Origin of the sequence: Bacillus cereus group sp. BfR-BA-01453 (assembly GCF_022662915.1) — a bacterium.
In the GTDB taxonomy this organism is placed as follows: Bacteria; Bacillota; Bacilli; order Bacillales; family Bacillaceae_G; genus Bacillus_A; species Bacillus_A paranthracis.
The window spans coordinates 230,687-461,372 of the sequence record NZ_JAKUEN010000002.1 but is presented as its reverse complement, the minus strand read 5'-3'; the positions used below and the strand labels follow the sequence as shown (position 1 = coordinate 461,372).

Sequence of the window (230,686 nt, the reverse complement as noted above, 5' to 3'; positions counted from 1 at the left end):
CTTTATCTGCCACCTACAATAAATTTATAATCCGTATCGAAGCTATCAAGCGATTTCGTTAATCCATGTACTTGTATATTCCAGTTGCCTGTCATGTTAATATACATACCTTCTGCTTCATATTCTCCCGGTGAAACTGCCGAAACTTTAAATGATCCTTTTCCCATATTCATATCTAACGATTGAGTCGTTAATATGATTTGTTCCATATCAGTAACAGGTTGTCCGTTCTCATCCTTTAAAGTAATATGGAATATATTTTGTCCTACTCTATTAGGACTTACATTTAGCGTCATTTCATATCCATTATCTAATTGTTTACTCTCTGTAAAAGGTCCAGTAGGAGGCATCGGTGGTGTTTGTACGTTTGTCATAAAAGCTACGATTACGAAAATGATAATTCCAATGATAAACTCTACTTTCACCGTAGCACCTAATCCTTGCTCCTCTCTCATTCTCCCTTTCACATAATGAATAATTCCCAATATCCCCATGAAAATGAATAAAAGTACCTTTGCTAGTAAAGCTAATCCATACTTCGTATCAAATAACGAGTGGATTGTTGGAATAAAAAATGTACTGTTAAAAAGACCTGTTATGAAAATCACAATGACAGCACATGTTGCCCACGGTGAAAAACGCTTAATCATATCCCAATACATATTCCATTTGTTATCCTCTTTACGTAACAGAAGAATAATGGACGATAAACTACCAATCCATAATGAAGCTGCGAATAAATGTAAAAAATCCATAACAACAGCAATGTCTTTAAACTTTAAACCATATGCGTGACTATTACATGCTTTCATAACAAGTATCCCAATAAACAACACTATTGGAATACTCCATACTTTAAAAGACGATAGCTTCTCACGCCTCATCGCAAAATACGTAACGATTATAAGCGAACTAATTAGAGCCATTTGAGTAATCCATACATAACTAAAAACAGAAAGCTGTAACGTTTCTTTTAATAGTAAAGGATTGAATGCTTCTAGCCATGAAACATCAGCATTTATTTTCGCTTGCAGTGGTAGATTGAATAACAAGCTAATAAATATCCCTAATAAGGAAATCCATATTATGTTCTTACTCCTTGATCGAACCGAGGTTGCATTCCCTTTATACATAATAAGATTAAAGAATAGCACTCCTATAAATAGTGAGAAACTTATATATAAAATTCCACGTTCCATGATCATATCAATTTGCGGAACATATCCCATCTCTTCTACTTGTATATCATCTGCTCCAGCTTCCGCTAATCCAATACGGAATGGGATAACTCCTTGAATTGGATGTCCATCAGCTGAAATCACTTTCCACTGAATAGAGTAGAGACCATTTTTAAGATTCTCTTTCAATCCAGCTTCTAATAGCTTTTTATTTTTTTTATCAATATAAGCATCTTTTAAATCGACCCTTTTACCTGATGTATCTCTCACGTACAATGTATTAAAACTTGAGATTTGTATGTCCTCATCGAACTCGATTTTCACAACAGACGGTGCTTTCTTCAATGTTTCATTTTCAGTAGGGTTTGATTTCACAACGTATGCATGAGCAGATGCACTTTTCGGTATCAATATGATAAGCACACATACAATGAATAACAATGTCCCTAACCTTTTCATTACTTTCACACTCATTTCACTTCTTTCTTCCTCATCGCTATATTTTCATTATTTTTACTTCCCGAGTTGGATTCTCGGACGAAATATTAATCTGATTAAATATAATCTTCTATACAGTATAACTATTTATTTCTCTCTCACCTCTAAACTTCCAATACAATAGTAACTACCTTCATAGATACAACTTACATTTTTAAAGTCGATTGTTATTATATCATAAAATATATTTATGTAAGTTCCTGAAGAGGAAAAGTTATCGTGAATCATTTGTGAAGAAAGTGTGAAATGCATAAATAAAAAAGGTATTACGTTATTACGTAACACCTTCTTAAAAATATCCTTCTTCTATTTCTCTTCCGGATAATCACAATACTCTATGATTGTTCCTTCTGTATCCGCTGGGTTAAGATAAATTAATCTTCTGCCGTGTTTATTAATTCGAAGTGTATGCTCTAACGTTCGAATGCCTTGCTCCTTTAACTCTTCTAAAGCTACATCTAAATCATCTACTCGATATGCAACATGATGTACACCTTTACCTTTTTGTTTGATGAATCTGGCAATTGGCGACGTCGTATTATTCGTCGGCGCAAGCAATTCAATTCTATCTCCCTCCACTTCAAGAATGGCTACTTCGCTTTCAACACCAGGCGCTTCACTTACGTAACGATCTATTAAAGTTCCTGACAACACTTTTTCATAAAAACGTATCGTACTATCTATATCTCGAACTGCGATGCCGATATGATCAATTGTTTTTTTCATTTTATTTCCCCTACTACTTTATTTTCTTTCATTATCAATAGTAACAAAAAAAGCTATAGAAACAAGTTCTATAACTTTTTTATTTAACCTATTTTCTTATTCGCACTAGCTGCTGGTTGAATTTGATTTTTTACTTTTAAAACGCTAATGCCATATCCGATAAATCCACCGATAATCGCTGGGAAGATCCAGCCTAATCCCACTTCCTGCATCGGAAGGAATTTAGTGAACACTTGGGTTACTACTTCAACGTTAACTCCAGCTGCACTTAATCCATCGAATAAGCTGATAATAAATGTTACAGTTAAGCTCACTTGATAAACTTCAGCTCTTCCTTTGAATAATGAATGGAAGAATGTTAAGAAAATCAATACGATTGCTAGTGGATAAATTGCTGTTAATACTGGAACAGAAACTGCAATTAATTGTGTTAATCCTACATTTGCAACAATTGCACTAAATACACATAGCGTGATTGCAATTGCTTTGTAAGGAACATTTGGGAATAACTTATGGAAGAATGAAGAACATGCTGATACAAGTCCCACACTAGTTGTTAAACAAGCTACTGTAATCATTAATCCTAATAATACTCCACCATATGATCCGAAATAGTAGTTAGAAACTTTCGCTAACACTTCTCCACCATTCTCTAAATGTCCAAGCTTTGCAACACTTGAAGCACCCATATAAGAAAGGGCTGTATAGATAATTGCTAAAATAGATGCTGCAATGATTGTCGCTTTTGCACAAACGATCATAATCTGTGTTTTCGTTTTCGCACCTTTTTCTTTAATTGCATTAATGATGATGATTCCAAATACGAATGATGCAAGTGTGTCCATTGTTAAGTATCCTTCTTGGAATCCTTTAAAGAATGCATGTGATGTATAAGCTTCCACTGGTGCTTGCATATCTCCAATCGGATGTATAAAAGCAACGATTACTAATATACCGATAAAAGTTAACTTAATTGGTGTTAAGATTTTTCCAACAATATCGACAATTTTCGCGGGATTTAGCGAAAAAAAACAAGTGATGCTAAAAAATACAATTGTGAAAAGAATTAAAGGTGTAGAACCTACTCCCTCTGGCATAAACGGCTTAAGACCAATTTCATAAGAAACATTTCCTGTTCTTGGTATTGCAAATAACGGACCGATTGCTAAGTATAAAACTGTTGTAAACACAATCCCGAACACTGGGTGAGCCCGACTTGCTAATGACTGTAAATCATCTTTACCCGAAAAACCAAATGCTAGTACACCTAGTAATGGTAAACCTACACCTGTTACTAAAAATCCAGCGTTTGCAATCCATACATTTTCTCCTGCCGATTGACCAAGCATTGCCGGAAAAATTAAATTTCCTGCTCCAAAAAATAGTGCAAATAACATTAATCCAATAACAACTATGAACGAAAACGGTACTTTATTCGCCATAATATAACCCCCATTCAAATTTCCTTATCTCATTTTCCAATTTTAACTAATTGAATTTTCTGAATATTTAATTTAAGTATCAACTATTCTTGAACTCATTATAGTTTGCTATATAATATTTTGCAATACTATTTTCAAACTTTTCTTTTATTTTATAAATATACATTTTTTAACATGAAATATAGACTAAAAAACCAACATGGTCATCCATGTTGGTTTTTTACATTTATTATCAATTAAAATTTCGCCGCTACTTTTTTAACGTTCTCTAAACCTTCTTCAACAATTTGTTGTGAGCGATCTGGATATTGGTTGTGCCCTTCAATTACAACAGTCTCTGGATTTGTAATTCCCCAGAATCCAAGTACAGTTGTTACGTAATTAACTGCCATTTCCATAGGAGCCATTTGTTCTGAAGAGTAATCTGAACCACGAGCACCTAACACAACTACTTTCTTACCACCAGCTAAACCTTCCGGGCCATTAGCTGTATATTTAAACGTTTTTCCAGCTTGAGATAAGTATGAAATATATGTGATTAATGGTGCTGGTACTGTAAAGTTCCATAATGGGAACGCAAATACAACTTTATCAGCTTCTAAAAATTGATTTAAATATTGATCTACTGTAGCAACCGCCTTCTCTTCTTCAGCTGTTAACTCCATACCTTGGCTACGTTTGTATCCACCTGAAATAGCAATATTTCCGTAATAAGGAAGATTTAATGCAAATAAATCTAACTCTGTAATTTCTGTATTCGGATTTGCTTCTTTATAAGTACTTACAAATGTTTCATACATTTTTGAACTAACTGCTTGCTCCGCTGGACGATCGTTTGCTTTTACAAATAATACTTTTGACATTGTTTTATTCCCCTCTACTTTTGTATTTTCTTCTTTTTTACCAAATAACGAGCTAAATAATCCCATTTTCTTCACCTAAACTTTCTTATCATATTCATTATTCAACATCATAAAAATTCTTATTCTAATAAAAAGTTCCAATTGATACCTTAAGTAAAGATAAAAAAACTTTTTGTTATTTAATTACCTTATGTAAGTGATTGTAATATAGCCACTTACTTTAGTCAAGTAACTTTTAATAAAAAAACAAATCTCAAATTAAAAATATTTACTAAAATACAATTGAACACCAAATACGACTTTATTACTTGTATAATAAATTTAGAGAGGAAAATTCATATTTAGAAAGGATTTATTCATGAGCACTATAGAAAAGATTCAAACTTTTATTATTCTTTTGGCTGTTACATGCGGCATCATACTTGGACAATTTAATTTCATACATATGTATTCAGACAAATTTATTGTTCCCTTCTTATTTTTCATGCTATATGGATTATTCCTCAGCATCCCATTAAAAGAAATAAAAAACGGATTTCGCAATTTAAAATTTGCGGGAACAAGTCTTACTATTAACTTCTTATGGACACCTTTACTCGCTTGGGGATTAGGATCACTATTTCTTTCAGATCACCCAGCACTTTGGGTTGGATTTATAATGCTAATGGTTACTCCATGTACAGATTGGTACTTAATCTTTACTGAAATAGCAAAAGGTAATGTAGCACTTTCTACAGCGATTTTACCAGTAAATTTAATTTTGCAAGTACTACTACTTCCCATTTATTTATTTTTATTCGCTGGTGTTATGAAGACTGTAGCGGTTTCTGTTTTAGTAGAAAGTATTGTTATCGTAATCGTCTTACCATTTTTACTTGCACACGCTACAAAATTCATTATGAATAAACTGAAAAAAGCTGAAACGCTCGAGAATACACTCATTCCGTTTTTCAGCTCTGCCCAAATTGTATTTTTAAGTTTAGCAATCGTAGCGATGTTTGCATCACAAGGTAAATATTTACTACAAAATATGAATGTCGTTTTATTATTACTCATTCCTGTTCTATTGTTCTTCATCATTAACTTTGTACTAGGACAATTTATCGGGCGCGTTATGCGTTTATCTTATAAAGATACAGTAAGTCTAAACTTAACAACGTTAGCAAGAAACTCACCTGTTGCACTCGCTATTGCTGTAACAGCTTTTCCAAATGAGCCTCTTATTGCACTTGCACTCGTTATTGGACCGTTAATTGAGCTACCAGTACTTGCTTGTGTTTCACAAGTGTTGTTACTTATTAAGAAAAAACGACAATACGCATAATAAAAAACGTCCCGTAATAGGACGTTTTTTATTTTTGAAAAATTTCATACAACACTTATTTCTTATGTATCAATACAAATGAAATAACCGAAACTACAAACGTAATAATACCAATAATAATAAATATAATAGACGCGGAAATTGACTCTAGGGAATATCCCGTTATTGCAATTCCTATCGGAGTTGATACTAGTAATAACGAATTTAAGAAACCGAAAAATCTTCCTTGCACTTCATTTGGAATTAACTTTCTATACAACACTCCAAAATATACATTACTTACTCCAAATGCAATTCCTGACAGGAAATAATAAACTGAAAATAATATCGGATTTAACGTCGTACCCATTGCCGCATTAAAAATTCCCATAATAGCAGTACATATAAAAGCTGTCGTAATCGTTTTATATGTACGAATCTTTTTCGTAATAAATGCTCCTATTAAAATCCCTATCGGTGATGCCGCAAAAACTATACTATACCATCGCGTAGAAAGATCCATTTCTCTAACAACTATTACTTGTAGCGAAAGCATACACGCCGCTCCAAGTAAATTAATAAGCGCAGCGCTCATAAACAATGTTTTCAATGATTGATTACTATTAAATATGGAGAAACCCTCTTTAAAGTCTTCGTAAAAAGGCTTTTTCTTTTCTACTTTTAATTCACGTGGAAATTTAATTTTCATTAAAATTAAAAATGATATAAAAAATGTAATTGCATCTAACAAAAATACTCCATGAAAATTAAAAATACTAATTAAAAAGCTAGCCATTAAAGGGATGGCGACCGATATGATTTGTATTGATATTTGCCTCAGCGTAATCGCCTGTTGAACATGCTTTTCTTCCACATATGTTACTAACGCTGCATTTGAAGCTGGAGTAAATAAAGCACTCCCAATTGAACGTATGATAAGTAAAATTAGTAACGGAATGTATAGCATTTTATTATAAAATGCTATAACTGCAATTAAAATCATGACGATACATCTCATAACATCCGCAACTATCATAAGCTTTCTTCTCGACATTCGATCTGCTAACGTTCCTGTTACAGGTGCAAACAGAATCGCTGTCGTCGCTATTGCAATGTTTACCCCAGAAACAAGTATTGGAGAATTCGTTAATTTCATTACCCATAACGGTAAAACGAGGGTAACCATTGAATTGCCTATCAAAGAAATGCAACTTGCTAAGAAAAAATACGAAAAAACTTTATTGCTCCAAATATTTGTGCTATTCTCTTTTAAATCCTCAATTCCATTATTCACTGCGTCCTCCATTTTCCTCTTGTATATTTTCTTTAATTCTTCCTCACCACCTTTCAAAACCTCTATTTAAATGAGAAAAAACCTTCTTCAAAATAAGAAGAAGGTTTACTTATAACCGCATTCTTATCTATTGGGACTTTTAGATCCTACAGGATTTAGCACCTTTATTTAACATTAGGTTGCTGAGGCTTCGAAGGGCCAGTCCCTCCACCTCTCTTAATAAGAAGTTTTTATTTAATTATCTAAATTCATTATATTTTACATCAAAATAATTTCAATATGTTTTTCTATACAGTTAAAAGAAGATGACATCTATCATCTTCTTTTAACAATTTTGTCGTTACGTTAACAAGACCTTTCTAATTAAAAATGATAGGAAACGTAAATATAACGAAAGCTGCCCAAAGTCCGTAAATTGGCAAATACTTCGTAACGGCATCTTGGATAGCTGTCGGTCCTGATTTGTTTTGCAAGAAACGCATATAGGAAAACATAATCCAAATTAAATTTGCCCAGATCAGTATGTTTACCCCTAAAACAGCAAGTCTATTAGGTGTAATCCCGTAAGAAGAAAGTCTAAATACAATGGCTGATAAAGCGACAGTGTCAATAATAAGCGCCAGAACAATTAAGGCAAAATTTATATAGTCTGAAATGTTCTTTTTCTCATCTGAATCACTCTCAACGATAGAAAATATAGTAACCGCCAATACACCAAGGAGTATTCCGTTAAAGGCCATTAAAAAATTGCGATCCAAGAATGGATTTTTCCCGACCCAAATTACCGTTATTAGATAGATAAACAATGTAATCAAGACAAGTGGACTAAAAATTTTAGATATGTATGGTGTAATATTTTTAGCAAGTTTAAGATTCAATGATACTAAGTATGCAGCCACTACAGCGAGAGCGGCAGCTCCAAATAAAACAACATTACTAAAATAGAACTCTCCTATATCCAAGTCAACAAAGCTAAATAATCGCATGGTGAATACTGCTAGTATCATTCCACTCACTGCCATGCTCGCGTAGAGAAGACCATATTCTAAATTAAATTTAATATAAGCTAATCTTGTACTACCTTTTGAATATTCATTTCCTGTAAACGCAAGTCCCAATAAGACCCATAACAATATAGGAAGATGTAAATACGCAAGGATACTGCTGTCTTTATAATTTAATGGCAACATATTAAGATACAACCCGGCAATTAGGAACAACGCTGCAAGGAAATAAATAATACTTTTTTTCGGAGTATTATTGTAAACAAAATAAGCAGCGATAAAGGGAATTACACCAAAAGCTAGGTTAATTGGAGCAATTGCTTCCTGCTCTACAAAGTGGAAAATGATTCTAGTGCTTAGCCCTGCTAAAATAGCTAGCATGCCCATGAATAAGAAACCTTTTTGAAACAGCGATACTTTTTCTTTTTTTGCCGTCTCCTTGAAATGTAATCTTTCATACCAAGCAGCTAGAACCTGCGAATCAAGATTTTCATCCCACGCTTGTGAGAATGACTTTCTAAAAGCTTTCGGGTCTTTTCTATACATTCTCTCCAACTCATGAGGGTTATCCATATTTTCAATAATCAAATTGTGATCGTTCATAGTTTTACCTCCTCTAATAAAAAACAGTGTTGTTACCTTTCTATAAAAAGCACCTCACTGATTTATCACGATATTGATTTTAATACAAAATTTATTGTTTTACAATAAATAATTATCAATTATAAAGATTTTTTTATTGTATATTTTATTTTTAATAAAAAATAAATAGTACTACTTATTCAAAAAAATATCCTATAGAATAGACTTTTTTAAGTGTCTATTCTATAGGATACAGTTTAATTATCATATTTTTTTATTTGTTGGAACTACCTAATTCTCAAACACAAAATTAATCTTATTATCTTTCCACTCTAACTTCGCATCAAATGTTTTCTCGCCCTTTTTAAAACCTTTAATTAAATCGGTCTTTTCACCTTTTAAGAGTTTTGTCATATTCTTTTGCGAAATTGTTTTACTTAAAATCTTCTTCGAGATAGTAAAATCACATTGCGTTGTATTGTAGTTAGAACAACCGTAAAACGTTGACTTATCAATCACGTCGCCATCACATTTTTTACAGCTACCAACCTTTTTACCTGTTGTAAATTTCGATCCTTTTCGTTCAATCGATTCAACATGTAATCCAGTGAAATCCCACTTCTCCGACATTTCCACTGCATCTTCAATAATTTTAGCTGATAACTTTTTCGTTTGTTCCATAAATGTAGCTGGTGAAGCCGTGCCTTCACCAATTTCTGCAAGACGCTGCTCCCATTTCGCTGTCATTTCTGGTGAAGCTAGTATTTTGTCACCGATTGCGGTAATTAATACTTTCCCTTTATCGGTCGCATACACTTGGTTCTTCTTCACATCTATATATTTACGATCTTTTAGCATCGTAATAATACCTGCACGGGTCGCTTCTGTACCTAAACCTTCTGTTTTCTTTAATACTTTCTCAAGCTCTTCATTCTCTAAATACTTACCAGCTGTTTTCATTAACGTAATAAGTTGTCCTTCTGTATAACGCTTCGGTGGTTGTGTTTTTCCCTCTTTCACTTTCACCTTTACAACTTTCCCTTGTTCACCTTCTGCGACAATTGGAAGAATTGTTTCGTCATCTTTATCATCTTGGAAAATAACTTTACGCCATCCTTCTTGAATTTGCTGTTTTCCTTTTGAAATAAATTCAGCACGTTCATCTACAAGCGTTACAATCGTTGTATAATCAAAGATTGCAACTTCATAATGAGCGGCAATAAGCCTTCTTACAATCATATCGTAAATTTTCTTTTCATCACCTGATAATCTACTTGGATTTGTAACTTGCTCTGTCGGAATAATGGCATAGTGATCTGTTACTTTCTTTTCATTCACATAACGCTTATTGTTCATAATCGATTCAACCGGAGCTGGTAATAAATCTTTATATTCATCAAACTGACTTAACTTCTGTAAAATATCAGGGAACGTCGCTGCCTCTCCTTGGGTAACATAGTTGGAATCCGAACGAGGATAAGAAACAATCCCTTTTTGATATAGTGCTTGGGTTATATCAAGCGTCTTTTTCGGTGAAAACTTAAAGGCTTTATTTGCCGTTGCTTGTAGTGATGATAAGTTAAATAAAAGCGGCGGCTGAAATTCTTTACGCTCCGTTTTCATTTCCTTCACTACTGCCGGTTTACCTTGGCAAAATGCTGCAATTTTATTCGCCATATCAGGGTCTTTTAAGCGGGATTCACTATCCTTCTCCCATTTCCCCTCATACTTCTTTCCTTCTATATTAAAGGTTGCGAACACTTCCCAGAACGGCTCTGACTTAAAGTTTTCTATTTCCTTTTCACGCTTTACGATTAACGCGAGTGTCGGTGTTTGTACACGACCAGCTGAAAATACATCATTCATTCCTTTTTTCTTTAACAAAATACTAAACACACGCGATGCATTCATACCAACAACCCAATCCGCACATGACCTTGTATACGCCTCATAGTACGTATTGATTGTATCTGATTCGTCAAGCAAATTTTTAAATCCTTGGTAAATAGCTTGCTTCGTTAAAGAGGAAATCCAAAGACGCTTCATCGGCTTTTGTACGTTACAAAGATTAATAATGTTTCGTACAATTAATTCCCCTTCACGCCCAGCATCGCCCGCATGAATAATTTCTGTTACCTGTGGATTATGTAACAGCTGTTTCACAATGTTAAACTGCTTATACTTTGACTTTGTTACTTCAAATTGAAAACGCTCTGGAATCATCGGTAACGTATCAAGTGACCATTTTTTCCACTCTGCGTGATAATGTTCTGGATTACATAACTGCGTCAAATGACCAATTGCCCATGTACAGTACGCTCCATTTGGAAATAACTCATTCGCTTCTACTTCTAAATATCCATCTTTCCGGCGATATTTAAACTGTGAAACAAGAGCCAAACCTTGATCTGGTTTCTCGGCAATAATTAATTTCATTTTATAACTCCCTATCTGTATTCCACTGTTACTTTCATTGTCTATCTATTTAGAAGCGATGATAAAACAACAATCTTATTTATCATTCGCGGGTTGTCCCGAGTAATGGGATAACTATAATATTATACGCTTATTCTTTATTGCTTCACAATAGAAACTCATTATATAACACTTTCTTTCACATGTTCACCCGTAAAAAAAGACGTAAAAAAATCAAACGCCACCTTGCTTTCATTTATGAAATTGTGCAGATAATATGCAGATATAAATAAGCATAAGTACTCTCTATATGAACATATGATGAAGTGAATGATAGGACAGGGAGGTATCATGATGTTTGCTTATACATTAACTGCCTTAATGCTTTGCTGTATCTCAATTATTATTACATCATATATTTCGAAACGTAGTGGTACCCTAATGGAGTATATGGTATTTATTATGTCTTTTAGTATGAGTATCGGTTTAAGTATAGGTTTTTATTTAGGTATTCTATTTAAAGGAGAATTGCTATATTCTACTTTGCTTGCTATTTTAATTAGTGGATTTATCGGCTTTTTTACCGGTCTACGTTTTCATCTGTACACTGCTTTAGAAGGAATGTTCTCTGGATTAATGGCAAGTATGATGGGAGCAATGATTACAGAAATGCTAAACGCTCAACAAGCTCATAGTATACTGTTCATTAGTCTTTTACTTACTATAACGATAACTATGTCATGTATATTTCAAATTTTATCAGAAACCTTTTCTACTTTTATTCAACGGCGTTTTTTGTTATTACTTTCAATTAGTGTGGTAATTATCGTTGTCGTATTCGTGACATTCCCAGATCATACTCCCCCATCTTCATCCGGGCATGATCAACATATACATTGACATTTGGAATATAATTGACTTTATAAATTGAAGATGCTTTTCGAGGAAATATCGCCGTTTCAAATGAACAAAATAAAAAGACGCTCAAACTTGAGCGTCTTTCCCAATCATTATTTCGTAACAACTTCATCTTTTTTTACATGTACATTATTTTCTCTCATAAACGCTTCAATCTCTTCAACTTCTCTAAGGATATCTTTTGACAAGTTTTCGTATCCGTCTTTCGTTACAAGAATATCATCTTCAATACGAATTCCAATCGATTCTTCTTCAATATAAAGACCAGGTTCAATTGTAATAACCATGCCTTCTTCTAATACTCTATCTTTGTATGTCCCTACATCATGCGTATCTAAACCAAGGAAATGGCTGACACCATGATAATAATATTTTGATAACTCTTCATCTTCTTGAATTAAACCAACCGCTTTACACCCTTCTGCAAGTACTTTTTTAGCATGCTCATTTAATGCAGCGAACTTTAAGCCTGGCTTAATAATCTCTGTTGTTTCTTTTAATGCTTTTAATACAATATTATAAATTTGTTTTTGGCGACTAGAGAATGTTCCATTTGCCGGGAATGTATAACTAATATCAGCGTTATAGTAGTCTTTTTGAGCTCCTAAATCTAGTAATACTAAATCACCATTTTGAATTTGTGCATCATTATCTTCATAATGAAGAACTGTAGCATTTTTCCCACTTGCCAAAATTGTATTGAATGCATGATGTTTAATACCAGAAGATTTCAGTGTGAAATCAAACTGGGCTTCTAATTCATATTCCATCATGTTTGCTTTTGCATGCTTAAGTACATTGTAAATACCGTCTTTCGTTATAGCAATCGCTTCTTTCATAATTTCAATTTCTTCTTCTGTTTTAAACACTCGTAATTCACAAATATTTGGATATACATTACCAATTGTTACGTGGGGGTATTGTTCTCTTACATGTTTAGCAAACGCTAATGTTTTTGTCTCTGTACCATTCCACTCACGACGCTCTAAATCTAAAAATAGATGCTTCACATTTTCTGTAAAAAATATATTTGACATCGTCTTTTCAAAGCTATCTAAAGATACAACTTTCTTTATACCTGAAATTTTCTCTGCCTCTTCGCTAGAAACTGTTTTCCCAACCCATTTTTCCATTACTGGATCTGATTTTTCAATGAAAAGTGTCTCTTCTACACTATTCCCAAACTTTTTCAGCATAAAAATAGCATTTGGTTCATCGACTCCTGTTACATAATAAAAATTCCGATTCGGCACAAACTTATAATGTGCATCCGCTGACATATGAGGTGCTTGTCCAGCAAATAAAATTGTAATTGATTCATCTGGTAATGTGTTTACTAATCGTTCTCTATTTTGAGCAAAAAATGTTGATTTCATAATAATCCCCCTAGCGTTCTATGTATGATTAAAAAATAATTATCTAATCAATTCATTTTATTATTGTTACAATTTTTCGTCAATTTTTAACCTTTTTTGATGGTGTTGACATAATTAAAATTACACGTTATGATAACTATACATTAGTAAGTAGCTAATATAATTAAATCAAACTAGAGGTGAAACAAATGAAAAACATTTTATTCCGTATTAACGAATTATCAAAAAAAGAAAAAGCAACTGGATTAACAGTTGATGAAAAACAAGAACAACAAATGTTGCGTCAAAACTATACACAAACATTTCGTGGAAGCTTAGATTCCATTTTATTAAACACAAAAATTGTTGATCAAAATGGCCTTAACGTTACACCAGCTGCATTACAAGATGCTCAAATACGTTTAAAATTAAGCAAATGAGTTCCGCGCAAAAGAATTTCAATAAAACATAAAAAGAGCTGGATTTCCTATATAGAAATTCCAGCTCTTTTTATTGTTTTTTCTAATTTAGCATACGAACGATACATCGCAATTCTCCACGACACAATCATCGCAAATGCGAGTAAGAAAAACATTCCACTTAACTCTGCTAAGTCAATCGATTGACTTAAATACGATTTCATTACTACTCGCACTGCTAATAATCCAACTAAAATAAATATAAATGCTTTTGACGGTTTCATATATATTTGTTCATTTCTTATTTCAAACTTCGTTGTTTTAATAAGGAATATAGAGAAAATAAGTCCTACAGTAATTGCTTCTACTATTTCTAATGACGTTAACCGAAACGCTGGTAAGAAGTACATCATAGCACCAGTACTCATAAAAAATGGGGGCAATATAATTTTCTTTTTCGTTACCGGTTTTTTCGCTGCTTTAAAGCGAAGAAACATGACACCAACAGCCATACAGACTGCTACAATACTTGATAAAAGTGCTATCATACTTTCCACTCCTATCTATTTAACAGATTTTTTGAGTAAAATCATAAACCAAACGAGCCCGATACTTATAATAACGTGACCTAATCCAGCCATATGGCTTAAACCGTTAAAGTCAGTTCCATTTACTTGTAGAAGACCTCTCCATAGCATTGTAGCAATAGTAAAAATTAATCCGACATTATAAACTACAAACCATGCACAAAAGCTCTTTGTTTCTTGTACATGAAATACTTTAAATAGACCCAAAGCAATTAAAAAGAAGACGAAACCAAGTACTAACACATGTGTATGCACCAATTGCAACATTGTGGATCCTTTAATTCCTTGTGCTTTCGAGTACTCTCTTGCAAAAACTCCTGATAATAAACCGATAATTAAGTAGCTGAATGCTGCATTATATAATTTCTTCATTTTATTCCTCCTGTTGTAAACTTTCCATATTCGCTGCAATCATTTTACGCAAAGTTTATGAACGGAATATGAACAAAATATTACATTCTTTTTTTCAAACAAAAAGCCATTCCGCAATTACTAATTGCAAAATGGCTTTCAACTTATTTTAAATCGTCATTTGTAAAAGCACCTGGCAGTAACTGCTCAACAGTCACTTCTTTTTCATCGCCTTTTACATTCGTTAATAATACAGGCATTTTCGGTTCACAGAATTCAGCAATTACTTGTCTACAAGCACCACACGGTGAAATCGGTCCGTCCGTTTCTCCTGTAATAACTAAGTAACTAAAGTCGCGCTCACCCTCTGATACAGCTTTAAAGATCGCTGTTCTTTCTGCACAGTTACATAAACCGTAAGAGGCATTTTCTATATTACAACCAGTATAGATTTTACCTTCTTTCGTAACTAACGCTGCACCAACAGGAAATTTTGAATACGGAATATATGCTTTTGCTAACATCTTATTTGCTTCTTCAATATATTTTTTCTTATCCATATTATTTCCCCCTCAAAGTAAGTGTAATTATGATTAGTCAGTAATAACCGTATGAACTAATTTAGGAGCCACTGCTGTTTCAGCGATAGAAATGTTTTCGTAAATTTTTGCTTTTACATCTTCTACATTTTCGCGATTTGCATAAATCGTTACGAATGGCTCGCCTTCTTTTACTGCATCGCCAACCTTTTTACGTAACATTAATCCTACCGCTAAATCGATTTCATCTTCTTTCGTTGCACGACCAGCACCAAGTAGCATAGCTGCGATACCGATTTCATCAGCAACAATGTTAGAAATAACACCTGAAGTTTTAGCAGGTACATCAATTACATATTTCGCTTGTGGCATTTTTTCTGGATTGTCTACAATCGAGCTATCTCCACCTTGATTGCTTAAGAACTCTTTAAACTTCTCAGTTGCTTTTCCGTTTTTCATAACCTCAATTAGCATTTCACGAGCTTCTTCTAATGTATTTGCTTTTTTCGCAAGTACGACCATTTGACTTCCTAATACAAGTACTAATTCTGTTAAATCTTCTGGACCTTCACCTTTTAACGTATCGATCGCTTCTTTCACTTCTAGAGCGTTACCAATCGCAAATCCAAGCGGTTGTGACATATCTGAAATAACAGCCATAGTTTGACGTCCTACATTATTTCCGATACGTACCATTGCATGTGCTAATTCTTTTGCATCTTCTTCTGTTTTCATGAATGCGCCAGCACCTGTTTTTACATCAAGTACGATTGCATCTGCACCAGCTGCAATTTTTTTACTCATAATTGAACTTGCGATTAAAGGAATTGAGTTTACTGTTCCTGTTACGTCGCGTAATGCATAAATCTTTTTATCTGCAGGTGTTAAGTTTCCTGTTTGTCCAATAACAGCTACTTTGTCACGGTTTACAATATCAATGAACTGCTCTTTCGTAATTTCAACGTGGAATCCTTCTACCGCTTCTAATTTATCAATTGTTCCGCCTGTATGTCCTAAACCACGACCAGACATTTTTGCTACTGGTACATCTAAAGCAGCTACTAATGGTCCTAATACTAATGTTGTTGTATCACCAACACCGCCAGTTGAATGTTTATCTACTTTAATTCCTTCAATTGCTGATAAGTCGATCGTTTCTCCAGACTCAACCATCGCCATCGTTAAATCTGCACGTTCGCGATCTGTCATATCTTTAAAGAAGATTGCCATTGCAAGTGCACTCACTTGATAATCAGGAATACTTCCGTCTGTATATCCATTAATAAAGAACTTGATTTCTTCAGTCGTTAATTCTTTGCCGTCACGTTTTTTTGCAATAATATCTACCATTCTCATTACAATCACCATTCCTTTTTATATGATATAAATCTATTAAAATAATAATCCTACGATTGTTGCTGATAAGAAACTTACTAATGTTGCACCGAAAAGTAATTTCAAACCAAATCTTGCGACTACATTCCCTTGTTTTTCATTTAAGCTCTTAACTGCTCCTGCAATAATTCCAATTGAAGAGAAGTTTGCAAATGAAACTAAGAATACAGATATAATCGCTGTCGTTCTATCTGAGAAATTAAAGTTCCCTTGTGCTAAATCTGTCATAGCGACAAATTCATTTGATACTAATTTTGTTGCCATAATATTTCCGGCATTAACAGCTTCATGCCAAGGTACACCCATAATAAATGCAAATGGCGCAAATACATAACCAAGAATCTCTTGGAATGAAATACCGATTACACCTTTAAATACGGCATTAATGAATGCGATAAGAGCAACGAAACCAATTAACATAGCTGCTACTGTAATCGCAACTTTAAATCCGTCTATAATGTATTCTCCTAATACTTCAAAGAAAGTCTTCTTCTCTTCCTCTTGTACTTCTAACATATCTTCTTCTTCAGTAACTTCATAAGGGTTAATGATAGAAGCGATAATAAAGCCACCGAATAAGTTAAGCACTAAAGCGGTTACAACATATTGCGGTTTTAATAACACCATATACGATCCAACAATAGACATTGAAACGGTAGACATTGCAGATGCACATAATGTATACATTCTTTTCTCTGGCAATAATCCTAGTTGTTTCTTAACTGAAATAAACACTTCAGATTGTCCTAAAATTGCAGAAGCAACAGCGTTATATGATTCTAGTTTCCCCATTCCATTTACTTTACTTAATGCTAGACCGATAGATTTCACAATAATAGGTAATACTTTAATGTGTTGCAAAATACCGATTAAAGCTGAAATAAATACAATTGGCATTAATACACCTAAAAAGAATGAAAACTCTTTTTGATTTACTAATCCCCCAAATACGAAATTCACACCGTCAGCGGCATATTTTAACAGCTCTCCAAAACCATCTGCTATTCCGCTAATTAATATATTCCCGACACTTGTATTTAATAATAGAAACCCCAAAATGAATTGTAATATAACCATCGTTATGATTGGGCGATATTTGACTTTCTTTCTATCATTACTAGCAAGCCAAGCGATACCTAAAATCAATACGAGGCCAAAAACACCGATTAAGTATTTCATAAGCCGTCTCCTCCCATTCGTATCCGCTTACATCTTTTTCAATTGTTAAAGCAATAGATACACTTTACTTTGTGTATCTATTGCTTTTGACATCATTAATGATTAGTAGTTATCTGTAGCACCTTTTGCATCATTTAATACGATTGCAACACTAGCACTTGCTCCAACGCGAGAAGCTCCAGCAGCTACCATTTTTTCTGCATCTTCACGTGTACGAACGCCACCAGATGCTTTTACACCAACGTTTGGTCCAACTGTTTTACGCATTAATGCGATATCTTCAGCAGTTGCTCCGCCAGTTGAGAATCCAGTTGAAGTTTTTACGAAATCAGCACCAGCTTTTACTGATAATTCACAAGCGCGTACTTTCTCTTCATCTGTTAATAGGCAAGTTTCAATGATTACTTTTACAAGAGCTTTTCCTTTTGCTGCTTGTACTACTTCATAAATGTCTTTTTCAACAAGTTCGTCGTCGCCATCTTTTAAAGCGCCTACGTTGATTACCATATCAACTTCAGTTGCACCTTTTGCGATAGCATCTTTTGTTTCGAAAGCTTTTGTTTCAGTAGTACTTGCGCCTAATGGGAAACCGATTACAGTACAAACATCTACATCATGTCCAGCTAATTCTTCAGCAGCTAGCTTTACCCATGTAGGATTAATACAAACAGAAGCGAATTTATATTCCTTTGCTTCTTCGATTACTTTCATAACATCTTCTTTAGTAGTATTAGCTTTTAAAATTGTATGGTCAATTAACTTTGCAATGTTCATTATCTTCACTCCTCATATCTTTTAACAACTTCATTCTAACTCTTAGTTGAACAAATGTAAATACACTTTTGAAATTTTGTTCATTCTTTTAAAAGTAATTTTCTTATACTAAATAAAACGTATTCTAACTAAGAAACAATTCATATATATAATTAAAACTTTTATATTAACAGTGGTAGTATGTATCTCAATATCCATAATTATTTTAAAAACTGCAATTTGTATTCAAAAAGCACCCCATAATTCATACATAACAAAATAAAAGGCTTTCTCAAAATGAATATCTTGAGAAAGCCTTTTATTTCTAATCTTCTTTTTGATAGTGTAACAATTCTTTTGCTGTATGCTGATCGATAATTAATACATTTGCATATCCGCCACGTAACGCACCATCAATTGCTTTTATTTTTCTATTACCACCAGCAACTAAAATAGAACGTTTCTTTAATTTCAGTTCCTCTAACTCAATTCCAATGGTCCGCTTATTAATTTCTTCACTACTAATATTTCCGTCTCCATCAAAGAAACGTGAACAAATGTCACCGACCGATTGTTTTTTGAGTAAACTCGTTTCATCCTTATCGAAATAACCTAATCGGAATAATAGCGCTTCGTCTCGCACTGTTCCTACAGTGAAAATTGCAATATTCGCTTGTTTCCCCATTTCGATAATGTGATGAATATGTCGATCCTGCTCTACTAATTCTTTTGTCACTGCATTATCAAATATAACTGGAAGAGGTAGATTTCTTGGCGTCGTTTGAAAAGCATCTGCAAATAATGCAATGGTTTCATTTGCATATGTATTTACACTAGAATGACTAATACCACCTTTTAGCTGGACAACTTCTACACCTTTTACATGTTGTGGTACGATTTTTCTAGCGATTTCATACATCGTCATTCCCCAGCTTACACCAACGATATCACCGTTTTTAACCGTCTTTTCCATATACTCAGCTGCATATTTACTTATATACTCTGTAATCGTTGCATATTCTGGCACTGGGGAAAATACAACATGGGCTTCTAACAAGTTATATTTTTCTTTCAGTAAATTACCGACATTATCTAAATCAGCGAATGGATCGGCTATACTAATTTGAACAAATCCTTTTTCTTTCGCGTACTTTAATAACCTGGAAATCGTCGGTCTTGAAATATTTAATTTGTTAGCAATTTCTTGCTGACTATAATCTGATTGATAATATAATCTTGCAACTTCTACACTTAATTGTTGTTTATCTTTATCCATAGTAACTCGCTACATATCCTTTCCTGTATTTCCTTTTCGTTACAAGCATTATACAGCTTTATGCAAGAAATTTCGACTACTGAATTTTATATACCTGAACTTCTACTCCGCTTAGTATATACAATGAAATTTAATCAATGGGGAGTTTGTCCCTCCCCTACTGATTATCATCCCTCACAAATTGGGCGTTTACGGACGACTTGTCTCCCATAATGTAGAATCTTTTTATTAAGCAAACAGGTCGGATTATTGAGAAACTCATTTTTAAAACTCAAATTAGTATGTAAGTGTGAAATAGTATTAGAATAAATAAGAGAAATAACCACTATTGATTATTTCTCTTTTCATATACATATTTATTTTTGGAAAAATAATCTAACCCCAAATACTAATAATACTGCGCCCGTAATGCCCTCCATTATACGGTTCACTCGTTCTTTTCTTAAAAAAGTTCTTAATTGACGTATTAGCGAGATATAAAGCAAATACCATATTGCGGTCAAAGTCGTAAATGTGACTCCTAATAAAAGAAATTGGAGGAAATGATTTTGATTACTTACAATAAATTGAGGTAAAAAACTAAGGAAGAACACAGCAGTTTTTGGATTTAAAATTGCCGTAGTAAATCCTTGTCTAAAGCTTTTAATTGCCCCAATATTCTTAGAGTCCATTTCTATTGGACCTGACATATCTTCTTTTTTATGTAAGGCACTTTTAATTGACTTTACAGCTAAGTAAATTAAATAAAAAGCCCCAGCACATTTTATAAATGTAAATAACATAGCAAATTTCATTAGAATAGCAGAGAGTCCTAACGTAGCCATTATTGTATGAATCATCATTCCAGATATCGTTCCTAAAACTGTCTTTATCCCACCACTTTTACCATGCGAGATAGTATTTTTTGTAACTAGTGCAAAACCAGGACCAGGCATCATTATGATTAACATTGCTGTAAGGATAAATAATAGATAATTTTCCATGTTCTAGTATTTCCTTTCCAATTTTTAGTTTTGCTTATAGTATAGCTTTTTTCATTAAAACATTAAATATAAAAGACTTGATCAGAAATTTATTTATGTTATTAGTATCAATTTAGCTAAACATTGCCCTAAAGCCACATTGATAAAACACATGAAAACTTATATATAAAATTACAAGTTCAACTCTTACAAAAAACGTGATAAAAAATAACCAGCGGAACTAGTCCACTGGTTATTTTGCCACGCCTTCATGTAATTTTTCTGTATAATCTTTTACGTCTTTCCAGCTATCTTTTGCTGTATGTAAATCTTCTTTTATAAACGTAAACTCTTCAGGAGTAATTCCTTTTACGTTTTGTAATAAGTTATTATATTTTGCCCCTACTGTATACCATTGATTTGATATGTTTTGCAGTGCTGTAATTGCTGCATCAATCGTTTCAGTCATATTTGTTGTTTTATTTTTTACATCTGTCAAAATTGCGACTTCTGCTTGCGCTCCAGAAATTCTATCTTTTAAATTAGCGATTTCTCGTTCTGCATTTGCGATATCTTTTTTCGCAACCGCAATCATCGGTCCGCCAGCAAGACATGTTATTAGAGCTACGCAAAGTACGCCACCAGCAATAACCATATCATTACTCTTTTTAATCGAATCGTTATATGTATTTATTTGTTGCTCTAGAGCTGGAATACCCGCATTCGTACTTGCCAATATCGCTGTTAACTGATTTGTATCCTCTTTGAAACTATTTGTATCTTTCGCCATTCTATCGCGAAAGGCTTTCAAATCTCCTAATAATACATCTACCTCATTTTGATTCTTTACAATATCCGCATACAATTTTTCTAAATCCGCTTTTAACTTTACGCTATCTTTTTGATCAATCGCAGTTAGCATGCTATTATAATACCCTTGAAAAGTATTATTGTAATTAATAATATTTTGATCCGTTTTCATAATTTGCGGCTTCATATGATCTAACCAATACGCCGCGTTAATTTTTGCATCTCGTTGGTGCTGAATCATATTTCCTTTAAACTCACTATTAATCGAACTTATTTTACTCAAATCCGTCTCTTGTTGATTTTGAATTAATTTTGCATATGAATCCATTGCAAACATGCTTGATGTCGTTTGTGCCATTACATCTTGGAATCCAGCTGGTCCAAGAGAATAGTTTTTCACATTTTCTTGTAGCACCTTTACATTTTGTTCTGCTGCAAAAGGATGTAAAGGAAATGCATTACTCGTTGCCACCCCAGCAATCATTAACGTTAAAAGACATTTTTTATAAAATCGTTTCTGCATACTTTTCACCTGTTTTCTTTATAAGGATATCAAAAGCTCCTGCTCACAACTGAACAGGAGCTTCAAATCATTCATCAACACTTAACGCCCTAACGATTCGTATTCGATTATGCTTTTTTCGTATCTACTACTTTAATATCTTCAGCATAAATTTTTTCTGCATAGTCTTTAATGTTTTTCCAGCTATCTTTCGCAATGTTTAAATCTTCTTTAATGAAAACAAGGTCATTCGGACTAATTGAATCTACATTTTGAAGTAAAGAATTGTATTTTGACCCCATTGTGTACCATTGGTTTGAAATGTTTTGCAACGCTGTAATTGCAGTATCAATTGTATTTGTTAAATACTCTGTTTGTGTTTTAATGTTTGTTAATCCTGCTACCTCTAATTGAGCAGTTGTAACTTGTCCTGTTATTTTTTGAATTTCAGCTTGTGCATTATCAAGCTCCTTTTTTGCTAATACGATTCCAGCTGTACCACCGCCTACAGCTGCTGTACCACCTGCAATTAACGCCACTCCTAACGGCGTTCCTGCACCTGTAGCAATAACTACTGCACCACCGATAATTGCAATTGGCCCTAGAGCTGTCGCAACTGATGAACCGATAATAATTGCATTATATTTACTAATTGCTTCATTGTACGTTGTAATTTGATTTTGCAATAGCGGAATTCCAGCGTCTTGACTAGCTAAAATAGATGTAATTTGATTTGCATCACCCTTAAAGTTTTGCGTATCCGACGTCATTTTATTTCGGAATTTCTTTAAGTCTTCTACTAACTGATCTACTTGCGCTTTATTTTCATTAATACTACTTGATAATCTAGTTAATCCTTTCGTAAGCGTCGCTTTATCTTTTGCATCAACCGCAGCAACTAAAGTATCATAATAGTTTTGGAATTTCGTATTGTAATTAATGATATTTTGATTTGTTGAAATAAGCTGTGGCTTCAATACATCTAACCATTGCTTCGCATTTCCTCTAGCTGTATCCTGGTGCTGAATCACTTTTCCTTTTAAAGCAGCATCAACAGACGATACATTTCCAAAGTTAACATTACCTTGTTTAATAATTGTTAAAGCGTACAGATCCATTACTAAAGCGTTTGAACCTGTTCTTTCCATTGCATCTTTTAGGCCTTCTGGTCCTAATGAGTATTCCTCATAGTCATTATAAGCTTTTGCTACCGCATGAACTGGAGCTTGTTTCACTGTACTTTCAGCTGCATACGTATGAGCTGGCATCATGTTTCCTGCTGCAAATACTGCCATAAGTGCTGATAGAGCCATTACTTTATAAGGTTTTTTTGTCATTTTTCTTCTCTCCCTATATCGTTACTTATTTTTAATGTACTTCAACGTTTGTAACGTAATCTTCAAATTGATTCGTTTGTTTATTCATTTCATCACTTACTTTTTTAATTTGGTTGAAATGTTTTTGTAGTAAACTACTATCTGTATATGTGCCTTCTTCAACATTTTTTTGAATTTGGATCATATTATTGTTTAAAACTTTCCAATCCGTTAACAACGTTTCTAATGTTGTAATTTGACGATCAATTAGTTCTGTAAAGCTACTTACTTGATCTTCAACGAATGTAATTTGAGTCGCCTCTGCTTCAGTTTGTGATAATTTTTGAATAAGTGGCAATAGCTCTTTTTGCTTTTGCTGAATGCGAAGAGCTGCTTCCCTCGTTTGACTATCGGCAGCATTTACAATTTCATTACTTAAAGTACCGATAGAAACGAAATCAATTGTTTTCGTTTGTGCAGTTTGATTTGTAATTGTAAATACTTGTTTACCGATATTAATAGAACCTTTAATAATTTCTTGAGGTCTATTCAATATAGTAGTTAGTTCAGCTTGAATTTCCCCTTGAATTCTTTTAATATCTTCTCTTAACTTCACAATATCTCCACTTGATCCTTGTAGTGTTTTTATTGCTTCATCAGCCTTTATTGATAAGTTATTACTATCTTTGTCTAATACTGTTTTAAATCGATTTAGCTCTAATAAATCTTGCTCCATACTCTCTTGGATGCTTTGTACTTGCAATTGTAATTTTCCATATGCGCCTGTAAAATCTGCTTTTGCCTGTTCATTTTCATTTACGTTTTCTGCTAGTTCATAGAGCTTACTATAATAGCTATTAAATCTAGTACTATACCTCATCATCTCTTGATTTAAGTCGATTAACTTCGGATTATATTCATCAATCCACTCTCTTACATTTGCCTTTGCAAATTTTTGATGATTCGTCAAACTACTCATCGCGTTCACCTTAATGTCTGGCTGTTGTAAAATAACTAATCCATATGCTTGTATAAGTGGTGATTGTGATCCTAACATTCTAATTGAATTCGATAATGTATTTGGAGCAATTACATTTTGTGCATATACTGTTTTCACTTCTGTTTGCCCCTCTTTAGCGTAAGCGCTTACAGGAATAAAACAACTCGTAGATACTGCTGTAACCAATAACCCTGTAATTAAAGTCTTTTTCACTTTAACTCCTCCTATGTATTAGCAACTATTACTATCGCATTTTATTATTCTATTTTCTTACCCATAATTTGAGATGGTTAAAATAGAGAACGTTCTCACCGCAATCCATGTATGAACCACCTCTCTCGTATTGCTACAGTACTTACTTATCGTCACAAAACATTTTATTATTTTTTCATATGTGATTAGTATGAATAACATTGTATAAAATTTCTATTTTATAGCAATTTCCACATTCACACAGTGAATATATTACATAAAAATATTATTCATATTAAACTAAATAACGTACGTAAATATGAAATTCCGTTTTGTTTTCATATAAGTTTTATACTGTAAGGTCATTTAAACACAGCTATTTATATAACGTAAAGAAGTATTTTCATTCCTTTTATTTTCAAGCTTTCATGTCTTTATTTTAAAATATAATCCACTTTACTTTTTCAATTGAAATATCCATATATCACAACAAAAACCTCTACTTACTCACAGATATAAAAATTATATCAATATATCTTTCGGATTCGTATGCAATTATGCATAGCGTATACACAAAAAGGATAGCTTCACTTTCGTAAAGCTATCCTTAAAAAACCTTCTTATTTTTTCAAATGATATGGTACTGTTGTAATAACAACATTTCTTTTATAGAGTAAATACGCACGAATGAGTAAACTAGACTGATTATGAAGAATGTTATGCCAACCTTTTTTCGGAATGAATTGTGGTATAACGACCGTAACTCGGTAATTTGATTCACTCGCTTTATACTGTACTGTATCAATGAACTTTGTTAGCGGTTGAATAATACTTCTATAATGAGAATGTAAAGTAACAAGCCTTACTTCAGGTTGCCACTTCTTCCATTTCTCTTCAAATTTCTTTTCCTCTTCCCTGTCAAAAGCGACATATACAGCAATAACTTGATCTGCTGAAAGAGACTTCGCATAGTTCAATGAGTTTTCTACCACATGTGTCATACCAGCTACTGGAACGACAATTACATTTCCTTCAATCGGAACAATCCGTTCACAAGTTTTTAAACTTAGTTGGTCTCCTACTGCATCATAATGCTTCTTAATTCGGTGGAATAAGAAGATAATTACAGGTAAGAAAATAAGGATTGACCAAACTTGTGCAAATTTAGTTAAAAAGAACATACTCATTACGATAAAACTAATGACTGCACCAATTAAATTGACCGTTAATCGCAAAGCCCATCCTTCCGGTTTTTCACGAAGCCATTTTAATACCATACCACTTTGAGAAAGGGTAAATGGAATAAATACACCTACTGCATATAACGGAATTAAATGCTCTGTTTGCCCTTGGAAAGCTACAATTAAAATAATCGATGCGATTCCAAGTATAATAATTCCATTTGAGTAACCTAGGCGGTCTCCTCTAATCGTAAACATTCTTGGTATAAACTTATCTTTTGCAAGGTTTACTGCTAATAACGGAAACGCAGAATATCCTGTGTTAGCAGCAAGGATTAATATTAAAGCTGTTGTACCTTGTATGAAATAGTACATGAAATTACGTCCAAATGTTTGTTCAGCAATTTGTGAAACAACTGTTACTTCTTTACTTGGAGAAATTCCGTAATAATAAGCTAGGAACACAATTCCTGAAAATAAAACTGCAAGTAATGCACCCATTGCAAGCAATGTTTTCGCTGCATTGTTTGGCGCAGGATCTTTAAAGTTCGGAATTGCATTTGAAATTGCTTCAACACCTGTTAAAGCAGAACTACCTGATGCAAATGCTCTTAGTAATAAAAATAAACTAATCCCTGCAACTGGTGTTCCAATCGGCGTGTGTAAAGTTGGTGACACGTGCCCCGTTAAAATATTGTATATCCCTACACCAATTAATATAAATAGTGCCAAAACGAATAAATAAACAGGATATGCTAAAACGGAAGCTGATTCCGTTACACCTCTTAAATTTAAGATGGTAATAAATATAACAAATATAATCGCAATGATTACATTATGTGCATGTAAACTAGGAAAAGCAGATGTGAGCGCATCTGTACCTGCAGACACACTTACTGCAACAGTTAAAATATAGTCAACTAATAAAGATCCTCCAGCAATTAAGCCTGGATTCATCCCTAAATTTTCTTTTGATACAACATACGCGCCCCCGCCATGCGGATAAGCAAAAATAATTTGACGATAAGATAAAATAAGGGCCGTCAATAATACTAATACCCCAACAGCGATCGGAATGGAATACCAATAAGCGATCGCTCCAACACCTGCTAAAGCAATTAAAATTTGCTCTGGACCGTAAGCAACTGATGACAATGCGTCAGAAGATAAAATAGCTAAAGCTTTCGTTTTATTAAGCTTCTGTTCTCCAAGCTCTGTTGATTTTAACGGTCTTCCAATTAAAAATCTTTTAATAGATGAAACCACTGCTGTCCACTCTCCAATAATTTTGTACGAACTTTTCTGCTAGTTATAGCGGATAAACGATTTCTTCAGAAAACAAAAAATGTCTACAAGCCATAACGAAATAGACTTGTAGACATTATTTTTTTTGTCGCACAAGCTCCACCTTCCTTCTCAATATAACGCTTACGAGGTTAGCTGTCGGATTCGGGCCCATGAGTAGCCCTACCTTTTTCAAGGATTCACCCCATTGGATTAAGAACTAATCCATAAGAACGGGTCCCCCGTACCATGCGGTTTCAGCGATTTAGAAAATTGAAACTGTGGATTATAATACTCCTTTATTTTCAAAATGTAAACAAAAATTTTTAAAAAGAAAAAATTAAAATGATTGCGCATAATCCGCCGGTAAATATACATAATGAATACTAAAAAATCGATAAAGGAGATCTATATGTCTAAAGAAAAGAAGCCTATTTTTTCCGATTCCTATTTAGATGCATTAGCAAATGAAATTAATCAATTATACGGTAAACGTGAACAGGAAATAAATTTGACAGATAGAACGAAAAGAAATAAATGATTTGTCATAAAAAAGAAAGCAATACACTTATATATTGCTTTCTTTTTTATTTTTTCATACATCCAATTGTATTGCTGATTTGTTAAAGGTCATTTCTTCATACACTTTCAAATTTTGATATACTGCTCCTAATAATGGTGTTTCTATAGAAATTTGTTCTGCTATATCTAGTAAGTATCCTTGCAAGTGCTTCCCTTCAATAAGCGAACCTTTTTCCATATCACGCTGCATCGATGACTTCATATTATACGAAATTTTATCAATTGTTTTCATATGTTCCTCGGCAATATCATCTTTAATTGGCGCTTCCATAGATCTCATAATTTGTACACATTCTTCAAATAAGTTTTGGATAAAATCGCGTCCACCTTCGCTTTCACGAATCGGTCCTATCGGTGCCCGCATTAATGTCGTCACACCCGACATTACAGTAATAAATAAATATTTATGCCACATATCTTGCATAATGTTTTCACTTAAAATAAAACTAGATTTCGTACCTGCAAATGCTTTTGAAATATGCTTTATTCTCTCTGAATCTTGAGACTTCATTTCTCCAAACACAAGTCTGTTGGCAGCGCTAGTTTGTACAATTTCTCCTTGATCGTTTAACGTCGTCTCGATAAAGCATAAACCGCCAATTACTTTTTCCTCACCGAATTCCTTTTGTAATAGTGATACATGAGCGATACCATTTAACAATGGAATAATCACAGTGTTTTCACCTACAAAAGGCTTCACATCTTGAATTGCCTCGTTTAAGTGATATGCTTTTGTTGAAAATAGAATCACATCAAATGGAGCAGTTTGATCTTCTTTCGTTATTAAATTTGGTTGAAAGGAAAAATCCCCGTTAACACTGCGGATTACAAGTCCTCTTTCCTCCAATTGTTTTTTCCTTTTACTGCGAACAAGAAACGTAACCTCTTCTCCCTTTTCTACTAAGCGACCTCCAAAAAAGCCTCCAACGCCACCAGCTCCTAATACTAAAATACGCATACAACATCCCCCTTTTCAAAATACAATTTTATAACATTCAGTATACATAACATTATACATATCCCCTGCTAAATAAGCTGAATTTTCATTCTTAATCAAGTATAAAACAGTGGTTATTTTCAAATGAATTTGGGCATGTTGTTTTTATAGCATATTTGGAAAGGAAACAATGTAAATGGAGGCAATACATACAATCGAGGAAAAAGATGTAACAACAGCTATATTTCAATTTATATTCCCGTTTTCTTTTAAAACTGGTTATGAACAAAATATGTTCCCTTTCTTACAGAAAAATAACTTTCGTCCTTTTCGACTCGATCATCTTGAAAATGAAAATACATACTATGGAAAGTTTCAAGTTTCACATCAAAATATGGAAGCATACTATCTTTCATTTACAAATAAAATTTTATTTCCTCATTCAGAGCATCAAAAGGGGTTACAGCGCTATTCTAAAGACCTTAACTTAACTGGACATTTAACAACAAATCTTATTTCCGTTCCATTCAACATTCATTCTATTGACGTAACACTTTGTCCTTATGAGCTTGGCTTCTTAACAATTCGGACAGAAGTAGAAACCGCTCCAAACATAACATTATCAGAAGCAATTGAATTTGCGGCCCGTTTCCGTGTACTTGAAACTAAAAATGATACAAACGAGACTATTTGTATTGAATGTAATGGAAAAAAGTATTCCCAAGTGGAAAGATTCATTTTTGGTTATTTATTTCATGGCATAACAGATTTCTTTGAGAAGAAGAGATTAAGAAGTTCTTACTTTCAAACCTTTCCTTTCTTTGAAGATCAGCGAATGTACGTACAAACTTTATTATCTATAAAAGAAGATATGGAACTGAATGAAGTGGATGTTTATCGTACTTCTAGTCTTTCCGGGTTAACAAGTGATGGCAAGGCATATGTGAGTGCATATAATCTGCCTTATATTCATGATTATTTAAAACAACACGCTTACCAAAGATGGGCTCCGAATCGCTATTTCATAATGGAAGAACATATATTCACATGTGTAACAAATGAAGGAGAACGCGAATTTACTAAACTTGCGAGTCAAATGTATGGGGAGTTTTATTACGCTTTATTGTTAAATCTATTTCATAAAATTGTTTTATTGAAAATGGCAAACGCTTATGCTGAATTAAACATAGAACAAGATACAAATGAAATAGAGAAATTAATTTATTCAATTAATTCGTTTACGGCGAATTACTTTTCTTTAGAGCTAGTATCCCAATCACAGAGTGAAGATATTTTCTTCCGCTTAAGAAAGCTTTTTAACATCGAGATACTATACTCGAATGCAAAACAAAATCTTGATAGTTTGTTTAAATATCAAGAAAATGTCGCCTCTAAAAAAGATAGCCTTTTATTATTAATTTTAACGCTCTACTCTGTAGTAGGCCAAATGTTAGGTTTTACTATGATTGATTTGTTAAGAAACACCGATTCAAACAAAATCTCATCGCCACTTGAATTTTTCGCACTTTTAATAGCAATTAGCGGCATCGTCATTTCACTTATTTTAGGTGCGCAAAGTTTATACCAATGGAGTCTACAACATAAACGAAGAAAAGCATGGGTAAAACAAACTGTACTTTCTGCTGTGAGAGAGAAAGACGAGGAGAAGTAAAGAAGGTTATTTTCAAATTACAAATACGCAGTGCACGTTTCAGTAAATGAAATTTTTATCGGCGATTTTTCGATTATATCAGCGCAACTCAAAATATATCAGCGATTTTTAAGATATATCGACTTACCGACAAAAACTGACAAAAACACACATAAAAAAGTACTCCAAATTTTAGTTTGGAGTACTTTTTTACACTATTATAGCTTACTTCCCTGCTTCGATTTTCTCTAATGCAGCAGCTACTTGTTCTTCCGTTAATTCATGTTGTATTACGTAGCGGTTACGTGGGCTTACACGGCATTCGTGAGAACATGCACGTAAATATTTCGCTTCGTTTTCTTCAGAACATAAAATTTTCTTGTTACATTCTGGATTTGCACAGTTTACATAGCGCTCACAAGGTTCACCTGTAAAGTGGTCTTTACCAACGATAACATGTTCTTTTTGGTTTACTGGTACAGCGATACGCTCATCGAACACGTAACATTGTCCATCCCAAAGCTCACCTTGTACTTCTGGGTCTTTTCCGTACGTTACAATACCGCCGTGAAGCTGACTTACATCTTCATAACCTTCACGAACTAACCAACCAGAAAACTTCTCACAACGAATTCCGCCTGTACAATACGTTAAAATCTTTTTGCCCTCAAGTACTTCTTTATTTTCGCGAATCCAATCTGGTAATTCACGGAATGATTCGATATCAGGTTTAATCGCACCTTTGAAGTGACCTAAATCAAATTCATAATCATTTCGTGCATCAATGATAACTGTATCTTCTTGTTTCATTGCTTCATAAAAATCTTTTGGCTCTAAATACTTACCAGTGATTTCGTGTGGGTTAATGTCATCTTCTAAACGAAGTGTAACTAACTCTGGACGAGGACGCACGTGCATTTTCTTGAATGCATGACCATCAGCTTCATCTATTTTAAATACGATACCGTCAAAACGTGGATCGTTGTTCATAGCTTCCATGTATTTCTCTGTTTGTTCTACAGTACCAGAACAAGTTCCGTTAATACCTTCTTTTGCTACAAGAATTCTGCCTTTTAATTCAAGTGAATTACAAAATGCTAAGTGCTCTGCCGCGAATTCTTCTGGGTTTTCAATTGTTGTGTACATGTAATATAGTAATACTCTATATGGTTTTGTAGTTGCCAATGTATTTCTACCACCTATCTAATTTTTAAAATCATGTATAAGTTAACGTTCATATCAAAACATATATAATAAGAAAATGAATCCCATTTCCTTCTCTTTATACTATTTTCTATCAGTTAACAAAAATAAAAAACAAGATTACACACCAAAACACTGTGGTTATGTTGTAATCCCAATATATTATATATCATACAAATGCAATTCCATCAATTAATATGCTATATTATCGGCTTTATGTTCACATAAATTTCAAAAACAGCCCTTTAATTCATTATGTTTCCCCGCCTCATCACACCATAAACTCCCAATTTTTAATAACACCACACCATTCATTGTATAAAGGCATATAATTTGCACTAAGGAAACATTTGTGTTCAAATAAAAAATATAACCTAGTACATTTAAATGTATTGAAATAAAAAATAAGAATACTTACAATAATTTCATCAAGTTAACATTTCAAAGGGGAAAACTACTATGAATAAAGACATATCAAAAGATGAACATGTCCCTTCTCAAAGTACAACTGTTCAATCAGCGCATTTAGCATTAAGCGGACAAACGAAAGGCTTAAAAAGACTATTACCATTCTTAGGTCCTGCTTTCATCGCTTCAGTCGCTTATATTGATCCTGGCAATTTCGCGACAAATATTGCCGCTGGATCACAATACGGATATTTATTACTCTGGGTAATTCTCGCTTCTAATTTAATGGCTGTATTAATCCAAACTTTATCAGCTAAATTAGGAATCGCTACAGGTAGAAACCTTCCTGAAATTGCTCGAGAAAACTTCCCAAAACCTGTTTCCATCGGCTTATGGATACAAGGTGAACTCGTTATTATGGCGACTGATTTAGCTGAATTTATCGGGGCAGCACTCGGATTGTATTTATTATTTGGAATTCCAATGTTACCAGCTGCTTTAATTACAGCTGCTGGATCATTTATTATTCTCGAATTTCAACGTAGAGGCTTCCGTCCATTAGAAGCGATTATAACAGGAATGATTTTTATCGTTGTTATCGCTTTTGGTGTACAAGTCTTTTATGCAAAACCGGAATTAAGTCCTCTACTTTCAGGACTTTTCATCCCAAAATTCCAAGGCGTAGACAGTATATTACTTGCAGCCGGAATTTTAGGTGCGACAGTTATGCCGCACGCAATCTATTTACATTCCGCCTTAACACAGCGCCGCGTAGTCGGAACAAATGATGAACAAAAGAAAAAGATTTTTCGTTTCGAGTTTATTGATATCATTATCGCAATGATTATCGCTGGAGCAATTAATGCAAGTATGTTAATTGTTGCTGCTGCACTATTCTTTAAAAACGGCTTGCATGTCGAAGATCTTGATGTCGCTTTTAACCAGTTTAGCAACTTAGTCGGTCCTGTATCAGCTGCTTTATTTGGAATTGGTCTCTTATCAGCAGGACTATCTAGCTCTTCTGTCGGTACAATGTCAGGTGATATTATTATGCAAGGTTTCATTCGAATGCATATTCCGTTATACTTACGCCGATTTATTACAATGATTCCACCATTAGTTATTATCGCTTTAGGTGTAAATCCAACTTACGCTCTAGTCATGAGTCAAGTCGTCTTATCATTCGGTATTGCCTTTGCATTAGTACCACTTATTATGTTTACAAGTAGTAAAAAAATTATGGGTGCACTCGTTAATCACCGCATAACTACCTTTATCGCTTGGATCATTGCTATACTTGTTATCATTTTAAATATTTTCTTACTGTATCAAACGTTTGTAGGATAATGAAAGAAGAAGGCTGTCTCAAATTTTTGTTGAAGACAGCCTTCTTCTTTTTAAATTATAGATTTTCATCATCCATTTACATGACAGACCGTGCTTTCAACAAATTTTATAAACTCTTCTTCCTCCTCAATAAATGGAAAATGATTACTGTATTCAAATGTCGACATTATCGCATTTGGCATAAGCTCCGCTACTTCCACTGCAAATTCATACGGACACTGCGCATCATAAATTCCAGCGTAAATATGGGCTGGTATATTTACATTCTCTAATTGTAAACGTAAATCAAATGTAGGTAACTCCTTATAAGAAAAATAATCAAGACGCTTTGATACTGTTTTACCGCTGTTCGGTCTAGCAATCATTTCATCATACGCTGATTCATTATATAAAGACATCATTGTCCACTCTTTATTTACGTCACGCCTCTCATCAATTGTAGAAGCTACGTCCCTGAGCACTGCAAATATTTCTCTTAAACGAGCATTTTGATCATTATCTCTACAATAAATACTATTTTTGTGATTCATATACTCGGCTGATGCACATAATCCGCCAGCTATAATTTTTACAAGCCTCTCTGGACACATTATCGCATATTGTAAAGCTAGCATTCCACCTGTTGAATGACCTGCATACGTCCAATCTTTAAAATTCAACGCCTCACGTATCGCTTCTAAATCACGTACTGCATCTACCATTCCCAAATTATATTTAGTGGTGTCATGTGTAGAATTTCCGCATCCTCTTAAGTTTATAAGATACACTGTGTAATGATTCGTAAATGCAGAAGCAAATAAATTACCATTACTATTAAACTCACTGTATAAATGTGTTACACAAAGTGGTTTTCCTTCTCCCTTTTGAAAATACTCAAATTTCCCTCTATCAGTTTCAATATAATATTTCTCCCACATCAGCGCTCCCCCCTAATTACCTCTTATATATTCTCCTCTTTCTGGCATCATCGCACCTTTTTCAGTTTGAAAATACAGCGGCAATCCTTCCGCTAAAAACATACTTACCTTTGATGGGTTCTGCCTTTGATGATGAATATGTAAATGTGGCTCACTTGAACTTCCTGAGTTACCTACCTGAGCAAGAAATTCTCCTTCATTTACATGTTGTCCTTCTTTAACTTTAATGGATCCTTGCTTTAAATGGGCAAGAATTAAATATGTCCCTGATTCATCTAGTCGTATATAAATATGATTACCCGCCATTGATTGAAAATCATCCGATCCAAGCTCTACATCTTTTTCATCATTATTGATGGATACAACTGTTCCAGTAGCTGGTGCCATTACTTTCGCTCCATATATTCCATAATCCTCTAACTTACTACTTTTCACTTCAGCAGGTGGAATGAGAATATCATATGCCCATCGTTCATTCGGTTTGATAACGTGATAGTTCGTTTCTAAACGATCACCGCCCCAGCCAATTAATGCTCGTTCATTCAAAGGAAAGCGCACGACTACTTTAGGGCTCGTAGAATGTACATCTGCCGGGTAAGCAAGTCTACCAATGTTCGCAAACCATCCTAAAGGCCAAGCTCCAATGATAGAGAAAATAACGATGAAGAGTAGCGCTCCATCTATTCGTTGTCTGAAAATTCCTTTCCACACAATTAGTAACGTTACCCCTATTAAAATAAAGAGTGATACTATGCTAAAGGCTTGTATACTCCACCACCCAATGACTGATATAACACCTTTAGCTAAATAAACTATACTCCAACTTGTAAGTAAAAAAGCAACTAAAATTACTAATACATATTTCTTCCACATGTCGTATCCCTACTCTCATATCTTTGTTCTACATGATACGAATTAAAAATTACGACATATAAAAGAAATACTTACGACTTTCTTACAATTCTTTATGCTGCGGTAAAGCGATAGTAAAAACTGTTTCTTTATCGTTACTACGTACAGCGATATCTCCTTTATGAAGTTCTGCTATACTTTTCGCAATTGCAAGTCCCATTCCTTTTCCACCTGTATGAGAGCTGCGTGATTTTTCACCACGATAAAACTTCTCAAAAACATAAGGCAGGTTCTCATCCGGAATACATTGCCCAAAATTTTTAATTTCTATTTCAACATTCATGTCTCTTTTAGAAATTTGAATTACAATCTCCTTTCCGTCTTTCCCGTACATAATACTATTACTAATTACATTTTCGAATAACCTCACCATAAGTGCTACATCCATTTCCACATGTAACTTCTTATCACCTTTCATACAAAAGCTCATATCGGCATCATCTAATTGTGGTACAAAATCAATCATAATTTGTTCCATTAACGCTTTCATATTTACTACACTTTTATGTAATTCAATCTCTCTATAATTTATTTGACAGTATTCTAATAATTCATCAACTTGATTTTTTAATTCATAACTTTTTCGCTTTAATATGCTTACATACTGTTCACATTCTTCTCCATTTGCATGCAGCTTATTTCCTAATAAGTCCGCATAACCGATTAAAGATGTTACAGGTGTTCGTAAGTCATGCGAAATATTACTAATCATTTCATTTTTCATTTCCTGTGATTTTTTTTCATTCTCGACAGACTCTTTTAAACTTTTGGCCATTCTATTTACATTTGCCGCTAGTTCACCAATCTCATCGCTTTTCGAAATAGGTATATGTATTTCAAAATTACCTTCACTTATTTCTTTCACGTTCTTGTTAATTTGAGACAACCTTTTCATCAGCGTTTTTGTCATGAATGCAAAGTATGTTGTAGTAAAAATCAAAAAAACTATAAAATATAAAAATGAATATTTTTCCTCTAAAACATTAACCTGACTATATATATTTCCAACCAAAATTTGAAACACTATTATACTTACAGTCGCTAATAAGATGCTACATATGAATGCGATAAAAAACTTAGCTCTAATGCCTTGTAATGATTTAATCTTCAATTTTATATCCGACTCCCCAAACGTTTTGAATAAACTTCGGTTCTTTTGGATTCTCTTCAATTTTATTTCTTAATCTTGCGATATGAACCATTACTGTATTATTACTTTCATAGGCTCTTTCTTTCCAAACGCTTTCATATATTTCTTCAATAGTAAAAACACGATTCTTCGCAGCCGCCATTAAGTACAAAATATCATATTCAGTTCTCGTAAGATTGATTGTTTCTCCATATAACATTACTGTTCTAGACACTTCATCTATTTCTAAACCTCTAATACTTATTTTCTTTTCTATTACTTGGACAGCATTTTGATTGAAATATGTATACCTTCTTAATTGAGCTTTCACTCTCGCTATAAATTCAATTGTACTGAACGGCTTCACAATATAATCATCTGCTCCCGTACTAAATCCTATTACCTTATCTACGTCCGATGATTTTGCGCTTAAAAACATAATTGGTAAACTATGTTTCTCTCTAATCCTTCTGCACAATTCTATCCCATCCATTTGTGGCATCATAATATCCAAAATAGCAAGTTGAATACTGTTATTATTTATGATTTTTAAAGCCTCTTCTCCGTTATGAGCACTTAAAACTTTAAAACCTTCTTGCATTAAATTCGCATTAACAAATCGAACAATATCTTGATCATCATCTACAATTAAAATTGAGTTTTTCACCATATACAAACCTCTTTTTGAAATATATTCCACAATCAATTTTATCACAAATTAAAACCGTACTTCCCTCTTGAATAATCTTTATTTTCAGACTAGATTATATAATAACAACACATTCTAGTTTCAAAAGAAATGGAGTGAAAGCATGTTTCCTATATTGAAAACCGACCGACTCATTTTAAGAGAACTTACTGAAGAAGATGCACCGAGTATACTACAATGCTTCTCTAATACTGACGTACTGCGCTATTATGGCCAAAAACCATTACAAGATATTGATCAAGTGAAACAAGTCATTCATAACTTTAAACTGAGTTACAATGCAAGAAGCGGTATAAAATGGGGAATTGAATTAAAGGACAAAAAAGAACTCATTGGTACCATCGGTTTTCACGATTGGTCTTCTGAGCATAAACGGGCCAAATTAAGTTATGCCTTTTTACCTGAACACTGGGGAAAAGGATATGCAACTGAAGCTGTTTCTGAAGTTATATCATACGGTTTCCATACCATTCATTTAAAGCGTATTGGGGCAATTGTATTTCTTGAAAATGAAGCTTCTAATAAAGTGCTATTAAAATTAGGATTTGAAAAAGAAGGCGTTCTAAAAAATTATATGTATCAAGATGACATTCCTTATGATACGAATTTTTATTCTTTATTAAAATCGGTTTAATAGAATACATGTGTAAAAAACTTGTTTCAATACAGCAGATATAGGTAGTGAATTTTTAATGAAGGATGCGAAGTACTCTCCATTATAAAACATTAAAGAAGGGCTATGAGTATGCTTTTACTCATGTCCCTTTTTTTATGTTCTTTTTCTGTTTTCGCAATGCTTTTGGTACGTATACGCAGAAAGGCTCACTTTCCATATAATCCCCCGTCATTGCATATGCTCTAGAACGAGATCCCCCACAAACACCACACTTTCCCTTATACTTGTCAGGATTACGAAGATTTTGAAAAACAGGGGAGTTTCGATAGATTTCAGCTAGCGAATTTGTTCTAATATTCCCGGTTTTAATCGGCAATAACCCACTTGGATATACATCTCCAATATGAGAAATAAATACAAAACCGTTTCCATCATTCACCCCTTTTGGAGCACGCCCAAGCCCATCAATTCGCCCCGTTGTTCCATTCATCAATACATCCTGATATTGAATGACCTGATTTTCCTTTTTATGTTCTTTCATTTTTTCTTGAATCACAACACGTCTATAGTGCTGACCAGCTGTTGTTTTAATGTCAAAAGAAACCTTTTTATTAAGTTGATATATCCAATGGAATACCGTTTCATGTTGTGCTGATGAAATCATATCTTTTTCCTTCCCTCGCCCTATTGGAACTAAGAAAAATATACTCCAAAGTACACATTCTAATTCTTCTATTAACACTGCCATCTCTTCAAGTACATCCACATTATAATTAGAAACAACAGTATTAATTTGAATAGGAATTTTTAATTCATGCAAATAACGAATTGCATTCATCGTTAATTGAAATGCCCCTTCTGTCCCTCTAAAATGATCGTGTATTTCAGCTGTTGGTCCATCTAAACTAAATGCCCATCTAACAAGTCCTACTTCTTTTGCTTTTTGAATCGCCTCTTTCGTAACGTTCGGGGTGGCACTTGGTGTCATAGATACTCGAACACCTTTTTTCACTGCATATTCCGCAATATCATATACATCTGGACGCATTAATGGATCTCCACCAGTAAATACAAGCATTGGATTTTCCATTTCATATATATCATCAATTAGTTTCTTTCCTTCTTCAAATGTTAGCTCTAGAGGATGACGATGATACTGTGCTTCTGCACGACAATGCAGACATTTTAATTGACATGCTCTTGTCAACTCCCATATTACAATAAATGGATTATTATTAAAATCAAGCTTCATCAATATTAACCCTCCCATCAATTGATATTCTAATTGTAAAGTTATATATGTATTTATGGTGTGAGATGTATCACAAATCATTCTCTTCCTACCCTACTGTTGATCTAATGTTTCTACCTTCCTCTTCACCAATTACAGAATCTCTTTTTTTAATATAAATACCCCTTTAGACTAAATTATCTAAAGGGGCAAAACTACACAACTTTTTATTAACATCGCGGCTTTCTTCAACTCATCAAATTTAAATTACGTTTTTTAAAATTGTATTTTTAAAGTTTTTCAACATCATTACTTCTTTTCTAAAACCATAAAGAATGTACTATCCGGTAGCGCAACAGCATTCCCAGACTCATCTTTAAACTCGATTTTCTCGCTAAGATGTTGTGTATATCCATCCTGTAAATAGTTCATAGCTTGAACGATGTTTACTTTATCTCCAAAGATACCCTTTACGAAGTCCTTATATTCGTTTGGCGTAAATATTCCAAACTGCTCTTGCACCTCGTGAACGAAGGAATCCTCGCCCCATGTATACGTATATAAGAACTCCATTGCATCGTTAACAGACATTTTGACTGTATTGTCTGCAAGTACCTCATACTGGATTATACGCCCCTTAAATTCATGGGCATACTGCTCTAAGAACTTCATTCCGCCTGCATCTTTAAAATGAATCACACGCATTAACGTTTTATCTTCGGTCATGATGCCATCACGAATGATAATACGACCTCCAGGTTTTAACACCTCATAGGCACTCTGCAGCCCCTTTTTAATTACTTCATGATTGAATTTCTTACCTTCATACTCGATATAAGAGAACAGCTCATGAAGGATAGAAGAATATACAATCGTATCAACCGATTCTTTTTCAAACGAGCTGCTTAAGTTGATTGCATCCCCTTTAATGACGTACCAAGAACGCCCCTCGTTCTGCTTCTTCTTTTTCAACGTATCAATTACGTTTTCAGAAATATCGATACCGTAGATTCGTTTATCCTCGGTCTCTTCTTCGATCATGTCTAACATGACACCGCCACCGGCTCCGACATCTACAATCGTATCTCCCTTTATATAATCAAGAATAATTCGTTTATCATCAGCTGAGCTATTCATATGCTCTAGATACACTTCTTCGTTATGGAATCTATCATATGCATCCTTTCGTAACCCGAAGAAATCAAACAGCAGCACATTTGCCCGAGCATGCATCATATCTATCTTTTCTGCCTCTACACAGAAGGTAATTAACGCCTCACCTACAGCAGAAAACTGAAACGACACATACGCAGTTTTCATATCTTCATCGACTTTAACCTTAAAAGAAACATGCGTTGTATTCGGCTTCTCATTCTCACGGTACTCCCGTAGATACTTCTCAATAACCCGCTTACGATATACGTTGTCCTTTTTCTCGCCTTTGAAATCATAGTGCAACTGCTGCATCAATTTCTCAAAATGTATATGCTGAACCTTTCTAGTGCCTATCTCATTCTTTAACATAACAAACACTGTCCAAATATCCTCGAAGCTAAGAGTATGCATAGACGGTTCTACATACCACAAATCCTTATCGGATAAGAATGTTTGAACGTCACTCTTCTCGCTTCCCATAATTATATCTTTTTCAAATACCGACTCCTTATGTTTTGGCGTGAGTCTATGTATACGAGAAGTAAATGGCTCCATATAACCATCAAACAGGCCATCAATTGTAATCTTCACATCGTTCTTCACTTCACTCCACAAAGCTTTTGATACACCTTCAATAATACATTGGTTAAGATAGTATAGAATCTCCTTTAACCTAACGTCTCCGTATTCTTCTTTATATGTGTTAATTAAATCAACATGAGAGTCCAAACGAGCCTCCCCGCGTATATACTGCCCGATTAATCCATGTGTTCTAATTAAATCTCGAATAAACAAATACTCAGTAGAGTTTAAGTTTGTCTCTACACGTTCAATAAACTGAATATCACTAAAGATATCAGCAGAACCCTCGTTATGTACGAATAGATTAATCCCTTTTTTCTTCCATTGCTCCCGCTGTTTTAAAGATCCTACCTTTGCAAGTTCACTATACGTTAGGACCTTTTCAATAATACGATACGCTTCTTCATCTAAAGGCAGTCCATCTAACACTTGTAGCGTACGGTGTACATAGTACAACACCGCATCTGTTTTCAATGTTCCAAGTACTTGTACATTCTCATAGTTTTGATGTATCTCCTCTGCCTCAATTAAATACTTTAACCATGTAGGGAGAGTATCGGAAAACCCTTCAATGTATTTATTTAGAATCTCAACGTTTTTCAACTTATTTACCCCCATTTATAATCAATATCTGTAGTAAAGTCTGGGCACCTTCTCTAAAAAGACCCTCACCTTATGCCTCCCTTTACCATCTAGAACTCTTTCAAATACAAACGTATCAAACCCAGTCTTTTTCTCTTGTAAAAAAGAGTTATCAAGTTTGTAACACTTTCTTTTGTCCATCTCTTATTTTAACTTCATCAGGAATTTCGGTGGAATAAACAGTAGGACTCAGCGGATCACTTCTTACATTGATAAACATATATTGTTATAGAATCAACTGAAAATGGAAACGGCAAGCGGGTGCACTCCACTTGCCGTTTTTTCATAGCTTAGTATGTATTTGAATTTCTTTTGCTTTCTCTTTTTCACCCTTCACGCGTACAATTAAATCATATGATCCGGATTTTGGAGCTTCAAAAGAAAGCAAACCTTCTTTTTGAGAAGTGATTTCTTCTTCATAAATAACCTTATCATCTTTTGTAACTTGTAATAAAATCGTACCTTCTTCAACAGCTGCTTCATAAGGGATTTCCACATTTCCTTTTTCAGCTTTAAGCGTTTGTACATCGTAATACCCTTGCAACGAACCAATTTTCAAAGTCGTTTCGCCATTTTTTTGAACCTTTGTAACTTGTGTCGCTGTATTGCACGCGCTTAACAATACAACAAGAGTGAGAATCATAAATAAACGTAATGATTTCATAGAAATCCCCCTTTTTTATGTATATGTGAATTAAGATCCATTCTTTAACTATTTCAAAAACACCATCACCTAAAAAGAATTACTGCTTTTCTTCAATTTCTTTTTTAAATAATTTTTGAAACTCTAATCATTAAAAATCCTACTCTTTCTTACTTTAATTGTTTCTAAAATGTAGAAAAGAACCCCTAAACCAAATATCTTTTCAGCATTAGAAATATTATTACCTAATTTAATAATAGGTACATTTAATCCGAATCTTTCGCTCCATTCCAAAGGCATATATCCTCTTTTACAGTTTATTAATATCCGGTTATCCATTGTACGAAAAGAAGTTTCGAAAAAATCAAATTCAACTTCTACTTCAGAAAGTCTTATCTCTTTTTCATTCATTAAAGAACCACGTACCATTCCAAATCCTTGTATCATATTTTCTTTAAACATACCTACACAATTATAATTTGAGTCATAAATAGCCCAATCATAGTTTTCAACTTCACTATGAAAATATGCAAGAATTTCCCCATCCTTTGCTTCCAATCCAATAACTTGCTTGTTTTTTAAAAAAGGTAATTTTGAAGAAATTATATCAGCTGAAACCATAGTTGTTCCTACTATATAGGTCCCATCAGGATTATATAAACCGTAATGTTTATTATTTTGAGGTAATTCTAGTAAAACATAAGTATCAATATCCCAAAACTTCAAATCATTTTTAGCTATATTCTCTTTTAATAAATTCCCTTTTCTTAATTGCCAAAATCCAATTCCCCCAAAAACAAACGAAGCTACAACTATAAATATTATTTCTCCCCAATTAACATCACCCCAACTATTATACAGACAATATAATCCAAAGAGAAAAATCACTGTCCCAATTAAACACTTAAACCGTCCCCTTTTTTTATAATACTCAAATAATTCCACCCAAACACCTCTATCAATCCATCTTAATACCAAAATTACCTTTTAAGTATACCAAGGACAAAATATATAATCTAATATTTTTTGTATATAATTAAAACAAACATAGTTATAGCAAGAGAATGCTTGTATGCTAATCTCCACTGCATTCCCTTATTCCATGTATGCTATATTTCTATTCTTCTTTTTACTTAAACAAACTGCTCGATAGTATTTGTTGCAACTTCTTATGAATGTGTAACTACAATTTTGCACTTCCCTTCTTTATATGCTAGGAACACTACCAAAGGATTTCCCTGCTCCTCTGTAAAAAACCTTACTTTTAAAAAGTAAGGTTTTTTGTATTTATTCATTAGCGATATAAGCATTCTTATAAGTATAAACACCACCAAATTGATGCTTTTCAATTCCCTTTACGTAATCCTTTTGTACATATGCTGAACCAATATGATACAGCGGCGCTACAGCTGCATCTTCTAATAATACCTGCTCAGCTTCTAGCAATGCTCCCCATCGTTTCTCTGGTTCTAGTACGAGATCAGTTTTTGCTTTCTTTATTAATTCATCGTAACGAGAATTAGAGTAATTCATTTTGTTATTCGGATTACCTGTCGTAAATAATTCTAAATAACTAATTGGGTCTTTATAGTCAGGTCCCCAATTTGCCATAGTTATATCGTAATCTCCTATTTGTTCTAACTGTAATTTTTGCTTAAATGGCTGTTGTTTAATTTGTATCGTTAGTCCTTGCAAATGCTTTTCTAAATCACCTTTTATATATTCTGCCATACGTTTTGCATTATCTTGTTCAAACGTTAATAACTCGAGGTTTACTTGTTCTACCCCAAGCTCTTTTTTCGCTTCTTTCCAAATCTTTTTCGCATTTTGCAAATCATATGAAGAAAGATTTCCGTTTTCTTTTCTAAAATCTTTACCAGTCTCTTCATTTATATGACCAGCTGGTACAAGTCCACTTGCAGGTTTTGCTCCGTTATTAATAAAATGAGTAACGAAATCCTCTTTATTTAACGCGAATGAAATAGCCTGACGCACTTTCTTATTTGCTAACGCACTATTTTTTTCATTAAAACGTAGCATAGCAATTGCAGGTTCGCTCGACATATGTAACTCCTTATGCCCTTTATACTTGTCTACAAATTGAGAATTAATAGGCACCCGGTCCAAATTACCAGCTTCGTATAAATTAACAGCGGTCATTGTATCCTTTACAATTTGAAAGTTTATCTCGTCTAATTTCACTTTCTTTTCATCCCAATATGTAGCATTTTTCTTTAATTGAAACTCTTGTTCATGCTTCCATTTCTCTAATACAAATGGCCCATTATATATGAGATTACTAGGTTCTAATGCATAATTCTTTCCTTGTTTTTTCAAAAATGATTCATGCTGTGGTAAATATATAGGTAGTGCTAACAGCTGTAAAAAATACGGGATTGGCTGTTCGAGTTCCACTTCTAACTTATAATCATTTATAACTTTAACCCCAAGTTCATCAAGAGGCATTGTTCCCTTATTTATCTCTTTCGCATTTTTTACATGAAAGAGCATGTACGCATATTGAGACATTGTTTCAGGTTTAATTGCACGTTTCCACGCAAACATAAAATCATTTGCTGTCACACTGTCTCCATTTGACCATTTTGCATCTTTACGCAAATCAAATGTATATTTTTTACCATCTTCACTTCTTTTAAACGATTTTGCTACCGCTGGAATAGGCTGATCTTGATCATCTAATACATACAAACCTTCAAATATGTTTTGCATAACATGTGCTGATGTACCATCCATCGTTTTCGCAGTATCAAGAGAAGGAATTTCTTCAGATACTGTTACATGTAATACTTGTTTTTTTGCCTCTGTTTCACTTTTATTCGCTTTATTATTACAAGCTGTTAATAATAAAGATGTAACAAGTGCCATTACCATTAAATGGCTCTTTTTTCGCTTCATGAGTTGTTCTCCTTAAAAATATAATATTATAAAACGTTATATATTATAGCAGAAATGCTAGCAGAAAGATGCGACATTCTTTTGAATATTTATTCGTTCAAGAAAAAAGTTTTCTTATTTAACAGGGTACGGACTATCTTGGAATCTTTTTGATTTTCAACAAAAAACACATATAAAATAATAAGGTGAATTTTTGGTTATAATTCCCACATATCCAACTGGCCGTCCATCTTTAATTTTAATTACTCTTGTATCTTCTCGCAGCTTATTTACAGCATGTGAAAATAATCATGATCCCGAAGAAGATGAAAAAGAAGGAAACGCAAAAGATTTCAAAGAGTTATTCACTCCTGAAGCGAAGAAAATCGTTGCTATACCATAAGCTACATAATGCTCTCTACTTTCCAGATCCCCATTCCAAAATTTATTCATAAACGTATCTGATACGGTGTTCCATGCAGCAGGAATAGTCTCCCTATAGTTTACAATTGCATCTTTCATATTCAGCCAGGTTTCTTTATCACCTAAGGATATCAGTCCTTCCCACGCATCCACTGCACCATCTACAAACCCAGTAGAAATACCAGTCCATGCAGCATTTAAATCTTTTTTATTGAAAAATGACTCTTCTGATTTTGGAGGGAGTTTTCCACACATGGCTCCTTCTTGAATATCAGAGTCAACTAAATTCCCTCCATACAATTCATCCACTTCTCGGAATTTAACAGCTGCACGTTCTAATTCTACTGCGATTTTATCTAATTCTTGCAAGATGTTATACATCATTGGCTTTGCTTCATTAAACATCTAATAGAAGGGATCACAAACTGCTCCAATTCCTCATTAAAAATTTGGGGCTGTTTTTGTTTTATAAATTTCAATAGTTTTATATTTTCATTCCCGCTAATATGTCATATTTTTTTCAAAATTCCTTAATAAAACCAAAACGAATTGTTGCTTAAATCACACAAAAGAAATGATTTTGCAGAATTAACTCTTCTACTTACACAGATACACGCTACTCACAATCATTTTTTAAGCTCCCCTCATAAAAAATCTATCCTTTCCCTCTTTTTATCAATGTTGGCACCAAAAAAGTTCAAACACAAAAACAGGCTGTGGAGAAAACCTTCTCCACAGCCTAAAAATACCTATCTTTGTAAACCTCGTTTATATCGACTTGCTTCAAATATAATACGCTCTTCATCTAACGTTTTACATTCGCCATTCCAAACGACACGTTTTCCGTTAATGATTACATCGCTTATATCTTTTCCACTAGCAGCATATACAAGATGCGATAATACTTCATCTGCTGGTTGTAAATGAGGCTTATTAGACGGATCAATTGTAATGAAATCAGCGCACTTTCCAACCTCAAGTGATCCTGTTTGTTTCATGCCGATTACTTCAGCCGCTCCTTTAGTTGCAAGTGTAAGAGCTGTTTCAACCGGTAACGCTGTTGCATCTTGGTGAATACCTTTTTGTAGTAAAGTCGCTATGCGCATTTCTTCAAACATATCTAAATTATTGTTAGATGCAACACTATCTGTTGCAATTCCTACTTTCATTCCTGCTTCTAACATCGCTTTTACATTCGCTATACCAGACCCTAGTTTTAAATTACTATTCGGATTATGAGCTACTCGAACGTCATGTTCCGCTAAAAATGCACGCTCATTGTCATTTAATACTACACCGTGTGCAATCACTGTTGGTCGTTTAAACAATCCGCAACTTGCCGCATATTCTACTGGACGTTTTCCGTACTGCGCTTCAATATCACGTACTTCACGCTCTGTTTCGGAAAGGTGAATATGAACCATCGTTTGATTTTCTACTGCAATACGTGCACACTCTTCTAACAGTTCTGTACTGCATGTATATGGACTATGCGGTGCAACCATCGTAGTTAACATACCACTTTCGTTATAGTAACGCTTCACATATTTCTCAGCTTCTTCAATTGCTTTCTTTTCATCCTCTTTCGTTCCGAAGCTAAATAAAGTTCTTGAAACAGCAGCTCGCATCCCGCTCCTTGATACCGTTTCCATAATTGCATCTTGATCTACTCCAATTGGATTAAACATATCAGAGAAAGATGTTGTACCACTTTTCACCATTTCAAGTAATCCTAATTCCGTACTAGCAACCGCAAGTTCTGGAGTAAATTGACTTTCAAGTGGCCAAATTCTTGTCTCAAGCCACGGCTGTAATAACATATCATCACCAATACCTCTTAAGAGACTCATTACAACGTGTGTATGTGTATTGACAAGCCCTGGTAAAACCCATTTTCCTTTCATGTCAATTACTTCATCTACTTCAAAATCATTAGCGAATTCTCCGCTCTTCACATCTATAATTTGATCATTTTCTACAATGATATATCCATTTTCTATCACTTCATTTTGTTCATTCATCGTTACGATTGTAGCGTTTACATAAGTTGTTTTCAAAAGTATTTCCCCTTTCAACTCTATGAAGTTCCCTTTAATAAGTTACCACCATTATAGTAACTTATTAAAGATTAAGAGTCAAAAGATAATTTCAATTCTTTCGTTATCTTTTTCTTCAACATGCAATATTGTTTTTCATTTGTATCTGCAAATGCTTCTTCTCGATTTGATTCTATATCCATATAATTCAGTTTTTCATTAAATTGAGCCTCTGTAAAATCAAACCTCTGTCCATCTATAAAGTTATAAAAGTGCCACGCCTCTCTTACTTTTGTCTTTTTAATCTCTCCTCCGTATATGTCTTGAACGACCAAAGCCGTTACACCACACTGTCCCTTTGCTGGATTCTCAGTCGTCCACTTTGAACTTGTTTCAATCGACCACGATCTTATTAATGCTTCATATATTCTTTTTTCCTTTACATCATCCACTCTAATCTTCCCCTACTATTAATAGTTTTACACATCATATTTCAAAAGAGGCAGTAAACGATCCTTAAAGACCGTTGATGGTGTCTCTCCGATTAACTGTGCGCCCATTTTCAAGTAATATCCTTTTGCATTCGGATCACTATCAATCGTAAAACTTTTTAAGCCTAGTTCATTTGCTTTTTCTATTACATACTTCCAAATTATTTTCCCGTAGCCTTTCCCTTTGTAACGAGGATGAATGTACAGGAAATCAAGAGCTTTATCATTACGTAAAAATGAGAAAAATCCAATCTTCGTATTATCGTTTTCAAAAACATATACAAAATTATTATTTATATACTCTTCTGTAATAGTTAAATCTTCCTTACAGGCAATTATGAATTCTTCACTATAATCCCACGTCTCTTTTGATTGTAGTGCGAGTTCACTTAATTCATTTGCTTCACTTAATAACGCTTCTCTTATCTTCATGATTCTTTCTCCTCACCTTCGATATGTAAACTATTAAAATGATTCGAAAAGTAATTAAAAAACCCTCTTATTTTCATAAATCTTTATTATAATCAGTACGGCCTGTAACAATATATTTAAAGAAAAAAACGCCACCTTTGAAAGTTGGCGTTTTCTTCTTCTAAAATTTTTTCAAACTCAATCTTTCGTTTTACTATTTCTAACGATACACACCTATACAGTTTCTACTACTGCTTCAAGCATTGTTCCATTTTTAGCATAATTCATATGCCAAGAAAAAGCTTTTTCTAAAACATGAGGAGTTTGTCCACCTCTCGTTTTAGCTTCTTCGTAATAAGCTCTTAGCTGATCACGATACATTGGATGTGCGCAATTCTCTATAATTAATTCCACTCTTTCTCTTGGGGCCAGTCCTCTTAGATCAACATACCCTTGTTCAGTGACGATAACATCTACATCGTGTTCCGTATGGTCCACATGTGAAACAAAAGGAACGATACTTGAAATGTTACCACCTTTCGCAATCGATTTCGTAACAAAGATAGCTAGGCGAGCATTTCTCGCAAAATCACCAGAACCACCGATACCATTCATCATTTTTGTGCCTAAAACGTGAGTAGAGTTCACATTTCCGTATATATCTAATTCTAAAGCAGTATTAATCGAGATTAATCCGAGGCGACGAATGATTTCAGGATGATTAGAAATCTCTTGCGGGCGCATCATTAATTTGTCACGATATTTTTCAAAGTTGGAAAATACTTTTTGCATTTTCTCCTCAGAGAGTGTGATTGAACAGCATGAAGCAAAATTGACTTTTCCAGCATCCATAAGATCAAAGACCGCATCTTGTAAAACTTCAGAATACACTTCTAAATCTTCAAACTCCGAATCTAACATTCCATGAAGAACAGCATTAGCCACTGAGCCAATTCCTGATTGTAACGGTGCTAAACGATTTGTTAATCGGCCTACTTCGACTTCTTTTCGAAGGAACTCTATTAAATGCTGTGCCATAATAACAGTTTCTTCATCCGGAGGAACAATTGTCGATGGTGAGTCTAATTGGTTCGTAAACACAATCCCTTTCACCTTTTCAACATCGATTGGAATGCCAATCGTTCCAATTCGATCATCCGTTTTCACAATCGGAATTGGAAGTCTTTCTCCTTGTTTACCTGGTTCATATAAATCATGCAGTCCTTCTAACTGCGTGGATTGAGCCATATTCATTTCAATAATAATGGACTTAGCATTTAAAGAAAACGCTAAAGAATTTCCTATTGAAGTTGTTGGAATAATCATGCCATCTTCAGTAATCGCAACCGCTTCCAAAATAGCAAAATCTACATCCATAACGTCAGCGCGAAGTAACTCTGATGTATGAGATAAGTGCTGGTCCACAAATAAAAAATCTCCGTTATTAATTCCTTTTCGCATAGTCGCATCAGCTTGGAAAGGCAATCTTTTCCCTAAAATTCCTGCTTCCGCAAATAATTTATCTACATCAGAACCTAAAGAGGCACCAGTATAAACATTTACTTTAAAAGATGTATCATTCTTAACTCGGTTTACAAGCGCAAATGGGACTGCTTTTACATCACCTGCACGTGTAAACCCACTTAAGCCTAAAGTCATTCCACTTTCAATCCATGAAGCTGCTTCTTCAGGTGTAACTACGCGATCTTTCAGACGTTCATCCCTAATTCTATCCAAATTATTCTCCATATGTACTCCCTCTCCTTATGAATATTCATAATTATTTTACACTTTAACAGTATCTAAATAGGGATTTCAGTATACAATGGCAAAAATTCAGACAAAACAGCGAATCTAACCTCTAAAGCAGAATAATTTAAAATCCTAGAAGCTTACGAAAATAACTAGCGTATGACTGACTCACTGGTACCCTTTCACCATTATCCATAGAAAGTAAAAAAGTTGAATGCGTATCAGGATAAATCGCTTTAATATGATTCACATTTACAATAAAGGAACGGTGGCATCTAATAAATGAATCTTTCGGAAGTAAGTATTCGAATTCTTGTAACGAGTATTTATGTGTCCCTGTTAACTCTTCTGCATTTACATACGTCTTTTTATCTTTCGCCTCTAAATACATGACTTTTGAAAAAGGAACCGGAATCCAGCCGTCCGTTGTTTTTAAAGTAACGACTGATTTTCCGTCCGTTAAAGCTGGGTAAATAGCTGTCACGCAACCTTCAAGCTTTCCATTGTCTGAAAATGGCACTGCCATACCATGATAAGGAATACCAAAAACATCCCGATTCATAAACTCAGAGGTTTTTTGATTCGTCACCATTGCTTTATGAGCAATTGTTCCTTCTTTAATAGGATCCCCTACGCTAATCTTTAAATCAATTCGTTTACTTGGCCGATAGTATATATATTCTTTCGTATTCGATACAGCAATTGAAATTTCATCTGAAAATAATTCCCCAACAACATCTAATAGTAAACCTAATGTTTTATCTTCCATTCTATTAACACCTCATTCACTATTATACTACTATTATGAATGGACTCTGTTGCTTTATAAAAAGTTTGATTATTAATTTTATACATTTATCTCCTCATTTGCACAAGGCTTTCTATCTATTTAATTATATAGAAGATAACCTACCTTCAAATATGTAAAAATGATATGAACACTACATCAGTAAATACTTGCAACACCTACAAACAAAAAGTCCAAACTATAAACAGTCTGGACTTAGCTTTCATTCTCATTTATTATGTTCTTCTAACCACGAAATCACATCTTTAAATACTTCTTCTCTATTTACTTCATGGAACATTTCATGTCTTCCATTTTCATATAAACGCAGTGTTACATCTTTCACGCCACATTTTTTATAATTCTCGTATACTTCTTTTACGCCTTTCCCCATATCCCCAACAGGATCACGATTTCCTGAAAAAATATGTATTGGAAGGTTTTGCGGTGTTTTCTTGAACTCTTCTAGTTTATTTACTTCTAATACACCAGAAAATAATTCTCGATAAAAACTCGTCGTACAAATGAATCCACATAACGGATCCGCAATATATTTATCTACTTGATTATTATCTGAAGATAACCAATCAAATTTTGTACGATTTGGTTTAAAGTGTGAATTGAAGTTTCCGAAAGATAAAAAATTTAGCATCGGACTTTTCGTTTTTTCCCCACGTAATTTCATCTCAATTGTCGCTACTTTATGACCAATAACTCCTAAAAACCCTGGATTCCCACCAGTTCCTGAAATAAGGAATCCATCATATAATTCACCTTTCAGTTGTACAGCACGTCTTGATAAAAAAGAACCCATACTATGTCCAAGTAAAAATAACGGGCATGTCTGCTCTTTTCTTATCGTTTCAGATACAAAGATAACATCAGATACAGCCTCATTCCAACCTACATTGGGTTTAAAATGACCATAATCTTCTTCTCTCTTCACCGTTTTCCCATGACCTTTATGATCATGCGCATAAACACCATAGCCCGCTTCTAATAACGCATCAATAAAGTCTGTATAAACGCCTGCATGTTCTGTCATACCATGTGCAATTTGAATAATCCCTTTCGGTTCACCTTCTGGTAACCACTTACGTAAATAAATTTCTGATCCATCCTTTGCCGTAACGAAACTTGCCTGTACGTTCATTTCGTCAGCTCCCAACTCTATTATGTATCTCAAAAAATGAATATCCATTCATTATTCTTATTATGTATTATATGCAATTGCTGTCATTATGACAAACGTCTTCCTTTTCCGATTAGCTGTCAAACTATTCTATTGACGAACATAAAATAAAATTATATAGTTACTTACATAAAGTAACTATATAATTTTAGGAGGTTCTACTATGATGCCATCATTATTTTTAGCACACGGCTCACCGATGCTCGCTATTCAAGATACAGAATATACAAGGTTTTTAAAAACGCTTGGAGAAACATATAAACCAAAAGCAATTGTTATTTTCACCGCTCACTGGGAAAGCGAAGTACTAACGATTTCTTCATCAGATAACGAATATGAAACAATTTATGATTTTGGAGGTTTTCCCCCTGAGTTATACGAAATCAAATATCGTGCGAAAGGCTCTTCTAACATTGCATCCATGTTAGAAACAAAATTTAAAAACAAAGGTATTCCAGTCCATCATAATATGACGAGAGGTTTAGACCACGGCTCATGGACACTCTTGCACCGTATGTATCCAGAAGCAAATATTCCTGTCGTACAAATATCAGTCAATCCATTCCTTCCTGCAAAAGAGCAATTTAAGGTTGGAGAAGCATTAAAAGGACTTGGACAAGAAGATATTTTAGTAATCGGTAGCGGTGTTACCGTTCATAACTTACGAGCACTGAAATGGAATCAAAGTACACCCGAACAATGGGCAATTGAATTTGATGATTGGATTATAAAACATATGCAAACTAACAATAAGGATGCATTATTTAATTGGGAGAAAAATGCCCCTCATGCTCAATTAGCTGTACCAAGAGCAGAGCATTTTGTTCCTTTATTTATCGCTATGGGAAGTGGTGAAAATAGTGGTGAAGTCATTCACCGCAGTTACGAGCTTGGTACGTTAAGTTATCTTTGCCTCCAATTTTAAATAAAAAGGATGAAGCAATCATTGCTTCATCCTTTTCTTTTTCATTCACCTAGTTAACTAACTTCCAAATGTCGTTTCTCTGATACCTCTTCGTTCTTATTATGAAAATAAACCCAAATGCACGCAATAAATAATAGTGATGATGTAGAGAAGAAAACATATTGGAAGCCTGCATGTGCTGCAATTTGTCCACCAAGTACTGGTCCAATCATATTTCCTAAAAACTGAAACGATTGATTATACCCAAATATTCGTCCCGTTACATGGGTTGGTGTATGTTGTTTTAGTAGAGTTTGTACGGAAGGTAATAATCCTGCTTGTGCGATACCTAATAAAAATCGAAGAATTAATAGTTGCCAAGCTGAGGTTACAAATGCTTGCGGGATAAAAATAATTCCTGCAGCAAACAACGCTACAACTAACGTTTTTTGAGGACCAATTTGATCTGATAATCGTCCGAGTCTTGGTGCTGCCAAAATAACTGCTAACCCTGTCGCTGACATAACTGCACCCGCAATTGTTTCAATATGCGCAGTTTGAGGACCAACTAAATTTTTCACGTATAATGTAACAATTGGTTGAACAGACATATTAGCAAGTTGAATAATAAATGTTGTTACAAACAAACTAACAATTAAATGCTTCGCTGGAACCATCGTCCATACTTTTTTCGGTTGTACTTTTTTTGCTTGAGCGGAGTGATTCTCTTCATGTAGGAAGAAAAAAACGATGAGAAAGGAAAGGAATAAAAAAGCTCCTGTAACAAGAAAAACATGGCGCATTCCAATTAACTCAGACAAATATCCACCAAGTAATGGACCAAGTAATGAGCCGCTCACGCCCCCGGTTGAAATTGTAGAAATTGCCCAGCCTGAATGCTCTTTTGGAGTTTCTGCTGCAATAAATGTCATCGCTGTTGAAAGGAAACCAGATACTGCTCCCATCAAAAATCTTAGTGCGACTAGTTGATATACATCCGTTACAAACCCCATAAGCGTCATAATAATCGCCATACCAAGGCTAGCACGAATTAGCATCAATTTCCGTCCATGTATATCACCAAGCTTTCCCCATATTGGTGATACGATCGCACCCATTAAAAATGTTACACCAAATGCAAGTCCTGACCACTGTGCAATACTAGAAGTGCCAGTCACCCCTAATTCCTCAATATAAAAAGATAAAAAAGGAATTACTAAACTCATACCGGCTGCAGTGGTAAAACAACCTAGCCAACAAATCATTAAATTTCGTTTCCAGCTGGCCATTTTCACACCTTCTTTCTTTAGATACCCATTCTACACCCTTTCTTATAAAAAGTTTAGTAATTTGCTTTATTTGTAAGATTTACTACAAAACCCGCTATTTTCTAATAAGAATCACTACATCTCTACATTATTTTCATAATAAAACCAACTCCCGTATATGGAGTTGGTTACTTATTCCCTATCGGTATTAAACGCGCATCACAATTTCTTTCATAAAACTCAATCGGACCTGCTTGTCCAATAATTGCGTATTCATATCCATTCTGCTTCATATTCTCTAAACAGTGATGCAACAATTGCTTCCCTACACCTTTCACACGATTTTGTTTCGCTGTGCCCATTGGACCAAACAATCCTTTCTTTCCCCTCACTACATCATAGCAAGCGAAACCTACTATCACTTCTTCTTGCTCTGCTATATAAATAGGTAAGTTTTCTTTATATGTACGAAATCCATATTCTATCGAATGTAACCACCGTTCACCAAATTCTGCTTCAACAAAGCTTGCTAATTGTTCAAGATCAGAAGCGTTAGCTTTTCTAACAGTACAAGTTAAATCATTATAAATAGGAACGAAACCTTTTAAATCGACTGCTAAATCTCTTGGCTCAGCTATAATACGTAATATATCTCTTTGAATCTGTGCATTTTCAACAACTGGATTTACACAAAATAATGCATATATAACATGTCCTTCATTAATTATTACTTGCTGAAAACGTTCCATACGTTTTTTCGCTATTTGTAAAATTTCTAGCGTCTTATGGGATAATTTATATTGTCCTATTTTTTTATAATCTTGATCCGTTAAATCATATTGTTTTCGTAATGAAAATTTTTCTAAAAAATCCGTACCCATATTACGGAACAAATACATATACAACTCGCCACAAACGCCAGTACCTTCTTTACACATGCCAATAAATAAATGAACTGGTTGAATGATATTACATTCTGCCTCTTCTGCTGCAATCTTCAATATGTTATGCATACGTTTTGTAAATTGAAATTCCTCCATATGTATCTCCATTCCCTACTACTTTACTATTAAACCGTAACCATAAATAAGTGAAACAATGATTCCAACTACTAATATACCTGGAAGTAAATTTGCAACTTTAATTTTAATAAATCCCAGTAAGTTCAATCCAATAGCGGCTATCATAATACCGCCTGTAGCTGTCATTTCTACTATAAATTGATTCATTAATCCTTTCGGGACCAAACTATTAATTTGTGTTGCAAAAACTGCAATGCCACCTTCATATAAAATGACTGGAATCGCTGAAAATACTACGCCAATCCCTAGAGTTGTCGTTAATATAATAGAAATAAATCCATCGATAATTGCCTTTGTAAATAAAATATCATGATTGCCACGAATACCGCTGTCGAGTGCACCAAGTATACCCATCGCACCAATTGCAAATATTAAAGTAGCTGTTACAAAACCTTCTGATATACTCCCTTTCCCTTTCGATCCAACTTTATTTTCTAGCCAATCTCCTAACTGTTTTAACTTTCCCTCTAATTGTAACCATTCCCCGATGACGGTACCAATTACTAAACTTAGTATGACAACAAGAAAATTTTCACTTTTCAATGCCATTTGAAGTCCAAGTACAGTAACCGCTAAACCGATTGCATGCATAATTGTTCCCTTCATACTTTCTGGTATTCTACTAAATAATTTACCTAGTAAAGTACCAAATATAATGCAAATCCCATTTACAACCGCTCCTAATATAACCATTTCTCATTCTTCACCCTTCGAATTCTTTATTTCTATATTTTGGTTTATTCATTGATTTACAGGTTATCTATATGTTAACTTAATATTGAGAATATTAACAAATATTTTTTCAATACATAAACCGCATTTTTTATATCTGTACATAAACCAATTACTTTTTGTAGACTCATTGCTAATTTAATTGCGGGATAAACTCAAAAGGGAAGGTATTTATGAAAACTTTACTAAAACGATTTCTGTTAATAGCCTTTTGCATTACACCAATTGTTTTATTAATTAACTACTCTTTTACTTCAAAAGCGAAAGACAAACCTGATTTGCAAAACAAATCTAGTAAAACCGCTTCAACAAGTGAAAAGAAAATAGAAGACCCGGAAATCACACTCACCTTCTCTGGTGATACAATGTTCGATTGGCAATTACGTCCGGTAATCGAAAAAAACGGGGCTGACTATCCATTCCAGCATGTAAAAGAAGAAATAACAAAAGCTGATATTTCCTTCGTTAATTTAGAGTCAGCATTTACAACGAGAGAAAAGAAAGCACCTGGACAATTGTTTTGGATTAAAAGTGATCCATCCACACTTCAAGCTATAAAAACCACTGGATATGACATCGTAAATATTGGGAATAACCATACACTTGATTATGGTCAAGAGGGGTTACTAGACACAATCTCTCATGTAGAAAAATTAAAGTTCCCTTATATCGGAGCCGGGAAAAATGCAAAAGATGCATATACAGCACGAGAAATGACTGTAAAAGGGAAAAAGGTCAAATTTCTTTCCTTTGTTCGATTTATGCCTGATACGAATTGGGTAGCTGGTGACAATAAACCTGGTGTTGCGAATGGGTATGATTTAAATCTTGTAACAAAAACAATTAAAGAACAAAAGAAAGATGCAGACTATTTAATCGTCTATATGCATTGGGGCGTTGAGAAATCAAATCGTCCTGTAGAATACCAAAAACAATATGTACCTAAAATGGTTGAAGCAGGGGCTGACGCAATTGTCGGAAGTCACCCACATTGGCTTCAAGGATTTGAGTATTATAATAAAGTTCCTATCGCTTACTCATTAGGAAACTTTTTATTCCCAAGTTATGTGAACGGAAAAAGTGCCGAAACTGGCGTATTAACTTTAACTTTTAAAGGAAAGGATGTCCAAATGTCATTCAATCCTTACATCATTCGTAACAACCAAGTTTCCCCTGTGAATGAGGAGGAAAAGAGAAAAGCTCTACAATACTTACAAACAATTTCAACTGATGTAGAAATTGATGATACAGGGAACATAAAAAACAAACGGAACTAGACAGCTCAAAATCTATTTCTCTGTAATACACTTTATAGAATAGGTGATGAATATGCTGAAAGATTTATTAGAAAATGTAAGTTTGTTAGAAAACATTTATAAAATTTCTATAGCCGTTCTACTTTTATGTTCATTTTTCTCTGTTAGACTTCTAAAAAAATAAAACGTGAACGAAAGCTTACTACCTTTGAATTTACTATGTATGTAATCATTCGTATTGCAATATTTTTTTGGTTAACTAGCTTTATCCTTCTTGAATTTAATGAGTATCTAGTTTAACTATAAAAAAGATAGAACAAGCATTATATTTCCCCGCTTGTATCTATCTTTTTTATTTTGGTGCTAACTCTTTCCTTCTATTAAATAAGTAAATCAAACAAAACAGGATTTTTATTAAGCTCCATAAATTGAATGTTATTTTCTTTAAAACGGGTAATTAACTGCTCATAATCTTCTTTATGTTTTAATTCTACTCCGACTAATGCTGGACCATTTTCCTTATTATGTTTCTTAATATACTCAAAGCGAGTAATATCATCTTCTGGCCCTAATCCTTTATCAAGAAATTCTCTTAACGCACCTGAACGCTGTGGGAATTCAATGATGAAATAATGCTTTAACCCTTCGTAAATAAGAGATCGTTCTTTCATTTCTTGCATTCTATCAATATCATTATTTCCACCACTTAGCGTACAAACAACTGTTTTACCTTTTATTTCATCTCTATATAAATCAAGCGCTGCAATAGAGAGTGCACCAGCTGGTTCAGCTACAATCGCATTTTTCTTATACAGTTCTAAAATCGTCGTACAAACCTTTCCCTCTGGTACTAAAACAATGTCATCAATTACATCTTTACAAGTTTCAAATGTTAACTTTCCTACCTTTTTAACCGCTGCCCCATCAACAAAACTATCTATTTTCTCCAATGTGACATTATCGTTTTGAAGAAAAGCCTCTTTCATAGATGCTGCTCCCATTGGCTCTACCCCAATAACCTTTGTAGCAGGACTAACACCTTTCACATATGTACCAACACCTGATGCTAATCCACCACCACCAATTGCTGTAAAGATATAATCAACCGTTTTCTCCATATCATGCATAATTTCAACTGCCACTGTCCCTTGACCAGCAACTACGTACGGATCATCAAACGGATGAACAAATGTCATTCTATTTTCTTCACAATAACGCTGTGCTTCTTGGAAAGAGCTATCAAATGTATCACCAACTAATACAATTTCCGCAAAATCACCACCGAAAAATTGTACTTGTGACACTTTTTGTTTAGGTGTCGTCGTCGGCATGAAAATTTTTGACGGAATCTTCAATAAATTACACGTATAAGCTACTCCTTGCGCATGATTACCAGCACTTGCACAAACAACACCGTTTTGTAATTGCACTTTCGGTAAACTTTGAATTAGATTATACGCACCACGAATTTTGAAAGAGCGAATTAATTGTAAGTCTTCTCGTTTTACATAAACGTCACAATCATATTTCTCAGATAAAACTGTATCACGTTGTAACGGTGTTTTAATAACGATATCCTTCATGCAATTATGAGCCATTAAGATATCTTCAATTTTCACTCTCTCCTTTACCTTTTGCACCATTATATATCATCCTTATCTCTTTTATATTGGCTCAATCAAAATTTGGGACTTTTAAGACTGCACCTGTATTCGCCGACGTTACCATCTGTGCGTAACGCCCAAGCCATCCCGTTTTCACTTTCGGTTCTGGTCGTTTCCATTCTTTTTTACGCTTATCTAATTCTTCATCACTAATTCTTACTTCTAACAACCTTTCCTCAACATCGATACAAACGATATCCCCTTGCTTGAGAAGTGCAATCGTTCCGCCCGCAGCTGCTTCTGGCGAAATATGCCCTACTGAAATACCACGTGAAGCACCAGAGAAACGACCATCGGTTAACAACGCAACATCTGCACCTAATCCCATGCCAGCAATCGCTGACGTTGGTGCTAACATTTCCGGCATACCAGGACCGCCTCTTGGTCCTTCATAACGAATAACAACTACATCCCCTTTCTTAACCTTCCCAAGCATAATGCCTGCAAGCGCCTCATCTTGCGAATTAAAAATAACGCATGGTCCTTCAAATCGTTTTACTTCAGTTGCCCCACTTTTAATAACTGCCCCATCCTTCGCAAGGTTTCCTTTTAATATACGTAATCCACCTTCTTCACTATGAGGGTTTTCAAGAGAATGAATAACTTCCTTATCTTTAATCTCTGCATGAGCAATGTTCTCTCTTAAGGTTTGCCCAGTAGCAGTAATACGATCTAGATGAAGTACTCCCTCTTTTCGGCTCATCTCTTTCAAAATGGCACTAATCCCGCCCGCGCGATCAATATCTTCCATATGCCAATTGGACGCAGGGCTTACTTTACATAAATGTGGTACACGTCTTGAAACGGCATCAATACGGCTCATATCGTAATCTAGTCCTGCCTCATGTGCAAGTGCTAATGTATGTAACACTGTATTTGTTGAACCGCCCATCGCCATATCAAGCGCGAACGCATCATCAATTGCTTCTTCCGTTACAATGTCTCGTGGTTTAATATCTCTTTCAATTAAAATCTTTAATTTTTCTGCTGCTTGTTTAATTAATTCTTCGCGTCTTGGATCCATAGCTAAAATACTACCGTTACCAGGAAGAGCTAAACCTAATACTTCACATAAACAGTTCATAGAATTCGCTGTAAACATACCAGAACAAGAACCACAAGATGGGCAGCCATGATCTTCAATATCCTTTAATTCTTCTTCTGAAATTTTCCCAGATTGATAAGCTCCTACTCCTTCGAAAACAGAACTTAAATCGACAACGTCTCCTTTTGACGTTTTTCCAGCCGCCATCGGACCACCTGAAACAAAAACAGTTGGAATGTTAATACGAAGTGCAGCCATCATCATACCGGGTGTAATTTTGTCACAGTTTGGAATACAAATCATGCCATCAAACCAATGTGCATTTACAACCGTTTCTACTGAATCTGCAATAATTTCACGACTCGGAAGCGAATAACGCATACCGATATGCCCCATTGCAATACCGTCATCTACTCCAATTGTATTGAATTCAAATGGAACCATACCCGCTGCACGCACTGCTTCTTTAACAAGTTTCCCAAACTCATTTAAGTGCTTATGACCTGGAATAATTTCAATAAAAGAATTACAGATAGCTATAAACGGTTTATCAAAATCTTCATCTTTTAAGCCAGTTGCTTTTAATAAACTACGATGCGGCGCTTTATCAAAACCTTTTTTAATCATGTCACTTCTCATCTTGTCAAATCCCCTCTTACGTATTTTTCACTTACAATCTATTGCTCTATTTCTTTACTAATTCTTTCGGTGCATGAATCCAGCTCATCATTTCACGAAGCTCTGCTCCTACTTTTTCTAACCCATGATTTTGTTCTGCTTTTTTCATCGCATTATACGTTGGACGCCCTGCTTGATTTTCTAAAATCCATTTCTTCGCGAATTCGCCTTGCTGAATCTCTGTAAGTACCCGTTTCATCTCTTTCTTCGTTTCATCTGTAACAATTCTCGATCCTGTTACATAATCCCCAAACTCTGCCGTATCTGAAATAGAATGGCGCATGTTCGTTAAACCACCTTCGTACATTAAATCAACGATTAACTTTAATTCATGTAAACATTCAAAGTATGCAATTTCAGGGCGATATCCGCCTTCCGTTAATGTTTCAAAACCAGCTTTCACAAGTGCAGTTACCCCTCCGCAAAGTACAGCTTGCTCTCCGAATAAATCCGTTTCGGTTTCTTCTTGGAATGTCGTTTCAATTACACCTGCACGTGTACACCCTACACCTTTTGCATACGCAAGTGCTACATGTAAAGCTGTGCCTGTTGCATCTTGATGCACTGCGACTAATGCTGGAACACCATTTCCTTCTTGAAATACACGGCGAACGAGATGACCTGGACTTTTTGGCGCAACCATCGCTACATCTACGTAACTTGGCGGATTAATTTGGCCGAAGTGAATGTTAAATCCATGTGAGAAAAGTAACATTTGTCCTTCACGAAGATTCTCTTCTACCTCTGCTTTATACACATGAGCTTGCTGTTCATCTGGCAGTAACATTTGTACAACTTGTGCGGTTCGAACCGCTTCTGATACAGACATTACTTCAAATCCATCCGCTTTCGCTACTTCATACGACTTACCAGGACGAACACCAACTACAACTTCTACACCAGAATCACGTAAATTTTGCGCTTGTGCATGACCTTGTGATCCATAGCCAACTACTGCAACAGTTTTCCCTTGTAGTAAATCTACATTTGCATCTTTCTCATAATACGTTTTCATATTCCATACACTCCTTATAATGTATTTACTTGTAGTACATCAATTAATTTTTTCAACTGACTAACAAGTAATGTCGCTTCATTTTCAGTACAAACTGCTGTGAGTTTCATTTCAGAAACACCATTATTATCTCTTTCGTTTAAATGTAAAGAAGAAATATAATAACCACGCCGAGCAAAAATCCCACTTATACGTAATAAGACGCTTGGCTCGTTATGAATAACGAGTGAAAAAGTATGACTCATTCTTCCCACCTCTTCATAATCATTTCGTTATTCCCTTTATTTGGTGGAACCATCGGAAATACGTTTTCACCTTCTTCTACACAAAAATCAACTACGACAGGTCCTTCATGAGCAAATGCTTCTAACATCACTTGTTTCGCCTCAGTTGAATTTGTCGCTCTTAACCCTTGCACTCCATAAGCTTCTGCCACTTTCACAAAATCTGGCGATCCAATTTTCGACTCTGATAATCGATTTTCATAAAACATTTCTTGCCATTGCCTTACCATCCCTAAAAATTTATTGTTTATAATAAATACTTTTACAGGGATGTTATTTTCAGCAATTGTTTGTAGTTCTTGAATATTCATTTGAAAAGAAGCATCACCTGCAATACAAATAACGAGTTCTTCTTCTTTTGCAAGCTGAGCACCAACTGCCGCCGGGAAGCCAAATCCCATCGTTCCTAATCCACCTGATGTTAGAAAAGTCCGCGGGTTTTTCGCTTTATAAAAATGTGCAGCCCACATTTGATGCTGTCCTACTTCTGTCGTAACAATCGCTTCACCATTCGTTAATTCACTTACTAAGCTAATAACATGCTGTGGTTTTAACTCACTTTCTTTTTGAATATAGGAAAGAGGGTATTCCGCTTTCCATTCCTCGGTTTTCGTAATCCATTCATCTGTCTGTGTACAAATCGGCATATGTAACAACATGTGTAACGCTTTTTTCACATCTCCAACAACTGGATATTCCACAGTTACATTTTTATGAAACTCCGAAGAATCTATATCAATATGTACCTTTTTCGAATGCGGAGAAAAGAGTTCTAATTTCCCTGTTACACGGTCATCAAAACGAACACCTAAAGCAAGTAATAAGTCACATTCTGTTACTGCCATGTTTGCAGCGTACGTTCCATGCATACCGAGCATTCCTAAAAATAATGAATCTCCCGGCGGATACGCACCCAGTCCCATTAAAGTTGACACGACTGGAATACGATTTTCTCTTGCAAATTTGATTAGTTCATCAGATCCACCTGAATGAATGACACCTCCTCCAATATAAAGAAGTGGACGTTTTGATTTTGAAATTGCTTTAGCCACCTCTCTAAGTTTCATGCTGTCTGGTACGAGTTCTGGTTTGTACCCCGGAATATCAACTTCTTCATTAAAGAAACTGGTGACTTTTGCATTTTGAACATCTTTTGGAATATCGATTAATACTGGTCCCGGTCGTCCGCTTTTGGCGATGTAAAAAGCTTCTTGCACAATTCGTGATACATGATTTACATCACGAACTTGGTAATTATGCTTCGTAACAGGTACTGTAATTCCGACAACATCCGCTTCTTGAAATCCATCTTTACCAATTAAAGGCGTTGCAACTTGCCCTGTAATGACAACTAAAGGAATCGAATCCATATAAGCATCTGCTAAGCCCGTAACTAAATTTGTCGCCCCTGGGCCAGAGGTAGCAAAGACTACCCCGACCTTTCCAGAAGCTCTCGCATATCCTTCTGCCGCATGAATAGCAGCTTGTTCATGACGAGTTAAAATGTGCTTTAAACCACTTCCGTATAACGCATCGTACACTGGCAAAATCGCTCCGCCCGGATAACCGAAAACAGTCGTTACGCCTAAATTCTTCAAACATTGAATAACGTGTCCAGCTCCTGTCACTTCTTCACACTGTAATTTCTCATATGTTGTATGCTGCTCCATTTTAATTAACTCCTCTCCCTACCTACAGTAAACTTTCCGCCAGTCCTGGAACACGTACTCCTCTTTCTCTCGTTAATTTTTTAAATTCCTCTGTCAATTGTTTCGTTACACTTCCTGGCTTCCCATCCCCAATTTCTCTTGAATCAACCTTTACAACTGGAATTAATTCTGCTGCCGTTCCCGTTAAAAATACTTCATCTGCTACATATACGTCATGGCGAGTAAATGGCCTTTCTTCACATGGAATGTTAAGTCGCTCACATAGCTCGATAACACTATTTCTCGTAATACCTTCTAGTGCTCCTAAATAAGAAGGCGGTGTTAACACTTTTCCATCTTTCACAACGAAAACATTGTCTCCAGATCCTTCACAAACATATCCTTGCTGATTTAACATAAGTGCCTCTAGCACTCCTGCTTGTGCTGCTTCAATTTTTACAAGTACGTTATTTAAGTAGTTCATTGACTTAATACGTGGGTCTAAAGCATCTGGCGTGTTACGTCGTGATGCAACAGATACAACGCTTAGTCCCTTATCGTAAAATTCTTGCGGGAATAACTTTAATTGTTCTGCAATGATAATAACGCTCGGTTTCACACAACTTCTCGGATCGAGCCCTAAGTCACCTTTTCCTCTTGAGACAATTAATCGAATGTAAGCATCAGCGTATTCGTTTTTTTGAAGTGTATGTAAAACTGCTTCTTCCATTTCTTCAACTGTCAGTGGGATTGTAAGTAAAATAGATTTTGCCGATTCATATAATCGTTTTACATGTTCTTTTAAACAAAATACATTTCCACCGTAACTACGAATTCCTTCAAATACACCGTCTCCGTATAAAAAACCGTGATCATATACTGAAACAACCGCCTTTTCTTTTTCTACAAATTCCCCATTCATATAAATATACTGGTTTCCCATCTCACATCGCTCCTCTTTTTCTCTCTATTTTTGCAATCCATTTCTATATCGATTGCTGAGATGAGTGATTTTTAACAGAATATTCAGTATATAAACCTTAAAAATATACTCGTCTCAACAATCGATTACATACTTGTAGCAATCCATTACTGAGACGAGGGAATCGTGGTACCACTCAGCTTCCTTACACTTCTCACGAAATATAAGCTCTGCAAGTCCAATTAGACTTTTGTTTTTCTATCGGAAACAACTCCGCTACTTTTTACTAGTTTCAAAAGTAGTACTCCGAGGTGATCTTCAAAGACTCGATTGTTACCACCCTCACAGCCTAGGGGTAGCTCTCTGAAACAATGCCTATCATTTACTCTCCTCTTCTACGCATTCTCTTATTGTATTTTTTAAAATAAAAACTCTCGCCTCAGCAATCAACTACTACAATTTAGTAGCTTTGATTGCTGAGGCGAGAGTTTCGCGTTACCACTCAGCTTCCTTATACTTCTCACGAAATATAAGCTCTGTAGGTCCAATTAGACCCCCGTCCTTTTACCGGAGACGATGCCGTCGCCCTCTACTCAGTTTCCCTTTCGCAAGCGATGCTCCGAGGTGATCTTCAATGATTCGATTGTTACTACTCTCACAGCCTTGGAGTAGCTCTCTGAAACGATCATAATCATCTACTTTCCTCTTCTTTGCATATACAATATATAAAGTTAGAACATTCTTAATTAACTTTTATTTGTTACACGTATTATAGGACGTTGTTCTTTTCATTGTCAACATGTTTTTAAAAAAATATTTTTAATAATACATATATTTTCGAATCTTTTTTATTGCGCAATAAAACTTTTTATATAATACTATATAAAACATATATATTTAGGAGGATTACAACAATGTCCGAAAAAACATACGAACTCGCAACCTTCGCAGGCGGTTGCTTTTGGTGCATGGTAAAGCCATTTGATGAACTTCCTGGTATTCATAAAGTACTTTCCGGCTATGCAGGTGGTCATGTAGAAAACCCAACATATGAACAAGTTAAAGCGGGTACATCTGGTCATTTAGAAGTCGTACAAATTACATTCGACCCTTCTATTTTTCCATATAAAAAATTACTAGATTTATATTGGCCACAAATCGATCCAACTGATGATGGCGGACAATTTTTTGACCGTGGTCCATCTTATCGCACCGCTATTTTTTATCATACTGAAACACAAAAAGAGCTTGCTGAAAAATCAAAACAAACTCTTGCGGAAAGCGGTATGTTTAAAGAGCCAATCGTAACTGAAATTCGCCCGGCTGCACCTTTTTATGAGGCTGAAGAATACCATCAACACTTCTATAAAAAGAATCCAGAAAAATATGCTACTGAGCAAAAAGAATCTGGCCGTGCAGACTTTATAAAAGAAAATTGGCAAAAAAAATAATAAAAATGCATCGTACCTTTTAAGTACGATGCATTTTTATCTTTGAAAAAAGTACCATACAATGATGAGAACAACCGCTGTTAATGTCCAAAGTGCGATTTCGTTTTTCACTCTACTCTTTTTCTTAGTCATTTCGTTTCTCCTAGTATAGCAATTAAACATAGTCAAGACTTCCTTTGTTTAATTGTCCACTTCATAAAAGCAAATAAATCCTTACAAATTCTTATAACAAGACCACCAACGATTCCGATTGTAATTGAAATTACTAACATCTGTACAAAACTAAGAGTAGTTGTGTATGTTATGTAGATAACAATACATATAAGTAAAACATCCGGTAAAGAAAGTAAAAACTTTTTAAACATTTCTTTAGCTCTCCTATGTTTTATTTATAAATTATATCTTTTAAAAAAGAAATCTATTACCGTTTCTTAAATAAAAAACCTCCAGTTTAAGCACTAGAGGTTTTCCATTTTATTTCTTCAATCTCTCAATAAAATCCTGTAATTTATCAAGTGATTTCATATTCTGATTACAGGCCACGGCATCTTTACAAATATAGTTTCCCTTTTTCACGAAAGTTCCTGGTATATCACCTTTAATTTCAACTAAAAACATCCCTACTTCTTCATGTCCGTGACATAAAGAACAAATGCTCTTTTTATTTAAACTTTGAAACGTTCCTTGCAGACCAACAAACTTATTTTTATCATTTTTCGCTATAATAAATTTCCTGCTTGACCCTTTATCAATCCAGCTTAAATAAGATAATTCTTTCATGTCCATTTCTTCCATATCAGGAAGTTTTAATTTTTTCACCTTAGGAAATAATTTTTTTAATGTTTGCGCTGTAACTTCCTGAAACGGAATGACGTACGGATTTATTTTCATTAAAAACGATTCTGCATCTTCTCTATTTTGAACTGTTAATACCGTATCGATTAACTCTTTCTGCTCATCCGTTAAATTCTCAAATACATGTATTATCTTTTCAATTGCTAGTGATTTTAACGCTTGAATGACACCTCTATCATTTGCCGTTGCGTGCCCATTCGCTAAAATATAAGCTTGTGATTTTATAAAATTATATTGATCACTTCTAATAAAAGCTTCCATCTTTATCACTCCATACAAATTGTTGATCTAATCTTATTGTATACAATGATTTAGCTTTTTGGTATGTAAAAGATAACTTAGAAACGAATATTACATACATCGATTATATTTTACCGCTCCATTTCCTGACAAAAGAAGCCATCATCTGTTTTCCATTCCGCATATAACACGTCTTCAAATTTAGTAATTCCTTTTTGCTTTATTTGCTTATACAGCCATCCTTCATCAAAGCCCGCTTCTCTCAAATTATCTTTCACTACTTTTCCATCACTAATTAATGAAATTGGTAAGTATACAGGCTTATGTTTTAAACTTAAATCATTTATAGTGGGAGATTCGTATTTACTTTTTTTCAGAACACTTATATTTCCGTTAGGTTCTAATATCATATATTCAACTTCTCGGATTGAAAATATATCTTTTTGTTGCCTAAGCATTTGTTGTAATTGGTTAATGTCCAAATGATTTACACTTAATTGTTCACGATCAATCTTTCCATTACGGATAATAATGGAAGGATATCCTTCAAAAAACTTTCTTGTTCCTCTTATTTTTTGCGTTATCACTTCTATTGTATAAATTAAAATTACCCATACAAATACTGAATATAAAATAGACCACACTTTAATTTTAGGGTCATATATTGAATTTCCAACGAGCTCACCAAGGACGATAGCAGAAATAAAATCAAAGGGTGTTAGCTGAGATATTTGTGTTTTCCCTAGTATTTTTGTAGCAATTAATAGAACAAAGAAACCAATTAAAAGCTCTATCGTTATTTGTCCAATATGATTCATATATGTTCACCTTTCTACTTTTCAAGTGCTCTGTATACCATTTTATAAAAAAACGGCACATTTTTTTATATTATCATGCCCGTTCACATCTCATATATCCAATACATATAAAACAAAAAGAGTCTGATTCAAAGTAATATGAATCAGACTCTTTTCCTCTTATTTAGAATACACAATCTTTTTAATCGTTTCTCCGGAAAGAAAATACTCTTCTGCAAGTTGATGAATAGCAATTCCACTTTTAAACGCTTCTTTAATGGCTTTGTTTCTTTCATCTAACTGTTTTCTTCCTCCAGATCGTGTCCCCCATTTATAATGTTTCGTTTCTTGTTTTGGAATGTAAATTGTTTCACCTTGTATATACTTTTGAATTTCAGTAATTAAACTCTCTGGTAAAACTGCCTTAGCTTTTACGTATTTCATTTCTGCTCGCCCCTTATTTTTTATGGTTCATTTCAATAAGGTGCAAAGCCAAATACAAAAAAATGATACAAGCTCATTTTGGCGATGAATTGTATATTACTTGTCTACCTCACGCAAAGTATCGCCATTTCCATACTTGGCTTTGCATGAGACGCTGCAGTGTCTGGCAATTGAATTATAATCGCCATGTAAACACCTCCTAATATACCTTTTTCATTACATTATATGATAAATTCCTTCCCCTTGCATCCACATCCTTTTTAAAGCATGAAATTACTTAGTTTGATATAATACTTTTTAGTCCAATCAAAAACTATAGTGAGGTTGCGTTATGAAGAAGAAAAAAATCATTACAATCTTTACAATATTCATTATTACTGTAGCATTATTCGGAACATACAAATTGATGAATGCAAGAAGCTTTCAATTGTTTGGAGATTTAACAAATCGAGTAGAAACAAATGAAAAAGTGATTGCTTTAACTTTTGATGATGGCCCTACTAACAATGTAAAACAAATATTACCGCTACTAGATACATACAATGCAAAAGCTACTTTCTTTTTAATCGGAAATGAATTAGAGAAAAACCTATCGTTAGGAGAAGCTATCGTACAATCTGGACACCAAATTGGAAACCATACATATTCTCATAACAGAATGGTTTTTAAAACACCTTCTTTTATTAAAGAAGAAATCGAAAAAACAAATTCATTAATCCGCCAAACAGGATTTACAGGCGCAATTGATTTTAGACCACCTAATGGAAAAAAATTAATTGGACTACCATATTATTTAAATAAAAATAATATCGAAACGATTACATGGGATCTTGAACCTGATACTTTTTATAAATCTGCTGCTGATAAAATTGAATATGTTAATAAAAATGTAAAACCAGGTTCTATCATTTTACTGCACTCTATGTATGATGAGTCTAATGAAAGTTTACAGACCATTGAAGGTATTTTAGACTCTTTATCTAAGAAGGGCTATCAGTTCGTAACAGTAAACGAACTACAAAAAAGAACAAAGTAAGAAAGGTAGCGTATCATACAATGATACGCTACCTTTCTGTTTAAATAATGCCAAGTACATTTAAGAATACGATAATAATCGCAATTGGTGCGATGAAGCGAAGTAAGAATAACCATGATACGAATAATTTATAGCCTTTATTTTTACTTACACCAAGCTCTTTCATTAATACATCTTTCTTCATTTTTAAAGGAACGAAGATAGAAACTAATAAAACACCAAGTGGCATTAGTACGTTACTAACTGCATAATCCGCTAAATCAAAGACTGTCTTTCCGAAAATTTTCAGGTCACTTAATATACCAAATGATAATGCTGATGGTACTCCAACAACGAAGATTAGTAATCCTACGATTAAAGCCATTTTTTCACGTTTCCCTTTACCTTTTGCAGTTAAAGATGCAACGCTAATTTCTAACATCGAAATTGCTGATGTAATAGTAGCAAAGAAGAATAGTAGTAAGAAAACGATGAAGAATAATTTTCCGAATGCCATTTTACTGAAAATAGCTGGCAGTACGATAAATAATAGTCCCGGTCCTTGAGATGGTTCCATTCCAAATGCGAACACTACTGGGAAAATTGCAAGCCCTGCAAGTAATGTAATCACAAGCGTTAAAGCTACGATAGAAAATGCTGAACGTGGTAAGCTTTCTTCTTTCGGTAAGTATGAGCTATACGTTACCATAACGGCTACACCGACAGATAGCGAGAAGAACGATTGCCCCATTGCATATAATATGATTTCTGATGTTACATGTGAGAAATCAGGTTGTAAGAAGAAACGAACTCCTTCTCCAGCACCATCTAACGTAAGTGCACGAACGATTAAAACAAAGAATAAAACGAATAATGCTGGCATGAAATATTTATTTACTTTTTCAACACCATTTTGTACACCTTTACTTACGATAAAAATAGTAATAAGGATGAATAATAGCTGTGATCCAACGGCTAAATACGGATTGGAAATGATTTCACCAAACGTAGCTTCGTATGCGCCATTTCCTTCCCATAGTCTACCTGTAATTGCATTCCATAAATATAATAAAATCCAGCCTCCTACAACACTGTAGAAAGAAAGTAATATGAAACAAGTTACAATCCCTAATTTCCCTAACCATGGCCATAATGTTTTTGGTGCGATTTCTCTATACGCATCAACAGCCTCTTTTTGTGTACTTCTTCCAATTACGAATTCAGCTAATAATAGCGGTAAACCAATTAATAATGTGAAACCGATGAAAATAAGGAAGAACGCGCCGCCCCCTCCAATTCCGGCCATATACGGGAACTTCCAAATTGCCCCTAGACCAATCGCTGAACCTGCTGCAGCTAATACGAAACCTAATTTTGATGTCCATTGCTGTGAATTCATCTGTTAATCTCCTCTCTTTATCTTTTTCTGTTTACAATTCAGTATTTATATTGTTCTATCCACACTCTTTTCTAATACGTTCACTTCCTTCCTACTAATAAAAAAACGCCCCTACGTAAATACGTAGGGACGACAAAAATATCGCGGTACCACCCTAGTTATGAAGATACAACAAAAGTAAGACCTAAATAAAAAACGTCCCTACGCAAATACGTAGGGACGATAAAATATCGCGGTACCACCCTAGTTATGAAGCCACAACAAAAGTAAGACCTAAATAAAAAACGTCCCTACGTAAATACGTAGGGACGATAAATATCGCGGTACCACCCTAGTTGTGAAACAATCTTCACCACTTTATTTGATAACGGTATAAACTACCGTCTTTCATTTCCTCAAAATATGAGATTTATGAAAGATGCTCCAGGACGAACTTCATGAATAATCTATATACTGATTCACACCAACCATCAGCTCTCTGAAATAGGGAGATATTCACTACTATACCCCTTCATTGCCCAAATATTATTTTCCGAATTGATTACTATCATTTTTATCATACATTAAAAATAGTGTCAACTTATATTTTGAATTTTTATGTATTACATTCTATTTAAAAATTCAAAATATGACTTTTAAATGAATAGTATTAGAACATTTATGGTTTATACTGTATTAACTTCCCTAGCAGGTTTATAGTAGTATACGATGAATGCAAGACAGCAAGAGTAGGAGGAAAGAATTTTGTCTACGTCAAAAGTTTTAAAAGGAACTGCTTTATTAAGCGGGGCCACAATGATTTCACGTATATTAGGTTTTATATACTTCTTCCCTTTTCAATTACTAGTTGGAACGCAAGGGGTTGCTTTATATGGATATGCATACTCTTGGTACGGTATTTTATTAAGCTTTTCAACAGCGGGTATTCCTATTGCCGTTTCCAAATTCGTTGCAAAGCATAATGCGCTTGGTGATTATAGTACAAGCAAAAAATTATACAATTCTAGTGTAAAATTAATGTTGTTTATGGGCTTTTTAGGATTTTTAATTTTATTTATTGGAGCACCGTACATATCACAATTTATTATTCGCTCGAAAACGCCAGATCCACAATTTATCGCTGACGTAACACTTACGATGCGAGCATTAAGTTTCGCACTTATTATCGTACCAGCTATGAGTGTTACACGTGGTTATTTCCAAGGTTTTCAACATATGAAACCAAGTGCTGTTTCTCAAGTCGTGGAACAAATTGCACGTGTTGTTTTCATTTTAGTTGGTAGCTTCATCGTCTCAAAATTATTAGGGGGTTCAGTAGCTTCTTCAGTTGCAGTTGCTACGTTTGGAGCTGTTATCGGAGCACTTGCAAGTGTCTCTATTTTAATGGTGTACTGGAAAAAATATAATGGATTAAAACCTCCCGAAGGTGAATTAAAATCAAGAGCATCGAATATCCCATTAAAAAATATTTATATAGAATTACTTCGCTATGCAATCCCAATTGTATTTGTCGGCATCGCAATTCCACTTTACACGTTAGTAGATCAATATACTGTAGCTGATGTCCTTAGAGCGATGGGAGAGCCGTTAGAAACAGCAAATGCAGTTTTCGCTTATATAACGAACTATGCCCAAAAGTTAATTATGATTCCAGCTTCACTTGCAACTGGATTCTCCTTAACGATCATTCCGGCTATAACGAAATCTTATACAAGCGGAAAATTAGAAGAATTACAAGAACAAATTTCAAAGATATTTCAAGTCTTGTTATTCTTCACGATCCCGGCTGCCTTTGGTCTTGCTAGTATCGCTTACGATGCATTCCGTATGGTTTATGTAAATCCTGAAATTGCACTTGGTGGATCACAATATTTAATTTCATTCGCACCGTCTGCTATATTAAGTGCGATTTTCACAGTTTCAGCAGCTATTTTACAAGGAATCGATTATCAAAGAAAAACAATGATTGCATTCTCAGCCGGGATTCTCGTTAAAGTTGTAGTAAATACACCGCTCTTACATTTATTTGGCGGACACGGTGCTGTACTTGGAACTATTCTTGGATACCTCGTTTCCAATAGTATTATGTTGTACTGCATCGTTAAGTTTGCGAAATTTAAAATTGGTGAGACAGCAAAAACAGTATTTCTTATTACAATTTACTCCGCAGCAATGTCTGCTGTTGTAATTGCATTAAAAGCAATTTTAACATGGTTAATTCCTGGACAATCTTATATCGAATCACTTCTCATTGTTGTTATATGCGGCGCTGTAGGAGGACTTGTTTACCTTTTATTCGTATTAACAAGTGGACTTGCTTCACATATTCTCGGTGATAAGATTCAACGATTACCAGTACTAGGTAAATTGATTAAATAAAGTGAAACTTTAATCAGTGGGGGTTTTCTTCATCCCCCACTGATTATTAGTTGAACCAACCGGACTTTAATGGGCAGCCCGATCCCCACCTAACTTCTTTGCTCTCGCTGAATTTTGAGGTGGGGGTCTTACTGCCCATTAAAGCGGGATAAAAAGAAAGAAGGGGTGTAACTCATTGTTACATCCCTTCTTTTTTACTTCACATATTGAATACGCTTTTGCTGTTCAGCAATATGTAATTCCGGAGCATGGTGTTCTACTAACTGTAATAGCTCCTCGATTAACACTCCTAACTCCTGTATACTATACTCTGGTTTCCCTATTAACGTATTCGCCATACGCTCATATAAGTTTTCAGGCTTAATAATCATTCGTTCCACATTATATGGCATCCATTTAAACGCCGGGTGATGTACATACATTTTATTCAAACCAAATAAGACCCCAAATATATTCCTTTGTGCTTCACAAATAACATCATATAGCATAAGCCAATCTTTTCGTTTTAAAAGCGCCTCTCGATTATGCCAGCGATTGCTTAACCAAAGATTTTCTGAAATCATCCGTTTCGCTAGATTTTCTGGATATGCTACCACTCTATCTTTTAATGCATGTACTTTCTCTTCTCCATACAAACTAACACCGTCATGCACGGATGATACAATACATTGTTTTTCATAACTTATATCATATTGATCCACCACATCCGAAATCACTTTCTCTACTGTTTCTGTTAAAAAGTTACTAATCTCTAATTTAATTCCTTCTTTCGTCAAATACGTTTCCGACCATTCTTCTTCCTCATAAGGATGATATGACAAAATTGTTCCACCAATATAGTTAATAGGCCCTTTACGATCCTCATTCTCTGGTGGCATTGACCATAAAATATGTAGTTCTATATCTGAATGTTCATCTTCTAGCTTTCTAGCTACTGAACCGGCTAAAATAATAGCCTCCACTTTTGGGTTCTTCCTATAAATCTCTGACATTTCTATTGCTTTCTCTTTTAATCCCACTTCATTTCCCCCTATAATTGCATTACAGCCTTACTTCATTTATTTATTTCGATATTACACATTGTATTCCCTTTTCAAAATTCCACTACATCATATTTCTACCCAATAACGTTGTACAATTTCCCCAGTATGAGAAGAAACTACTTCATTTTCTAACACACCGCCAACCTTTTGAATCGTTTTAGCCGAAGCGATATTAGCTTTATCGCAAGTTATTAACACTTTCTGCAATCCTAATTTTTGTGCTTCATCCAATGCAAATTGTAGTTGTTTTGTAGCGTAACCTTGGCGACGTTTATTTGGATGGACACTATATCCAATATGACCACTTTCCCGCAATAATTCTGAGTTTAGTCGATGTCTAATATTTACAAAACCTATAAGTTCCCCTTTTTCAAAACTTAAAAATTGGCTAGACGGTACTCGATTACCTTGTAAGTTTTCTCCCGCTTCTTGTATACTCACTTTTTCAAACCATTCATCGAGAGAATCAAAATTTTGTAAAGAACTACTGCCGTGTGGTTGTTCATCAGCATGTAAAAACGCATCGCGATACTCCATAATTTGTTTGCTATATTCATATGTTGGTTTTAATAGTTTCATTGCGCTTCTCCTCTCTAAATAACCTACAACAAACCCCTTAATAGCTCTCTTTCACCATTAAGGGGTTTCTATCATTTTCATTCAAATAATCCCATACTCAAATAACGCTCCCCTGTATCAGGTGCAATACATAAAACTTTTTTACCAGCGCCTAATCGTTTTGCAATCATAATCGCTGCATAAACAGAAGCACCAGAAGACGGCCCAACTAATAACCCCTCTTGTCTAGCTAAGTTTCTCATTGTCGTTAAAGCCTCTTCGTCTGCAATTTGAATAATTTCGTTATACACCTCTGTATTTAAGTTCTTTGGGATAAACCCTGGACTTGTTCCTACTAGTTTATGAGGACCTGGAACACCTCCGGATAGTACGGGAGATCCTTTCGGTTCTACTACTGCAACATATAAATTTGGTAGTTTCTCTTTTAACGTTTCACCAGTCCCAGTAATCGTTCCACCAGTTCCTGCCGTTGCTACGAATGCATCAAGCTCTCCATCCATTTGTTCATAAATTTCAAGTGCAGTTGTATAACGATGAACATTCGGATTTGCCGGATTTTCAAATTGTTGCGGAATAAAACTATTTGGAATTTGCTTTTGCAATTCTAACGCTTTTGCAATTGCTCCTGGCATTCTTTGTTCTGCTGGTGTTAAAACTACTTCTGCTCCGTATGCTTTTAATAAATTTATACGCTCTTTTGACATATTATCTGGCATAATTAAAATCGCTTTATATCCTTTTGCGGCTGCATTCATTGCTAAGCCTATTCCTGTATTTCCACTTGTCGGTTCAATAATTGTATCTCCTGGTTTGATGAGACCATTCTCTTCTGCAACGTGCAATAAATTATAGGCAGCACGGTCTTTCACACTGCGCGATGGATTAAACATTTCTAGTTTGACATACACATCTGCTGCGTCTTCTGGAATAAATTTAGATAATCGGACGACAGGTGTATCTCCTATTAATTCTGTTACGTTTTCACATAATTTCATGGCGCATCCCCTATTCTATCGTTTTCTTATCACTTGGTAATAACCAAGAAGTAAGTCCAATTAATGGTAGACAACTACATAGTAACATAATGAATTGTAGACTATATATGTCCGCCAATTTCCCAAGGACTACAGATCCTAAAGCGCCGAGTCCAAACGCAAGCCCTACAATTAATCCAGATACCATTCCTACTTTTCCAGGAACAAGCTCTTGTGCATAAACAACAATTACACTAAAACTACTTGAACTAATAAAACCGATACATAAAAATAGCGGTACGACCCACACGAGCGAAACGTGAGGTAATAAAAGTGCAAGTGGCGCTGAACCTAGCATTGAAAATACAATAATTGTTTTCTTTCCAAATCGATCTGCTAGTGGACCACCAAAGAAAGTTCCTAATACACCAGCAATCATAAATGCGAATACGAAATACTGGGCATTTTTTATAGATAAACCGTAATGCTCAATTAAGTAAAATTGATAAAAATTCCCGATACCAGCACCGTACCAAGAGCGTACAAAAGTAAGGAAAACAAGAAGTAAAATAACAAATTTAATATGTGTACTGACAATCGCATTTTCCGCCTCAAGCGCAGCCCTCTTTTTTCTCCTCACAGCGCCAGTCGCTAATTCATTCCTATACCAATTTGATACGAAAATTAATAATACAATTCCTACCGCTGCAAAGGCCGTAAAACCTAAAGAACCAATTTGCCCAAGCGGAACGAAAATTAACGCTGTAAAAATAGGAGCTAGAGAATTACCTGTATTTCCTCCCACTTGATAAATCGCTTGCGCTAAACCTCGTTTCGTCCCTGCTGCCATATAAGCAACTCGGGCGCCTTCTGGATGAAAGACTGCGGAACCTAATCCGATAAATAAAACAGAAATAATAACAATAATAAAGTTCGGTGCAAACGCGAGTCCAATCATCCCAAGCATACTCGAAAACATACCGAGCGGTAATAAAAATGGTGACGGCTTCTTATCCGAATACATACCAAAAACCGGTTGCATAATCGATGATGTCATATTTAACGCAAACGCAATCCACCCTACTTGCATATAGGATAAATTCATCGTTTTTTCCAAAATAGGAAACAACGCGGGCACAACTGCTTGCATCGAATCATTTAAAAAATGACCGAAACTAATCGCAAATAATATTCGATATATTGTCGGTGTTTCTACTGTGTTTTTTTGCGAAACTGCCTGCATATGTGAATCTCTCCTTTCTGTAAAATATATATATTTATTACAGTAGGTGTAATAAATTCTGACTTTTGAAACATTTCTATTCTATACTGGTTTCATTTCTTTTTCCAGAAATATCACTTCTTACATAATATATTTTTTCTATATGCTTTATCGGATTTGTTTATAGAAATTTTCTATATTTTCTTTTATACTAAGGCAGAGATGAAGGAAAGGATGACAACTATGAAGAAAAAAACAAAGGGAATCGTTGCACTCTCAATCACATTATCTATGTTTTTAACAGCATGTGGTCAAAAACAAGAGGCAACAACTACTGGAGAAAAGAAAAAAGAATCTTCAAAACAAGTATTAAACATTGTAGAAGCTGGGGAAATTTCTACACTTGATTCATCTATCGCAACCGATGGGTTTTCTTACGCTGCTTTAAACAACGTAATGGAAGGATTATATATGCCTGGTCCTGACAATAAACCTGTTCCTGCAGCAGCTGAATCATACAAACTGAGCGAAGACGGAAAAACATATACATTTACATTACACGATTCAAAATGGTCAAATGGCGATCCAGTAACTGCTCATGATTTTGAATATGCATGGAAACGTGCCGTAAATCCAGAAACTGCTTCTGAATACGCACATATTATGTTCGATATTAAAAACGCAGAAAAAATAAATAAAAAAGAATTGCCAATTGACTCATTTGGTGTAAAAGCAATTGACGATAAAACATTAGAAGTACAGTTAGAACACCCTGTTCCATACTTTTTAGGTTTAATGGGATTTGCAACATTTTATCCTCAAAACAAAAAGATTGTAGACGCACAAGGGAAAAATTACGGACTTGAAGCTGCAAATGTAGTTTATAACGGACCTTTCCAATTAAGTGAATGGAAACATGATACAAGTTATAAAATGACAAAAAACCCGAACTACTGGGATAATAAAAATGTGAAATTAAATGAAATTAATGTAAATATCGTAAAAGATACTTCAACAGCTGTTAATTTATTTGAAAGTAAACAAGTAGACCGAATTACGATTAATTCAGAGTTTGTTGATAAATATCAAAAAGATCCGAGCTTAAAGAAGATGGAACGTCCTTCTGTAACGTTTTTCCGATTTAGTCAAAAGAACCCTTTGTTAGCAAACAAAAATGCTCGTAAAGCTATTTCACTTGCTTTTGATAAACAAGGAATCGCAACAACGATTTTAAACAATGGTTCTATACCTGCGAATGCATTCGTTCCAAAAGGATTCGTAAAAGGACCTGACAATAAAGATTTTCGCAGTACAAGTAATGTAAAAGTAGAAACAAATGTGAAAGAAGCTAAAACACTATGGGAAACTGCGAAAAAAGAAACAAATTTACAAAATGCTTCTCTTTCAATCATAACAACTGATGAATCTAACGATAAAAAAATTAGTGAGTTTTTAAAAGGTGAACTGGAGAAAAACTTACCTGGATTAAAAATCACATTACAACCACTTCCAGTAAAAGCATTTTTAGATCGTGAAGGAAATGGTGATTTTGAAATTTCACTTTCTACATGGGGACCAGATTATCCTGATCCTACAACATTTTTAAATATGTTCGTCACAGACGGACCGTTTAATAAGATGAGTTACTCAAACAAACAATACGACGAATTAATTGAGAAAACGAGCTCTACTTTAGTAACTGACTTACCAGCACGTTGGAAAGCGTTCCAAGATGCAGAGAAAATCTTACTTGAAGATGATGCAGCTATCGCTCCAATCTTCCAGTCAGGACTTGTATATTTAGAACGTCCAACAGTAAAAGGTGTTGTTGTTCGTCCATTTGCAGGAATTTATTCTTATAAGTGGGCCTCTATTACGGAATAAGAAAAAGGCGATCCTAAAACATATTAGGATCGCCTTCTTTATTAAATTGCAAAACGCTTATATTTTTCGTAATCGCTCGTCTTACATTCCACTTCTAGTTTCGTACCTTCGTTTTCATAACTCGTAGATAGAACGTGCGCATGAGTATTGAAATAAGAAACTACCTGTCCTTGATCATACGGAATTAACATTTCACACTTCGTATACTCTTTATAAATGTGTGTGCGAATCATTTCGACAAGCTCTTTTATTCCAACATGTTTCTTCGCCGATAAATAAACACGGTCTTCTTGTACTTTCGGAATTTCAACATCTACCATATCTGATTTGTTATAAGCATAAATTGTTGGAATATTTTCTACTCCAATTTTCTTTAACGTTTCATTTGTAATATCAATTAACTGTTCATAATTCGGATTTGCATAATCTACAACGTGAATAAGTAAGTCTGCTTCCGCTACTTCTTCTAACGTTGAACGGAATGCTTTCACAAGATGATGCGGTAATTTACTTACAAATCCAACTGTATCTGTTAATAAGAATGATTTGTTATCTGGTAAATCAATATTTCGCACCGATGTTTCTAACGTTGCAAATAACATATCTTTTTCAAATACTTGTTTTTCTTCTGTACCATTGTAAATTTCAAGCATCGCATTCATCGTCGTTGATTTTCCCGCGTTCGTATAACCTACTAATGCTACAACAGGAATTTCATTTTTCTTACGTTGTTTTCGCTGCGTTTGACGCTGCGCAACAAGAGCTTCTAAATCTTTATTTAAAACTGAAATTTGTTCTTCAATTTTACGACGATCCAACTCTAATTTCTTCTCACCGACACCTTTATTTTTCGTACCAACACCGCCGCTCTGTCTTCCTAACGATTCACGAAGACCAATTAAACGAGGCATCATATACTGAAGGTGGGCCACTTCTACTTGCAACTGCGCTTCTTTCGTTTTCGCACGTTGCGCAAAAATGTCTAAAATTAATATGGTACGGTCAATTACTTTACAATCTAAATCTGCTTCTAAATTTCGAATTTGAGAAGGCGATAATTCGTCATTAAAGATGACCATATTCGCACCTACTTCATTTACATAGGCTGCTACTTCTTCAATCTTTCCTTTTCCAATATAATGGGATGGATTTACACGTTGTAAATTTTGCGTCACTTGTCCAATTACCTCTACATCACAAGCTTCTGCAAGATTCATTAGCTCTTCCATCGAATATGCAAAATCATCCTCATTACCTAAATTTACTCCAACTAAAACTGCTCTTTGTAATAATTCTTCCATATATTTATTCCTCCATTTCGATTACGAAAAATAAAAAACACAGGTCGCTGCCTGTGTTTTCGTAAACGGATAAGGGTTCACCAAAGAAACAGGAGCAAGCTATACTTTCATCCTATCTCATAGTCAATAAGTCCCAAAATCATATACGTATCCACAATAAGTGTTCACCTATACGATCCCATTCTATTTATAAAGGCAAAACAAAAAGAGGGCGTATTCGTCCCTCCCTCTTTTTCACATATAAGCTTAATAAAGGGTTCCTTTAAAATAGGCAGACCAATCCCGTTCACTCTGTACACAGACAGAGCCTTTGAGCGCTATTCAATTATTGGCACAAAGTATTGAGACGTAATCTGATTAAGATCAAAGGAAGCCCCTCCGTTCATTTTAAGTTACATAAAGTGTAGCATAAGTAATTCGCTTTCACAAGGTTTAACAACCTATATCACACGAAAGAAAATCTTTATATTTTTACTTTAATCGTCATTTTTTGCGCGTTCTTCTCACGATAAAAATCACAAGAGTTACTATCAGTAACAGACCTATAGAAATGATAGCAACTTGCCACCTACTGAAACCGCTCACCATCTCCCCTTTTAAATCCACTTTCTTCGTCGGAGCAACACCCTTAGCAATATGACTTAAAGTATTTCTCTCTATCTCTGCCTCATCTAATCTCTTCGTACCACTACAACTATGTGTGTATAATTGTTTTTCCGGTCCTCTTTGAGAAGAAAATACTAAGTACTCTCCCCCCTCTACAAAGTGAAACACACAATCACCACCATCTGTATATACGATGATTTGCGTAAAATTTGTCCCTTTCCAAATTTTCTTCACTTCAAATAACACTTCAATTTCACCCTCTTCTTTCCTTCCAATCTCAATTACTTTTCCCTCAAACACTACATCATTTTTTTGAAGTGCCTCTTCTGCTGATACGTTAATACAATCACAAGCATAAGATTTCTCTGGAAAAATAATAAAAATAAAGCTACAAATAATGGCAAAAGGCAACATACGTAAAATTCTTTTCAAGGAGCCCAACTCCCTTCATTATCAATTTTAGAAACTTCTCGTATATTATTTTTACAACACTCGCTAAATTCCTCCATAGTAAGCTAAGTCGTTCAATACACTAAAAATCTATATTGACATTTTTATAACCTGATATTAGTATCAGGTTATAAAATAAAGTTAGGAGCTGTTCCTATGAATTCTAAATCCCGTATTACTGCAATTGGTACTCATGTTCCAGAACAAATATTATCAAATCATGATTTAGAAAAAATGATCGATACGAATGATGAATGGATTGTACAAAGAACAGGAATGAAGGAAAGAAGAATTGCTTGCGAAGATGAATACGCCTCAAACTTAGCCATTAAAGCAGTTGAAAATTTATGTACAACATATAAGAAAAACTTAGAAGATGTCGACTGTATCATTGTCGCTACTACTACTGCTGATTACGTTTTCCCTAGTGTTGCTTGCCAAATACAACAATACTTCAACATACCTCATACAATGGCATTTGATTTAAATGCCACTTGCGCTGGTTTCACATATGGCTTGCACGTCGGTAATAGCTTGATTACTTCTGGATCGCATAAAAAAGTACTTGTCGTAGCAACAGAGACATTATCAAAAGTTACTGATTACACCGATAGAACGACCTGCATTTTATTTGGCGATGGTGCTGGCGCTATTTTATTAGAAAGAGATGAAAACAAACCGAGCTTTATCGCGTATCACATGGGCACAAACGGTGACGGCGGAATTCACCTATACAGAACAAATTTATCTACCACTATGAATGGCACACAACTACAAACAAATGAAAAAATCGTTCAAAATGGGAGAGAAGTATATAAATGGGCAACACGTACAGTGCCAGTAGGTATAAAAGAAATGTTACATACTGCAAATATGAAAATGGATGATATAGACTGGTTCATTCCTCATAGCGCTAACTTACGAATGATTGAATCTATTTGTGAAAAATCTCAAATTCCAATACAAAAAACATTAACGAGCGTGGAATATATGGGGAATACATCTTCTGTCTCTATTCCACTCGCTCTAAATTCAGCTAGAAAAGAAAGTAAATTAAATAATGGAGACAAACTTTTACTATACGGATTTGGTGGTGGTCTTACACATTTAGGTCTTATTGTGGAGTGGGATTTAAGTTAAATGTATGAAAAAGAGGTTCTAGTCAATAACTAGAACCTCTTCTTTAATTTCTTTCTCCTTTTCGAGACCATATCACAACAGGAATAAGCATGAAAGCTAACACTCCTCCAGCTAATGACAATGCCGCATAACTTGAATTCGCTACTACCATTCCTGACATCGCTCCACCAGAAGCTCCAGCTAACGCAATAAACACATCTATCTTCCCTTGTGTTTTTGCACGTGTGGAAGGTATAGTTGCATCAACAATTTGAGCAGTACCACTGATTAAACCGAGGTTCCATCCTAATCCGAGTAAAGACAAAGCAACGATTAATAGTATTAAAGAATCACTCGGCGCTAACGCCGCTATGACACCTGCTGCTAATAAAATTACTCCGCCAGCTATACTCATCGTAGTTCTTCCAATTTTATCAATTAGCATTCCCGTAACGAGAGATGGAAGGTACATTGCACCGACATGAAAACCAATTACAAGACCTACTGCACTTAAAGCGTGACCGTGGTGTCCCATGTGAACTGGCGTCATCGTCATAATTGCAACCATCACGATTTGAGTAAGTATCATTACGATAGCTCCAACAGTAATACCTCGCTTGTTTTCTATTGGCTCTTCTGTTATTGCTTGCCCTTTATATGTATGTTCTTGTTTATATGATTCTATCATATTAGCAATAAGTAACGGATCGGGACGAAGCATAACAAATAAAACAAGACCCGCCAGTATAAATGCCGCTGCTGATAAGATGAACGGACCAGCAAGTTCAGGAATTCCAATTGAATGAGCAAACCTTCCCATTACACCTACTAAATTGGGACCTGCGACTGCACCAAAAGTCGTCATTACCATCGTAATACTAATGGCAGTTGCTCTTTGCTTCTTATTCGCTAAATCCGTTCCAGCATAACGCGCTTGTAAATTTGTAGCTGTGCCCGCGCCATATATGAGTAAAGAAACTAGTAAAAGAATAATACTATTTATTAAAGCTGCCAATACAACTCCAATAGCCCCTAGTCCACCTACTATAAAACCCGCTGCAAGCCCTACGCGGCGACCATACTTTTGCGATAACTTCCCAACAAAGAAAGCCGCTATCGCAGATCCCATCGTAAACATAGCAGCCGGTAAACCTGCAAATGCATCTGTCCCAAGCATTTGCTGCGCAAGAAGTGCACCTACTGTAATCCCAGCAGCTAACCCAGCTCCGCCGAACATTTGTGAAATGCTTACGATTATTAACGTTCTTTTGTATAATTTTTGTTGCTCTTCCTCTGTATACATACGATTACTTATTAAAGCCCCCGCCTTATGTAACAATTCTTCATCCTCCCTTTAAAATTAAACCCTCTTGTTAATGTACTATGTTTAACGTTACATATTCAATGCCATTTTCCATTCTTCTCTTTCATTCTAAAAAACTTTCTAACCGAACTCGACTTCTCTCATGCTATATTAAAAATACTACCATTCACAATATGTAATCAAAAAACAAAAAACAGGCTGCTATTAGCCCGTTTTCTTTACACTTCCTCTACTACTCTTCCACTTTTCTTTTTACTCAAAACCTTTCTTTCCGAAAATAACAAACTTACTAAAGCACAAATTAAAATAATTGGCACACTCGCTTTATATAAATCTGTAAAACTCATCGCCATCTGATTCTTAGCATAATGGTTTACATCATTCGAAAATGCGAGTACTTCTTTCTTTATACTTTCCTCTTGTTTTTCAACTTCATTTGTCACTTGATTCATAACTTCTTCTCTTTTTATATCTCTACATTCTACTGGAACAGCATTTAACACTTCATCTACTTTTTGGTGAATTAATTCGTCTTTTTTCTCTTTATGTAACCCTACAAATTTTTCATTTTGATGCTTTTCTACATTCGTTTCTATACTTTGATTCTCTATTTTTTCTTTTGTCATTTGTAATATCTCCGCTTGCTGAGCATTACCTACATGAATATTACGCACCTTTTCTTCTGCATAACGATATACATTCTCTTTATTTACAGTTAAGTTGTGAGTTAAGTTAGATACAAATATTGCGACCGCTAAAACAATACCTACTTGCCGCAACATTGACACGACACTTTGAGAAGCAGTTAATAATTCCCCTTCAAACGAAGAAGCACTTAAAACTGTAATTGGACCTACTACTAAACCATACCCAACACCCAATATCATACATGGAATAATAATTTCTATATTTGTTGAATTAACATCAATCATTTGCAACCAATAATAAGATAAGCCCATAACAAGAAAGCCTGACAAAATAATAGTTACTTTTCCGAGTTTTTTAATTAAAGTTGCTGCAGCTGGTGAGACAAAAAATATCATTGCTGAAATAGGTGTCACTAAAAAAGCTGCTTCAATTTCCGTTCGACCTTGTATTTTCGTCAAGAACGTCGGAAGCAATACAGTAACTCCAATTAAAAATACATTACTTAATATAACAACGATAGATGCTCCAACAAACATTCGATCTTGAAATAAATTTAAATTCACCATCGGATTATGAATCTTTCGTTCTACTAAAACAAATAGAATAAGAGAAATAGTGCTAATTGCATAACAAAACAAAGCTATATTACTTTGCCATCCCCATGTATTACCTTTTACTAATATGAGAGTAAAAGAAAAAATTGCTGTGCTACTTAATAGCAATCCTATCCAATCTATTTTTGAGATAATACGTTCTTCATTTTTTATTTGTAACATAAAGCAGCATAAAATGATTCCAAGAATACAAATTGGAACATTAACGAAGAACACCCATCTCCAACCGAAATTTTGTGTAATAATTCCACCGATTACTGGTCCCATTGCAGCTGACAATCCTTGTGTTACGCCTAAAATTGCTAGTGCAACATGCCTCTTAGCTAATGGCATAGCTGATACACCAATTACCATACTAGTTGGAAATAAAATCGCTGCCCCTACACTTTGTATAAAGCGAGAAAAGATAAGAAAATCCCCCGTATTAGCAAAAGCACAAAGTACCGATCCACCACCAAAAATCACCAGACCAAAAATATACATCTTTGCTTTTCCAAAGATATCAGCTATCCGCCCTAGCGGAATAGCGAGTACAGCTATTGTCATTGTATAAACATTTAATACCCAAGACATCTTTTCTAATGAAGTATTTACACTCGTTTGTATCGCCGGTAAAGCTATATTCATAATTGTCGTATCAATCATACAAAGAAATATACCTAAGCACATTAAAAAGACAATCTTAATACCCTTTGATTGTTCCATGTTCTTCTACCCCTTTATTTATTATGAACGTTTTTTCACTCTTCCATTTTATTGTGTTCTTTTGCTTCTAGTTGCTCTAGTTTTCTTTTCAAAGTCTCTACTTGAGCACTATACGATGCGATTCCTACATCAAGTGAAATTTCCTCAACAAAAGTAATACCTTCTCTCCACTTTTCATATTTCAGACGTAGATCCGCAATGTATGCTTCTTTCCTTTCAATTTCGTCCTTAATCCATTTTTTTATCGCCTGACCATCGCTATAATTACCGAAATACATCCTCATTAAAAAATCTGAACGTAAAACATCTTTCTCTACATCCGTTTGCATGTATTGATAAAACTCTTTACGCCCTGCATCTGTAATAAAGTACATTTTCTTATTCGGTTTCCCTTCTTGCATAACAACTTCTTTTTTTATTTTCCCCTCTTTTTCCAACTGACGTAACGTTGGATAGATCATCCCAAAACTTCCATCAAAGAAATGAGTAAATACATCTTCAAACACAATTTTAATATCATAACCAGACAATTCTTTTCCCATTAATAAGCCTAAAACAACATCTCTTCCTTTCAAAATAAGACCCCCACATAGTATATAATCAATAATCATATTAACAATGTTAATATGATTATTGATTATATACCTTATTCTGTTATTTGTAAAATGTTTCTAAATAAAAAACACCCTGTAATTTTATTGTTTAAAATTACAGGGTATTTCTACTTTATATTTCATAAACAAACTTTGTACTATTTTACAACTACATCTTAATTCGTTTTAAAATCTTCTGTCTTACCTTCTTTCATCTCATAATAATACGAAGGTAATTCTATATTATGTTCTAAAAGGTAATCCTCAATTAACGAAATAATCACTTTCAACGTTTTCAAACGAGCGAATAATTTATCGTTACTCGCGATAATTTGCCATTTCGCATTTGGTCTATTTGTTTTTTCAAACATTTCTTCCATTGCTTCAACATACTCGTCCCATTTTTCACGGTTACGCCAATCTTCATCTGTAATTTTCCATCTTTTCAAAGGATTGTTCTCTCTATCTTTAAACCTCTTTAATTGTTCATCTTTACTAATATGATAGAAGAACTTCCCGATTATATAATGATCATCTGTTAATAGTTTTTCAAAATCGTTGATCTCGTCATACGCTCTCGTCCACTCTTCCTTTGTAGCAAAACCTTCAACACGCTCCACTAACACACGGCCGTACCATGAGCGATCAAAAATAGTAATTTGCCCATACTGAGGTAGCTTCCGCCAGAAACGTTGCAAGTAATGGTATCGTTTTTCATGAGGTGCTGGTGCTCCAATTGGATTTACTTGAAACCCACGCGGATCAAGGTGTTCCGTCACTCGTTTAATCGCCCCACCTTTTCCAGCCGCATCCCAGCCTTCCATAACGAGCATAACTGCAATTTTTTCTTCTTTTACAATTTGCTGCAACGCTAATAAGCGCCTTTGATATTTTTCAAGTTTCTTATTGTACTTAGATTTCGATTCAATTCTTTTCGTTACATCTACTTTAGCAAGAACTCCATTTTCCATAAAACAAATCCCCCTTGTTGTATGACAATGTTATTTTAACATATCCATTGGGATTTTTTTCAAATTGAAATTTTTTTCAAAAAACAATCTCTACTTTTTTTATATCGATAAATTAACTTCACCAATATACTTTTAAGCACACCTATTATTAATTACAAAAACAAAAAAGGAGACTATGCAAAAAAATCTCTACACAGTTTCCTTTTTTAAGATATATGTCGCTTACTTAGAAAGACTAACAATAAAAATAGGAACTCCATCGATTCATCATACTACAAACGAATAACAGGCGGAATACCTCCTTCTGGTAAAAAATAAGAAAATACTGTAAATCCAATGATTAACATTGAAAATAATGTAATTATAATTCCACCTGGTAATGTTAGAAAAAGAGTATTCGGCCTTCTCTTCATAGAGAAAATCATCGAGTATACCCCCAGAAGAAGACTTATTATAGCAATAGTCACATAAACAACTACTGCATACCATGGATTGAGTTCTAATAAAACACCAGAAATAAATATATACAAAAATAATAATTGTAGAAAAATACTGCTTCCCATACTTACGAGTTCTTTCAATATATCCTCCCCCTAAATCGCATGGTATATTATCTCAAAAAGAGAAGAAAATAACAAACAAATTCATTAAAGAATGGGAGCTCTCAAAAAATGAAACGAAAAATATTAACTCTCTTTACACTTATATGCTTAGCACTACCAATACAAGCTAGTGCATACACATTTCAATCACTACCAATTGCATCAAAGTCTAAACAGTGGTATATCGAAATTGATAAATCTCATAACGTAAACAAGCAAGCAATCCAGCCAAAACAAGGTGTATTTGATACATATAGTTTACTCGTAAAAAACATCGGTCATGATGTATCAAACGTATCCGTGGAAATACTTGATAACAATCCTACCTCTAAAGCTACCTTTAAACCTACTACACCTAATGAAAATATTTCTAAAAGTCATACAAGCTTTGACTACATGGTATTCCCATTAGACTTTAATAGCCATAATTTTAAAGTTGTGATTACTTGGGAAGAAAAGAACTTTTCTTACAACGGCCATCCAGTAAATGAAAGTAAAAAACTGAAACAAACATTTGTATTTAATGAAGAGTAAGCCCTAATTTAATTAGGGCTTACTCTTCATTTACAAAACCAGTTTGAATGGCTTCTGTCACTTCTTTTGTGATGTCCAGTTTTGTTGCATCGGTGCTAATTTTCTTATGCCAAATATGCACGGAAGGCTTTTCGTTACAAAAATGTTTTATTAATACTAGTTGATTATATGCTAGCTTATTTTCTCTATGGGTAGCAATATAGACTGTGAAATTTTTTGCTTCAAAGATCTTTTCCTGCAAAGTATATTGGTTGTCCCATTCCTTTGCGACTATATCGTTCAAATTTTTTATAAGCATATAAGTCGTTCCCACCTTCCCTTATATCATCAATCAAATCTTCGAATACTCGGCACACATAATGCTACTCCAATTGTTACAAGTACTAAAATAGCTAATGTTATAATCGTTATCTCGCCACCTATGACAGTAGCTAACCATCCTACAACTACATAACCTAGTGGCAATAAAGCAAATGAACCTAACATATCAAGGCTTGCCACTCTTCCAAATGCTTCTTCTGGCACGAGCTCTTGTAAACTCGTTTCCCAAATGAGTCCAAATATCATCATACCGAACCCTTCAATTGCCATTAATACAATTAAAACAGGTGCCCAAGTAATGAACGGCATTATTAAAAGCGCACAACCACTTATTAAAACACCACCATAGGCAAGTATTCCCCGCTTATACCACCGTTCTCTCCCGCCGAATATTAGCGCAGCAACTACAGCTCCAACACCAGAGGATGCCATTCCTAATCCATACACATATGCTTCAAAATGATGATGAACATTAAATAACCATGGAATTAATACGACGATAATTCCTGCATAACAAATATTGATGAAAGAAAAGACTAAAATTGTAATCCATAGCCACGGATGACTTTTTAAAACAAAAACACCTTCCATAAACTCTTGTTTATAATCGACTTTTTTCTTTTCAATAGGTTTTACTTTTTTAAACTTTATTTCTCTTAAAAATAATAAACAAAAAAATGATAGCAAATATGTTACTGCATCTAGTCCAAACCCTATTCCGGCAGATGCAACTGAAACGATCAATCCTCCAAGAGCCGGTCCAATTAGTCGTATACCTTGATTGCTCATTTGCGTTAATGCATTAGCTGCATTTCGAATTTCTGGTACAAATACTTTCGCTCTTACAGCCGCATATGCTGGCTGAAATATCCCTTCCATAAGTCCATATAATGCTACAAGTACATATAGAAGTGGAATTGTTAAAACATCCATAAATATAAGTATTGCAAGTAATAGCATTAATACGCAGCGAATTATATCTGTAAATAACATTACTTTCACCCGATCCATTCGATCTACTACTAATCCAGCAAACGGTAACGCAAGAATATTAGGAAGCATGTACATTGCCATAGTCATTCCCATTACAACTGTTGAACCAGTTAATGAATACACAACGACTGGCAAAATAACCATCGTTATCGAACTACCTAAAGTCGAAAGCAATTGCCCGATCCATAAAAATTTAAAATGTGGTGACGCTTTAACCGGCAATAACAATTTACCGATATAACTTAAACTTTTCTCTGTTGGTATTTCTCCTTGCATATACCTCTCCTCTTTTCAAATTAAGTTAACAATAAAACAAAAACAGAAAATTCAATCTTCAACACTTTTAATTATATATGAAACGGTTTAATTATTGGTAAAAACATAAAAAAGAAACTCATACTGAATCTAAAAATATTACATGTTAAATATAAATAAAAAAGGTGTTTTCATAAGTGAAAACACCTTTTTTATTTATAATTTTAAGTTCTTCTTCAATGTCCAATATTTTTCTTGCGCATTTTCAAATGAAAATTCTACCCAGCCATTTGGATCTTCACGATATACATTTACTTTTGTACCATTTTCTAGTTTTCCAACTTCATTTTGTGTCACATTTGGTACACTCTTAATTGGATTGTTAAACGGGAATGGAACTTGATAGTAAGATCCTACCGATTGGACAGTAGCTTTTGCATCTTTTGCATAATCTGTATAAGGAATCGCTTCACTTAATACTTCTACATTTAATGTATTAGGGTTTTTCGGTAGTCGTTTTGCATTTTGGTAATCTGCTTTATTAAAAGGCTTAATGCGTTCCATGATATTAGCGATTTTCCCAGCCCATGCTGTATCTGTTGAATACATAACATTCATTGCTGGCAATGTGTAACCTTTGAAATATCTTGCACCATCTTCTAAGTAGTTCTTTTTTACATAATCAGCGTTATATGAAATACTTAGTCCGTATGACGGTAAATATTTTGCATATGCAAATGGATCACGATCATATGCTCTTAAACCAAATAAATTATGTTTACGATATGCAATTTCTGATTTACCGTAACCAGATTCTAAGATTGCATGTGCAGCTAAGTATAGTGCATTCACACCATACTCATTTTGCGCTTTAATAAAGTCTTGTCCAATTCCAACTAACGGGCTATCTGGATGGAATCTTTGAATATAATTATCAATCTCTTGCGCTGTTACGTTAGATGGTAATGTCACATCTAGATTAATATATGATGGTTGTTCAACAGGAACATCCTTTTTTATTTGCATCGCTTTATATAAAAGTTGTGCATAGCCTTCACGCGTTAATACACCTGATGGATCAAATCCTCCAAGTCCATTCCCTGCCGCTACACCATTAGATTGTAATGCACTAATTGCTTCCTTTGCCCACCAATATGTTGCATCTATATCATCAAATGTATGTGGTGCTTTTACTTCTAATTTAAATGCTTTTTGCAAAATAACAGACATTTCAGCACGGGTTAATGATTCTTTCGGTCTAAACGTTCCTTTATCATCACCTACGAAAATCCCCATATCTGTTAATGCTAAAATTTCCTTTGGGAACATTGTCGTTCCTGCACTAATATCAGAGTATGGATTTTTATAATCACTTTTTGCTTCTGGTTTTAATGCGCGATACATTAATGCTGCTACTTGCTCACGAGTTACAACATCTCCGAAGCCGAATTTACCATTATCGTAACCTGCAATAATCCCTTTTGACGTTAAATCATTAATTGCTTCAAGTGCCCAATGATTTTTTGGAACATCTGGAAATTCTTTTGTAGATGCAAACGAAGTTGCTGGAGCCATCACTACTTGAAGCGCGACTGTCACTGCTAACACATTAGAAATAACTTTTTTCATAAATTTTTTAACACGTTTTTTATATGCTTGTCCCGTGTTAACTTGCCTCCCTTTATCGTATAATTTTCCCTATTAAACTAACACACTCTTAAATAGTCAACAGTAAAAGTATACGTGATAAAAATCAACTAATCTACCATTATTTTATTTATAATCAACATAATACGATATATCTTTTTATTTCGATACAAAATTACATAAAATCACATAAAAAGCCCATCTCTATGTAGATGATGGACTTAGCAATCAATATTGTTATTTAGCTAAACGATATTTTTCAACATCGAAACCTTTCCACTCATAATAATCTAAAATCCCAGCATAAACTGCCTCAGCAGCAATTTGTCTTCCTGATTCAGTAGCTAATTTACCATTATCTATATCATTATCAATAAAGGCAAGCTCTGTTAAAACTGCTGGTACTGTATTATTATTTACTACATAAAGTGAGTGATTGTCTTTTATATTTCTATCTCTTGTATGTAGTGCTTCTACTACTCTATTTTGAATTTTCTTTGCTAACACTTCACTATCCTTTTCAATCTGTGTCTCTTCTCCACGCTTGGATTTTTTATAATAATACGTTTCCGTTCCATGACCATCATGATTTTCAGAAGAATTTGCATGAATGCTTACAAATATATCTGCATTGTTCTCTTGACCAAATTTCACTCGATTCGCAAGAGATTCATTTTTGTTACTTCCTGGATTTCCATTCTCTTCACGTGTTAATAAAGCTTTTAAAGGTGTATTTTTTTCTAACAACTTCTGTAATCTTAAAGATGTATCAAATACGATTTTACTTTCCTCTACACCTTGCCCTGGATTCCCTGGATCAAATCCTCCATGACCAGGATCAATAATAACTACCTTTTCTACTAAAGGGTTACCTATTTTAAGAGAATCTGCCTTTTTTATAAATTGAGCTGCCTCTGCTTTAGTTAGAATTTTTTCGGGCTCCCATTTGTCACCAGTTCCAATAGAAATCCCTAATTCAACTAGAATGTTAGCTTTTGCTTTACCCCAACTTTTTTCTAGATCACTAAATTTAGTTGCTGGAGTACCATTTACTTTAGAATCTAATTTGTAAGCTTCTACAATAAGAGAGGCCATTGAAACTCGGTCAATTTTCCCAGTTGGATCGAATACGCCCGCTCCTTTCCCTTTTACAACGCCAGCTTTTTCTACAGCTGCGATGAATGGGGTATACCATTGGTTTTGAGAATCACCGAAAGATGGTTTAGCATTTTTATCGATTGGTAAGTTTAAGATTTGAGCCATCATTGTAGCTGCTTCTGCACGAGTGATTTCTTTTCCTGGCTCAAACATTCCTTTTTCGTTACCTGTAACTGCACCTTTCTCTACTAAATAGTAAATAGAGTCTTCTGCCCAATGTTTAGCTGGGACATCTGGAAATTTTTTCGTTTGCGCGAAACTACTAGATGAATAAAATAATATACTAGCTGCAATTACTCCTGCTGCGATTATTCTATTTTTCATAGAATATATTCCCCTCTCAAGTACGATGTATTGATGTAACAGACTAATTATAGTTCTGAAAATTAGTAATAGTCAATTGAAAATTGTATAATTTTGTATTATTATTGTATTTTTTGTCATACATAACTATAGTTAAAAACTATAAGATTTTATTAAGAGGAGAGATTCATATGAGCAACAATTGGAAAAATATAGAACACCGTATTTACACGATGTGTATGATTCAGCGGGATAACGAAGTACTGCTAATACAGCGCCCCGATCATCTAGGCTTCCCTGGCTACATCGCTCCTGGCGGAAAAGTAGATTTTCCAGAAAGTATCGTTCACGCTGCTAAACGGGAAGTAAAAGAAGAAACTGGATTACTTGTTTCAAATTTAAGTTTTAAGGGATTAGATGAATATGTAAATCCGAAAGAAAATGTTCGCTATATGGTATTCAATTATTGGACAGACTCATTTAAAGGCGAACTTCTTATGAATCCTCCAGAGGGCGAATTATTATGGGTGCCAATGGATACAGCATTAAATCTTCCTATGCAAAATTGGTTTAAAGAGAGATTCCCATTATTTTTTGAAAAAGGTACGTTTGAAATTCAACGTGTTTGGGATCGCGATTTAGATAAACAAGTTGCTATGACCCTTACCCATACGTAAAAAAGCTTGGAATCCCTCCAAGCTTTTCTTACTTCTCCTCCATTTTCTTAATCTCATAATCAATTTCTAAAAACTTAACTCCGAATATCCACATTCTATGTTTTGCTACTAATATTTGATCCTTGTTCTCTTTAATAATAAAAGTTTCTGCTAATGGTAAATGTATTGTAAAGAAACGAGTATGCAAATAAATACCCTCATCTCCCTTACCATTTCTTCTCAGCTTACTAGTAATAATTAAATTATTATTATCATTACGTAATTTTAAAACCCCCGTCATATTCGAATATGGTAGAGGCAATGTGATATTCATATATGTCTCATTCTTATACGTATGTTTTGAGTAAAGAGCTACAAAAATAGATGCTCCTGCTTCATTTTTCCTTAACCAAGCTCTTACATTCTCCCTTCCATCCTTCTCATCCATTATCCCTATGATAGAGCCGTGCATCGTTTCCCACTTGCCGCCCATTCCTAAATGTATTTGTCCTACACGCTTACTCATTTTCTCATAGCAAAATGCAAACGGGCGGAACCAGCGAGTCCATTTAATATGCGATTGTAATTCATACTCTGTTGTATTTTCATAAAAACGAATAATACTTACAGGAATCTTGGCCCTATCAAATATCCCACTATGGAAATCATTCATTTTATCAACTAAACCTTTGTATTCCTTGCTATCTATTACATTTCTGTTATGTAAAAATGCTTCACCAACTGTCGCCTTTCCTCTTAATCTGCTCATTGGTTTCCCGTAATATTTATAGTTCGGAACACTCTTTTCAATCATCCAGCCGACAAATGCCGGCAACGCTACTCCAATTCCATTCACAACACCGTGAATCCAAACCATTTGAGCAATTGTAATCGTCATTACATGTTTCAAATTCCCATACGAATATATGAGTGAGAACATAATTGTTACCATGAGTGTACTAGACGATATGACTAAGAGAATTTTTGCGCTGATAGCATTAAATTTCGTACGCCAAACATAAATTCCATAACCATAAATAGCGCATAAATATAGGAACACTGCAAAAAATTCAAATACCCTTGAGTACGTAATTCCAATCGCAACTGTCATAGGTGAAATAACGATGATAAACATAATCGCATCATATACTTTACTGCTCTTTTCTCTCTTTCGCCCTATTAAACCAGCTGATAATGGCAATAGAAATGCCGAATAATGAAAGTGTGCAGCTGTGAGTAAAACAATGTCAGAACTAAAGTGCATAATGGAGAGTTTTGATACAGAAGCAAAAAACCAAAAACCACCTAAAAACAAATATATAAACGCACTATCGACAGCCGTTTCTTCTAATGGCTTCCGTCCTCTTTCTAGTAATCTATTTATACCAAATAACGCAACCATTCCCGTATATACAAACCAAATTATCGCAAAGATATATTGATTTGTTACGAAAGTTAACATTGCACAAATCGCTGCTATCGGATATAAAAACGATACGGATTTATAAAATAATACATACGATCCATTTCGTGCTCTTTTATCAATAATACAAAAAGACATCGGTATACATAACAAAATAGATAATAAAATAATTGCTTCAACTGGGTTTACATTTGACCACTCACATATTAGAAAAATAATATAACAAGCAAGCCCAACTATTATATTTTTCATATCATTTATTTCCTCTCCACAAATGTTCCCCTATATGAAAATAATGAACCAATTAACGGATTGCATACTTGTACATGAATTCGAAAGCACTGTTTTGTTTCATCATAACTTTCTACAATGTTGGCCTCTCCGTATAAGAATCTAGGTAACGGGATTTTTCTTCTAAACATGTAAAACCATTGTTTCTTTGAAGAAATATGCATCGCCCCCATCTCATCAATATGAAAATTCAGTGTAGAAACAAGTATGTGTGGTTCACCAAAATAATCTAAAATTTCATTTTCATCGAATTTCATTACCGCATTAAAATATCTTTTCTTATTACGAAAGTAAAAAGTACGATTCCACCGCACAAGTTCATTTCCATGTTCATCTCGCTCAGCGGTATTATGTATTGTAAATGGCACTTTCTTCCCACGCTCAGGGAAAAACATTCGAAACTTCGATGCAATTTTTAATATCAATTTTACGAAAAAAGAACCTCCGTAAATTTCATCCATCTTTCCTTCTCCAGTAAAGCTATTTTCTTCTGTAATCTCATAGCGTTTCTGTAATTTTGGATGAAGTTTTTTATAAGAATCCCCTAATAGTCTTTCATACATATTAGCCATACATTATCCCTTTCTCTTCCTCTTGCAATTTTTTGCACTTGGTAAATCAAAACTATTCATATAACCGACAATCGATACCCCCATTAGTAAAACGTTTAATGTAATTGGATTAAACGGCTCTGTAAAGCTTACGATATTCGTAAATCCTGCCACTATCGTTAAAGCTATTAACATAAAAATATGTACGACAAATACTTTTCGCTTTTGAAATGGCAATAGCCATAGGACACCAAAAATAATTTCTAGCAATCCAATTATTTTAACTAAAAAAATACTATGCGCAGTTGAACCAATTATTACAGACAACATTTTTACTTCTTCTGAATGAGTAAACACTAGTTTGGGCACTATCCCTTGATACATCCATACAAAGGCAATTAATAAACATACGAGCCAATATGTCATTGTTTTTCTAATTAATAATCTAGGGTGAAGCCCCTTTTCTAACCATAATTTTAAAGCATCAAAACTCCAAGCAGTTGCCCAGCCTAATAACGGCCGAAACATATAGAAATCTATTACATTCCCTATACGACCATACCTCGTATCATAATCATATTGCGTCTCAAAATGAATATGTTCTTTACAGGGTGTATACTTCCAATAACCACGCCCTATTTGAATAAGAGATAATGTATTATCCGTCCAAAATTTTAAAGAAGAAATACGTTCTCCCGTTTCTTTTCTTATCTCACCTATCGATTCACCTTCTCCAGCTATTTCAAGTCCAAATCCAATCTTTGTTTTATATAAAAATTTCTGTGGTTCTCCTTCTTGTTTTTCTAAATACGAAATTTCAGTAAAGCGAGCATCCCATTCTGTATGTATATGTGGTTCTTGCGTGTATTCCCATAATTTCTCCATTGTTATGTTCATTTCTGCTGAAACATAAATAGGCTTTTTCCCTTTCATTCTTCCACCTCCAATGCACTATAATTTTAATGTACATGTAATAAATTTATTTTGCTACATTTTTCACAAACTTTCTCATAAAAAGATAGAATTTTTAAAATATATATAAAACACTTGATTCCTCGAAAAATTTAAATTATTATAAAACAAATGTTACCAACAACTTCATAAATCAAACACTCTCGCCTAAAACGTGAGATAGAGGTTGCGATACTTATGAGTATTTTAATGGAGACACAGAGATGTCTATGAAATTAGATGAAAGGAAGTATTGCCGAAATCGATATATTTCTCTGTATGTATCGATTGGGGCTGTTTTCGAATAGAAACAGAACTGTCATATGTACAGACGTGTACGTATGAAGAGCTATCTACAAAAAAGAGATATCATTTTTATGGTATTCCTTTTTTGGCGGTTTTTTTATTAGCTCCGTTTTCTGTTTCCCTTTTCCTGTAACAGCACCATCCTCACTTATTTGAGATGGTGTTTTTTGTTTTTCTCTGGTAACTACAGGAATATTGGGATTTATATATGTCCTAATCTATTCTTAAAAATGGATGAAAGAAGGAATTCGTAATGGAAACGATTGTACAAAAATTTGGTGGCACTTCTGTCGGAAGCGTTGAACGCATTCAACATGTAGCAAATTTAATTATTGAAGAATATGAAAGAGGACATAGTATCGTCACTGTCGTTTCGGCAATGGGAAAAAGTACAGATGAACTTGTCGCACTCGCTAACGCGATTACAGAAAATCCGAGTAAACGCGAAATGGATATGCTTCTATCAACAGGAGAGCAAGTGACTATTTCATTATTAACGATGGCACTACAAGCAAAAGGTTATAACGCAATTTCATTAACAGGATGGCAAGCTGGTATTACGACAGAATCTGTACATAATAGTGCACGGATTACTGACATTCATACAGATCGAATTCAATCTTATCTTGCTGAAGGTACGATTGTTATCGTAGCTGGCTTCCAAGGCGTTAGTGAAAACCATGAAATTACAACGCTTGGACGCGGTGGTTCTGATACAACTGCTGTTGCATTAGCTGCTGCACTGAACGCAAAAAAATGTGATATTTACACAGATGTGACCGGCGTATATACGACGGATCCACGAGTTGTAAAAGATGCTTATAAATTAGATGAAATTTCTTATGACGAAATGTTAGAACTTGCAAATCTCGGTGCTGGTGTATTACACCCGCGTGCTGTTGAGTTTGCTAAAAATCATAATGTCATTTTAGAAGTTCGCTCAAGTATGGAACAAGAAAATGGAACAATTGTAAAAGGAGAATGTAACATGGAACAACAATCAATCGTTAAAGGTATTGCATTTGAAGATAATATTACACGTATCACATTGAAAGGATTGGAACATGGCTCGCTTTCAACAGTTTTCGCTACATTAGCAGCGGCACATATTAATGTAGATATCATCATTCAAAGTATTACAAATGAAGGAACTGTTCATCTCTCCTTCTCCATCCATTCTAATGATTTAAAAGAAACATTAGAAGTATTGGAACAAAATCAAGAGGCACTTCACTATGAATCAGTAGAATATGAAAATCATTTAGCAAAAGTATCAATTGTAGGATCTGGTATGGTATCTAATCCAGGTGTTGCTGCGAATATGTTCACTACTTTAAAAGAAGAAGATATTCATATTAAAATGGTAAGTACATCAGAAATTAAAGTGTCTGTCGTTATTGACCGCCTGCATTTAGTAACAGGTGTCGAGGCGCTGCATCAATCATTTATGGCGAAAATTGAGCCTTTAGTGCAGATGATCTAATTTTATATGTTCAGTAACACATAAAAAAAAATCATATTAATCTACTTCCTTCCTAATTAAACAAAAGCTGTTCGTTAACAAGATGCTATATGACATAAAAAAACACCTTGTCACATTTTCCTATACTGTGACAAGGTGTTTTTGAATGAAAGGAATTTGTAACTACTTAGTAGTATAATTATGAGCATGATTAAATAATAAACTTTTATACATAAGGAGATAAGACTATGGCAAACAACAAATTACTACGAATGGACAATATCAGCATCGTTGTAGAATCTCTTGATAACGCAATCTCTTTCTTCGAAGAGATTGGATTAAAACTAGAAGGACGCGCTACTGTCGAAGGTGAATGGGCTGGTCGCGTAACCGGACTCGTTTCTCAGTGCGTGGAGATTGCTATGATGGTAACCCCAGATGGCCATAGCCGAATTGAACTTTCGCGATTTCTCACACCACCTACTATAGCAGATCATCGAACAGCTCCTGTAAATGCCCTCGGTTATTTACGCGTCATGTTCACCGTTGAGGACATTGACGAAATAGTATCCAGACTTACTAAGAATCATGGTGCTCAGCTCGTTGGCGAAATAGTTCAGTACAAGGATTCGTATCGACTCTGCTACATTCGTGGAACGGAAGGCATTTTAATTGGTTTAGCAGAAGAACTTGGTAACAAGTAAGTAATGTTTTACTGAAGTAAAAATATTTGAAAAAACTTTACGCTTAATAAAACTTAGATTTTGAACCCCGTCCTAGCTTTAGAACGGGGTTATGCTTGTTTGGACTTTTTAACATACTATTAATATCTCAAAATTATTATAAAACAATTCAGTTGCATGTTGTACTCTTTCCTAGGAAATATAACTGATTCTTCTCACTTTTTATCATATATGTGACATTATACATTTCGCTAAGCAAAATTAAATTATCAATATCCGGACAGCTTTTATCATGTTCCCACTTATACACAGCTTGCCTTGTCACACCAATTTTCTTAGCAACATCTTCCTGTGAAAACCCTTTTGACTCTCGTAATCTTTTAAGTTGTTGTCCTAAGCTCATAACGTCCCCTGGTTTAAAATTCTTATAAAAATCTATAAATTGTTGGCGAACCAAGTCAAATGCCAACTACCGAAAAGGAATCTCACCTTTTTCCTGTCCGTAAGGGTTGTGACCTTTTCATCCACCTATTGTGAAAGAATGACGGCAGGTTCCTGTTAGGAACGATCTGTCCTTACATACTACCATTCATCCAAGTCAGTAGTATGCAAGAAGTTATAAGAAATAAACCAGTTCCCCCCTTCTCATTTAAATTTTAAATACGAATTGTTGATTGCTCATATAAACAGTTTTGTGAAGAATGCTCCACAATTTCCAATTGTGATATTCTTTCCAAGTTTGAATTGTTTGTAACCATTTTTTATATACTTTTTTCGTATTCTTTTTACTTTCTTCCATGGAAGCAACAAGAATACGCAGTTTTGTTGTAATTTGGTTTTTTAATAATAATATAATCTCTTTTGGTACTTTTTCTTGCAATTCTAATCCACGTCTTGCGATCGTGAATGCGGCTGCTTCATGAACGCTAATACCGAAATTTTTACTGTATTTTAATTTTCCAATCACACTTGTATAAGCGGGGTTTACTGTTTTAATAGAAAATCCGTTACGAAGAGCCATACGAATTAAACTGTTCAACATCTTTTTATACGTAAATTGATGGAAATTACGATTACTGTATGTATCAGTATCATGAGATTGTTGAAACTTTAAATCTTCTAAAACAATTCCACCTACATTGTTTTCCAATAACCATGTTTTAATTTGTTGTACGATTTGTCCAATTATCGTTGCGCGTTTGTTTGTTGAAAACGTATTCAGATTGTGTAGATAAAAAATTTTTGAACCTTTAAAATTACCTTGTTTTGTACATAAACTAACTGCAATGCGGTCCGGATTCACATCAATTCCTGCAATTACATCTGATTGTGGTGTTTCCTTGAAATCTAGTACACGACCTATTTCTGTTTCATCAAACGTAATATTTACATAAAATTCATTTTGTTTACGAATGATTTCTACACTATATTTTTGATGCTCTATAATCGGTTTTCCTTTTGGATTTACACCGATTTGCTTTCCCATAACGACATTTGTGATTTGATGATAAAAATGATATGGAATGATAATCGGAACTTTGATTCGTGGGCTTTTTGTTTTTCCATTTGTTCGTCCTAATGGATTTGCAATTTCTAACCATCCTTGCCCGCAGTCATCAACTGTAATGCGCATGTTCAAATTCCCTTTTTTGCTTTTATCTCCACGAGAATATAATTGTCGTGTCCGCAAATCTTTCCATTCTTGATTGGATATCTTGTTTTTCATTCTTTCATAGAAATTTTTCCGCCCACCAAAAATAATAGGAGGTAATGTTTTATTTTTAATATGTTTTGCATACGTTTCAATTTTTTGTTCTAATTTTTGTTTTCGTTTTCTTAAACCAATTAAACAAGTTTCTAATGAAACTTGTTTAGGTCTTTTTTTGCCGCGTTCATAATCATCTATTTTTTGTAACATCTTTTCTAACTTTTTTTGATTGTTTTCTAGGTAAACAGGAAGAAGTTCTTTTTGAGAGAAAAGGATCGTTTGCGCTTGTAAAATTGCATCTTCACAAAAACGTTTATTTAACAAATATTTAGGTTGTAGTTTTTTTATCAATTCTTTCTCGTTTTCGCCCTCAATCAAACGATTAAAACTATATCGTTTTGCACTTTCGAACGTACGAATCAAAGTAATTAAATCTTCCGTTTGTTCTTTTGTAATAGAATTGATTTTACAAGTACGTGTTGTTTTCATCCTTTTCCCCCTTTTCATCACCTGAAAATATTATAGGTTGAATTCTGTAAAATATAAAACCTGTAATTGTAAATTTTTATAGTTTTTTATAGATTCTTATTTACTGTTATTAACTCCTTTAACAAATTACGACATAATAGGAGATAAAAAAGAAAGAAACTATTGGTACAATCCACTGTAAACCACTCGTTTACACAATAAAAAAGAGAGAATAACTCTTTGAGTTATTCTCTCTCTTCTATTAAAATAGATGAATGTTTTCCTTCTTGCAAGCTTCACGTAAATCGTCAGGCCATACAGAAGATTGAACTTCACCGATATGTGCTTTACGTAAGAAGTACATGCACATTCTTGATTGTCCAATACCACCGCCAATTGTTAATGGTAGTACGTCTTCTAAAATACCTTTATGGAAATCATACTCACGTTTGAAGTCTTCACCTGTTTTCGTTAACTGCTCATCAAGTGATTTACTATCAACACGAATTCCCATTGATGATAATTCGAATGAAGATTGTAATACTGGGTGCCAGAATAAAATATCACCGTTTAATTTCCAATCATCATAATCAGCTGCGCGTCCATCATGCTTTTCACCTGAACGAAGTGCATCACCAATTCCGATAATGAAGACAGCACCGTGTTCTTTTGCAATTGCATGTTCACGATCTTTCGGTGTTAATTCTGGATATTTATCTTCTAATTCTTGAGAAGTAACGAAAACAATTTCTTCCGGTAAATACTTTCCAAGGAACGGATATTTTTCAAATAAGTGATCTTCTAAATCTTTGAATATTCCATAAATTGTTTGTACTGTTTTTTGTAAGTATTCAACAGTACGCCATTCTTTTTGAACGATTTTTTCCCAATCCCATTGGTCAACATAAATGGAATGCGTTGCATCAAGTTCTTCATCACGACGAATCGCGTTCATGTTTGTATATAAACCTTCACCAGCTTCATATCCGTATTCATGTAATGCAAATCGTTTCCATTTCGCTAGTGAATGAACAATTTCTAATTCTTCTCCTGAATGTAACATATCAAATTCAATTGGACGTTCTACACCGTTTAGGTGATCGTTTAATCCTGATTTTTTCGTTACGAATAATGGTGCAGATACGCGGAATAGTTCAAGGCGTTTTGCTAATTGGTCCTCGAAAAATGTTTTAACTTCCTTAATTGCGATTTGAGTCTCTCTTACTGTCATTAATGATTGATACATGGTGGTTTCCTCCTAAAATGTTTGGATGTTGTGAAAAGAAGCCAACAAAAAAAGCCCTTCTTTCCCAAAAAACTGGGACGAAAGGCTTTGGTTCCGCGGTACCACCCAAATTAGCAACAGAGGTTGCTCACTTATACAATACGGAGATGAAATATCTCGATACTGTTCTTCTTGTAACGGCGAAGTTCCCGGCTAAGTCTACTTTCCTATAAAGGATTTCGGTTAGCAACTCCAGGAGGTTCTTCATAATAGGCTTCGTATCAGGCTCACACCACCCCTGACTCGCTTAAACTACGTCCTACTACTACTCGTCCTTTCATAGTCGTTTTGTTGTCACATCTCTGAAACATTTTATTAATGATTATTCTATACAAAAAATAAAGAAAGTCAACAAAAAGTTTTAAAATATTTTTCAATTCTTTATTTTACGGCTTTATTGATTGTTGTTAATTTAACATCTTTACTTTTTCTGCCTCGTCAATCCAAAAAATGTTTCACTGACTGAAACTAACGTATACACAATAATTAATGTGATCGTTCGGAATATAGAATCCGCAGTATTTCGTATTATTTTCATTTTCTTTGTAATTCCTTTCAGTTTACGTGCAAATTCGTGTTATACTATAGCATTCAAGCAGTTTATTTTTACTTAAAGCAATCATAGTCATTTATAAAGAGTATGTTCTAAATCATTGACTATTATCAAATAAGATTTTTATATAACGGAGTGATCATATGAGTAAAACGAAAGCAAAACCGAAAAAAGGTGTAGGACAAGGTACAGGAAGTAAAGGATGGAACCGTTGGCAATCAAGTGCAAAGAAGAAGGCAGCTGCCAAGCCATATAAAAGTAAAGGGAATAAAAAGTAAATTCTGTATTATCTCTTTACTTTGTTCAAAACAAATTATAATTATTACACGAAAAAAGCTATGCTCTCATACATGTGAAAGCATAGCTTTTTTATTAAATCATTAAAATATCTCGTATTTCTTCCTCCGTGATTGATGATAATTTCTCTTCTCCCGGCTCAATCACTTCAGCAATTAAATGTTTCTTACTTTCTTGCAGTTCATGCATTTTTTCCTCGATTGTTCCGTGTGCTACTAATTTAATAACTTGTACCGTATTTTTCTGTCCCATCCGATATGCCCGATCTGCTGCTTGTTGTTCAACAGCTGGATTCCACCATAAATCGTATAATATAACCGTATCGGCACCCGTTAAGTTAAGCCCCGTACCACCAGCTTTTAAAGAAATGAGGAATAGATCCCCTTCTCCTTCGTTAAATCGATTACATAGTTCTACACGTTCTTGCGAAGGTGTATTTCCGTCTAAATAAAAGTATGGAATCGCTTGACGATTTAATTCACGACCAATAATGGACAGCATCTTCGTAAATTGAGAAAAGATTAAAATTCTCTTACCAGTACTTCTACATTCCTCTAATATGTCTAACAGTTGCTCAAATTTAGCTGAACTTCCCTTGTAATCATCAACGAATAAAGCGGGATGACAACAAATTTGTCGTAATCTCGTTAAGCCGGCTAAAATTCTAATTTTATTTTTACGTAACGTATCTTTGTCTAAATGTTTTAACGTTTCTTCCCTTAATTTCGCTAAATAAGCAGCATATAGTCTCTTTTGATCTGGTAATAACTCCGATGACTGTAAGTGCTCTATTTTATCTGGAAGCTCCTGTAATACATCTTCTTTTAGTCGTCTTAATACGAACGGTTTTACGCGCTTCGCAATATCTTCACGCCTTAAATCACCGAATTCTTTTCTTCCTGGTAATAATTCTGGAAATACGACGTGAAAGATAGACCATAGCTCTTCTAATGAATTTTCTACAGGCGTTCCCGTTAGTCCGAAACGATATTCAGCTTGAATTGTTTTCACTGCTCTTGCAGTTTGCGTTGTCGGATTTTTAAACGCCTGTGCTTCATCCAGAAATAGTGTGTGAAACGGCCTCGCATACGATCTTACATCTCTTCTCAGTAATGGATATGACGTAATGACGACATCAAATTCCGCTACGTCTTTTAAAATTTTTCGTCGTTCTGTTTGATTTCCATCTGCAATAACCGCTCTAATATGCGGCGCGAATTTTTTCAACTCGCTTAACCAGTTGTAAACTAGAGACGATGGAGAAACGACTAATATAGGCAGCTTCTTCTCTCGAATTTCAGACAGAACAGAATCTATATAAGCAATACTTTGCAGCGTTTTTCCAAGTCCCATATCGTCTGCTAAAATACCGCCAAAACGGTAATAGGCGAGTGTCTTCATCCACTCAAATCCGTATACTTGATACTCTCTCATTACAGCATGTAAAGTTTGTGGCACTGTAAACTTTAATTTTTTCGGATTTTGAATACTTTCCACTAGATCTTGCACAGACTCATCTAAACTTAAAACATTACCTTCATGAAGTCCGTTCATCCATTTTACACTTCGAATGAGCGGAACATTCACTTCTTCCCCACGTAAAAATTCTTTTCGAATACCTGATTCTTTTACAAACTGATTAATTTCATTAAACTCTTTACTCTCTAGTGATAATAAAGAACCATTCGCTAGTCGGTAATATTTGCGTTTCTCTTCCAGAGCCACTAACACACCTTTAATTTCCGCTTCCGGTATTCCTTTTATATCAAAACGAAATGATAACCAATCAATTCTTTCTTTTCTTCTCACTCTAATAAGTGGCGCTGTATCCCCTTTATGAATACGTAATTTGATTGCTGTTGTCGCGTAAATATCAACTAAACCTTTTAACGTTGGAACGATGTGATATAAAAAGTTATACTCAGCTTCTTCATTATGCATAAAGTAGCCACCTTCTGTTTTCGCAAAAGCACTTTCACTCATAATGTCTAAAATCTCTTTTTCCTTTTTCTCATCACGATTAAAAACAGAAGGTTGCCCGTCTTCTTCTAGCGGATTTATCACGACGTTTCCATAATGGAATTCGAGCCCTGCTAGCAAACGATTTTTTACTCGATCTAAATACAGCTTTGCTTTTAGCAACGGCGTTTCAACACGATCGGATATTACTTCATCAATGCGCACTGTTCCAAGTTTCATTAATCCAGGCACAACTTTCGCTACGAAATGTTCCATCTTATTTTCAGGAATATAAAACTGATTGCTATTTGAGCGACTCATCATCTTTTGTAATTCAATAAGTCGCATACAATCTTCCATGGGTAAATGATATAATTTCCCATCGTAAAGAGCGTTGTTATACATCTCCATAACTCGAACACGATTTAGACCGTCTATATGAAGGGTAAACCCGCCATTATTCCCTTTCGTAAACTCAAAATGTAATGGCAATAACCCTTTTGAAATGTGTAATCCCTGAAACAGTTGCTCATTTTGTTTTAGCTGTACATACTCGGCTCTAGAAAGTGCAGAGAGCATATCATTCCACGAAGCTGGCGGTATAAATATCATACTTTCATCTTGTTTCGCATGTACTTCTAGTGCATCTTCATACATTTTTTCATTATGATATATTTTAATGAGTTGTTGTATAATCGCGTCTGTTTCTTGTTTAAAACTGTGTACATCTGGCGTATATGTAAATTCATTGGAACAATGAAAAGTCTCTCTCTTCTCCACTTTAGAAAGAAATTCTCTAATATGATTTATAAAATATGTTTTCGCAAGTTTTAACTGAATTCCAAGAAGAGCCCCACCGCTTTTCGTCGCTACTGGTAAACATATAAACGCAACATCTAATATTTCACGTGTATCAAACCGATGTTGTTTACTTTTTGGCCTCAGTGGTTTATCTGCAAACAACTGAAACATCCCGTTTGTTAATTGATCATTTCTGCTACTAACAGAGCCCATTCCACCCGTTTGCTGGTTATAATTTATTTGTATCAATACAGCTGCAACATGTTGACAGTACGTTTGGAAAGATGCTAACGAAGGACAACTACATCTCGCAACAACATCACCTTTCTTAGCTTTTTTTACTGTAACATGGAAATCCTCGTTCCCTTTTACCGTCGCCTCACAAATTTCTTTCGTTTCATCATAGTAATTCACGATTACTTTATTTGATTTATAATAAGCTTCGCCTCTTTTATATGAGGTTTCTCCGCATACTTCTTTAATAATCGATTTATTTAATGTAAAACTCATTGTTTTGACACTTCCTTAATGTAAAACCATTTTCTCTTACTTAACATTTTACATGCTTCACGAGAAAATATAAAATGTTGATTTAACAAAAAAAGATGCTTATTTATAAGCACCTTTTCACTCTATCTCCATCAGTCGTTTCGCCTCAAAATACAACACTTGAATAAATTTTTTCGTATTAATTCGTATATGGCCAGAAGTCGCTACCCCATCCTTTGTCATTTCTGTCATCCGTTTTCTAACTACAGTGAAATCAAAAAACTTCGGAGCATAACTTTCAAATTTCGGATTTGAAAAGTCTGTTAGTCCAAGGGAAGCTAAATGATTTAATGATTGATAAATTGCTCTTCTTACACGTTGTTCAGATGCTTTTCTCTCTTTCTCTATATCTGCATCTGAAGCTAGTTCCCCTAATTTTTTTACTGTTATTTGGTGAAAGATATCTTTTAAAGCAGGAAATCCAAACTCAAATGTTTGCGCCTTTTCTTGTCCATATAAATATTCCAGCATACTAAGTAAATCTTTACTTCCATTCTCTCCCGCAATACCGAGTTCTGATAGTAAGAAGCGTCCTGAATCTGATATCTTTTTCCCTTCTTGCACTGTTTCACTACGCATTTGCGGCTTTTCCCACTGAAACACATTATTCAATGATTTTTGAATGTCATATATAGAACGTTCCAAACGAATACGTTCTATCACTTTTCGTACAACAGATACTACTTCTATTTTGTTTAGTGGTTTTGTAATATAATATTCCACACCAAGTGTATATGCCTCACCAATGAGCTGCTTCGATTCAACTTGGGAAATCATAACAATTTTCCCAGTAAATGAAGATGCTATATGGCGAACTGTTTCAATGCCGTCTCTCATCGGCATTAGTAAATCAATAAATAAAATGTCCACTTTTTTATAATTTAACTGTTCTGCTTCAATAAACGCTCCATCTTCCGATTCTCCAATTACTTCCCCAAGATCGCCATCCTCAATAATTTGCGAAAGCATCGAACGGAAAACTTCATCATCATCTACAATATAATAAAACAAACCTATTCCCCTTCCCGCTTTAAACTGCACTCCGGTAAACAAACGATAAACTTACACCCGTTCCCATTTTCATTGTCTTCTAACCTTACTTCTCCGCCGAGCTCTGTTACCATTTCATCTATGTAAGAAAGTCCAATACCTGTGGACGGTGTTCCTGTTTGATCATACTTTGAAGTAAACCCGGGCTTAAATACTAATTTCTTATACTTTTGTGCAATACCAGGGCCATCGTCAATCACTTCAAAGATTACATTTTTTTCTCGTTTATATAACTTAATACGAATGAGACCTCTATCTTCAATTGCTTCAACTGCATTCGCAACTAAGTTATTAAAAATTGATAGCACTGTATACACGTGATATGCAGCGTGTTCACCTTCTATATGTTTAGAAAAACGTATATCTTTCTCTAACATTTCAGCATACTTTTCATTTATTCTTACAATCATTTCTGTAAGCTCATGACCTTCTACATACTCAGCCACATTTTTATCTAATAACAGTTTAGATAATCCTGCAAAAATCCTTTGATTATCCTTTTTTATTTCGTGCACTTCTCCTGCTATTTTCAATGCTGTTTTACTGCTGGAATCATCATTCGCTTGTAAATTCCGATATAATTGATACGCTTCTTGTGTAATTAATTCTGCATTTTGTAACGTTTTTTTCAAATGAACAGATTCTACATATAAATTTGAAAGGTGCATGAACATTTTTTCATTTTCTTTTCGAACTTGTGATTCTTTTAATTTCGTTTCATATAAATTCATCATATTTAAAAAGCCAAGTGCAAAGAAGCTACGGAAAATAGCAATAATGATGAGTTTATTTACTTCAGAAATTGTTATTGTTGTACCTAGTACTAACATGTGATAAAACGCAAGTTCCGACATACTTGCAACAATTTCAATTGAAATTCCAAGGCACCCAATAACAATTGGCTTCTGATGAAACTTATTCACCCTACAAAGTGAAAAAAGACTTCCATAAATAAAATAATAAAAGAACACAGGATAACGCAAATAAAATGATTCTGTCATATGAAATGAGCCTTGCATGACCCAGTCAAGGCATACGCGGAATAAGACTACACATATACCGACAAGAATACCTGCAGCAGCTGCTGGTATTCTTCTTAAAAATAGTAATAAAAAGAAGAATAACGGCGTCCCAAAGCTAACCCGAAACGTATCATTAAAAGGATGAAAATTAAGCTCTCCTGCAATCGGAACAACTACCATTAATATAATTAAAAGGGATATATCTTTCTTCCATAATTGATTCCAACTCAAAGGTGCCACTTCCTATACTCTTTTTTTCAGTAATAAAAGTGAAAGCCCGCTTATATTATAAACGGGCTTTATTTCTATATTCTAACCTTTTCTACCGCTTTTATTTGGCGATACTCAGGCTCCCAGATTGCTTCTTTCACTGCAATCTTAATATCGTTATCACTTAAGTTCTCTCTAGCTACACCTTCTGCAACAGCAACTTTCGCTACTTCAATTGCTACCATTTCCGAGATATTACGTAATTCTTCAACTTCTGGCAAAATAGGTGCTCCTGGCTGACTTGTGTCCACCATACTTGCAACTGCTTCAGCTGCTGCTGCGAACATTCCATCCGTCATAACGCTTGCACGTACGACAATTGTTCCAAGACCAAGACCTGGGAAAATAAGTGCATTATTTGATTGTCCAATCACATACGTTACACCGTTATATGTAACTGGTTCAAATGGACTTCCTGTTGCAACTAACGCTCTTCCTTCTGTCCACTTGATTAAATCCGCTGGTTTTGCTTCAGCAAGTGGCGTCGGGTTCGACATCGGTAAAATGATTGGTCTTTCTACGTGAGAAGCCATTTCTTTAACAATCTCTTCTTTAAATGCGCCTGCAACAGTTGATGTACCGATTAAAATTGTCGGTTTTACATGTTTCACAACTTCAGCAAGTCCGATTACACCATTTTGCTTCCACTCACTTACTTCCGCTTCTTTTCTTGCATACGGAATTTGGAAATCAAGAAGATCTTTCATATTATCTGTAACTAATCCGTTACGATCAATACACCAGAAACGCTTATACGATTCTTCTTCTGATACACCTACGCGGACCATTGCATCTCTAACTTGATCTGCGATACCGATTCCAGCCGTACCAGCACCAAATACAACAACGCGGTGTTCACTTAGTGGTACACCCGAAGCTTTCACTGCCGATAGCACAGCAGCAAGTGAAACTGCACCTGTACCTTGAATATCATCATTAAACGTACAAATATCATGACGATATTTATCTAGAATTTTTCGTGCATTTCTAGAACTAAAGTCTTCCCAATGTAAAAGTGCTTTCGGGAATTGGTTACTTACCGCTTGTACAAACGTATCAATAAATTCATCGTAAGCTTCACCAGTTATACGAGGATGACGATTTCCAATATAAAATGGATTGTCTAATAATTCTTCACGATTTGTACCTACATCTAAAATTACCGGTAATACGCGGCTAGGATCGATTCCAACTGCTGCCGTATAAACAGCTAATTTTCCGATTGCGATGTTAATACCACCAACGCCCCAGTCACCAATTCCTAATATACCTTCTCCATCTGTTACAACGACTAAATCAATATTTTCTGCTGTTGCACCAATATTGGCAAACGCTTCTTCAATACCTGACGGATCGTTAATTGATAAATACACACCTCGTGGTTTACGATATTCATGACTATATCTTTGAATCGCTACACCAACAGTTGGTGTATATACGATTGGTAACATTTCGCGTAAATGATCTGTTAAAATACGATAAAATAATACTTCATTTCGATCATGTAACGCTGTTAAGTATACATTCTTTAATAAATCATCCGGCTGAGAACAAAATTGTTCGTATGCTCGGCGTGCTTGTTCTTCCAATGTTAAAACTGCTGGCGGTAATAACCCTTTTAAACCTAATTCTTCTCTTTCTTCTTGCGTGAAAGCGACCCCTTTATTTAAAAGCGGTGTTGATAATACTTCTACTCCTCTTAATGTCGTTTCTAATGAACCATTAGAAGCTACTGTAAACTTGCTCATAACATCCCTACCTCTATTCATATATAGCATTTCTATATTGTAAACAAAAAAGAGGGGCTTGTCCCCCCTCTTCTTTTAATTTTTCTTTAAAAGAGTTGCTCCTGCAATCCCTGGGTGTGTCATTTCGAATGGATCTAGAATTAATTCTAAGTCTTCTTGTGACAGTACACCATTTTTCACACAAAGTTCTCGAACGGATTGCCCTGTCGCGATTGCTTCTTTCGCAACGCGAGCTGCTGCTTCATAACCGATATGAGGGTTCACGGCTGTAATAATTCCTACACTCTTCTCAACATACTCTTTTAAGCGATCTTCATTCGCTTCAATTCCTTTTAAGCAATTGTCTGTAAAGGCACGGAAACCGTTATTCATAATACTAATTGATTGAAGTAAGTTGAAAACAAGTACTGGTTCCATAACGTTTAATTCTAATTGTCCTGCTTCTGAAGCAAGGCAAATTGTATGGTCGTTACCAATGACTTGGAACGCAATTTGATTAATTACTTCTGGCATAACAGGATTTACTTTTCCTGGCATAATAGATGAACCTGGTTGACGAGCTGGTAGCATAATTTCCGCTAAGCCAACGCGTGGACCTGATGCCATTAAGCGAAGGTCATTTGCAATTTTAGACATATTCATCATACATACTTTAAGTGCTGCTGATACTTCTGTGTATGCATCCGTATTTTGCGTTGCATCTACTAAGTCTTCTGCACCAACAAGTGGTAGTTCACTAATTGCAGCTAAATGTTTTACAACTGCTTCAATATATTCTGGATCTGCATTTAAACCTGTACCAACTGCAGTTGCCCCCATGTTCACTTCATATAAGTGTTGACGTGATTGCTGAATTCGTTTCATATCACGTTCAAGTACACGAGAGTATGCTTTAAATTCTTGTCCAAGACGAATTGGCACAGCATCTTGTAAATGTGTACGACCCATTTTAATCACATGATCGAACTGTTCTGCTTTTAATTCAAATACATCGTGCATATAACCCATCGTTTGTAATAAACCTTCTAATGCGTTTAATGTTGCGATATGAATCGCCGTTGGGAATGCATCGTTTGTTGATTGTGCCATGTTTACATGACTATTTGGACTAATATAATGATAGTCTCCCTTTTCCATCCCTAATAATTCAAGCGCACGATTGGCAATGACTTCATTTGCATTCATGTTCATTGAAGTACCTGCTCCGCCTTGGATTGGATCTACGATAAAATGATCATGCCATTTTCCATCGAGAATTTCTTGAGCAGCTTCTGCGATCGCGCCACCCTTGTTCAATTCCAATCTTCCTACATCTGTATTCGCAAGCGCTGCAGCTTTTTTTACAACTGCGAACGCTCTAATTAAACCTTCATGGATTTTGTATCCTGTAATTGGAAAGTTTTCAACTGCACGCATTGTTTGTACGCCGTAGTATGCATAGTTTGGTACTTCTTTTTCACCTAAAAAGTCTTTTTCAATTCGAACACCATTTTTAACTTCAGTTAATGTTGCCATACTTATTCACTCCTTAACGATTTCTTATGCTGCTTTTGTTTCTTTGACTGTTTCTACATATTGTTTTGCTTTCTCATTATCGAATTCGCCTTCCCACTTCGACATAACAATGGCCGCTAATGCATTTCCTAATACATTGACAGATGAGCGAATCATATCTAAAATGCGGTCAATTCCCGCAATTAACGCGATACCTTCTAGTGGTAATCCCATTGAACCTAACGTTGCTAATACAACAACGAACGATGCACCTGGAACTCCCGCCATACCTTTGGATGTTAACATGAGAACGAATAATAACGTTATTTGCTCTGTCAGTGACATGTGCACACCGTACATTTGTGCAACAAATAATGCCGCTAACGCTTGATAAATAGCCGATCCAGTCAAGTTAAATGTATAACCTGTCGGAATTACGAAAGAGGCAACTGCCTTTGGACAACCGAACTCTTCCATTTTTCTCATTATATTAGGTAAAACAGCTTCTGAACTTGCTGTCGTAAATGAAAGAATTAGTTCTTCTTTTAAAATTTTCATTAATGTAAAAATATTTACGCCAACCATTCGTGCATTAATACCTAATACAATCACAACGAATAGTATAACAGTTACGTATACAGCTAGCACTAGTTTTCCTAAAGGAAGTAATGTTGCTACACCAAATTTTGCAACCGTAACCGCAATTAATGCGAATACACCAAATGGTGCAAATTTCATAACTTGATTTGTAACCCAAAACATCGCTTCGAGTACACCTTCAAAGAAGTTAAAGACAGGCTTTCCTTTTTCCCCAATTGCCGCAACTCCTAAACCGAATAATACTGAGAAGAAAATAATCGGTAATAAGTCACCTTGTGCAATCGATTCAAATACGTTTTTTGGTACAATGTGAACAATTGTATCAGCAAAACCTTTCTTCTCGGTTGCATCGGCTGTTTGTTTATAAGAAGAAATATCACTTTGCTGTAAGTTATTCATATCAACGCCAGTACCCGGTTGGAATATATTTGCCGCAAGTAATCCCATTAAAATAGCAATCGTCGTAATAATTTCGAAATAAAGAATTGTCTTACCGCCTAGTTTCCCAAGCTTTTTCATATCTCCTACACCAGCTACTGCAACAATTAATGCTGAAATAACAATTGGTACTACAATCATCTTAATTAAGTGAATAAATATATCCCCAATTGGTGTGATATAAGAAATCGCCGTTTTATTGCCATAAAAGACTGCCCCTACTACAATCCCTAAAACAAGCGCGACAAAAATTTGTGTTGCCAATCCGAATTTTTTCATTTATGTTCATCCCCTTCATGCGAACGCTTTCAATTTGAATTTATAAAAGCTACTCACACATCTTATAAGCGAACCTACAAAATCATACAAAAACCTACAAGTTCGTCACAAAAAATTCGAATATTTTTCTTCTTTTTTTCATTGACACCATTTTGTTAAAAAACTATAAAATATACTTGATAAGTAATCAGATTGTTTCGTATAATCAAAAAGATATATACTTACAACAAATCAAAATGAAAAGGAGTGGATGATATGAAAAATTATGTGCAAAAATTCGTTCTATCTTCTTCTTTTCTTTTTCATTTTCTTAAAAAGGAACAAAGGCATTTGCCTTTGTTCCTTTTTTATTGCGATCTATATAGGGGGAATTGTTATGAGGCCATATAAACGTGTCTTAATTAAATTAAGCGGCGGTGCACTTGCCGATCAAACCGGAAATAGCTTTAACTCCAAACGATTAGAACATATCGCAAACGAAATTTTATCCATTGTTGATTTAGGTATCGAAGTATCCATCGTCATCGGTGGCGGGAACATTTTTAGAGGTCATCTAGCGGAAGAATGGGGAATCGATCGTGTAGAAGCTGACAATATCGGTACGTTAGGTACAATCATTAACAGCTTAATGCTACGCGGCGTTTTAACAAGTAAAACAAATACAGAAGTGCGCGTTATGACTTCCATCCCGTTTAATGCTGTAGCTGAACCATACATTCGCTTGCGTGCAGTCCACCATTTAGATAACGGGTATATCGTTATTTTTGGAGGTGGTAACGGGCAACCGTTCGTTACGACAGATTACCCAAGTGTTCAAAGGGCTATTGAAATGAATAGTGACGCCATATTAGTTGCAAAACAAGGAGTCGACGGCGTTTTTACTAGTGATCCAAAGCATAATAAATCAGCAAAAATGTATCGAAAACTAAACTATAACGATGTTGTTAGGCAAAACATTCAAGTAATGGATCAAGCTGCTTTATTGCTTGCCCGTGATTATAATTTACCAGCACACGTCTTTAACTTTGATGAGCCTGGAGTAATGAAAAGAATTTGCTTAGGTGAACATGTGGGGACGTTGATTAATGATGATGCTTCATTGCTTGTGCATGAAAAATAATTATTTCCCATCAAAAAAGGGCGTCTTTTCTAGACACCCTTTCTTCCTTTATCATCACAAATAAAAATCAACCCATCCCGCAAATTTCTCCTTACAACGATCCCAAAAAGATAACTTCTCAAAAAATTCTTTCCTCATTTCTTTTGAATCACGAAAATCCTCTGTTAACGCCTTATTAACTTGCCCTACAATAGGACCGCCATGAATATAAAAATTCATTTCATCATTTATATTGAAGCTACGCGAAGTAAAGTTTGTTGTGCCAATAACGGTTAATTCATTATCAATAAGCATTAATTTTCCATGGAACATTCCTTTTTTATACCCATATACAGTAATCCCATTATTAACAGCTTGACGTATATATGGATACGCCGCTTCTTTTATAAGAGGTAAATCTGGTTTATATGACCAAAGTATTTTTACTGTAACACCACGCTTTTGTGCTGCAATTAAAGCATTCATTGATTCTTTATTTTTCGCTATAAAATACGGCGTTGCAATTACAATGGAGTGCTGAGCTTGTTTAATGAGCTCTATATATTTTTTAGCAACGTAATGCCCATTGTAACTCGTCATAGTATGTAATGTATTCCCTTTACTAGCTTTATTCGTACTCCTCTTTATCTCTTCTTTCGTATCTCGTTTCCAATCTAAAGCAAATTGTTCTTCTAAATCTTTTGCGCCTTCTCCTTTTATCCGTACATGATAGTCTCGCCAGTACCCAAAGTGTTTATCTTTCCCTAAGTACTCATCCCCTATATTAAAACCACCCGTATAACCAATCTCCCCATCAATTGTCGTAATACGGCGATGATTACGATGGTGAAGTGAATAAAACCCGAATGGTAATTCAGGTTTTCTACTATACGTAAAATGTACACCACTTTCCCGCAATTCATTTATCATCTTTCTTTCAAATGATAAATCATTAATGCGATCCACTGATAAATAGACGTTTACTCCTTCTTTTGCCTTCTCTTTTAATAAATTTAAAAAAGTATGGCTACTTTTATCATCCGACAAAATGAAGAAATACGTGTAAATGGAGCTTTTGGCTTCTCTTATATCAGTAAATAATTGTTTATAAAAAGACTTCCCTTCTACATATAATTGAAAGTCACTATGATGAGGTGCATACTCTGTCGGCATGTTTTTCCCAGCTTCCATTTTCCTTCCTAAGGTAACGTCAATATGCATCCAAATTAAAATAAAAACGAAAATAGCAATAATAATAGAAGTAACTCGCAATATTTTTTTAATCATTTTAATTTCCTTCCGCTCGTTTTCTTTCCGCCTTTCTATTTTGTCATTCAAATTTAGATTTCATGCTTCATACAAAAAAGGATGTGACTTAACGTCACACCCTTTTTTATATTAAACAAAGTTCCTCGCATCATTATTTCTTCCAAATTTATAAATCGCAATTAAGAAGAATGCAATTGCAAAAGCAAATAAGATTAATATGTTTAAATACAACTCTGAGAACGGTATTCCCTGTTGTAGTTTTGCTATCGTATCTAATAACCAACGCTGCGGAAGAAAATCAGCTACTTTTTGTACCGCCTTTGGCATAATGTCGTACGGGAAATAACATCCAGCAAGCAAACATGTTGGTACTATCATTAAATTTTGCATTGCATTTGAAGCAGCTGAACTTTTTGAGAACGACACAATAACTAATGATAAACCAATTGCAATTAAGGCAAAGATCATTAGCACACCAATCATTACTATGAAAGGCATATTAATATTTGTATGAAAAACATTCGTCAGAAATAATACTGCAATGACAATTTGCAATGTTAATATCATCATATTTACCGCGACGTTGGACAATATAAATTTCTTTCCGTCAATTGGTGTTGATAATAATCTAAAGTACGTTCTATTCTCTTTTTCTTTTAAAATAAATCCTGATAAGTTCACTGCTGAAAACAGCATAAACATAATAAGATAACCCATCGTTTGATTTGTCATATCTTTATTTTTCGATGTATCTTCTAGCGTCTCCGTTTTCATTTTAAATGAACTTTTTTGATACCCTGCGTACATACTATTAAATGCACTTTGATCTGTTCCTGCTACTTTACTAATAGCTGCTACATTATCTATATAGTTGTATAAATATGATTTTATAAACCCCGTTACTTGATCACCTTTAATCGATGCAACTTCTATATGGTCTGGCTTTCCTTCTCGAACACTTTTTGAAAAACCAGAAGCTAATGTAATAACTCCATCAAGTTTTTTGGAAGTGAGTTTATCCTCTACTTCAGACTCCTTCACCTTACTCACATTCACATGATTTAATCCTTCTAAAAACTTTATCGTATCGTTTGCTATCGGCTCGTTTTCTTTATTTATAATCCCTATATTTAACGATCCTTGCCCTGCATTTCCGTATATCGAAAAAGAGATAAGCGTTCCGATTATTGGCAAACTAATAATAATGAATAAGCTTTTTTTATTTTTCAAAAGTACAGATAACGTTTTTTGTATGAGCCATAAAATATCTTTCATACTATAGCCCCTCCCGTCTACGTAATGCAATAATTGCAATTAATAAAAAGAGTGCTGATATTCCAATATTTAAAGAAATGACTGGTAGTGCTGCCCCTACATCATTCGCATAAATAATTTTCATAACAGCTGTGTTTGCCCACGTTAATGGTGATAAATTCGTAACGAAATTTTCTTCTACTACGAAGTATGCCCCGCCAAAAATAGAAGCTAATTGCACTACCACCATAATAATTGCTCTAGACGCTTCAGGTGTTTTTGTAATATATCCAATCCCTAAACCGAAGCTAATTGCTAGAAAGACTTCTGTTAATAAAATAAGAAATATGATTCCAAGATGATCGCCCCAATTCGCTTGAAAGACAAATTTACTAAATAACATGACGAGCAATATGCACAGGGCGTTTGCTACAAGACTACCAAGCACTTTCCCAATGAAAATTTCAGCCTTACTTATAGGTGCAGCAATAAGGCGATCTCCTGTTTTACGTATTCGTTCGCCTCGAATTAGAAAACTTGCTCCCATCGCAGCGTACAGTGCAATCATCGTCGTCATTACAACCGCATAGTAATCCATAGAACCCGGTTTATTCGCAGCTTGTAAAGATGTTTCTTTTATATAATCATTATGATTTCCATTTGAAATAACTGCGCTCACCTTACTAGGATTAACTTTTGTAACTTCGGCTGCTACATTGTACTTATCAACAAATGTTGTTAGCATGCCTTCCACAATACTTCCCTCAATACTACTTTTGTCACTTCCGTAAAATTTCGCACCATCTTTCTTTAGTTCTACATAAGCAGCATATTTATTTTGCTTCACCGCTTCCTTCCCATCTATACCTTCAGAAGCTTTTTTAAAATGAATACCCGATTTATCAACTTCTTTCGCAAATGCTTCAAACGTTTGAGAAAACGTGCTACTTGCTTCATCCTTATATAGCACTTGTATATCTTTAATCGAATGACTATCACTATTAAATGCGTTTGTTAATGCTGTTCCTAATACAAGCATAAGCACAATCGGAAATGCTAACATAAAAACTAAAGTTCTTACGTCTCTGAAATCTCTTTTCATATGCATAATTGCAATATTGAAGATGTTCAATTGATGAACCTCCCTTTACCTTTTCTTCATTTACCGTTTATTTATCTCGTAAGTTTCTACCAGTCAACGTAAGGAATACCGTTTCTAAGTTAGGAGCCTGCTCCTCTAACGAACGGATTTCAATGTCATGATTGATGAAGTGCTGAACAATTTTATTTAAATTATTTAATCCTGCATCAGAATTTACTTTAATTACGTTCTCTTCAATTTGAACAGCTTTCACACCGTTTATCTCTTTTAATTTTTCTACATCTAAATTCTCTACCGATTTCACTTCAATCCAAATATCTTTCGTATCAGTAATAATCGCTTTTAACTGCTCTTTCGTTCCTTCTGCAATCACTTTACCGTGATCTACTATCGCTATTTTCGTACAAATCTCTTCTACCTCTTCCATATAGTGACTCGTATAAATAATCGTACTTCCCATTTCGTTTAATTTCCGAACAGACTGCAGGATATAATTTCTTGACTGTGGATCAATTCCAACTGTCGGCTCATCCATAATAATTAACTTCGGTCTATGAGCAATTGCACAAGCGATATTCAGTCTTCGCTTCATCCCACCAGAAAAGTTCTTTGGATAGCTTTTCTGTTTATCGCTAAGTCCTACAAATTGAAGAGCTTCCTCGACCCTAGCTTTTAATTCCGCTCCTCGTAATCCGTACAATCCAGCAAAGAATTTCACATTTTCATAAGCTGTTAACTCTTCATAAATTGCAATATCTTGCGGAACGATACCGATATTCATCTTCGCAAATCGATTATGTTTCTTTATATTTTTTCCTAGTATGCTAATTTCACCTTCATTACTTCTTAACAAACCAGCAATCATGTTGATTGTCGTACTCTTACCAGCACCATTCGATCCTAAAAAGCCAAATATTTCTCCTTCTTTAATAGATAAAGACATATTATCAACTGCGATGAAATCACCAAATTTTTTCGTTAAATTTTTAATTTCTAAAGTATTCATCGTTTCACCCCTATTTCGGTTTCTCTGCTTTTAGTATAAACAAAAAGAATGAACCTGCTCAGTGCAGAAGTTCATTCTTTTCACATGAGATTATTCACTTTTTTCATATGAGATGATTCATCCTCATATCGGTAGCAACATTGTTACTGAAAAACCACTTGTTCCATCTACAATAATTTTACCATTTACAGACGCCGTTCGTTCCTCCATCCCCATAATCCCGAGACCTTTTTTAACAAGTGTTGCACCTTTTCCATTATCCTTCACTTGCACTTTCACCATCTTGTTAAGTACATGAATATCGATTGAAATGACTGTCGCATCAGCATATTTCATCGCATTTGTTAATGCCTCCGTAACATTTTCACCGATAATCTTCCACTGAATCGGTGAAATCATATCTAAGTTCCCTTTATAAACGAAAGGAATATTCACATCATGCTTACCGGCAAATTCCTCTATGAATAATTTCATACGATGAATACCAATTTGCTCAGTTGGTGGTTTCATATTTTTTAATGTAATCCGAATGCTTTCAATTCCATCTTTCGAAATATGAATTGCATTTTGTAATAACTCAGCAGATTTCTCTTTATCTATCGCCATTAATCTCTTTGCTGCTTCCATTTGAATTAGCGCACCCGTCATCGAATGACCAATTTTATCATGAATTTCTTGAGAAAGTCGATTTCTCTCTTCTAACTTAAATGTGTATTCTGATTGCCTTATATACTCTTTATTTTCATGTAAGCTTTTCGTCAATCGCTGCATATCTTTTCGCATCTGATCATTTTGTGATTCAAGTTTTAATACACGCGATATATACCGTTCTGCCATGGTTAATACGAGAAAAGAAAATGCAACAATTAATCCATATGTCATTCGAATACTTTCATCTGTAAATATAATAGGAATCATCATCATGATGAAGAGTTTCCATTTCTTCTCTATATAACGGAATATAAGTTCATATAAGTTCAATGGTAAAAATAAAATAAAGAACGAATGAATCTTCCATGTAAATAACATAACTAGACCAATTGATACGCAAGTTAATATGTTTTTGTACGTATCTGTTTTAAATATAGAGATCAGCACGTTTACAGAAAGATATAAAAGCAAAGTAAGTATAATCCATGGTAAGTTCTCTACATTTAAATACATGTAACTAAACACAATATATATAAAGACAATTAATTTACTTACAATTAACCAAAATTCCATATCTTTAATCTACTTTCCCTGTTAAGTAATAAATCGCAATTTGTGTACGATGTTCCAGTCCGGTTTTCCCTAAAACTGATGTAATATAATTTGCAATTGTTCCTTCTGATATGAAAAGTTGCTTTGAAATTTCTTTATTCGAAAAGCCTTTTGCAATTAATGCGATAATACTCAGCTCTCTTTCAGTAAAAAGACTTTTATCTATTTTACATTCTTCCTCTTTACTTTCCATTAAATTAGACTTAATTTTATCGAGAACTACATCTTGCATAACAGTTTGGCCGTTATATACTCCTTTTATCGCATCACGAATACGCTCCGGATCATTATTTTTTAATAAATAACCTTTTGCACCGTTCTTCACTGCGTCCAAAATATATTCATCATCATCAAACGTCGTTAAAATTAGTGGCTTCGTTTTCGTCTCTTCACAAATGAATTTCGTCGCCTCTACCCCGTTCATATTTGGCATACGAACATCTAAAAGGGCGATATCAATGTCGTTCTTTTTGCAATAGTCCACTGCTTCTCTCCCATCATTTACTGTATCTACCACTTCGAACTCTTCATATGTATTTAAAATAATTTTCATACCTTCTCTAATAAAAGAATTATCATCTGCTATTAATATTTTTATTTTCATGTTTGTTAGTATGGACATTCCCCTACTAACATTCACATCCTTTCTTCCTATAACATTTCCCACTTGCTCATTATATACTTCTCTTTACCATTTTTTCACACCTTTTTTCATATAGCCTCCTTTCTAAAAATATATTATTCTTTTTTTACAACATGTGTAGGGGGACCAGTCATTTCTTACGTCTATATAATAGAATGCGTCAAAAAGGAGGGAGAGACCCATTGAGGAAAAACAATTAATTGAAAAAGCACAGCAAGGAAGCGAACATGCTTTTCGTATCCTTGTGCAAACATATCGTCACTATATTTTCCAAGTTATCTTTTCTATTTTAAGACATGAAGAAGATGCGAAAGATGTTACACAAGAAGTATTCGTAAAAATTCACGCCTCTCTCCCAAATTATCAATTTCGCGGATTAAAAACGTGGATGGCACGTATTGCCACCAATCACGCTATTGATTATAAGAGAAAAAAAGCTAGAGAAAACGAAGAACTCTCCTTATGTAAAGAAACTGAGGAAAATATAAAATCCTCTCAAAATATTGAGGCTTTATTATTGACGAAAGAGCAAAAATTACTCATCGCTCAAAAACTGAGAGAACTTCCCGAAAATTACCGTGACGTCGTTCTCGCACATTACTTAGAAGAAAAAAGCTATCAAGAAATTGCTTTACAGGAAAACATCGAAGTGAAAACAGTCGAAATGAAACTGTATCGAGCAAGAAAATGGATTAAAAAACATTGGAAGGAGGAAGAGTTTCTATGATGCATTATTCAAAAGAAGATTGGCGCAATTATACACTAGATTTTATAGAGAACAATGAACGTGAATCTATGGAAGAACACCTTTATGAATGTGACCATTGTTTAGCACTTTATATGGAAAGTATCGATGAACAACAGGAAAACCTTCCAATGATAAATGATGATTCATTTACGAATGAAGTTATGACGCAAATTGATTTTGAAACGCTGCAACCTAATGAAAATATAAAAACAAACTCACTAAAGCGCACCATGATTCACTACATAATTGCCACTGCGGCTACAATTATTTTTATGGTAAGTGGTTTATTCCAATATATTTTTACAGCGACATCAAATTTAGAGAAATCTTCAAAACATAACGAGTCTTCTATCTCACAACAAATTGTAAACAAATCAGTAGACACATCAAAAAAGGACGGAGGTTCAAAGCATGAATAAAAATCCCTTTTTAGCACTTGTATTAGGGCTAATTCCTGGGCTTGGACATTTATATTTAAAGAAATTCGGACGGTTTATTTTATACAGCGGAGGAGCTTTATTACTATTTTCTTTCGCAGTTTTTTGCGTAGTAGAATTAATAGCGCGCGAACTTGCTTTTCTTTCTCTATTTTTACTAGCCGTGTTATGGGTGGTCAACTTACTAGATTTAGTTATCACAATTATTAACCAATCGAAAAAACAAGCAACCGGAGAATTAACAGAGTCCTCTAAAGAGAGCGAACGATTTTATATCATTCTTCTATCAATCATTCCTGGACTTGGACATTTTCAATTAGGACTTATGCAACGTGGACTTACATTTTTAGTAGCTTGCACAGGAATCGGAAGTATGATTATTTTCGTTGCACTTTTAACATCTCAAGAAAGTTTTCTTATCTTTCTCGTGACGTTACCTGTTTTATGGATTTACAATTTCTTCGATGTTGTTCAGCAACTCCAGAAAAAAGAACGTGGCGAGCAACTAGATGATCGTACGATTTTCGAAGAGTTTGAAGAGCACCGTGAACAAGGAAAGAAAAGTAAAACATTCGCTTCTATTTTAGCGATGTTCCCCGGAGCAGGACATATGTATTTAGGCTTACAGCGACGCGGTCTTCAGCTTATGGCAGCCTTTTTACTTTCCATATACTTACTTGACTTATTAAGACTTTCTGCGTTTTTATTTTTAGTTCCAATCATTTGGTTCTATAGCTTTTTTGACGCTTTACAGCAAACTGCAAAGTATGGAAAAGAACGTGTACATGACGAACCTATCATTGATTATTTTATCAATCATCAAAGATGGATCGGTATTGGGTTAATTACACTCGGTGGTTATTATTTATTAGATCAAACAGTCCTTCCTATTTTGAATGATTACTTTGCAACTATATTTAACATTCATCTTAGCGAGCTGTATTATCGCTATTTCCAAACATCTATCGTTGCACTCCTCTTAATTGGTGGCGGCTTTAAATTGTTACTTGGAAATAAAGAAAATAAAGGTGGTACGAAAGAATGAGAACATGGCGCGTTGGAACATTTTCAATGGGGCTTTCTATTATTGCATTAGGTTGCTTCTTACTATTTTCAGTTATAAAAGGTACTGAGGTATTAGATTCCTTAACAGCATGGTGGCCTGTTTTACTTATTATACTTGGCGTGGAAATTTTACTTTACCTTCTAATTTCTAAGAAGGAACAATCATTTATTAAATATGATATTTTTAGTATTTTCTTTATCGGTGTTTTAGGAAGTGTTGGCATTGCTTTTTACTGTTTATTATCAACTGGATTACTAGATGAGGTTCGTCATTCTATTCATACCACTCGCCAAACGAGTAATATTCCAAGTGGACAACTTAATATACCTGAATCTATAAAGAAAATTGTAGTGGATGCAGGACAGCATCCTCTAACAATAGAGGGAAATGATACAAATCAAATTCATCTTCTTGGAACATATGAAATGACGACGAAAGCTAATGAAAAACTTAATTTAAAACAAGAAGATTTTCTTTCCGTTCAAACAGCCGGGGAAACAATGTATATCACTTTAAAATCATTACCAGTTCAACATACGTTATGGAATTCCGCACCACAGGTCAAACCGACACTCGTTCTTCCACAAAATAAAAATGTAGAAGTTCGTGCTTCAAATAACGAACTATCCCTTTATCCAGGGCAATTACAAAATAATTGGTTTGTACAAGAAAGCTCAAGAGTGTCTGTCCATCTTGCAAAAGAGAGTGATGTATTTTTAACAGCAGTAACAAATCAAAAGGAACCACATGGCAATACACCTTGGGAACAAGTTGAAGATGTAACAAAAAAAGAAGAGAATACTTCAGAAGAAAATCCAGAATTAAACGGGCAAGAACATTGGTATAAAAATTCGATTAAAACCGGGAATGGAACATACAAGTTAAATATTGAGAAAGCTTACAATTTAAATATGAGCGTTATTGAAAAATAAAAAAAACCTTCCGCAATTGCGGAAGGTTTTTCTCATATAATCGCTTTAATTCCCTCTAACACTAAGCCAATCATAAATCCGCAAACAGCTCCGTTTACTCGGATCCATTGCAAATCTTTACCGACGTTATTTTCAATCATTTCAATTAACGTTTTATCATCTAACTTATCAAGATTTTCTTGCACAAGCTTTCCGATTTTCGAATGGTTATTCTCAACAAGCTTCACAACTTGTTTTTGTAACCAATCTTCTATTTTTTGAACAGTCACTTCGTCATCTTTTATTTTATTCATTTGTTTTTGTAAAAATGGAATAACATACTTATCCGCAAATTCTTCATTGTTTACAAAGGCAACTGCTTTTTGTTGTACTTGCTCAAGCATTCCTTTTATTTTTTCAGTACCATCCCAATTTGCAATCCACTTTTCTTTCCATTTTTCTAATTCCTGTAGCAACGCTTCATTTTCTTTTACATTTATAATTTCTTGACGAATTTTCGCTAATATAAGTTGTCTCGTGCTATTATCAGCATCTTGTAAGCTGTTAATATTACTAATAATAAACTTCTGCAAAATGCCGCCAATTTTATCTTCATCTACAATATTCATAAATGATTTCAAAGTAAACTGCAAGAATCCATCTACTTTTATATTTTCCATCGCCTTCATACCTAAGCTTCCGAGTTGGTAACGCGCTTCATCTTGCGCTGTCCAGTCTTTCACTTTTACTAATATGTAATCAAGTGTCTTTTCATCATATTCTTGCACAACTAATTGATCAACAAGCACTTGTAAAATGTTACTTGTATTCATTGTATGCAAATATGTTTTTAATTCTTTTTCAATAATAACCGCTAATTTTTCCGTATCTATTGAAACAATCGCTTTCTCCGCAATCGTTACAATCCCTTTTTTCACAGCATCAGACTGCATTTCTCTCTCAGCAATTTGCAGCACCATTTGTGCTAGTTGCATTTCTTTTACTTTATTCGTAATGCTTTCTTTCGTTAGCCACTCATTTTCTAACGTATTGATGAGCCCTTTCGTTACTCGTTTACGGTTTTTCGGTAACAAAGCTGTATGCGGAATTGGAATTCCCATCGGGTGACGGAATAATGCTGTAACTGCGAACCAATCCGCAAGTCCACCAACTAACCCAGCTTCAAATCCACCTTGAATAATCTCACCAGCTACCGACCCTTGAAAAGGAATAGAAGCCGCAAAACCTACCCCCATAACCCCAAGCGAAATACCCGCTATATATTTAGTCTGTAATGACATCGTATACACATCCTCTTATTATGTAAAATAAAGCTTTTTGTTGTATTTATACAATATTAATTATCCTTTATATATACTATAAAGAACTATTGTGAAAATAACAAAGATTTTTATGTACATGAAAGAATGAGGCTATAATTAGCCTCATTCTTCTTATTGGTGCTTATTCCGAACTTTTCTTATAATATCCATTCATCACATCTTTCGGAACCATACTACCGCCTGTTCCCCACACAATATGAGTACCTTTCTTCATCTTCTCTATTAACTGTTGCTTTTGTAAATACGCATCTTCTGTACATACTTTCACTGGTCCTATCATACCGGCTAATGCAGAAGGCTCTAAATAAATATTTTCCGTATCAGCTAGTTCTTTTAATAATCTATATAACTCTTCATCACTTACTGTGTAATCTCCACTCAAAAATGGTTCTATCGTTTTACCGACAAATCCAGACGGTCTTCCTACCGCTAGTCCGTCCGCGTCTGTTACATTATCAATTCCGATATCTTGAACGGCGATTTTATCATGAAGTCCTGTCATTAACCCAAGTAACATACATGGTGAATGCGTTGGCTCTGCAAAGAAACAGTGTACGTTGTCTTTATACAATAACTTTAAACCAAATGCGACTCTGCCAGGTCCGCCACCTACTCCGCATGGCAGATAAACGAATAAAGGATGCTCTTCATCCACTACAATCTCTAACTCTTCTAATTGTTTTTGTAAACGCGATGCCGCTACTGCGTATCCTAAAAATAAATCATGTGAGTTTTCATCATCTACAAAATAACAACTAGGATCAGCATCTGCTTGCTGGCGCCCCTCTTCTACTGCTTTACTATAATCAGCTTCATATTCAATAACGTTTACACCTTTGCTTCTTAATAAATCTTTTTTCCATTCTTTTGCGTCTTACAAGCTGTAAAATCTTATATAAGAAATTTAGAACAACAATAAATATTTCTTAAGAAGAAAAAGCGTAGGAATTTAATCTTTCTACGCTTTTTAAAATATTCAATTTAGATATTCATTTCCATGAAATGACTACATGCACTATCAACTTAATAGAAATTTATATTATTATTTTAAATAAAGACAATCTTTCAGAAATACGTTATATTCCATATGAATTTATATAGAAAACATAATTAAAGGAGAACTGAACTTGATAAGACATATAGCTAGTTTCTTACTAGGAACATTTGTTATGATAATTGGTTCCTTATATGTTATGAAGCCGATTAATCATTTCACTATTTTGGAACGCTTCTCTTACAGAGAATATTTTTGAGATTCATTTTTCACCATGATATTTTTTTACTTAAATAGAGTAACAGAAAGCATCATTTATGTTAAATCCAATTAATAATCATTATTTATTTTGATAGAATTTTTGAATTTCCTCATCAAAATATACCCAACCCTTCCAACCTATATGAATTGTATCTTTTAAAAAATACTTATCATATTCATGGTTAGAAAAATCTACAATGGGGAATCCAGCCCTTTTGATTTGTGCATATATTTTGTTATAATACTCATCACGTCGCTCTTTTGGAACGCCTGCATAATCATACCATGGTCCATTAAATGGAACGGATATAAAGAGTGGTTTTGCTTTCTTTTGTTTTAAAATATCTAATATAAGTTGAAAATCTTGATATTCGGGTGATTCCGTATATGACTCATGCGCTCGATAACCTTTTAAGTTATCTAACTTACTTTTAATATTTTTGTTATAGTAATGATTTACAATACCAAATGCATTAGAATCCGATTCCATTTCTCCAGTATTCTCCGCATGGTTACGAATTTTTTCCCAGGTAAGCAATCTTAATTCAGGATCAACATTTGCCTTACGAGATTTAATATCAAATATTGACATCATTAAGTCTTTGCGATCTAAGATATTACGGTATAGATATGCAAACGGCTTAGAAATCGTAGATTTTAGGGAATGAATTGTGTCATTATATACAATACCCTCTAATGAGTTTTTTAACAGTTTATCTTTTTGTACAATCTCGAATTCTAAAAGGCGTTTAGCGATCTGTCTTTTCATCTCAGGTTGTAATTCATCATTGAAAAGAAAATGATAGGCCTGTTGAGATGAAAAATTTGGTGCGAAGTGTAATTCATCCAAGCCTTCTTTCACAAACCATTGTGGTGAGAGTACAAATACCATTTTTCGGTTTTCTAAATTATCCATTAATGCAGAAAGACTTAGTACATGAGTCAAACTTTGTGTTCCACCTCGTCCAACTAAAAAAGGGATAAAGCCTTGATTGTTAATCTTAAAATAGTTTGAGGGGTGGTACACATCTAAACGTGAAAACTCTGATGAGCCATACATAGGAAGATATTTCTGATCCATTAGCATTTTTTGCTGTAAAACAATTCCTTGAAACATCTCTTTTTTTAGTGAAGTGGTTGCATCTTCAACCTTTTGTTCACTAACTAATGGCGTAAGAAAGCAAAGTGGAATCAATAACATTCCAAAAAAGAGAAATAAAGCTAAAAATAGCGGACCAAACTTTGGTTGCTTCATCTCATTTCTCCCAGTTTACTAACGATCATGTTTGGCGTTGTCCAATGATCGCGCTCAAAATCAGAAATAGATAATTCAATACCCAAACGATCTTGAAACTCTACTAATAAGGACACCGTACCAAAGGAATCAAGAATACCCTCTTCAAATAGTTCAACATCTAGATTTTCTTTTACTATGCCGGTTTCACATATTTCTTCTAAAATATCTAATACTTTATTTCTAAATTCAGCCATTTACTTATTTTCCCCTTATTATCTACTATATTTTACTCTTTTTCTTTTATAGGAACCATTGCAAGAACTGATAGTTCTGCATTCATTAAATCTTTTATCACTTGATGAGAAGCATATACTGGTAGCGAAACAATAAACCCATCATCTACTTTTGTAATGTCTTTTTGTGTAACGTACTCCAGAAATACTTTATTTGCGGCCGCTACAAATTCTTCATCCCCTGTTCCATCAGGGTATGATACACCGATTTCTCCTAACATAATATAATATTGCTTTTTAATACCAGTCATATCCATTGGGTCAATAGATTGAATCGTGTAATTTACCATTTCAGATTTTACTTTCCTTTCAGGAATATCTAAGTCAAAAAACTCTCCAGCTTCTTCTAAAATAATATCTATATCTTTAATTGTTCTTATTGCATTAGTTGCTTCTTTAAAAGACATTAGTTGATCTGTTGATAAAATAATGTTTTCTGCATTTTTCTTAAACTGTAGATTTTCTAAAATCTCTTCCATTTCTTCTACATTTTCCAGAAACAACATGTCTTTCTCCATATGGAGATTTAATTCTTTTAAATTCATCAAATACATTTGTGAATATTTTAAATTCATCTCTTTCATTTCACGCAATTTTTCTAGGAATTTTAACACCTTGGCTTTACGATATGTTTCTGCCATCACTTTCACCTCTTAATATATTTTGTATACAGACGGTATACATTTCGTATACATAATGTATACGATATATATTAGGTTTGCAAGGATTAATTTTTCTTTTAGACAATATAAAATAAAGTTGTAGTTTAAAAAAAATCTAACATTAAAACTACCTTTGATTTTCTACTTCTGATTTACCTTGTGAGTTTACTAATACAACCCCAACTATAATTGTTACGATACCCCCAAAAATAAAAACATTAAAATGTTCGTCCCAAACTAAAACTCCAATTAATGCTGTTAATACGGTTCCTACCCCTGACCAAATTGCATATCCTATACTTAAAGGAATGGTCTTAAGGGCAAGTGACACGAAGTAAAACGAAAGCCCAAAACCAAGAATTACCCCAATAGAAGGGAGCAAATTTGTAAAAGCCTCAGACATTTTTAACATAGAAGTTGCAAATACCTCTGTGATAATAGCAATCGCTAAAGCAATATAACTTTTCATATTCTTTTCTCCTTTCATCATAATCAATGACTCCCTCCAAATTTTAAAATCATAACTCCTCCTATAATAAAAAGTAGGCCAAGTAACTTTTTAGGGTTCTTATTTTCTTTAAATATCGTCATTCCTATCAACGCTGTAAAAGCTGTTCCTAATCCGCCCCATATCGCATAAGCTGTACCTATTGGTAGTGTTTTGAGTGATAAGGAGAGAATATAAAAAGCTAATCCATATCCAATTGCGACGCCAAGTGAAGGGAAAAGCTTCTTAAATCCATTTGAGGATTTCAACATAGAAGCGCCAAATACTTCACAAAGAACCGACGTAATTAATAATATATAAGCATTCATTTTTATTCCTCATTTCTTGTCATATCAACTAATTGTTCAATTACTTTTTGCTGCATTTCTTTATCTAAAGGAGCTACATTTAACAATTGTGAATAATAAAGACCATCTATCGCTAATCGAATAATAGTTGCAGTTATAGGATTTAACCCATCCTGCTCTGTTTTTGCTAAAACGGACTGATAACTTTCGATTATACTTTTAGCCACATCTGGGTTTAACAAAGAGGTTGCAAGTATTCCTGTGTTTAATTGAGCATTATGTTCTAAGTCAGATTCAGCAACTGAAAGTAATGCACGGGACCATTTCCCTAATGAAATTGGATCGCTCTCAGCTTGTTTATAGATAGCAAGTTCATATTCATGGCAAATATATTCTGCTATCCCCTTTAATAAAGATTCTTTATTTGGAAAATGATGTAATAAACCCCCTTTACTAATACCCGCTTTCTTAGCTATAGCATCCAAAGTCACAGCATGAATCCCATTTTCGGTTATAAATTCACTAGTGGTATCTAATATAAGTTTTCTTTTTAGGTCAGATTTTGATAGCATATTTTACTTTCTCCTTTCTTTTATAGGTTTATTCAAATCTCCCAGAACAAAAACCGTCTGGTTGGTCTTTTTTTAAGATACAATTTGTCCTCTAGTTTGTCAATTCATAATTTTTTTCTTTGATTTTAGAAAAACCTTATTTATTTTTTGGTTATTCCTCCTAAGGAAAGATGAACATAAAAAAACAATATATGTACAAAAAGTAATGTTTTCTATATGTGTTATAAAGTTAAAAGAATGTGGGCATTTTTTAGTGTTCAGAAAATTGTATGTTTATGAACAGAGGGTGAAACTCAATAATATCAACGTTTTTTATCTATAATCGTGTTCATAAAGCGTGTAAATAAATGTTCAATTAAACTTGATTTTTTTCTTTTTGAACATGTAATTATCTATGAAAATCCTTTAAAGATAAGATTTTGTAGTCCTTAGCATACAATTTTCCCGAAATGATATGGTAACCCCTATATGACTATGATATTAACCTTTGGATGATTGCAATGCTTATATTTTGCATTTTTTCTGCGATTTCTGTTCTTATATTTAAGTTACCTAATTTTTGTAGGAACAAAAGCACTCATATGAAAAAATATAGTCAAATAAATAAGCGAAAAAAAGCAAGGAGAAGGCGTCGTAAATAATTGTTTTTTTATGTTAGGGTTTTTACTTCTAAAAATATCTTAGTATATAATAGCCGCGGTTTTACGTTGGTACCCCTTAATGTAAAATCGAAATAATGTCGTACCGTTTATAAAAAAATTGAATCAAAATGTTATTATTTCAGTTTTTCTTCTTCCGCTAACAGGAAGTTTAGTCCAATAAACGATGTTATAATTTAAATCAATTAGGGGGGATAGATTTGAAAAAGAAAATTATTATTCTTTTATGCTTGTTAATTTTTTGTTTGTTAATAGCATATTATTTTTATCAAAATAATCAAAATGAAGAATTCGTTAGATGGGGCGATAGTATACATACTGTCGACACTGAAAAATTAAAAGAGAATGATATTGAATACAAAATTGAAAACGGTAAAGTTTATATTCCAAAAAGTTCTCTTAGAAAAGCAACATTTTGCTGTTCCTAATAATAATACAGAGTTAAGTTATATTTCTAATACACAAAAAAGATGTAGATTATTCTACATCTCTTTTTTATTTTATAAGATTCTTAGTTTTATATCTCTTATACCAAATTAGTTAGCAACTTCAATAAAATCAAGATAGAAAAAAATAAGGTAACACCCTTATTCTATCTTTACAGTTTCTTTCGATAAATATTTAAAAGCTGTATCAAAATATTCCTTTTTTCCCCAAGTATCTGAATTCCCAATTACAACAAAATATTTTTTTGCTCTGCTTGCTGCAACGTTTAATAGATTCGGAGTGCTGGATGCCCAATCTAACGGTCCTGTTCGCTGATCATCTACTCCTAAAACTAAAATAACTAATGGGGCTTCTTTTCCTTGGAAAGTATGAACCGTTCCGATTTCTATTTTTTTGTTTTCTACTGAATTTTTGTTTAACTGTTTTAACTTTTGAACCACACTTACAAAAGGTGAAATAATGTAGCAATCTTTCCCTGGATTATTTTGCGTAAACTTATTGGCAATCTCAATTGCTTTTTTTCCTTGCTCTGAAATATAGTGATTTCCTGAACCAGTAGTTCTTCCTCCAATATTCAACCATTGACTCATGTACATTGGGTCCTGTACCATATCTTTGTTCTTAGTCGCATGTAACATTTTGTCTTGGTATGTTGTTTTATTACATATCTCAAACATAGGGCTGTCACAACGTCTATGAACACGAAGCGGTGAGCCCAACCACTTTGTGTTATTTTTGGAGTCAATCATTGTTCCACCAAATTTGTTATTAAGATCAGCAAATTCTTGTACACTTACTTCACTTCTAGTTAAATGATGGAAAAATGAGCTTTCACTCGTAATTCCAGCACTTTCGTTTGCTATTAATTTGAGTTGATCATCACTCAACGTTACAACCGGAGGTATTTGTAATGGATCACCTACCACCACAACATTTCTAGAACGCCAAATGGCTCCAATTGCAGATTGTGGTGTAGCTTGACCTGCCTCATCAATAAACAGCCAACCAATATCTTCCGTTTTCAAATCCCTTAAAAATCTTGAAACAGACGCAAAGGTTGAAGAAATTATAGGTGTAAGTAGGAATATGGTATCAAACATTGCTTGAATGAATTCTTCCCTTTGCTTTTCATTAATTTGAGAATCAAGATTCGCTTTTTCTTTCCCACCTAAAAAATAAGCCCTTGCTAAAGTTAAATTTTTTTCTATTTTGTCCTGATTTTCAATTAAGAAAGTACAATATTCATCCATCATTGTTTTGAATAGCTTACTCCGAACACAATTAATTCGATCTTCTTTATTATCACCATCAATATTAACAAATTGTTTTTGTGATGATTGCCACTTTTCGTCATCTATATCATCAAAGTTATCGTTTACTTGCACGGTTTTAATCATACTTGATATCTGTTGTTCTAAACTATCAAAGGAATACTCAGCATCTTCATGTATATTACACAGATCATTAATCTCATCTGAAATATTTTGAAAATATTCCTTTATATTTGCTGATTTCCCCATTGCGGCTGATATTTTCCCCCAGCGACTTTCGACCTTACTATATCCTAAAAACTTGTAATTGTTTTTCATTAAGTCCTCATCTTTAGGCAAATCCATACTTATATTTTCAACAGCAGCATTATTATTTGATGTTACTAAAATACGGTATTCTTTAAGTTTTGAATGAAATGAATAATAATAATCCTCTTGTCCCTCAGAAAATTGTATTTTTGTAAATAAATCCTGTGTTTCCTTTAAAAACTTTACTTTCTCAAAAATAATATTTGCAAACACATCTTTTAATAATGTTGTTTTACCAGTACCGGGAGGACCGTTTACAGAAAAAATAAAACCCTCTTTTTTTAGTGTGTCCTTGACATAGGTACCAGTTTATACAGCCCCATTTTTATTTATACGTTAATTCCACACCTGTTTTGTAATACCCATTCATCACATCTTCTGGCACCATACTACCGCCAGTTCCCCACACAATATGAGTACCTTTCTTCATCTTCTCTGTTAACTGTTGTTTTTGTAAGTACTCATCTTCTTTACATACTTTCACTGGTCCTATCATACCGGCTAATGCAGAAGGCTCTAAATAAATATTTTCTGTATCTGCTAGTTCCTTCAACAATCTATATAACTCTTCATCACTTACTGTGTAATCTCCACTCAAAAATGGTTCTATCGTTTTACCGACAAATCCAGACGGTCTTCCTACCGCTAGTCCGTCCGCGTCTGTTACATTATCGATTCCGATATCTTGAACGGCAATTTTATCATGAAGTCCTGTCATTAAACCGAGTAACATACATGGGGAATGCGTAGGTTCGGCAAAGAAACAGTGTACGTTGTCTTTATACAATAACTTTAAACCAAATGCGACGCCGCCAGGCCCGCCCCCTACTCCGCATGGTAGATAAACGAATAACGGATGTTCTTCATCCACTACAATCTCTAACTCTTCTAATTGTTTTTGTAAACGCGATGCTGCTACTGCGTATCCTAAAAATAAATCATGTGAGTTTTCATCATCTACAAAATAACAGCTAGGATCTGCATCTGCTTGCCTTCTTCCTTCTTCTACAGCTTTACTGTAATCAGCTTCATATTCAATAACATTTACACCTTTACTTCTTAATAAATCTTTTTTCCATTGTTTCGCGTCTGCTGACATATGAACCGTTACGTTAAAACCTAGTTTCGCACTCATAATCCCAATGCTTAGCCCTAAATTCCCTGTTGAACCGACCGCAATTGAATATTTGGCAAAAAACTCTCTACATGTATCACTATCTAAAATGGAATAATCATCTTCTTCTGTTAACATACCATGCTGCAAAGCTAATTGTTCAGCATGTTTCAACACTTCATAAATGCCGCCTCTAGCTTTAATTGATCCTGATATCGGGAGATGACTATCACATTTTAATAATAATTCTCCTAATATAGGTTGCTCGTAATTTTTCTCTAAAGACTGTTTCATAGAAGGTATCTTCACTAAAGGTGATTCTATAATACCGCCTGTGTCTTTCGTTTCAGGAAAAACTTTCGCAATGTATGATGCAAAACGCTTTAACCTCTCCTCCGCATCTTTTACATTCTCTTCACTGAGTGGCGAATCTTTTATTGCCGTTTCATACTTTTCCATGTTCGGATTCAGCCAAAACACTTCTTCTATTTCAATCAATTTATTTAATAGTGGATATTCCTCTTTTAATTTCTCTATTTCCTTCATTCCTCTTCCTCCTCATCACCTTGTAGCTTGCGATTTAATAAATTATAATTAAATTAATTTTAATATAGTTTAACATAAATTATCCACTTTAGTTAATTTTAATTTAATTTATTTAAATATAATTTAATAATTAGTAAGGAGATTTTCAATATGGAAAATATAGATATTGGTAAAAAAATTGAAAAACAAAGAAAAGAAAAAGGTTTAACGAGTAAAGAACTTGCAAAGATGGCTGATATTACACCATCTATGTTAAGTCAAATTGAGCGTGGATCTGCTAACCCTTCTATCCAAACATTAAAAGTACTCGCTAAGGCTCTTGATGTTCCAACATTTAGCTTTTTACTTGAAGATACCAATACAGACGATTTAATTGTACGTTCTCATAGACGCAAAAAAATGATTATCGATAATTTATCATATGAAATGCTATCACCTGATTTCACAGGAAATTTAGCAACAGCAATTATGACCGTCCCGCCGAATACAGCTTCATCAGAAAATGTACTAGAACATAAAGGTGAAGAATTAGCATTTGTATTAGAAGGGAAAATCACATTACATTTAAATGAAGAAGAATACATATTAGAAACGGGTGATAGCGTAAAAATACCCGCTTATTTAAAACATAAATGGGTAAATCAATTCGAGAAAAATGCCATTGTTTTATTTTCTGTTACTCCGCCGATTTTTTAATAGATGTAATAAAAATAGCCACGTGCGGATTCCTCCGCACATGGCTATTTTTATCTTTTCGGCACGAACAAAATCCCTAAACTCATAACACAGAAACTTAGTATTTGCTGCATCGATAAACCAAATAGAACCGAATTCTGTTCATTAACAAGCGAAATAATAATATGAGCAAACCCCTCAATAATTAAAAAAACACTTATATTCTTTCCATTTCCAAGCCTTTCATTTTTCATCCATAACAAGCCCACTATACAAAGAGCTAGGATAATCTCGTATACGAAGATAGGATGATATAAAAAATTAGATTCATATACTTTCACACCCCAAGGCAATGTCGTTTGTATTCCTACTTTTTGGTGGAATAGAAAATAAAAAATAATACTCATACATAGCGCAATAGGTAATGCATCAAGTAAAGTACGGAGCGAAAATTGCTCCTTTTTACTTTTCCAAACAATGTATACACTTGCAATTATGCATCCTACTACAATATGTTTCGTACTTCCTATAGCTAATAATGCTTGCAGTGGCGACCTAATAGCCCATATTGGATTTAAAATTGCTGGTGCAAATTTCCATACAAATACGATGATAAGAAAAGTATTTGTTACTGCATCCATCATTTTTTCATATGGTACACTTTCGTTCTTCATCTTTCGTTTCATCAACATAAATCCAAATAAACTTCCAATTATAAGAGATACGGGTTGTAACCTCACGATCCACTCCATCACTATGAAATCCCTTCTTAACTCTCAATTAATTTCTTAAATTTCTCTTCTAATTGTTCTGGAGGTAGTACGCCTCGTACTTGCTCTACGATAATTCCATCTTTATTAACAAAAAATGTAGTTGGTAAAGAAAACACTTTATAATCTAATCCGGCTACTCCGTCCATATCTAGTAAAACAGGAAACTTAAATCCGTGACGATCCGCAAAAGCGCTCGCTTCTTGCACTGGATCTCCTATTGTTGCATTTACCGCAAAGATTTCAACATCCTTCTTATATTTATCATACATACGAACTAAGTCAGGTGCCTCCATTTCACATGGACCACACCATGATGCCCAAAAATTAATAAGATATGGTTTACCTTTTGCATCATGTAACGAATACAGCTTCCCGTCTAATCCTTTTAATGTTATATCTGGTGCTTTAAATCCTACTTGTGGTAATACTTCTGTTTTCTGTAATTCCGCTTGTTTCGCTTTTCTTTCTTTTTCTTCTTTCTTTGTATTATAAAAATTCACTCCGGCCCAAATTAATGCCCCAGCCAGTATAATAGCAATTAGTTTCTTCACTTTTCTTCCTCCCAAAACACTACATAAAGTAGTGTTAATTCTTAAAAAAAAGAGGCTATATGCACTCTCCAACAATCAGTACAACCGACATACAGAATAAACCTACTGTTACATATACCGAATTCGTATGTAACGGAATAGTAAGCTTAACAACTTTTTCATGTAACACTTGCTCAATTCGTAAATTTATTGCTGTTTTTGCAAATGAAGCTGTAACACATCGATTTTCCATTGTCTTTATTTTAATTAATTTTAATAATGCGCTTCCTAACTCGAATTTAGATTTCATTTTACGCATTGCATACTTATCTGCAGCTAACTCCTGATACACATGATAGCGCTGCAATAACCCTTTTAATATCGGGATGTATATCATTCCTTCTGCTAATAACGTAAAACAAAATAATTTTAGCGGATCTCGATTGTTTTGATGATATTCTTCATGAAAAATAATCGCATCCATTTCTTCATCTGAAAATGTTTGAAGCATCCCTTCTGACACGACAACTTTCGGACGAAATAATCCAATTGTAAATGCCGCAACTTCCGCAGTCGGCAATATATATATTTGTTTTCCTTTTCGAACGAAGGCGATAAGTACTTTTTGTAATCTTTTAGTATCGAAAAATTGTCGCCATATTCTTTTGCACACGATAAACACAGTAAGTAGTAAAAATCCAGCAATTATAATACGAATGAGCGATAATTCTTTCATATGTTTTTCTAACTGAAACAAGCAAAAATTCGAAAGAAAGAACGCCTTATTTTGAAACAGAAATGGATATGTAACGTAATACAATAGCATACTAAAAAAGAGGGAACTAACAATGACTGCTAACAATACGATTTTACGCATTTGCCATTTCATTTCATTAATCCTCTTTTTTTAACTGACTCAATTTATCTTCTAACTTTTTTATTAAAGTCGGATCAACTTGCTCTAACTCATCTAGCATATGATTTACAACTAAATCTCCAAATTCCCCCATCAATTCCTGTGTCATTTTCTTCGTTTGATTGGATAAGAATTCTTCTTTTGTTTGTACAGCACGATATATGCCACTTCTTTTCACAGTCTGTTTTTCTAAATGTAATTTCTCTACTAACCTGTTCATAACTGTCATCACAGTATTAAAATTCACAGGTGATTCTTCGCTTAATTTCTGCTGTACTTCTTTAATCGTAATACCCTCGCTAGACCAAACAATCTCCATAATTTTTGCTTCAAGCGGTCCAAAGAAATGATTTAACCCTTGCTCATTTAGCTTATAGTTTTGAGTAAACATAATGCGGCTCCTTTCACACTACGAATTGTAGTACAAATTACATGAAAGGTCAAACGTAAATGATATATACAAAAATGAACTACCTATCATAGGCAATTCCATTCATTTTAAACCTAATTTTTCACCAAATGTATCAAAGAGATACTGCTCTAATATTTGTACACTAAACTTCTCATTACGTCCAAGTGCAAACAATTCCCGATCTTTCGCTACGATAGTATCTAACGGGATAACGACATTATCCACTATTTTTGTAATTTCAATGATGTTACTTTTTACATTTACCTCTGTTTTAAATTCAATGTTTTCTAATACGATATGTGAGCGTCTTCCTGATGCAAAAAAAGTAAAGTTAGGATTTTTATAAATACCAATTTCACTCTCTAGCGGATATAAATATTGAAAAATGATATCTCTATGTCCATCTTTTATTATTTTTTCATCCTTCTCATCATCCAAGTATTCCTTCACCTTCGTTGTAAATTCAAATCGAAAATCCACTTTTTTCACGCTCCCTCTTTGTATTTTTATATTAAATAAATATATTGAAATAATTTTACCATATTGTAATACAACTTCCTATTAAAAGTAAAAACTCATTTGTAAAATCTCTATTATTTCCAATTCTTTTTTAAAGGATAAGCACTCATTCAATATGAATACATGCTTCTTTATATCCATTTAAACATATTGTTTCCATATTTTGAAACAATAGTATGAAGTATTATATATTAATAAATTGTTTCTAATTCATTTCCCAATATAACCAGCCTTTGCTTTACTATTCCGATATATTTAAACTATATTTTCTACTTAATCATTACATCACAGAAGGAATGTAACTCTCTTCTATCGAATTTTTATATAACGAAAATGATTAGGTGGTGCTTTACTATGAAATTAGCTGTCATTGGTGGCGGTGATTTACAAGATTCAAATCACTCGCCTATTAATGAGCGACTTATAGAATTAACAAATAAACAGTATCCGAAAGTATTATTCATTCCTACAGCTAGTCATGATGATGAAAGCTATGTAAAATTATTTTTAGACACATTCGAAAAACAATTACACTGTGACGTACAAATTTTACGTATTATAGCCGATACACCTTCTAAATATGAAATAGACGAAATGATTCAGTCAGCTGATTTAATTTATCTCGGTGGCGGGAACTATATTCACATGCTTACACAATGGAAAGAACATAAACTAGATGAGAAATTATTATATGCTTTGCAGCAAGGAACGCTCATTGCAGGATGCAGCGCTGGTGCTATGTGTTGGTTCACATCTAGCATTCGATCAGATTATGAAGGATCTGGTTATATAGAGAGCAACGGCTGGGGCATTGTGAACAAAAGGTTTTGTCCACATTATAATCAATTAAATAGAATGAACGCCTTCCATTCCTTTTTACAAAATCATCAAGGTAATATAGAAGGCATTGCACTAGAGGATAATTGCGCCTTATATATTACAGAAGAATCTTTTGAAATTATCGGTGAACCAGAAAAAGCGTGGGAGTTTTACATGAGTGATAATAAACTCATTAGACAACATTTTGATATTACTTTAAAAAGCTATTTATAAACATACCTTTACAAAAAAATGTCCCTAAGTAAAATAACTTAGGGACATTTTCAATATTTAACTCACTAATCGCGTAATTCGTTTCTTCTGCCATGAAAGCTTATAATATGCATATTGCAAGATTAAGCTGACAATAAATGCTGCTGGGTATCCAATCCATATCCCTTCTATGCCAAGACTTGTATGGTAAGAAAGGTAATACGCTACAGGTACTTCAACAAGCCAAATTGATACGACGCCGATAACAGTTGGCCATAATACTGTACCGCTTGCTCGCATTGTCGCACTAATAATTTGCGCATGACCGAAAATTAAATAACTCCATAATGTGATCATAACTAGGCTATGAGCAATTTCAATTGTAGTTTGACTCGTTAAAAATAGTGCTAGAATGTCTCTTGAGAACAAGTAAATAAGAGATATTAGCACACCACCGATGACGTAGTTCATAATAATTCCAGCCTTCACAACTTTCTGCAATCGATCAAATTGATTCGCACCAATTGATTGTGCAGCAAAAATGGAGACTGTAATACCAAGGCTAACGGCTGGCATTTGTACATAACTTGCAACTTGGTTCACAACGCCATATGCCGCTGTTGCATCCGAACCGTAACGATTTACAAACGCGATTACCGCAATTTCTGATAATGAAACTAATATCATATTAATACTCGCTGGAATACCGAGTCGTAGTAATAGCTTTAATAAACCCCAATCCATTCGAAGATATTTCCTTACCGTACTATCTAATTGTAGTGGGTGATTTTTCTTCTTTAAATACACTAACATGACAATAAACGTAATAACTGTAGATATAACAGAGGCATAGGCTGCTCCATAAACGTCTAATTTCGGAGCTCCTAACCATCCAAAAATAAGGATTGGTAATAAGATCATATTTAGCGCTGTACTTACAATTAAAAAGTAAAATGGCGTTTTAGAATCTCCTGTACCTCTCATAAACGTTGTGTATGCGAAATATAAAAATAAGATTGGCATCGATATAAATAAAATACGTGCATAATGTACACTTATTTCAATAATATTTTCTGGCGTTCCCATAAGGCGCATAATATCCATTGCAAAAATACTACCTACTATCGCTAACACAACTCCAATAATAAAAGTAAATGTCAACGTCGTACCAACAATCGCTTTTAAACGATCTTCGTTTTTTGCCCCAAATGCCTGACCTATTAAAATAGAACTACCTGAACCAATACCAATTACAAATGAAACGAGTAAGAAAAATAGAGGAAAGAATGCCGATATGGCCGCTAAATCATTCACTCCAAGCCATCTTCCTACTACTACCATACCGAATAATTGTCCAACTGATTGTAGTACATTACTTAATAGTAACGGTACTAAAAACATGGACATCGATTTCCAAATCGGTTTACTCTCACTTTCTAACTTATGTGACTCCGCACCTTCTTTATTGTTATTTGTAGGTGGTTTCAAATTTCATTTCTCCTTTTATTAAAAATCTGTTTTTCAACTTACATCTTTTTGTATATTTGTTGTAATGGTGTGCTTCTATTCATATTCTTTCCTATGTTATTATAACTTCACCCAATATTGGCTTCCATCAGCTGTTCTATCTAAAAACCCGTATTCGATTAAATATCTTCTTAAAGTTACAAAATCCGGGTATACGCTTTCTATAATAGCATTTACTTCTTTTTCAGTGTACTTTTTATGACTATCAAACTTCGTCACTAAATGACGTAATATAATTAATTTACGCTTTTGCTTTTTTGGAAATTTAGAAAGCGGTCCATCTAATCCCTCTGTAAAATGCGTTTTTAATACTTCATCATTTTCTTCTTCTGTAATATTGTAACGATCATCTACCATCGTTGCTGTTCTATGAATGGGTACAAATTTCGTTTGTACTTTTGATTTTTCTTCTGACAGTTCCATTAACGCTAAAAACACTTTCGCTTGCTTCATTTTCTCTCGAAGTGTAAAACGATGATTGCGGATGGTTGAAGTACTTCCGCCATCCATCTCTTTCACAATCTCTTTGTCATTCAGCCCCATATGGAAAAACTGAACCATCTTCTTTTGCAAATCCGTTAAACCCGTATACTTCTTATCAAGGTTTAATAAATAGTCAAACATAGATGTATGTTCGTTTTGCACATGCAATTGTACAAACTTCTCTGCTTCATACAAAACTTGATTATCTTGATAAATAACACCCTTAATAAACGTTTCTCCACAAGCTAAACAAATATACTCTTCCGTTTCCTCATCAAACACATACCCTTTTTTCAATTCCTCTACCGACGCATCCCAAAACTTCTCCGAAATATCGCTCATACTAAACACTCCTTTAAAATGTCCGTTTTAAAATAAACAAATTTCAATAACGTTTATTATCACTTCATCATCTTAACATAAACGAAATAAACATTTCAATGTTTCGTTTACCTATTTTTCAAACCTTTATAAAAAACGTCTATAAAATATTCTTTAAAAAGGACATGAAGCAATAAAACGTGTGAATATGCAATTATGCATATTCACACGTTTTATTACGATGTTATGATTTAATTTAGTTAAAGTACACGTATACCGAGGTGACTAACTTGAAATTTAAAGCGAAAAAAAATCCGTTTCACGTCATTTTTATTACATTATTTATCATGATTTTTTTCATTTCACTATTTTTCCAAAATGAAAATTCTATTTTTTTCACCCTCATGATGCTGCTAAATATCGTGAATCTTTCTTCATTCTATTTCTCTCACTATAACGTAACGGAATCATCTCTTTTCGTAAAACATGGTTTCATACTACGTACTGAAATTCCCTTTGAAGATATTCGCCACATTAAATACTCTGGTAAAAAACTTCATTCAAAGAAATGGACTAGACAGCAATTAGAAATCCATTATAATTTATTCGACTCTGTGACAACTTTCGTACCACAAGAAGAAGAAAAATTCATTGCACTTTTAAAAGAAAACTGCCCACATATGAAAATATTGAATATGTCTGCTAACAAATAATATATTTTGGCACTTACAGTAATAAAAAAACCAAGATTCTAAACAAAGAATCTTGGCGTTTTTATTACTCTTTCGGAGCAATCATTTTTTTCGGATCGACAATTTCATCAAATTGTTCTTCTGTTAGTAATCCAGATTGCAATGCTGCTTCTTTTAAAGTTAACCCTTCTTTATGAGCATGCTTCGCAATTTTCGCTGCATTTTCATATCCGATATGCGGGTTTAATGCAGTAACAAGCATTAATGAACGATTCACATTCTCTTTAATGACTTCTTCATCTGCTTCAATACCAACTGCACAATTATCATTAAATGAAACAATTGCATCTGCTAATAAGTGAGCAGATTGTAAGAAGTTATATGCAATAACAGGTTTAAATACATTTAACTCAAAATTGCCTTGGCTCGCTGCAAATCCGATTGTTGCGTCATTTCCCATTACTTGTGCTACAACCATCGTTAACGCTTCACTTTGCGTTGGATTTACTTTACCTGGCATAATAGAGCTTCCTGGCTCATTTGCTGGAATAATAATTTCTCCTAGCCCACTACGTGGACCACTTGCCAGCCAGCGCACATCGTTAGCGATCTTCATTAAATCCGCTGCTAATGCTTTCAATGCCCCATGCGTATATACAACTTCATCATGACTCGTTAATGCATGGAATTTATTTGGTGCAGACATAAATTGCTTACCTGTAAATTGGCTAATTTCCTCAGATACCATCTCACCAAATTTAGGATGGGCGTTTATACCTGTTCCAACTGCAGTACCACCAATCGCAAGCTCTTTCATATATGTATTGCTCTCTGCAATCATACGCTCTGTTTTTTCAAGCATACGGTGCCATCCACTAATTTCTTGTCCTAATGTTAACGGTGTCGCATCTTGTAAATGTGTACGACCAATTTTTATAATATGTTCAAATGCTTTTACTTTTTCTGCTAACGTTTCTTTTAATTTCGTAATTGCTGGTAACACGTGATTTTCTACTGCGAGTACACATGCTACATGAAGCGCAGTTGGGAAAGTATCATTTGAACTTTGAGACATGTTCACATCATCATTCGGATGAATATGTACGTCAAACCCTTTCTCTTTCAAAATTTGATTCCCTCGGTTTGCAATTACTTCATTCACATTCATGTTTGACTGCGTACCACTACCTGTTTGCCATACGACAAGTGGAAAATGTTCATTCCATTTCCCTGCTATCACTTCGTCAGCTGCTGTCACAATTGCTTCTGCTTTTTCTTCTGATAGCTTTCCTAATTTTTTATTAGTAAGTGCTGCACTCTTCTTTAAAATGGCAAATGCTTTTACAATTTCAAGCGGCATTTGCTCTGTTCCAATCGGGAAGTTTTCTTTACTACGTTGTGTTTGTGCTGCCCATAATTTATCAGCTGGAACTTTTATTTCTCCTATTGTATCTCTTTCAATTCTGTACTCCATTTTTTCATCCCCTTGAAAATAAAATACCTACATTTCTTATAATAACAGACTTCCCTTTAAATGATAAGAATTCTCACTCATATAAATAGATATTTTATATTTATTTTAAAAACTCCTCTTGACCTAAACTTAAGTTTAGGTTGTATTCTTTCCTTTGTAACCTACTATAACAATACTGGAGGAATTCAATATGAAAAAATATGCTTTCATAACAGTTGCAAATAAAGGAATTGGATATGAACTTGTTCGTCAATTAGCAGAAACAGATACAACAAAAAATTGCTAAATATGAGGATGAGATAACCTCTTCAACTCCTATTACAAAATAAAAAATCACCTTCTACAACACGTAGAAGGTGATTTTTTATTTATGATGCTTCTTTTCCTTTTTCAGCATCATCTACATACCAAATGAACTTGCCTGTATATCCGTAAATAACTGCTAAAATTAACGATACGAAGCTTAACCACATAAATGGAATGTATGATATCGTCGCAACACCTAAAATACCAGCCATAAAAATACCGTTATCCGACCATGGAACCATACCTGAAGTTAATGTTCCACCTACTTCTGAGTTACGCGCTAATACGCGGCGGTCGATTTTTAGTTTATCATAACTTTCTTGCATAATTTTCGGTGTTAAAATAAGTGATACGTACATCGCACAGCCAAATATGTTCGCTAAAAATGCAACGATTAATGTAGATAATGTTACATTACCAGCAGAATTTAATTTCTTTTCGAATTTTGATACGATTACTTTTAAAACACCTAATTTTTCAAGTAATCCACCAAACCCTAAACCGAAAATAATTACGGCTACTGAACCGAGCATACCGTTAATTCCGCCACGGTTTAATAACTTATCGACAAACTCAACGCCTGATTGAATTGAGAATCCGTTATATGCTGTTCCAATTGCGTCTCCAAAGTGCATTCCTTGGAAAACAGTTGCCCAAATTGCGCCAAGTAAAGCTCCCATTGCAATTGTAGGCATAGAAGGCTTCTTCATTGCTAATAGTACAATGACAATAATCGCCGGAACTAACATCCATATTTTAATATCAAAGTGTTTTAATAATGATTCCTTTAAAAATTCTACTCGATTTAAATCTACGTTATCTCCGCCATACATCCAACCAGCTACAGTAAACATAATGCTAGTAATAATATACGCTGGAACGTCTAATACAAGCATAGCTCGTACGTGTGCAATAACATCTACTTTTGCCATAGATGCTGCAAGTACTGTACTATCAGAAAGTGGCGATAATTTATCCCCGAAATAAGCACCTGAAAGAACTGCACCAGCAACAAGTGGTAATGGTAACCCAAGACCTTCACCAATCGCCATCATTGCAATACCTGCTGTTCCAACTGTTCCCCATGATGTTCCTGTCGCGATAGAAGTTATCGAACAAATAATTAATGTTGCTAATAGGAATATGCTAGGGTGAATAAATTCTAATCCATAATAAATTAATGTTGGTACTATCCCACCAGCAATCCATGTTCCAATTAAAGCACCTACTGCAACTAAAATGAGTATTGCTTCTAATCCGTTAGAAATCCCTTTCGTAATTGCATCTTGCAATTCTTGATAACGAAATCCTAATCTTAATCCAAGCGCAATTACTAAAAACCATGAAATAAATAGCGCTAATTGAATTGGGAGATCAAAAATCGTTTGGAAGGAAAAGACAACAGCAAGAAATAATAATAAAAGAACTATGATTTCTAGCATCGATGGTAATCTTACACTTTTCATTTTTTTCTCTCCTTACAAGTCGATAACATGACGTGTGTCGTCTTACATGTATGTAATATACAATTAGCGAAGACAAAACAAAATTTTCATATTATTTCGATTTATTTTTCCAGTATAATATATTGGACACCTTTTCTATTGTAAAAGTAGATGCTACTTTTCGCAATGGAAAATATAAAAAATGTTACATTTTTTATATTTAACAATCAAAGGGTAACTTTTTTAATATTTGCCAACATAAAACTTTTTACTATTATCCTCACCGTTTAAAGGAATATCGTTATTCCCCACACAAAAAAGCATGCATCATTCAAATGATGCATGCTCCACTTTTATTTATACATATTTTGTATTTCTTCTTTATTTTTAAGTATTTCCACAAACTTATCGCTACAACCTTTCGGAAATAATACGCCGAGTCCATATGAATGCTGGAACTGAAAATGAGGGTGCTTTGCTGTGACTTCATCCCAAAACTTATACACGCCGAAGTTTCGATCTTTCACCTCAATATCATGAAATAACACAATACCGTTATTCGCAAGTTTCGGTAACCATGTTTTATAATCATGAGAAACTGCTTCATACGTATGATAGCCATCAATATGCAACAAGTTTATCGTTCCATCTTGAAATTGATCAACGGCCTCATCGAAAGTAGAACGAATTAAATTACCTATATTGGGATAACTCGTATTTACGACTTTCTCTACGATTTGATAAACGCCTTCTCCATATGGACCTGTATGCCCATCTCCCGTCCAAGTATCTACAGCAAAACATTTTGTAGCTAATCCCCCATCCTTTACACCTTGACAAAAACTAAAAAAAGAAGCTCCTAAATGTGTACCTAACTCGACTAATACTTCTGGCTTTTCAAACCTTACTAAATCATATGCAAAGTCTAAATGCCCAATCCACGCCGTATTTGCCCGAATAAAATGGCTATAATTATCAAATTCAAATGTTGGTTTATGAGTAACCCAGCTCATCGCATATCTCCTTCTACCCATATTTTTAACAAACCAAATTACTCTTATCTTTATTTTTTTATCCTGTTGATTATGATTTAATTTTATAATTTTATCTCTCTTTATTTAACCTACTCACTTGTATCGTAAACGTAACTGAAAATACTATAATTCCTACTTCGCAGTACAGAAATTTCAGTTTATTTTTTATTCATTTCGTGATATATTGCATATTGTATACAATATATTTTCTGAAAGGAGGACTCTATACATGATGGATCCAAATCGTTTAAAAGGAATCATTATGGTTGTCATCGGTGCTTGTTTATGGGGCTTGTCCGGAACAGCTGCACAACAACTTTTTCAATATGACAATATTTCTACTGAATGGTTAGTTACAATTCGATTGCTTATATCGGGCGTTATCTTACTCATTATTTCATCATTCGGAACGAGAAAAAAAGAAATATTCAGCATATGGAAACAAAGATCTGATGCTACTAAAATGATATTGTTTGGCCTATTCGGTATGCTTGCTGTACAATACACGTACTTCGCTTCTATTAAAGAAGGAAATGCTGCCGTTGCAACATTATTGCAATATTTAGCTCCTATATTTATTACTGTATACTTACTTTTCAAATGGAACGTTCGTCCATCAAAAATTGATTTTATTTCAATTGCCCTTTCATTAGTAGGCACTTTCCTCTTACTAACAAACGGGTCTGTTCATAACTTAGCTGTTTCTACACCAGCTATCGTTTGGGGTATTTTATCTGGATTATCTCTCGCTTTTTATAGTTTATATTCAAAAAAATTACTAGATAGATGGTCTTCCTCAGTTATCGTTGGATGGGGCATGATTATTGGGGGTATGGGTGTAACGATTGTACACTTTATTACTACGAAAGAATTCATTTTATTGTCAACGATGAAATATGTAAAACTAAATACCTTACCGCTCATCACATTTGTCATCATTTTCGGAACACTCATCGCATTTTATTTATACTTAGACAGCATACGATACTTAACCCCGAAAGAAACGACATTATTCGGTTGTACAGAACCACTCGCAGCTATTATTTCTTCTGTATTTATATTACATGTACCATTTCAATCTTTTCAGTTATTAGGGGCCCTTTGTGTCATTGTAATGGTGCTTATCTTAAGCCAAAAACCGGATGAAGGGAAACCCGAATTAAAGCTTGTTCATGAGAAAAAGGAAAATATACAATGAAAGGATTGAATTCACTATGCCTATCCCTCAAAATAATAAAAAACTAGGAAGAGTTTCAGCAAAATCACTCGTTTTAAATCAACTACAAGATTGGATTATTGAAGGTGTACTGAAGCCCAATGAAAAAATTAATGATGGGGAACTGGCTGAAGCACTAGGAGTAAGCAGAACACCTGTAAGAGAAGCGCTTCAAATATTAGAGCTTTCTGGATTAGTGGAAATGGTACCTGGACAAAAAACAAAAATTGCTCCTATTCAGTTAGACGACATTCCGATCATTTATGAAACGATGGCTGGTCTTCACTCTATTATAGGAAAACAAGCACTTCAAAACATTACAGACGCTGATCTGAAGCTACTTTCTAAAATAAATGATGACTTTCAGTACTCTATAGAGAAAGAAAACACAAAACAAGCTTTACAACTAGATATACAATTTCACAATACCATTTCTTCTATTGCTAAAAATCAATACATTGAACCCTTTCTAGAAAATATGCAACTTCACGTTTTACGCCTTGAATATTTGTTTTTCCAAAACTTTGTTCCAGCAAGTCAATCTATTGAAGAACATCACTCTATCATTCAAGCATTACAGAAGAAGGATGAAAAACAAATGGAACAAATGATGACTCAAAACTGGCTCCGTCCAATGAAAGAAATACAAAAAATAATTTCTACGAAATAAAAAGAGAGCTGGCTACACAAAATCGTAACCAGCTCTCTTTTTACTAATATATATAGCTATGCCTGAATATCTGCATAATCTTCCATATCTTCGTACTCTTTTTCCAATTCTTCTAAAGACAGCTCGTATAATTGTCGGTCACGAATTTTAAACACACCTGCTCCAATTAACTCATCAATTAAATGCCTCTTACGATTTTCAACAGCAAAACGGAGTTGACTACTCATCTTTTAAAAAACTCCTTTCTACAATCATTGAAAATGATAATCTTTATCAATTACCACTTTTGATTATAAAAGATGACTCTTTATAAGTAAAGTAATTTCATGAAATATTTACCTTACAAAGTATTTGTGGCCACATTATATATATGTATGCCCTGCGAAAAATGTTATGACACTTTTTCTTATCCTTTTTCTTTCATACTTTGCAAGTTGTCTCATTATGATTAAATTCACCATCTATTTCTACTTGAATGGTGACATGTTCTACATGAAACTTCTCCTTTAATACATCCGTCGCCTCTTTTAATACACTTTGAGTTTCATTTCCTTTAATAATCAAGTGGCAAGTCAATACTTGAAAATCCGATGTGACAGACCATATGTGCAAATCATGAACTTCTTTTACAACCGGAATATTTAATAATGTACTTTTTACCTCTTCAACATTTATGTGTTGTGGTGCACCTTCCATTAATATATGAACCGTATCACGTGTTACACGCCATCCACTAATAATGACTAAAATAGACACAAGAATACTAGCAATCGCATCTGCAGCAGTCCATCCGAAAAATTTAATAAGTAACGCAGCAATTATCGCTCCGACTGACCCTAATAGATCGCCTAATACGTGTAAGAAAGCACTTCTTAAATTCAAATTGCCCTTCACATCTCCGCCTCGCATTAATATCCAAGCTGATAAAATATTAATAAGTAGACCAAGTACAGCAATAATGAGCATCCCATTACTAGCAATCTCAACTGGCTCTTTAAAACGGCGAATTGCTTCAATAAAAATGTATACTGAAATGACAATAAGAACGACACCGTTACATAATGCCGCTAACATTTCGACTCGCTTATATCCATATGTTTTTGCAGTTGTTGCTGTTTTTTCTCCAAGCTTAAACGCAAGTAAACTTAGCGCTAACGATACCGCATCACTTAGCATATGCCCCGCGTCAGATAGTAGTGCTAAGCTATTTGTTACAAATCCCCCAATAACTTCAGCAATCATAAAACTTGTTGTTAGTAAAAATGCAAGTAATAACGCTTTTTTATTATTAGAATTACCATGATTATGTGAATGTCCCATACTAAGGCTCCTTTAAGGATAATATCTGTACATTAGTATGAAACAAACTCCCCATCTTTATCCCGCTTCCTCTGTATACACACTTCGCTACATTTCAAACAAGTCCTTTTTCTCAACAAAAAATAAGACTACTTCTTTTTCGGCTTCATATTATTTACTAATGAAAGAATTTTTAAGGAGGTTACGAAAATGAAACGTTTATTTCTCTGTATGGAACGTGAACTTGTTGTAGTGAAAGAACGATATGGTAACTATGAAGCGGCGTATCACTTACAAAATATGCAACCTACCTGTATCGCTGTTGATCCATTTCAAAAGAATCGTGTATATTGCGGCACTTTTGGACGAGGTCTCTGGTTAAGTGACGATAGCGGAGATTCATGGAGACCAATTGGAGATTCTTATCGTTACTTTGATTTTCCAAAAGAAGATGGTATTTTACATTCTTCGATCACTTCCATTACGATAAGCCCGAATGAACAAGTTAACGGATATGGCGTCGTTTATGTCGGCACAGAACCGAGCGCTTTATTCCGTTCAGAAAATGGTGGGGAAACGTGGACGGAACTAAAAAATATGAAATCATTATTATCTTCTTATACGTGGGCTTTCCCGCCTAGACCTTTTACTCATCACGTACGCTGGATTACAGTTGATCCAAACAATCCAAATACAATCCACGTTTCAATTGAAGCTGGTGCTGTTATTCAAAGTAATGATAGAGGGCATACATGGATGGATAAAAAATTCGGTGCTCCTATCGATGCTCATCAATTGCTTATGCACCCTGAAGCTCCAAATCGCCTTTATGCATCATGTGGTGACGGATTTATGGGCGGACCTGATCGCGCATACCTCGAAAGTTATAACAGCGGAAACAGCTGGATTTCATGCAGCGAAGGACTTGAACATCATTATTTATACAGCATGGCTATCGATCCAGCTGATTGTGATACAATTCTCGTTTCTGCCGCACCAAGCGCTGACCTCGCTCATCACCGTATTCCTTATGAATCTTATATTTATCGTAAAACGAAAGATACTCCGTTCCAGCAAGTACAGCAAGGTCTACCATCAGCAATCGGTACAGTCATTTCAATGTTTGCGACAAATCCAGCAGAACCACATACGTTTTACACTTTAAATAACAATGGCGTATTTCAATCCACTGATAGCGGCGAATCGTGGGAACAGCTAAACATTCCATGGAAAGATGAGTATAAAACACAACACCCGCATGCTTTACTTGTTACTAGTTCTTAAGGAGAAAAAGACTGCCTAATCGTTTTAGGCAGTCTTTCTTTTATTTCTTTAAATCAATTACGATATCATCTAATACAATATCTTGACTTTTCGCTTCTTTTTTCGGTACTTCTATTTTCTTCTCTTTCCCATTCACATACTCCACTCCACCATGATTTTCAGGTGTATGCACTCGTAAGTGTACGCGAGGTGTAACGATAAGTTTTGTTGCATTTTCATTTAACTTTTGGAATGTGGAACTCCAACTACTTTTGTGCGGTTCTGCTACTGTACTACTTCCGCCATTTCCTTCACCTGCATATTTATTTCCTAGATCATCTTTTATTTCTAATTCCACATCAGCGCTATCCCATATACTTCTTAATACTTTAGATTCTTCCTGATTGAAAAAAACGATAAATGACATCGGAGTTACTTCCATTTTGTCTATATTTACTTTTATTAATTCATTTTCAGAAACCCCATTAACCTTTACTTCTTTACTATCCATTGCTTTTAAACTAAGTGCGAAATTCCAGTTTCCCTTTATTACATTACCTTCATAATCCAACTCAATTGCCTCTATATCCCACCAAACATTTGCAACATCTAATCTTTCACTACCATGACCACTCATCGTAGTCATACCTACATATTTCCCCTCTCCAACTTTTGTAACGTTTGAACTACCTCCTCCGCCATTAAAGCCCCTAACTTGCGGACTTCCAAATGGGAACGGCTTCTCTCCTAAATCTTTTTCGCTTTCAATAGAATATGTGATTGTAATTGTTCTACCATCAAACACAGCATCATTAATGGTAACCTTAACCCCATTACTCTCTCTCTTCATATTCAATTCAGTCGAAAACTCTTTATAATTTTCATATAACCCTGTTCTACCATTATCTAAAAATCGGAATATATCACCTACAATTGGCAATCCTCCTGCATATGTAGGAAATCCGATACCAAGCGTTGCAACTGATAATCCTACTAAAATAGATGCAGCAGCAACGCCTTTTTTCCAACTTTTCATCTTTTTCTTCGTACGAATAGATTGTTTTAAGTTGCGCTTCACTTTTTCTTTTTCAATTTCAGAAGCCTCAATTTCCTCAAGTTCTTTTTCATCTATATCAATATCATTTAATAGTTCATAAATGTCTTTCATATTGCACTACCTCCAAAACTAATATTCGTAGCATTTTGTTGTAGTTTCTTTTTCCCGCGGTACACTCGATTATCGATCGCTGCCCGGGTTAACCCTAACTTGTCACCTATTTCCTCTGTCTTCATACCGAGTAAATATTTCATAATGAATACTTTTTGATCTAGCGGTTCTAATTGATTAATAAGCTTCAATAATTCTTCTCTATCTTCCATAACAATTAATTCATCTTCCGCTGACTTTTCCGTACTAATATGAAACTCATCCGAAATAATTTCTACTTTTTTAGTTGCCTTCCGGTAATAATCAATTGCTTTAAACTTCGCAATCGCTGCAATCCATTTTTTAAAATCACTCGGCCCTCCATGAAACTTATTTGCATTATTCCAAATGGAAAGAAATATATCGTTTATACATTCCTCTATGAGTCCATCATTTTGAACTGGAAAAAGAACTTTATGCGTGATTCCCTTTATGAGTGGTAAATATGTATCGACAACAAATTCTAGCGCATCTTCTTTTTGCCGCTGTAATCTTTTTATAAAATTTTTCTCATTTGATTTCATGTAGCGATTCCCCTTATTTTTTTGTAAAAGCTTTTACACCCTATATAACGTCTAGAAAAAATTTTTCTCTCATCTTTTTATTATTTTTTGTATGTAATGGAATACTTTCCCTTAGCCATTGTCTCACATAACTATGCATCCAAAGAAAATTTTCTCAAGTCTGCAATTTGATTCATGTAGTACACTATTTATATAGTCACTCTTTAACTTAGTGTACATTTTATTTCGTTAATCTACTTTTAAAAATTAGGAGATGAGATGTGTATGTGTGGAATTACAGGTTGGGTAAATTGGAATAAAGATCTTTCCAATGAACATGTTATTTTAGAAAAGATGGCAAATAGCATTCAGCATCGTGGTCCTGATGCTGAAGGATTTTGGTTTTCACCTCGCGCGGCCTTTGCACACCGGCGTTTAATTGTAATTGATCCAGAAGGCGGGACGCAGCCGAAGACATTTCGTGCTGGTGATTATACGTATGCTCTTACTTATAATGGAGAAATTTATAATTTTCGTGAGCTGAGGGAACAACTTCAAAGATGCGGTCATTCATTTGAAACGCATTCAGATACAGAAGTGTTACTACATTCGTATTTAGAATGGAAAGAAGACTGCGTACAACATTTAAACGGCATTTTCGCTTTCGCCTTATGGGATGATCAGAAGCAACAACTGTTTTTAGCACGTGATCATTTAGGCGTAAAACCACTCTTTTATACAGAAAGAAATGACAGCATTATTTTCGGATCTGAAATTAAAGCATTATTAGCGCATCCATCTGTTCCTACTGAAATTGATGCGGATGGCATAAATGAAATATTTGGATTAGGCTTATTTCGAACTCCAGGATGTGGCGTCTTTAAACATATTGAAGAAGTGCGTGCTGGACATTCTATAACATTTACACGTGATAAAAAAGTAGTTACGAAGTATTGGAATTTAGAAAGTAAAGCTCATACAGACTCTACTGAAGATACAGCATCACATATTTTATCTATTTTACAAGATACAGTAAAAAGACAATTAATTGCCGATGTTCCTCTCGTCTGTATGTTATCAGGAGGATTAGATTCTAGCGGGATTACTGCACTAGCGGGGAAAGAATTTGCTGCTGAAAATAAAACACTTCATACGTATTCCATTGACTTTGTAAATAGCGCAAAAGATTTCGAACTGACATTTGCTCGCACTGGTTTAGACGCTCCTTGGGTAAAACGCGTTTCTGAACATGTAGGGACATCTCATCATGATATTATTGTGAATGCTGAAGAATTAGCAAATCACTTATTCGTTCCCCTCCGTGCAAAAGATTTACCGAGTGCTGGTGAAATGGAAACTTCACTATATTTACTATTTTGCGAAATGAAAAAAGATGCGACCGTAGCTTTATCCGGCGAATCTGCTGATGAAGTATTCGGTGGATACCCTTGGTTTCATCAAGAGGAATTACTATATGTAGATAAGTTTCCGTGGCTAACAAATTGGAAGAATACATCTCCTCTTCTACTAAATGAAGTAAGTAACCAATGTAATCTAGAAAACTATATTGATACACGATTCCAAGAAGCGATACTTGAAGTACCTACTCTTGAAGGCGAAAGTAAAAAATCCGCGAAACAACGTCAAATGTTTTATTTATTTTTAACGAGATTTCTTCCATTCTTACTTGACCGTAAAGACCGTATGAGTATGGCTGTAGGATTTGAAGTTCGTGTACCGTTTTGCGATTATCGATTAGTTGAATATTTATGGAACGTTCCTTTCAACATAAAAAGCATTGATAATATTGAAAAAGGCATTTTACGTAGAGCATTAAAGCCTGCTTTACCTGACGATGTACGGAATAGAAGAAAAAGTGCGTATCCAACTTCACAAGACCCACATTATTTACAAACAATCCGTCATTTATCACTCGACATGTGTAGTAATAAAAACAATCCTATTTTCTCACTTATTAATCATTCCACATTACTTGCTATTGCCAATCAAAGTAATAAAGAAATTAACAATTTCGAAGCAAGAAGTGCTATGGAGTATATGCTACAAGTAAATGAATGGTTAAAAACGTATCACATCCATATTGCTTAAAAAAAGGAGTTCAAGGATAAAAACCTTGAACTCCTTTTATATTAATTAGCACATCGTTTATTTTCAGTGTCAATGGACCATCCAATAATTGTGGCACAATCTCTACCTTTCCACTGCAGTACATTTGTTAATACTGGCTCAATCTGTAAGCAACTTCCGTCGTGTAATATTTCTATTAAAGATTGGTCATCATCAAACCTTCGTTTATCACACTCTAAAATACCGTCCGTTGCCATTACGATGTGATTCATTCCTTTTTCTAATCCTCTTACACCTGACGTAAAGCAAGGTGTATTTGCTGCAAAAATATTTTTCCTACCAATATATTCGTAATTCTTCCGTTTATTTAATCGCCCTTTACCATTCTTCGTTTTCTCAGAATGGAATAAATATGCGAAGCAATCACCAACTGATAACCAATATAAAAATTCGCCTTTTCTCAAACAAATTAAACATGCAAGTTCTTCATCATCTTGATCACATTTTTCAATAAATAACTCATCTGTAAATAACGCTAATAAGTACATATGTGTATGATGAAAAGCTAAATGTATCGGGTAGGAAAATAACTCTTTTAGTTTCTCTTTTCTTTCTGAAATGGCTTCTATTATATAATCAATATTTTTTGTTTTGTGGTGTGTATCAAAAATCATAACAAATTCAAATTGTAATTCCGGATCCCACCAAGCAAGCACCGCATCTCCTCGTTCATATGCATCACTCTCTTGATTTCCCCCATATACGCCGACTGAAAGAGGACCACATTTTTCAACATGTATTTCATCTACATACATCTGTTCATGACTCATCCATTTGAATGTATTCACAGCTATCATCCTCTCTCTTGCTGAATGTATACCTTTACACATAGATTACCTTATATTTCAATAAAAATAAACTTTTTCAACATTTTTTATCCAAATAAAAGGATTTTACTTCTTTAATAGCGAATATATCTTATTATACGACATAAAAACAGGAGGATTTATTATGAAAGACATCAATCAGCATTGGGAGAGCATTTATTATCACTTACGATACGAATATGAAGACAACCTTTCCCATCAAGCTATTCGTATTTTACAAATCGTTTCTCGTGAGAAAGATATAACAATTGGAAAAGTCGCTACTGAGCTTACTCTCTCTCATAACACAGCTTCTGAACACGTAAAGCGCCTTATTCAAAAAGGGTATATCATGAAAGAAAGAAACAAACAAGATGAAAGAGTTGTGAACCTTACTTTAACGAAAGAAGGCATTGAAGTATTAGAAAAGCATACTTTACTAGATAAAGAAAAGATAAAAATATTAGAATCGCAGTTATCGAAAGAAGAACAACAATTAATTGAAAAAGCTTTTTCATTATTAGCGAAGGAGGCAAAGTATGCATTTCCTCGTTAAAGTAATCGTTTCGGCACTTATTATCGGTGTTATTACTGAAGTAGCTAAACATTATAGTACGATTGGCGGGTTTATTGCTGCCCTTCCTCTCGTAAGTTTACTGAGCCTATTTTGGATTTCTTTCGAAGGCGGGAACAAACAAGAATTAAGTCAATTTGCTATAGGTGTATTATATGGATTTCCTGCATCCGCACTACTATTATTTATCGTCTATATTGGGTTAAGAAACTCATTTTCACTTAGTACATCTGTCCTGTTCGGTATAGGGGTTTGGTGTATTGTTTTTGCTTGTCAAAAATTACTTCAATCTTAGTTAGGAGGGTTTACTATTTATAAATTTGTAGAGGTATTGGGGCAAACTATAGAAGTATATATGAAAGGAAGTAGTAAACAAACTGTAGTCATTCAAACCGGAATGACTTGCTCATTTTATGATTGGCTTCCTATTATAGAAAAGCTTTCACAGCACTTTACAGTCGTTTCCTACCATCGCCCAGGTTACGGAAAAAGTGAGCTAGGGAATCATTCACGTACTACATTACAAACAACAAAAGAACTTCATATGTTACTACAAAAACTAGATATTCACGAACCAATCATTCTAATCGGTCATTCCTATGGAGGTTTATGTGCACAACATTTTGCGATGTTATATGAAAATAAGCTACAATCACTTATTTTAGTTGATTCTACTTCTATGAACTTACACAGATTAGATGAACTTCATTTACCAATTTCTGATCAGACTGATTCGGATGATATGTGGCTTCAAAAATATAATACCTACTCCAAAATGGATGTAGAGATGCTTTCTAATGAACTAAAGACTATGCTAGCCGATCAATCAAGACAGCAAATTGAATTTTCTACCTCTCCTACATTATATAAAGCGACAGCTTCTGAACTATCGGAGTGGAAAAATTGTGCTCGCTCAATAAAAGAACTCTATAAAACAATAGAAGTACCTTTAATCGTTATCGGTAGAGACCCTCAATATTCTATTACTCAGTTGACTGAGGACGGCATGCAAAAAGAGGAAGCGACACAACTTGAAGCAATGTGGCAAGAACTGATTCATGAACAATTACAAATCTCAATAAACAGCCAATATATACTTGCCGAACATGCTGGTCATGGTATAGAAAATGATCGACCAGATATTATTATTGAAGCTGTTCAATCTGTACGAATAAAAAAAGGAAGCAACTAAAGCTGCTTCCTTACTTATCTATTCATAATCTTCTTCATCATCGATTTCTTCGTAATACGCATTCCCATTACTTACATATATAGGACCATTCGCAACGTCAATACGTAATACCCATGCCCATGGCACAGCTAAACGCTTATGTATTGCTCGCCAAAAGCTCATTGATTTTCTTTCGTACTCCTGGAACTCCTGAAGTAACTCTTTGTAGGAGGAACCGTCTAACTGAATATTTGCTTCTAACAAACGAGAATGGGCATAGTACTGCAGCTCTAGTTCAGCAGCAATTTCCATTTCTTCTTCCGTTGCCATACCAATAATTGTTCCATCTGGTGGTACAATTTCATATACGTTGTGAACTTCAATAAGCCCTTCTTTCTCTTTCTCAAACATGTAAACAGCCTCCTTTAACATATTTTTTATGTTACAAAGTCATACTTCTACAATAACTTCTCTCTTTCCTCTTTTTTTGATAAACTTTTACAAATTATTTATCTGATAATCTGTAGACTGTATTCTTTCAGCAGAAATGAAACAATTATTATCAAAAGTTAATTTATACACGTCAGGCATATGAAGGGTTTTCCAAAACTGAAGATCATATTTCGAGTCAAAATAATTCATAAGTAATACCATAATATTCCCATGAGTTCCTATTACAATATTCTTATCTTCATATTTTTTTAATATATTTTGAATACATATTACAGCACGCCTTTGCGCTACATCATTCGATTCTCCGCCTTCGTATGCAAAACTCCAATCTTCCCACACATTCTCGATAGCATCATTAAAATCTGCTACCGGCTCTGAACTTAATAACCTTTCTCGTAAATCTTCTTCTATTTGTATCGATACATCATATGTATTCGCAATTCCTTGTACAGTTTGAATTGCTCTTTTGTACGGGCTAGAAATCACAACATCAATATGTTTATCTTTTAATAAGCGTGTTACATTCTCTGCATCTAAGTGCCCTTTTTCAGATAAAGGTCGCTCCCGTTCTTCTTTTGTATAGGTAGAATGGGCATGGCGAACGAAATATATTGTTGTCATTTATTCATCTCCTTTTTCCGTTTCTACCCAAATTCAATACATTATCATCAAATCCCTTTACTTTTACAATAAGTGCCGCCAAATTTAAATGTTGATTTTCATATTAATAAAAAGGAAACACCCCATATGGTATTTCCCTCATTTAAAATAGACTACATTCAATTAAATACTTTATCAATTTTATTTCTGTCGTATTCTAGGTGGTCTAAGTTCTAAATTTGGAAACGTTTCAAGCATATACTCCTTCAACCTCATCTCAACACCTACCTTTAATAGCATCTTGTTTACATAATAAAATTATTCTATTATAATTTATTTCTAAACTCCTCACTTGTTATAATATCTCGAATAAAATAGTCTACATTATTTCTCAACTTTTGATATGCAATTTGATCTTCTATACCGTTAAACATAATGACAGCTTCTACTTTATTCCCTTTCTTATCTGTAGTATACAAGCTTTTTGTCAATACGAATGCGGTAGAACCACCTTTTTGACCAGCATATTCGAACTTATTATTTTTAACTGTTCCTTTGAAAATGTTCTCGATTTCTTCTTGCATTGATTTTGGAAAATACTTTCTACTATTTATCTTTTCCATTATACTCATATAATCTTTAGCATTTGCACCCACTAATCGATCTGACCAAATTCGCTGAAATTCCATATCTACCTTTAATGGGATATCCCGCTTTTTCCATTCTTCTTCGTCTTTCATCCATTCATGTATTTGTAACACATGTTGATTATACTCATCCTGTGACATGTTACGTATCTTTTCTAACGATTGATTTTCTGGCTCATGAAGCTCTTTTTCTACATACCCTCTCATATATAATGAAGCAGTATATGAAGAGAACTTGTCATGACTGGTAAGCTCTAACTCTTTTATACTTTCATTTACTCTTTCTATTCCAAGCTTATCTAACAAATATGTTGTATTTGCATTAGAACTATAATGAATCATGCCTTTAGCTACTTCTTCTAAAGTAATCTGTCCATTTTTCACGAATTCTCTCTCTCTAGCATCTTCTAACCAGTCAGGATGCGCTCCACCATCAGTATCTTTAACGTAATATTTATCTAACTCGTACAATGAAATTTGTTCATCTCGACTTATTTTCCCTTCTGATACTTGCTTAGCAAATTCAACTGCTATTACGATTTTTGCCATACTTGCTAATGGTAATTTTACATTTTCATTTATAGATGTTACTACTTCCCCATTTTTCCTAATTAATAATGAATATGTTCTATCACCTTTATGCTCTTTTATGTACTGTAATACGTAATTAGGGTCTTCTTTTGACAAATAGTACTTCATAATAAAAAAGAAAGCTATACCTATAATTTTTAATATGTTCACAATATGCCCCCTCTACTACATTCCCTTCTATATCATAATTATAACGAAATATATTACAAAATTATACAAAATAGAATAAATCTTCCTAAAAAAGAAAGAGTTATTCTATTTCACATGGTGTTATTTGTCCATTTAACGTAACTACTATATTTGACTCGTCACTTTCTTTAACGCTACTTATACGATTTGAGTTAGGGGGACCAATTACAACTGACTCCTTAATTGGCGAAAGGTCCTTCTCTAATTTTTCTGCACTTACACCATATGCAGCTTGAAATACTTCTGGCGGTGTTAATCTAAGTATGTCTGATCCTTCTGCTGTTTCAAACTGATCGTTATTAAAGAACAAATGTAATTGCACTTCTTCTGTTACCGCTGTGATCCAATGCCACCATCCCATTGGAATAAAGACAGTTTGCCCCGCTTTCATATGATAATTTTGCAATTGATTCGTTTCCGGATTTAAGATGGATGTAACTGCTTCTCCTGATACAACAACATCCAATTCCCACGCATTCGGATGCCAATGTGGTTCTCGCATATGCCCTTTTGTCATAAATAAATCAACAAACGCACCACCTATCATCGCTGGTAACTGCGTTGACGTAACTTCATATGCAACGTTTTTCTCATTCCTCTTAAAAAAGATATTTTTTCGTGAATCAAAGAAAAGATTTGGAGTTCCTGAACTTTTCTTTAAATTTTTATCCTTTTCGGCAAGAAGACTCCATCTGATTTGTTTTACGGCTGAAACCCAACAATTCAGGTGGAGATGAATTGCCGTCAGCAGGTAGACGAAACAATTTTGTTTCTTTTGTCTTACGATATAACCTGCCCTAGATAAGGAGGAAATATATTGTAGGATAACGAAAATAGATAATGATAATCATAATCATTTGTCTGCTTGAACCAAAAGAAATTAACAGGTACAAAAATATGGCTTTCCTAAAAAAACACAATCTTAGGAGAAAAATAATTGTAATGAACTCTCTAAGAAAGGTCGTGAAAACAATGGCTAGAAAGAAAGCAGTGAAAGTATTACGGAAACAAAATAAAAGAGAAACGATGCAACGATTCACGCAGAAACAGAATATCGGACGAGCTTGCCTGACTGCAAAAGAATTTCGTTTACTTAAGCGCATGTCGCATAGTTCAAAAGCACTGCGAAATGTTGGGTTGTACACGATAAAACAAAGTTATTTGAACCATAACAGGGTGGCTACTGTAAAAGAAGTGGACAATGCCATGCAGGCTGATATGAACTACTCGGGCGTTCAATCAAACTCTGTTCAAGCGATTCGTAGAGCCTTATTTACAGAAGTGAAGAGCTTTTTTAAAGCGTTGGAACAGTGGAAGAAACATCCTGATAAGTTCACAGGTCGTCCGAAGTTTCCGAATTATTCTCGTTCCACTGACAAACGAATCATTGAAATCTATCAAGTGCCAAAAGTGGATGAGAACGGCTATTGGATCATTCCAATGAATGTTGCATTTAGAAAAAAATTCGGTTCCATTCGAATACGTATGCCTAAAAATTTAAGAAATAAAAACATCTCCTACATTGAGATTGTACCGAAGCAAAAAGGTCGGTTCTTTGAGGTGCATTACACATATGAAATGCACGTTTCTCAAATGAAGAAACAACCCATGACTACGAGTAACGCTTTAGGTTGCGATTTAGGTGTAGACAGATTAGTAAGTTGCGTGACCAATACAGGTGATGCCTTCTTAATTGATGGAAAAAAACTAAAATCCATTAACCAGTACTTCAACAAAACGATACGTAATCTACAACAAAAAAATGTGGAAAATGGACTTTCAAAACGAATTGTAACGAACAAAATCGCTGCACTTTGGCATAAACGAGAACGACAAATACATGGTTACATTGCACAAACGGTAGGCTTGTTGTTCAAAAAAGTGAAAGAATTCGATATAGATACGATTGTTGTAGGGTATAACGCTGGTTGGAAACAGAAATCTCATATGGGGAAAAAGAATAATCAAACATTTGTTCAAATCCCATTTGAGAAATTGATTGCGGCAATTGAGAATAAATGCATAAAAGAAGGCATCCGCTTTTTCAAACAAGAAGAAAGCTATACTTCAAAAGCTAGTTTTCTAGACAAAGATCCGGTTCCAGTTTGGTCTAAGGATGATAGAACGCAGTATCGCTTTAGTGGCAAACGAATTACGCGTGGTCTATATCAAAGTAAAGCAGGAACATGTATCCATGCTGATATGAATGGTGCGCTGAATACATTGAAAAAATCAGGAGTTGTAGAATTGGATGACAATCTCAAAGTGAAAACGCCGATTCTATTAGAAGTGCAAAAACGTAAGGCTGTTGCTTCGCGCATAGCTTAGTGGGTGCGTCAACCATCTATGTGTACTCGACTCGTCGGGGCTTGTAGCAAACGCCAGATTCATCTGAGTGGTGGCTTCTTCCTCAAGGGAGAACTGCTCTTTTTCGAAAGGGTGGTGCAAGTGGGAAAACAATCGTTCGTTGCCAGTACCAACCAAAAACATACTTGGGGTGTCACCATAAGGTGGCATGAATGCTAGAGCGTCAAACTGTCTAGCGATAGACGAAAAGACCTAGTGTTCTAACTCAAGCCCCCACTGAAAGGCTTTATCTCAGCGGGGTAGTTGACTATCTGGAACATAACCTGAACTACTCATTTTATTGTAAATACAGATTTGCAGACATTCAAAAAACTTGTAATGTATCGTGAAGAGTTAAAACAAATATCTAATGAAAAACTTGAAAAAGAATTGATAAAGAGTACGGAAAATGAGGCGAATTTTATGGAAAGGAAAAGTGGTATTGATAAAATTGACTACAAAGAAATAAAAAAGAAGATATGGATGAAGAGGATATCAAAAGATTCGATGAAAAATATAATAAAGATTGGACAATAGTAATAGCTAATTACGGAAAATTCTTTGAACAACTTGATACTACTGTAAAAGCTGGATCTATTTTAAGTTTTTATTTTTTCAAAAAAACTGATGGTGAATATTATATGGTTTCTAATGATGGTGGTAGCATTAATCAAGTTATTAAACATGGAAAAGAAGATGTATATATAATACAGTTTCTTAATTTTGATTACTTTAAGCCGTATTCTCTTCTCATTAATATCAAGTTAAATGAAAATAATGTTATTAAAAAACATAAAGTTTTCATTTCACTAAAAAACAATAGAGTTGTTTAAAAATACTCTTTAAACAACTCTAATTTTCAAAATTATTCTAGCAGTTTCTCAACTTTATCATCATCGATAAACCTAATCTTTTTATAGTAAGGATTTCTTCTAAAACTACTATAATACTTCTCTCCCAGAGACTTACTAATTATAGTTTTTTCAAAAATAACATTTTCTAAATCACAATTATCAAAATCTATATCTAGTAAAATTGCTTCAGAAAAATTTGCACCTTGTAAATTACAATTTTGAAAACTTACTTTTTTTAATGTAGAATGAGAAAAATTACTCCCATTCATTATCGAATTATCAAAACTTACATTTTCAATAAAGGCATCTGAAAAATCTCCCCCTAAAAGATAACTATAGGAAAAGTCTGTATTTATCATATGTGAAAGCACAAAACTTGTACCCCTTAAATCCGCCTTATTAAAATATACTTCTTCTAATACAGCTTCCTGCCACGTTGTCCCCTGTAAATTAGACTTTTCAAAGTAAGAGTCAAAAATATCTGTACCATTAAATACAGCTGCACTGAGTTCTGAGTACGATGCATCGAAACCTTGCAGTGTTTCCGCTTCAAAATTTAGTCCTTCTGTATTTTCACAATTAGACATATCCATACCACACAACAATGTGCTCCCCCACTCGGGTGTGACATGTCCAAAAACAGTATTTGAAATAGCCATTTCTTCTACAAATGGCTTTATATCAACTTTATTAATTAAATCAGCATATTCATCGATACCTCGCACTAAATTATTAATAGCAAATAAGGAAATCCATTTATCTATGGGTAGATATTCATTATTTTTAATACCCTTCCGAATTAAAACTTCTGAATTATATATATTTTGTTTTTGATCATAAATAGGAACCGTATAAGAAGTCTCATCTTCTATCAGATGCAAACAAATTTCTTTTACTTTTTCTATATCAGTTTTATAGAGTCCCCAATTATCAATAGCTTCCTGTGGAGGCTTATTCCTATTTAATACATCTGGATTAATCCAACGCTCTCTAAGTTTATTTGAGTTAAGAAAATTTGGATATTCATCAATTATCATCGAACCTATTAAAGGAAAAATTTGATTTCTAGAATTAATGTTCTCTTTATTTTCAGTATTAATTGAACTCCAAAATATTGATAGTAACCCCTGAAAAAATCGCATTGTTTGAGTTGTTGGTATCCCCAAATTGAGTTTCATCCTAGTTTGCTGAATATTTTCGTCCTCTAATGCAGCATATATTAACACCTTAAGGTAATATTCTGCTAATAGAATTTCTGCAAAAGATTGGTGTTTAAAATAAAAATACTCTTTATTCTCTCCAAAATATGATTGTGAATAAAAGTGATGGTACTCTGCTTTATGCTCTTCTTCTGTTTCCATCAAAATTTTAGATAATTCTTTTACCTTAAGGACATTATCTTCATTTATATGTCTTTTAAATTGCCAATTTACGGCCGAGGCGTGGAGTATATTTCTATGCTTTAATTCCTCAATGACCTTGTACTCATGAAATAATGAGTCATCTTTAATATACTTCGCTTCTTTCGTAAGTAAATTGATAAATGATATAAATATACTTAACTTATTATCAATTTCAATTCTTTGATTCGCATATACAAGTTTATATAGCATATAGGCAAATATGGGACGAGAAATTTCTTCCATACCCACAATAGACTGTCTCAGCAAAAATTCACTTATACTCCAATCCATTGTAATTAATTGAATCACCTTCACTCCAAAATTATTCTCACGAGAGACGGGTTTATCTAAATTAATCACTTTTTTGAAAAATAAATCAAAATCTGCTTTTTCAAATCCAGTTAAATTTATATAATACTCATTATCTTCTTTATCCCTATACGGTGCATACCTACTGATAAACTTATTTAAATGACTAATGGGTCTAGAAGTTAATATAATTTTATCCTTATTATATTTTAATCCATTCCTTGTTAATATTGATCTCGCTGAATTAAGTACTTCATCCAATTTATCTCCTGTCAGCTCTCCACTTTCATCGAGTGAATCTATTAAAAATAAAAATTTAGTATCTTTATATTTTTGTTCTTTCAAATCGATATTATAAAGTCTTTTCATATATAAATATATGCAACCTAAATCTGTAAAATCCTTATAATCAATATACCATCGTAGATTAAAATAAATGGGAAAATACTCTTCTTCTCCTTTTAAATAACTTAAAGCATATTTTTTAGCTGAGTATTTCAAAAAAGATGATTTCCCTTTACCAAAATCCGCTATTAAAAATGCTATTTTAATTGACTTGGAATAATTTATTTCTTTAAAGTATTCTTCTAATAATTGTTCAACTGGAATTGGAAAATCATATCCTGGCTTTTTTTGTCCTATTATGGAGTAATATTCCGGTTCATATTCAGTATCTTGAAAATTATTTATAGCATATTCATCCAATCTTTTCCATTTCGCTAATGTCTCAATGTAAGGTATTTTTTCGTCTCCTTCATAGCCTATAACCCCTAACGCGACCATTTCCTTCAAAAAATTTTCTTCTTCCAATGAAACAACTTTACTGGTTGATATTTCTATACCGCTTTCAAATAAAAAATCGTATGCTTTTCTGAAAGATACAGCACCTAACGTATTACCTTTAAGCTGCTTCAAAATAACCCCTACAATTTTATTTCCAACAATAACCGGTGATCCAGAAGCCCCGCTATAATTTAATTCAAGCCCTGCCTGTAAATGCAAATCATAAATCAAAACATTTTCTTTTACCGTTGTGTCTAAAATTGTACCATTAATTTTAGATCCATTGGTAAATATATCCTTAACATAACTGAACGATCTCCAATCACAAATTTGTAAATCCCAGCTAATATTTAGTTCTAATTCGTACGAAACCTGTACAGAATGATTTAGTTTTAATATGGCAAGGTCGTATTCACTAGATTTCGCTATACACTCTGCTAGGTAATATTTATCCTCATTTTTATCTATATATACTTTGATATTTGATAATTGGTCCTCTAAGTTATGTAAAGCTGTTAAAAGGGTATCTTCCTTTATTAAAAAACCAACCCCTATCTTCCCTGCTTCAATACAAAATATCCAATCTCTAAGTTTTTCTTCTGACATATTTTTCACCTTTAATCAATTTCAATAATCAATACTTGTTCTTTTTCATTAATCACCACTTCATATCCATGTTCTTCCATTAATGTTTTATCAAGAATTGGAGCTATTTTTTCCAAAGGGTAATTAAATACTAAACTTTTCTTAGTCATTTCATTACTTTTTATAATTCTTGCTAATGTCTCTAGATGCGGATGACCATGTTGACTGCCATCTGTTGTTATTAAGTATTTTTTTGATGACAACAGATTATATAATGATAATCCATTATTATATTTACTACCATGATGTGATATTTTAACTAAATCTAAATTTTTTAGAACCTTTGGCGGTAGATGCTTAATAGTACTTTCTAACACATCCGAATGGGTATCGCCCATAAATAGTAATTTTTTTTGTCCGATTTCTAATAAAATTACTATTGAGCTACCATTTGTCACTGATTCATCTGGAAAGAATCTTTCGTTACTTAATTTATCAATATTAAATTTTGCTGAAGCTATATCTTCCGCCTCTTCACCTGTACTTTCATTTTCTTCAAGTAAAATACCTTCAAAAATATCTTCGAAAATAGAATGATTCTGAATTAGCTTATCATACCCCTTACTTCTTAATTCTTTCTCCCAATAATTTTTTAATTTTTCTAATGCATCATAGGTAGGAGACAATAAAGTAACTTTGATATCATCCATTATAGTAATAGGGTTAAAATCTTTAATAAATATTGATTGATTTCCAAATGAGGAATTCCAACTATACCCTCCTTTTAAAATCAATGATGCAAAATGAGAGCCTTGATTAACACTAATATCTTGCGCTTCTAATTCCTCATCTTCGTCTAAGTGCTGTGTTTCAACTCTTATATTATTTAAAATACTAAGGTCTACTTTGTTTAAAGATTCATCTTGAATATCTCTATATAAGTTCTTAAAGCTATTATGCCAAATTTCATTAATTTTAATTATTTTACTATACTGATTAGAACCATTTTCTTTTAATAAATTTATCGCTCCTGTTATGTGATCAGCATCTACATGGGTAATTATTAGTAGGTCAATTTCTTCCCCCATTTTTTTCAATTCTTTCAAACGTGGTTTTAAGAATTTTTTATAAGTCTTAGCTAACCCACAATCAATTAAAATATTTTTCGCTTTAGCTCCTGGTTCCTCGATTCTTAATAACATACAATCCCCATAAGAAGCTGGAAATACTTCTACAAATACCCTTTTCATTTAAAAACCTCTCTTACAGATTAATTTTCAAAATACGAATATAATTTACCGATTCAAGTTGATAATGCATCACCGATAATTATAGAAACCAAAGCAAATAATCAATGATTCTTTATAGTTTCAAATACACCTTGAGGAGTTAAGTGGTGTAACTCAACATATTTCTGTTCATCAAAAACTTTCGCTTCTTCTGCTCCACCCATAAAATCTTTTTTAATGATTCTATTTAATTCAATTAATTGTTCCAGTCTTGGATAATCCGCATAGCCAGCATAAATATCCACTAAGTTCCGAGCTAAATCAAACTTCTGTGAATCATGGATAGCCGTTTCCTTTACTCCCAGCACACGAAATCTATGCTCTATTGCTTGAAATCCATTGTTAATGTCACGCATATTCCAATGAACTCAATTAAAATTCACCTAGCATTACTTTTCTAACTCATCATAATGACTTTCTATCTCCGTTAATACCCCTTTCTTTTCAGAAACTTTATGAATAAACAATGTTTCAGTTTGTCCAATATAAAAAAACGAACTGCAATAGATAAAATCCTAGGTTTGTCCATCATTTATGTCGTAAAAACTCTCACATAAGTAGTGAATAATTAATAGGTTAGATGTATTTTCTACTAGATTATGAGTTTCATTTAAAGTTTTATATCGCTTTGCTACCCTCTATTTAGTATTCGCCATCATTTCCCCTCAAAATAAAAAACATCCGTTCGTTTATTTTTATTATAAGCGAACGGATGTTAAACGTTCAAATTTTAAACAGCTTTATTGTCACAATACATTTATCCCTCTTTTCCACTCCGAACATTTCGGCTTTCACACTGTATCGTATGGAAAAAATGTATGAATGTGCCTATCATTCACATAACAAAAAAACATGCCTCATAATGAGAACATGCTTTGTGATATCCTTCACATTATTTAGCTAAAAATAAACTTTTTACTTACCATGATGTAACATTAAATCACTAAGTTCTTCTTCAATGTGATTTAATTTCGCAACGCCTTCTTTCCATTTATGAATATAACGTGAAACCCCAACAAAAAACAAAACGATAATTGTGGAAAGAATAATACCATATACGATTGCTACAGTACTCATAGTTACACTTCCTTATAATTAGTAATGTGGTTATTAGTTATATTTTTATTATAAACCTTTTTCTTTTAAAATACTTCAATTTCAACTTTTTGTAACAAAATTGATTTTTCTAATAATAGTACATAACATTATAATACTAGAAGAAATCTCTTTCTGATTCCTTCTAGCGTTATAATTGAAAGAACTAAAACTCTCATTCATAGTCCTTTTACTTTACACCGACTGAAACTGTTTCTGGCAATGTGCTACCACCATCAATGACAATGTGTGTACCTGTTATGTAGCTTGATTCATCGGATGCTAAAAAACCTGCTAACTGACCTACTTCTTCAATTTTCCCTAAACGTCCTAAAGGAACACCTGAAGCAATTCCATCGATTACATTACTCGGCTCATTTGGATCAGATTCATTTGCTATTTGCTCTGCCATTGGTGTCATAATGTAACCTGGACAAATTGCGTTTACAGTAATATGATGTTTTGCAACTTCTCGTGCTAATGCTTTTGTAAATCCCCAAATTGCTGCTTTCGTCGTTGCATATGCAGTTTCACCTTCATCAGCAACCAATGTTCCTGTTACAGAAGACATATTCACAATCTTTCCGTAACTTTTCTCAATCATATATGGCAATACCGCTTTAGAAAAATTCCATACCCCATTAATATTTACTTGAAATTGAAAATCACGCATTTCATCTGACATATCTAAAAAATTTGCAAGTCGAATAACACCGGCGTTATTTACTAACACATCAATCTTTCCGTACTTCTCATATGCATCTTTCACTACTTCTTTAACAGCATTCATATCAGCTACATCGACTACATAACTCGCAGCATCTAACCCTTTACTTACGATATTTTTGGCAGTTTCATGAACTGTCTCTGAAATATCAACAAGTAATACTTTCGCCCCTAGCTCTGCAAATACATGTGCAATTCCAGCTCCGTTCCCCATCGCAGCTCCTGTAACAAAAGCGACCTTACCATCTAATTTCCCCATTTTATAACCCCCTTATAAAATATATAACGTCTTTACATTTTTATCATACCAAATATTCCCTCTCATTCTTTACAAAGCTCCATTTGTTAAAAAACGTTCAAAAAAAGAAAATTTTTCACAAATTATACAAAAGTTCACCATATGTACTATTATCATATGAGTTATATTATTTAATAGGAAAAAGGGGATGATATACTATGACGATTTGGTTTATTGTTATGTTAGTTGTATTTGGGGCATTTAAAATTATCGTTTCGAGCCTTCCTAACACTGTTATTGAATCCATTATTAGCAAGTACGAAACACATCCGCAACTGGAAGAAGAGAATGCGACTGTTACAATCAATGGAAATAACTTAGAAGGCGAACAAAAATCCAAAATTATTCATGATTTTAACGAAGGTTTATTTTTAGATCGCTATTACGCACCGCCACATAATGAGGGTACGCCTCTAATTATTAATGCAAAACGTGGCAAAAAAGATTTTACATTTTATATTTATAGTCATGAAGAGCATGTTGATGTTGTAAAGCAATATAAAAAGAAGGTCGTTGCTTATAGTTTACGCTCTAAAAACCTTCAAAATAGTGATATGTTCGTGTCAGCTGATTTAGCTTAATACTCATATATAAAAAGGAATCCATGGCATATGGATTCCTTTTTACTATTTACTGAAAAATAAGCTCTGTCTTCAAACTATCTTTTGGTAACAGCCATCCTTTTTGTTCTAAACTCTTCATTAATAATTCTCTTTTTTCTTTTGCTATACTTTCCTCATTTGTTTTAAACGACACTTCTATTACGAAATCATCTTCTATTTTCCCTGTATTACTTAGTGGCCAAACTTCAATATTCGTTTTACTATTTTCAAACTCCCCTGTATACCTTTTCATTAATACCGGACCGTAAATACGGGAATCCCTTAACATCTCTTCTCCCCAATTCGTATACAACCATTTGTTCATTTTCCCCGGTAACTTTTCTACTAACATGTTTTGAGCAGCTTTTTCGTTTGGTAAATCAAGTACTCCATATCCTTTCGCACTGTAACTTTTCTTATTTGAAATACTTAACGTTTTCTTTTCAAATCCCCAGTCTATTTCCGCCTCATAACTATCCGTATTACTATCGAATCCTTCTTTTTTAGCTACTTCTAGTGCATCTTGAATTACACCATTTGGAATAGGATATCTTTTTTTATATGTTAGCTCAAAATCTTTACTAAATTCTTTCTTTCGTATTCTGGCAAACCAGCCTTCATTACTTAAATTTTTATTTGCAGTATCTAAAAACTGTACTTGTATTCTTTCATAATTTGTACCAGCCTGGAAATGCTCTAGTACATCTTGCTTCATCTCTTTGTTAGGACCTAGTACTTGTTCTGGCTTTAATAATAACTTCACTTCAAAACTAGGTGTCATTGGACTAGCGGCAAATCCTTCCTTAACGTTATAAAGGAAACAACAAAAGAAAATACTTACGAATACAAATACGCTTTTCATATACCTATCCCCTTTACATTTCAAATGACTTCTATTCGTTCCATAGTAAGTGAATATACATTTTCATACCCTGCGGTGCTAAGCTTTTTCTGTAATCGATCCGTATCCTCTTTCAAAGCGTGTACTAACACCGTATGTTCTGGTGATAATGTATTTAACATCTCTTTCACATCTCTTATACTTTGATGAACTTTATATGGAACTCGCTTCACCCTACATTCTTTACCTACACGTTCCTTCAAAACTTTTTCTGCAAAACTCCCTTTCGCAATATGTCCAGTAAAGATAATAGAATTTCGCTTTTCATGCCGAAGTTGTTCATAATATAACTGCGCTCGCTTCGTTTGCATATTCGCATCACTCATTACAACTATTCCATAACTATGTTGCGTACCGCTGTCATCATCCATAACTATTATGTTTCTTTTTAAACTCTCCATTAGCTCTTCAAGTTCTTCATTATTTTTGATCCAATCTTTATATGCGAACATCTGTTGAAATCCATCCAAAATTTCTTGATCTACTATAATAGGGAGTTCTTTATATTTTTTATATAAATACAATACGATATCTTGCGCCCTACCAAGGGGGGGCAATGGTAGTAATGTTATCCCTTTATTCCCCGCAGCTCGTTCAATTTCTGTACATAGTTCGTTTATTCGTTCATGTTGCGAAACATCATCAGTATGATAAGCGGCATCTACGATTGCGACTTTTATATCGCCGTGCAACTTCTCAGGTAAATTAGCTCGCAATATGTTAGACTCTGCTGAGTAATCGCCAGAATAGAATACATATGTATGACTCATATCCACTAAAAACCAAACAGCTCCTAATACATGCCCACTATACCCCCATTGAAAACGCAATGTAGGAGTAATCTGTACCCATTCATTCGGATTGCTAATCTCATCAATATATACATAATTTAAATCTTTTACATTTTGGTCGGTATAAGGTACATGCCATCCTTGCGCCAAATTGTAGTTTCTCCATTTTTCATAGTAAACTGGGAGTTGCTCCTTCGTATAACGAGTTGTCCATATTTTTTTCTTATATCCATACTTCGCTAATAAAGGTAAGCCCATCGTATGATCTTCATGAATATGTGACAAAAATACTGCATCTAAAAACGGTACAACTTCTCGTTCTATTTTTGGATAACTATCCTCATATGACCGATTAATACCACAATCAAATAATATTTTTGTCTCTTTATTTTTTACGAAGTAGCAGGAGCGACCGTATTCTCCCGCTCCTCCCCACACTTCTACCCTCATCATGCTACCCCTTTTCGTTTTTGCTCCATATGCTGCAGAAGTAATAAACATAGTGTTGTAAGTCCAACTGAAACGACAGCCATCGCCATTCCAATAGATACTTCTCCTTGTTCAAATTGAGCAAAAATAAATGTTGCTGACGTTTCTACCGATGGAGGTAGTACGAGAAGCGATGCTACTAACTCCCTTATCGAGATTGTAAATGTCATCGCCCATCCGGCAAGAATACCCGGGATAATAAGAGGGAATATTATTTTTCTAAAAATATACATATAATTCCCAGAAAAAATACTTCCTGCCTGCACGAGAGAATCATCAATTTGCCCGAGCGATGCTTTTACATACTGCACTGTATAAGGTAAAAAAAGAACAACGTACGTTACGATTACCATGACTGGTGTATTGTAAATGGACAGGGGCATATAGGGGGAATTCCAAAATAAAATAAGCCCTACAACCATTACGATTCCTGGTACCATGTTCGGTAACATACCGCACATATCCAGCCATTTTTCAGAGGACTTTTTCCCCTTTCGAATCATAAGTGCTAAAAAGACGCCAATCATAACAGCAATAATCGCTGTTATAAGTGAAAAAAGAAAACTGTTCCATAGAGCTTCTAATCCTGGAGATCCGATTGTAAATAATGCTTCATAATGACTCGTTGTAAAGTTATGTAACTGTAAGCCTCCGCCTCTTAATTTTGACAAAGAAGCAATCAGTATAGAAAAATACGGGATTCCAATTGATACGATTAATAAACCAATTACATAAACCCATGCTACAACGCGCACATATATAGACAAAGTGTACCTTTTAGATTTCACACCTTTTCCACTAACCATTGCATATGAATACTTTCGATTTAATACGTTTTGCATATACCAAATGAGCATACATGCACTAAGTAATAGAGAAGATAATGCTGTTGCACTACTAAAATCAATTGGCCAACTCGAAATAAATTTATGAATCTCTGATGTTAACACATGAAATCCGATTCTTCGTCCAAATGTAGCCGGTGTTCCAAATTCAGCAATCGTCTTTACGAAAATGAGTAAAGCACCCATTACATAACTTGATACTAATAACGGTAATATTATTTTTCTTAAACGATAGAAAAAGCTTCCACCATGAACTGCTGCCGCTTCTTCTTTACTACTCCCAATTTGAAGTAATGTATTCTTCAACATGAAGTAAAGAAATGGGAATAAATGCAGACTCATAATTAAAACCATACCTCCTAAGCTAAAGAACGAAGATGAAACCGTCTTTAGCATCGGAAAAAACTGTTCAAAATATCCGTTCGGTTGCATGAACAAAATCCAGCCCATCGATCCAATATATGGCGGTGTCATAAATGGAATCATAAAAACAATATCTAACTTGCTATGCTTTCCAACATCTGTTTTGCTCATAATGAAAGCTAGTGGAAATGCAAATACGGTAGCCCCTATTACTACGAGTACACCTAGAAGCATCGAGTTTAGAAAAATGCCAGCTAATCCACTACTCTGCATCACTTCAAACGGCTTTAAAAAATTCCAACTACTATTTTCATATACACTAGAAAGTAAAATGAGAAAAAGCGGAATGACGATTAACATCGCCACAAGTAACAACGCTACCGTCATCCCAACTTGCCTTACTGATCCAAATCGATTTACCATGTAATCACCATCTTATTGAAATACTTTCTTAAATTGTTTTCCTATTTCATCTTGTTCTTTCTCAACTGTTTTCCAATCAATATGTAATACTGGAATCTCTTCCACATTCGGTCTATTTTCCGCTTTTATATCTGTTCTACCGGGTAATAAATACGCTTTAGAAATTTGTTTTTGTACATCATCTGATAATAAATAATCAATAAACTCTTTTGCACCTTTTACATTTTTACTATCCTTCATAATACCTGCTGCACGTGGGCTAATAACTGTTCCGCTTTTTGGATAAACAATATCAACTGGTTCACCCTTTGCTTTTGCACTGTACGTCATATAATCAACACCCGCAATGACCATATCTTTTGCTCCTGTTACAACTGGATCTAACGCTTCTTGGTTTGCCCCTGCTACTGTAACTTCATTTTTCTTAAGCTGTTCAAATAAATTCCATCCATCTTTTCCATTCTTTTTCACATATCCTGTCACAAAGTCTAAAGCTGAACCTGAAAGTGCTGGATCTGGAAGATTCACTTTCCCTTTCCATTCTCCTTTTGTTATATCGCTCCAATCTTCAGGCGCTGTCTTCACATTTTTTGTGTTATACACAATTCCTAACGCTGAAGCACTATATCCAAAATAATGTCCTTTATCATCCGACCATTCAGAACGAAGCTTATCAGCTTGTTTCGCTTCTTTATAAGCTAACGTTTGTCCATCTTTTTTTAATCCTTCCATCGCTGGTAAAGATGCAAGTACGACTACGTCAACGACTGGATTTTTCTTTTCGGCTTCCATTCGCGCTAAAATTTTACCTGTTGTTCCTTGAAACATTTCCACTTTTATACCCGTTTTCTTTTCAAAGTCCTTTTGAATTTTTTCTGCTAATCCTTTTGGTCCTGCACTATATACAACAATCTTCTTTTCATTCGTAGTTTTACTTTTTGCATCTGCATTACCTGTCTTTGAACTACACCCTGTTACTACGGCAGAAAATAATAAAGTACATACAAATAACGACTTAAGCGAACTGAATTTCTTCATACGATTCTCCCCCTATATGGTGAATACATTTTTTCGGTACATATAACGATACTGGCTTTCCGATGCTTAGCTTACTATTGTGATAAGCTGTCCATATTCCGAGTGTCCCCATATTTACTTTCACTTCATAACGCTCTCCTACATATGTAACGTTCTGGATTTCACCTGTATACATTTCACACACTTCATTTTTTGTCCAGCTCACATGCTCTGGACGAACCATTTGTTTCCCCTCTACAAGCCAATTTGCCTTACCAACAAATTTTGCAACAAATTCATGAGATGGCTTCACATAAATATCTTCTGGTGTTCCTTTTTGTAATACTTCTCCTTGTTTCATGACAATAATTTGGTCTGACATTGACATCGCTTCTGTTTGATCGTGGGTTACATACAATGCCGTTAAACCAATGGAATGAACGATATCCATAAGCTCTAACCGCATTTCTTCTCGCAAAATTGCATCGAGTGCACTGAGCGGTTCATCAAACAAAATGAAATGTGGCTTCGTTACAATCGCTCTCGCAAATGCGACACGTTGCTGCTGTCCGCCAGAAAGTTCATGCGGATAACGTTTCTCCATTCCTTGCAAGCGAACTCGCTTTATTGCCTCTTCTACTTTTTCCCGTATTTGATTCGTTTGCTTTGTAGCTCTTAAACCAAATGCAACATTTTCAAATACAGTCATGTGTGGCCATAAAGCAAAATCTTGAAATACCATACCTATATTACGTTCATGAGGAGATGTTTTTATTTTTTTAGAAGAAGAATACATGCACGTATCTCCAAAATATATTTCACCTTTATCTGGTTCTTCAAGTCCTGCTATCATTCTAAGTAAAGTCGTTTTCCCACATCCCGAAGGCCCTAACAGTGTGGTGAATTCACCTTGTTTCATCACAATTTGTAATGGCTTTAACGCCTGCGTTTTTCCAAAATTCTTTTCTAATCCACTAATTTGAATGTCCATCGTTTCACCTCTCTCCCCTCACTCTTAACCTGCTTTCATTCTATATGGAAGATTTATACTGAATGTTAATGTACTGTAAAGATTAAATTAAAAAACTTCTAATAAACTATTTATTTCTATAGATTTTTTCTATAGTTAAAATAAAAAAGGCGGCAATTCATAATGAATCTCTTAAAATTAGAAATTGTAGTGCTTATTAAGAAATACAAAAAGCTTACGATCGTTGCAGAAAAACTAGGTGTTAAACAACCTACTATTACATTCCATATAAAAAGCTTAGAAGAGGAACTCGGTGTATCTTTATTTGAATTACGTTCGGGAAGGTATTTCTTAACAGAGGCTGGTGAAGCATTGCATCATTATGCTTGTAAAATAGATGCGCTTATGAAAGAAGCTAGGCGAGTCACGCAAGAGTTTAAAGATTTTCATAAAGGAGCTATAACAATTGGAGCTAGTTATGTACCAGCGACTTATCTTTTACCAAAAATTGTTCATCAATTTCAATGTGAATTTCCAAATATAAAAATAACACTCATGGTAAAAACAGCTCCTGAAATTCGAACGATGCTACAAAATCATGAAATTGATCTCGGTGTAATTTCCGCAGCACCGTTTGATGAATCATCTTTAAAACAGACGAATGTAATGCCTGATACACTTGTTCTTGCTTTCTCCAAAGAACATCATTTTTCAAAGAAAGAAAATCTATCATTACAAGATATCGAAAAGGAACGCATATTACTACATCGTAATCCATCTACAACGAGAGATTTACTTACAAAATGGATGTTAGCTCATAACATTACATTCCAATCAGAAATTGAATTAGATTCATTAGAAACGATGAAACAAATTTTAAAATACGGTAATGGGGTTGCCTTTATTTCTAAACTTGCTATTGAACAAGAAGTACAACGAAATGAACTACGCTACATACCCATCCCTGAATTTGAATTTCAACGTAACATTTATACGATTCATCATGAGGACAGGTGGAATTCTAAAATTATTTCTTTTTTACTACATAACATCACTTCTTATGCAACAAAAAATTAAAAGACTGTCGCTTTACACGACAGTCTTTTAAGCTATAACTCTATTTATTTTTCTTCGCTTCAATTTTTGCTTGCGCCTCTTCAGCCTTATCTAATGCTTCTGAAACTTTTTTCTCTTTTTCTTTCACATCATCTATACTATCTACAGCTTTAATGAGTTTATCAATTCCTTCTTCTTCTACTTTTCTACGTTTTGCTACTCTTTCATTCACTTTCTCTTCTACATCTTTTGCTTTTTGAAGCATATTCTCTGCATTTGATGTTACAGCTGTTTCAAGCGCATCGTCTTTTTTCATTTGTAACACTTCATTTGCAATGTCTTTCGCTTCTAAATACTTACCGTCTTTTAATGCCGTTGCTCCGTGATCCATTTTCTCGGCTATTTCTTTATATGATTTCGCTTCATTTCCTGATTTCTCTTTTTCTGCTTTTTCAAACCACATTGTTGCATCACTATATTTTTCATCTTTCAATGATTGCATACCTGTTTCAATATATGTGTCATAATTGCTACATCCAGCCATTACGACTAATAGAAAAAGCATAACAAAACTTAATTTTTTCATGCTGTTGTCTCCTTTTCTTTGCCTGCTCACTATACTGTAACATACATGAAAAAGAGTTTCAAAAACTAAAATACTAATTTGGTCATTTTTATTATTTTCTTATTTTTAAGCCGACACATCCACTTGTTTTTTCGCCATATGTTGCCTTACTCCAACTAATACAACTAACAATAAACCTCCGCCTATTGTCATCATAACAATGCTAGTTGGCAACATGTCTAACAATAATCCATATACAATCATACCGAGCGGTGCGATTGCAGTCGCAATTGTTTCAAGTAGGCCAAATACACGCCCTAAGTAGCTCGGATCTGTCGTCTTTTGCATATGTACTTGCATCGGAATATTGACAACCATAATTGCTATACCAGTTAACATCATGAAAGCAATATAGTAAATAAAACTTGCTACTTTTGGAATGGTAACTAACAACGGGAATACTGTACATAAACTTAAACCTGCAAACAAAAACAGTCCAGTATAAATAGAACGAAACGGATTATTCACTTCTTTACGCACTGATAAAGTAATCGCACCCATTAGCATTCCGACTGCTAACATTCCCTCTACAGTTCCGAGTTGCTTTGAAGATAAATGCAATGTACGTATGATAATGTATGGCAGTGCAACGGTTAGCCCACAAGCAAAAAAGTTTACCCACAATGCTATTTTCATTAAACCATATATTTCATGTTGTCGTTTTACATATGAAAAACCTTCTTTTATACTCGTCAAGAAATGCTCTTTACTCTCAGCCACTTCTTTTTTATATAAATCAAATACAATAAATAATTGCAAAATAACCGCTAAAAAGAACGTAATACTATTTAACAAAAAGAACGACTGAATTGAAAAGAAACCAAATACTACTCCGCCAATAATTGGTCCTAAAATATTTGATAAAGAAGCTGCCGTTTGATTTAAAGCACTCGCTTTTTGAATACGCCCCTCATCTACTAAATTAGGAATAGACGAAGTTAATGCAACAGAATAAAAACTTGCACAAATTGATAATAATGCTGCTGAAATATAAATAAAAAGAAGTGATGGTCCAAATATAGTAGCAAGAATAAACATAATAAGCATCGTTAAACTACTTAATAAATCTGTACCGATGACAAGCCATCTTCGACTCACACGGTCAGCTACAGCACCAGCAATCGGCCCACAAATCATCCTTGGAAGTGATCCGCAAACGAGCGTAGTAGCAAACCCCATTCCTGAACCAGTTGTCTTTAATACGTATAACCCCATTGCGAACGTATAAATACCTGCGCCTAATAAAGACGTCATTTTTCCAATCATCATTAAAATGATATTTCTCGTTGCAATCTTCATTCTTGAATCATTTTGATCTATACTTACATCTTCCATTATGACACTCTCCCCTTAAAAGTTAAATTGTGTTAAACTTATTATATAATCAACTTTCCAATTATTACAACAAAAAGTTTAATTGTATTTAACTTTTGGTTATAAAGGAGCTACAATATGGCAACTCTCGGCGAAAAAATTAAAGCATTACGTAAAGAAAAAAAACTTACACAAACTGAACTAGCAGGTTCAGAATTGACAAAAAGTATGCTTAGTCAAATTGAAAATGGAAAAGCTACACCTTCTATGAAAACGTTACAATATATTGCAGAAAAACTTGAATGTGAACCGAGCTTTTTATTAGAAGAAGATGAAGGAAAAATTGTAGAACTCATTCAAAAAATGGAGCCACTAATAAAGGCAAATGGCGATGAAGTATACAAAACTTTACTACCTATCGTTCAAACAGATTTACCTCCAACTTTAAATACAGCACGTTTATATAAACAGTTCATAACAGCAGCAGCTGTTATGAACGATTATAATATTGAATATTACGTTGAAACCGCTGTTTCTATATTTGAAAAATATACTTTGTATCGCGAAAGTACTGAAACCAAACTACTGTTTTACTATATGCTCTTCAAGCAGAAAAAATATAAAGAATGTTTACAGATGATCGCCACAATTCGCGACGAATATAAAACGAAGAATTTAGAAATGGATCTTATTACACATATACAATTATATTTAAAAGAAGCAATTATTTTACTCGCATATGGCAGTTATGAAAAATGTGAAAAAGTCATTTTAGATGCACTTGCATTTTCAAAAAAACATCAAGTGTATTATAAAACAGATGAATTTTATCGCATTTTATCTTATCAAAAAATCATTGTAGCTGATAAAGAACGATATTTATATTACATAAAAAAATCTGAGCAATTTGCCATTTTTACAGAAGATACTTTATCCGCTGCAAATATAGATATATTAAAAGCTTATTACTATAACACTGTTACGAATGAATATACAATCGCATTGGAACATCTAGAACAATTTCGAGAAAAACTAAAAAATGATCCAATTTTCCAAGACGATGGGCTGTATTATCTTGAGAAAGGGAAATCTTTGTATGGTTTAAAACGTTATAAGGAAGCTTTGGAAGCATTAAAACACGCTACCATACCAGATTATATGAGTCATCCACTTGATCAATCGTGGTTATTAACAGCTGGATCTTATCGTGCCCTTTGCTATATAGAACTTCAAGATAAAAAATCTGCCTTAAAAGAGGCAAAAGAAGCCGTTCAAACAATAGATAGCTATCCTGATTCAATCTTCTCTTCATTTATTAAAGAAACATTACAAATAATACAAAAACTTTAAGAATGTCTCGAAATGGTATATTATTCCTCTTTTTTAGCAAAGATAATAATGATGGGAGGAATATAAATGAATATTCAACGTGCAAAAGAGCTTTCTGTGTCAGCAGAGCAAGCGAATGTTAGTTTTCAAGGCATGCCTGTTATGATTCAACACGTCGACGAGAGCAATGAAACCGCCCGCATATATGAAGTAAAAAACCCAGGACGCGAATTAACAGTTCCAGTTAATAGCCTAGAGGAAATATAAGAAATGCCACTTCATTTTTTTGAAGTGGCATTTTTCTTTTTTTAGATTACTTATTATACATTTCCTCTATCTTCTATTTTACAGAAGCTGAAAAAATAAGAATTTTCTACTTCTTTTCTTTTTGTGACCTGCTAAAATACAAACTATGGATTAATTATTCACACTATACATTAAGGGGGAAAAATAATGGCATCTAATGTAGAAAAAAACAATTCTTATTATGCAGTTATATTCACTTCCAATTTATCTAATGATACAGCAGATTATAGTACAGTTGCCGATAAAATGGAGGAACTCGCAAAGCAGCAACCTGGATTTCTAGGTGTAGAAAGTGCGCGAGATCATGCAGGGCTTGGAATCACAATTTCTTATTGGGAATCACTTGAAGCAATTGAAAATTGGAAACAGAACGTCTTACATAAAGAAGCGAAAAAAAGAGGTCGTGAGCAATGGTACGAAAACTTCCACCTACGTATCTGCCTTGTTGAGAAAGAATTTAAGTTTCATAGAGGTACTTTGTAGATATGAAGAAAAAATTAGCTCTCATTGCTGTTCATGAAATATATGGTGTGAACGATCATATGCATCATGTTACTGACCACTTCACTTCATCTCATATAGATGTATTCTGTCCTAATCTGCTACAATCACAACATGCATTTCCTTATAGTGATGAAGAAAAAGCATATCATTTTTTTATGAATCATATTGGATTTGAAGATGGAAAAAAGCAAATTGAAACATTCATTACTCATCTTTCTAGTCGTTACACACATATTGGACTTATCGGCTTTAGTGTTGGTGCTACCATCTCATGGCTATGTAGTAACAATCCGAACATAGATTTTATTATCGGATGCTACGGTTCCCGTATACGTGACTATATTCATATGAAACCAACATGTGCTACCTTACTTATATTCCCTGAAAAAGAAGCTAGTTTTTCAGTATCCTCTTTCATTCAATCGTTGCAGCAACAAAAGAACCCTTTATTAGAAATACAGCAACTACCCGGTGAACATGGTTTTCTAAATCCGTACACTGAAAAATATAACGGGCACTCTACAAAACAAGCATATAATTTAATAGATTCATTTCTTGTAAAAAACACTCTTATAAAGGAGATGTAAATGACACTTACATTACTCTTACTTATTTTCATATTCATTGCCTTTTTCTCAGCGCTAACTATTATTTTAGCAACTGTAAAAAAGGGGGATTTTTCCAAACGCCCCTACTTACAATCTATTATCGTTTGCATTTTATTTTTTACAAATTGGATTTTATATTTATCAACTTTTTATGCGTTACTTCCCGAGAAAATTAGCGAGTTCCTATTTCTGCCTATTTGGTTTTTCCTTTGTATATTAGGTTTTATCACTTTCTGGCGCGAATGGAGAAACAACCGTGTGTTCTCCATATGTATCGGTTTTCTTTCCTTTATTAGTTTTTTATTTGGGTTATTGTTGTTAGTTCTTTCGGGGATGTGACTGTTATAAAGAGGATAAAAATCCTCTTTATAACAGTTTTTTTCGTTCCATAACGAAAGGAATTATTAAATAAAGAGCGTAAGCAATCACCATCCAAATGGTAAATGATATAATTTGCTGTGAGGAGAATTGTGAGAATAGATTAGAAGAATTATATAAAATGTAAGTATCTAAAATTAAACCGATTGCTGTACCGCATATACCTAACTTAATTACTGCATATTTTGTAGTATCTAGTCTTTTGTATAACCACATTACAAAGTATAAAGCTATCGCTGTTGCTAATTCAAGAAACGTCAATTGTAGAAGAAATCTATTTGAAGTGTATTCTAATAAAACAGAAGAACCGAAAATAATGAAGAACGCTGAGGCAAAAAACCAAACGCCGATAGAAAATAAAATAGTGAGCCAAAGTTTATTATTCATTACCATTACCTCCCTTTTGTAGCTCTATGAACTTTTCCAATAACAGGTGCAACTCACCATATACTTTGTCGCTAGAAAAAGATGGATTGAATAAGGCTTGCAATGCCAATCCATCAATTAATGCATTACATAAAACACTCCACGTTTCAGTTGAAATTTGAGATGTCATTGTACCTCCTATATTTTTATTTAACACTCTTGTTAATTGTTGGTTTTCATAATGTAACAATCCACCAATTTTATTTTTCATCGCATCATTTTGTAATCCACTAGCTACTAATTGAAAAAACAAATGATGATACATTGAATCTTTCACACATCTACTTTCGGCAGACTGCAAAGCCTTTTCTAACTGTACATCCTTTCCTATTTGTTCCCACGACGCTTTACAAAACGATTCAGTTACTTCCAGTAATAATTGATCTTTCGTTTTAAAATGATACTATACGGTACCTTGTGTAACTTGAGCACTCTCTGCAACTGCTTTTAATGTCAACTTTTCCATCCCATGCTCTGCAATAATTTTTTTTGCTGCTTCCAGTAACTTCTCTTTATTAACAACATTCGGTTTTGCCATTTCTATAACCACCCTTTAAGTTAGTTAAATAACTAACTTAAATTATACAGAAAAATCAGATAAAACAAAAGGAAGAAAAGCCAACTTTCAACTTTTCTTCCTTTTATGTTTACCTTTAGATTTCACTGTCACTGATTCACAAGGTGTGTAATAAATTTGAGGTGTCGCCCTATCAACAAACATCATAAACGTAATAAAGCCGATAATAAAGAAAATAAACAACGTTAATAAAATTGCTCCTATCGTTAAAAGTATCATAACACCACCCCTATATTTTTCATGTTATTACACTTTTCGCTATTATATGAGCGTAATCCTTTTTAGAAAAAGAAACGTAACAAAATAATCACAATCACTCCCGTTAATACTGTACCTAATAAACTACGAGTATATATCGCTACAAGAAATGTTGGAATTGCTGCGATCAGGTAATCCCACTGCATCGTCTCATGCATAAATAAAACTTGCGCTAAAAGTGCTGCTAATATCGCGATTGGTATGTAATTTAACCATTTTAAACCCCAGTCTGGAATTTGTAGTTTGCTAAATACGAGTAGAGGTAAAATACGTGGCACGAGTGTGACAGCTCCTGCTGCTAATAAAAGTAATAATATGTCTAGTCTCATTTCCATTTTTCAATCACCACTCCAATCGTCGCAGCTAGTAATGTTGCGATAATAACCGCTATACTATCTGGCATAAATAAGTGTGAAACGTACGCAATTATAATCGCTACAATTGCAACAGTAAGATGAATTGCTAACTTCGGTTTACTACTTATAAGCTGAAGTACAAATAACCCGATAAACATCGCTGGTAATGCATAATCCATCCCGTACGTATGCGGATCTGGTATCCACTCACCAAACAGCCCGCCGATAATAGTAGCAAGAATCCAATTTAAATACGCTGTTACGTTAAGCCCAATCATCCATCTTTCACCTAAATATCCTTTTTGCGCTGCATGCTGTACTGCAACACCGAACGTTTCATCTGTAATTTGCGAACCAATTAGTAAGTTTTTAAATAGAGGCAGTTTTGTAAAGTACGGCGCGAGCGCAGCACTCATAAGAAGGTGGCGCAAGTTAACAAAAAATACGGTAAAAATAATTGCGGAAGCAGGAGCACCAGCTGCATACATACCAGCTAATATAAATTGGGCAGAACCTGCATAAATTAAAGTGGACATAAACGCAATTTCAATGATGGAGAAACCAGCTGTTTTTGCAATTACGCCAGCTGCTATACCGATGCTCAAATAACCAAATACAGTTGGTAAACAATCTTTTACTCCTTGCTGAAATGTATCATCGCTTTGCAAAGCTACATGTGCCTCAGCTTTACTCATCCTTATCATCCTCCAGTCCTTCTAAAGTTCGTTTTCCTGTTACAACATGAACTAAATCTATATTTTCACGCCATAACGTATCTAACTTATCAGCTCCAAATTCCTTCGTGATTTCTTCAACCATAATATCGTGCCGCACATACTCTGTAGCAACGAGAACTAATGCTGGGTCATACGTTGTAACAGCCCACGAAGTGCTATCATTTGTGAAGTTCGCAATTAATACTTCTTCCCCGTCACGCGCGATTACAGTTAAATGACCACCCATTCTCTTTTCAACAACGTGGGGCGTCATATAATTATGGTGAAACGTCGCTCCTATTTTTGTTTCTGGAGCGCCAAATAAGATTGAAAATATATGTACACCTTCCTCTTCCTTTTGATGAATGTACGGCTCAATTTCATGCACTTGATCTTCCCATACAGAAATCCATAGCTCTTCCTTCGCTCTATTAATTATATTGCATATTTCTTTTAAAACACGATCATTTGAGCGAATATGCGAAATTACATCTATTTGTCGCTCTTGTTCTAAACCATTTAATTTCTCATCTAAAAATTCAAAGGACTTCTCAAAGTCTTTTCGCATTCGATTCATTAATTCGGTAGCTGGTACTGGTACATATTTAACTGGTTCAGAAGGTACAATATGTACCGCTCCTTTATCCATTAACTTACCGAGTACCTCGTAAATCATAGAACGAGGTACTCCTGTTTGTTTACTCACTTCATAACCAGTTACTGGGGAATGTTTTAGTAGTCCAATATACGCTTTACATTCGTACTGGGAAAAACCTAACTTTTGTAATTCTTTTATAATTTCATCCATCGGTAACCCCTCACACTCTAAATCGCTCTAACTTCAAAACGACGATTTTGCTTCCCTTTACTTTTTACTTTATCAATAACAAGTGTTCCTATTTCACTCGTATTTTTCACATGTGTGCCTCCACAAGCTTGTTCGTCTAAATTTTCAATTGTAACAATACGGATTTCTTGGATAGTAGTTGGCAGGAGGTTTATTGCTGTTTTAATCATTCCTACAGAATTTTCTGCTTCTTCGCGGCTCATATAACGAGTGGAAATTTCTTTATTTTGTTCAATAAGTTTATTCACTTCCTTAACAATTCCTTCTACTTCCACGCTCGATAACTCTTGTAACTCATTAAAATCGATACGTGCTTTGTCAGGATAAATTTGATTTCCAGTGCAGAGAGCTCCATACTTTTCATAAACGACAGCTCCGATAAGATGCAGTAAAGAATGATGGCGCATTAAATTATGACGTCTTTCCCAATTAATCTCTAATTTAACAGGACCTAATTTTACTTGAGCTCCATCTTTTATATAGTGAACTATTTCTCCCTGCTCCTTCTTTACTTTTTCAACTTCAAATACAAACCCATCTTGTACAATGACACCTGTATCACATTCCTGCCCTCCACCAGTTGGATAAAAAACTGTTTCTTTTACAAATACTTTATTCCCTTCTACTTTTATCACTTCTGTTTCGCAACTCGTTTTGTATGCATCTTCTAAATATAATGCCGTTGCCATACTCTCACCTCTTTAGTAGTTATAGTTATACCTACTAATATAAAAAAGAAGCTCTGCAAAGTCAATTGATAATTCTGAAATTTAAAACTAATAAAAGACTCCTTTATTAGGAGCCTCCTATCTCAATATTTCATTTGCTTCTTTTTCATAAATTTTATCAAATGAAGTCATAACGCGTTGTGACGCTGAAATCATTTTTTGATCTGTCATAAGATCAGCCATCTCTTTCGTCATATCTACATTTGAATTTTCTAGCATATGATTTTTTACTGTCCCTGTTCCGTTCGGTAAATCAGCAATGTTCCCTTCTGCTAGTGTAAAACTTTTGTTCTCTCTTTGTACGAGACGATTATTCGCTTCTGCACCTACTGTTTTTGTTTGCAAGCGAGCAATATTGTTTTGTGTTACTGCATCATATAACGTACCGTCTGCTTGTACAGCTACTTTTGCTCCTTCTGGAATACGAATACGTTCATTATTCTCTCCCATTACGAAAGCACCTGAAGTTGTTTGTAAATAACGATCACTATTTAATGTAAAACTACCGTCTCTCGTTAAAAACGTTTCATTATTTTTAGATGTAACGAAAAACGAAGCTGTGCCAGCAGTTCCGTCATCTAAAAAGAAATCTGTAGCACTATTTGTCATTTGTATATTTCCTTGCACTAAGTTCACATGCGTTGCGGCTGGTACTACAGCGTAATCGACCGAACCGATATTTGTTACAGCACCATCTCCGCGGCGATATGTGTCTTGTACATCAAATACTTTTGAAGTCATATTTTCTGCTTTAAATCCTGTCGTTTGGGCATTTGCAACGTTATTCGAATGAACATTAATACGCTGCATGTAATTCATCATACCCATAGAACCTATATAAAGACCGTTCATACTCGTTTGAATAAGGCAGTTACCTTATCCTTCACCTCTTTTCTATGATGTTTGCAACATTTGTTTCGCTAAATGTTCCGCTGTAGCGATATGTATGTTTTTCTTTACGTCTTGTCCGTCTGTCATTAATACAATAGGAGCTGATGATACTGCTGGAATTTTCAACAATTCACCACTACTTGCCGTTTCATCAAATTTCGTAAAGACGATACCATCAATATGAATATCTTTAAAGTTCGTAATGATTTCGATCATGTCTTTACTTTTCATCGAAGCTGATAACGTTAAACAAATATAATCTGGCTCTACTTGTCCCATCGTTTCAATCATTTCTTCCACTGTTTCTGACGCACGATAATTTTTTCCAGCTGTATCAATTAAAATATAATCGACGCGCGCTTCTTCTTTAAAGTACGTAAGCGCTCTTGTCATTGCAGCTTCATCACGCACAGCGATTACTTCAAATCCAATTGTCTTTACGTAATCTTGCAGTTGCTGTACTGTCCCAATGCGCGAATGGTCTGTCGTAATAAAACCAACCGTTTTTTTCATACCGTGAAATTGCCACGCCATTTTCGCAAGTGTCGTCGTTTTTCCAACACCAGTTGGACCGATTAATGCAATTGTTTGTACTTCTTTTTCAAATACATTTTCCGTATTGAAATGGGAGCTCATATCTTCCAATATATATTCGATTACTTCTTCTTCTGTAATCATCGTTGCACTTTCAAACTTCACTTTTAACTTTTCAGCATATGCGTGAATGAAGTATTGTTCTACATCGTTTTGTTCTAGCATGCGAATTACTTTTTGAATAATAAATGGTACAGATTCTTGCTTTTCTTTTTTTACAACCACTTCTTCTTTCTTGACAGGAACGACTTTTTTCACAGCTTTTTGCTTTTTCGTTACTTTCGTTTCTTCCGTCTGTTTCACAACGACAATACCTTTTTCAAACAGCTTTAATAGCTTCTCTTTCTTTCTTGCCCATTCTTCACTATTTCCTGTTTGCATCGCCGCATATGACATAGGAGTCGTCACGTTTTCTAAATTGTGCAGTACCGATTGAATTCCGTTCGCCTTCACAATTTGTTCTGAAGGGTCATTCACAACATCCATTAACTGTTCATGAAATTGCGCTGTTCCTTCGTTCACTTCTTCCTGTTTATCCTCTGGAAAAGCAACTAACATTTCATAATTCTTTTTCCAAAAAAACGGGATATTTCGTTTTACACTTTCATCGACAACGTAATAATAATCTGTACCATATTGGTCAAATAACTTTCGATACAATTCATTTTTCGAAGCTGCTTTTATTCGCATTAACGCTTCTTTCTTTTCTGTACTTTCCATTACTTCACCCCCTACTATTCAATATAGGCAATTTGATCTACAACAATTTCTGGTGCTAATTCGCTAATACAAAGTACTTGCGCTTCTACTTGATAACGCTCAAGAAGTCTTACAATCGCAAACCTGAAATCTTTTCTACGCGTTAATAATACTGGTTCTCTTCCCATTAACCTCGCTTGTTTCAATACGCGTTGTACTTGTTCAACGACTCGCGTTTCTAAATCTAAATCCCAGTTTAATAAATAACCTTGATAAGAATTGTTCACAACGTCTGCATCTAACTCAATTGAATCTGAGAAGAGCGCCGCATATATTTTCCCGTCAGGATTTTTCGCATTTTCACAAATCACTTTTGAAATACATTCACGGACGAATGACGTTACGCCGTCAACATGATTTTGATAAATTTCTTTTCCGTCAATAATACCTTCAATAATAGTTGGTAAATCACGAATAGAAATACCTTCTTTTAGCAATTGTTTAATAACATTTTGAACGAGTGATAAATCAATTTCTTTCTTCTTAATCTCTTCTAATAAAACGCCGTTATCATTTTCAAGTGAGTTAATTAAGTCTTTTACATGTTGACGCTGAATTAACTCATGAAGATTACGTCTAACGACAACATCTAAATGTGTAATTAATATGCTAAGTGGCTCTAATACTTGATAGCCTTTCATTTGTGCATCTTGTACCATATGTTCTAAAATCCAATATCCATCCTCGCCAAAAATCGGATCTTTCGCCGGTTCTGCATCTAAATCGGCCATTACATTCGGTGTTTTCAGTGCTAATAAGTAACCTGATTTTAAAACTCCTTCAGCTGCCTTCGCACCTTTAATACGAATAATGTATCGTCCGCGTGGTCTAAAACTCGTATTATCTTTAAAGTTAATTCCAGGAACGTTAATACCGAGGTCAGTAATAATCGACTTCCTCATAAGAACAACTTTATCACGAGCTGTTTCTCCGTTAATTTTCTGCTTTACAAGTGCTGCTAAATCTAAACCTAATTCTACAATAATTGGATATTTATCTGTAAATACGCCAAATGAATCTTCCACTTGTTGCAGTTGCTCATCTTCGCCTTGAATCATTTCTAATTCTTTTTGAAGTTCATCTTCTTTTTCTTTCTTCATGCGGTTTTTATTTCGAATTCCTAAGAAGATAATTGTTCCACCAACGAGTGCAAATGGTAGAAATGGTAGCGGCGTAAAAATACCCATTGCGATAAATAAACCGCCAAGCGCATATACAACGACTTCATGCGCTAATAACTCTTTAAAGATACCTTCCGTTACTGTATCCGGTGAACCGTCAAATACACGCGTTACAATAATACCTGTTGAAATCGCAAGCATGAGCGATCCAATCTGGTTTACAATTCCGTCGCCGACAGTTAACTGTGTGTAATGAAGAGCAGCTTCACCAAAGCTCATTCCTTGCTGCATCATTCCGACAATTAAACCGAAAATGATGTTTACGAATAAAATGACAATCCCGAAAATAACGTCCCCTTTAATGAACTTCCCGGCACCATCCATCGCCCCGTAAAACTCTGTTTCCATATTTAATTTTTTTCGTTTTGCTTGTGCATCTTTTTCTGAAATAATACGCTGGTTTAAATCCGCATCGATCGACATTTGTTTCCCTGGTAAAGAATCAAGTGTAAAACGAGCTGCTACTTCAGCTGTACGAGATGCACCGTTTGCAACGATAAACTGGAATATGATTAATACTGTAAAAATAACGATACCAATTAATAAGTTCCCGCCAATTACGAACTGACCGAACTCTTCAATAACATGACCAGCATTTCCGTTTGTCAAAATCGCTCGCGTCGTCGATACGTTAATCGATACACGGAAAATCCCGATTAATAACAACATCGTCGGAAATGACTTTAATTCATCCCACTCGTTAATACTTGTCGCTCGCATATAAATAAGCACTGACATACTTAGTAGAAAAACGATAATGATATCAAGTATAAATGGTGGAAGTGGAATTAAGAGCGCCACTACGAATGACGCTGCTAAAAAGATAGAAAAATAGGTTCTTGCAGAATCTATCTTAAACAAAGAGATCTCCTCCAAACGCGCTATTATACTTCAAGTTCGTTCGTTTGAATTAAATAGCGCATAACTTCAATTACAGCTACGTATAAATCTTCTGGAATTGTCTCATCTTCCTCGACTTGATAATATAAAGAACGAGCAAGCGGACGGTTTTCCACCATTGGTATTTCTTGTTCACGGGCAAGTGTTCGTATATATAATGCGAGTTCATCTTCCCCTTTTGCAACGACAATTGGTGCTGCATCAACGTGTTTATTGTACCTGAGTACGACCGAAATATGGGTCGGGTTGTTTACAATAAACGTTGCGCCATCCATCTTCTTCGCAATTGTTCCTTGCAATATGGCGTGCATAAAGTTTTTTCGTTTCCCCTTTACTTGCGGGTCTCCTTCATTATCTTTATGCTCTTGTTTTACTTCTTCTTTTTTCATCTTAATATCTTGTTCGTACTCCCACTTTTGATAAATGAAATCAATAATAGAAAGAACAATTAATATAATTAAAATAGCTAAAAAGATAAATTTAATTTGCCTTATAATTTCAGTAAGTGACGCAGTCCAATTAAATCCAATCATACTCACGATTTTCTCTAAATTCTTTTTAAATAGCACATAAGCGACGTAACCGATTAATCCCATATAAAACAGTGATTTCAAAATATCTACTAAACTTTTACGACTAAACAATCTTGTAAAATAGTTTTTTGGGTTAATACGTGACGCTTTCGGCTTAATAACTTTAGAAGAAAATAAGAAACCGACTTGAATCATATAATTGAATAAATGAAAAGCGTATACGAGTATTAATATCGGAGCTGATACTTTTAGTAGTAAAATCCCCATCATATAAAAATACTCGGTTGAATCTGTATTTTTTCCAATTTGATCAAACAGCACCGATACGGAATTGGCAATCTCAAACCCGAGCCAATCTCCAAAAAAGTAAACGACAACTGCTAACACAAGTATGGAAAATAAATTATTTAAATCTTTACTCCGGGCAATATTCCCTTCTTCACGCGATTTTTTACGCTTCTGCGGGGTGGCCTTTTCTGTTTTATTATCCTTTGCCATGCGCGTCCCCCTACTTCGTTAAGAAAAAGTTAAATAGTTTCGTATATTCCTCAAGCAATACATCCGTCATATTTTTAAACACATAACCGAGCATCGGTACACTCATTGCAATAAACAAAATACCACACGTAATTTTAATAACGTACGCATTCATAAAAACGTTTAATTGCGGAGCGTTTTTTGCGATTAAAATTAAAACAAAGTTAATGATGAACAAACTTCCCATGAGCGGAAGAGCAATTTCAACCGCTGATGTAATCGCAAATAATAACGTTGCGAGTAGACTATCTAAAAAACTAGTCGTCAACAATTTTGAAATCGCCTCTGTATATTGAAACGACTTTAAAATCGTGGCAACGAAATAATTAATGCCGCCAAGTGAAATAAAAATAATGAGAAAAAATATATCAAAAATGGTTGATAGTAAAGTAGACTGTGAGCCTGCATTTACATCAAACAAACTTGCTTGTGATAAACCGATATCAAAGTCTAAAATATGCCCGGCCATTTTCGGAATGTTCCACAGCATTTCTACAATTTTTGAAAGTGATAATCCAATTACAATTTGCGTACCTGCATAAGCTACAACGTCCCAAGTTGTCTTTATGTGAGAAACATCAACTTGATCGGCCACTGTAATGGAAAGAGCAAGTCCAAATGTAACCTTCGCCATCGCTGGAATAGATCGACCAGAGAAAAACGGTAAAAAATATAAAAATGAAGTAATGCGGCAAAACGCAAAAAACGTCGCCGCCCATAATTCCATATTCATTTCAGTCCACCTATCTTAGTACGAACGCAATAGCGATGGAATTTTATCAAATAAATCTAAAATAAGTGTCGTTAATTCTTGAAACATCCACGGACCTAAAATGATAATAACGAGTACAATACTCGCCATTTTCGGTAAAAACGTCAGCGTTTGCTCTTGAATTTGCATCATCGCCATAATGACAGCGATGATAATAACGACAATCATACTAACACCGGCAACCGGCATTAAAATCATAACCCCTTTATAAAAAAAGGTTTGAAAAATATCTATAATTGGTGACGTATTCATTTATATGACTCCTATCACATAGCATCAAACGCTTCAGGCGACCGTTTTAAACATAATGTCGACGATTTTTGTATATCCACCTAAATATACGAAAACGAGTATTTTAAACGGTAAACTTAAAATCATCGGCGGTACCATCATCATCCCGAGGTACATTAAAAGTGTACTAATAATCAAATCTATAAATACAAACGCTAAATAAATGAACATCCCCGTTAACAATCCTTTTTGAATTTGCGTTAACGTAAAGGATGGTACGAGCGTAAATAAGGAAAGATCTTTTAAATCTTTCGGCAACTCTTCTCCGCGCACTTTCAGCATCATTTTCAAATCATGCTTATACGTATGCTTTGACATATACTCTTTCATAATCGGAGCTGTCGTTTCCGCAGCTTGGCTTACCGTTATTTTCTCTTTCGTCATCGGATCCCACACATCGCTCTTTAGCTGCCCAAGAACAGGCTGCATCGTAAAGAGTGATAAAAATAAGGCAAGTCCAACAAGTACTTGGTTCGGTGGTAAATTCATTACCCCAAGTCCTTGACGTGTAATCCCAAGAACAATCATAAAATAAGTAAAATGTGTAAATAATAGAACGATAGATGAAGATAATGATAAAAGGGTAACGAGCGCAAATAGCTGTACACTTGAATTACTCGTAAACTCTTTTCCATTTTCGAAATTAATAAAACCGTTTTGGGCTGCATACGCTGGATTTACAAAAATAATTGAAAAAACGATAGAAAATACGAAAATAACGGCTAATAACGATAACTGTTTCTTTATTCTCATGATGGATCCTCTACTTTTTTCGTTTCACTCTTCACCGCGTCTTCTAGCGCTTGTTGAAACTGATTTCCTGTTCCTGTTAATTGCACAGATTGTACACCGTTATTACTAATAACAGTGAACACTTGCTTGCCGTCTACTTCAAATAAAAAGGCGCTCGTTTGATGATTTAAATAAACGCCGTCTTTCACCTGAATATGGCCATTTTCACCTTGTTTAAAAAACTGCTGTTTGCGCGTCTTTTTCGTCATATAATATGCACCGTAGCCGAGCGCACCAAACAGTAAAACGACTTGAAATAAGGTCGTCATATACGACATATGACTCCTCCTCTACTCTTTATCTTGCATTTGACTTTGCGCTTTCATAAGCGCAGCTTGCTTCTTGTCAGCTTCAATTTCAGAAATGATAATACCGAACTTCTCGTCCATTACGATCGCTTCTCCAATGCCGACTTTCATATTACTTAAATATACATCTACTTTATGTCCTAAGTTTTTCTCTACTTCCAGAACATCGCCAACTTTTAATTGCTTCACGTCACCGAGCGTAATAGATGCCTTTCCAAGCTTTACACCAAGTTCAATCGAAATATCTGAAACAGTATCAATATGTGCTTTACTTGCTTCATTTCGCTTTCCTGCAAATTCTTCTAATCCCATTAATGACACAGGAGATACTTCATGCTTCATATGGATCCTCCTACTCTACAAAACTTTTAAATAAGAGCGCCTTACGCGTTCCATCTTTTCCAATAAAACAATTAAATTTATGCTTTCCATCTACATAACCAAGTAATTCATCTGAAACTTTCGTATGAAGCGGAATAATATCGCCCTCTTCAATTTGTTCAATCTCGCCCATCGTCATCTTCTGCTCACCAATCGCAACGTGAACTGGTTTATACACTTGATTTACTTTCACTTCTACTTCAGATGTATACTTTTTACGCTTATCTGAAGAATGTTCGACAATATTTTCAGACGTTAACTTATCCATAATTTCTTCAACAGATAAGAACGGAATCCCGATGCGCACCGTCGTATTCCAAAAATCCGTTTTCATATTTACATTCAGTAATGAAATAATATCACTCGCTGTCGTAATCTTAAGTGCATTCGGATCTGTCTCCGTCGTTACAAATGTCGGTTTAATCGCTACAACACTTTCAAACGATTGCTCTAAATTTTTACATAAAAGCGAGAATATATTATCAAGCGTTAAAAACTCAAATGCTGTTAACGGTCTACGCATCGTAAAATTACGCTTACTATCCCCGCCAAGCCAGCACTCATGAATGTAAATAACAAATGCTAAATCAATCTCAATAACAATTTCTCCAAGCTCTGGAAGTCCGAGATCAATGACGCAATATAAATAATAATCTTTCGGCATTTTCTCCACATACTCACTCGTAAATGGAACTTGCTCAACTGTCGAAGGCTCTAAGTCAATCGGAATACGCATACGCGCTGACAACGTCTGTGACGTCTGTTTACCAAACGTAGAAGCAATCGCTTGCAAACTACGTAAATGTTCAACACCGAACTTCTCCGGTCTATTAAAATCATACTCTTGAAATTTATCTTGCTTCCCTGCTTCTTGTGCGAAAGCTGGCATTTCCTCGCCTTCATTTACCGCCTTCAGCAGGGCATCAATTTGCTCTTGGCTTAATTTATCGCCGCTCATGAAAATCCCCTTCCCTACCTTTTCAATTCAACGATTTCAACGTACATCTTTCCATTCTTCGTCAAAATCTTTCCGGTTCCAATCTCTTCATTCTCAAGCATAAGACGCACCGTATTTTTCGTTGAATTTTCAAGACGATACAATGTACCTTTCGTAATATGAAGCAGATCTTCAATTTTCTTTTTCGTATTTCCGATTTCAAAATAAATTGTTAACGGAATATCATCTTGTAATTTCAATCTAGCCACTCCCATATCATGTTTACGAAAATTTCATTTTCTCTCTATATATGAAACTTCTTATTTCGAAACGTCGATATTTAATATTTTTTTAATATATCCTTGCGTTTCTTTAAATGGAGGTACCCCTCCGTACTTTCTCACATTACCAGGACCAGCATTATAAGAAGCAAGCGCTAATACTAAGTCACCGTTATTTTTCTTTAAATAACCACTTAACTCTTTCACGCCGCCTTCAATACTTTCAGCTGGTGAAAATGGATTTTTTATACCCATCTCTTTCACATTCGCTGGCATAAGCTGCATAAGGCCCATCGCCCCTGCATGTGACACCGTTTTCGGATTAAAATTAGACTCTACTTCAATCATTTTTTGAATTAACGTTTTCGGAATTCCGTATGTACGACTTACTCTATCTATAATATCCTCATACTTCCCTTCATTTAAAGAACGTATTTTTTGAATATTATACTTCTTCGTTAATCCCCACGTATCTACAGCCTCATTTTTCGTTTCCGGGAAACGTCGTTCAAACTCTTTTTGCGCGACTTGCACTTCATCAACTTTCTTCGTTTCAGGCTTTTCTTCCGGCTGAATTGCTTCCTCTACTTTACTAGAATCACCTTTATTAACGAGCGCTTCTATTTTCGTAGATTGTACCGGCTGACTCATATCCTCTACTTTGGCCGGTTGCGTAGTAGCCTTCGTCTCCTTCATAGGCTCGCTTTGCAACTTCTCTCGAAACCTACTACTAACGAACGCCTGCGGACTACTTAACTTTTGCTGAATTTGTCCTTTCTTATATGCAAGCACTTCTTTTACTATATTTCCAACTAACATAATATCACCTTTTCGGTAAACAAAGATAATCTAATATTAGAGTTTTTTTTTAAAGTTTGCAATAATCCTTTTAATAATATTGTAATAAAAAAATGAATATATTGTTAAACTGTTATTTTTTTATATTTATTAATTCGAATTTTTAGTTGACACCCGCTATGACAGGGATTACAATAAATCTCGAAATTGATTTTTTTGCATATTACCGTTTTTCAATTTGCAGAAAAGTCAATATAAAAAAATGGGGGTTCTTAACATGAGAATTAATACAAACATTAATAGCATGCGTACACAAGAGTACATGCGCCAAAACCAAGCTAAAATGAGTAACGCTATGGACCGTTTATCAAGCGGTAAACGTATCAACAACGCTTCTGACGATGCAGCAGGTCTTGCAATCGCAACTCGTATGCGTGCACGTGAAAGCGGATTAGGTGTTGCTGCTAACAACACACAAGACGGTATGTCATTAATCCGTACAGCTGACTCAGCAATGAATTCAGTATCTAACATCTTACTTCGTATGCGTGACATCGCTAACCAATCTGCGAATGGTACAAACACAAAAGAAAACCAAGATGCATTGAACAAAGAGTTTGGCGCATTAAAAGACCAAATTGATTACATCTCTAAAAACACTGAGTTTAACGATCAAAAGCTATTAGATGGTTCTAAAGATTCTATCGCAATTCAAACTCTAGATAATGCTGATACTAGTAAACAAATTAATATTAGTTTATCAAATGTATCTACAAAAACATTAGAACTTAACGATTTATCAATTAGTGGTTCTGGAAAACAAACTGTTAAAATTACAGATGAAGACATAAAAAATGCCGCTGAAGATATTAAAGCTTTAAAAGCTGCTCAAAAAAAATTAGCTGAATTACCTGATGGTACTGGGACAGATAAAGCTGGTGATACTATCCCTGCAGCTGGGGAAAAAGAAATTCAAGACGCTGTTGATGAATTCAAGCAAGCATTTGATAAAGTTAAAGGCTTGATGAGTGATGAAAACATCAATAAAATCGAGGAAAAATTCACTGCATACAATGGTGATAAAAAACTTACCACAGCTCAAGGAATTGGCACAGAAATTGATCCTGCTACTATGATTAAAGCTGGTGATATTGAAAAATCAGGTCCAAACGCTTCTGCTGCTATTAAATCAATTGATGCTGCCCTTAAAACAATCGCTGACAATCGTGCAACTCTAGGTGCTACATTAAACCGTCTTGACTTTAACGTAAATAACCTTAAGAGCCAATCTGCTAGCATGGCTTCAGCTGCTTCTCAAATCGAAGACGCTGACATGGCGAAAGAAATGTCTGAAATGACTAAGTTCAAAATCTTGAACGAAGCTGGTATCAGCATGCTTTCTCAAGCAAACCAAACTCCACAAATGGTTTCTAAATTATTACAATAATCCATTTGAGTTAGTTTCATGAATAAACCTCTCTGCTTGCGGAGAGGTTTATTTTTTCTATATAGATAGATTATTTGAAAAAGCTTTCTTTTTTTATGTAGAAGAGAGCATCCGCAATGCATAGAAGCGGTCAGTGCTAATCTTAATCTCCTCTTATGTTAAAACACAAATAGCAAATAAGTATAAGCATTTTTATCTTTTCATGACCGTTTATTAGCTTTATAACACTAACTATATCAATCTATAAGGAGTGTCTATTATGCGTATTGGTACGAATGTTTTGAGTATGAATGCTAGGCAATCTCTATATGAGAATGAAAAACGTATGAATGTTGCAATGGAGCATCTGGCTACTGGTAAGAAGTTAAACCATGCTTCTAATAATCCAGCTAATATTGCGATTGTGACTCGTATGCATGCGAGAGCGAGTGGTATGCGTGTGGCGATTCGAAATAATGAGGATGCGATATCGATGCTACGTACAGCGGAAGCAGCTCTTCAAACTGTGACAAATATTTTACAGCGTATGCATGATTTAGCTGTTCAATCTGCTAATGGTACAAATTCAAATAAAAACCGTGATTCGTTAAATAAAGAGTTTCAGTCTTTAACAGAGCAAATTGGCTATATCGGCGAGACGACTGAGTTTAATGATTTATCCGTGTTCGACGGCCAAAACCGTCCTGTTACGTTAGATGATATCGGTCATACAGTAAATATAACGAAACATATTCCCCCTTCCCCTACACAACATGACATCAACATTTCAACAGAACAAGAAGCAAGAGCGGCGATTCGTAAAATTGAAGAGGCTTTACAAAATGTATCACTTCATCGTGCTGATCTCGGTGCTATGATTAACCGCCTACAATTTAATATCGAAAATTTAAATAGCCAAAGTACAGCGTTAACAGATGCTGCATCTCGAATTGAAGATGCGGATATGGCGCAGGAAATGAGCGATTTTTTAAAGTTTAAATTGTTAACTGAAGTTGCACTTAGTATGGTTTCACAAGCAAATCAAATACCGCAAATGGTTTCCAAGTTACTACAATCTTAAAAAAATCATCTTCCTTCTTTGAAACGATTCCATACAAAACAAAAGGGAAATACATATAAACTATGTATCTCCCTTTTATTTTGTACCCAAATTTTATTACTGCGTTACAGTCATAACCTGTCCACTGCGATCAACCATAATTTTCATTTTACCGTCTTGTGCGTTATATAACCCTAATTTATGCAAATCTTGTTTACATTCTTTTACAAAGAAAGGCAATGTGCGAATTTGATCGATATCAGAGCTCGTAATGAAATGAATTAAATGATGTGTCATTTCTTTTATATCATGAACAAGCTCTTCCTTTTCTCGCTTGATCCTTTCATTCTCAGCTCGTAATACATGTAATTCGCCTTCGAGACCACGAGCATTCTTTTCATCTTTTGAACGCTCTGCAGCCATGCTAGAAAGCTTATAGATTCCTTCCATAAACTGATGTAGTTCGTGCTCTTTTCTTTCACTACACTGACTAATCGTTTCAAAATTATCAACAATGCCAGATATAACTGTTACAAGATTTTTTTCGTTCTCTGTATTTGGAACTTCATTTCTTAATTCTTGTTTGTTTTCTTTTTTTATTTCAACAATTGGTTCTTTGACAGGTGTATATTTTCGCTTTCGTCCTGGTTTTTGTTTTTCAATATTTTCAAACGGTATTTCACATTTTTTTAATTTGTAATACGTATTTTGTAATTGACTTTCTGTTTTCGGAAAAAGATTTAGTTCTTTTTTACTAACGTATTTTGAAATATTAATAATGTTTAAACCGTGACGTTGGGAAAATTGATACACTTCATACAGTAACTCTAGCTCAGTCTTCAGCCATGTAATCGCTGATTTTTCATACGCTCGCATCCCACCATGTTTTTCTATATCTATTTGAAATAATACCATTCTATTATATAAATCAACTAGTTCTTCATATTTTACTTGGAATTGTTTTTCTATTTTTTTAAATTCCGCTTCTAGTTGCATATCGTTCATTTTATTATTTGACATGTTTTGTAAAAGACTTAATACATTGATTGCTGTGTGGTGATACATAATCTGTGCCACTCCCCCTCATCCTTTCACAATTCTCATCTGACTCCCATGTCTTCTCAGAAAATAGCAATTTTTACATATCCATATTATAACATTTCGAAATTGTCTGTCAAATAATAAACATACAAAAATGTATAGAAAGTATAGAAATAGAAAAAGATTTTTTCATTCATATGCATAATTGCATATGAATCACTTTTAATTATATTATATGGTATTTAGAATGTAATTTCACCGAAAAAATTTGCGTTATCACGAAAAATTACTAAAAAAATCCAAAGATACATTTTTATATTTTTAAATCAAAAATCTTTAAATGAAGATTTTTCATACATACAACCACAAACACTCCAAAAACGCTCCATCTTTCCACCTATACAGAGTATAAAACAGTAAAAAGGAACTAACCAATACTACACACGGTTAGTTCCCTTCTCTCCACCAAAAGAATAGAGTTATAAATAACATCTACAAAACTTCAATTGAAGTCTCACATCGTATGGAGCCCTACTAAGCACTGACCGCTATCACACGCGGCTAGTTTCCTATTCCAGAAAAAAGTAGAAAATTGTTCACCAGTTCTTCTAAAAAGCTCTCGGCGATCCACTTCTTCCATTCCCCCTAAAGCCTGCTCGACATCTCTGGTCTGAACATGGCATGGGACTCTATTAGGTACTGACCGCCACCACGCATGGCTAGAGCTTCTATTCCAGCTAAAAAAAGCTTTTAAATCTCTTTTACAGTACTAACTTATCTACTAAGCCGATTAACTCTTGAATATCTGGCTTACTTACTTGCGCATTTGCTCCTACCGCTTCGCCTTTATGGAATAATTCATTTGTAATTAATGAAGAGAAAATAATGACCGGTAAACGATTCATTACTTCACTATCTTTAACCACTTTCGTTAAATGGTGTCCGTCCATTTTCGGCATTTCAATATCCGTAATTAGCAAGTGAATATGTTCAAACATTTTTTCCCCTTGTTCTTTCGCTAATTTTTCAATTTGTGCTAACGCTTCTGCACCATTGCTGAAGAAGTTCATTTTCGTATATCCAGCTGATGATAATGTTTCTTCTAATATTTGGCGAAGCATTGCTGAATCTTCTGCAATATAAATCACTTTTTCAGCTCGATCTGTTTTCTGTTCTAACCCTGCAAGTGATTTATTGTCATAACCAGTACCACTAATTTCGCATACAATTTTCTCATAATCTAATAGCAAAATAATTTGTCCATCTAGTTTTACAATACCAGATGTCGTTTCTTCTAGCCCCATAGACAATGAAGCTGGTTCATCAATTTGTTCCCAAGAAATACGTTGAATACGATGCACTTCATCAACACGGAAAATAACTTTCATTTGATTTAATTCAGAGATAATAAATTTCGTTTGATCAAGTGGCTTTGTCGATTTTAAATTAAGAGCTGTCGCTAAGTTAATAACAGGTAAAATTTCACCACGTACTTGTACAACACCTTCAACTGCATGATGAGATTCTGGCACAGTTGTAACAGGGAATGGATTAATGATTTCACGTACTTTCATTACGTTAATACTAAATAGGTTTTCACCAACAGTATATGTAACAATCTCTAATTCATTTGTTCCGCTTTCTAATAAAATACTTTGTGCTTGTGACATAAAGGTGTCGCTCCCCTTCCATTAATTCCGTATATCTAATTATTAAGCTTTATTAAAACGAAAAAGTCAACTATCTATATAAAAAATATAGATAGTTGGACGATTCATTTATTTAAAAAGACAATTAATCTTGTATAAACGAAGCAAGTGCTTCTAACAACACTTCTTGTGCTCCTACAATTTCTGTCGGCATTGCTTCCCACTTTTTCGAAAGCTCCGTTTCTACTCTTATTCTTAGCTCCGAATCCATTTCTTCTAGCACATATTCTTTCGTCGCTATATCAACATCAAGTAGCGCAAGTGCATATAATTCTGGATCATTTATTTTTTTAAATAATTGTTTCAATATAGCTGGTGCTATATGTTTTAATTTTTCAATATGAATTTCCTTATCCGAAAATAGTAACTCATATTGAATAAACGTAACATTTTCTTTAATTACTTTAAAATAGCAATTATTTTTTTTATCATTTACAAAATAACCGTTCGGATCAGCAATAATACTCTCTACTTGACGAATTAAATTCGGCAAACTACTCGCCGCCATAACAGTCCGCTGCTCAACCTCACTTGGCGAAATGAATGTAACGCGATACTTATTCTGCGCCATCCTCCTCACCTCTCCTTTTATAAAAATCTATCATCACAAACGATCCAAAAGGCACTGGTCTGCCATAAAACGATTAACCATCCCAGTAACCTTTCATCGATCCATTTTTGCAACTACACTTCGCTTAAATCCTCTTAAACTACCCTAGTAACTCTCCATATCTCTGGTCTTACACACCAGTCGAGCACCACATAGGCACTAACCGCCACCACACTCCGCCAGGACCTCTCTCAAAACCTAAAAAAGAGCTTTTAAAGTCTTTTAAGACCTTTTCAATAACTCGATGTTATTGAACCAAAATGCAATCTGCTGATCCGTTATCCCTGATAGTGTAATAAAAAACTCACGGCACTTCATCTCGTCCTTAAACAGTTGGTACTTCCATTCTCCTTCGCTACCAACACTTATGAAATAAAACTCATGAATACGGCCAATGATTGATTGCTTTTCACCAAATGAATATGCAGGTACTTGCTTAATTTCAAATTGATCCGGTAAATATATATGCTCTTCTCGTTCCATTTTTAACACTTGCTCTGCAAGTTCACGTTTATTTTCGAAAAAAGGCAATTGTAAAATTCGTTCTTGTCTTGTCGTCATACGAATAAAAAACCCTTTCTACTGCATTACAATTTTACTTTATGATATATTATCGAATTAAGTTTACAACTTCATTTAATACTTCATCTGACACTTTAATTACTTTCGCATTTCCTTGGAATCCGCGTTGATAAAGCATTAAATCAACAAATTCTACAGATAAATCTACGTTTGAACTTTCTTTTGCTGATCCTCGTACATTACCTGCACCATTCTCACCAGCAACACCTATTCCTGGAATACCCGCTGATGGTGTCGCAACGTAATTTCCATTTCCTGTTTTCATTAATCCACCTGAATTAGGGAATGTAGCTACAGCTAATTGTCCTACAACTTTCATACTACCATCCGAATATTTCATCATAACGAAACCACCGTCAGAAATAGAATAGTCATTTGCAATTGCAGCTGGGCGCCCCGTTACTTCTGTTGTAGAAATAGTTTTTCCTGTTGGATAATTTGTTAATCCGCTTAAATCAAGTGTTAGACCACCACCAAAAGGAATTTGAACAGATCCACCTTTAGTAATTTCACCAGTTACTGGATCTTTTTGTACAGCCTCATCTGTCTCCTTTAAATTTCCTAATGTATCAAATTTAAGATTTTTTTCGCCCGTCATGCCTTGGACAGGCTTAAATTCTTTTTCGTTTTTAGAATCATTCCTTACAGAAACTGTATATGTATATTCGCCTGGCACTGGCTTTTCAACTTCTTTACCATCTACAGTCTCTTTTGTAGTCTTTTGCTTAATATTTACACGTAACGTTAACGAGTTCCCTTCCGCATCAAAAACTGTAAATTCGTGAGATAATGCATTTTGGTTTCTAGGAAGGTTTCCGCCTATTGTCGCTTTATCTGTTTGAATCCCACCAACAGCTGATCCCATTGGAATATGAATTGGGCTTGGTCGTGAAGAAAAATCTATTTCTTGTGTTCCTGTTTTCACACCATAACCTAACACATACTGTCCACCTGTAGTTGTAACATAGTTATCTTTCGATACACCAAAAGATCCTTTTCTCGTATACTCTACATTTCCACCGTTACGATCACCAACTAAAAACAAACCGTTTCCTTCTATCGCTGTTTCCATCTTATCACTAGTTAAAGTAATAGAACCATCACTAAAATCTGTAGATGTCCCACTGAACTTTACACCGTTACCAATACTCTTTGGATTCGTACCAGCATAGGCACCATCACCACGTGAACCAACCGTATTATTATATAGCAAATCATCAAAAATAGCTTTTTGCTTTTTATATCCAACCGTTTGTGCATTTGCAATATTATTTGAAGTAACACTTAATGCATTTTGTGCTGCATTCATCCCTGTAATACTTGTATATAACGCTTTAATCATAACCTTTGTACACTCCTTTTATTAATCTGGCTTAACCTCTTCATTTTTTTCTATATCATCTTTCTTCTCATCTTCCGGATTAGTTTCTGTTATCGGTTTATCAGAAACCCTTTCTATGAAACGAAGTGAGACAACTTGATTATCAACAATAAGTTGCACATCGTTATTTTCAGCAAGTCGAACTGTTTCCACTTGACCAGTCACTTGCTTTCCATTATTGCTTACACCTCTAACATACTTTCCTAAAAACTTCATCCCTCCATCAAGAGCCGTCGAATACATCGTTGATTGCAGTTTATCTACTGCTTTTGTCATATTCTGTACTTGCTCCATAAGCGATAGCTGTGCTGTTTGGTTCATCATTTGGTTCATATCCATCGCATTAAACGGGTCTTGATGTTGAAAGCTTGCTAAGAAAAGTTTCAGGAAATCATCTTTATCCATAATACCGGGTGTTTTTTGAGTACTTGCTGATACTCCGTTTGCTTGTTGAGCAGTCGACTGTGCACCAGTAACAGATGCGTTTTTTGTTTGTGCTCCTGCTTGTAACGGAATATGATTTGTACTCGTTGTATTTAATCTAACTGTTGGCACACTTTATTCCTCCAATAATCCCGCAAATTCTTTTGATTCTTGTTTTTCATGTCTCGTACTTGCTAGTTTTTGTTTTTGTCTTTGCTCTTGCTCACGCTGCTCTTTACGATTTTCATCTTTATCTGCATAACTAATTTGAATATTGATTTCTTTTTCTTTTAACTTCAATCTCAACTCATCAAAAATGATTTCAACACGTTTTTTCGCATCGTGTTTTTCCATTTCTACGTGAACATCAATTTGATCTCCATGTTTTTTCATAAACACTGTTAATGTACCAAGTTTTTCTGGATTTAACTGAAATAACACACGTTCTTGTTTCACTACAAACTTTTGCAAGGCTTCTACTTGTGCTTCCATTTTCTTTCCTAAGTCAGGCAATGAAACTTTCTCAGCGCCACTATTGGATTTTCCTATTTGATCAGTACTTGTCGCTTTATTTAATAACTCTGCACCGGCAGAATTCGAATCGTTGAATACATCACCTTCTGGCAACTCTAACTTGACATCTTCGCTCTCAGCTTTCGGAAGATCTCCCTCTAAGTCTTTGGACTCTTCTTGTTTCTTTGCAATATTACAAGTTTCTGTTTCCACTACTTTCAATACTTCCATCGTTTGCTCTGGCATCTTCACTTTGTCTAAAACCATTTGCATTGTATCTTCTAAACATATAGCATTTTTGATATTCATATTGGAAAGAAGTTCTTGTAATTGTTGTAATTCACCTGCGGGTAATTCGTTAAGTTTTATATTTCCATATTCTTTATATAGCTCTTGTATTTTTTGTATGTATTGATATAACAATTCTGGCTGCACGCGTAATTGCTCAATTGCAACCATTTGCTCAGATACAGCTAACAACAACTGTTCTGTCTCTTTTTTTTCTTCTTTCTTTACAATTGGCTCTTCTTTCGTTACTGATTGTTTAGAAAGAATATATTCTTTTTTTTCTTCTTTTGGTGCTTCTTCTCGTTTCATTTTCTCCGTTTTCGGCTGCTTTTTATTTTCCATTCTCATCGTACGATCGAATGAAGAATCTTCACTTTTTGATTGTACTTCTAGCCCTTTTTCTTTTTGCGGAGGTAAACTTTGTTGCACCGGTAATACAGACTGTATCACTACATTCACCTCATCCATTCATACACATTTTCAAATCAAGAAGCATTTTTTCTTCCTGCTTTTCTCGTACTTTTGCAAGCTTCTTACAATCTTCTTGATACATCTCATCAATGACACGTTCTTTTTCTTTTACTTGCTCTAAAAGGCTTTCATTTTTTTGAATAAAACCTTCTGTTTTTTTTATTTTTCGATTCCATTCTTCTATTCTTTCAGGTGAAAACGTATGTGAGGAAAGCATACCAGCCATTATACGCTGCCCAGTTTGTACGACTTTACTACGCGATTTTACTACATATAAATCATATTCTTTTTTTTGTTCTATTTTTCTTTTTTCAGCTGCTAATTCATACACTTCTTTCAAAATCTGTTCTTTTTCTTGATTTATTTGCAATTTTATCGTGTCATACTGCTGCTTATCCACCTGTTTTTATAGCCCCTTCCTATTATAACGCTCTCTTTTTCTATTATATAGTTTTTTCCCAAAAAAATCTGTGAAATATTAAAAAACAAAAAAATAAGACCTCTTGAGCAGAGGTCTTATACGATATGGTGCATCGCTTCAACAATATCATCAAATTGGAAACGATCTGATCGACCTTGTTTTAAAAACGTATTTATACCTTCTACTTTGTTTTTACATTCAAAAATATAAGCATTTTCTGCATTTTCTTGAATCGTCCCTAATTTAAAATACAATTCATTTTCTTTATAAACAGATAAGATTTTTCTCATTTCATTTGCAAGTTGCCAGTGATTTGGCGACACGATTTCTTCCATAATCCTACTTACTGAATCTAGCACTGAAATAGCAGGGTAATGACTGAGCGTTGCAAGTTCACGCTTTAATACAATATGTCCATCTAAAATACCACGTGCTAAATCTGGTACAGGTCCGTTTAAATCATCCCCATCAACGAGTACGGTATAAATACCTGTTATGGATCCCTTTTGTGTTTTCCCAGAGCGCTCTAATAACTTCTTCATATAACTTTCCATTAAGAGTGTTTTACCACCAATCGGCAACTCTTTAACAGCAATATCAACACTTCTACGCGCGTCAGCAAAACGAGTAACAGAGTCCATCATAAGTAGTACGTTATTACCTTGATCACGGAAATATTCAGCAATAGATGTCGCAAGCTTCGCTGCACGAAGTTGCATTAGGTGACTTTCATCTGATGTCGCTACAACAACGACGCTTTTTCGCATTCCTTCTTCACCTAATTCTTTTCGAATAAAGTCTTTTACTTCTCGGCCACGTTCTCCTACTAAACTAATAACATTAATGTCAGCTTTTGCGTTTTTCGCAATCATTCCAAGTAAAGTAGATTTACCAACACCAGAACCTGCAAAAATACCAATCTTTTGACCGATACCAATTGTTAGCATAGAATCAATAGATTTAATTCCCGTTTCAAATACATCGGTAATTTCTTCACGTTCAAATGCATGAATAGGCGGGGCATCTAGTTTTATTTTTTGTAGTGGAATATTGTCTGCATCCTCATTTAGTACTCCGCCATTTGCACTTAACACTTTTCCGAGTAAATGATTGCCACGAGGTATAACAACATCTTCTTCAATTAGTGTAACTGAATCTCCGTAACATACCTTTTCTGTTTGTTCAAATGGAAGTAACATGTTGTTCTCTTTTTCAATTGCAATTACTTCACATAAGACGCTATGTTCTCCAACGAGACAAACATCACCGATTTTCGCCTTTGGCCCTTTCGCTACGAAAAACTGTTCTTGTACACTATGAACTTTACCGACTTTTGTATAAAACGGCGTTTCAATAAATGCATTCCATTTTTGGTTTTCATTCATTAATAGTCGATTCATACATTTTGCTCCTCAAATAACTTCTCTTCTTCCCATTTCTGGCGAAGTTTCGCAAATATAGGTGCAAACTTAAATTCAAAGAACTCTTTCTCTTCTTCTAGAACGAATTCACCGAACTGTAAAGAGAAATCATATTTCCATTCTACTAATTGTAGTAACCAATATTCTTTCGTATTTTCCTTCTCTTCTTGAATACGTTCAAATGTTTCTGGATGTACGGTAATAACTAATTTTTCAAACGAAGTAGGTAACGTTTGCACGATGCCAGTTAAAATAGGTAACACATCAAGCAATCTAGCATCTACTGCTTGATTCACAATTTTTTCCGCTAGTTGAAAAGATTGATCCCATAATAATTCTGTCCATTCGTACGCTGTTTCTTGTTGTTCTTTTTGAAACTGTATACGTGCGGATTCTATTTCTTTCATCTGCTGCTGAACGTGCATTTGAAATTGTTCTTGATCATGTAATAGCTGCTGACGCTCTCGTTCTAATATTTGCTGCTCTTGCCTTAGCTGATTTAGTTCAACATGTAACGATTGTTGTTGCGCAAGAAGTTCTTCATGATCTACTTGTATTTCTTCTACGTGAACTGGTATTGGTTTTGGAAATTGTAATTCATACGTTTCTTCAGAAAAAGAAACAGAATTCTTCGGAATTCTGTTTTTAAATAAGGACATCATCTTCACCTCTTTGAACGATAATTCTTCCTTCTTTCTCTAGCTTTTTCACCGTACCTGTAATCGTTTGCTGCGCTTTCTCAGCATCTGTCATCTTAAGTGGCCCTAAACCATCTAATTCTTCCAGAATCATCTCTTTACGGTTTGAAGACATACATGTAAATAATTTCTCTTTAATTTCTTCTTTTGCAATTTTAAGCGCTTTTGCAATGACACCGTTATCCGTAATTTCCTCTAACACACGGCGAAGCGCAAGATCTTCAAGACCAAGTAAGTCTTCAAAGACAAACATATTTTCTTTAATTCTCTCAGATAACTCATAATCAACTTCATCCAGCTTTTGAAAGACTGTTTTTTCAACACCTCGTGAAACGTTATTTAAAATGTTTACTATTGTTTTCAAACCATCTGTTTTATTAATTGCATTAAACGCCATATTATTTAATTTTGATTTTAATAAATCCCCAATTTGATTTATTAATTCACCATCTACTTGCTCTAGCTTCGCAATCCCCATTACCGTTTCTACTCGCTTATGATCTGGTAATCTCTCAATTAATTGAGAAGCAAGCTGCGGTTTAATATAAGAAGCGATAATCGCAATCGTTTGTGGCGATTCATCATTAAGTACAGTAAGAAGTGGTTCTAAATCTGTAAGTGAATTTAAAAATTCAAACGGATTATCTTTGTTATACCAAAGATCTTCTAATAATTTTTCTAGTTCGTCTTCTGGCATATTTTTAAATATGCGACGAATATACTCTTTATCTGGAGTCACTAGGTTTAATTCTTTTACATTTAATTCATACAAGAACTCGCCTAGTACATTTTCTAACGTTTCCGGTTTATATACACGAAACTTCGCGATTTCACGAAGTAATACTTCTTTTTCCTCAGCCGTCATATATTCAATGACTTTTGCTGCCACCCCTTCTTCTAATGTACGAATAAGGATGGCAGCTTTTTCTTTGGAGGAGATTTCATCTAACATCGTTGTTCCTCCCTTACTGTCCATTTAACCATTTTTTAATTACTTTTGCAGTTCCTTCTACATGTTCTTTCGTAGCATCCTGCACTTGTTCATCTAACGTCGGTTCTTTCGGTTCTTCTGGTTCTGGTTTTGGCTCTGGTACTATTTTCTCTTCAGGAATTTCCATAATACTTTCATTACTTGCAGCAATTTCCTCTTCTGCTAAGTATTCTTCATATTCCTCTTCTTCTTTCTTTCTCTTACGTCTTGCTAAGAAGAACCATACTAGACCACCAATCGCTAATAAACCAGCTGGAATTCCACCGAATAACCACCAGTTTATGCCGCTTTCTTCTGGTTCTTTCTTCTTCTCTTCTTTCGGCTGATCAAACTGAACAGTTACAACGTTAACTTGACCGTTTGTAAAGTTTCCATTCGGATCAGCTTGAAGCCCAGCAGCTGTGCCGATTGCTTCTTTGAAAGTAGTCATATCTATTTTTCGTTTTACTAACGTATCGTTGTCTACCCATACTACAACATTTGTTTTCGTTAATTCTGGGTGTTTCTTAATTGTTTCAACTGTTTTATCTATTTCATAGTTTTCGATTTTGTTACCGTTTTTATTATCGTAGACGATTTTGCCATTTTGATTATTGTTCGTACCGTAGTTCGGCACTTCGCCGTTCGCTGTAATACCAGCACCTTGCTTCGTATCTGCACCTTCTTGCGCAGTAGAGCTTTCCTCTTGCTCTTGTTTACTACGAAGTACACCTTTATCACCATATTTTTCAGACTGACGTGTAACTTCATCGTAGTTTACAGATACTTTCGTATTCACTTTATATTCATTCGGCTTAAACATCGTCATTAATGTTGCATCGATATCTTGCTTTAATTTACCTTCAATTTGGTGCTGCATCTCTACTTCTTTCTCATAAGAAGAGGAACTAGTAGAATGTGCTTCATCTGCCCCTTTTGAGATAACACCTTTTTTACTATCAATCACACTTACTTCTTCTGCTTTCACCCCAGGAACTGCTGCACTAATCATTTGCTGTATACCCGCAACTTGATCAGCAGTTAATAATTGACCACGCTTCACTCCAACCGTAATCGCAGCTGTTCCTTTTGCTTTTTCTTCATCAAAAATTGTCTCTTTTTCAGGTAATGTAATTTGAACATTCGCCGTTTCAACTGTCGCAAAGTTTCTTACGATATCTTGCTCCAATTGTTTTTTCGTACCGACAATTTGTTTCATTTTTTTATCTTGCTCACTTGAACCGAGCGAGCTTTCTAATAAAATTTCCTCACCGCTTTTAGAATTAAACGGTAATCCCATTCCATTCATTTCTTTTCGAACCCATGGAGCATCATTTTTTTGCACACGAATCGATCCATCGGCCGCTAACTGATAATCGACACCTAACTTTGATAATTCTGCTGTAATCTCTTGCTTATCTGCATCATTTAAATTTTGATATACAACAACATATTTATCTGGCAAGGTGAAGTATAAAAGTGCTCCTGTTACAATCGCTAAAAGCGCAGCACCGATTACTAACTTATGCCACGTTTTTAACGATTGGATAACATTTTTCATCTTTTCCATTTAAACACACCCGTCCACTTTCCTAAATTTGCATATTAATTAGTGACTTATAATTTTCAATAAGATTATCACGTACGAGAGCAGCCGTCTTCATTTGAGACTCAGCCTTCTTCTGCTGAATTAAAACGTCATGCGTTTCTCCTACCCCTTTAGTTAGTAAATCATATACTGCTGTTTGCGCATTGTTTTGTGTTTGATTCATATCTTCCAATAAATCGATAAACTTTTTCCCCTCAACTACTGATGTTTGAGAAGTTTTCGGTGCACCAATTGACTGAATTGCTCCAAATGGTTGCGTATTTAACATTGGTTGGATTTTCATATTACTATATTCCCCCTTATCCTCGGCCAATTTCTAAATCTTTATCAAGCATTTTTTTATTCGCATTTAATACACTTGTATTTGCTTCGTACATTTTTTGGGCAACCATTACATTCGTCATTTCAGCAGTCACATCAATATTTGGATAACGTACATATCCTTCTTCATTTGCATGCGGATGTGTTGGGTCATACACTAAGTTTTCAGTTTTATCTGCTTCAATACTTTTTATTTTTACTCCATTAGTAGGAGACCCATCTAACATATTTGCAAAACTATTGTTTGATTCTAGCACTACACTACGACGCTCATATAAATCTGCCCCCGGAGCCGCCGTTGTATTTGCATTTACAATATTATTTGAAGTAACTTCCATCCACTTTCTCGCTGTCGTTAGTCCTGAGCCACTTGCATTAATTGCCTGAAACATCGTTGTCTCTCCTTCTACTTTTAACGTCCGCGTGCCGCTTGGTTAATTGCATATTGTGTATTAATCGCGTTAATTGAAATACCGTATAACTGATTTGCTTTCATTAAATCTAGCATTTCTGTCGTTACATCCACACTATTTCCATCTTTATTCGTTTGCATTGATTTTGTTTGAATCTTTGCATATGTATTTTTCGTATTTACTGTCGGTAAGTGCATTTCATTCGTTTGATATAAATCTGGATTACTCTTTAAGTCTGCAGCATTGTTCTTATATAATGCACTACTTTTATTCATTTGCTCAGCAAATGTTACATCTTGCGCTTTATAGCCGGGTGTATTCGCATTTGCAATATTACTAGAAACAGTATTTCGTTTCGTCACTAAATAATTCATATAATGGCCTACATCACTCACTAAATCTGGCATATTCCACACCCTTTCTTTTTTTACTTAATGATCCACTGATGGAAGTTTCACTTCATTATTTATTTTCTTATATGTGTTTATTAAAATATTAACAATCATGTACCCTTACATATTTTATTCCATTTTTCCATTGTTGTCTTTAGAAAAATACAAAAATATAAAAAAGAATACAAAAAAACTGTATACACGCAATAATCTATAAAACATTTCACTATATGGTCTACAAACTAAAGTTCATTTTCACATTATTTAGATTACTACTATTTTTTCATTACAGTCATAAAATGAAACCTCAATCAGCGGAAATCTTTATTTAAATAAAGGAATGGATCCCCTCTTAAAGGGGGAATCCGTTTCTATGCTCTACCACTAAAATTTACCGTAAAATGAATTAGCTTTCATGCGCCCATCATTTGTCATAATCATTTCTTCCAAAATCTTTTGCTTATCTCGAATATGCTGTGCCGCCTTAATAATGAATGGACTTACTTCTGCTGCAACTTGCGCACGCGTTTCCTCATCCAATGTCATCATCCAGCGATTTAACATTTCACTCTTCTCAGCAAACTCTTCATCTGACACTTGTAATTCACCGATTTCATTAAAACAGCCGACAAACGTCCGATAAATATCATTGTTCATTTTCAAGTGCTCCGCGGTAACCATCTATTAAATCTTGTAACACTTTTACAATCGCATCAATGTCTTTTGCTTCACGTGTTACTTTCATTGTTTGAATTTGAATGCTAATCCAATCGTATAAGCCATATAAACTATCATATAAATCTTTCGTAATTTCAGGATTTAATTGAAGCTTTAATTCTTCAAAAATACGTTCTAACTTTTCAAGAAGTGCATCTCCTTCTTGTAGTTTAAAAGCATGTAGCAGTTCTTCTAAATTACGAAACTCTACAATACATCTTTCATAAATAAAAATTGTATTTTTAATTGGATTACTCGTCATAATATCATTTTGCATATAACGTTGCCATGCTTGCATACAATCACTTCCTTACCTTTCATTAATCATCACTTTTTTGTTTTGTCATTGCTTTAATTGTTTTTAATTGGCTATCTAGCGCCGCTAATGTACTCTCTAGTTTTTGATACTTCTTCACAATTTCATCTTGTTTTTGCAAGTTTTGCGTCTCAATATCTTTAATCTTTTTATCTAAATCACTTACACGTGAGTCAATGCTTTTTACTCTCTCTCCGACTACACCTTTATCACCAAATAACTTATCAAGTGGCTCTTCCATCATTTTTCCTAAACCGTTAGAACTAAAGAAAAACTGCTTCGCTGCATCCGGTTTTTCTTTTAACGCTTTCGTTAATGCTTCGTCATTAACTTCCATCGTTCCATCTTGTTTTAATTGAATACCAAATGAGAATAAGTAATTACCATCTTGTGAAAATGTTACAACATTGTTCATAGCTTGACGCACACTTTGCATAATAGCTTGCCCTTGGAACGCCCCGCCTTTTCCAGCAAAGATATCTACTGTTGAAACAGCCTTATTATAATCCGCAACCATTTTTTTAATAACATTTGCTGCGTCTGTTACGTTTGAGTCACTTACTGTGAATTTTAGATCTATCCCTTTTGTTTTTGGTTCTGTTGTTGTACCTGCATCTGGTGTTCCTTCTACTTTCGGCTCAGTTACTTTCAATAATTCAATTTTCACACCTGGAAGAGCTTCAACTGTATTGGTAGAACTTTTACCTTTAATACCATTAATCGTATATTCGGCATTTTGCGCTTCATTAATTACATTAACCGCTACGCCATCCTTATTAGCTAACCCTATATCTTGAAACAATGTAGATGTATTGTCCTTAAAATTAATTACTCCCTCTTCTCCCTCTTTTTTTGAGGTCATGAAAATTTTATTCCCAAGTGTATAAGCTGATACGCCGTAATCTCCATCATTAATTTTATTAATTAAATCTTTATATGTCATATCAGATGTTACTTTTAATTCTTTACCACCTAGTTTTAATGTTTCATCTCTATTAAGCTTTGCATCTACATCAATTTCTTTAGAAGCTATTTGATGACGCTGCGCAAGCTGTGTAATCGTCATATTAAAAGTTCCAGCGATCGCGCCACCATCAGCTTTTACATTAATATAACCGTCTTGTGATGTTGTTACCTTTTTCTCATTTCCTTTAAAAGCCGCTAAGTTTTTAAAAGTTTGCGTAAAAGAGCTAAATTCTGATTTTAAACTTGTATATAATAGTTTATCTTGTGAAAGTTGGTTCTTTTCATTAGCATAAGGCGTCTTTCTCATTTCTAACGCTTGCATTTCTAATTCTACAAAGTTAGATGTATCGATCATATTATTTCCGAGGTTCCATATTTGTTGTCTACCACCGATACCCGTTAATGTTCCTGCCATAATTTCTCACTCCTTATAGATTACATGTAGTCTAAAATACTCGTTTTACTCATCGTACTAACAGCTTTTAACGTAGCTTCATACGTTGCGTTTATATAAGCTAAATCAGAAATTGCTACCGCTAAATCAACATCCTCAATTTCTTTACGGTTTTCTTGAAGCGCTAAATTTTGTTCACTTAAAATTGTTTTAAACGTCTCCATTGTATTCATTGTCGAACCAACTTCAGTTGTACGATTAATGATGCCGTCTAAATTTTTCTTATTCTCTCCTAATAACGGCTGTAATGCTTTTTGGTCACCCTTTTGCATCGCTTCACTCATCTGTTTTAACGTTTTTATAACAGGGGATAGTAGTGCTTCGCCGTTACGAAATGCTTTTAATTCATAACCGTCATTTAGTTGCCAGTTCACATCATTTGGTCCACCTTGATACGTACCATCTTCTGTAAATGGTGGTTTTTCCGCACTATCACCACCAAAAATATAACGACCTTGCTCTTTCGTATTCGCTAAATATACGACCTGTTTTAAAATTTGATCTATCTCTGCACCGATTGCCTTCAATTCTTTTTCACTATTCGTTCCATTTAACGCTTGAACTGTTAATTGATCTGCTCTCGTTAAAGATTTAAAAACACCTTGTAAAGTATTTTCAGTTTGTGTTAATACATTTTTCGAATCCGCTAAATCTTTTTGCATTTGTTCAATATTCGCCAATGAATGCTGAATCGCAAATGACTTACTTGCTGCAAGTGGATCTTCACTCATAAGAAGGTTTTTCTTCCCTGAAGTTACTTGATTTCGGTGGTATTGTTGTTGCACATTCAAATCCATTAACTGATTCTTTGCCCAGCTTGCATTTTGAAATGTAGATACTCTCATTTCTATCTCCTCCTTTATCTATTTCAAATTAAATTGAAGAAGAAACCAGAATTATTTCCGGCTCTCCCCTTACCTAACTTATCCCTCTACCGCCCCGTATCTCTGGTTTCACACCAATAGGTCCACTATTAGGCACTGACCGCTTCTACACTCCGCTAGCTCTCTCTTCAAACATAAAAGAAAAGGGTTTTGTTTTTACCTCTCATTATCTAATGATCGAAAACAGACTATCAAACACTTCATTCATCGTTGTAATAGCTTTAGAATTTGCAACGAAATATTTTTGGAAGGCCATTAAATTAACCATCTCCTCTTCCATATTAACGCCTTCAACACCCATCTTTTCTTGCTGAATCCCCTCTAATAAATCCACATGAATTTTTTGATAAGCATTTACTGCACTTTTATCAGATGCAACGCCAACTACGAATTGATCTAATGCTTGTTTATAAGAAAGACCTTCTTTATAATTTCCATCTGTAATTGCTGCTAGTTTATTTGCTGTTTCAGCTGATATTTTCATTTTCGAAACATCTTTTGCAAATTCAGGGTTTAATTTCATATCTTTCGCTTGATCCCCAACGAAGAACTCTTTCCCCATTACTGTGTTCACTTCATTCTTTACAGAACTCATTAGTTCTTCAAGGTTTCTCTTATAACTAGCAATCTTCGCTTTCGTATCGATCGCTGATTGGATTGCTCCACTCGTTAAAGGAATTTCCGAACCGTAAATTTCAGCAGTCATTGGTTCTTTTTCTTTATTTAATTGAAGTGGATATGTATCTTGTCCATTTACTGTTAAAACACCATTCATTCTAACACTCGCGATATTAGGATTCATAGATTCATAAGACACTTCTATATTTGCATACTTAGACATTTCTGTAATGATACGATCACGTTCATCCAAAAGTTGATTTGGCACTTGTGTACCTGCCTGTCCAATTTTTTTATTCGCTTCCGCTAAGCTGCCAGCAAGACGATTAAATTCATTGACATGCGCTTCAATATCTTCTGTCGTTTGCGCTTCTGCTGTATCTAAGCTTTTTGCCAAACGATTTACTTGACTTGTAAACTTTCCAGTTTCAGAAATTAATGTATCGTAGTAATTTGGTTGTTCTGGATTTTTTGCCACTTCACGAAAAGCATTAAAGAAGCCATCCATTAAACTAGATAATGAATTCTTTCCTGTCGTTCCAACCATAGATTCTACACGTGATAAAGTCGAATTCATGTAGTTATAGTAAGAGAGTTGAGATAATTGATCGTTAAACTGTTTCGTCTTCACTTCATCTGTAATACGGTCAACGCCTAACGTTTGTACACCGTAACCTATTTTTTGTTCTGGTGAATAGCCCTGACTTGCTCCAGCCGATCCGTAATTCACCATTTGACGCACATAACCAGGCGTATGAATGTTTGATAAATTTTGTTTCGTCGTTTGTAATCCCATTTGTGCCGCTAACAAACCCGATAGCGGTGTATTATAATCAGACAGTCTCATAATGTTTCACTTCCCCTTTACAATAGTTCGTTCATAAAGATTTGTGAATTATTGTTTCGTTCTAAATTATATTCAGAAACGGAATCCACAATGCTTTCTGTAGTTTTTAATAGTACGTTTAAGTAATATTGATTTTTCAAAAGAATCATTTTTACATTCTCTTCTAATTCAGCTACATTTTTTTGTAATTCTTCCATTTTTTCAATTTCTTCGTTAGAAAAATGCGAAAATAATGCACTTACGCGAAACGGTTCAATTCCCTTTTCTTTACAAAACTGAATAACCATTTCTTCAAACGAGCTTGATAATCCTTTTAAACCATCTATGTACTGCAATTGCTCTACTTGCAATTTTTGAACTGCATTTACATTTTTATGTTTCAAATTCTCATATATTTGTTCTCCAAGCGTTTGAATGTTTTCATATGCTTTTTGAATAATAACGAGCTTTTCATATAATTGTATGTACATATCGTTTCCTTCCCTTTTACAAGACTAAATTTACAATTAAACCGTGGATTTCTCCAATCTGATTTAACATTTCTAAATGTCCCGTTTTCGTATTAATTAAATTCATAACATCTTCTAACTCATTTAATCCCATTTCCGCCTGTTTCACAATCGTCATTTTCTGTGAATAGCCATAACGTGGATGGCGCGACATGACATCTTTATATTGCAATACATTATCTACGTAAAAATTCAAAAATGACTTTACTGTATTTTTGTATTCCATTACATTATCAAGCGTTAATTCCATTTCAATTTTCTCTTTAATTTCTCCAATGTTATCGACAAATGCTTCCATTTGTTCTAACAATTTATCTTTTTTCGGATCTGCATGCAAATTATCCGAAAATGCAAGTCCTGTCCTGACATTTGCTTCTTTCGGCATTTGAGTAGCAGGCGGTATATGCGATAAAATTGGATTATGCGAGATCGAACGCAGCATATATATCACCTATTTATTTTTTTATTTCTTCCTAAACTTAATCGTAAAATCCAGTTATTTATAATTATACTCTGAACACTAATATTTTGCAGTTATTTTTTATAAAAGATATGTTACAATTTAGCATGAGGTGGCACAAATCTATGAATATTTTTCTTTGTGGTTCAAATCAATTAACAGCATTAGATCAGGAAGAAATAAAAAAATTTTTAACTGACTATGCTCACAAACATAAAATTTACATATTATGTTATAAATCTATTGAAAATGAGATTCTTCGTTTTTTCATCGAAAACGAAAGACTCGCTCAAAATTTATGCCTTTACACGCTACAGCCGTTACAGGCATTAACAGATGAATTTCAAGAGGTCGTTGATTACTTAAAAAAACACGGAGCCGAGTATGTCGCTTTTGATCATCCTTCCGACTCCATTTACCGATCAGATTATATGTTTTTTGTAAAACAAATAATCGAAGATACCGATTTAGTTCTCTGTTTTTATAATGGGGACAAGCATACATCTGTCATTCCTGTTGACGTTGCAAAAGAAGCAGGAATTGATGCTGTTATTTATGATTTACCAGGTTTACATGAAAAACAAATGAAAAAAAACTTTGAACAAAAAATCCGTATGATGTAAAGGGGGAGGCACAATATCGTTATTGTGCCTATTATAAATATGATAATTGAACAAGATTATGATCATTTTATCACGAGTTTTAAACAACAATTCAATATGGATATCGCTTCATATAAACAAGATAGAATGCGTCGTAGAATCGATGCTTTTATTTCGAGAAAAGGCTTTGTGAACTACACTAGTTTTCTAAGCAATTTACGTACCGATCAAAAGTTATTTTTAAGCTTTATTGACTATATTACAATTAACGTTTCAGAGTTTTTTAGAAATAAAGAACGTTGGCAAACGTTAGAGACGAAAGCACTACCAAAATTACTCGAACAAAATAACGGAAAATTAAAAGTATGGAGTGCCGCTTGCGCTGCCGGTGAAGAACCATATACACTCTCTTTAATTTTATCGAAGCACCTAGCTCCATATCGTTTTGAAATACAAGCAACAGATCTTGATTTTCACATTTTAGAAACTGCAAAACGCGGTCAATATACAGAACGTTCTTTAAAAGAATTACCTGCCGATTTAAAAGAGCGTCATTTCACAAAAGAGAATGATATATATTCATTACACCAAAACATTAAGCAAAACGTGACGTTCAAGCAGCATGACCTGTTAATGCAGTCATTCGATACAAATTACGATTTAATCATTTGTCGCAACGTAATGATATACTTTACTGAAGAAGCAAGGGTAAAACTTTATGAAAAGTTTAGTCGTGCTTTACGAAAAGGCGGCGTATTATTTGTTGGTAGTACTGAACAAATTTTAACACCTGAACGTTATAATCTTCAGCGCTTCGATACATTCTTCTACGAAAAAATATAAAAGAGGTCGTCACAATGTAAAGTGACGACCTTTTTATATAACTCGAATTAAAATAATAGCAACAATCCATACAAAGAGAAAAAGAAACGTCATAGACCATTTATGTTCTTGCATCGTATGTTTCAAAGCATGTGATAATTGTGTCATATTCATTTCTGCAAGTGCTCTCCATACGCTTACATCCCGCTCTTTAGCAGTGCGATCTGTAACGCTAATTAAAATGGTTTCGTTAGACAATTTCGTTATATAAGCAGTAATAACCGTTACCATTAAATTTATATTTCCTTCTGAAGAATCACTTTCCACTCTAGAAAGGAGTGCACTTACATCTAGTAACGGAATATGTACCTTTCTACCAAATGATAGTTGTACTTCAGCAAAATCATACGTCCCATCTAACAAAGCAAGCTCTTTTATATGCGCCTGCTTCACAAGTCCTTGCAAGCTTTTCATTACTTGTTCAAATATTTTTTCTGTTTGCTTTCCTTCTCCAGATAATGTATGTAACTTCTTAAAGAGTTGTAATACTGTATCCATCTCTTTAGAAAGCATTTCCTTCATAACCTTTCCATCACCTAAACTCGCAAGTAAAATCCCTATTTCATTATTCTTCGAAATAATTTTAGACTGTCCAGTAAACACTAGATTACTATGCTTTCGTTCTTTCTGGATTTCATGTTCTGAAATAGCTGCAGGCTGTTTTAATGGTTGTAGCGTCTTATTTTCAATTGTTGTACGTTTAATCTCCATCTAAGCGCCTCCACTACTATGAAATTATTAGCCCCATTCTTTATTACTTTTTAAAACTAAAAACAATACGAATAAACCTGACATAATAGCAAATACATTAGAAGCTTGTATTCCCTCGTCACTTTTAGCTTCTTTCTTATCTGCTGGCTCTTCTTTTTTCTCTTTCTTTTTAGAAACGTCTTGATTGTTATTTTTATTATCTTTATCTTTTTGAGTCGTCGCTTTATTTACTTCCTTGTTGTCTGTGAGAGGCTCTTTTATAACATAAGTAATTCTTTCTTTCTCTTTCAATGGTTCTTTTATAAAATCGTTTACTTTCTCTTCTTTTTTTGGAATTTGAACAACTGGTGGTTTTTCTTCCTGAAGCGGGATTTCTACTTTCGAATCTTCCTGCTTCTCAGTTTCTTTCTTATCTTCTAATTTATTTTCTAATTTATCTTCATTCTCTCGTTCTTCTATCTTTTTATCCTCTTCTGTTTTTTGCTCCAAAACAGAAACGACATACTCACTTGCTTCAATTAGTTTATTTCCAGCCGCATCTACTACCTCTACAAATAGTTCGTATGTCCCATTTGGCAACGCATCCGTTATTTCAAATACTTTTTGCCAATCCATATCGCGCTTATTGTAATCTAATAAAAATGTAATCTCTTTATTTTCTTTTCCTTTTAATGTAACACAAACTTCTTTCACAACTGATTCCATGTCTGCCGCCTTCACTCTTACACGTATAGAATCGCCTTGTTTTCGTTCGAGTACGTTCTCCTTCGCCTCGTCAATCGTAACCTTATGCAACTTCGGCATCTCTTTATCTATTGTTGGCATTTCATTATTTATACGAATAAGAGGGACTTTTACTTCATTTTCTAAGAGCTCTTCTTTCTCATTTCCTTTGTAATTTTGAATGAGCTGAAGGTTCCAATCACCTTGCAAATCAAAAGTCTCGACCTTGTAGTTAGCAATCCATCGCTTCGTTTCCTCTTCATACTTAAACGATAGCATTCTTTCTTGTTCATACTGATCGCCGTTTTTTGGCAAGCGCAAAATACCTTTTATACTTTGAACATTTTTCTCTTTCGGCTCTACAATAACCAGCACTTCTTCGCCAACTTTTAATTCCGGCTTATTTACTGTAATAACCCCTTGATCCGTCTCTATCTTCTTTTCGGTTTCTTGTTCATTTTTTGCTTCTTGTTGTTCCTCTTTATCTTGCTTCATTTCCACTTGTTCTGGCTGTTCTTGAACTTCCTTATTCTCTTCTTCCACATTCACTTCATTTATATTTTGTTCTGGCACATTTTGCTCTTCCGCCTTACTTTGTAGCGGGAAGAGCAAGCACACATGTATGCATAACCAGCTCATTAGAAAAAACTTTACGTTTTTCATCTACTAGCTCAAACTCCTATTTCAACGACTTATAGCGATTTCGTCACTTTTACTCCGAAAAATCCATCTACATTTACAAGTTCACCATACGCCACCAATACATCATTTACATAAATACGAATTGGTTCGTCAATATCTTCATCTAGTACAACTGCTTCATTCTCTTGTAAACTTAAAATATCTTGAATGGTTTTCACTGTGCTTCCAAATACAAATTTCACGTTCATTTCTACATTTTGTAAGAGGGATGTGTCCATGTATACTGGTTCCATCTGTTTTACTTCTTTAAATTCAATAGGTTGCACAACAGGTTCTACAACTTTTTCTTCTTCAATTTCTTCCGTAACAATCTCTTCTTCTTCCACCATTGGATATAGAAGTCTTCTTACCATTTCTTTCGCTTCTGAAATCGGTAAAATTTGATACATTTTTGATTGAAGCAGGTCGCCAATTTCAAGGTTGAACGTAATTTGAACGAGTTCGTCCACTTCCATTGACTCTCCCAAATATTCCATTTCTTCTTTTAACGTTACAAATTTAACATTTGGTGGTGTCATGTCCATTTTTTCTTGAAACATTTCTGACATCGCCGTTGCAGCATGCCCCATCATTTGGTTCATGATTTCTTTAATACCGCTCAGTTCTAATTCACTAAGTTCTTTCTCTGGATCAACTTCCCCTGTCCCCATCATCATTAAATCTACCATTGTTAAAGCGACATCTTTCGTAAATACGAATACATTCTCATTCTTTAGTCCTTCAACAAAATCAACATTTAAAATAACAAACGGGACTGGTACTCCATCATAATGGCGAACATTGATTGCTTCTACATTCGGTGTACTAATTGAAACTGGCTGATTTAACAGCGTTGACAATACTGTTGAAGCGGAACCAATTGAAATATTTGCAATTTCACCAAGGACATCTTTCTCTTCTTGCGTTAAATGTTCTTTTTCAACTTGTTCTTCTACAATCTCAGTTTCTACTACTTCTGCTGGCTCGTCTTGCTCTTCTACTTCACCAGATAATTGCATTAATTTATTTATCATTTGTTTCGCATGTTCAATTGAAACAATTTGCACAAGTTTAGAGTTTACAAGATTATCTATCTTTAAATCAAACGATACTTTAACAATCGTTTGATTCCCATCGATTTCAGAGATTTTCTCCATTTCTTCTGATAGCTTTACAACTTTAATTGTCGGCGGAGACATATCTACTGTATCTTGGAAGAATTCAGACATAGATGTAGCTGCGAACCCCATCATTTGATTCATCGCTTCTTGTACAGCACTTAGCTCTAATTCACCAAGTTCTTTTCCATCCTCCACTTCACCTGTTCCCATCATCATTAAATCAGCAATAGATAATGCAACATCTTGCTTAAGGACAAGAAGGTTTTCCATATCTAATCCTTTTGTAAAATGAATGTTTAGTACAACGTGTGGAACTTCGACGTCGCTTGAATCATATAAATCTACCAATTCGATGCGAGGAGCAGTAATGCTTACTTGCCTATTTAAGATTGTTGATAATACAGTCGAAGCTGAACCAAATGATATATTTGCAATTTCGCCAAGAATATCGCATTCTTGAGGCGTTAAATGCTCATTTTCTTTTTCTAGCACAATTGTGCTCGTATCCCCTTTTGTGTGTTGCTCAGGCATTTCCTCTGCCTCCTCATTTCTGTTTTTCTATCAAATGATATAAACTCTCATTTTATTTTAACAAACTTATTATATAAAACGTTAATATGTATTTATTCCTATTTTCAGATTAGTAACGATTAACCAAAAAGCTCCCCAATTGTATACAAGTGGGGAGCTTTCCTTCATTCCTATTATAAACCTTCTGGGTTTAAAATGAGGACCACTCGTCCATCACCGAGAATTGTCGCACCAGAGAAATAATTAGAACTCTCTGCAAAGAAGTCACCTAATGACTTTAAGACTATTTCTCTTTGACCGATAATTGTGTTTACAATAAGTCCATAGCTGCGATGTGTATTACGAACAATTAACACAGGAACCATTTGACCATCATATGACGCAAACGCCTCATCTGCTGTTTTCTCACCAAATACCGTACTTAAATGCTTCACTTCAATAATTTGATTACGGTAATTTAACACATCTTTTCCTTGTATGGATTGGATGTCTTCTCTCTTAATTCGAATTGCTTCAACAATATTACCAAGAGGTAAAGCATACCGTTTATCATTCGTTTGAACAAGCATAGATTGTATAATAGACAACGTTAATGGAAGTTCAATTCTAAATGTACTTCCATTGCCTTCTTCAGAATCAATAATTAAATGTCCACCTAAACTATGGATTGTATGTTTCACTACATCTAATCCAACCCCGCGTCCAGAAAGGTCTGATACAACTTCAGCTGTACTAAATCCTGGTTGGAAAATCAAATCAAATATTTCACGGTCTGTTAATTTATTTGCCTCAGATTCTGTTACAACACCATTTTTAATCGCTTTTTCTAATACTTTCCCTTTATGAATTCCATTTCCATCATCCGTAATTTGAATTACGACATGATTTCCACTATGGAACGCTTCTAATTTAATCGTACCTGTCTCATTTTTCCCTGCATCACGACGTTGTTCAACAGTTTCAACCCCATGATCAATTGCATTACGAATTAAATGAACAAGCGGATCACCGATTTCATCAATAACAATTTTATCGACTTCAGTATCTTCACCTGTAATTTGTAAATCGATTTTTTTCCCTAAATCTTTCGCTAACATACGTACCATACGCGGGAAACGATTAAAGACTGTTTCAATCGGCACCATACGCATGTTTAGAAGTACATTTTGAATATCTTTTGAAATATCGCCTAATCGATTTAAATGCTCAATTAATTCTTTGTTTTGAATTGCTTGCGCCAATTCATCTATGCGACCACGCTCAATTACACTTTCTTCAAACATGTTCATTAATCTTTCAATTTTTTCTAATTGAACACGTATGGAACGATTTTCTACTTTACCATTTTTCGTTTTTGCAGTACTTTTAGCTGGTGTAGCATTAGCAGATTGTTTAGATACTTCTTTAGTTGATTCCACATGCGTAGCCGCTTGTATAACTTCTTGTGTAACCAATTTTTCCGAAACTACTTCTTTTGATGTATGTCCTTGCTTCACTTCTACTTTCTCAATTTCAGAAACATGAAGCACTACTTGTTTTAATTCTTCTTCACTTTGATCAGTATCCATAAATACTGTGAACTCAAACCCGAAAGCATCTGCTTCAATTTCTTCAATACTAGGAACTGTTTTTTTTACATTACCTACATTTTGTAGCGCTTCAATACACATAATCGCACGTACTGCTTTTAAAATAGCTTGTTGCTCAACAGTTATATGCACTTCATGTGAAGCTGCATCATCATTATTTATAGTTTCTTGTTCTATATGTTCAGTAGGAATTTCTATATTGCCGTTCAATAATGCTTCTAATTTCTGTTTCGTTGCAACTACATCAATATTGCCCATGCCACCTTGCTGCACATCTGCAACCATCTTCTCTAAATTATCAATGCATTCAAAAATCACATCAATAATCTCCGCATTTACAACTATATTCCCATGACGAATTTCATCTAAAACGTTTTCCATTTTATGCGTTAAATCCGCCATTTCCGTAAATTCCATACTCGCTGACATACCTTTAAATGTATGAGCTGAGCGGAATATTTCTCCCACAACATCCATATCAGTAGGATTTTGTTCTAAAGTTAGCACATTTTCATTTAGCGATTGTAAATGTTCTTCTGATTCCTCAAAAAATATATTTAATAGATCTGTTTGCATTTTAATCCCCTACCTGTCTAACAAACATTTCATTCATGTATAACAATTTAGTGTTTTAAAACAAGAAAAAAGGGGGCCACACGCATATCCGCTATCAATGTTTAGATTCCTTGTGGCACCCCTTCTATATTAGCTGTTTGCTACTTTTGTTAAAGCTTCGATTACACGATCTGCTTGGAATGGCTTTACAATAAAGTCTTTTGCCCCCCCCTTAATTGCATCTAATACCATACCTTGTTGTCCCATTGCAGAACAAATAACAACTTTTGCACTTGAATCAATTTTAATAATTTCTTTTAATGCTTCAAGTCCGTCCATTTCTGGCATAGTAATATCTAATGTAACTATATCAGGTTGAAGTTCTTTATACTTTTGAATTGCCTCTACTCCATTTTCCGCTTCTCCGATTACTTCAAATTCAGAATTACTTTTTAATAAGTTTTTAATCATTGTTCGCATGAACATCGCATCGTCTACAACTAAAATTTTATGTGCCATTCTTTTTGATTCTCTCCTTCTATGTATAAATATATCTTAATATTTAACCTTATCATTCTCACTCATTATACAAAATAAAATGATAAAATTTAATATTTTTTTAAAAGAATTTTCGTATTTTTATTATTTTATTATTAAAATGATAATATACTATTCTTTTATATAAATGACAACGCGACGGTTTTTCTCCCAATTTTGCGGTGAATCATTTGGTACAACTGGCTTTGTGTCTGCATATCCTACCGCAGCTAGCCTTTTATCATCCACATTATACACTTCGATTAAGTGGTGAATCATATTTGCTGCTCGCGCGGAAGATAATTCCCAGTTTGAAGGGAATTTGTCGTTATGAATCGGTCTACTGTCTGTATGTCCTTCTACAACAATGGGATTTGGTACCGATTGGAAAAACCCAACTAATTGACTTATTATCTCTTTCGCTTCTGGTTTAACGTTCGCGTCACCTGTATCAAATATTAAATTATCTACTATAACGACGCTTACTCCCGTATCCTCTCGATATACATTCACTTGACTAATACCGTTATTATCTACATATGCTTTTAACTTCTTATATAATTCATCCATTCTTTTTTTCGAAATCATTTTTTCATCATTTTTTTCATGCGAAATATCTGGTATTGTATTTTCCATTACTTTTGCATCTACTTGCTCCGTATCACTAAACTTTTCAAGCATCTTTGACAATTTTACTGCATCCTGCTTTGAAGTAGCAACTAGTAATACAAAGAAAGTTAATAATAACATCGTTAAATCTGTAAAAGTCGTCATCCAACGAGGCGATCCCTTTTGCGGTCGTTTTATCATCACCATACCACTCCTTGCAATATTAGGCTGCTCGTTTTACTTTTTTTATCTTTGTTTCGTATACATACGTATCGAGTTTTAACTTTAATTTAGACGGAATTTGTCCACGATACAATTCTGAAATCGCTTCAATAACAAACTTCTTCTCTGTATATAAATCCTCAATACCACGATACACTTTTTCAGCAAGAGGGATTGCAATCATATTTGCAAGTACGGATCCATACAATGTCGTTAACATTGCAACTGCCATCCCTGTACCAATTTGCGACGTGTCTTGCAAGTTTTGAAGCATAATGATAAGACCAATTAAAGTCCCTATCATACCCCAAGCGGGAGCGAAATCACCAATTTTATCTAATAATGTCGCTCCCTTTCTTAACTCATACACTTCCGTTTCAACATCTTTCATTAACACTTCTTTTAATTCCTCTTCATCGTAACCACTTAACATTAATCGAATTCCTTTTTGAATAAAAGGATTGTCTACTTGCTCTCCATCAACTTCTAAAGAAAGCAGACCGTGTTTTTTAGACTTTTTCGAAAAATCAACAAACAAATCCGTTAACTGTTCTAAATCTTCTTCTCTTCTATGTAAAACAGTAAAAATACTTTTCGTATATTTTTTTATTTCTCCAAATCGATATGCCACAACAATTGTCGCTGTTGTTCCCCCTATAACAATTAAAATAGATGAAACATCTAAAAAGTTTTTAAAAGCTTTTATTCCACCGCCGCCAAGCATAATTGCCGCTATTACAATAGCAAAACCTACTATTATGCCCACTGGGCTAGAAATATCAAACTTCCTTTTTTTTCTTTCTGGTCTAGCAAACACTTGATTTTCGTCTCCCATATTCCTGCCCTTCCTTTTCATTTTTATAAAACATTTTTTTATTTTAATAATGCGTTTTCACATATAATGTTTATTATACGCTTATCATCTATTTATCGCAATATACTCATAAAATTGACACATTTCATTTCCATATTAGAATTATATTATGGAAATATAAGGAGGATCACGATGGAACATAACATTTTACAAGTCATTGCACTAGCAGAAAAACTAAAATATGAAATGAGACATAGCTGGCTTTCTAACGGGCGTCAAGAAAGCGTTGCTGAACATACGTGGCGCATGTCTCTAATGGCCATTTTAGTTGAACCTTATTTAGATCAAAAAGTAAATATTGAAAAATTACTTAAAATGGTTATTATTCACGACCTAGTCGAAGCAGAAGCTGGTGATATTCCTGCTTTTGATACAATGAATAGTCATGAATTACAACTACAAAAACAAATAAATGAACAAGAAGCAATTTTAAATATTAAACGAACATTAAAAGGTTCTCTCGGTGAGGAATTATATGATTTATGGATGGAGTTTGAAGCGAAAGAAACGTACGAAGCAAAAGTTGCTAACGCACTTGATAAACTTGAGGTGAAAATCCAACATAACGAAGCTGATATTGATACATGGCTACCAATTGAGCATAAAATGACATTCCAAGTAGCAAAGCATACCAACTTTGATTCTTTCCTATCTAAATTACAAAAAATCATCGAGCAAGATGGAGAAGAGAAATTACTAGCTGCTGGCATTGACGTTGAAGCTTGCAAAAGATAATGAAATAAGACACTCATATGAGTGTCTTATTTCATTATTGTTGATATAGCTTGCTTATAAATAAGTTGTTGTTTTCCATCAACTAACATTAAAACGGTAAATTTGTCTATTGCAACAATTTCTCCTACTATTCTAACGCCACTCTTTAAAAAAATTGTAACAATACCTTTTTCTTCTTTTATTTGTTTATATAGCTCGTCTTGTAAATGTTCCAAATACATCTCTCTCCTTTTTGTTGAATATCTTAATATAAAAAACTACAAATTCTTTATTTATGTACTTTATCTTTTACATTCATAAACTTATTAATAAGTATATCTAAATCTCGGCTAAATAACAAAACTTTATCATGATCCAATCCATGTCTAGCAACAAGTTGAATTAGCTCTTTCTTTTTGTTTTCTATTTTATTTTTTAATTGTCCCATCTCCATCTCTTCACTAAAACTCCCTTTTCCCATAATATTACTTGTAAAATTATAGTACAAATTCTCTCATAAAAAAATATAAAAATGGTTTTTTTTACAATTTATATATTTTTTTATGAACAAATCGCAAAATATATAACGATTCATCCCCATATCCGTAGCTCTATATACAATGAGAATGACCATACAGGCGTTTGTCTAATTACAAAAGAGACTGGCTCCTTTTCTATACGAAAAACATACTGTATATAGTAGTCCATGAATTATATAGATTAACTTACTCAAAAGGAGGAACACATATGAGTTATGGTGGAAGTTGCGCTGGTTTCGGCGGTGGATTTGCTTTGCTTATCGTACTATTCATCCTTCTAATCATCATCGGATGTAGCTGTTGGGGTGGCGGCGGATACGGATACTAATATATCCTATCCTTAACAAATGAACGAAAAACTATAAGAAAACAGCTCATATTTGAGCTGTTTTTTCATACTTTCGTATGAAGTTATGTCCCTCCTTTTTCTGATTTCAACTCATAAAAAAATGTTTACTATGAAATAAGAAATATTTTTACTTAGGAGGATTACAATGATTAAAGGTCTTTACGAAGCACATTTACCCGTCCGCAACTTAGAGGTATCAATATCTTTTTATGAATCACTTGGACTGAAATTATATAAAAGAGGAGATGATATTGCTTTCTTTTGGATTAAGGAAAATGAAAGTTGGCTCGGTCTTTGGGAAGGTACAGAATACAAAGTAAATTATCATCCCTCTTTACGACACATCGCCTTTCAAGTAAGCTTACATGATTTAGAACATGCGATACATTGGCTAAACCAAAAAGGCATTTCAGCACGAAAAGACTTTGGAATGGAGCCAATTGAACCGATTGTTTTTCCAGAATTAGCACATGCCGCCGTATACTTTAACGACCCTGACGGAAATAGTTTAGAATTGATTGCACAGTTACCTGTTGGACTTCCTTCAGAAAAGAAAGTGTATTTAAGTGAGTGGAAAAAACAAGTTCAAGCATCATCATTACATAAGGGTTGAGCTTTTTATGTCAGTTTCTTATTCCGCACTTCTTAAAACAAATAAAAACTTCAATAAACTTTTTTACGGACAAACATTAAGTGTACTTGGAGATTGGTTTCATACAGTAGCTTTATTAACATTCGTCTATAGCATAACGGAATCTCCGTTTATGATCGCACTTACTTTTATAAGTAAAGGTTTACCACAACTACTTCTTAGCCCTTTCATAGGCGGAGTGATAGATCGTTTTTCTAAAAAGAATATTATGATTTTTACCGATATTACACGGGGAATTCTAGTCCTTACATACATACTCGCAAGCTATAAAATTGAAATTATTTTCATTGCTAATATATGTTTATCTGTACTTTCTTGCTTATTTGAGCCAGCTAAACAAGCAACCTTAAAAAACATCGTACACGAAAATCATTTCGTAACTGCTAACTCTCTTTCTAGTACAATGAATGGTTTTATGTCTATTATGGGTGCTTCTTTAGGCGGTATAATTGCACAATCTTTACATATTGAGTTCGCTTTTTTAGTAAATAGCCTATCATACTTTATTTCAGCCTATTTTATTTATAGTATGTGTATCCCTTCTCATAATACTTGTAACAAGAAAAAAGCATTTTTGACTGATATAAAAGATGGTTATACATATATATCGCAAACAAAAATCATTTTAACATTAATTCTTGTCGGCATTTCATGGGGGCTTATTGGCGGCGCTTATCAGCTA

General features: G+C 34.3%; 223 protein-coding genes, 7 pseudogenes, 3 riboswitches and 4 other annotated features (1 of these 237 only partly in view). Of the genes and pseudogenes, 54 read left to right on the top strand and 176 right to left on the bottom strand.

Features of this window, described 5'->3' with window-relative positions:
* Positions 1-2 precede the first annotated feature (2 nt).
* The 4 genes from MR070_RS07060 to MR070_RS07045 form a co-directional block, all read right to left on the bottom strand.
* On the bottom strand, positions 3-1,652 hold the full coding sequence (locus MR070_RS07060; RefSeq protein ID WP_242260921.1) for a copper resistance CopC/CopD family protein: 1,650 nt from the start codon (positions 1,650-1,652) through the stop codon (positions 3-5).
* 330 nt (positions 1,653-1,982) lie between these two features.
* Positions 1,983-2,402 (bottom strand): VOC family protein, encoded by a 420-nt coding sequence (locus tag MR070_RS07055; protein WP_000750843.1) that lies wholly within the window; start codon positions 2,400-2,402, stop codon positions 1,983-1,985.
* 83 nt (positions 2,403-2,485) lie between these two features.
* Positions 2,486-3,844 carry a branched-chain amino acid transport system II carrier protein gene (brnQ, locus tag MR070_RS07050; protein ID WP_242260919.1) on the bottom strand — a complete coding sequence of 453 codons (1,359 nt, stop codon included), beginning with the start codon at positions 3,842-3,844 and terminating at the stop codon, positions 2,486-2,488.
* A gap of 236 nt (positions 3,845-4,080) precedes the next feature.
* A complete protein-coding gene (locus MR070_RS07045; protein ID WP_242260918.1) occupies positions 4,081-4,773 on the bottom strand; it encodes an FMN-dependent NADH-azoreductase in 693 nt (230 codons plus the stop codon).
* A 292-nt stretch (positions 4,774-5,065) separates the two neighbouring features.
* Here MR070_RS07045 and MR070_RS07040 point away from each other — a divergent pair, with 292 nt between their 5' ends.
* A complete protein-coding gene (locus MR070_RS07040; RefSeq protein WP_242260916.1) occupies positions 5,066-6,031 on the top strand; it encodes an arsenic resistance protein in 966 nt (321 codons plus the stop codon).
* A gap of 55 nt (positions 6,032-6,086) precedes the next feature.
* Here the strand turns inward: MR070_RS07040 and MR070_RS07035 are convergent, their stop codons facing one another.
* From MR070_RS07035 to topB, 3 genes are all read right to left on the bottom strand, one after another.
* Positions 6,087-7,316: an MFS transporter gene (locus tag MR070_RS07035; protein ID WP_242260915.1), complete on the bottom strand. Its 1,230-nt coding sequence runs from the start codon at positions 7,314-7,316 to the stop codon at positions 6,087-6,089.
* 108 nt (positions 7,317-7,424) lie between these two features.
* Positions 7,425-7,530: riboswitch (SAM riboswitch) on the bottom strand.
* 133 nt (positions 7,531-7,663) lie between these two features.
* Positions 7,664-8,911 carry a DUF4153 domain-containing protein gene (locus MR070_RS07030; RefSeq protein WP_242260913.1) on the bottom strand — a complete coding sequence of 416 codons (1,248 nt, stop codon included), beginning with the start codon at positions 8,909-8,911 and terminating at the stop codon, positions 7,664-7,666.
* Between the two features lie 270 nt (positions 8,912-9,181).
* Positions 9,182-11,326 (bottom strand): DNA topoisomerase III, encoded by a 2,145-nt coding sequence (gene topB, locus MR070_RS07025; protein WP_242260911.1) that lies wholly within the window; start codon positions 11,324-11,326, stop codon positions 9,182-9,184.
* A 333-nt stretch (positions 11,327-11,659) separates the two neighbouring features.
* Between topB and MR070_RS07020 the strand changes: the two genes are divergently transcribed.
* Positions 11,660-12,205 carry a hypothetical protein gene (locus MR070_RS07020; RefSeq protein ID WP_000458507.1) on the top strand — a complete coding sequence of 182 codons (546 nt, stop codon included), beginning with the start codon at positions 11,660-11,662 and terminating at the stop codon, positions 12,203-12,205.
* Between the two features lie 110 nt (positions 12,206-12,315).
* On the opposite strand, the gene MR070_RS07015 is transcribed toward MR070_RS07020, so the two are convergent.
* Positions 12,316-13,599, bottom strand: coding sequence for an aminopeptidase P family protein (locus MR070_RS07015; protein ID WP_242260909.1), 1,284 nt, complete (start codon positions 13,597-13,599; stop codon positions 12,316-12,318).
* A 188-nt stretch (positions 13,600-13,787) separates the two neighbouring features.
* Between MR070_RS07015 and MR070_RS07010 the strand changes: the two genes are divergently transcribed.
* A complete protein-coding gene (locus tag MR070_RS07010; RefSeq protein ID WP_000789783.1) occupies positions 13,788-14,018 on the top strand; it encodes a DUF896 domain-containing protein in 231 nt (76 codons plus the stop codon).
* 47 nt (positions 14,019-14,065) lie between these two features.
* Here the strand turns inward: MR070_RS07010 and MR070_RS07005 are convergent, their stop codons facing one another.
* From MR070_RS07005 to MR070_RS06950, 12 genes are all read right to left on the bottom strand, one after another.
* A complete protein-coding gene (locus tag MR070_RS07005) occupies positions 14,066-14,545 on the bottom strand; it encodes a CcdC family protein (RefSeq protein WP_071724322.1) in 480 nt (159 codons plus the stop codon).
* Between the two features lie 15 nt (positions 14,546-14,560).
* Positions 14,561-14,956 (bottom strand): DUF2871 domain-containing protein, encoded by a 396-nt coding sequence (locus MR070_RS07000; protein ID WP_097851898.1) that lies wholly within the window; start codon positions 14,954-14,956, stop codon positions 14,561-14,563.
* A 143-nt stretch (positions 14,957-15,099) separates the two neighbouring features.
* The gene (locus MR070_RS06995; protein WP_098667600.1) at positions 15,100-15,495 is read right to left on the bottom strand and encodes a cytidine deaminase; all 396 of its coding nucleotides are present in this window, start codon (positions 15,493-15,495) and stop codon (positions 15,100-15,102) included.
* A gap of 33 nt (positions 15,496-15,528) precedes the next feature.
* Positions 15,529-16,830: a pyrimidine-nucleoside phosphorylase gene (locus tag MR070_RS06990; protein ID WP_001983022.1), complete on the bottom strand. Its 1,302-nt coding sequence runs from the start codon at positions 16,828-16,830 to the stop codon at positions 15,529-15,531.
* Between the two features lie 36 nt (positions 16,831-16,866).
* Positions 16,867-18,048: a NupC/NupG family nucleoside CNT transporter gene (locus MR070_RS06985; RefSeq protein ID WP_074562356.1), complete on the bottom strand. Its 1,182-nt coding sequence runs from the start codon at positions 18,046-18,048 to the stop codon at positions 16,867-16,869.
* A 102-nt stretch (positions 18,049-18,150) separates the two neighbouring features.
* A complete protein-coding gene (deoC, locus tag MR070_RS06980) occupies positions 18,151-18,822 on the bottom strand; it encodes a deoxyribose-phosphate aldolase (RefSeq protein WP_001017443.1) in 672 nt (223 codons plus the stop codon).
* A 304-nt stretch (positions 18,823-19,126) separates the two neighbouring features.
* Positions 19,127-20,077, bottom strand: coding sequence for a sugar-binding transcriptional regulator (locus MR070_RS06975; protein WP_000356563.1), 951 nt, complete (start codon positions 20,075-20,077; stop codon positions 19,127-19,129).
* Between the two features lie 356 nt (positions 20,078-20,433).
* Positions 20,434-21,060 carry a LysE family translocator gene (locus MR070_RS06970; protein ID WP_000433004.1) on the bottom strand — a complete coding sequence of 209 codons (627 nt, stop codon included), beginning with the start codon at positions 21,058-21,060 and terminating at the stop codon, positions 20,434-20,436.
* A gap of 232 nt (positions 21,061-21,292) precedes the next feature.
* Positions 21,293-22,372, bottom strand: coding sequence for a non-hemolytic enterotoxin NHE subunit C (nheC, locus tag MR070_RS06965; protein ID WP_001172005.1), 1,080 nt, complete (start codon positions 22,370-22,372; stop codon positions 21,293-21,295).
* Positions 22,373-22,479: 107 nt separating this feature from the next.
* Positions 22,480-23,688 carry a non-hemolytic enterotoxin NHE subunit B gene (nheB, locus tag MR070_RS06960; protein WP_000162993.1) on the bottom strand — a complete coding sequence of 403 codons (1,209 nt, stop codon included), beginning with the start codon at positions 23,686-23,688 and terminating at the stop codon, positions 22,480-22,482.
* A gap of 31 nt (positions 23,689-23,719) precedes the next feature.
* Positions 23,720-24,880, bottom strand: a complete 1,161-nt coding sequence (gene nheA / locus MR070_RS06955; protein ID WP_000751840.1) for a non-hemolytic enterotoxin NHE subunit A — start codon at positions 24,878-24,880, stop codon at positions 23,720-23,722.
* 599 nt (positions 24,881-25,479) lie between these two features.
* Positions 25,480-27,306: an APC family permease gene (locus MR070_RS06950; protein ID WP_000254896.1), complete on the bottom strand. Its 1,827-nt coding sequence runs from the start codon at positions 27,304-27,306 to the stop codon at positions 25,480-25,482.
* Between the two features lie 144 nt (positions 27,307-27,450).
* Positions 27,451-27,597: riboswitch (cyclic di-AMP (ydaO/yuaA leader) on the bottom strand.
* Between the two features lie 139 nt (positions 27,598-27,736).
* Between MR070_RS06950 and MR070_RS27050 the strand changes: the two genes are divergently transcribed.
* Entirely contained in the window at positions 27,737-27,865 is a 129-nt protein-coding gene (locus tag MR070_RS27050) for a hypothetical protein (protein WP_000031869.1), read from the top strand.
* 54 nt (positions 27,866-27,919) lie between these two features.
* Here MR070_RS27050 and panE read toward each other — a convergent pair whose 3' ends face one another.
* Entirely contained in the window at positions 27,920-28,864 is a 945-nt protein-coding gene (panE, locus tag MR070_RS06945) for a 2-dehydropantoate 2-reductase (RefSeq protein ID WP_242260907.1), read from the bottom strand.
* 175 nt (positions 28,865-29,039) lie between these two features.
* Between panE and MR070_RS06940 the strand changes: the two genes are divergently transcribed.
* Positions 29,040-30,515, top strand: a complete 1,476-nt coding sequence (locus tag MR070_RS06940; protein WP_242260904.1) for a hypothetical protein — start codon at positions 29,040-29,042, stop codon at positions 30,513-30,515.
* A gap of 204 nt (positions 30,516-30,719) precedes the next feature.
* On the opposite strand, the gene trhO is transcribed toward MR070_RS06940, so the two are convergent.
* Entirely contained in the window at positions 30,720-31,679 is a 960-nt protein-coding gene (gene trhO / locus MR070_RS06935; RefSeq protein WP_000246212.1) for an oxygen-dependent tRNA uridine(34) hydroxylase TrhO, read from the bottom strand.
* Positions 31,680-32,156: 477 nt separating this feature from the next.
* Here trhO and MR070_RS06930 point away from each other — a divergent pair, with 477 nt between their 5' ends.
* Positions 32,157-33,452, top strand: coding sequence for an Nramp family divalent metal transporter (locus MR070_RS06930; RefSeq protein ID WP_070805763.1), 1,296 nt, complete (start codon positions 32,157-32,159; stop codon positions 33,450-33,452).
* Between the two features lie 68 nt (positions 33,453-33,520).
* On the opposite strand, the gene MR070_RS06925 is transcribed toward MR070_RS06930, so the two are convergent.
* The 4 genes from MR070_RS06925 to MR070_RS06910 all read right to left on the bottom strand — a co-directional run bounded on the left by MR070_RS06925 (position 33,521) and on the right by MR070_RS06910 (position 37,080).
* On the bottom strand, positions 33,521-34,369 hold the full coding sequence (locus MR070_RS06925) for an alpha/beta fold hydrolase (RefSeq protein WP_044790441.1): 849 nt from the start codon (positions 34,367-34,369) through the stop codon (positions 33,521-33,523).
* Between the two features lie 12 nt (positions 34,370-34,381).
* Complete coding sequence (locus MR070_RS06920) at positions 34,382-35,242, bottom strand: M23 family metallopeptidase (protein WP_242260902.1); 861 nt, start codon at positions 35,240-35,242, stop codon at positions 34,382-34,384.
* Positions 35,243-35,324: 82 nt separating this feature from the next.
* Positions 35,325-36,392, bottom strand: coding sequence for a sensor histidine kinase (locus tag MR070_RS06915; protein WP_242260900.1), 1,068 nt, complete (start codon positions 36,390-36,392; stop codon positions 35,325-35,327).
* Positions 36,382-37,080 carry a response regulator transcription factor gene (locus MR070_RS06910; RefSeq protein WP_242260898.1) on the bottom strand — a complete coding sequence of 233 codons (699 nt, stop codon included), beginning with the start codon at positions 37,078-37,080 and terminating at the stop codon, positions 36,382-36,384. Before MR070_RS06910 ends, MR070_RS06915 begins: the two co-directional genes overlap by 11 nt.
* A 142-nt stretch (positions 37,081-37,222) precedes the next feature.
* Here MR070_RS06910 and MR070_RS06905 point away from each other — a divergent pair, with 142 nt between their 5' ends.
* Positions 37,223-37,753 carry a GNAT family N-acetyltransferase gene (locus MR070_RS06905; protein ID WP_242260897.1) on the top strand — a complete coding sequence of 177 codons (531 nt, stop codon included), beginning with the start codon at positions 37,223-37,225 and terminating at the stop codon, positions 37,751-37,753.
* 121 nt (positions 37,754-37,874) lie between these two features.
* On the opposite strand, the gene MR070_RS06900 is transcribed toward MR070_RS06905, so the two are convergent.
* From MR070_RS06900 to MR070_RS06840, 12 genes and pseudogenes are all read right to left on the bottom strand, one after another.
* On the bottom strand, positions 37,875-38,987 hold the full coding sequence (locus MR070_RS06900) for a TIGR04053 family radical SAM/SPASM domain-containing protein (protein WP_242260953.1): 1,113 nt from the start codon (positions 38,985-38,987) through the stop codon (positions 37,875-37,877).
* A gap of 288 nt (positions 38,988-39,275) precedes the next feature.
* Positions 39,276-41,321 carry a class I SAM-dependent methyltransferase gene (locus MR070_RS06895; RefSeq protein WP_242260896.1) on the bottom strand — a complete coding sequence of 682 codons (2,046 nt, stop codon included), beginning with the start codon at positions 41,319-41,321 and terminating at the stop codon, positions 39,276-39,278.
* 307 nt (positions 41,322-41,628) lie between these two features.
* Positions 41,629-42,009: a BA_1872 family lipoprotein gene (locus tag MR070_RS06890; protein WP_000838921.1), complete on the bottom strand. Its 381-nt coding sequence runs from the start codon at positions 42,007-42,009 to the stop codon at positions 41,629-41,631.
* A gap of 123 nt (positions 42,010-42,132) precedes the next feature.
* Complete coding sequence (locus MR070_RS06885; protein WP_242260894.1) at positions 42,133-42,933, bottom strand: ABC transporter ATP-binding protein; 801 nt, start codon at positions 42,931-42,933, stop codon at positions 42,133-42,135.
* Positions 42,934-43,275: 342 nt separating this feature from the next.
* A complete protein-coding gene (locus tag MR070_RS06880; protein ID WP_242260892.1) occupies positions 43,276-44,904 on the bottom strand; it encodes a peptide ABC transporter substrate-binding protein in 1,629 nt (542 codons plus the stop codon).
* 363 nt (positions 44,905-45,267) lie between these two features.
* Positions 45,268-45,711: pseudogene (locus tag MR070_RS06870) on the bottom strand (WXG100 family type VII secretion target); the annotation flags it as partial.
* 344 nt (positions 45,712-46,055) lie between these two features.
* Positions 46,056-47,381 carry a bifunctional S-methyl-5'-thioadenosine deaminase/S-adenosylhomocysteine deaminase gene (locus MR070_RS06865; protein ID WP_142237735.1) on the bottom strand — a complete coding sequence of 442 codons (1,326 nt, stop codon included), beginning with the start codon at positions 47,379-47,381 and terminating at the stop codon, positions 46,056-46,058.
* 53 nt (positions 47,382-47,434) lie between these two features.
* The gene (locus MR070_RS06860) at positions 47,435-47,794 is read right to left on the bottom strand and encodes a YunG family protein (RefSeq protein ID WP_000342916.1); all 360 of its coding nucleotides are present in this window, start codon (positions 47,792-47,794) and stop codon (positions 47,435-47,437) included.
* A 27-nt stretch (positions 47,795-47,821) separates the two neighbouring features.
* The gene (locus MR070_RS06855; RefSeq protein WP_242260890.1) at positions 47,822-48,265 is read right to left on the bottom strand and encodes a GNAT family N-acetyltransferase; all 444 of its coding nucleotides are present in this window, start codon (positions 48,263-48,265) and stop codon (positions 47,822-47,824) included.
* 213 nt (positions 48,266-48,478) lie between these two features.
* The gene (locus tag MR070_RS06850) at positions 48,479-49,993 is read right to left on the bottom strand and encodes an acetyl-CoA hydrolase/transferase family protein (RefSeq protein ID WP_000429781.1); all 1,515 of its coding nucleotides are present in this window, start codon (positions 49,991-49,993) and stop codon (positions 48,479-48,481) included.
* Positions 49,994-50,120: 127 nt separating this feature from the next.
* Positions 50,121-50,765 carry a LytTR family DNA-binding domain-containing protein gene (locus tag MR070_RS06845; protein ID WP_242260888.1) on the bottom strand — a complete coding sequence of 215 codons (645 nt, stop codon included), beginning with the start codon at positions 50,763-50,765 and terminating at the stop codon, positions 50,121-50,123.
* Between the two features lie 247 nt (positions 50,766-51,012).
* Entirely contained in the window at positions 51,013-51,936 is a 924-nt protein-coding gene (locus MR070_RS06840; RefSeq protein ID WP_001102550.1) for an alpha/beta hydrolase, read from the bottom strand.
* A gap of 202 nt (positions 51,937-52,138) precedes the next feature.
* Here MR070_RS06840 and MR070_RS06835 point away from each other — a divergent pair, with 202 nt between their 5' ends.
* On the top strand, positions 52,139-52,900 hold the full coding sequence (locus MR070_RS06835) for a DODA-type extradiol aromatic ring-opening family dioxygenase (RefSeq protein WP_044790449.1): 762 nt from the start codon (positions 52,139-52,141) through the stop codon (positions 52,898-52,900).
* Between the two features lie 53 nt (positions 52,901-52,953).
* On the opposite strand, the gene MR070_RS06830 is transcribed toward MR070_RS06835, so the two are convergent.
* The 3 genes from MR070_RS06830 to MR070_RS06820 all read right to left on the bottom strand — a co-directional run bounded on the left by MR070_RS06830 (position 52,954) and on the right by MR070_RS06820 (position 55,922).
* Entirely contained in the window at positions 52,954-54,168 is a 1,215-nt protein-coding gene (locus MR070_RS06830; protein ID WP_044790450.1) for a multidrug efflux MFS transporter, read from the bottom strand.
* Between the two features lie 167 nt (positions 54,169-54,335).
* Entirely contained in the window at positions 54,336-55,187 is an 852-nt protein-coding gene (locus MR070_RS06825; protein WP_242260886.1) for a GNAT family N-acetyltransferase, read from the bottom strand.
* 18 nt (positions 55,188-55,205) lie between these two features.
* Positions 55,206-55,922, bottom strand: coding sequence for a DUF554 domain-containing protein (locus MR070_RS06820; RefSeq protein WP_242260884.1), 717 nt, complete (start codon positions 55,920-55,922; stop codon positions 55,206-55,208).
* 212 nt (positions 55,923-56,134) lie between these two features.
* Here MR070_RS06820 and MR070_RS06815 point away from each other — a divergent pair, with 212 nt between their 5' ends.
* On the top strand, positions 56,135-57,238 hold the full coding sequence (locus MR070_RS06815) for a CapA family protein (protein ID WP_242260882.1): 1,104 nt from the start codon (positions 56,135-56,137) through the stop codon (positions 57,236-57,238).
* A gap of 52 nt (positions 57,239-57,290) precedes the next feature.
* Positions 57,291-57,517 (top strand): annotated as a pseudogene (locus MR070_RS06810) (hypothetical protein).
* Between the two features lie 80 nt (positions 57,518-57,597).
* On the opposite strand, the gene ilvA reads toward MR070_RS06810, so the two are convergent.
* The 6 genes from ilvA to ilvE are packed head-to-tail and all read right to left on the bottom strand — an operon-like array spanning position 57,598 to position 64,495.
* Entirely contained in the window at positions 57,598-58,860 is a 1,263-nt protein-coding gene (gene ilvA, locus MR070_RS06805; RefSeq protein ID WP_242260880.1) for a threonine ammonia-lyase IlvA, read from the bottom strand.
* A 31-nt stretch (positions 58,861-58,891) separates the two neighbouring features.
* Entirely contained in the window at positions 58,892-60,565 is a 1,674-nt protein-coding gene (gene ilvD, locus MR070_RS06800) for a dihydroxy-acid dehydratase (protein ID WP_044790454.1), read from the bottom strand.
* Between the two features lie 46 nt (positions 60,566-60,611).
* Complete coding sequence (ilvC, locus tag MR070_RS06795) at positions 60,612-61,619, bottom strand: ketol-acid reductoisomerase (protein WP_000861126.1); 1,008 nt, start codon at positions 61,617-61,619, stop codon at positions 60,612-60,614.
* A 14-nt stretch (positions 61,620-61,633) separates the two neighbouring features.
* Positions 61,634-61,864 carry an ACT domain-containing protein gene (locus tag MR070_RS06790; protein WP_000019911.1) on the bottom strand — a complete coding sequence of 77 codons (231 nt, stop codon included), beginning with the start codon at positions 61,862-61,864 and terminating at the stop codon, positions 61,634-61,636.
* On the bottom strand, positions 61,861-63,573 hold the full coding sequence (gene ilvB, locus MR070_RS06785) for an acetolactate synthase large subunit (protein WP_242260878.1): 1,713 nt from the start codon (positions 63,571-63,573) through the stop codon (positions 61,861-61,863). The genes MR070_RS06790 and ilvB overlap by 4 nt, the downstream gene beginning before the upstream one ends.
* A gap of 22 nt (positions 63,574-63,595) precedes the next feature.
* The gene (gene ilvE / locus MR070_RS06780; RefSeq protein ID WP_242260876.1) at positions 63,596-64,495 is read right to left on the bottom strand and encodes a branched-chain-amino-acid transaminase; all 900 of its coding nucleotides are present in this window, start codon (positions 64,493-64,495) and stop codon (positions 63,596-63,598) included.
* Between the two features lie 147 nt (positions 64,496-64,642).
* Positions 64,643-64,881, bottom strand: a binding site (T-box leader).
* A 67-nt stretch (positions 64,882-64,948) separates the two neighbouring features.
* Positions 64,949-65,194: a binding site (T-box leader), on the bottom strand.
* Between the two features lie 194 nt (positions 65,195-65,388).
* Between ilvE and msrA the strand changes: the two genes are divergently transcribed.
* Positions 65,389-65,925, top strand: coding sequence for a peptide-methionine (S)-S-oxide reductase MsrA (gene msrA, locus MR070_RS06775; protein WP_070805745.1), 537 nt, complete (start codon positions 65,389-65,391; stop codon positions 65,923-65,925).
* A gap of 164 nt (positions 65,926-66,089) precedes the next feature.
* On the opposite strand, the gene MR070_RS06770 is transcribed toward msrA, so the two are convergent.
* From MR070_RS06770 to MR070_RS06755, 4 genes are all read right to left on the bottom strand, one after another.
* Complete coding sequence (locus MR070_RS06770) at positions 66,090-66,290, bottom strand: hypothetical protein (RefSeq protein ID WP_070805744.1); 201 nt, start codon at positions 66,288-66,290, stop codon at positions 66,090-66,092.
* A gap of 109 nt (positions 66,291-66,399) precedes the next feature.
* Entirely contained in the window at positions 66,400-67,041 is a 642-nt protein-coding gene (locus MR070_RS06765; RefSeq protein WP_000387076.1) for a FusB/FusC family EF-G-binding protein, read from the bottom strand.
* A gap of 110 nt (positions 67,042-67,151) precedes the next feature.
* On the bottom strand, positions 67,152-67,838 hold the full coding sequence (locus MR070_RS06760; RefSeq protein ID WP_001015528.1) for a DUF421 domain-containing protein: 687 nt from the start codon (positions 67,836-67,838) through the stop codon (positions 67,152-67,154).
* Positions 67,839-67,997: 159 nt separating this feature from the next.
* The gene (locus MR070_RS06755) at positions 67,998-68,261 is read right to left on the bottom strand and encodes a CD3324 family protein (protein ID WP_000878319.1); all 264 of its coding nucleotides are present in this window, start codon (positions 68,259-68,261) and stop codon (positions 67,998-68,000) included.
* A gap of 331 nt (positions 68,262-68,592) precedes the next feature.
* Between MR070_RS06755 and MR070_RS06750 the strand changes: the two genes are divergently transcribed.
* Positions 68,593-69,297, top strand: a complete 705-nt coding sequence (locus MR070_RS06750) for a polysaccharide deacetylase family protein (protein ID WP_000727398.1) — start codon at positions 68,593-68,595, stop codon at positions 69,295-69,297.
* A gap of 40 nt (positions 69,298-69,337) precedes the next feature.
* Here the strand turns inward: MR070_RS06750 and MR070_RS06745 are convergent, their stop codons facing one another.
* Positions 69,338-70,675 (bottom strand): sodium-dependent transporter, encoded by a 1,338-nt coding sequence (locus MR070_RS06745; protein ID WP_044790458.1) that lies wholly within the window; start codon positions 70,673-70,675, stop codon positions 69,338-69,340.
* Positions 70,676-70,976: 301 nt separating this feature from the next.
* Positions 70,977-71,199: a binding site (T-box leader), on the bottom strand.
* A gap of 220 nt (positions 71,200-71,419) precedes the next feature.
* On the opposite strand from MR070_RS06745, the gene MR070_RS06740 reads away from it, so the two are divergent.
* Positions 71,420-73,054: a putative polysaccharide biosynthesis protein gene (locus MR070_RS06740; protein WP_242260874.1), complete on the top strand. Its 1,635-nt coding sequence runs from the start codon at positions 71,420-71,422 to the stop codon at positions 73,052-73,054.
* A 194-nt stretch (positions 73,055-73,248) separates the two neighbouring features.
* Here the strand turns inward: MR070_RS06740 and MR070_RS06735 are convergent, their stop codons facing one another.
* The 4 genes from MR070_RS06735 to MR070_RS06720 form a co-directional block, all read right to left on the bottom strand.
* Positions 73,249-74,073, bottom strand: a complete 825-nt coding sequence (locus MR070_RS06735; protein WP_242260872.1) for a DUF4037 domain-containing protein — start codon at positions 74,071-74,073, stop codon at positions 73,249-73,251.
* Positions 74,074-74,163: 90 nt separating this feature from the next.
* Positions 74,164-74,676 (bottom strand): GNAT family N-acetyltransferase, encoded by a 513-nt coding sequence (locus tag MR070_RS06730; protein ID WP_000771318.1) that lies wholly within the window; start codon positions 74,674-74,676, stop codon positions 74,164-74,166.
* A 77-nt stretch (positions 74,677-74,753) separates the two neighbouring features.
* A complete protein-coding gene (gene cysK, locus MR070_RS06725; protein ID WP_070805739.1) occupies positions 74,754-75,671 on the bottom strand; it encodes a cysteine synthase A in 918 nt (305 codons plus the stop codon).
* A 10-nt stretch (positions 75,672-75,681) separates the two neighbouring features.
* Entirely contained in the window at positions 75,682-76,893 is a 1,212-nt protein-coding gene (locus MR070_RS06720) for an MFS transporter (RefSeq protein ID WP_001149427.1), read from the bottom strand.
* A gap of 222 nt (positions 76,894-77,115) precedes the next feature.
* On the opposite strand from MR070_RS06720, the gene MR070_RS06715 reads away from it, so the two are divergent.
* The gene (locus MR070_RS06715) at positions 77,116-78,756 is read left to right on the top strand and encodes a peptide ABC transporter substrate-binding protein (protein ID WP_242260870.1); all 1,641 of its coding nucleotides are present in this window, start codon (positions 77,116-77,118) and stop codon (positions 78,754-78,756) included.
* Positions 78,757-78,797: 41 nt separating this feature from the next.
* Here the strand turns inward: MR070_RS06715 and hflX are convergent, their stop codons facing one another.
* Together hflX and MR070_RS06705 are read right to left on the bottom strand one after the other, a co-directional pair.
* Positions 78,798-80,057 carry a GTPase HflX gene (gene hflX / locus MR070_RS06710; RefSeq protein WP_242260868.1) on the bottom strand — a complete coding sequence of 420 codons (1,260 nt, stop codon included), beginning with the start codon at positions 80,055-80,057 and terminating at the stop codon, positions 78,798-78,800.
* Positions 80,058-80,540: 483 nt separating this feature from the next.
* On the bottom strand, positions 80,541-81,095 hold the full coding sequence (locus MR070_RS06705; RefSeq protein ID WP_242260866.1) for a cobalamin biosynthesis protein CbiN: 555 nt from the start codon (positions 81,093-81,095) through the stop codon (positions 80,541-80,543).
* Between the two features lie 174 nt (positions 81,096-81,269).
* On the opposite strand from MR070_RS06705, the gene MR070_RS06700 reads away from it, so the two are divergent.
* Positions 81,270-82,253 carry a ketoacyl-ACP synthase III gene (locus tag MR070_RS06700; protein WP_242260864.1) on the top strand — a complete coding sequence of 328 codons (984 nt, stop codon included), beginning with the start codon at positions 81,270-81,272 and terminating at the stop codon, positions 82,251-82,253.
* A gap of 43 nt (positions 82,254-82,296) precedes the next feature.
* Here MR070_RS06700 and MR070_RS06695 read toward each other — a convergent pair whose 3' ends face one another.
* From MR070_RS06695 to MR070_RS06675, 5 genes are all read right to left on the bottom strand, one after another.
* The gene (locus MR070_RS06695; protein ID WP_396021573.1) at positions 82,297-83,535 is read right to left on the bottom strand and encodes an MFS transporter; all 1,239 of its coding nucleotides are present in this window, start codon (positions 83,533-83,535) and stop codon (positions 82,297-82,299) included.
* 239 nt (positions 83,536-83,774) lie between these two features.
* Positions 83,775-85,523 carry an MFS transporter gene (locus tag MR070_RS06690; RefSeq protein WP_242260861.1) on the bottom strand — a complete coding sequence of 583 codons (1,749 nt, stop codon included), beginning with the start codon at positions 85,521-85,523 and terminating at the stop codon, positions 83,775-83,777.
* A gap of 35 nt (positions 85,524-85,558) precedes the next feature.
* Positions 85,559-86,098 carry a PadR family transcriptional regulator gene (locus tag MR070_RS06685; protein WP_242260859.1) on the bottom strand — a complete coding sequence of 180 codons (540 nt, stop codon included), beginning with the start codon at positions 86,096-86,098 and terminating at the stop codon, positions 85,559-85,561.
* Between the two features lie 194 nt (positions 86,099-86,292).
* Positions 86,293-87,087, bottom strand: a complete 795-nt coding sequence (locus MR070_RS06680) for a polyphosphate kinase 2 family protein (RefSeq protein WP_242260857.1) — start codon at positions 87,085-87,087, stop codon at positions 86,293-86,295.
* A gap of 272 nt (positions 87,088-87,359) precedes the next feature.
* Positions 87,360-87,668, bottom strand: a complete 309-nt coding sequence (locus tag MR070_RS06675; protein ID WP_242260855.1) for an alpha/beta hydrolase — start codon at positions 87,666-87,668, stop codon at positions 87,360-87,362.
* Between the two features lie 90 nt (positions 87,669-87,758).
* Between MR070_RS06675 and MR070_RS06670 the strand changes: the two genes are divergently transcribed.
* Entirely contained in the window at positions 87,759-88,223 is a 465-nt protein-coding gene (locus MR070_RS06670) for a hypothetical protein (protein WP_000823325.1), read from the top strand.
* Positions 88,224-88,242: 19 nt separating this feature from the next.
* Here the strand turns inward: MR070_RS06670 and MR070_RS06665 are convergent, their stop codons facing one another.
* From MR070_RS06665 to MR070_RS06650, 4 genes are all read right to left on the bottom strand, one after another.
* Positions 88,243-88,521 carry a hypothetical protein gene (locus tag MR070_RS06665; protein ID WP_000905834.1) on the bottom strand — a complete coding sequence of 93 codons (279 nt, stop codon included), beginning with the start codon at positions 88,519-88,521 and terminating at the stop codon, positions 88,243-88,245.
* Positions 88,522-88,550: 29 nt separating this feature from the next.
* Positions 88,551-89,813 carry an MFS transporter gene (locus MR070_RS06660; RefSeq protein WP_242260853.1) on the bottom strand — a complete coding sequence of 421 codons (1,263 nt, stop codon included), beginning with the start codon at positions 89,811-89,813 and terminating at the stop codon, positions 88,551-88,553.
* 195 nt (positions 89,814-90,008) lie between these two features.
* Positions 90,009-91,421: an S-layer homology domain-containing protein gene (locus MR070_RS06655; RefSeq protein ID WP_048551857.1), complete on the bottom strand. Its 1,413-nt coding sequence runs from the start codon at positions 91,419-91,421 to the stop codon at positions 90,009-90,011.
* A gap of 255 nt (positions 91,422-91,676) precedes the next feature.
* Positions 91,677-92,921, bottom strand: a complete 1,245-nt coding sequence (locus tag MR070_RS06650) for an N-acetylmuramoyl-L-alanine amidase (RefSeq protein ID WP_242260851.1) — start codon at positions 92,919-92,921, stop codon at positions 91,677-91,679.
* A gap of 170 nt (positions 92,922-93,091) precedes the next feature.
* On the opposite strand from MR070_RS06650, the gene MR070_RS06645 reads away from it, so the two are divergent.
* Positions 93,092-93,577, top strand: coding sequence for an 8-oxo-dGTP diphosphatase (locus MR070_RS06645; protein WP_242260849.1), 486 nt, complete (start codon positions 93,092-93,094; stop codon positions 93,575-93,577).
* Between the two features lie 28 nt (positions 93,578-93,605).
* Here MR070_RS06645 and MR070_RS06640 read toward each other — a convergent pair whose 3' ends face one another.
* From MR070_RS06640 to MR070_RS06630, 3 genes are read right to left on the bottom strand one after another with little or no spacing between them, the layout of a single operon-like run.
* Positions 93,606-95,231 (bottom strand): YndJ family protein, encoded by a 1,626-nt coding sequence (locus MR070_RS06640; RefSeq protein WP_242260848.1) that lies wholly within the window; start codon positions 95,229-95,231, stop codon positions 93,606-93,608.
* A gap of 5 nt (positions 95,232-95,236) precedes the next feature.
* A complete protein-coding gene (locus MR070_RS06635) occupies positions 95,237-95,842 on the bottom strand; it encodes a DUF4166 domain-containing protein (RefSeq protein ID WP_242260846.1) in 606 nt (201 codons plus the stop codon).
* Between the two features lie 3 nt (positions 95,843-95,845).
* Positions 95,846-96,754: a DoxX-like family protein gene (locus MR070_RS06630; RefSeq protein ID WP_242260845.1), complete on the bottom strand. Its 909-nt coding sequence runs from the start codon at positions 96,752-96,754 to the stop codon at positions 95,846-95,848.
* Between the two features lie 191 nt (positions 96,755-96,945).
* Positions 96,946-97,132, top strand: a riboswitch (Lysine riboswitch).
* Positions 97,133-97,331: 199 nt separating this feature from the next.
* Here MR070_RS06630 and MR070_RS06625 point away from each other — a divergent pair.
* Both MR070_RS06625 and MR070_RS06620 read left to right on the top strand, forming a co-directional pair.
* A complete protein-coding gene (locus tag MR070_RS06625) occupies positions 97,332-98,561 on the top strand; it encodes an aspartate kinase (protein ID WP_242260843.1) in 1,230 nt (409 codons plus the stop codon).
* 227 nt (positions 98,562-98,788) lie between these two features.
* Positions 98,789-99,244: a VOC family protein gene (locus tag MR070_RS06620; protein WP_242260841.1), complete on the top strand. Its 456-nt coding sequence runs from the start codon at positions 98,789-98,791 to the stop codon at positions 99,242-99,244.
* A gap of 187 nt (positions 99,245-99,431) precedes the next feature.
* Here MR070_RS06620 and MR070_RS06615 read toward each other — a convergent pair.
* The 3 genes and pseudogenes from MR070_RS06615 to asnA form a co-directional block, all read right to left on the bottom strand.
* Positions 99,432-99,626: pseudogene (locus tag MR070_RS06615) on the bottom strand (helix-turn-helix domain-containing protein); the annotation flags it as partial.
* A gap of 246 nt (positions 99,627-99,872) precedes the next feature.
* On the bottom strand, positions 99,873-101,420 hold the full coding sequence (locus MR070_RS06610) for an IS200/IS605 family accessory protein TnpB-related protein (protein WP_242260840.1): 1,548 nt from the start codon (positions 101,418-101,420) through the stop codon (positions 99,873-99,875).
* A gap of 241 nt (positions 101,421-101,661) precedes the next feature.
* Complete coding sequence (asnA, locus tag MR070_RS06605; RefSeq protein WP_000284917.1) at positions 101,662-102,645, bottom strand: aspartate--ammonia ligase; 984 nt, start codon at positions 102,643-102,645, stop codon at positions 101,662-101,664.
* Between the two features lie 70 nt (positions 102,646-102,715).
* Positions 102,716-102,974, bottom strand: a binding site (T-box leader).
* 406 nt (positions 102,975-103,380) lie between these two features.
* On the opposite strand from asnA, the gene MR070_RS06600 reads away from it, so the two are divergent.
* The gene (locus MR070_RS06600; protein WP_061657016.1) at positions 103,381-103,515 is read left to right on the top strand and encodes a DUF3934 family protein; all 135 of its coding nucleotides are present in this window, start codon (positions 103,381-103,383) and stop codon (positions 103,513-103,515) included.
* 94 nt (positions 103,516-103,609) lie between these two features.
* On the opposite strand, the gene MR070_RS06595 is transcribed toward MR070_RS06600, so the two are convergent.
* The 6 genes from MR070_RS06595 to MR070_RS06570 all read right to left on the bottom strand — a co-directional run bounded on the left by MR070_RS06595 (position 103,610) and on the right by MR070_RS06570 (position 113,744).
* Positions 103,610-106,804 carry an SNF2 helicase associated domain-containing protein gene (locus MR070_RS06595; protein WP_242260838.1) on the bottom strand — a complete coding sequence of 1,065 codons (3,195 nt, stop codon included), beginning with the start codon at positions 106,802-106,804 and terminating at the stop codon, positions 103,610-103,612.
* A gap of 117 nt (positions 106,805-106,921) precedes the next feature.
* Entirely contained in the window at positions 106,922-107,854 is a 933-nt protein-coding gene (locus MR070_RS06590; RefSeq protein ID WP_242260836.1) for a response regulator, read from the bottom strand.
* Between the two features lie 2 nt (positions 107,855-107,856).
* Positions 107,857-109,155: a sensor histidine kinase gene (locus MR070_RS06585; RefSeq protein ID WP_080559663.1), complete on the bottom strand. Its 1,299-nt coding sequence runs from the start codon at positions 109,153-109,155 to the stop codon at positions 107,857-107,859.
* Positions 109,156-109,220: 65 nt separating this feature from the next.
* Complete coding sequence (malS, locus tag MR070_RS06580; protein ID WP_070807288.1) at positions 109,221-110,933, bottom strand: oxaloacetate-decarboxylating malate dehydrogenase; 1,713 nt, start codon at positions 110,931-110,933, stop codon at positions 109,221-109,223.
* Positions 110,934-111,008: 75 nt separating this feature from the next.
* Positions 111,009-112,448: an aspartate ammonia-lyase gene (gene aspA / locus MR070_RS06575; protein WP_000224205.1), complete on the bottom strand. Its 1,440-nt coding sequence runs from the start codon at positions 112,446-112,448 to the stop codon at positions 111,009-111,011.
* A 24-nt stretch (positions 112,449-112,472) separates the two neighbouring features.
* Positions 112,473-113,744: a cation:dicarboxylate symporter family transporter gene (locus tag MR070_RS06570; RefSeq protein WP_000713288.1), complete on the bottom strand. Its 1,272-nt coding sequence runs from the start codon at positions 113,742-113,744 to the stop codon at positions 112,473-112,475.
* A 376-nt stretch (positions 113,745-114,120) separates the two neighbouring features.
* On the opposite strand from MR070_RS06570, the gene pyrH reads away from it, so the two are divergent.
* On the top strand, positions 114,121-114,864 hold the full coding sequence (gene pyrH, locus MR070_RS06565) for a UMP kinase (protein WP_001248063.1): 744 nt from the start codon (positions 114,121-114,123) through the stop codon (positions 114,862-114,864).
* A gap of 54 nt (positions 114,865-114,918) precedes the next feature.
* On the opposite strand, the gene MR070_RS06560 is transcribed toward pyrH, so the two are convergent.
* The 6 genes from MR070_RS06560 to MR070_RS06535 form a co-directional block, all read right to left on the bottom strand.
* On the bottom strand, positions 114,919-116,130 hold the full coding sequence (locus MR070_RS06560) for a phospholipase D-like domain-containing protein (protein WP_242260834.1): 1,212 nt from the start codon (positions 116,128-116,130) through the stop codon (positions 114,919-114,921).
* Positions 116,131-116,241: 111 nt separating this feature from the next.
* Positions 116,242-117,387 (bottom strand): ABC transporter permease, encoded by a 1,146-nt coding sequence (locus MR070_RS06555; RefSeq protein WP_242260833.1) that lies wholly within the window; start codon positions 117,385-117,387, stop codon positions 116,242-116,244.
* Between the two features lies 1 nt (position 117,388).
* On the bottom strand, positions 117,389-118,498 hold the full coding sequence (locus MR070_RS06550; protein WP_242260831.1) for an ABC transporter permease: 1,110 nt from the start codon (positions 118,496-118,498) through the stop codon (positions 117,389-117,391).
* Between the two features lie 37 nt (positions 118,499-118,535).
* Positions 118,536-119,474, bottom strand: coding sequence for an ABC transporter ATP-binding protein (locus tag MR070_RS06545; RefSeq protein ID WP_001093819.1), 939 nt, complete (start codon positions 119,472-119,474; stop codon positions 118,536-118,538).
* A 123-nt stretch (positions 119,475-119,597) separates the two neighbouring features.
* On the bottom strand, positions 119,598-120,698 hold the full coding sequence (locus MR070_RS06540) for a sensor histidine kinase (RefSeq protein WP_242260829.1): 1,101 nt from the start codon (positions 120,696-120,698) through the stop codon (positions 119,598-119,600).
* A 4-nt stretch (positions 120,699-120,702) separates the two neighbouring features.
* Entirely contained in the window at positions 120,703-121,341 is a 639-nt protein-coding gene (locus MR070_RS06535; protein ID WP_000694113.1) for a response regulator transcription factor, read from the bottom strand.
* Between the two features lie 283 nt (positions 121,342-121,624).
* Between MR070_RS06535 and MR070_RS06530 the strand changes: the two genes are divergently transcribed.
* The 4 genes from MR070_RS06530 to exsE are packed head-to-tail and all read left to right on the top strand — an operon-like array spanning position 121,625 to position 124,563.
* Positions 121,625-122,107, top strand: a complete 483-nt coding sequence (locus tag MR070_RS06530; RefSeq protein ID WP_001195476.1) for an RNA polymerase sigma factor — start codon at positions 121,625-121,627, stop codon at positions 122,105-122,107.
* Positions 122,104-122,547 (top strand): hypothetical protein, encoded by a 444-nt coding sequence (locus tag MR070_RS06525; RefSeq protein WP_242260827.1) that lies wholly within the window; start codon positions 122,104-122,106, stop codon positions 122,545-122,547. Before MR070_RS06530 ends, MR070_RS06525 begins: the two co-directional genes overlap by 4 nt.
* Positions 122,540-123,610, top strand: coding sequence for a hypothetical protein (locus MR070_RS06520; protein ID WP_001039091.1), 1,071 nt, complete (start codon positions 122,540-122,542; stop codon positions 123,608-123,610). The genes MR070_RS06525 and MR070_RS06520 overlap by 8 nt, the downstream gene beginning before the upstream one ends.
* Positions 123,607-124,563: an exosporium protein ExsE gene (gene exsE / locus MR070_RS06515; RefSeq protein ID WP_242260826.1), complete on the top strand. Its 957-nt coding sequence runs from the start codon at positions 123,607-123,609 to the stop codon at positions 124,561-124,563. The genes MR070_RS06520 and exsE overlap by 4 nt, the downstream gene beginning before the upstream one ends.
* Before the next feature lie 32 nt (positions 124,564-124,595).
* On the opposite strand, the gene MR070_RS06510 is transcribed toward exsE, so the two are convergent.
* The 8 genes and pseudogenes from MR070_RS06510 to MR070_RS06475 form a co-directional block, all read right to left on the bottom strand.
* Positions 124,596-125,843 carry a DUF445 domain-containing protein gene (locus MR070_RS06510; RefSeq protein WP_242260824.1) on the bottom strand — a complete coding sequence of 416 codons (1,248 nt, stop codon included), beginning with the start codon at positions 125,841-125,843 and terminating at the stop codon, positions 124,596-124,598.
* A 163-nt stretch (positions 125,844-126,006) separates the two neighbouring features.
* Positions 126,007-126,759: pseudogene (locus MR070_RS06505) on the bottom strand (D-serine ammonia-lyase); the annotation flags it as partial.
* 460 nt (positions 126,760-127,219) lie between these two features.
* Positions 127,220-128,395, bottom strand: coding sequence for a D-alanyl-lipoteichoic acid biosynthesis protein DltD (dltD, locus tag MR070_RS06500; RefSeq protein ID WP_000812862.1), 1,176 nt, complete (start codon positions 128,393-128,395; stop codon positions 127,220-127,222).
* Entirely contained in the window at positions 128,392-128,631 is a 240-nt protein-coding gene (dltC, locus tag MR070_RS06495; protein ID WP_000807386.1) for a D-alanine--poly(phosphoribitol) ligase subunit DltC, read from the bottom strand. Before dltC ends, dltD begins: the two co-directional genes overlap by 4 nt.
* A gap of 32 nt (positions 128,632-128,663) precedes the next feature.
* Entirely contained in the window at positions 128,664-129,311 is a 648-nt protein-coding gene (locus MR070_RS06490) for a glycoside hydrolase family 18 protein (RefSeq protein WP_044790516.1), read from the bottom strand.
* A gap of 148 nt (positions 129,312-129,459) precedes the next feature.
* Positions 129,460-129,801 carry a DMT family transporter gene (locus MR070_RS06485; RefSeq protein ID WP_041184198.1) on the bottom strand — a complete coding sequence of 114 codons (342 nt, stop codon included), beginning with the start codon at positions 129,799-129,801 and terminating at the stop codon, positions 129,460-129,462.
* Between the two features lie 23 nt (positions 129,802-129,824).
* Complete coding sequence (locus tag MR070_RS06480; RefSeq protein WP_000995315.1) at positions 129,825-130,148, bottom strand: DMT family transporter; 324 nt, start codon at positions 130,146-130,148, stop codon at positions 129,825-129,827.
* 2 nt (positions 130,149-130,150) lie between these two features.
* On the bottom strand, positions 130,151-130,699 hold the full coding sequence (locus tag MR070_RS06475; protein WP_000949575.1) for a TetR/AcrR family transcriptional regulator: 549 nt from the start codon (positions 130,697-130,699) through the stop codon (positions 130,151-130,153).
* Between the two features lie 859 nt (positions 130,700-131,558).
* On the opposite strand from MR070_RS06475, the gene MR070_RS06470 reads away from it, so the two are divergent.
* A complete protein-coding gene (locus tag MR070_RS06470) occupies positions 131,559-131,786 on the top strand; it encodes a DUF3139 domain-containing protein (protein WP_000726844.1) in 228 nt (75 codons plus the stop codon).
* 159 nt (positions 131,787-131,945) lie between these two features.
* Here the strand turns inward: MR070_RS06470 and MR070_RS06465 are convergent.
* Positions 131,946-133,667, bottom strand: a pseudogene (locus tag MR070_RS06465) (AAA domain-containing protein); the annotation flags it as partial.
* 43 nt (positions 133,668-133,710) lie between these two features.
* Positions 133,711-135,045 (bottom strand): D-serine ammonia-lyase, encoded by a 1,335-nt coding sequence (gene dsdA / locus MR070_RS06460; RefSeq protein ID WP_242260822.1) that lies wholly within the window; start codon positions 135,043-135,045, stop codon positions 133,711-133,713.
* Between the two features lie 150 nt (positions 135,046-135,195).
* On the opposite strand from dsdA, the gene MR070_RS06455 reads away from it, so the two are divergent.
* Positions 135,196-135,741: a helix-turn-helix domain-containing protein gene (locus MR070_RS06455; RefSeq protein ID WP_242260819.1), complete on the top strand. Its 546-nt coding sequence runs from the start codon at positions 135,196-135,198 to the stop codon at positions 135,739-135,741.
* A 50-nt stretch (positions 135,742-135,791) separates the two neighbouring features.
* On the opposite strand, the gene MR070_RS06450 is transcribed toward MR070_RS06455, so the two are convergent.
* The 5 genes from MR070_RS06450 to MR070_RS06430 form a co-directional block, all read right to left on the bottom strand.
* A complete protein-coding gene (locus tag MR070_RS06450; protein ID WP_242260818.1) occupies positions 135,792-136,472 on the bottom strand; it encodes a prolipoprotein diacylglyceryl transferase family protein in 681 nt (226 codons plus the stop codon).
* Positions 136,473-136,489: 17 nt separating this feature from the next.
* Entirely contained in the window at positions 136,490-137,044 is a 555-nt protein-coding gene (locus MR070_RS06445; protein ID WP_242260817.1) for a TlpA family protein disulfide reductase, read from the bottom strand.
* Positions 137,045-137,099: 55 nt separating this feature from the next.
* Complete coding sequence (locus tag MR070_RS06440) at positions 137,100-137,912, bottom strand: M56 family metallopeptidase (protein ID WP_242260814.1); 813 nt, start codon at positions 137,910-137,912, stop codon at positions 137,100-137,102.
* A 4-nt stretch (positions 137,913-137,916) separates the two neighbouring features.
* Positions 137,917-138,330 carry a BlaI/MecI/CopY family transcriptional regulator gene (locus MR070_RS06435; RefSeq protein ID WP_000495065.1) on the bottom strand — a complete coding sequence of 138 codons (414 nt, stop codon included), beginning with the start codon at positions 138,328-138,330 and terminating at the stop codon, positions 137,917-137,919.
* A 102-nt stretch (positions 138,331-138,432) separates the two neighbouring features.
* The gene (locus MR070_RS06430) at positions 138,433-138,831 is read right to left on the bottom strand and encodes a DUF3942 family protein (protein WP_001983153.1); all 399 of its coding nucleotides are present in this window, start codon (positions 138,829-138,831) and stop codon (positions 138,433-138,435) included.
* 393 nt (positions 138,832-139,224) lie between these two features.
* On the opposite strand from MR070_RS06430, the gene MR070_RS06425 reads away from it, so the two are divergent.
* On the top strand, positions 139,225-139,923 hold the full coding sequence (locus MR070_RS06425; RefSeq protein ID WP_000762147.1) for a peptidase E: 699 nt from the start codon (positions 139,225-139,227) through the stop codon (positions 139,921-139,923).
* A 57-nt stretch (positions 139,924-139,980) separates the two neighbouring features.
* On the opposite strand, the gene MR070_RS06420 is transcribed toward MR070_RS06425, so the two are convergent.
* Both MR070_RS06420 and MR070_RS06415 read right to left on the bottom strand, forming a co-directional pair.
* Positions 139,981-141,390: an MATE family efflux transporter gene (locus MR070_RS06420; RefSeq protein WP_044790523.1), complete on the bottom strand. Its 1,410-nt coding sequence runs from the start codon at positions 141,388-141,390 to the stop codon at positions 139,981-139,983.
* A 99-nt stretch (positions 141,391-141,489) separates the two neighbouring features.
* Positions 141,490-142,254 (bottom strand): DUF2087 domain-containing protein, encoded by a 765-nt coding sequence (locus tag MR070_RS06415; RefSeq protein WP_001280289.1) that lies wholly within the window; start codon positions 142,252-142,254, stop codon positions 141,490-141,492.
* 269 nt (positions 142,255-142,523) lie between these two features.
* Here MR070_RS06415 and MR070_RS06410 point away from each other — a divergent pair, with 269 nt between their 5' ends.
* Positions 142,524-142,946, top strand: a complete 423-nt coding sequence (locus MR070_RS06410; protein ID WP_000669080.1) for a PH domain-containing protein — start codon at positions 142,524-142,526, stop codon at positions 142,944-142,946.
* Positions 142,947-143,010: 64 nt separating this feature from the next.
* Here the strand turns inward: MR070_RS06410 and fumC are convergent, their stop codons facing one another.
* Complete coding sequence (gene fumC, locus MR070_RS06405; RefSeq protein WP_000456601.1) at positions 143,011-144,399, bottom strand: class II fumarate hydratase; 1,389 nt, start codon at positions 144,397-144,399, stop codon at positions 143,011-143,013.
* A gap of 190 nt (positions 144,400-144,589) precedes the next feature.
* Between fumC and MR070_RS06400 the strand changes: the two are divergent.
* Positions 144,590-144,667: pseudogene (locus MR070_RS06400) on the top strand (SDR family NAD(P)-dependent oxidoreductase); the annotation flags it as partial.
* A gap of 100 nt (positions 144,668-144,767) precedes the next feature.
* Here MR070_RS06400 and nhaC read toward each other — a convergent pair.
* On the bottom strand, positions 144,768-146,171 hold the full coding sequence (nhaC, locus tag MR070_RS06395; protein ID WP_000843974.1) for a Na+/H+ antiporter NhaC: 1,404 nt from the start codon (positions 146,169-146,171) through the stop codon (positions 144,768-144,770).
* Positions 146,172-146,503: 332 nt separating this feature from the next.
* Positions 146,504-147,163, bottom strand: coding sequence for a class I SAM-dependent methyltransferase (locus MR070_RS06390; protein ID WP_000119201.1), 660 nt, complete (start codon positions 147,161-147,163; stop codon positions 146,504-146,506).
* A 253-nt stretch (positions 147,164-147,416) separates the two neighbouring features.
* Between MR070_RS06390 and MR070_RS06385 the strand changes: the two genes are divergently transcribed.
* Both MR070_RS06385 and MR070_RS06380 read left to right on the top strand, forming a co-directional pair.
* Positions 147,417-148,382 (top strand): DMT family transporter, encoded by a 966-nt coding sequence (locus MR070_RS06385; protein WP_044790530.1) that lies wholly within the window; start codon positions 147,417-147,419, stop codon positions 148,380-148,382.
* A gap of 16 nt (positions 148,383-148,398) precedes the next feature.
* Positions 148,399-149,070 carry a GntR family transcriptional regulator gene (locus tag MR070_RS06380; RefSeq protein ID WP_014481626.1) on the top strand — a complete coding sequence of 224 codons (672 nt, stop codon included), beginning with the start codon at positions 148,399-148,401 and terminating at the stop codon, positions 149,068-149,070.
* Between the two features lie 56 nt (positions 149,071-149,126).
* Here the strand turns inward: MR070_RS06380 and fbpA are convergent, their stop codons facing one another.
* Together fbpA and MR070_RS06370 are read right to left on the bottom strand one after the other, a co-directional pair.
* Entirely contained in the window at positions 149,127-149,297 is a 171-nt protein-coding gene (gene fbpA / locus MR070_RS06375) for a Fur-regulated basic protein FbpA (RefSeq protein ID WP_000098301.1), read from the bottom strand.
* A gap of 193 nt (positions 149,298-149,490) precedes the next feature.
* A complete protein-coding gene (locus tag MR070_RS06370; protein ID WP_000510077.1) occupies positions 149,491-150,390 on the bottom strand; it encodes a cation diffusion facilitator family transporter in 900 nt (299 codons plus the stop codon).
* Positions 150,391-150,579: 189 nt separating this feature from the next.
* Between MR070_RS06370 and MR070_RS06365 the strand changes: the two genes are divergently transcribed.
* Positions 150,580-151,653 (top strand): WD40/YVTN/BNR-like repeat-containing protein, encoded by a 1,074-nt coding sequence (locus MR070_RS06365; RefSeq protein ID WP_044790524.1) that lies wholly within the window; start codon positions 150,580-150,582, stop codon positions 151,651-151,653.
* 40 nt (positions 151,654-151,693) lie between these two features.
* On the opposite strand, the gene MR070_RS06360 is transcribed toward MR070_RS06365, so the two are convergent.
* Positions 151,694-152,800 (bottom strand): DUF4179 domain-containing protein, encoded by a 1,107-nt coding sequence (locus tag MR070_RS06360; RefSeq protein ID WP_242260812.1) that lies wholly within the window; start codon positions 152,798-152,800, stop codon positions 151,694-151,696.
* Positions 152,797-153,363, bottom strand: coding sequence for a sigma-70 family RNA polymerase sigma factor (locus tag MR070_RS06355; protein WP_242260810.1), 567 nt, complete (start codon positions 153,361-153,363; stop codon positions 152,797-152,799). The genes MR070_RS06360 and MR070_RS06355 overlap by 4 nt, the downstream gene beginning before the upstream one ends.
* 264 nt (positions 153,364-153,627) lie before the next feature.
* On the opposite strand from MR070_RS06355, the gene asnB reads away from it, so the two are divergent.
* Complete coding sequence (gene asnB, locus MR070_RS06350; RefSeq protein ID WP_242260808.1) at positions 153,628-155,451, top strand: asparagine synthase (glutamine-hydrolyzing); 1,824 nt, start codon at positions 153,628-153,630, stop codon at positions 155,449-155,451.
* A 41-nt stretch (positions 155,452-155,492) separates the two neighbouring features.
* On the opposite strand, the gene MR070_RS06345 is transcribed toward asnB, so the two are convergent.
* Entirely contained in the window at positions 155,493-156,320 is an 828-nt protein-coding gene (locus tag MR070_RS06345; protein ID WP_016717104.1) for a PP2C family serine/threonine-protein phosphatase, read from the bottom strand.
* 121 nt (positions 156,321-156,441) lie between these two features.
* On the opposite strand from MR070_RS06345, the gene MR070_RS06340 reads away from it, so the two are divergent.
* Genes MR070_RS06340 through MR070_RS06330 form a run of 3 tightly spaced genes read left to right on the top strand, consistent with a single transcriptional unit; the run spans position 156,442 to position 158,062 of the window.
* Positions 156,442-156,852 (top strand): MarR family winged helix-turn-helix transcriptional regulator, encoded by a 411-nt coding sequence (locus tag MR070_RS06340; protein ID WP_000651931.1) that lies wholly within the window; start codon positions 156,442-156,444, stop codon positions 156,850-156,852.
* Positions 156,836-157,165 carry a DUF3147 family protein gene (locus MR070_RS06335; RefSeq protein WP_000545635.1) on the top strand — a complete coding sequence of 110 codons (330 nt, stop codon included), beginning with the start codon at positions 156,836-156,838 and terminating at the stop codon, positions 157,163-157,165. Before MR070_RS06340 ends, MR070_RS06335 begins: the two co-directional genes overlap by 17 nt.
* 36 nt (positions 157,166-157,201) lie before the next feature.
* Positions 157,202-158,062, top strand: a complete 861-nt coding sequence (locus MR070_RS06330; protein WP_000531706.1) for an alpha/beta fold hydrolase — start codon at positions 157,202-157,204, stop codon at positions 158,060-158,062.
* A gap of 18 nt (positions 158,063-158,080) precedes the next feature.
* Here MR070_RS06330 and MR070_RS06325 read toward each other — a convergent pair whose 3' ends face one another.
* From MR070_RS06325 to MR070_RS06310, 4 genes are all read right to left on the bottom strand, one after another.
* Positions 158,081-158,452 carry a hypothetical protein gene (locus MR070_RS06325; RefSeq protein WP_000461775.1) on the bottom strand — a complete coding sequence of 124 codons (372 nt, stop codon included), beginning with the start codon at positions 158,450-158,452 and terminating at the stop codon, positions 158,081-158,083.
* A gap of 87 nt (positions 158,453-158,539) precedes the next feature.
* Positions 158,540-159,115 carry a histidine phosphatase family protein gene (locus MR070_RS06320; protein ID WP_138322214.1) on the bottom strand — a complete coding sequence of 192 codons (576 nt, stop codon included), beginning with the start codon at positions 159,113-159,115 and terminating at the stop codon, positions 158,540-158,542.
* A gap of 305 nt (positions 159,116-159,420) precedes the next feature.
* Positions 159,421-160,482, bottom strand: a complete 1,062-nt coding sequence (locus tag MR070_RS06315; protein WP_396021572.1) for a serine hydrolase — start codon at positions 160,480-160,482, stop codon at positions 159,421-159,423.
* A 100-nt stretch (positions 160,483-160,582) separates the two neighbouring features.
* Positions 160,583-161,218: a cupin domain-containing protein gene (locus MR070_RS06310; RefSeq protein ID WP_200152513.1), complete on the bottom strand. Its 636-nt coding sequence runs from the start codon at positions 161,216-161,218 to the stop codon at positions 160,583-160,585.
* Between the two features lie 275 nt (positions 161,219-161,493).
* Here MR070_RS06310 and MR070_RS06305 point away from each other — a divergent pair, with 275 nt between their 5' ends.
* Both MR070_RS06305 and MR070_RS06300 read left to right on the top strand, forming a co-directional pair.
* The gene (locus MR070_RS06305) at positions 161,494-162,849 is read left to right on the top strand and encodes an RNA-guided endonuclease TnpB family protein (RefSeq protein WP_042513585.1); all 1,356 of its coding nucleotides are present in this window, start codon (positions 161,494-161,496) and stop codon (positions 162,847-162,849) included.
* A gap of 497 nt (positions 162,850-163,346) precedes the next feature.
* Positions 163,347-163,700: a hypothetical protein gene (locus MR070_RS06300; RefSeq protein ID WP_042512952.1), complete on the top strand. Its 354-nt coding sequence runs from the start codon at positions 163,347-163,349 to the stop codon at positions 163,698-163,700.
* A 32-nt stretch (positions 163,701-163,732) separates the two neighbouring features.
* On the opposite strand, the gene MR070_RS06295 is transcribed toward MR070_RS06300, so the two are convergent.
* The 5 genes from MR070_RS06295 to ucpA form a co-directional block, all read right to left on the bottom strand.
* On the bottom strand, positions 163,733-166,822 hold the full coding sequence (locus MR070_RS06295; protein ID WP_052494326.1) for a pentapeptide repeat-containing protein: 3,090 nt from the start codon (positions 166,820-166,822) through the stop codon (positions 163,733-163,735).
* Between the two features lie 11 nt (positions 166,823-166,833).
* Entirely contained in the window at positions 166,834-168,051 is a 1,218-nt protein-coding gene (locus MR070_RS06290) for a ComEC/Rec2 family competence protein (RefSeq protein WP_052494327.1), read from the bottom strand.
* Between the two features lie 101 nt (positions 168,052-168,152).
* Positions 168,153-168,446, bottom strand: coding sequence for a hypothetical protein (locus MR070_RS06285; protein WP_233774824.1), 294 nt, complete (start codon positions 168,444-168,446; stop codon positions 168,153-168,155).
* A gap of 559 nt (positions 168,447-169,005) precedes the next feature.
* A complete protein-coding gene (locus MR070_RS06280; protein ID WP_000108701.1) occupies positions 169,006-169,167 on the bottom strand; it encodes a hypothetical protein in 162 nt (53 codons plus the stop codon).
* Between the two features lie 208 nt (positions 169,168-169,375).
* Positions 169,376-170,170: an SDR family oxidoreductase UcpA gene (gene ucpA / locus MR070_RS06275; protein ID WP_042512953.1), complete on the bottom strand. Its 795-nt coding sequence runs from the start codon at positions 170,168-170,170 to the stop codon at positions 169,376-169,378.
* A gap of 197 nt (positions 170,171-170,367) precedes the next feature.
* Here ucpA and MR070_RS06270 point away from each other — a divergent pair, with 197 nt between their 5' ends.
* Positions 170,368-170,790, top strand: a complete 423-nt coding sequence (locus tag MR070_RS06270) for a YfmQ family protein (protein ID WP_242260806.1) — start codon at positions 170,368-170,370, stop codon at positions 170,788-170,790.
* Between the two features lie 49 nt (positions 170,791-170,839).
* Here the strand turns inward: MR070_RS06270 and MR070_RS06265 are convergent, their stop codons facing one another.
* Genes MR070_RS06265 through MR070_RS06245 form a run of 5 tightly spaced genes read right to left on the bottom strand, consistent with a single transcriptional unit; the run spans position 170,840 to position 176,631 of the window.
* Complete coding sequence (locus MR070_RS06265) at positions 170,840-171,673, bottom strand: hypothetical protein (protein WP_000843592.1); 834 nt, start codon at positions 171,671-171,673, stop codon at positions 170,840-170,842.
* Between the two features lie 20 nt (positions 171,674-171,693).
* Positions 171,694-172,956 carry an MBL fold metallo-hydrolase gene (locus MR070_RS06260; protein ID WP_042512954.1) on the bottom strand — a complete coding sequence of 421 codons (1,263 nt, stop codon included), beginning with the start codon at positions 172,954-172,956 and terminating at the stop codon, positions 171,694-171,696.
* Positions 172,953-174,623, bottom strand: coding sequence for an ABC transporter permease (locus tag MR070_RS06255; RefSeq protein WP_242260804.1), 1,671 nt, complete (start codon positions 174,621-174,623; stop codon positions 172,953-172,955). Before MR070_RS06255 ends, MR070_RS06260 begins: the two co-directional genes overlap by 4 nt.
* A 12-nt stretch (positions 174,624-174,635) precedes the next feature.
* On the bottom strand, positions 174,636-175,661 hold the full coding sequence (locus MR070_RS06250) for an ABC transporter substrate-binding protein (RefSeq protein WP_000714696.1): 1,026 nt from the start codon (positions 175,659-175,661) through the stop codon (positions 174,636-174,638).
* Complete coding sequence (locus MR070_RS06245) at positions 175,639-176,631, bottom strand: ABC transporter ATP-binding protein (protein ID WP_242260802.1); 993 nt, start codon at positions 176,629-176,631, stop codon at positions 175,639-175,641. Before MR070_RS06245 ends, MR070_RS06250 begins: the two co-directional genes overlap by 23 nt.
* A gap of 162 nt (positions 176,632-176,793) precedes the next feature.
* On the opposite strand from MR070_RS06245, the gene MR070_RS06240 reads away from it, so the two are divergent.
* Positions 176,794-177,687 (top strand): LysR family transcriptional regulator, encoded by an 894-nt coding sequence (locus MR070_RS06240; RefSeq protein WP_044790330.1) that lies wholly within the window; start codon positions 176,794-176,796, stop codon positions 177,685-177,687.
* Between the two features lie 40 nt (positions 177,688-177,727).
* Here MR070_RS06240 and MR070_RS06235 read toward each other — a convergent pair whose 3' ends face one another.
* Together MR070_RS06235 and MR070_RS06230 are read right to left on the bottom strand one after the other, a co-directional pair.
* Positions 177,728-178,252, bottom strand: a complete 525-nt coding sequence (locus MR070_RS06235) for a COG3014 family protein (protein ID WP_000736427.1) — start codon at positions 178,250-178,252, stop codon at positions 177,728-177,730.
* 105 nt (positions 178,253-178,357) lie between these two features.
* On the bottom strand, positions 178,358-179,626 hold the full coding sequence (locus MR070_RS06230) for an MFS transporter (protein ID WP_044790331.1): 1,269 nt from the start codon (positions 179,624-179,626) through the stop codon (positions 178,358-178,360).
* A gap of 117 nt (positions 179,627-179,743) precedes the next feature.
* Between MR070_RS06230 and MR070_RS06225 the strand changes: the two genes are divergently transcribed.
* The 5 genes from MR070_RS06225 (at position 179,744) to MR070_RS06205 (ending at position 182,691) form a co-directional block, all read left to right on the top strand.
* Positions 179,744-180,955 (top strand): helix-turn-helix domain-containing protein, encoded by a 1,212-nt coding sequence (locus MR070_RS06225; protein WP_242260801.1) that lies wholly within the window; start codon positions 179,744-179,746, stop codon positions 180,953-180,955.
* Between the two features lie 66 nt (positions 180,956-181,021).
* Positions 181,022-181,201 (top strand): H-type small acid-soluble spore protein, encoded by a 180-nt coding sequence (locus tag MR070_RS06220; RefSeq protein ID WP_001025740.1) that lies wholly within the window; start codon positions 181,022-181,024, stop codon positions 181,199-181,201.
* Positions 181,202-181,387: 186 nt separating this feature from the next.
* Positions 181,388-181,723 (top strand): antibiotic biosynthesis monooxygenase family protein, encoded by a 336-nt coding sequence (locus tag MR070_RS06215; RefSeq protein ID WP_044790333.1) that lies wholly within the window; start codon positions 181,388-181,390, stop codon positions 181,721-181,723.
* Between the two features lie 2 nt (positions 181,724-181,725).
* The gene (locus MR070_RS06210; RefSeq protein WP_139895807.1) at positions 181,726-182,331 is read left to right on the top strand and encodes a dienelactone hydrolase family protein; all 606 of its coding nucleotides are present in this window, start codon (positions 181,726-181,728) and stop codon (positions 182,329-182,331) included.
* Positions 182,332-182,691, top strand: coding sequence for a hypothetical protein (locus MR070_RS06205; protein WP_044790335.1), 360 nt, complete (start codon positions 182,332-182,334; stop codon positions 182,689-182,691). It abuts the gene before it with no gap.
* Between the two features lie 27 nt (positions 182,692-182,718).
* On the opposite strand, the gene MR070_RS06200 is transcribed toward MR070_RS06205, so the two are convergent.
* The 19 genes and pseudogenes from MR070_RS06200 to MR070_RS06110 all read right to left on the bottom strand — a co-directional run bounded on the left by MR070_RS06200 (position 182,719) and on the right by MR070_RS06110 (position 196,614).
* On the bottom strand, positions 182,719-183,117 hold the full coding sequence (locus MR070_RS06200) for a DUF5367 family protein (RefSeq protein WP_001060578.1): 399 nt from the start codon (positions 183,115-183,117) through the stop codon (positions 182,719-182,721).
* A pseudogene (locus MR070_RS06195) lies at positions 183,110-183,694 on the bottom strand (TetR/AcrR family transcriptional regulator). Before MR070_RS06195 ends, MR070_RS06200 begins: the two are co-directional and overlap by 8 nt.
* An 87-nt stretch (positions 183,695-183,781) precedes the next feature.
* Entirely contained in the window at positions 183,782-183,952 is a 171-nt protein-coding gene (locus tag MR070_RS06190; RefSeq protein ID WP_000602240.1) for a DUF3951 domain-containing protein, read from the bottom strand.
* Between the two features lie 62 nt (positions 183,953-184,014).
* Complete coding sequence (locus MR070_RS06185; protein ID WP_000425930.1) at positions 184,015-184,326, bottom strand: AzlD domain-containing protein; 312 nt, start codon at positions 184,324-184,326, stop codon at positions 184,015-184,017.
* Complete coding sequence (locus tag MR070_RS06180; protein WP_000029966.1) at positions 184,317-185,042, bottom strand: AzlC family ABC transporter permease; 726 nt, start codon at positions 185,040-185,042, stop codon at positions 184,317-184,319. The genes MR070_RS06185 and MR070_RS06180 overlap by 10 nt, the downstream gene beginning before the upstream one ends.
* Positions 185,035-185,871 (bottom strand): TrmB family transcriptional regulator, encoded by an 837-nt coding sequence (locus MR070_RS06175; protein WP_242260800.1) that lies wholly within the window; start codon positions 185,869-185,871, stop codon positions 185,035-185,037. Before MR070_RS06175 ends, MR070_RS06180 begins: the two co-directional genes overlap by 8 nt.
* 17 nt (positions 185,872-185,888) lie before the next feature.
* Positions 185,889-186,599: an alanyl-tRNA editing protein gene (locus tag MR070_RS06170; protein WP_242260798.1), complete on the bottom strand. Its 711-nt coding sequence runs from the start codon at positions 186,597-186,599 to the stop codon at positions 185,889-185,891.
* A 117-nt stretch (positions 186,600-186,716) separates the two neighbouring features.
* The gene (locus MR070_RS06165; RefSeq protein ID WP_168897658.1) at positions 186,717-187,490 is read right to left on the bottom strand and encodes a flagellar basal-body rod protein FlgG; all 774 of its coding nucleotides are present in this window, start codon (positions 187,488-187,490) and stop codon (positions 186,717-186,719) included.
* A gap of 42 nt (positions 187,491-187,532) precedes the next feature.
* Positions 187,533-188,843: a flagellar biosynthesis GTPase FlhF gene (gene flhF / locus MR070_RS06160; protein ID WP_000446196.1), complete on the bottom strand. Its 1,311-nt coding sequence runs from the start codon at positions 188,841-188,843 to the stop codon at positions 187,533-187,535.
* A gap of 14 nt (positions 188,844-188,857) precedes the next feature.
* Positions 188,858-190,924, bottom strand: a complete 2,067-nt coding sequence (gene flhA / locus MR070_RS06155; protein ID WP_000472544.1) for a flagellar biosynthesis protein FlhA — start codon at positions 190,922-190,924, stop codon at positions 188,858-188,860.
* Positions 190,925-190,947: 23 nt separating this feature from the next.
* Entirely contained in the window at positions 190,948-191,994 is a 1,047-nt protein-coding gene (gene flhB / locus MR070_RS06150; RefSeq protein ID WP_001030104.1) for a flagellar type III secretion system protein FlhB, read from the bottom strand.
* A 10-nt stretch (positions 191,995-192,004) separates the two neighbouring features.
* Positions 192,005-192,766 (bottom strand): flagellar biosynthetic protein FliR, encoded by a 762-nt coding sequence (locus tag MR070_RS06145; RefSeq protein WP_139895803.1) that lies wholly within the window; start codon positions 192,764-192,766, stop codon positions 192,005-192,007.
* 15 nt (positions 192,767-192,781) lie between these two features.
* Positions 192,782-193,057 carry a flagellar biosynthetic protein FliQ gene (locus MR070_RS06140; protein ID WP_001098085.1) on the bottom strand — a complete coding sequence of 92 codons (276 nt, stop codon included), beginning with the start codon at positions 193,055-193,057 and terminating at the stop codon, positions 192,782-192,784.
* 33 nt (positions 193,058-193,090) lie between these two features.
* The gene (locus MR070_RS06135; protein ID WP_001220586.1) at positions 193,091-193,849 is read right to left on the bottom strand and encodes a flagellar type III secretion system pore protein FliP; all 759 of its coding nucleotides are present in this window, start codon (positions 193,847-193,849) and stop codon (positions 193,091-193,093) included.
* Positions 193,846-194,166, bottom strand: a complete 321-nt coding sequence (locus MR070_RS06130; RefSeq protein WP_000121176.1) for a hypothetical protein — start codon at positions 194,164-194,166, stop codon at positions 193,846-193,848. Before MR070_RS06130 ends, MR070_RS06135 begins: the two co-directional genes overlap by 4 nt.
* A 12-nt stretch (positions 194,167-194,178) precedes the next feature.
* Positions 194,179-194,538: a flagellar motor switch protein FliN gene (gene fliN / locus MR070_RS06125; RefSeq protein WP_000680021.1), complete on the bottom strand. Its 360-nt coding sequence runs from the start codon at positions 194,536-194,538 to the stop codon at positions 194,179-194,181.
* Between the two features lie 10 nt (positions 194,539-194,548).
* Complete coding sequence (gene fliM / locus MR070_RS06120) at positions 194,549-195,535, bottom strand: flagellar motor switch protein FliM (RefSeq protein ID WP_242260796.1); 987 nt, start codon at positions 195,533-195,535, stop codon at positions 194,549-194,551.
* Between the two features lie 14 nt (positions 195,536-195,549).
* Positions 195,550-195,774, bottom strand: a complete 225-nt coding sequence (locus MR070_RS06115; RefSeq protein WP_000775712.1) for a flagellar motor switch protein FliN — start codon at positions 195,772-195,774, stop codon at positions 195,550-195,552.
* 60 nt (positions 195,775-195,834) lie between these two features.
* Positions 195,835-196,614, bottom strand: coding sequence for a lytic transglycosylase domain-containing protein (locus tag MR070_RS06110; RefSeq protein ID WP_242260794.1), 780 nt, complete (start codon positions 196,612-196,614; stop codon positions 195,835-195,837).
* Between the two features lie 256 nt (positions 196,615-196,870).
* Between MR070_RS06110 and MR070_RS06105 the strand changes: the two genes are divergently transcribed.
* On the top strand, positions 196,871-198,040 hold the full coding sequence (locus MR070_RS06105) for a flagellin N-terminal helical domain-containing protein (protein ID WP_242260792.1): 1,170 nt from the start codon (positions 196,871-196,873) through the stop codon (positions 198,038-198,040).
* A gap of 259 nt (positions 198,041-198,299) precedes the next feature.
* Positions 198,300-199,100 carry a flagellin N-terminal helical domain-containing protein gene (locus MR070_RS06100; protein ID WP_242260790.1) on the top strand — a complete coding sequence of 267 codons (801 nt, stop codon included), beginning with the start codon at positions 198,300-198,302 and terminating at the stop codon, positions 199,098-199,100.
* A 96-nt stretch (positions 199,101-199,196) separates the two neighbouring features.
* Here MR070_RS06100 and MR070_RS06095 read toward each other — a convergent pair whose 3' ends face one another.
* From MR070_RS06095 to MR070_RS05990, 22 genes are all read right to left on the bottom strand, one after another.
* The gene (locus tag MR070_RS06095) at positions 199,197-200,144 is read right to left on the bottom strand and encodes a DNA-binding domain-containing protein (protein ID WP_141101244.1); all 948 of its coding nucleotides are present in this window, start codon (positions 200,142-200,144) and stop codon (positions 199,197-199,199) included.
* A 737-nt stretch (positions 200,145-200,881) separates the two neighbouring features.
* On the bottom strand, positions 200,882-201,790 hold the full coding sequence (locus MR070_RS06090) for a chemotaxis protein (RefSeq protein WP_000075958.1): 909 nt from the start codon (positions 201,788-201,790) through the stop codon (positions 200,882-200,884).
* Positions 201,791-201,914: 124 nt separating this feature from the next.
* Positions 201,915-202,400: a LysR family transcriptional regulator gene (locus tag MR070_RS06085; RefSeq protein ID WP_087994371.1), complete on the bottom strand. Its 486-nt coding sequence runs from the start codon at positions 202,398-202,400 to the stop codon at positions 201,915-201,917.
* A gap of 261 nt (positions 202,401-202,661) precedes the next feature.
* A complete protein-coding gene (locus MR070_RS06080) occupies positions 202,662-203,000 on the bottom strand; it encodes a DUF3964 family protein (RefSeq protein ID WP_242260788.1) in 339 nt (112 codons plus the stop codon).
* A 49-nt stretch (positions 203,001-203,049) separates the two neighbouring features.
* The gene (flgE, locus tag MR070_RS06075; RefSeq protein ID WP_242260786.1) at positions 203,050-204,363 is read right to left on the bottom strand and encodes a flagellar hook protein FlgE; all 1,314 of its coding nucleotides are present in this window, start codon (positions 204,361-204,363) and stop codon (positions 203,050-203,052) included.
* Between the two features lie 21 nt (positions 204,364-204,384).
* Complete coding sequence (locus MR070_RS06070) at positions 204,385-204,957, bottom strand: flagellar hook assembly protein FlgD (protein WP_242260784.1); 573 nt, start codon at positions 204,955-204,957, stop codon at positions 204,385-204,387.
* Positions 204,958-204,960: 3 nt separating this feature from the next.
* The gene (locus MR070_RS06065; RefSeq protein WP_242260782.1) at positions 204,961-206,076 is read right to left on the bottom strand and encodes a flagellar hook-length control protein FliK; all 1,116 of its coding nucleotides are present in this window, start codon (positions 206,074-206,076) and stop codon (positions 204,961-204,963) included.
* Positions 206,077-206,086: 10 nt separating this feature from the next.
* On the bottom strand, positions 206,087-206,497 hold the full coding sequence (locus MR070_RS06060; protein ID WP_088313132.1) for a cytoplasmic protein: 411 nt from the start codon (positions 206,495-206,497) through the stop codon (positions 206,087-206,089).
* A gap of 116 nt (positions 206,498-206,613) precedes the next feature.
* Positions 206,614-207,918 carry a flagellar protein export ATPase FliI gene (fliI, locus tag MR070_RS06055; RefSeq protein ID WP_242260781.1) on the bottom strand — a complete coding sequence of 435 codons (1,305 nt, stop codon included), beginning with the start codon at positions 207,916-207,918 and terminating at the stop codon, positions 206,614-206,616.
* The gene (locus MR070_RS06050) at positions 207,915-208,598 is read right to left on the bottom strand and encodes a FliH/SctL family protein (RefSeq protein ID WP_242260780.1); all 684 of its coding nucleotides are present in this window, start codon (positions 208,596-208,598) and stop codon (positions 207,915-207,917) included. Before MR070_RS06050 ends, fliI begins: the two co-directional genes overlap by 4 nt.
* The gene (locus MR070_RS06045; RefSeq protein WP_242260778.1) at positions 208,585-209,589 is read right to left on the bottom strand and encodes a flagellar motor switch protein FliG; all 1,005 of its coding nucleotides are present in this window, start codon (positions 209,587-209,589) and stop codon (positions 208,585-208,587) included. The genes MR070_RS06050 and MR070_RS06045 overlap by 14 nt, the downstream gene beginning before the upstream one ends.
* Before the next feature lie 13 nt (positions 209,590-209,602).
* On the bottom strand, positions 209,603-211,177 hold the full coding sequence (locus tag MR070_RS06040; RefSeq protein WP_242260777.1) for a flagellar M-ring protein FliF: 1,575 nt from the start codon (positions 211,175-211,177) through the stop codon (positions 209,603-209,605).
* Between the two features lie 22 nt (positions 211,178-211,199).
* Positions 211,200-211,499, bottom strand: coding sequence for a flagellar hook-basal body complex protein FliE (gene fliE, locus MR070_RS06035; RefSeq protein WP_000701682.1), 300 nt, complete (start codon positions 211,497-211,499; stop codon positions 211,200-211,202).
* A gap of 16 nt (positions 211,500-211,515) precedes the next feature.
* Positions 211,516-211,929, bottom strand: coding sequence for a flagellar basal body rod protein FlgC (gene flgC, locus MR070_RS06030; RefSeq protein ID WP_000484673.1), 414 nt, complete (start codon positions 211,927-211,929; stop codon positions 211,516-211,518).
* Between the two features lie 20 nt (positions 211,930-211,949).
* Complete coding sequence (gene flgB / locus MR070_RS06025; RefSeq protein WP_001113099.1) at positions 211,950-212,357, bottom strand: flagellar basal body rod protein FlgB; 408 nt, start codon at positions 212,355-212,357, stop codon at positions 211,950-211,952.
* A 369-nt stretch (positions 212,358-212,726) separates the two neighbouring features.
* Entirely contained in the window at positions 212,727-212,999 is a 273-nt protein-coding gene (locus tag MR070_RS06020) for a hypothetical protein (RefSeq protein WP_001058076.1), read from the bottom strand.
* The gene (locus tag MR070_RS06015) at positions 212,989-213,357 is read right to left on the bottom strand and encodes a flagellar export chaperone FliS (protein ID WP_001149509.1); all 369 of its coding nucleotides are present in this window, start codon (positions 213,355-213,357) and stop codon (positions 212,989-212,991) included. Before MR070_RS06015 ends, MR070_RS06020 begins: the two co-directional genes overlap by 11 nt.
* A 22-nt stretch (positions 213,358-213,379) precedes the next feature.
* Positions 213,380-214,756: a flagellar hook-associated protein 2 gene (locus tag MR070_RS06010; RefSeq protein WP_242260776.1), complete on the bottom strand. Its 1,377-nt coding sequence runs from the start codon at positions 214,754-214,756 to the stop codon at positions 213,380-213,382.
* Positions 214,757-214,776: 20 nt separating this feature from the next.
* The gene (locus MR070_RS06005) at positions 214,777-215,640 is read right to left on the bottom strand and encodes a flagellar hook-associated protein 3 (protein ID WP_001266431.1); all 864 of its coding nucleotides are present in this window, start codon (positions 215,638-215,640) and stop codon (positions 214,777-214,779) included.
* A 205-nt stretch (positions 215,641-215,845) separates the two neighbouring features.
* Positions 215,846-217,144: a flagellar hook-associated protein FlgK gene (gene flgK, locus MR070_RS06000; RefSeq protein WP_242260775.1), complete on the bottom strand. Its 1,299-nt coding sequence runs from the start codon at positions 217,142-217,144 to the stop codon at positions 215,846-215,848.
* A gap of 17 nt (positions 217,145-217,161) precedes the next feature.
* Positions 217,162-217,614, bottom strand: a complete 453-nt coding sequence (locus MR070_RS05995) for a hypothetical protein (RefSeq protein WP_000275896.1) — start codon at positions 217,612-217,614, stop codon at positions 217,162-217,164.
* Between the two features lie 16 nt (positions 217,615-217,630).
* On the bottom strand, positions 217,631-218,095 hold the full coding sequence (locus MR070_RS05990) for a YaaR family protein (RefSeq protein ID WP_000946323.1): 465 nt from the start codon (positions 218,093-218,095) through the stop codon (positions 217,631-217,633).
* A gap of 143 nt (positions 218,096-218,238) precedes the next feature.
* Here MR070_RS05990 and MR070_RS05985 point away from each other — a divergent pair, with 143 nt between their 5' ends.
* On the top strand, positions 218,239-218,736 hold the full coding sequence (locus MR070_RS05985; RefSeq protein ID WP_001020094.1) for a hypothetical protein: 498 nt from the start codon (positions 218,239-218,241) through the stop codon (positions 218,734-218,736).
* Between the two features lie 39 nt (positions 218,737-218,775).
* The gene (gene cheR, locus MR070_RS05980; protein ID WP_242260773.1) at positions 218,776-219,558 is read left to right on the top strand and encodes a CheR family methyltransferase; all 783 of its coding nucleotides are present in this window, start codon (positions 218,776-218,778) and stop codon (positions 219,556-219,558) included.
* 33 nt (positions 219,559-219,591) lie between these two features.
* Here cheR and MR070_RS05975 read toward each other — a convergent pair whose 3' ends face one another.
* From MR070_RS05975 to MR070_RS05945, 7 genes are all read right to left on the bottom strand, one after another.
* Complete coding sequence (locus tag MR070_RS05975; RefSeq protein WP_242260771.1) at positions 219,592-220,308, bottom strand: hypothetical protein; 717 nt, start codon at positions 220,306-220,308, stop codon at positions 219,592-219,594.
* Between the two features lie 27 nt (positions 220,309-220,335).
* Positions 220,336-221,694, bottom strand: a complete 1,359-nt coding sequence (locus tag MR070_RS05970; RefSeq protein ID WP_242260770.1) for an Ig-like domain-containing protein — start codon at positions 221,692-221,694, stop codon at positions 220,336-220,338.
* A gap of 29 nt (positions 221,695-221,723) precedes the next feature.
* Positions 221,724-223,364, bottom strand: coding sequence for a flagellar motor switch protein (locus MR070_RS05965; protein ID WP_242260769.1), 1,641 nt, complete (start codon positions 223,362-223,364; stop codon positions 221,724-221,726).
* Between the two features lie 173 nt (positions 223,365-223,537).
* On the bottom strand, positions 223,538-225,529 hold the full coding sequence (locus MR070_RS05960; protein WP_242260768.1) for a chemotaxis protein CheA: 1,992 nt from the start codon (positions 225,527-225,529) through the stop codon (positions 223,538-223,540).
* 129 nt (positions 225,530-225,658) lie between these two features.
* Positions 225,659-226,027 (bottom strand): response regulator, encoded by a 369-nt coding sequence (locus MR070_RS05955; protein ID WP_000940576.1) that lies wholly within the window; start codon positions 226,025-226,027, stop codon positions 225,659-225,661.
* A 150-nt stretch (positions 226,028-226,177) separates the two neighbouring features.
* Positions 226,178-226,855, bottom strand: coding sequence for an OmpA family protein (locus tag MR070_RS05950; protein WP_000596045.1), 678 nt, complete (start codon positions 226,853-226,855; stop codon positions 226,178-226,180).
* A 22-nt stretch (positions 226,856-226,877) separates the two neighbouring features.
* Positions 226,878-227,711 (bottom strand): flagellar motor protein MotP, encoded by an 834-nt coding sequence (locus MR070_RS05945; RefSeq protein ID WP_070805657.1) that lies wholly within the window; start codon positions 227,709-227,711, stop codon positions 226,878-226,880.
* 171 nt (positions 227,712-227,882) lie between these two features.
* On the opposite strand from MR070_RS05945, the gene MR070_RS05940 reads away from it, so the two are divergent.
* A complete protein-coding gene (locus tag MR070_RS05940) occupies positions 227,883-228,485 on the top strand; it encodes an HD domain-containing protein (protein WP_048551694.1) in 603 nt (200 codons plus the stop codon).
* Between the two features lie 26 nt (positions 228,486-228,511).
* Here MR070_RS05940 and hfq read toward each other — a convergent pair whose 3' ends face one another.
* On the bottom strand, positions 228,512-228,700 hold the full coding sequence (gene hfq, locus MR070_RS05935) for an RNA chaperone Hfq (protein ID WP_000400652.1): 189 nt from the start codon (positions 228,698-228,700) through the stop codon (positions 228,512-228,514).
* Positions 228,701-228,753: 53 nt separating this feature from the next.
* On the bottom strand, positions 228,754-228,972 hold the full coding sequence (locus tag MR070_RS05930) for an aspartyl-phosphate phosphatase Spo0E family protein (protein WP_002080856.1): 219 nt from the start codon (positions 228,970-228,972) through the stop codon (positions 228,754-228,756).
* A gap of 239 nt (positions 228,973-229,211) precedes the next feature.
* On the opposite strand from MR070_RS05930, the gene MR070_RS05925 reads away from it, so the two are divergent.
* The 3 genes from MR070_RS05925 to MR070_RS05915 form a co-directional block, all read left to right on the top strand.
* Positions 229,212-229,331 carry a YjcZ family sporulation protein gene (locus tag MR070_RS05925; RefSeq protein WP_000120179.1) on the top strand — a complete coding sequence of 40 codons (120 nt, stop codon included), beginning with the start codon at positions 229,212-229,214 and terminating at the stop codon, positions 229,329-229,331.
* A gap of 166 nt (positions 229,332-229,497) precedes the next feature.
* Entirely contained in the window at positions 229,498-229,965 is a 468-nt protein-coding gene (locus MR070_RS05920; RefSeq protein WP_098228869.1) for a VOC family protein, read from the top strand.
* Between the two features lie 7 nt (positions 229,966-229,972).
* A protein-coding gene (locus MR070_RS05915; RefSeq protein ID WP_242260765.1) for an MFS transporter crosses the window boundary here: on the top strand, positions 229,973-230,686 show its 5' portion. 501 nt of this gene lie beyond the right edge of the window; the window shows 714 of its 1,215 coding nt (coding positions 1-714); the start codon lies at positions 229,973-229,975; its stop codon lies beyond the right edge, outside the window.

Coding starts and splice junctions, on each gene's coding strand:
- MR070_RS07060 (WP_242260921.1), bottom strand. CDS start 1,652: ATGAGTGTGAAAGTAATGAAAAGGTTAGGGACATTGTTATTCATTGTA.
- MR070_RS07055 (WP_000750843.1), bottom strand. CDS start 2,402: ATGAAAAAAACAATTGATCATATCGGCATCGCAGTTCGAGATATAGAT.
- brnQ (WP_242260919.1), bottom strand. CDS start 3,844: ATGGCGAATAAAGTACCGTTTTCGTTCATAGTTGTTATTGGATTAATG.
- MR070_RS07045 (WP_242260918.1), bottom strand. CDS start 4,773: ATGGGATTATTTAGCTCGTTATTTGGTAAAAAAGAAGAAAATACAAAA.
- MR070_RS07040 (WP_242260916.1), top strand. CDS start 5,066: ATGAGCACTATAGAAAAGATTCAAACTTTTATTATTCTTTTGGCTGTT.
- MR070_RS07035 (WP_242260915.1), bottom strand. CDS start 7,316: ATGGAGGACGCAGTGAATAATGGAATTGAGGATTTAAAAGAGAATAGC.
- MR070_RS07030 (WP_242260913.1), bottom strand. CDS start 8,911: ATGAACGATCACAATTTGATTATTGAAAATATGGATAACCCTCATGAG.
- topB (WP_242260911.1), bottom strand. CDS start 11,326: ATGAAATTAATTATTGCCGAGAAACCAGATCAAGGTTTGGCTCTTGTT.
- MR070_RS07020 (WP_000458507.1), top strand. CDS start 11,660: ATGTTTGCTTATACATTAACTGCCTTAATGCTTTGCTGTATCTCAATT.
- MR070_RS07015 (WP_242260909.1), bottom strand. CDS start 13,599: ATGAAATCAACATTTTTTGCTCAAAATAGAGAACGATTAGTAAACACA.
- MR070_RS07010 (WP_000789783.1), top strand. CDS start 13,788: ATGAAAAACATTTTATTCCGTATTAACGAATTATCAAAAAAAGAAAAA.
- MR070_RS07005 (WP_071724322.1), bottom strand. CDS start 14,545: ATGATAGCACTTTTATCAAGTATTGTAGCAGTCTGTATGGCTGTTGGT.
- MR070_RS07000 (WP_097851898.1), bottom strand. CDS start 14,956: ATGAAGAAATTATATAATGCAGCATTCAGCTACTTAATTATCGGTTTA.
- MR070_RS06995 (WP_098667600.1), bottom strand. CDS start 15,495: ATGGATAAGAAAAAATATATTGAAGAAGCAAATAAGATGTTAGCAAAA.
- MR070_RS06990 (WP_001983022.1), bottom strand. CDS start 16,830: ATGAGAATGGTAGATATTATTGCAAAAAAACGTGACGGCAAAGAATTA.
- MR070_RS06985 (WP_074562356.1), bottom strand. CDS start 18,048: ATGAAATACTTAATCGGTGTTTTTGGCCTCGTATTGATTTTAGGTATC.
- deoC (WP_001017443.1), bottom strand. CDS start 18,822: ATGAACATTGCAAAGTTAATTGACCATACAATTTTAAAAGCTAATACT.
- MR070_RS06975 (WP_000356563.1), bottom strand. CDS start 20,077: ATGGATAAAGATAAACAACAATTAAGTGTAGAAGTTGCAAGATTATAT.
- MR070_RS06970 (WP_000433004.1), bottom strand. CDS start 21,060: ATGGAAAATTATCTATTATTTATCCTTACAGCAATGTTAATCATAATG.
- nheC (WP_001172005.1), bottom strand. CDS start 22,372: ATGCAGAAACGATTTTATAAAAAATGTCTTTTAACGTTAATGATTGCT.
- nheB (WP_000162993.1), bottom strand. CDS start 23,688: ATGACAAAAAAACCTTATAAAGTAATGGCTCTATCAGCACTTATGGCA.
- MR070_RS27050 (WP_000031869.1), top strand. CDS start 27,737: ATGTCTAAAGAAAAGAAGCCTATTTTTTCCGATTCCTATTTAGATGCA.
- panE (WP_242260907.1), bottom strand. CDS start 28,864: ATGCGTATTTTAGTATTAGGAGCTGGTGGCGTTGGAGGCTTTTTTGGA.
- MR070_RS06940 (WP_242260904.1), top strand. CDS start 29,040: ATGGAGGCAATACATACAATCGAGGAAAAAGATGTAACAACAGCTATA.
- MR070_RS06930 (WP_070805763.1), top strand. CDS start 32,157: ATGAATAAAGACATATCAAAAGATGAACATGTCCCTTCTCAAAGTACA.
- MR070_RS06925 (WP_044790441.1), bottom strand. CDS start 34,369: ATGTGGGAGAAATATTATATTGAAACTGATAGAGGGAAATTTGAGTAT.
- MR070_RS06920 (WP_242260902.1), bottom strand. CDS start 35,242: ATGTGGAAGAAATATGTATTAGTAATTTTAGTTGCTTTTTTACTTACA.
- MR070_RS06910 (WP_242260898.1), bottom strand. CDS start 37,080: ATGGTGAAAAACTCAATTTTAATTGTAGATGATGATCAAGATATTGTT.
- MR070_RS06905 (WP_242260897.1), top strand. CDS start 37,223: ATGTTTCCTATATTGAAAACCGACCGACTCATTTTAAGAGAACTTACT.
- MR070_RS06900 (WP_242260953.1), bottom strand. CDS start 38,987: ATGAAGCTTGATTTTAATAATAATCCATTTATTGTAATATGGGAGTTG.
- MR070_RS06895 (WP_242260896.1), bottom strand. CDS start 41,321: ATGGGGGTAAATAAGTTGAAAAACGTTGAGATTCTAAATAAATACATT.
- MR070_RS06890 (WP_000838921.1), bottom strand. CDS start 42,009: ATGAAATCATTACGTTTATTTATGATTCTCACTCTTGTTGTATTGTTA.
- MR070_RS06880 (WP_242260892.1), bottom strand. CDS start 44,904: ATGAAGCGAAAAAAGAGCCATTTAATGGTAATGGCACTTGTTACATCT.
- MR070_RS06855 (WP_242260890.1), bottom strand. CDS start 48,265: ATGAAGATAAGAGAAGCGTTATTAAGTGAAGCAAATGAATTAAGTGAA.
- MR070_RS06850 (WP_000429781.1), bottom strand. CDS start 49,993: ATGGAGAATAATTTGGATAGAATTAGGGATGAACGTCTGAAAGATCGC.
- MR070_RS06845 (WP_242260888.1), bottom strand. CDS start 50,765: ATGGAAGATAAAACATTAGGTTTACTATTAGATGTTGTTGGGGAATTA.
- MR070_RS06840 (WP_001102550.1), bottom strand. CDS start 51,936: ATGAACGTACAGGCAAGTTTCGTTACGGCAAAGGATGGATCAGAAATT.
- MR070_RS06835 (WP_044790449.1), top strand. CDS start 52,139: ATGATGCCATCATTATTTTTAGCACACGGCTCACCGATGCTCGCTATT.
- MR070_RS06830 (WP_044790450.1), bottom strand. CDS start 54,168: ATGGCCAGCTGGAAACGAAATTTAATGATTTGTTGGCTAGGTTGTTTT.
- MR070_RS06825 (WP_242260886.1), bottom strand. CDS start 55,187: ATGGAGGAATTTCAATTTACAAAACGTATGCATAACATATTGAAGATT.
- MR070_RS06820 (WP_242260884.1), bottom strand. CDS start 55,922: ATGGTTATATTAGGAGCGGTTGTAAATGGGATTTGCATTATATTTGGT.
- MR070_RS06815 (WP_242260882.1), top strand. CDS start 56,135: ATGAAAACTTTACTAAAACGATTTCTGTTAATAGCCTTTTGCATTACA.
- ilvA (WP_242260880.1), bottom strand. CDS start 58,860: ATGGTGCAAAAGGTAAAGGAGAGAGTGAAAATTGAAGATATCTTAATG.
- ilvD (WP_044790454.1), bottom strand. CDS start 60,565: ATGAGAAGTGACATGATTAAAAAAGGTTTTGATAAAGCGCCGCATCGT.
- ilvC (WP_000861126.1), bottom strand. CDS start 61,619: ATGAAAACGTATTATGAGAAAGATGCAAATGTAGATTTACTACAAGGG.
- MR070_RS06790 (WP_000019911.1), bottom strand. CDS start 61,864: ATGAGTCATACTTTTTCACTCGTTATTCATAACGAGCCAAGCGTCTTA.
- ilvB (WP_242260878.1), bottom strand. CDS start 63,573: ATGGAGCAGCATACAACATATGAGAAATTACAGTGTGAAGAAGTGACA.
- ilvE (WP_242260876.1), bottom strand. CDS start 64,495: ATGGGAAACCAGTATATTTATATGAATGGGGAATTTGTAGAAAAAGAA.
- msrA (WP_070805745.1), top strand. CDS start 65,389: ATGTCCGAAAAAACATACGAACTCGCAACCTTCGCAGGCGGTTGCTTT.
- MR070_RS06770 (WP_070805744.1), bottom strand. CDS start 66,290: ATGTTTAAAAAGTTTTTACTTTCTTTACCGGATGTTTTACTTATATGT.
- MR070_RS06765 (WP_000387076.1), bottom strand. CDS start 67,041: ATGGAAGCTTTTATTAGAAGTGATCAATATAATTTTATAAAATCACAA.
- MR070_RS06760 (WP_001015528.1), bottom strand. CDS start 67,838: ATGAATCATATTGGACAAATAACGATAGAGCTTTTAATTGGTTTCTTT.
- MR070_RS06755 (WP_000878319.1), bottom strand. CDS start 68,261: ATGAAATACGTAAAAGCTAAGGCAGTTTTACCAGAGAGTTTAATTACT.
- MR070_RS06750 (WP_000727398.1), top strand. CDS start 68,593: ATGAAGAAGAAAAAAATCATTACAATCTTTACAATATTCATTATTACT.
- MR070_RS06745 (WP_044790458.1), bottom strand. CDS start 70,675: ATGAATTCACAGCAATGGACATCAAAATTAGGTTTCGTATTAGCTGCA.
- MR070_RS06730 (WP_000771318.1), bottom strand. CDS start 74,676: ATGAAACTATTAAAACCAACATATGAATATAGCAAACAAATTATGGAG.
- cysK (WP_070805739.1), bottom strand. CDS start 75,671: ATGAAATTATGTGAAAACGTAACAGAATTAATAGGAGATACACCTGTC.
- MR070_RS06720 (WP_001149427.1), bottom strand. CDS start 76,893: ATGCAGGCAGTTTCGCAAAAAAACACAGTAGAAACACCGACAATATAT.
- MR070_RS06715 (WP_242260870.1), top strand. CDS start 77,116: ATGAAGAAAAAAACAAAGGGAATCGTTGCACTCTCAATCACATTATCT.
- hflX (WP_242260868.1), bottom strand. CDS start 80,057: ATGGAAGAATTATTACAAAGAGCAGTTTTAGTTGGAGTAAATTTAGGT.
- MR070_RS06700 (WP_242260864.1), top strand. CDS start 81,270: ATGAATTCTAAATCCCGTATTACTGCAATTGGTACTCATGTTCCAGAA.
- MR070_RS06695 (WP_396021573.1), bottom strand. CDS start 83,535: ATGTATACAGAGGAAGAGCAACAAAAATTATACAAAAGAACGTTAATA.
- MR070_RS06690 (WP_242260861.1), bottom strand. CDS start 85,523: ATGGAACAATCAAAGGGTATTAAGATTGTCTTTTTAATGTGCTTAGGT.
- MR070_RS06680 (WP_242260857.1), bottom strand. CDS start 87,087: ATGGAAAATGGAGTTCTTGCTAAAGTAGATGTAACGAAAAGAATTGAA.
- MR070_RS06670 (WP_000823325.1), top strand. CDS start 87,759: ATGAAACGAAAAATATTAACTCTCTTTACACTTATATGCTTAGCACTA.
- MR070_RS06665 (WP_000905834.1), bottom strand. CDS start 88,521: ATGCTTATAAAAAATTTGAACGATATAGTCGCAAAGGAATGGGACAAC.
- MR070_RS06660 (WP_242260853.1), bottom strand. CDS start 89,813: ATGCAAGGAGAAATACCAACAGAGAAAAGTTTAAGTTATATCGGTAAA.
- MR070_RS06655 (WP_048551857.1), bottom strand. CDS start 91,421: ATGAAAAAAGTTATTTCTAATGTGTTAGCAGTGACAGTCGCGCTTCAA.
- MR070_RS06650 (WP_242260851.1), bottom strand. CDS start 92,921: ATGAAAAATAGAATAATCGCAGCAGGAGTAATTGCAGCTAGTATATTA.
- MR070_RS06645 (WP_242260849.1), top strand. CDS start 93,092: ATGAGCAACAATTGGAAAAATATAGAACACCGTATTTACACGATGTGT.
- MR070_RS06640 (WP_242260848.1), bottom strand. CDS start 95,231: ATGAAAAATATAATAGTTGGGCTTGCTTGTTATATTATTTTTCTAATA.
- MR070_RS06635 (WP_242260846.1), bottom strand. CDS start 95,842: ATGGCTAATATGTATGAAAGACTATTAGGGGATTCTTATAAAAAACTT.
- MR070_RS06630 (WP_242260845.1), bottom strand. CDS start 96,754: ATGAAAGGGAAAAAGCCTATTTATGTTTCAGCAGAAATGAACATAACA.
- MR070_RS06625 (WP_242260843.1), top strand. CDS start 97,332: ATGGAAACGATTGTACAAAAATTTGGTGGCACTTCTGTCGGAAGCGTT.
- MR070_RS06620 (WP_242260841.1), top strand. CDS start 98,789: ATGGCAAACAACAAATTACTACGAATGGACAATATCAGCATCGTTGTA.
- MR070_RS06610 (WP_242260840.1), bottom strand. CDS start 101,420: ATGAAAACAACACGTACTTGTAAAATCAATTCTATTACAAAAGAACAA.
- asnA (WP_000284917.1), bottom strand. CDS start 102,645: ATGTATCAATCATTAATGACAGTAAGAGAGACTCAAATCGCAATTAAG.
- MR070_RS06600 (WP_061657016.1), top strand. CDS start 103,381: ATGAGTAAAACGAAAGCAAAACCGAAAAAAGGTGTAGGACAAGGTACA.
- MR070_RS06595 (WP_242260838.1), bottom strand. CDS start 106,804: ATGAGTTTTACATTAAATAAATCGATTATTAAAGAAGTATGCGGAGAA.
- malS (WP_070807288.1), bottom strand. CDS start 110,933: ATGAGCAAGTTTACAGTAGCTTCTAATGGTTCATTAGAAACGACATTA.
- aspA (WP_000224205.1), bottom strand. CDS start 112,448: ATGGCAACATTAACTGAAGTTAAAAATGGTGTTCGAATTGAAAAAGAC.
- MR070_RS06570 (WP_000713288.1), bottom strand. CDS start 113,744: ATGAAAAAATTCGGATTGGCAACACAAATTTTTGTCGCGCTTGTTTTA.
- pyrH (WP_001248063.1), top strand. CDS start 114,121: ATGAGGCCATATAAACGTGTCTTAATTAAATTAAGCGGCGGTGCACTT.
- MR070_RS06560 (WP_242260834.1), bottom strand. CDS start 116,130: ATGATTAAAAAAATATTGCGAGTTACTTCTATTATTATTGCTATTTTC.
- MR070_RS06555 (WP_242260833.1), bottom strand. CDS start 117,387: ATGAAAGATATTTTATGGCTCATACAAAAAACGTTATCTGTACTTTTG.
- MR070_RS06545 (WP_001093819.1), bottom strand. CDS start 119,474: ATGAATACTTTAGAAATTAAAAATTTAACGAAAAAATTTGGTGATTTC.
- MR070_RS06540 (WP_242260829.1), bottom strand. CDS start 120,698: ATGGAATTTTGGTTAATTGTAAGTAAATTAATTGTCTTTATATATATT.
- MR070_RS06535 (WP_000694113.1), bottom strand. CDS start 121,341: ATGAAAATAAAAATATTAATAGCAGATGATAATTCTTTTATTAGAGAA.
- MR070_RS06525 (WP_242260827.1), top strand. CDS start 122,104: ATGATGCATTATTCAAAAGAAGATTGGCGCAATTATACACTAGATTTT.
- MR070_RS06520 (WP_001039091.1), top strand. CDS start 122,540: ATGAATAAAAATCCCTTTTTAGCACTTGTATTAGGGCTAATTCCTGGG.
- exsE (WP_242260826.1), top strand. CDS start 123,607: ATGAGAACATGGCGCGTTGGAACATTTTCAATGGGGCTTTCTATTATT.
- MR070_RS06510 (WP_242260824.1), bottom strand. CDS start 125,843: ATGTCATTACAGACTAAATATATAGCGGGTATTTCGCTTGGGGTTATG.
- dltD (WP_000812862.1), bottom strand. CDS start 128,395: ATGAAGCAACCAAAGTTTGGTCCGCTATTTTTAGCTTTATTTCTCTTT.
- dltC (WP_000807386.1), bottom strand. CDS start 128,631: ATGGCTGAATTTAGAAATAAAGTATTAGATATTTTAGAAGAAATATGT.
- MR070_RS06490 (WP_044790516.1), bottom strand. CDS start 129,311: ATGGCAGAAACATATCGTAAAGCCAAGGTGTTAAAATTCCTAGAAAAA.
- MR070_RS06485 (WP_041184198.1), bottom strand. CDS start 129,801: ATGAAAAGTTATATTGCTTTAGCGATTGCTATTATCACAGAGGTATTT.
- MR070_RS06480 (WP_000995315.1), bottom strand. CDS start 130,148: ATGAATGCTTATATATTATTAATTACGTCGGTTCTTTGTGAAGTATTT.
- MR070_RS06475 (WP_000949575.1), bottom strand. CDS start 130,699: ATGCTATCAAAATCTGACCTAAAAAGAAAACTTATATTAGATACCACT.
- dsdA (WP_242260822.1), bottom strand. CDS start 135,045: ATGAAGGAAATAGAGAAATTAAAAGAGGAATATCCACTATTAAATAAA.
- MR070_RS06455 (WP_242260819.1), top strand. CDS start 135,196: ATGGAAAATATAGATATTGGTAAAAAAATTGAAAAACAAAGAAAAGAA.
- MR070_RS06450 (WP_242260818.1), bottom strand. CDS start 136,472: ATGGAGTGGATCGTGAGGTTACAACCCGTATCTCTTATAATTGGAAGT.
- MR070_RS06440 (WP_242260814.1), bottom strand. CDS start 137,912: ATGAAATGGCAAATGCGTAAAATCGTATTGTTAGCAGTCATTGTTAGT.
- MR070_RS06435 (WP_000495065.1), bottom strand. CDS start 138,330: ATGTTTACTCAAAACTATAAGCTAAATGAGCAAGGGTTAAATCATTTC.
- MR070_RS06425 (WP_000762147.1), top strand. CDS start 139,225: ATGAAATTAGCTGTCATTGGTGGCGGTGATTTACAAGATTCAAATCAC.
- MR070_RS06415 (WP_001280289.1), bottom strand. CDS start 142,254: ATGAGCGATATTTCGGAGAAGTTTTGGGATGCGTCGGTAGAGGAATTG.
- fumC (WP_000456601.1), bottom strand. CDS start 144,399: ATGGAGTACAGAATTGAAAGAGATACAATAGGAGAAATAAAAGTTCCA.
- nhaC (WP_000843974.1), bottom strand. CDS start 146,171: ATGAAAAGTGTAAGATTACCATCGATGCTAGAAATCATAGTTCTTTTA.
- MR070_RS06390 (WP_000119201.1), bottom strand. CDS start 147,163: ATGAGCTGGGTTACTCATAAACCAACATTTGAATTTGATAATTATAGC.
- MR070_RS06385 (WP_044790530.1), top strand. CDS start 147,417: ATGGATCCAAATCGTTTAAAAGGAATCATTATGGTTGTCATCGGTGCT.
- MR070_RS06380 (WP_014481626.1), top strand. CDS start 148,399: ATGCCTATCCCTCAAAATAATAAAAAACTAGGAAGAGTTTCAGCAAAA.
- fbpA (WP_000098301.1), bottom strand. CDS start 149,297: ATGAGTAGTCAACTCCGTTTTGCTGTTGAAAATCGTAAGAGGCATTTA.
- MR070_RS06370 (WP_000510077.1), bottom strand. CDS start 150,390: ATGGGACATTCACATAATCATGGTAATTCTAATAATAAAAAAGCGTTA.
- MR070_RS06365 (WP_044790524.1), top strand. CDS start 150,580: ATGAAACGTTTATTTCTCTGTATGGAACGTGAACTTGTTGTAGTGAAA.
- MR070_RS06360 (WP_242260812.1), bottom strand. CDS start 152,800: ATGAAAGACATTTATGAACTATTAAATGATATTGATATAGATGAAAAA.
- MR070_RS06355 (WP_242260810.1), bottom strand. CDS start 153,363: ATGAAATCAAATGAGAAAAATTTTATAAAAAGATTACAGCGGCAAAAA.
- asnB (WP_242260808.1), top strand. CDS start 153,628: ATGTGTGGAATTACAGGTTGGGTAAATTGGAATAAAGATCTTTCCAAT.
- MR070_RS06345 (WP_016717104.1), bottom strand. CDS start 156,320: ATGTGTAAAGGTATACATTCAGCAAGAGAGAGGATGATAGCTGTGAAT.
- MR070_RS06340 (WP_000651931.1), top strand. CDS start 156,442: ATGAAAGACATCAATCAGCATTGGGAGAGCATTTATTATCACTTACGA.
- MR070_RS06335 (WP_000545635.1), top strand. CDS start 156,836: ATGCATTTCCTCGTTAAAGTAATCGTTTCGGCACTTATTATCGGTGTT.
- MR070_RS06325 (WP_000461775.1), bottom strand. CDS start 158,452: ATGTTTGAGAAAGAGAAAGAAGGGCTTATTGAAGTTCACAACGTATAT.
- MR070_RS06320 (WP_138322214.1), bottom strand. CDS start 159,115: ATGACAACAATATATTTCGTTCGCCATGCCCATTCTACCTATACAAAA.
- MR070_RS06305 (WP_042513585.1), top strand. CDS start 161,494: ATGGCTAGAAAGAAAGCAGTGAAAGTATTACGGAAACAAAATAAAAGA.
- MR070_RS06300 (WP_042512952.1), top strand. CDS start 163,347: ATGGATGAAGAGGATATCAAAAGATTCGATGAAAAATATAATAAAGAT.
- MR070_RS06295 (WP_052494326.1), bottom strand. CDS start 166,822: ATGTCAGAAGAAAAACTTAGAGATTGGATATTTTGTATTGAAGCAGGG.
- MR070_RS06290 (WP_052494327.1), bottom strand. CDS start 168,051: ATGAAAAGGGTATTTGTAGAAGTATTTCCAGCTTCTTATGGGGATTGT.
- MR070_RS06285 (WP_233774824.1), bottom strand. CDS start 168,446: ATGCGTGACATTAACAATGGATTTCAAGCAATAGAGCATAGATTTCGT.
- MR070_RS06280 (WP_000108701.1), bottom strand. CDS start 169,167: ATGAGTACTGTAGCAATCGTATATGGTATTATTCTTTCCACAATTATC.
- ucpA (WP_042512953.1), bottom strand. CDS start 170,170: ATGGGGAAATTAGATGGTAAGGTCGCTTTTGTTACAGGAGCTGCGATG.
- MR070_RS06270 (WP_242260806.1), top strand. CDS start 170,368: ATGACGATTTGGTTTATTGTTATGTTAGTTGTATTTGGGGCATTTAAA.
- MR070_RS06265 (WP_000843592.1), bottom strand. CDS start 171,673: ATGAAAAGCGTATTTGTATTCGTAAGTATTTTCTTTTGTTGTTTCCTT.
- MR070_RS06260 (WP_042512954.1), bottom strand. CDS start 172,956: ATGATGAGGGTAGAAGTGTGGGGAGGAGCGGGAGAATACGGTCGCTCC.
- MR070_RS06255 (WP_242260804.1), bottom strand. CDS start 174,623: ATGGTAAATCGATTTGGATCAGTAAGGCAAGTTGGGATGACGGTAGCG.
- MR070_RS06250 (WP_000714696.1), bottom strand. CDS start 175,661: ATGAAGAAATTCAGTTCGCTTAAGTCGTTATTTGTATGTACTTTATTA.
- MR070_RS06245 (WP_242260802.1), bottom strand. CDS start 176,631: ATGGACATTCAAATTAGTGGATTAGAAAAGAATTTTGGAAAAACGCAG.
- MR070_RS06240 (WP_044790330.1), top strand. CDS start 176,794: ATGAATCTCTTAAAATTAGAAATTGTAGTGCTTATTAAGAAATACAAA.
- MR070_RS06235 (WP_000736427.1), bottom strand. CDS start 178,252: ATGAAAAAATTAAGTTTTGTTATGCTTTTTCTATTAGTCGTAATGGCT.
- MR070_RS06230 (WP_044790331.1), bottom strand. CDS start 179,626: ATGGAAGATGTAAGTATAGATCAAAATGATTCAAGAATGAAGATTGCA.
- MR070_RS06225 (WP_242260801.1), top strand. CDS start 179,744: ATGGCAACTCTCGGCGAAAAAATTAAAGCATTACGTAAAGAAAAAAAA.
- MR070_RS06220 (WP_001025740.1), top strand. CDS start 181,022: ATGAATATTCAACGTGCAAAAGAGCTTTCTGTGTCAGCAGAGCAAGCG.
- MR070_RS06215 (WP_044790333.1), top strand. CDS start 181,388: ATGGCATCTAATGTAGAAAAAAACAATTCTTATTATGCAGTTATATTC.
- MR070_RS06210 (WP_139895807.1), top strand. CDS start 181,726: ATGAAGAAAAAATTAGCTCTCATTGCTGTTCATGAAATATATGGTGTG.
- MR070_RS06205 (WP_044790335.1), top strand. CDS start 182,332: ATGACACTTACATTACTCTTACTTATTTTCATATTCATTGCCTTTTTC.
- MR070_RS06200 (WP_001060578.1), bottom strand. CDS start 183,117: ATGAATAATAAACTTTGGCTCACTATTTTATTTTCTATCGGCGTTTGG.
- MR070_RS06190 (WP_000602240.1), bottom strand. CDS start 183,952: ATGATACTTTTAACGATAGGAGCAATTTTATTAACGTTGTTTATTTTC.
- MR070_RS06185 (WP_000425930.1), bottom strand. CDS start 184,326: ATGGAAATGAGACTAGACATATTATTACTTTTATTAGCAGCAGGAGCT.
- MR070_RS06180 (WP_000029966.1), bottom strand. CDS start 185,042: ATGAGTAAAGCTGAGGCACATGTAGCTTTGCAAAGCGATGATACATTT.
- MR070_RS06175 (WP_242260800.1), bottom strand. CDS start 185,871: ATGGATGAAATTATAAAAGAATTACAAAAGTTAGGTTTTTCCCAGTAC.
- MR070_RS06170 (WP_242260798.1), bottom strand. CDS start 186,599: ATGGCAACGGCATTATATTTAGAAGATGCATACAAAACGAGTTGCGAA.
- MR070_RS06165 (WP_168897658.1), bottom strand. CDS start 187,490: ATGAACGGTCTTTATATAGGTTCTATGGGTATGATGAATTACATGCAG.
- flhF (WP_000446196.1), bottom strand. CDS start 188,843: ATGGAAAGTACAGAAAAGAAAGAAGCGTTAATGCGAATAAAAGCAGCT.
- flhB (WP_001030104.1), bottom strand. CDS start 191,994: ATGGCAAAGGATAATAAAACAGAAAAGGCCACCCCGCAGAAGCGTAAA.
- MR070_RS06145 (WP_139895803.1), bottom strand. CDS start 192,766: ATGAATATGGAATTATGGGCGGCGACGTTTTTTGCGTTTTGCCGCATT.
- MR070_RS06140 (WP_001098085.1), bottom strand. CDS start 193,057: ATGAATACGTCACCAATTATAGATATTTTTCAAACCTTTTTTTATAAA.
- MR070_RS06135 (WP_001220586.1), bottom strand. CDS start 193,849: ATGAGAATAAAGAAACAGTTATCGTTATTAGCCGTTATTTTCGTATTT.
- MR070_RS06130 (WP_000121176.1), bottom strand. CDS start 194,166: ATGTCGTATATGACGACCTTATTTCAAGTCGTTTTACTGTTTGGTGCG.
- fliN (WP_000680021.1), bottom strand. CDS start 194,538: ATGAAGCATGAAGTATCTCCTGTGTCATTAATGGGATTAGAAGAATTT.
- fliM (WP_242260796.1), bottom strand. CDS start 195,535: ATGAGCGGCGATAAATTAAGCCAAGAGCAAATTGATGCCCTGCTGAAG.
- MR070_RS06110 (WP_242260794.1), bottom strand. CDS start 196,614: ATGTTAGTTGGAAATATAGTAAAAGAAGTGCTTGCATATAAGAAAGGA.
- MR070_RS06105 (WP_242260792.1), top strand. CDS start 196,871: ATGAGAATTAATACAAACATTAATAGCATGCGTACACAAGAGTACATG.
- MR070_RS06100 (WP_242260790.1), top strand. CDS start 198,300: ATGCGTATTGGTACGAATGTTTTGAGTATGAATGCTAGGCAATCTCTA.
- MR070_RS06095 (WP_141101244.1), bottom strand. CDS start 200,144: ATGTATCACCACACAGCAATCAATGTATTAAGTCTTTTACAAAACATG.
- MR070_RS06090 (WP_000075958.1), bottom strand. CDS start 201,790: ATGTCACAAGCACAAAGTATTTTATTAGAAAGCGGAACAAATGAATTA.
- MR070_RS06085 (WP_087994371.1), bottom strand. CDS start 202,400: ATGGCGCAGAATAAGTATCGCGTTACATTCATTTCGCCAAGTGAGGTT.
- MR070_RS06080 (WP_242260788.1), bottom strand. CDS start 203,000: ATGACGACAAGACAAGAACGAATTTTACAATTGCCTTTTTTCGAAAAT.
- flgE (WP_242260786.1), bottom strand. CDS start 204,363: ATGATTAAAGCGTTATATACAAGTATTACAGGGATGAATGCAGCACAA.
- fliI (WP_242260781.1), bottom strand. CDS start 207,918: ATGAATCGACTATTAATGAATGAAAACCAAAAATGGAATGCATTTATT.
- MR070_RS06050 (WP_242260780.1), bottom strand. CDS start 208,598: ATGTCCTTATTTAAAAACAGAATTCCGAAGAATTCTGTTTCTTTTTCT.
- MR070_RS06045 (WP_242260778.1), bottom strand. CDS start 209,589: ATGTTAGATGAAATCTCCTCCAAAGAAAAAGCTGCCATCCTTATTCGT.
- MR070_RS06040 (WP_242260777.1), bottom strand. CDS start 211,177: ATGGAAAAGATGAAAAATGTTATCCAATCGTTAAAAACGTGGCATAAG.
- fliE (WP_000701682.1), bottom strand. CDS start 211,499: ATGAAAATCCAACCAATGTTAAATACGCAACCATTTGGAGCAATTCAG.
- flgC (WP_000484673.1), bottom strand. CDS start 211,929: ATGTTTCAGGCAATTAATGCAAGTGGCTCAGGACTAACGACAGCGAGA.
- flgB (WP_001113099.1), bottom strand. CDS start 212,357: ATGCCAGATTTAGTGAGTGATGTAGGCCATTATATGAATTATTTAGTG.
- MR070_RS06020 (WP_001058076.1), bottom strand. CDS start 212,999: ATGAACAATGATATTTATCGGACGTTTGTCGGCTGTTTTAATGAAATC.
- MR070_RS06015 (WP_001149509.1), bottom strand. CDS start 213,357: ATGCAAGCATGGCAACGTTATATGCAAAATGATATTATGACGAGTAAT.
- MR070_RS06010 (WP_242260776.1), bottom strand. CDS start 214,756: ATGGCAGGAACATTAACGGGTATCGGTGGTAGACAACAAATATGGAAC.
- MR070_RS06005 (WP_001266431.1), bottom strand. CDS start 215,640: ATGAGAGTATCTACATTTCAAAATGCAAGCTGGGCAAAGAATCAGTTA.
- flgK (WP_242260775.1), bottom strand. CDS start 217,144: ATGAGACTGTCTGATTATAATACACCGCTATCGGGTTTGTTAGCGGCA.
- MR070_RS05995 (WP_000275896.1), bottom strand. CDS start 217,614: ATGTACATACAATTATATGAAAAGCTCGTTATTATTCAAAAAGCATAT.
- MR070_RS05990 (WP_000946323.1), bottom strand. CDS start 218,095: ATGCTGCGTTCGATCTCGCATAATCCAATTTTATCGCATATACCGCCT.
- MR070_RS05985 (WP_001020094.1), top strand. CDS start 218,239: ATGAATATTTTTCTTTGTGGTTCAAATCAATTAACAGCATTAGATCAG.
- cheR (WP_242260773.1), top strand. CDS start 218,776: ATGATAATTGAACAAGATTATGATCATTTTATCACGAGTTTTAAACAA.
- MR070_RS05975 (WP_242260771.1), bottom strand. CDS start 220,308: ATGGAGATTAAACGTACAACAATTGAAAATAAGACGCTACAACCATTA.
- MR070_RS05970 (WP_242260770.1), bottom strand. CDS start 221,694: ATGAAAAACGTAAAGTTTTTTCTAATGAGCTGGTTATGCATACATGTG.
- MR070_RS05965 (WP_242260769.1), bottom strand. CDS start 223,364: ATGCCTGAGCAACACACAAAAGGGGATACGAGCACAATTGTGCTAGAA.
- MR070_RS05960 (WP_242260768.1), bottom strand. CDS start 225,529: ATGCAAACAGATCTATTAAATATATTTTTTGAGGAATCAGAAGAACAT.
- MR070_RS05955 (WP_000940576.1), bottom strand. CDS start 226,027: ATGGCACATAAAATTTTAGTTGTAGACGATGCGATGTTCATGCGAACA.
- MR070_RS05950 (WP_000596045.1), bottom strand. CDS start 226,855: ATGATAAAACGACCGCAAAAGGGATCGCCTCGTTGGATGACGACTTTT.
- MR070_RS05945 (WP_070805657.1), bottom strand. CDS start 227,711: ATGGGAGACGAAAATCAAGTGTTTGCTAGACCAGAAAGAAAAAAAAGG.
- MR070_RS05940 (WP_048551694.1), top strand. CDS start 227,883: ATGGAACATAACATTTTACAAGTCATTGCACTAGCAGAAAAACTAAAA.
- MR070_RS05925 (WP_000120179.1), top strand. CDS start 229,212: ATGAGTTATGGTGGAAGTTGCGCTGGTTTCGGCGGTGGATTTGCTTTG.
- MR070_RS05920 (WP_098228869.1), top strand. CDS start 229,498: ATGATTAAAGGTCTTTACGAAGCACATTTACCCGTCCGCAACTTAGAG.